This is a genomic window from Sneathiella chungangensis (assembly GCF_009882935.1).
Taxonomy (GTDB): domain Bacteria; phylum Pseudomonadota; class Alphaproteobacteria; order Sneathiellales; family Sneathiellaceae; genus Sneathiella; species Sneathiella chungangensis.
The window spans coordinates 286,076-485,980 of the sequence record NZ_WTVA01000001.1 but is presented as its reverse complement, the minus strand read 5'-3'; the positions used below and the strand labels follow the sequence as shown (position 1 = coordinate 485,980).

The following is a 199,905-nucleotide window of genomic DNA, read 5'->3' as shown; positions in this document are numbered from 1 at the left end:
CTATCAGCCCATGCTTCTCATCACACTGGAAACACTCTTCATCGCCGCCTGGGTTCTTATCGGTGGCACTTATCTTTTTTCTTGAATTGTCACGTCAATAACTGAATAAATTACTGAATGTAGTGGCAATGAAATTTGGGTGTGCAGTTGATGCTCTTTTATTAAAGTACAATCAATTTTAACGCTCTGGTCTGGTACTGTCAGAAGAAAATAGCTTGTCCCCCAATCTATTGCTTCTTACTCTCTCTGAATAACAGAACATAATCCATTTCGCTATTTTAAAACTTCACCTGAGATCATTCGCCTTGCGGTGATGATGTATGTCAGGTTTCCGCTTTCTCTTCGCAATGTCGAAGATCTTCTTCATGAACGCGGCATTGATATCTGCCATGAAACAGTCCGCTATTGGTGGAATAGATTTGGTCCCCTGTTTGCGCGCGAGATCCGTAAGAAACGACTTCATCCTTCTTCCCGGAATCACTCCAACTGGCGATGGCACCTGGACGAAGTATTTGTGAAGATCAATGGCGAGACATATTACCTGTGGCGTGCCGTTGACCACGAGGGTGAGATTCTGGAAGCCTTTGTTTCCAAGCGACGCGACCGCCAGGCAGCAATGGTTTTTCTTAAGAAAATCATGAAACGGTATGGGAAACCTCAAGTGATTGTAACGGACAGATTGCGTTCTTACCGTGCCGCGATGAAGGTAATTGGNCTATCAGCCCATGCTTCTCATCACACTGGAAACACTCTTCATCGCCGCCTGGGTTCTTATCGGTGGCACTTATCTTTTTTCGTGAACTGTCACGTCAATAACTGAATAAATTACAGAAAGGGTACTGTCAGAAAAAATTGTCTAGTCTCGCAATTTTTCGTTTCCTCCTCTGCATGAATAAAAAAAACATCATTCATTCCACTATTTCAAAACGTCACCTGTAACCATCCGCCTTGCGGTGATGATCTAAGTCAGGTTTCCATTTTTCTGTGAAAAAATGAAGCTCTTCTGCACGAACGGGGCATCGATATCTGTTATGAGACCGTCCGTCATTGGGGGCACCAGTTCGGCCATTTAATTTACGTGGGATATGCGAAAAACCTGACTTTATTCTTCCCAGATTTATCAGCAACAAAATTGTTAAATATATTGTTGACAATATTATTGGCAATTCCTATCGTTTGCATAATAGGGAAATCAAATATTCAAAAGAATAATATGAACAACAAAAACGTCACAAAATTTCCAGTGGTCGACCCAAATCAGAAATCAGCGGGCTCAGACACAGACAAACTGGTTGTCGAGCTACGGCGGCGGATCGTGAATAATCTGATGCCCCCCGGGTCCCGTATTCGAGAGAATGAGCTGGCGGAGGAATTTTCTGTTTCGCGATCCCGGGTTCGCGACGCGTTCGGCATTCTGGAAGAGCGCGGCCTGATCGAGCGAATTCCGAACAAGGGCGCCGTTGTCATGCGGTTGGAGGCAGACAGCTTTCTGGAGCTGTTTGACGTTCGTGAAGTGCTGGAAGGCCTGATGGTCCGGCTGGCAACACAGAATACCGAGCCTGAATATTGGGACGATCTGATCGCGCTTTTCGGGGACGATCTGGAAAAGGCCGTCGCGGAAAATGATTTCAACGCCTATATGGCGGCCATCGCGGAATTTCGCCGGAGCTGCATTGATGCTGCGGGCAGCGGAACGCTCCAGGGGTTGCTGGACGATATCTATGACCGGGTGCTGAGCATGACAAGGCGGCTGATGCTGGTGCCGGGCCGGGCAAGTGAAGGGTTCCGTCAGCATCGGGAAATTTTGCAGGCCATGCGCGCCGGTGATGTTGAACTGGCGGAGGACCTGAAGCGCAAGAATATTCGCAGCGCCCGGCAATGGTTTCTCAAATTCAACGACTTTCTGCTGTGAGAGCGGTCCGCTGATGACAGCAGATGATAAAAACAAAAGAAGTGGCGCGGGTCCGCTTAGGGGACTGCGTGTTATTGAGCTGGGCTCTACTGTCGCCGGACCGTTCTGCGCAAGATTGATGGCCGACTTTGGCGCCGATGTCATCAAGGTGGAGCAGCCGGAGGGAGATGCGGTGCGCTCCATGGGCACGCGCCGGGAGGGGCGGTCGCTCTACGGAACGTCCATTTTCCGGAACAAGCGGATTGTATCCATCAATATGCGGCAGGAGGAGGGGCGACAACTCGTGCGGCGTTTATGTCTGGGCGCGGATATTGTGGTCGAGAATTTTCGCCCTGGTACGCTGGAGCGCTGGGAGCTCGGGTATGACGATCTCAAGAAAGAGAATCCGGGCCTGATCCTTGTCCGGATCAGTGGCTTTGGTCAGTCCGGCCCCTATAGCAACCGGAGCGGCTATGGCGTGGTTGGCGAGGCTGTCAGCGGACTTCGCGAGATTACGGGTGATCCCGACAGGCCGCCACCCCGTGTTGCGACGTCACTCACCGATTACATCACCGGCCTTTATGGCGCTTTCGGCGCGATGATGGCGGTGGTTGAGCGTCATCGCACGGGTGTCGGTCAGGTAGTCGATGCCGCCCTTTACGAATCTTCCTTCAGCTTTATGGAGCCGCATGTACCGGCGTTTCAACAACTTGGAAAAATCGCGGAGCGGGCCGGGTCGCGGCTGCCCGGCAATACGCCGAACTCGATATACCCCACGCTGGACAATCGCTTTGTCGTGATTGCGGCGGCGTCTGATCCGGTTTTCTATCGGCTCGCTGAGGTGATCGGAAAGCCGGAACTTGCGGAGGAACCAAAATTCAGGACGGCCGTTGCCCGTGCTGAGAATGAGGATGACTGCGACCGCCATATCAGCGACTGGACCCGGACAAAATCAGTCGAGCAGATCGAGGAAGAACTTCTGGCGGCGAATGTCCCGGCGGCTCGTATCTACAAAATGGATGACATATTCGATGATCCGCATTTTCAGGCGCGGGAGATGCTCGTTCATGCGGCGGATCCGGCGCTCGGTGATGTCGCCGTTGCTGGCGTGGTGCCGAAACTCTCGGGCACGCCGGGCGCGATATGGCGGGCCGGCGCCCAGTGCGGGGAGGATACATATGATGTCCTTGAGAGCGAGCTGCATCTTTCCCGCCAGGAGATTGAACGGCTCGAGAAAAACGCGACGGTAAAAAGCCACACGGCTTCAATCGGTCATGAAAAAGAACAAGAAGAAAAATCAGTTGGAGCAAGTAAATGAGTGAGGATGCTATCCCCGAAACTCTCGAAGATCACCTGAAGCTTCTGCGCGCGCGCGAAGATGTGGCGCGGCAGATGGGGGGCAAGGAGAAAATTGCACGGCGCGAGGCGGCCGGGCTCATGAATGCCCGGAGCCGTCTAGACGCGCTACTCGATCCGGGCAGCTTCTCGGAAAACGGTCTCCTCGGTGTTTCCACGGTTTTTGACGAGGACCGGGAGAAAACACCGGCGGATGGTAAGGTCGCCGGATTTGGCCTGATTGATAACCGTATGGTCGGTGTGGTCTCCAATGACTTTACGGTCAAGGGAGCTTCCTCCAGCGTGACCAACATGAAGAAGATTGGTCATATCAAGCGGACGGCGACCGATCGCGGCTTCCCCCTGATCTTTCTCGGAGAATCTTCCGGCGCGCGGATGCCGGACAATATGGGATCGGAAGGCATGGGTACCATGCTCGGCAATGATCCCCATCAATATGCGCGGGTGCGCGAGACACCCTGGGTTTCAGCGGTTCTTGGTCAGTGTTTTGGTTCTTCCGCTTGGTATTCATGTCTTGCTGATTTTACGGTCATGCGCAAAGGCGCCGTTTTCGCGGTGGCGAGCCCGGCATTGGCGTCCCTTGCCATTGGGCAGAAGGTCGAACCTGAAGATCTGGGCGGCTGGAAACTCCACAGCGAGGAGACAGGCTTGGTCGATCGTGTCGTCGATACGGACGAGGAAGCTCTCGCGGAAATCCGGAAGTTCCTGTCGTACATGCCCTCTCATAATGGCGAAACGCCACCACTGGCGCCGGTCCCGGAGGGAAGCGATAAGGAAGCGGAGAAGATTACGAAGATTCTGCCCGATAGTCGCAAGCGTGGCTATGATGTCCGCAAGATTATCAACTGCATCGTCGATCTGGAGAGCTTTTTCGAGTTCAAGCCGCGCTTTGGGCGGACGGCCGTAACCGGCCTTGGCCGTCTGGATGGCGGGGTTGTCGGTATCGTCGCTAATAATCCGATTGCCAAAGCCGGCGCGCTGGATGTGGCCGGCTGTGAAAAGGTGACTCGTTTTCTGGTGATGTGCGACTCCTTCAATATTCCGATCGTCATGCTGGTGGATACACCAGGCTTCGTGATCGGCATCGAGGGCGAGAAAAAGAAGGCGCCGGGTAAGATCATGAACTTCATGACGGCCCTGCAAATGTGCACGGTGCCCAAGCTTTCCGTGATCATGCGCAAGAGTTATGGACAGGCGTATCTCAATATGGGAGGCGGGCGGAATTCCGATTCTGTCGCCGCCTGGCCGACCGCCGAAGTCAGTTTCATGGACCCGCAATATGCCACCGAGGTGGTCACCTGGGGGCGCGAAGTCAGTGATGAGGAAAAGCAGGCCATCCGGGACGAGATGGAGCGCAACAGCACCTATCTCGGGCTTGCCCAGATTTTTGCGGCACAGAACGTTATCGCTCCGCAGGACACCCGGAGATATCTCATTGAAGAACTCAAAATTCAGCAGTTGAGACGCACACGCGGGATCGGCCGCCATAACCTGGCCAACTGGCCGACAACCTTTTAAACGCCGCAAATTGGAGAGACTTGTATGACCATCACGAATGTTGCTTCCGAGGTAATTGGCTCGGTCTGGAAAGTGGAAATGAAAGTGGGTGACGCGGTCAAAACCGGCGACACCATCATGATTCTGGAATCGATGAAAATGGAAATCCCGGTCGAGGCGCCGGTCGACGGCACGCTTGCCGAGTTGAAAGTCCAACCCGAAGAATCGGTGGATGAGGATCAGGTGCTATGCACGATCGAAAGCTGAAATCCGACAATAACAAAGCTGGTCAGGGCGAGGGCGCCGCAAGTACCATGAATGAGGAACTTCGATTTCGCCGCCTTGCCGCCCTTGAAATGGGTGGGCCGGAGGCGATCAAGCGGCAGCATGCCAACGGCCGGCTGACGGTTCGAGAGCGTTTTGCCAGGCTGCTTGATGAGGAAAGTCTTCGCGAGATCGGAACTCTTGGTGGTTCCGGGGAATATGACGAAAATAACAAGTTGGTGCGGGTCACCCCGGCGCCCTATGTGGCCGGTATGGCGCGCGTCAATGGCCGTCCCGTTGCCATTGGCGGTGAGGATTTTACCGTGCGCGGCGGAACGACCTTTGGCGCGGCGCGGCGCAAGGGCGGGCAGGGCGGCTTTATCGAAGATCTCGCCCATTACTATAAAATTCCTCTGGTCAATCTGATTGACGGAGCCGGAGGAACGGTGACTTCGGCCAAGAAGCGCGGTTATGTTGCGTTTCCGGGAGTTCATGGTTTTGAACGATCGGTTCAGCTTCTTGGGGAGGTCCCTGTCGTCTCCGCTGTGTTGGGAACTGCGGCCGGGGGGCCAGCGGGACGCGCAATTCTATCGCATTTCTCGATCATGGTTCGCGGGACGAGCCAGATTTTTGCGGCAGGCCCGCCCGTTGTGAAGCGGTCATTGGGGCGCGATATCCATAAGGAGGAGCTTGGCGGTGCGTCGGTGGCCGTTGACAAGGCCGGGACAATCCATAATGCGGTTGACACGGAGGACGAGGCATTTGAGCAGATTCGCCGTTTCCTCAGTTTCATGCCGCAGAATGTATGGGAACTGCCGCCTGTCCTGCCCTGCGACGATCCGGTTGATCGCTGCGAGATAAAGCTGCGGGATATAGTGCCAGAAAAGCGGACGCAGCCCTACAGCATGCATGATCTCATTGATCTTGTTGTCGACAAGGGTTCTGTCTTTGAAATCCAGCCGACGAATGGAAAATCGGTCATCACATCACTTGCGCGGCTGGACGGTCGCCCGGTTGGCGTCATTGCGAATAATCCGAAGTTCTATTCCGGTGCGATGGATGCCTCCTCGGCTCATAAGCAGATCCACTTTATGGAGCTGTGCGATACCTTTCACATTCCGCTGGTCTTCCTTGTAGATGTACCCGGCTTTATGGTGGGTCTGAAAGCGGAGCAGGAAGCGACCTTGCGCGAAGGAATGCGAGCTGTTTACGTGGCCGGCCAGTTGACCGTGCCGACGATCACGGTGGTGATCCGAAAATGTTATGGCATGGCCGGGATGGCCACCTGCAACAAGAACGATATCGATCTGAAAATAAGCTGGCCGACGGGAGAATGGGGTTCCCTGCCGGTGGAAGGCGGCGTTGCCGCCGCGTTCCGCCGTGACATCGAGAGCGCTGACGATCCCAAAGCCAGGGAAAAAGAACTGGAAGCGGAACTCAGGGCCTATGCCTCGCCGTTCAGGACAGCAGAAGCGTTTGCGGTCGAGGAAATAATCGATCCAAGTGAAACCCGCCCGATCCTTTGCGAGTTTATTGCGCTCGCGGAAAGTCGTCTCAGGGCCAATCTCGGCCCGAAAGGAAAGGCGGGAGTATCACCCTGACGGGTGCCATGCCGGTGGCGGTAGAAACGACATTGCCGAAAGCGGATTTAATTTTTCTAACAGGGAAGGAAATAACAATGAAAATACGTAACAGTCTCGCGGCCATTTGTGCCGTATTTATGGTAGCCGGCGGTGCGCAAGCCGCCGACCGGATTGCGTTTGGTACTACGGCACTTAAATCAGTTCATTACACCTACGCCGCTGCGGCGGCCAAGGCGATTAACGAGAAATCGGGCGAGGCCGTTGATATTACGGTTATTTCGACTGGTGGCGCCGTCGATAACCTCAAGCGGATCGGCCAGGGCCAGATTAACATGGGCCTTGGAACATATGCTACGATCTATCAGGCTTATAAGGGGATCGGGAAGTTCGAGGGCAATGCCATGCCGAACCTCCGCGGTCTCTGGGTGCATGCGCCAGCCCTCCAGGCCTGGGTTGTTCGCGAAGATTCCGGAATCAAGTCCATCTCTGATCTTGCGGGTAAGGAATTCACCCCCGGCCAGCGTGGTTCCGCGACAGAGCAGTTGGCGATCCAGATGCTGGAGGCGGTTGATGTGAAGCCGGAACTCTTCCGGGCCAGCCTCGCGGACGCCGTGGCTGCGGTGAAGGACAATCGGTCAAACGGCTATGTGAAAGCAGGCGGAACGGCAGTTCTTGACGGTACAACCCTTGAACTGATGGCCTTCACGCCCATTCGCCTTCTTGGGTTCACGGAAGAAGAAGTGGCGAAGGTCAAGGAAAAATTCCCTTTCATCAACTTCCAGAAATACAAGGATAATGAAGTGGAGAATTTCCCGGCCTTTACATCGCCGGTACAGGTTATCGGTCAGTTCGCGCTTGCCGACAGCCTGACAGATGAACAGGTGATTGCCATCCTTGAAGGCGTCGTCGACAACCCCGGACCGCAGGTCGCGGCGTTTCCGTCGTTCGGCAAGCTGGACGTGATGCAGGATTCACTGAACCTGATTACCATTCCGCTTCATAGCGGCGCGGTGAAGTTCTACCGCTCGCGTGGGCTGGACGTGCCTGAACGGCTTATTCCTCCGGAAATGAAGTAACAAAGCAGGTATTGCAGATACCGGTCTGGCGCGTATTGCGCGCTGGACCTTTCCGCAATGCAAAATGAACGGCGCATGTAACAGGCGCGCCTTCATCAAAAAATCAGCTCGAATAATAGTGCGGCAGGGAAAAGCAGATGAGCGTGGGAGACGTACTAAAAGACGAAGACGAGGAACGCGGGCTTGACGCATTGCCCCGGCTTTACCGTCCTGTCATGTGGGCTCTTTGTATGGCCCTTGTCCTGTTTCAGCTTTACACCGCCGGTTTCGGGCAATTACCCCCCTTGTCGCAACGAGCTATTCATGTCGGTCTGGGGCTCACCATCGTCTTTCTGGGCTTTGCCCGCTTTTATGGTGCCGCCGCAGGCGGGTATAAATTTGCCCGCATCATAGATATAATTTTTGCTGCGCTGGCCATTGCCACGACGGTCTATATCCTGACCCAGGAAGCCAGGATCACGGAATCTTTCATTCTCACTGTCCGTCCCGTTGAACTTGTCTTCGGATCCATTCTGACAATCATTTTGCTCATCGCCGCCTGGCGGACCACCGGACCGGCGCTTCCCGTTCTTGCGATTGTCATGCTGCTCTATACGTTGCTCGGGCAGTATATCCCCGGCACATGGGGGCATCCGGGTTTTGATTTTACCTATCTGATAGAGCATTTGTATCTTGGTACCGAGGGGATATGGGGAACGGTTACGGGCCTTTCCGCCAACCTTATTGCCATTTTTATCATTTTTGGCGCCTTTCTCATGGCGACAGGGGCGGCGCAGACATTTATGGATATGGCGCTGATTGCGGCCGGGCGGTTTCCGGGCGGCGCGGCCAAGGTCGCGACGGTCTCAAGCGCGCTGTTCGGCATGCTGAATGGGGCGGCCGTTGCCAATGTCGCCAGCACGGGTGCGTTTACCATTCCCGCCATGAAACGACTGGGTTACAAGTCAAAATTTGCCGGCGCAGTTGAGGCAACAGCCTCTTCCGGGGGTCAGATTACCCCGCCGATTATGGGGGCAGGGGCCTTTGTGATGGCGGAGCTGCTTTCGGTTCCGTATCTGGACATCGTCTATGCCGCGATTATTCCCGCCCTATTGTTTTACGCCTGCGTCTGGATGTCGATTGACGTCGAGGCCCGTCGTGAGAATATGCGCTCCTTCGAGGAAAAGGACATCCCAACAAAAGAGGAAGTTCTGGCGCCGGGTCGGATCGGCCCGCTCGTCGTCACACTCGGAGTATTGCTGACGAGCATGTTTTCAGGGAATACGCCGACGCTCGCGGCGTTCTACGCTATCTGCACGAATGTCGGGCTGTATCTGCTGATCGGCCTGTTCGGCGGTAACGATCTGAAAGAGAGATTTGCGAATTTGCAAAAGGCAGTTGTCGCCGCCGCTTTCGGCATTACGGGTATCCTTGCCTTGCTGGTGACCGCGCAGCTCTCTCTTTCCCTTATCGGATTGACCGGTTCCGGGATCAAGCTGTCGGAAACGATCGTCAATATCGGGGATGGCCAGATTTTCATCGGAGTCATTCTGTCCATGCTGGTGGCGTTGGTGCTGGGTATGGGAATGCCGACGACGGCGGCTTATCTGCTGGCGGCGGCGGTTGCCGCTCCGGCGTTGATCAGCCTCGACATCGATCCGCTGGTTGCGCATTTCGTTGTTTTCTATTCCGCCTTGCTGTCGGCCCTGACGCCTCCCGTCTGCACGGCGGTGTTCACGGCGGCGGTAATTGCGAAAACGGACTGGTGGTCTGTCTCCATCGTCTCGATACGGCTCGCCTTGATGAAATATCTTTTGCCGCTCTTTTTCGTGTTCCGGCCGGCCGTTCTTTTGGAAGCCGGAACAGGGGAAATTATATGGTCGCTGATCATGGGGCTTATTGCGTCGATGTTGATGGCGATCGGAGGCGGACGGTTTTACCGCAAGCGGATATCGCCGCCATTTGCCATATTCCTTGTTGTTACGGGGGCGTTGATTGCCGCGAATGAATGGTGGATTGACGCGGCAGCCATATTGGTGCTTGGAGTCGTCGTTATCAGTCAGCGGCGCTCCATCTGGCTATTGGAGCAAGAGCAGGCAGCAAAACTTGCCCCGGCTCCAAATTCAGCCGCGCGCAATCAGGACTAAATTCCAAATACCAATCGAAGTGATAATTGAAAGAGCACAATGAAAACTGTTGAGAAACTGCTGATTGCCAATCGCGGTGAAATTGCCTGCCGTATAATTCGTACCTGCAAGAAGATGGGGATAAAGACTGTTTCCGTGTATTCGGAAGCGGATCGGGAGGCATTGCATGTCAGAATTGCCGATGAGGCTTATGAAATCGGGCCGCCGCCGGTGAATGAGAGCTATCTGGATGTTAGGGCAATCCTTCGGGTTATGCAGGAAAGCGGAGCAAATGCGGTTCATCCGGGATATGGATTGCTCGCGGAGAATGCCGCATTTGCCCGGGCGGTCCAGGAAGCGGGCCATCTGTGGATCGGGCCTGATCCGGCAACGATTGACGCCATGGGTGACAAGGAACGGGCGCGCGCACTTGCAATAAGCCTAGGCGTGCCGGTGGCGCCCGGCAGCGGTCGATTCCAGCCCAGCGACGACGTTGATAAGAAAGATATTGCCGATAAGATTGGCTATCCATTGTTGATCAAAGCGGCGGCAGGTGGCGGCGGTATCGGAATGCGTGCCGTCTCGTCCGCGGAAGAACTTGACGCACAAATCGAAACGACGCAAAAGCTGGCAGGACGCATTTTCGGCGATCCTTCCGTTTTTCTTGAAAGATATGTGGCAAATGCGCGCCATGTCGAAGTTCAGATATTCGGCTTTGGGAATGGTGAGGGCATTCATCTTTTTGATCGCGACTGCACGATACAGCGTCGCTTCCAGAAAATTATAGAAGAGGCACCGGCACCGGCGTTACCGAAAGATATTCGCATCCGAATGCAGGAAGCGGCCCTTATTTTGGTTCGGCACCAATCCTACCTCGGCGCGGGTACCGTCGAGTTTATCTATGATTGCGACCGGAAGGATTTCTACTTTCTCGAAATGAATACACGTATCCAGGTGGAACATGCCGTGACGGAAATGGTCACCGGGATTGATCTGGTTCGTTGGCAGATCGAGGCCGCAACGGGGGCATTCACGGCGGCCAGACAGGAAGATTTTGACCTGACCGGGCATGCCCTGGAATGTCGTATTTATGCCGAACGGCCGGAGAAAAATTTCATGCCTTCTCCTGGCACCCTGACCTGTCTTCAGTTTCCGGAGCAGACGGACGACCTCCGCATTGACACCGGTGTTGAACAAGGGGACAAAATCACCCCTTACTATGATCCCATGATTGCCAAAATTGTTGCTTCAGGCCCAGACCGTGCAGCCGCCATTTCCAGAATGAGGACGGCCCTGTCGCAAACGAAGATCGAAGGCCCTGGTTGTAATCTCGCGTTTCTTTTGATGGTGTTAACGGATCCGGATTTTGAGAAGGTCGATATTACCACCAATTACATTGAAAGAAGGCATCGTCAGAAGAAAATTGCCTGATGGTCTTTTTTTCGCTGACCAGCCGCCGAGCATGACAAGTTAGAGCCGCTTTCGCGTTTTCAAAACTCTCCTGATATCATCCGCCTGGCGATGATGATGTATCTCCGATTTCCGCTTACACTTCGAAATGTTGAAGACCTTCTTCATGAACGCGGCGTACGAAAGGTACTTTTGGAGGCATACGGACATCAATTCCCATCAATCTTTCGNGGTCGTTGGTTGAACAATCGCTGTGAGAACTCCCATCTTCCTTTCCGGCGACGAGAGCAGGCGATGCTAAAATTCAGGCGCGGGCGAAGTTTGCAGAAGTTCGTCTCAATCCACTCATCATTCCACAACCACTTCAACCATGAGCGTCACTTAACCAAGCGAAAAATATACAAGCTTCAAAGAAATACCGCACTGGCCGAGTGGCGGCAACTTAGTGCGGCATAGTAGGGGCGCCTTACTGGCAATTTGCGTCAAACAGAGACGGGGTCGCATTCGTCTGACAGCACCGAGAAATATTCAAGCGTGAAAGAAATACTACACTGACCGAGTGGCAGCAACTTAGTGCGGGGTAACAGGAGTGCTCTAATGGAAAATTGCGCCAAATAGGGACGAAGTCGCATTAGGTTGACAGCACCTTCTTCTCCCCAGGTCGGCCCAAAATTACCTTAGTTTGTATATTGATCATACCAGATGAAGCAGTAAAAAGACTGTTGCTGGTTGATATCATCGCCATGTCCTTTTTTATAAGAAATTATTGATGAATCTAGAAAAAATGTTGGATTTCCTAGCCTAAGGAAATTCTCACGATGCGAAAATGTGCAACCATGAGTCATTAAGGCGCTCGACAATCGGTGAAGAATCATTTGACAACTAATAGGTATACTGATCATATAAGTTTTGATTCAAGGGGGGGCGCAAAGGCCATATAAGACGGTTTACTATTTCTCCCCCTTACGGGCAATCCGAGTGGTCGTATGTTTTTGCTTGGGTGCTTCTTCAACAAAGTAGGGAGGAATAATATGGGAATAGGTAAATTTAAATGTCTGGCGGTAATTGTCGCTCTGACGGCGATGTTTGCTTCGACATCATCGGATACCATTGCTAAAGAAATGAAGGACGCACCTTCCGTTGCCTTGAGCAACGCGTTTCTTGGCAATGCTTGGCGCCGCTCGATGATCACGGCGTTCGAAGAAGCCGCGGCCAAAGCGGAAAAAGATGGCATTATAAGTTCGTGGAAGGTGTCGAATGCACCGGGGGAGAACTCTGCAACCGAGCAAATTGCGCAATTGAAAGCGCTATTGCTTGAAAAACCCGACATCCTTCTCGTCAATCCTGCCAGCGCGACAACCCTGAATCCGACGCTCCAGAAGGCGTGTGATATGGGCATCGTCGTTGTGGTCTTCGATAGCGCTACCGATCTCGAATGCGCCTATATCGTAACCAACAGCTTTGGCGATTGGGCCCGACTGTCGACGCAGGCTGTCATCGACGCCATTGGCGGCAAGGGGAATGTCATCGTCGCCCGGGGTGTTCAGGGTTCGCCTCCTGAGATTGAGATGAGCGCTGTCCAGAAAAAGTTGCTGGCTGCTAATCCGGATGTGAAAGTCGTTGGAGAGATCGTCTCTTTTTGCGACAGCGCCAAGGCGCAAGAGGCTTTGCTCAGTACTATTGCCAGCCTGCCTAAGGTCGATGGAGTGATTGGTTGTGGCGAGGGACTGGGCGCTGTTCAGGCTTTCCAAACCGCTGGGCGGGATGCTCCGGTCGTCGCCTTCGCGCCAAGTGGGCGTGCCCTTAAGTTCTGGGGGGAAGGTAACGGAGCTCCAGGCTCGGTCGCGGTTATGTCCGACCCCGGCCAGGGCGTTGCCGCCCTATTCACCGCGGTCAATATTTACCAAGGTAAGAAGATACCAAGGGTCACGATTTTCCCACCGGTGGTCGTGAGCGATGATGAGCGTGACAAGTGGATTGCCGCCGTCGGCGATGATGAAATCGCGTCATGGCAGTGGACCAAGGAACTCGTCGACGCTCAAATCCAGGCGAATATCGACGGTAAAGTGGCTGATGCTGCGCTTCCGCCTGTACCCGTTAGGTAATGTGGCGTTATGTTAGAGTTGGCCAGCGCCTCCTTGTGGCGCTGGCCGCTACCTTAATACCGCATGGTGGACAGTGAATAGTAATACAATGGATTCCAGACCTCTCGTTCAGGTCAGGCAAGCGGTTAAGACTTACGGGTCGACACGCGCTCTCTCCGGCGTCACGCTCGACGTGCATTCCGGAGAGGTAGTTGGTATTGTAGGGCACAACGGCGCTGGCAAGAGCACTCTTATGAGGGTTTTGAGTGGACTTGAAGGGCCGGATTCAGGAACGATTGAAATCGACGGTGTAACAACACCTCCGGGTTCCGGATATCCAGGCGTGCGTATGGCCTATCAGGAGGGCTCGCTGGCCCTCGAACTCACCGTAAAGGAAAATATTTTTCTTTCGAGTGCCGGATGGATGCCCCGGTGGCGTTGGCATGGCCCGGCGGCTGAACAGGCCATTGCGCGACTAAGTGAAATTTTTCCCAACCACTCGATTAGGCCGGCCGACTATGTCGATGACCTGCCACTCGCTGACCGTCAAATGGTCGAAATCGCCCGCGCCACGATTACCGATGACCTGCGTGTGCTAATCCTTGACGAGCCAACAGAGTCGCTGAGCGGAGGCGCGGTCGAACATCTCTACAACTATGTTCGTAAGGTGCAAGACGCGGGACTCGCCATCATTCTCGTGTCCCACCGTCTCAAGGAGATCCTGTCAGTATGTGATCGTGTGGCGGTTATGAAGGACGGGGCTGTTGTCAAAATCTATCCCGCGGGCGATGTGTCCGAGCAGGGCCTGTTTGACGCTATGGGTGGTGAAGTGGCCGTCGAAGAAAAAAACGATGTCGCAGAAAAATATGCGTTTGACGGTTCGCGTCCGGTCACGGTGCGGATTCCGATGGCGATGGTTGACGGCAGGCCAACAGAGATTGTTGCATGTGAAGGTGAAGTTATCGGGCTCGCCGGGATCGCCGGACAGGGACAGGAAAAGGTGCTCGACAGGTTGTGGCACCGCAAACGCGGCGATGTTGAAGTCAGCGATAAATGTGCTTACGTCCCCGGTGATCGGCAGAGATCGGGAATACTGCCGATATGGAATGTTGCCGAGAATCTTTCCATCACAGCGTTATCCCGTCTGGCCAAGCGTGGCATCCGCCAAATCGATAAAGAGAAATTGCTCGTCGCGGAATGGGTGGACCTCCTGAATATCCGAGGGGGCGCAGAGGCGGAAATCACGGGCCTGTCTGGCGGTAATCAGCAAAAGGTTATCGTCGCGCGCGCATTCGCGTCCGAAGCGGATACGATCCTGCTGGATGATCCGTTCCGGGGTGTCGATGTTCACACCAAGGTTGAACTCTACCAGTTGATCAGAACCGAGGCCGAGAAAGGTCGAACTATCATCTGGTATTCAAGCGAAAACTCGGAAATGCAGCATTGTGATCGCGCCTATGTTCTGCGGGCAGGGCGTGTGGCGGGTGAGTTGCATGGTGCGGAAATTACGGACGAACGTATGATAGCGATGTCGTTCGCGGAGTCGGAGGAGTTAACGAGGTGAACGTCACCGGTCCTGCACAAACCTTGAGTGCCTTGCCCAAGGGCCTGGCCCTTCGCGCGCTCCCTGCCTTGCTGACGCTGGTGGCAATGGTAATAATCCTCATAATCTGCGGCATAATCCAGCCTCATATCTGGTCGCAAAGCGGATTGACCCTCATCATGTCGCCCATTGTCGCCCTGGCCATCGGGTCAATGGCGCAGATGGTGATGATGAGTATAGGAGACATCGACTTAAGTATCGGTTTCTTCATCGGGATGATCACGGCGATGGTTGCGTCCCTATTGGGAGAAACCCCGATTATCGGCATTCTGGCCCTGGCCGGGAGCGTGCTGGCCTATGCCTTCCTTGGCGCTCTCGTCCAACTGCGCTCCGTGCCGTCACTTATTGCAACGCTTGGGGCCTCGTTCATCTGGCTTGGTGTAGGCCTTTTCCTGCTGCCTTCGCCGGGAGGGCGCGTGCCCAACTGGCTTTTCAATTATATACAGTGGGAACCGCCGCTTTCGATTCCGGCCCCCATTATCACGATGATCATCGCCACCGCGATTACCTGGTTCGTCACGAAACGGACCAAGGTCGGTGTCCATTTTCGGAGCCTTGGCAGCAATCCTGTTGCGCTCGAACGTTCTGGTGTATCGCTACTGAAAACGAGGATGCTTGCATACGCCACGGTTGGTATCCTCGGCGTGCTCTCCGGTATCACCCTGTCGGCCGAAATCGGTGGTGGTGACGTTAATGCAGTTCCCGGATATACGCTGACGACGATCACGGCGGTGATCCTTGGCGGCGGAATGTTCACCGGCGGCCGAGCCGTCCCCTGGGGAACACTCGTTGGTGCGGTGACCTTGGGGCTCCTTACCGTCCTGCTCACCTTCCTGAACCTATCGTCAAATCTTCAACCGGCAGTCCAGGGCCTCATTGTCATTGCGGTCCTTGCGGGGCGTCTGGTCGTGGATCGGATGGTGCGATGATGTCATTTCGTAATTTTTCATTCCCGCCCTGGACATGGTCATTTCTGGCCGCAGTGATTGTCCTTATTCTAACCTTTGCGGTTTCAGGCGCCGGTGGGGCGCAGACCTTGACGCTGGCCTTCACGCTGGCGCCTTACCTTGTTCTCGTAGGGTTGGGACAGATGCTGGTTATGAGCGCCGGACCGGGGAATATTGACGTTTCAGTAGGCAAGGTATTTTCTCTCGGCGGACTGCTATCGATTGCCGTCGGCGAGGCCACCGGATCCTGGGTTTTGGGTCTTGGCGCCGCCGCCGCCGCCGGCTTTGCGATGGCCGCCATAAGTGTGGTTGCAATTCTCTACGTACGGATTCCGCCGATCGTTGCGACGCTTGCAACGAGCCTTATTGTGTCGGCAATTTCTCTGACTCTGGCCAAGGGATTTCAAGGTTCGGCTGATCCTGCGCTGAAGGGTTTTCTCAGTTGGGCGCCCTTCGGTGTCCCCGCATTTGCAGTTGTTGTCATTCTTCTCACGGTGATAGTTTCACTCGTCCTGAAATGGACGACGTGGGGGTCTCACATGCTTGCGTTCGGACAGGCCCGACGCGCAGCGGGATATGCGGGTGTTAAAACAAAGAATATCCTTGCCGCCGTCTATCTGGCCTGCGGTGTTTTCGCGGCACTTGCGGGGGCCCTGAGGGCCTCGTTCTCAGCTCCCAACGTAGAACTGGGGAACGATTATCTGCTTGATTCAATCGCTGTTGTCGTGATTGGCGGCACGCTTCTTTCTGGCGGCCGTGCTGTACCGGCCGGTGTTTGGGGCGGCGCCCTCTTCTTTATCCTGTTGGACGGGCTGCTGAACCTCATAGGCTGGGATTACGCGGGCCAAAATGTGCTTAAGGGCTTCCTTGTCCTGGCGGTCTTGTTTCTGGCGAGTGGCGCACCGATACTCGCTCGACGTTCACCGAGCCCGGATACTTCCATTGAGTCAGAAGACGAGGCTCAGGAAGATCGCCTTTGACCCGGATTATGAAGGGGTTGCTGAGCGCCCGGAAAGCAAATTCCGCCGATGGAGGGTAAGAAATGAACATAGGTGACCGCATCGAGGGAACGGGATTTGAAGTCATAGATGACCGGTTTTCGGCGCTGTTTGCGAAACACATTCGAGTGGAACGCCTATGGACGGGCGCGAGATGGTGTGAGGGGCCGGCGTGGTTCGCGGCTGGACGTTATCTGCTGTGGTCTGATATCCCAAACAACCGGATGATGCGTTGGGATGAAACCGATGGGTCCGTTTCGGTTTTCCGGCATCCGTCAAATTTTACAAATGGAAATACTGTTGATTTGCAAGGCAGGCTCATATCCTGCGAACATCAAACCCGACGGGTGACGCGGACGGAACATGATGGTTCCATCGTGACAATTGCTGATCGTTTTGAGAATAAACGTCTAAATTCGCCGAACGATGTGGTCGTAAAATCAGATGGTACGATCTGGTTTACAGATCCGACTTATGGGATTTTGACCGATTATGAAGGCGGCGTTGCGAAGCCCGAACAGGATGGAGAGCATGTATATTCCGTAGATCCGACAACTGGTGAAATAAAATGCGTCGCAACTGATTTTGAAAAGCCCAATGGCCTCGCCTTCTCGCCGGATGAAAAAATCCTCTATGTTGTCGATTCCGGAGTTTCCCACAGATCCGGCGGTCCTGCGCATATTAGGGCATTTCATGTTGAAGAAAATGGAAGGCTGTCCGGAGGTGACATCTTTGCCGAATGTACATCCGGCATGTTTGACGGACTTCGCATCGACCGCGACGGGCGTCTCTGGTCCAGCGCCTTTGACGGTGTGCATTGTATTGCGCCGGATGGCACTCTGATTGGAAAAATTAGAATACCCGAGATTGTCGGGAACTTGACGTTTGGCGGTCCGATGATGAACCGAATATTTATTTGTGGATCCAGTTCAATCTATTCGGTTTTCGTATTTGCAAACGGCATTCGATAAGGCGTTGTTAGAAGAAAATTACCTGGTGGTTTTTTTTTCGCTGACCAGCTTCCGAGCATGACCATATCCGCAAGGTCGGGACGACGTTTGAAACGTAGAAACGGGCGGCGGGGAAAAGCGAAAGAGTGACGGCAAACCCCGTAGGTTGCAGCGCTAAGACGCGGACGGCTCTCCGTTTCCGGCTTGAGGGATGAAGAATGGCAGGCGCAGGATGCATGTCGGAGCCATATCCGGGGCACCCAATGGGCAGCTTTTCTCGAATTTCCTAATTATTGTAAAACTCCCCAGTTAGTTGATAAAATACTAATAATTACTATGATGCCTGTGCTTTTAGGATTCCGGAGGATAAATCATGCGGTCCTTTAATTCTTTCAAATTCTGTTTGGGGATTTCTTTGGTATTGTGCGGATATTCCGGCGCCGAAATTGCCGCACAACAATCACCCGTGACGCTCGCCGACCTGGTGGCAGCCTGCAATATAGATGCCGGTCCGGCGACAGGGAGATTTGTTTGCGACGGCACAGTTGGAGAGGCTGGCGACGCCATTAAATCGAAATGTCTCGCAATTCGAATGACCGGGATAATCAATTGCGACGCAACCGGTCCATATTCTGAAACCCTTTCCGAATTTATGGCCAATTGCAAGTGGGCTGATGATCCTGTTTTCAAGGACAGGCTGGGCAACCCCATGAAGGGCAGGGGGGTCGAGTGTGACTAACCTCGCCGGTCATTCCTGATTGACCTTCTGACAATCCGGACAACCCTGGTGGCGTCCATATTTCCCAAGCCGGCGTTGGTCAAACTGGAATCGGTATGGGACACAGCGGAAAATAGAAACGGATAGATTACGTTCTTACTCTGCCGCTATGACAGTTGTTAGAAATGTTGTGATTCATGAGGTTACCGATGGAAATACTATTTCTATGAAAATTCACACCTCATATTCCGACAACGAGAAAACATAACCTTAAAAATTAGACGTCGGTGAAGCTCAAAGAATTTCGCCCCGATTCACTTATCAATCCATAAACACTTCAGTCATGAACGCCGCCCAACCAGCCACGCAACTTTTAAGTTTCAACGAAACGAAATGCGGTATAGGCCGAATAGCAGCAGCTTAGTGCGGCATAATTCGGGGGCGTTTGTCCCATTCTTCGCCAAACGGAAATGCGGTTGCATTCGTGTGGCGGTGTCTTTTTGCGCTGGTAATGTGGCAACGCCGCTTATGACGCAAAAAAATCCCCGGTAAATGTGACTTTACCGGGGAATACTTTAGGCCGGCAGGGAGGATGGCCTAAAGAAGCTGGCTTTTCGAGCGGCATATCATCTCAGGAAACGATTGAACCTGTGTCTCACAAAGACAATCAGCCGATGGCCAACCAGACAATGGGGATTGCATTTCCGCAAAATACAAAATTCTTGCAATTTATTCGTTACACCCCTCCTCCGGCGCGGATGCGGCCGAAATAATCCGGGCTTCCCATCTGACCGCCTTTGAGCGCCAACTCGAGGCCATCGAAATGGCCGTCAGCATGGGCCTGGAATATTGCAGCACCAGGTATTGTTGGCGCGAGGGCGGTTAAGGCAAAAATCCCGAGTTGTCGCGCGGCATATCCCGACGTATCGCCGCCCGAGATGACGGCTCGGCGGAGGTTACCCTTATCAACAATGGAGCCAAGGATGCGCCCGAGGGTTTCACCAACCCGCTGGTTCACTTTGGCGATATCGCTATTGCTGCCGGACACGGCATTTCTGAAATTATTAACTGCAGGATCATCCGGCCCGATGGCGGTATAGATGAGCGGGCTTTGCTTTTTTGATAGTGCGTTAAGCGCCTGCTCAAGGACGGTATGTTCGATTGCCGCCAGACTGTCACCAGATCCGCAGGCCGCTGAGGCGTCAAAATGAATCCCGGCAAAACCGTTGTTAAGGGACCAATTTATTTGATCTGCGGTCGTCGGCGATACGGAGCCTGAAACGACAGCGATCACGTCGACTTCGTCAATGGCGGGCGGTTCCTCTTCTTGCGAAATGACGTTTTCATTTATCAAGTGGCGAATGAGGGCATATTCTACGCCTTGTGAACCGACAATGAATTGAACTTTGTCGCGATTTTCCCACACCAGTCGACCGACGGCCGCTTCGCTCCCCGCGTCAATGCTATCGATCGTGGCGACGACGGTATCTTTGGTGGCGAGCTGATCAAGCTTCTTCTGAGCTGCTGCGGGAATTGATAGGGCCTCGAGGTCGATAGTATCAATCTTTAGGTCCGTTTGGCGCTCCAGATGACGGGCGACATTTGCTTCATTCATGGGCGTGACCGGATGGCGGGACATGACCGGGTGGCGGTCCAACCGATAGACGCCGTCGGTCGTCCCGGCAAACAGGTTTCCGAAACATTGGTACCGCCGCATCTGTGGCGCCGCTATTATGACGGGAACCCAACGATTGCGGAAAGTTTCAATCCCTATATCTATGGCACGGCCAATGGAGCCGACTTCCGGGGAAGAATCGAGTGTTGAACAAGTCTTGTAGTGAACGAATTGGGGCCCAAGGCTTGCGAGATGTTTAAACGCGTTCGGCAAGTTCTGGGACATCCAGGAGGGGTCCAGGGTGCGAGAGGTCGAGGCGATGCCAATTCCTTTGAGGTCCGGGAATTTCGCAAGCTGTTCTTTTGTCGGTAAATCAAAAAATAGTGCGGACGGAAGGCCGGAGAAAGTCAGGGCTTCTAAAACCGCCGCTGCTCCCGTGAAATCGTCCCCATACCACGCCAAGAGGGGGCCATCGGGCAAACCATCCCACATCAGTTTACTATCCCTCAGAAAAATTTATTCACCGTATTGACATGATGATATGTTTATTACATCATCATACCAGTAGTCAATCATTACCGTAATATCTGGCGGCTCATAAAAAAGGGGAGGGATCGTGATTAAACTCGCACTGTTCGGCGCCGGTGGTAAGATGGGTGTCCGTCTATCCAGAAATCTCCAGAATTCCGACTTTGAAGCTCGCCATGTGGAGGTGTCGGAGGCTGGCCGATCGCGACTAAAGGAAGAGGTCGGCGTTGATTGCGTCGATGTCGATGTAGCGCTTGATGGCGCGGATATTGTCGTTCTGGCGGTCCCTGATACGGTTATCGGCAAGGTCGCGCATTCAATCAATGACAAGATCAGGCCGGGTGCGATGGTGGTTTGCCTGGATGCCGCGGCACCATTCGCGGGTCATCTGCCGGAGCGAGACGATATTACATATTTCGTGACGCATCCTTGCCACCCTCCTATATTTAACGACGAGACGGATATCGTTGCGAAGCGGGATTATTTCGGCGGATTTGCGGCCAAGCAAGGGGTGGTCAACGCCTTGATGCAGGGTCCGGAAGAGGATTATGCCCTGGGTGAAAAGGTTGGGCGCACAATATTTGCCCCGGTCGCCAATTCCTATCGCGTGACGGTGGAGCAAATGGCCCTTCTGGAGCCGGGTCTATCGGAAACGGTTTGCGCGACATTGCTGTCCGTCATGAAAGAGGCGATGGATGAAGTCGTTTCACGCGGAGTGCCGGCGGATGCCGCCCGCGATTTTCTCCTCGGCCATATGAATATATTAAGTGCGGTCATTTTCAACGAAATTGACGGCGCGTTCTCGGATGCGTGCAATAAGGCGATAGAGTTTGGTAAGCCAACCTTGATGCGCGATAACTGGAAGCGTGTCTTCGAAACTGAAGAAATTGCCGCCAGTATCGAACGGATAACCTGACGAGTTCGGGCTTGGTCCCGTGAAATGGGAGCATGGCATATTAAGGGTCGACAGGCCCTTTAATAATATTCTTGTGACCAAAATAGGAGTTGGCGAGAGTTTTTCTGTGGGACGGTAAAAAAAGAAAAGTCGCCATATGCATAGACGGTTTGAACAGTAAGTAAATGTATGTGAAACCGGGAAAATACACCAAAAAAGCAAAAAACTAGAGACAAGACTGTTATCTAACTTGGAGGTTAAAAATGAAATTCTCACGCTTTCTTCTTTCTGTGGCGGCGACCGCGGCTCTACTCGCTGCCCCGATTGCTGCATCGGCAGCGGATCTTATGGCTGTCATAACGCCATCTCATGACAATCCGTTTTTTAAATCAGAGGCGGAAGGGGCTAGTCTCCGCGCGAAGGAACTCGGCTATGACGTTATTGTGCTGGTGCATGATGATGATCCCAACAAACAATCCGAACTATTTGACACTGCAATTGCGCGCGGTGCGAAGGCAATCATTCTCGATAATGCCGGCGCCGATGCCACGGTTGCCGCAGTAAAGAAGGCGAAAGATGCCGGCATCCCGTCCTTCCTGATCGATCGGGAAATCAAGGAAACCGGGATCGCTGTTAGCCAGATCGTTTCCAACAACTACCAGGGCGCTCAGCTCGGCGCCGAGGAATTCGTGCGGTTGATGGGAGAAAAGGGAAATTATGTCGAGTTGGTCGGCCGGGAAGCGGACACCAATGCGGGGATCCGTTCATCCGGCTACCATGACATCATCGACCAGTATCCGGACATGAAAATGGTTGCGCAGCAATCAGCGAACTGGAGCCAGACGGAAGCCTTTGAGAAAATGGAATCCATTCTGCAAGCCAATCCGGATATCAAAGGCGTTATCTCCGGCAATGATACCATGGCAATGGGCGCTTGGGCGGCATTGAAGGCAGCAGGTCGTGACGACATCATCGTCGTTGGATTTGACGGTTCAAATGATGTCCGCGATTCAATTCTTGAGGGGGGCATCAAGGCCACGGTACTGCAACCTGCCTACCGTCAAGCGCAGTGGGCTGTTGAGCAGGCACATGACTATCTGACCAAAGGATCGACTGGGAAGGACGAAAAACAGTTGATGGATTGCGTTCTCATCACGATTGACAACGCTCCCAAGCTTGAAACATTCGCACTCAAGTAATGACAGTTATTTCGGCCAGCACTATCGTTGTGCTGGCCGAATTTCTAACTGACCCTAGAAACTGGAGTTCCGTGAATGTACCGACGCGCCTTGACTGCGATGTGTCTGACGCTATTGGTGACGACCATATCGGCATGCAAAATTGTCAAAAATCCTTCCCCGGATGAGATAGCTTCGTCGAAAATGACGGATGCGGAACGAATGGACGCTTTCGTTTCGGACAATTGGGACACAAAGTTCGTTCCGTTCTACAAAGAAAATTCGCATCCATTTGAAGAGGTTATCACCGGCCTTGCGAAGGGTCTGGATGATGCTGGAAATCAATTTGGTGTTCGTCAGGAAAGCGAGGCGAGCCCCTGGCATTTTATCGTTCGCGGGAATGGCAAGATACTCTCGGCGAACACGGAAAGCCGGGCGGCAACCGCGACGATAGACGCCACCGGCAATAACGAACCTGATTTTCTTCTGCAACTGGGGCCGGTCATCAGGGGAACCGCATTGCGGGACGCGGTGACGTTCCTGACATTCTCGGATTTCCGCGATCAAATCGAATATGCGAAACTTGGCCGCTCGCTTAATTCGGAAGCTCATGACAGGGTGACCTCAACTTTGCCGATGGATAACTTGGTTGGTGCGGATGTATCATTTATTGCCGTCTTCAGCGTGACAAGTCCCGGATCGAAGCTGGTTCTGACGCCGGTTGAGGTGGGGGTCCGTTAATGACACACCCAATTGGTCTCTCTATTCGCAACGGAACAAAGGTGTATCCGGGCACAATTGCGCTGAACAACGTTGATTTCGACGTTCGTCTCGGTGCCGTGAATGTGCTGGTGGGCGAAAACGGTGCAGGTAAATCGACCATGATGAAAGTCATCGCCGGGGTCGAACAATTGACGGACGGCGAGCTTCTCATCGATGGAAAGGAGGTGCATTTGCGCGGTACGGCAGATGCCGCCGCGCATGGAATTGGCATCGTTTTCCAGGAGTTGAATCTATTTCCCGATCTTTCGGTGTCGGAAAATATCTTTATGGGCCGGGAAAACCTTCAATTCGGCGTTCATATCGACCGCAAGCGTCAGCGTGAAGTAACACAGCGGCTGATGGAGCGGCTGGAGCATAAAATAAGCCCCGATACGCTCGTCGGGGACCTGCGGATCGGCGAACAGCAGATTGTAGAAATTGCGAAGTCCCTCGCGGTAGATGCCCGCATTCTTATTCTGGATGAACCAACGTCGGCCCTGTCCTCATCCGAAGTGGAAATCCTGTTCAAGGTCATTGCCGACCTGAGAGCACGCGGGGTCGGCATTATCTATATCTCTCACCGTCTGGAGGAATTGATCCGGATCGGGGATTATATCACGGTTCTGCGGGACGGACATATTACCGGGGCGCGGAGCATGGAAGGCGTCGATGTTCCCTGGATCGTTCAGAATATGATCGGTAGCGCGTCCAAGGATTTTGCGAAATCCGTCGAGCATGATTTCGGCAAGGAAGTATTTCGCGCCGAGAATATCAGCCTGCTCCGTGAAGGCGGTAAATTTGTTGTCGATAACGTCAGCCTGTCCCTCAAAGAGGGCGAGATTGTGGGTATATATGGCCTTATGGGCGCAGGCCGGTCGGAGTTTTTTGAATGCATTATGGTTCAGCATCCGCATTCCACCGGCCGGTTCTTCGTTGATGGAGAACCGCTCACCGAAAAGACCGTTGAGGGACGTATTCGTCGTGGTATCGTCCTTATCCCCGAAGATCGCAAGGCGGTCGGTCTTATCCAGATGCATTCGGTTCGCGAAAATATGTCCCTTTCCAGTTTGCGGGACTTCACGCGTTGGTTTCATCTGGACCTTGAGAAGGAAAAAAAGGCCGTCATGGATTATGTTCGCGATCTCACAATCAAAATTGCCTCTCCTGAAAATCCGGTGAGTTCTCTTTCCGGCGGCAATCAGCAAAAGGTCGTCATCGGTAAGGCGCTTATGACGAAGCCGAAAATACTGCTGATGGATGAGCCCAGCCGCGGCATCGATGTCGGCGCGAAGGCGGAAGTCTTTCGCGAAATGCGCCGCCTCGCGGCGGAAGGTCTTGGTATTCTGTTCGTTACCTCGGATCTGGATGAGGTGATGTCGCTGTCCGACCGTATCATCGTGATGTCGAACGGGCGCATTACCGGCGAATGGGATCGCAAGGATACGAATGAAAGCATGGTTGTCGCCGCCTCGGCTGTTGGTCATGCGCGGGCGACACATATTCCTGAGAAGGAGTTGGCTGAATAATGACGACACAATCAACCACGAGCGCTTCCAATCCCACCGCCAACAGCCAATCAGCCCTGTTGCTTATCTTACGGTTGCGCACCTTTATCGCGCTCATCGCGGTATTTGCATTTTTCGCCTTTGCCGCGCCCAATTTTCTGACCGCGGCAAATATGGTGATTATGTCCAAACATGTGGCATTGAATGCCTTTCTGGCCATCGGCATGACTTTCGTGATTATTACCGGCGGTATCGATTTATCCGTCGGATCAATCGTCGGGTTATGCGGAATGGTGGCCGGCTGGCTGGTGCTGTTTGGAGTGGATTTCGGGCTGGGCTGGAGTATTCAGTTCAATACCCTGGAGATTATCGCAATTGTCCTCTGCGTTGGCGTGTTCGTTGGAATGATAAACGGCTTGCTTATCACCAAGCTCAGCGTCGCGCCGTTTATCGCGACACTTGGAACACTTTACGTTGCCCGCGGCGCTGCCCTGCTTTTTTCCGATGGCAGGACCTTTCCTAATTTGAACGGTAATCCGGAATATGGTTCGGATACCTTCGTCCTGCTGGGAGCGGGATCAGTTCTGGGTATTCCAATCACGATCTGGATCCTGATTTTTGTCGGCCTTGGCGCGGCTTACCTCGCGAGCAGAACCCCGCTCGGGCGGCACATCTATGCGGTGGGCGGAAACGAGAAGGGGGCGGCCCTGTCCGGTGTGAAAGTCAATCAGGTCAAGATGTTCGTTTACATGTTTTCCGGGCTCTGTGCGGCTATTGTCGGACTGATCATCAGTTCCCAGCTTGTCGCATCGCACCCGGCGACGGGGGAAACATTCGAGTTGAACGCCATTGCCGCCGCCGTCCTTGGTGGCACATCCATGTCGGGGGGGCGGGGACGGATCGCCGGAACTATCGTCGGCGCTTTTGTCATCGGTATTCTTTCCGATGGCCTGGTCATGATGGGGGTTTCGTCTTTCTGGCAGATTGTCATCAAGGGCCTGGTGATAATTGCCGCGGTCGTCGTGGATCAGGCACAACAGAAAATACAAAGTCGTGTGGCGCTGCAGAGCCAGGCGGCCCTGGGGAAGTAACATTATGGAGACATTAAAGGGAGCGCTTATAGGGTGCGGATTTTTTGCCCAAAATCATATGCATGCCTGGGCGGCGATTGACGGCGCAGAAATTGTCGCGCTATGTGATCGCGATCCGGATAGCCTGAAAAATACCGCGAAAGCCTTTGACGTCGACGCGACATATGGTGATGTCGCCGAAATGATCGCCGCGGAACGGCTTGATTTCGTGGATATCGCAACCACGGTGACGTCGCACAGACCGTTGGTCGAACTCGCCGCTGCGGCTGGGCTGAACATTATTTGCCAAAAGCCGTTTGCCGAAAACCTCGATGATGCCAGGGCGATGGTGAAGTCCGCGCAGCAGGCCAACCGGATCCTGATGGTTCATGAAAATTTCAGGTGGCAATCTGCTGTTCGCGCGGCGATATCAGCGATCCAAAAGGGAGAAATCGGAACCCCGTTTTTCGGACGCGTTTCGTTCCGATCGGCCTATGATGTATATGCGAACCAACCGTATCTCGCCACCGATGATCGGTTTATTATCCAGGACCTGGGCATTCATATCCTGGATATTTCCAGGGCGATATTCGGGAATGCCACCTCAATCTCCGCGCTGATCAACAGGATAAATCCGAAGATCAAGGGGGAAGATGTCGCGACAATGCTGTTGAATCATGAGAACGGGGCGACGTCCGTCGTAGATTGTTCCTATTCAACAAAGCGACAGCCGGAAACCTTTCCTGAAACCTTACTGGAAATCGACGGGGATCGAGGCAGCTTGCGATTGGAGGCGGGCTATAAACTCATCGTACATAAAGACGGGACTGATCAGGTGTTTGATGTTTCTCCGCCGCTGCTACCTTGGGTGGAACGGCCCTGGCATAATATTCAGGAGAGCGTTCAGATTATCCAGCAGCATTTTGTCGAGTGCTTGAGGTCAGGGACAAATCCTGAGACGTCGGGTGACGACAATCTGAATACATTGGCGCTCGTCGAAGCCGCCTATTTATCTGCGCAGGAAAATCGAACCGTAAAGCTGGACGAGCTCTGACATGGAACTGACAGTGGCAATGACTCTCTATGGAACGGATGCCCCGATCCCGGAAAGGAGATTATTGTCCGCTGGGCTGGTGACCGCGATCCTGGAAGAGGGGAATCTACGCGATATCCGGTTTGATCAAATAGAAATGATACGGGGGATCGGATATCTGATCCGCGACCGCGATTGGGGCACCTTGGTTCCGCAGATTACGGATATGCGTATTGAGGAATCAGGTGATCATTTCAGCGTAACTTATCATGCGATATATCATAGCAACGATGCGCGGCTTGATGTCGATGTAAACATTGAAGCGGGAAACAATCGTCTGGTGTTTTCGGCGGCAGCGACGCCGACAGGCTCCTTCGAGACCAACCGGGCGGGATTCACGATACTTCATCCGATAGGCGTGTCCGGTAGCCGGGTGACAGTGGAACATTCAGATGGGCAGGTAATTGAAGATCACTTCCCGAATGAAATAGAGCCGTGGCAACCTTTCAAGAATATCCAATGTTTAACGCATGAAACTTCGGGAGTTACGGTTTCCTGCCGGCTGAAGGGCGACGTCTTTGAAATGGAAGACCAGCGGAATTGGTCGGATGCGTCGTTCAAAACCTATGTAAGACCGCTGGAACTCCCTTGGCCGTATTTGCTTGATCATGGCGTGACCGTATCGCAATCCGTCTATCTCTCTTTTACCGGGCGATCCATCAAGGTCGAAACATCCGCCGGGCAAATATCAGTTGCGACGGGGGAAATTTTGGATTGCTCTTTTCCGGAGACGGCGCTCGTCCTGACGCCCAATGAAGCAGATGAAGCATTACAATACCTTCCGTTGCTTGCGACGATTTCTCCTTCAAGGATTACCTGCCATTTTGATCCCGCTGCAGGCCATACAATTGATGATCTTCGCGCCTTCAGTCAGTTGCAAAGAAAGTATCCGGCTGTTTATGATTTTGAGTATGCGGCGGATTGTACTGGCGATCTGCGAAAGGAATTCCAGCTACTTAAGAAGGGCCTGAACCAGGCGCAACTTAAGCTGGATTCCCTACTGGTATGTCCGTCCGTGGACAGACAATCGACGCCGCCCGGCAGCGAATGGCCCGATTGTCCTCCGCTCGACGCCATATATGCCGCGACGCGGGAGAATTTTGACGGCATAAAAATCGGCGGGGGAATGCTGAGCTATTTTACCGAGCTCAATCGCAAGCGGCCACCTACGGAAAATCTGGATTTCATTTCACATGGCACAAATCCTATTGTGCATGCGGCAGACGATCAAAGCGTGATGCAGACTCTGGAAACAATTCCATATATTCTTAAATCGACAAGAAAATTCGCAGGGTCTCTTTCATACAGGCTTGGGCTGTCCTCAATAGCAATGCGCCAGAACCCATATGGCACGAAAACAATGGACAATTTTCGTGACCAGAGAATATGCATGGCGAACTCCGATCCTCGGCATTGGGCGCGTTTCGGCGCTGCTTTCGCGGTTGGATATGCGGCCGAAATCGTTCCATTTGGAATAGAGTCCTGGACACCGGCCGCGTTTACCGGTCCACGCGGTGTTGTTACAAAAGCCGGAAAACTAAGCCCTTTGGGTCATGCCATTTCTTTGTTGGCGCGGCGGGGAGGTGCCCCGGTGCGATCCAGCAGGGTTTCTCATCCCGACAAGCTTTCCGTTATCGCGTTTACGGATTGTATTGCCGTGGCGAACTTGACCAGTGAAACAATTACTTGTCAAATTGATGCACTCAAACCTATTTCATTGGACCCCTTCGCGGTCAAATTGGTATGATCACATGGTTGTTATGCCATGATAGAAAGGATATTCTTTACTTTATGGAAAGTTGGGTACGATGCCAATCAAAGACCAGTTAGATAGCCAAGAACCGGCGGAGCGTATTCATCGGCGCAAATTATCCGACCAAGTTTTTGACAGGCTGCGGAACATGATCGCCAGTGGAGAACTTGCGCCGGGAGATTACATGCCATCTGAGCGGACGCTAATGGAGCGCTTCGGTGTGGGGCGGCCAGCAGTGAGAGAGTCCCTTCAATCCCTGCATACCATGGGCCTTATTACAATTTCCCACGGCGAACGTAGTCGTGTAAACGAGCTTTCCGCGGGAACGGCCTTCAAGCAAGTGGACGCGATTGCACAGCTTCTCCTGACATCGGAGCCGGCCAATATAGAGCATTTAAAAGAAGCCCGTCGGCTATTGGAGGCGGGAATTGTAAAATCAGCCGCGGAACGAAGCACAAAAAAGGATATCCGCGACCTCCGCGATTTGATCGCGAAGCAACGTGATAAGTTGGGTGATTCCGAGGCATTTATGCAAGCTGATATCGCCTTTCACAAACGGATCGCCGAAACCGGACGAAATCCGCTTCTAACGGCTGTCAGCGAGGCCATGTTGAAGTGGCTTTTTCAATATCATACAGTTCTGCTGCATTGGTCAGGGCGGGAAGAAACGACATTGGCGGAACACAGCGAAATTGTCGATTTGATTGAAAAACGTGATGTTGAAGGCGCCGTTAAGGCCATGGAAATACATCTAAACCGCTCCGAGGAACGGTATAAACAGCAAAGGTAACGTCAGTTGGTTTCGATGAATGGCCGCCGGATGTTAGTCTCTTAGGTTTTTGTCAGGGTGGGTTTTTCAAATCTTTCCAGGGCTTCTGACAGTTCGCGATGAGACTTGGCGAATTCTTCGACGTTGATCCCTTCTCGGGCGGCCATGGCCGCCTGACGCAGGGCGGTGACACCGGCCGCCGGTCCGGACGGATGGCTCATTATTCCGCCGCCAGCACAAAAAATAAAATCATCGGAGCCCAGGATGTCCCGTGACGGGGCAATCTGCCATGCCGTTTGACCGGAGGAATAGACTGGCATTGCTGCATAGGTCGGTCCGTCTTCACAAACGGGTGCCTGAACGGCTCGTGCTGACTCAGCTACCACAGAGTCGCTTTCCGTAAATTTATTTCCCAGCCCATTTACATGCAAATGATCCGCGCCGGCCAATCGCCAAAGTTTCTGCCAAGCGACATAACTGATGCCAATATCCGGGGAGCGAGAGTACAGCCCCCACCCATTTCGATGGCCATGGAGCGGTAGATCACAGTGATCGCGCAGCGCGCGCATGCCGGCCAATCCGACGGAATGCAGCGAAACCATAAGGCAGCTTCCCCCAAGGGACTGTATGGTCTCGGCGTGGCGCCACATTTCCTCCACTTCATCGGTAATGTTGAAGGCATACATCACCTTCTTGCCTGTTTTTTCCTGATGATCGTTCAGAACACGCATGACTTCTCTGGCCCTGTCCTCCAGGGGGCAATTTGGGCCGTTCGCTTGCAACTCGTCGTCTTTTATGAAGTCTATGTCCGCTTCCGCCAGCTGTTTGACAAGTGCCGCCGTGTCATCCGGGCTGAAGCCAACGCTGGGCTTGATGATGGTGCCAACCATCAATCCTTCCTCGACGCCAGCAAGTCGGCGTGTTCCCGTTACGCCGAATTTAGGGCCGGGGCAGGCTTCGACAAATTCCCTTGGAAGGTCGACGTCAAGCAACCGGATCGCGGAGATTTCCGCCAGTTCGAACAGGTTGCCGGCAATTGTCGCCAATAGATTAGGTAAAGAATTTCCGATTGTTGCCACCGGCCAGCTTACGGTCACAATCCCGCGCTCGTACTGACTGCCGCGTCGCCGCGTCGGAAGGGAGGGTTGCTCGGATATATTCAGGACATCGACGCGTTCAACACGTGCGCGTGAGCGTTCGCGCAACTCGTCCGTTTCCGCTGCCAACCTGACAAATGTGCCGGAGGATTGCTCTCCCGCGAGAACCTCCGCCGCACGACCAATTCCAATAGGGGACTCAATTTCGTATTTTGCCGTAAAGCGAGCCATACATGCTGATCCTGTTTTTCGTTCTATCCAAGTTTACTTAAATGATTATATATTGAGCATACCAGTTTAAAAAGAAAAATGGTTAGCCTTGGATGCGGAAGAGGTCGAATTCCGCCTCTAGGTGCTCTCAGAAATAATCTGATCTTTGACCGTATCTTAGTAATTCCGTAAAAATTTGGAATGACAACAAAGAACGTTTTTCTTCGTAACATCGAAGATCACCTTTATGCAGGGCGTGCCGACGTCAGCGGTGATGCAGTTCGGTATTGGTGCTGATGATGCATGTCCGATTTCCGTTTTCCCTATGAAATGTCGAAGGCCTTGTCGAGGGGCGGAGCATCGATATTGGTCGCCTTACGGTGCAATCTCTTTACCGCGCAGGATGGGCAAAAGCGGGATTGGTTATGATCAGGTCGGCGGTCGCCGGATTGCAGGCGAGGGGTATGTCGTAGAGTGTCGACATTCGAACCAGTGCCTTGACATCGACGTCGTGGGGCTGTGCGGTCATCGGGTCCTGAAAGAATATCAAGACATCCAGCTTACCTTCGCAAATTCGGGCGCCGAGTTGCTGATCGCCGCCCATCGGTCCGGATTTCAACCGTTCGATTTTCATGTCTCTATGGATATCGGTCAGGACTTTCCAGGTGGTTCCGGTTGCACAAAAGCGGTGTTTTTCGAGGATTGACTTATTTCGGGTCACCCAGTCGAGCAATGTCGCCTTCATTGCGTCATGGGCGACGAGACCGATATTCAGACATGTCTCCGCCATTTTTATGCGGGCACCCGTTTGAGCGTGCGGACCGACTTTTCCTCGATCCAGTCGTGAACGGTTTTGTCAAAATTCAGAAAATGCGACGACGCCAGATGTTCCTGAAAGGATTGCTGGTCGGTATAAAGTTCATACAGGGTGAATTGCGTCGGGTCATGCGGGTCGGAGCAGACATCGAATTGGTGACAGTCGGCTTCGCTGTCCAAGGAATCCCGGGCCTGCTTGAGAAGGGCGGCCTTGAAGGACGAGACGCAATCTTCCTTCACTTTAAAATCCACTATTACAACAAACAATTTTATCGCTCCGGGTTTGGAAGAAAAGACTTGCCGGTACCGTAGCCTTTTCTGAGTTTGCTAATCGCATCATCCATGTGCGGTTTGGTCAGAATGCTCGGGACTCCGGCGGCTATTGTCCGCCAATAAACATCATAAAGGGTTTCCGCTTCCTGTGCCATGGAAAGAGCCTGCATTGGCTTGACCCCAGCGCAATTTGTCCATGATTTACCCCCGATCGGTCAGGAATGTATGAGACGAATGATTTCCTGGGTGACTGCCCTCGTTCCCATATCGCCGCCGAGTTCGGTGGGTCGTATGGTATTCTGGGAAAATCCCGAATGGATGGCGTCTGAAATGATTTCCGCCGCAGCGGACAAGGCCTGAACTCCCGTTTTATCGGCAAGATATTCCAGCATCAAGGAGCCGCTGAGAATCGCCGCCAGCGGGTTGGCTTTATCCTGGCCCATAATATCGGGGGCGGTCCCGTGGGCCGGCTGGAACAGGCCATGATGATCGCCGATTTCTCCGCAGGCCGCCATTCCCATGCCGCCGACGAGGCCGCCCGCGAGATCGGATAATATGTCGCCAAACATATTCTCCATTACCAGTATATCAAAATCCCAGGGCTTCCTGATCAGGTCCAGCGCCTGTGCGTCGACATAGTTATATCCCTTTTCAATATCGGGAAACGCCTGGCTCCGTTCATCAAATATCTTCCGAAAGAAGGCCATGGATTTGAAAACATTGGCTTTATCGACACAGGTGACGAGGCCCCGGGATCCCTTTTCCTTGCGTTTCCGCGCCATGTTAAAGGCAAAATCATGCAGTTTTTCTGTCGTTTTGCGGGTAATCCTGAGCGTATCCTGGACTTCATCGTCATTTTCAACGGGACATCTGTTATGGGCGGCGGCGGAGTAAAAAAGCCCTTCGGTCGATTCCCTGAGGATGATCATGTCGATTGCCGCGGCGCGTTCATCCGATAGTTTCCGCGGGATGTTCGGATAAGCCTTTATCGGACGAATGCCCGCGTAGAGCTGAAAGCGATCGCGCAGACGCAGGTGAGGGGAGATCTCCGTTCCATCTTCATAGCGAACGGACGGGAGGCCGATGGCGCCCAAGAAAATTGCGTCCGCCGTGCCGGCCACTTCCTCGCCGTTCTCCTCAATATCAAGGCCTGTTTCACGGTAGTAACCGGCGCCCGCCAGAATTTGCCGATAGTCGAGGGAAAATCCGCCAACCCGGTTCTGGGCCGCGTCGATAACGGCGATGGTTGCGTCCGTGACATCTATCCCGATCCCATCTCCCTTGATGGTTGCGATTTGAAAAGATGGAATGGCCATATTTGATAATCCTGCAATGATTCACTTGTTGGACGGGTTGCAAGTCAGGGGACTTGGCGGGTCGATATCTATCCGTATGAGCGTTATCTCCGGTCTACCGAGGAGGTCAGGAATTTTAACAACCATCCATTCCCTCTACAGTACTGGACATACCCTGCATTAATCTCCTTAGCTAACATTTTGTTTTTTTACGACTTATTCAGCGCGACCAATCGAATGCCTGTTGATCTGATGCCGCCTATTTAATACAGCAGCAGTGAATATGTCAATGTATACATAATAAAATACATTGACATATTTATTACTGAATATAATGTACTGGTGAAATTTCGGCCGGGCCGGTTCTCTGACCCGCTGGCTGTAAGAAACGACGGTAAAAAAAGCACCGAAAAAGGGAGGTACATTATGTTAAAAAATGTCATTAGTTTTACGTCTGCGGCGGTGATCGCCGTAGGGGCTCTGTCCGGCGCCCTAGTTTTTTCCACGGACGCATCTGCCGAGACGATCCTGCGTTTCAGCCATACGGATAATCCCGGCGGATCGCGCCAGGCGGCGGCAGAGGTTTTCGCAAAGAAAGTGGAGGAATATACCGAGGGTCGATACAAAATCCGGATCTATCCGGCCGGGCAGCTGGCAAATGATCCGAAAGCCATTGAGCAGCTCCAGCTGGGCGGTGTCGATTTCACGGTCTCTGCCACGGGCAGTTATGCGACGCATCTGCCGAGCCTGAACCTGACGGCCATGCCGTTCCTTGTCGATACCTACGAGCAGGGGTGGGAATTTTATGATAATTCTGACTGGCTCAAGTCTGAATTCGCCAAGCTCCCGGAAAAAGGGTTTCGGGTTCTGTCCACATGGGAAGCAGGCTTCAGAAGCTTCACGACACGCATGGAACTGAATTCGCCTGCGGACGCGGAAGGGCGCAAAATGCGCGTCTATCCGAATGACATGATCCGCTGGACCATGGAAGCGATTGGGTTTCAGACAGTCGTGATGCCGATTACCGATGTCTATCTTTCCATCCAGCAGGGTGTTGTCGATGGTCAGGAAAACCCGGTCGATACAATCAAGTCATTGCGGTTCTATGAAGTGGCGCCGTATATCACGCTAACGCGGCATGTTTATAGCCCGCTTCCTCTGACGGTTTCTGAAAAAACATGGCAGTCCTTCTCGGATGCGGACAAGGCCGCCGTGAAAAAAGCCGCTGACGAAGCCGCGACTTTCAGCCGTAATCTGGTCCGGGATTCCGTCAACAGCCAGCTTGATGAGATGAAGGCCGCCGGCGCGAAAATCAGCACGCCGGAAATTGGACCTTTCAGGGACGCCGTTGCCTCCGTGTATGAAAAGGCAAAAGGCATCTATGGCGATGAAGTCGCAAAAGTATTGGCGGATACCGCTGATATCCGCAAGCGGCTCCCGGCCAAATAGGCACCCATCAAACCAGACAGGCCCGCGTTCAAACCGCGGGCCTGCGTCTTTTCATCGCCATTCGTGAGGGAGTGAAAGTCGATGGACTATCGCGGTCGCTATCCCGCTTTCATCAGAATGCTGAGCCGATTGATCGATCTGTTTCTCGTCTGTGGGGGCGTGTGCGTCCTGACGCTAATCTTCGCCAACGCGGTCTTGCGCGGCGCGGCGGGGTTCGATCTTGCCTGGTCCCTTGAGGTGACCGCGTTTTTATTGCTTTGGCTGACGTTTCTCGGCTGTGCCGCGGCGGAAGCCCGGGGCGCCCATATGCGCGTCACCGAAGTCGTTACCTACCTCGTGCCAGATCGGCTGAAGCCGGCGCTGGAGTTCGTTATCAGCATTACAATCATCGTAATATTGATCTCCCTGATATATCAGGGCTTCCAGATCGCCCAGCATACATGGGCGCAGAAAACGACCGTGCTGTACTGGCCTGTCGGGCTCCTGTATGCCTCACTTCCGGTCGGCATGGCCCTGACATTCATCTTTCATCTGGCGAACATGGTTTTTGACATTCGGGATGGTTTCACCTCGTCCCGCGATCCCTTCAGGAAATCCAATGACCCGGCCTGGGAGGATTTCGAATGATCTTGCTGTTTATCTGCGCCGTCTTTCTTTTCACCATTATGATCGGTGTGCCGCTTGTCTGGGCGATATTGATTACGGCCATCCTTCCCATATTCGTGTTTGATCTAGGGTATCCCCTGCAAGCTGTTTACCTGAACCTGATCGGGGGCGTCGAGCCCAATCACTTTATTGCCATTCCCCTGTTTATTGTTGCCGGAGAGCTGATGGGGCGCGGGGGTGTTGGCCAGCGCATTATTAATTTTGCAAAGGCCGCGTTCGGATTTCTGCCCGGCGGGCTCGGCTGCGTGGTTGTCGGCGCCTCCATGCTGTTTGGCGGTATTTCCGGCTCGGCAATCGCCGACTCGGCAGCCATCGGGTCGGTAATGATCCCGAACATGGCGAAGCAGGGATATTCGAAGGGATTTGCCGGTGGCCTGGTGGCGGCGGCTGGCACAATCGGTATTATTATCCCTCCCTCCATTCCCATGTTGATCTATGGATTTGTCGGCAACGTCTCTGTCGCTGATCTGTTCCTGGCGGGCGTTGTCCCCGGCCTGATTTTCGGCATTCTCTTTATGGCGGTCTGCTACTACATCGGGAAAAAGACACAATGCGACCCGGGCGGCGCGACTTCCTCTGCGAAAGAGTTATGGACCGCTTTCTTGGCATCCGCGCCCGCGCTCTTCATGCCGATCCTTATCCTTGGGGGAATTTTCGGCGGTATTGTCACGCCGACAGAGGCCGCAGCCGTTGCCGTTATGTACGGCTTCTTCGTCACCGTGGTCATTTATCGTGATTTCAAGCTGAGCCAGCTTCCCGCGCTGTTTATCGATTCCTTCGTGACGAGCGCAATTGTCATGGTGGTGATCGGCGCGACCAGCGTGTTGGGATGGCTGATAACCCTGGAACAACTTCCTCAGATTCTTGTCGAGTTTGTCCAGAGTGTCTCGTCGAACCAGATTACCTTCCTGCTATTGGTGAATTTGGTGATGCTCATCCTCGGGCTCGTTCTCGATCCGGTTCCGGCGATCCTGCTGACAGCACCGCTCTTTATTCCCACTGCAATGACCTTCGGCGTTGATCCGGTTCATCTTGGGGTTATCATGACATGTAATGTTGCCGTTGGATTGTTTACGCCGCCGGTCGGGGCAACTTTGTATGTTGCCTCCCGCATTGCCAATGTCGGGGTGCTTTCCATCGCACGGGCGATGGCGCCGCTTTATCTAGCCGCGCTGACAGCGTTGCTTTTGGTGACCTATTTTCCGGCAATTTCCATGACATTGGTCCATTTTTTCAGATAAGGAGAACATCATGATGAGCTTGGCTGAAATAGGACGAGTTGGCAGCGGGTTGAACCGCCCGGAATGCGTATTGACGACGGCAAACGGCCGGATTTATACGGCGGATTGGCGCGGTGGCGTTGCCGTCACGGAAACGGATGGCTCAAGCTGGTGGCTGCTTCCGGACGAACCGGGTTTTGACCTCCGCCCCAACGGCATTTGCCTGATGCCCGACGGGGCCTTCCTGATTGCGCATCTTGGCGATACGGACGGGGGGCTCTATCGCATTGCCGAGGACGGTCGGACGACGGCCCTTTGTACGGAGGTGGATGGGGTTCCCCTGCCTCCCAGCAACTACGTGCACCTGGACAAAAAAGGCAGAATATGGGCGACCATCAGTACACGCCATATCCCGCGGTCATTGGGGTATAATCAGTCGGTCAGGGATGGCTTTGTCATTTTGATAGAAAAGGGTCAGGCGCGCATTGTCGCGGATAACCTTGGCTATACGAATGAGTGCCTTGTCCATCCGGATGGAACCAGATTATTTGTGAATGAAACATTTTCCCGTCAATTGGTCAGTTTCGATATTTCCGAGAATGGTGATCTTTCCAACAAGACGGTTATCCAGGAATTCGTCCATGGCACCTATCCCGATGGCATGACATTTGATGAAAAGGGCGGGATCTGGATTACCTCCATCGTGAGCAATCGGGTTATTCGCATCGCGCCTGATGGCCGGAGTGAGGTCATTTTAGAAGATTGTCGCCCCGAGCATCTCGATTGGGTGGAAGAAGCGTTTCTGTCCGGACAGATGGGGCGGCCACATCTCGATAATGCCCAAAGCGAAAAACTTAAAAACATATCAAGCCTGGCCTTTGGCGGGGCGGATTTATCGACAGGATATTTGGGATGCCTTCTCGATGATTGCGTTTATAGATTCAAGTCTCCGGTGAAAGGATATGCGCCGGTTCACTGGCAATTTGAGGGACCGAAACGTCATGGATAAGATAAAAGTCGCGGCTGTTGGAACGGGATATTTCAGCCGATTTCAATATGCCGCCTGGGACCGAATTCCGGAAGTGCAACTCGTTGGGGTCTGTAATCGCACATTGTCTACGGCTGAGGAATTAGCGGATCAATATGGCATCAACAATGTCTATACAGACTTTCGACAGATGCTCGAAGTTGAGAAGCCAGATCTGGTTGATATCATAACGCCGCCGGTGACCCATGTGGATTATGTGACGACGGCTGTGGAGCTTGGCATTCATGCCATATGCCAAAAACCGTTTACGTCTTCTGTAACCGAAGCCCGCAAACTCGTCGCCTTAATCGAGGCAAAAGGCGGCAAGGTGATCGTGCACGAGAATTTCCGCTTTCAGCCCTGGTACCGGAAGATCAAGGAAATACTTGATGCGGGCAGTTTCGGGCAACTCTATGAGATTTCCTTCGCATTGCGGCCGGGAGATGGACAGGGCCCGTCCGCCTATCTGGACCGGCAACCGTATTTCCAGGAAATGGAGCGGTTTTTGGTGCACGAAACGGCGGTTCATCTGGTCGATGTATTCCGATATCTATTTGGTGAAATCGGCGCTGTTTATGCCGATCTGCGCCGGGTGAATCCGGTCATCAAGGGAGAGGATGCCGGGATCATCATTTTTGATTTTCTAAGCGGCGCCAAGGGTCTGTTCGATGGCAACCGCCTGAGCGATCATCGCGCTGACAACCGGCGGCTGACCATGGGCGAAATGCAGATAGAGGGGGAGAGGGGGACCCTTACGCTCGATGGAAACGGCAAGTTGTTCTGGCGGGATCACGGCCAAAATGAAGGCAAAGAGATCTCCTATGACTGGATTGACCGGGACTTCGGCGGAGATTGCGTGTATTCACTGCAACGGCATGTGGTCGATCATCTTCTTTACGGGACAGAGCTGATGAACACGGCAAAAGAATATCTTGCAAATGTGGAAATTGCGGAAGCATCGTATGTTTCAAATGAAAAAGCTGTCAAAATCAGTCTTCGATAAGCATACTTTGGGTTAGTGAGGCAAAAAATAGATAGTCAGGAGCGGTGATTGTAGTGGCTTTGAAAGAATTGAAAGGAACAAGCAAGGCACCAAAGATTTCGATTGCGGAGCAAGCCTATCTCGAGCTTAAACGCATGATATTGGAAAACGAACTTCCGGCGGGCCATCAGCTGATGGAAGGCGAAATTGCAGACTTGCTTGATATAAGCCGGACACCGGCGCGCGAAGCCATGATGAAACTCGAAGCCGAAGGGCTGGTGGAGGTCCGCCCGCGTCACGGCATGAAGGTGAAACCGATTTCCGTATCCGACATGCGGGAAATTTATGCCTTGCTGACGGGCCTGGAATCGACGGCCGCATGGCAGGCGGCCTCTCTGGATCATGATGATTCTGAAATCCAGAAACTGCTGGAGAGTGTCGAAAAAATGGGCCAGGCGCTGGAGAAACAGGATTTGCAGGGCTGGGCCGATGCCGATGAATCCTTTCATCGTCAGCTGGTTGCCATGAGTGGCAACAAGCGATTGATAGAGCTTGTGGACCGATTTATCGATCAGTCCCACAGGGTGCGCATGCTCACCCTGCGTTTGCGGCCCTTGCCGTTGCAATCAAATAAGGATCATGCCAGCGTCGTCGACGCAATTTTAAAAAAGCAGCCGGAGGAGGCGCGCCGGCTTCACCGAATTCACCGTGAAAACGCGGGGAAGTTATTGGTGGAACTTCTGGAAAAGCATGGCCTCACGCAGCTCTAGCGACGGCATGACCAACTGATTTCCTGCAAACGGACTTTCGCCATGGCGAGAGGGCAATCCAATTCCGGCATTCTCGAGACAGGTCAGATTCGCTGTTGCGGAAGGGGAAAACGTCATTATCCTGCTCCGGGAACTATTTCAGGGGTGGATGGACGGAAAGATATAATGCCGACAGCGGAAGAGATAATCGCCGGAATTCCGATCTGGAAGGGGCGGATACGGATCGAACCGCTGAGCGGCGGCATAACCAACCGGAATTTTCTGGTGACGGACACGGTGCAGCGGGCTGTGGTGCGCCTTGGCGAGGATATTCCCGTTCATCATGTCTCCCGATCAAACGAGTTGGCAGCAAGCCTGGCTGCCCATGCCGCCGGGATATCCCCGGCGGTTCTCTATCATGGACCGGGCGTCTTGATCCTTGACTATATTGAGGGTCGGACACTTGCGCCTGAGGATATTCGTGACCCGGCCGTCCTCGAGCGGATTGTGTCCCTGATAAAAACCTGCCACCGCGACATCCCGGCGCATCTTGAGGGGCCTGTCGCGAATTTCAATGCCTTTCAAATCATTCGCGACTATGCGAAGACGTTGCAGGAAGGAGAGAGCCGGTATTGCGATAGGCTTCGGGCGCTTCTTAATTCCTGTAAGGCGCTTGAAAGCGCGGCCGTGCCCTTTGGCCGGGTTTTCGGCCATAATGATCTGCTGGCCGCTAATTTTCTGGACGACGGGAAAAAATTCTGGCTGATAGACTGGGATTACGCGGGCTTCAATACGCCGCTTTTTGATCTCGGCGGGCTCGCCTCCAACAATGATGTCCCTGAAGACGGGGAACGGGCGCTTTTAGAGACCTATTTCGACGCTGCCATCGATTCCGCGCTCTGGAAACGCTATCAGGCGATGAAGGTGGCGTCTCTTCTACGCGAAACCATGTGGAGCATGGTCTCCGAAATTCATTCGACGCTCGATTTCGACTATGCCGGCTATACGGCGGAAAACATGGCGCGTTTCGAGGGCGCCTTTGACGAATTTAGGCAGATGTGAGGGCCGGAATGAAAGAACTCCCCAAGACAGCGAAGGCAGTGGTGATCGGCGGTGGGATCGTTGGCTGCTCGACCGCCTATCATCTCGCGAAGCTGGGCTGGACCGACACGGTCCTGCTGGAGCGCAAGAAGCTGACATCCGGCACCACCTTTCATGCGGCGGGACTGGTCGGCCAGCTCCGGTCCAATGCCAATATCACGGAACTCCTTGGCTATTCCGTTGATCTCTACAACCGGCTGGAGGAGGAGACCGGGCTTGGCACGGGATGGAAGATGAACGGCGGGCTGCGCCTGGCCTGCAACGAAGCCCGCTGGGAGGAAGTGAAAAGACAGGCAACGACTGCGCAATCCTTCGGTCTCGAGATGCAGCTCCTGTCGCCCTCTGAAGCGCGTGACCTTTGGCCATTGATGACGGTGGAGGATGTTATCGGGGCGGCCTTCCTGCCGACGGACGGGCAGGCAAACCCCTCTGATATCACCCAGGCGCTGGCGAAGGGCGCGCGGATGGCTGGGGCGTCGATTTTCGAGGATACCGCCGTTCAGGATATCCGGGTTGAAGACGGCAAAATAAAAGGGGTTCAGACAGATAGAGGATTTATTGAATGTGAGATCGTAATTTGTTGTGCCGGTCAATGGACGCGGGAATTCGCCTGGCGCTTTGGCGTGAATGTGCCGCTCGTCCCGGTGCAGCATCAATATATCATCACCGAGGCCATTGACGGCGTGCCGCGCGACCTGCCGACGCTGCGTGATCCGGATCGGCTCACCTATTACAAGGAGGAGGTTGGCGGCCTCGTCATGGGCGGGTATGAGCCGAACCCGATCCTCTGGGCACTTGATGGTATTCCACCGGATTTTCACTATAGCCTGCTTCCCTCCGACTTCGAGCATTTTGAACCCATGATGAAGCAAGCGCTCGGGCGCGTTCCGGCGTTGGAGAGGGCGGGGATTAAGGAACTTGTGAACGGGCCGGAAAGCTTCACGCCGGACGGAAATTTCATTCTCGGCGAAGCGCCGGAGCTTAAAAACTTCTTCGTCGGCGCCGGGTTCAACGCCTTTGGCATCGCCTCGGGCGGCGGGGCGGGGATGGTGCTCGCCGAATGGGTCGCGAAGGGGGAGCCGCCCTATGATCTCTGGGCCGCAGATATCCGCCGGTTCGGACGGCCGCATTTCGATACCGACTGGATCCGCAAACGCACTGTCGAGGCCTATGGTAAGCATTACACCATGGCCTGGCCGCTGGAGGAGCATAAAAGCGGGCGTCCCTACCGGACGTCGCCGCTTTATAAACGGTTGCAGGATGCGGGGGCCTGTTTTGGCGAGAAACTCGGGTGGGAGCGGCCGAACTGGTTTGCCGATCTTTCCTCGGGCGAGGTGCCGGAGGATATCTACAGCTTTTCCCGGCCCAACTGGTTCAACGCCGTTGCGCGTGAGCATAAGGCGGTGCGGGAAGCGGCGGTCCTCATCGATCAGACATCCTTCGCGAAATTTGCGCTGCAAGGCCCGGATGCCGAAGCGGCGCTTTCCTGGATTGCGGCGAATGACGTCGCCAAGCCTGCAGGATCGCTGACCTATACCCAGATGTTGAACGACAGGGGCGGGATCGAATGTGATTTGACGGTGGCGCGCATCGCGGCGGATGACTATTACATCGTTACCGGCACCGGTTTCGCGACCCATGATTTTGACTGGATCCGACGGAACATCCCGGACGGCATGAAGGTCACGCTGAAAGATATCACCGAGACCATGTCCGTCCAGTCGCTGATGGGGCCGGAGGCGCGGAAAATACTGGAACGTGTGACGTCGGATGACGTATCCAACGACGCGTTTCCCTTCGGCACCTTCAAGTCTATCAAGATTGCCGGATGCGCGGTCCGGGCGCTGCGCATCACCTATGTCGGCGAACTTGGATGGGAATTGCATATGCCCGTTGAAAACGCGGCGGCGGTTTACGATGCGCTGATGACAGCCGGAAAGGATCTCGGCCTTGTCAACGCGGGATACCGTGCAATCGAATCTTGCCGACTGGAGAAGGGATACCGGGCCTGGGGCGCCGATATCGGGCCGGATCATACGCCGCTTGAGGCGGGGCTCGGCTGGGCGGCTAAACTGAAGGCGGACATTGATTTCAAGGGCCGTGCCGCGCTCGAAAAACAGAAGCAGACAGGCGTTAAAAAAATGTTCTCCTGCTTCACGGTGGAAGACCCGGACATCATGCTGTTCGGCCGTGAGACGATCTATCGCAACGGCCAACGGGTCGGCTGGCTCTCCAGCGGGGGCTATGGGCATACAATTGCAAAATCGATCGGCTACGGCTATATCCGTAATGCGGCGGGCGTGGATGCGGAATTCGTCCGCGGCGGGGATTATGAACTCGATGTCGCCTTGACGCGGGTCCCCTGCCAGGTTCATCTCGGGCCGCTCTATGATCCGAAGATGCTGCGGATAAAAATCTGACGACCCTCAGGAAAGAGACAAGAATGGCAAAGCCTGATTATTCGAAACTCAACAAGGACAATATTGTCGCGTTCATCGGCGACATTTTCGACCGCCGGGGGGCGGAGGAGTATCTGGGCGAACCGGTGACAATCTCGGAACATATGTTCCAGACGGCGCAGCTTGCCGAGGACTCAGGGGCCAGTGAGGAGCTGATCGTCGCGGCACTGCTTCACGACATCGGCCATTTCACAAACGAATTTCCCGACAATGCGGCGGATCTTGGTATTGACAGCCATCATGATCGGGCCGGCGCGGCGGTTCTGGCGCCGTTTTTCCCGAAGCTCGTGACAGACTGCGTGCGCCATCATGTTTCCGCTAAGCGCTATCTTTGCGCGGCGGATCCGGAATATTTCGCGAACCTATCCGATGCCTCGGTCCTCAGCCTCAAGCTGCAGGGCGGCCCGATGACGGAGGAACAGGCCAGGAGATTTGCGGAAAATGCCGATATAGAGGCGATTGTCCAGGTTCGTAAATGGGATGATCTGGGCAAGGTTCCGGGCAAGAAAACCCCGACCTTCACGCATTATGCGCCGATGCTACAACGGGTGATCGATCGGGCGGCCACAGCAAACTAGGCGATTTCCAGTTCTGCCGTATCTCGCGCCATTTTCATGAAGGCGCTGACAAGGTTGCCCTTGCTGCGTTCCTTGAGGCAGATCAGCGCTTCATCCATCAATGGCTCGCATCCTGAAATGGGAATTTTGCAAAGTCGCTCGTCGAAACCGAACTCCGCTTCGGAGACGATGCCGATGCCGGCGCCGCTGGCGACGATCTCGCGGATGGCTTCACGGCCGGCCGCTTCGATCGACGGTTTCAAGGTGATGCCCGCAGATGCCGCGATCTGTTCCAGTTTCTGGCGGGTTTTCGATCCTTTTTCCCGGAGCACAAGCGGCTGGCGCGCCAGTTCCTGTAGCGAGATGGAGGCGAGCTTCGCCGCGCGGCTGTCTTTCGCGGCAAAGGCGATGATCGGGGTCGAGCTGAGTTTGACGATATCAAAATCCCGGGATTCCGGAATCTCTCCGAGCACACCAACATCGGCGTCATAGCTGCACAGCTTTTCGATAATTTCCGAGGTGTTGCCGGTGCTGACGGAAATGAACACGCCCGGATATTTTCTCCGGAAGGGGCCGAGAACCGGCTGGAGATGCTGAACGGAGTCGGCAATGATTCGCAGCTTCGCCGAGCCAAGCGCGCGGGATTCCGAGAGCAGTACATGCGCCTGATGCTCCACATCGAAAAGCCGGTGGGTGATTTCCAGGAGCTTTTTGCCGAATTCCGTAAGCGTGACCTGCTTTTTCTGACGATTGAACAACAAAACGTCATATTCGGTCTCTAATTTGCGGACCTGGTCGGAAATGGCGGGCTGTGTCAAAGACAAGGCTTCGGCCGCTCTCGAGAATCCGCCCTGCGTGGCGACGAAGTGGAAGGCGCGAAGTTGAACATACCGCATGTTTTACCCAATCCCGTTTGGAAGGTCATATAGACCAGTACTTATACATTCTCTTAATGTATCGTTCAAATTTATATGTCGATTTTAAATAACGATTTTACAGATGTTACGCTGCCGATTAGATTCCGGATCACCCTTAAATAAAATTTTTGCATGTGTGTCGGGAGAGATGGTCATGGATCGGGATAACGTGCCCAGTGGGGCGTTTGCCTCCCCGCGAATGGGAGAACCCTATTTGCTGACGCCGGGTCCGCTGACGACCGCCTTTGAGGTGAAGGAGGCGATGCTCAAGGACTGGGGCTCATGGGACGGTGATTTTCGCGCCATGACGGCGGCGCTCTGTCAAAAACTGCTCGCCATCGCCGGCGATGACGGCGGGGAGTTCGATTGCGTTCCCATGCAGGGAAGCGGCACCTTCGCCGTGGAGGCGATGCTGGGGTCTTTTCTCGGTCACGATAGCAGGACACTGGTGCTGGTCAATGGCGCCTATGGCAAGCGTATCGTTGAAACGCTCCATTATCTCGGACGGGATCATGTGGTCATCGACAAGGGCGATTACATGCCGCCGCGGGGCGACGAGGTGGCGGCGGCGCTCTCGGCCGACCCGGCGATTACCCATGTCGTGCTCGTCCATTGCGAGACAAGTTCCGGCATTCTCAATCCGGTAAAGGAAATATCGGAGGTTGTCGCGGCCGCCGGTCGCAAGCTGCTGATCGATTCCATGAGTGCCTTCGGCGCGCTGCCGCTCGACGTTCGCGACCTCCGGTATGAGGCGATGGTTTCCTCGGCCAACAAATGCATTGAAGGCGTGCCCGGCTTCGGATTTATCATTGCTCGGATTGCGGAACTGGAGGCGGCGAAAGGCAACAGCCACTCTCTCAGTCTTGATGTCCATGCCCAGTGGGCCAATTTCAAGAAAACCGGGCAGTGGCGATTTACCCCGCCAACCCATGCGGTCGCCGCCTTCATGAAGGCGCTTGAACTGCATGCGGAGGAGGGAGGCGCGCCGGCGCGCCTCGCCCGCTACGAGCGCAACCGCGATGTGATGGTTGCGGGCATGCGCGATCTTGGCTTCGAGACCCTGCTCAAGGACCGCTGGCTCTCGCCGATTATCGTGACCTTCTTCACGCCCGCGCATCCGAATTTCAGCTTTCCGCGGTTTTACGACCTCATGAAGGCGCGCGGCTTTATCATCTATCCCGGCAAGCTGACCGTGGTCGACAGTTTCCGGGTCGGCTGCATCGGACGGCTTGACGAGCATGTGATGCGACAGGTCGTTAACGCGGCGCGCGAGTCGCTTGAAGAGATGAACGTCGACAGTGCCTGTCCGCCGGAAGAGGCCCTCAAGGAACGCGCCCGCCTGGCGGCGTAAAATGTCAGAATCTGGAGTTATGACACAATGAACAAAATGTCCTCAACCGGCGTGACTGTGAACGAGAGGAGCTATCCGTTTCCGGGCCGGACAGCGGTGGTGATCTGCCTCGACGGGTGCGAACCCGCCTATATCGATGCGGCGATTGACGCCGGGGTCATGCCCACAATGAAGCGCATCCGGGAGACGGGGACAATGCATCTGGCCCATTGCGTAATCCCGAGCTTCACCAACCCGAACAATATGTCGATCGCGACGGGGCAGCCGCCGGCGGTTCATGGCATTTGCGGCAACTTCCTTCTCGATCCCGAGACCGGGGAGGAGGTCATGATGAATGATCCGCGCTTCCTTCGGGTGCCGACGATTTTCAAAAGTTTTTTTGATGCCGGAGCGCGGATCGCAATCGTCACCGCGAAGGACAAGCTTCGGGCGCTGCTGGGTCATGGGCTGAAATTCGATGACGGCCGCGCCGTCTGCTTCTCGACGGAGAAATCGGATACGACGACGGTTGCGGAGCACGGAATTGACAATGCCTCCACCAGCCTCGACATTCCGGTGCCATCGGTCTACTCGGCCGAGCTTTCCGAATATGTCTTCAATGCCGGGGTCAAGCTGATGACCTCCTTCAATCCGGATCTGATGTATCTGACGACAACGGATTATGTGCAGCACAAGGCGGCGCCGGGAACAGCGGATGCCAATGCTTTTTACGAGATGTTCGATTCCTATCTAGGCCAGCTCGATGCTCTCGGTGCGGCGATCATCATCACCGCCGACCATGGGATGAAACCCAAGCACAAGGCGGATGGCACGCCGGATGTAATTTATCTCCAGGATCTCCTGGATCGCGAATGTGGCGAGGGTAACAGCCGTGTCATCCTGCCGATTACCGACCCCTATGTCGTGCATCATGGCGCGCTCGGCTCCTTCGCGACGGCCTATCTCAAGCCGGGGGTCGATCAGGCGGCGGTCATTGCGACGCTGAAAAGCACAAAGGGAATCGAACTCGTGCTCGACAAGGCGGCCGCTGCGAAACGGTTCCAGCTACCGGCGGACCGGATCGGCGATCTGGTTATTATCTCCGGGGAGAATCAGGTCCTCGGCACGTCAGCGGACCGCCACGATCTTTCCGGATTGGAAGTGCCGCTTCGCTCCCATGGCGGGCTGAGCGAGCAGGTCGTGCCCTTTATCCTGAATGTGGCGATGCCCGATCTGCCCGCGGCACCGACGCTTCGCAACTTCGATGCCTATTACTACGTGACGCGGGCGGCCGCCCTGCAATCCGCCCAATGAACAGGATGACGTCAAACAGGTCCGCGCGCCCGATAATCGCGGAATCCATGCGCATCGGCGGCCGCAAGGTGACGACGACGGATGTCGTCGAGGTTTGCTATCCCTATACCAATGAGGTGATCGGGACGGTGCCCGCCGGAAACGCCGAACATGCGCGCGAGGCGTTCGAGATTGCGGCGAAATACAGGGCGACGCTGACGCGGTATGAACGCCAGCAGATCCTTTTCAGGGCGGCGGAACTGATCAGGGCGCGGCGCGAACAGCTCGCGAAGATCATCACGCTCGAACTCGGCATCTGTCACCAGCATGCGCTGTATGAGACGGGGCGGGCCTATGATGTTTTCATGCTGGCCGGTCAGCTGGCGATCCTCGATGACGGACAGATTTTCTCCTGCGACCTCACACCCCACGGAAAAGCTCGGAAAATCTATACGAAACGCGAACCGGTCAACGTAATTTCGGCGATCACGCCGTTCAACCATCCGCTCAATATGGTTGCGCACAAGATTGCCCCGGCGATTGCCACGAATAACTGCGTTGTCTGCAAGCCGACGGAGCAGACGCCGCTCACCGCCATAGCGCTTGCGGATATTCTCTATGAGGCGGGCTTGCCGCCGGAAATGTTTCAGGTTGTCACCGGCTGGCCGCAGCATATCGGTGAGGAGATGATCATCAATGAGCATATCGATATCGTCACCTTCACAGGCGGCGTGCCGGTCGGCAAGATGATTGCGGCAAAGGCGGGATATAAACGTCTCGCCCTGGAACTCGGGGGTAACGATCCGCTGATCATCCTCGATGATCTGAGCGACGAGGATCTGATCAAGGCGGCGGAAATCGCGGTCGCCGGGGCAACTGGCAATTCAGGCCAGCGCTGCACGGCGATCAAGCGTATCCTTGTGCAGGAAAATGTCGCCGATAAGATTGTCCCGCATATCCTTGAAAAGGCGAAGAAAATTCGATTTGGCGACCCTGAGGATCCGGAAACCCAGCTGGGCTGCGTCATTCACGAAAAGGCGGCGGAAACATTCGAAAATCGTGTTTTCGATGCGGAAAAGCAGGGGGCCAGGATTCTCTATCATCCGGGCCGTAACGGCGCGCTGCTGCCGCCGATCGTCATTGATCATGTCCCGCATGACAGCGAACTCGTCTTCGAGGAGACGTTCGGTCCCATCATTCCCATCGTTCGCGTGCCCAACGATGACGAGGCGTTGATCAGGATATCCAACTCGACACCCTTCGGCCTTTCCGCGGGCGTCTGCACAAACCGTCTCGACCGTATCACGCGTTTCGTCGATGGGTTGGATGTGGGAACGGTGAATATCTGGGAACAGCCGGGTTACCGCATTGAAATGTCGCCGTTCGGCGGCATCAAGGATTCGGGGAACGGGGTCAAGGAAGGCGTGCTCGAGGCGATGAAGTTTTTCACCAATGTGAAAACTTATTCTCTGCCATGGCCCGCTAATTAATGATAATATAATATAAAATCACGCTCACCGGCTTTACGTCGCTTTCACTTTGTATCGTTTTAATTTATAGATACATAAATATAATAGATTTCTTCTATTTGTAACATTACGCCAGTATTGAAGTGAGTATCGAACGATTGCGCTCTAAATTTGGATCTTTGTGGAATTTTGTGGATTTTTTGGACGCGATCTATTTTAATTCTCGACATATCTCTTAGAGGAGGGAGCGACAAAATGATACAATTTAAGAAATTGGCTTTAACGGCGATTGCCGGGCTGTTCGTTGCGAACAGCGTCATGGCCGCAGAATTAACTGTTTATACGGCCGTCGAGGCGGAAGACCTGAAACGCTACGCGGAAGAATTCAACAAGTCGCATCCCGACATCAAGATCAACTGGGTCCGCGATTCAACGGGTATCATCACGGCAAAACTGCTGGCCGAGAAAAACAATCCGCAGGCTGACGTCATCTGGGGGCTGGCGGCGACGTCGCTCCTGCTGATGAAGTCCGAAGGCATGCTGGAACCCTACGCGCCGAAGGGTGTCGAGAATCTGGACAAGAAATTCGTCGACAAGAGCAACCCGCCAACCTGGACCGGAATGGATGCCTGGGTTGCCGCCGTCTGCTTCAATACAATTGAAGGCGAAAAGCTTGGCCTTAAGGCACCGACAAGCTGGAAAGACCTGACGAAGCCTGAATATAAGGGTCATGTCATCATGCCGAACCCGGCGTCTTCGGGCACCGGCTTCCTCGACGTGTCGAGCTGGCTGCAGATGTTCGGTGAAGAAGGCGGCTGGGAGTATATGGATGGGCTGCACGAGAATATCGCACGCTATACCCATTCGGGTTCCGCACCCTGCAAACTGGCGGCATCCGGTGAAATCCCGATTGGTATTTCCTTCGCTTTCCGCGGCGCCAAGTCCAAGGCCGACGGTGCGCCTATTGAAATCATTGTGCCCGAAGAAGGCGTCGGTTGGGACATGGAGGCAACCGCCATCGTCGCTGGCACGGCTAATCTCGATGCCGCGAAAACCCTTGTCGACTGGACCATCACGAAGGAAGCCAACGTGATGTACAACACCGGCTATGCGGTTGTCGCCTATCCGGGTGTTGCCAAGCCGGTCAAATTCTTCCCAGAAAACCTGACCGAGAAGATGATCGATAACGATTTCGAGTTCGCGGCCAATAACCGCAATGCGATTCTCGCCGAATGGCAGAAGCGTTACGATTCGAAATCAGAGCCTAAGAGCTAATCTGATAAACTGGAAAGAAGGCATCGCATTTGCGGTGCCTTCTTTTTATACTGACCGCTAATTAGACATCTACGGGACGGGGGCAGCATGCGAACCAAGACAGCGCTTGAGAATGAAGCGGACGAAAGTCGGCCTCAGGACGCCTATCTTCGGATCGATCACCTCTGGAAAGCCTTTGGCGAATTTATCGCGCTCAAGGACATTTCCCTCAGCATATCAGAAGGGGAGTTCGTCTGCTTTCTCGGGCCCTCCGGCTGCGGCAAGACGACGTTGCTCCGTGCGATTGCCGGGCTGGACCTGCAAAGCCGGGGAAGCGTGGAGCAGGCCGGAAAGGATATCTCCAACCTTCCGCCGGCGGAACGCGATTTTGGTATTGTTTTCCAGTCCTACGCCCTTTTTCCTAACCTGACAATTGAGAAGAATGTCGCCTTCGGGCTCGAAAATTCGGGAATGGCGAGGCCGGCCATCAAGGCCCGTGTTGCCGAACTTCTCGATCTCGTCGGCCTTCCCGAGCAGGGAAAGAAATATCCCGCGCAGCTCTCCGGCGGGCAACAGCAGCGCATCGCGCTCGCCCGCGCCATTGCCATGTCGCCGGGTCTTCTGCTGCTGGATGAGCCGCTCTCGGCGCTCGACGCGAAAGTGCGGGTACATCTTCGACATGAGGTGAAGGCGTTGCAACGCAAGCTCGGCATTACGACGATCATGGTCACCCATGACCAGGAAGAAGCGCTGTCGATGGCGGACCGGATTGTCGTGATGAACCATGGTGTGATCGAACAGATCGGAACGCCGACGGATATCTACCGGGAGCCGACAACGCTCTTCGTCGCGGACTTCATCGGCGAGATGAACAAGCTTGAAGCAACGTCGGAGGGGCCGGGACAGGTGACCATCGGTAACCGGGAGTTCAAATCCGCCAACCATGATTTTGCGACGGGCGCGGCGGTCATTGCCGCCGTCCGTCCGGAGGATATCATTCCCCATGGATCCGTCGCGGAGGAACCCATCGCCGAGCCGGACAACGCCTTTTCCTGCCAGATCAAGGAAATGGAGTTTCTCGGATCCTTCTGGCGGACAAGGCTACAGGGGGCCGCCCTCGGCGATACGGAGCTTATCGCCGATTTCTCGATCAATGCCGTCCGGCGGCTCGATCTGTCGGCGGACCGGGACATTGTCATCGAAATTCCAAGTAGGCGGCTGAAGGTGTTCGCAGCCGTGGACGACAAGGAATGAGCGTTACAACATCGGATAGGCTGCCCAAGGGACGGCCGCTTTCGCTGAAACTCGGGCGAGATGATTTGCTGATGCGCGGATTTATCCTCATGATCGCGCTCTATCTCATTATCACTCTGGCCCTGCCGCTCTACGCGATGCTGTCGAAGGCCTTTTCGACCTTCCGCTTTGATCTGTCGCAGATCGAGCTGCAGGTCAGCGATCAGGAGGGCAATTTCGACGGAACGATCCTTTCTGCGGCGACGCTCAACGATGAGACCGGCGCAATCGGTGCCGACAGCATGGCCGCCAGCAGTGACAGCCGGCTTGAGCTCACGCCGCTTTTTCCTGATTTCAGTTTCCGAAGCCCGGTCCGGTATAAAATTCGCGGAACGACGGCGGATACGGCTTATCTGATCGGATCGGAGCGGATTACCGGCACCGAATGGAAGGAGATGGATTCGAACACCTTCCGCCGGGTCGTGTTGCGCCCGGCGCAATCTTTCGGGTTCAGTAACTTCACGACCTATTTCTCCACCCCGTCGCTGTTCCGTTCGATCGAAAATTCGCTTTTCATCTCGATCGTCAGCACCATTGTCACGGTGAGCCTCGCCTTCGCCTTCGCCTATGCCCTTAGCCGCAGCTGCATGCGCTTCAAGGGCGTTTTCCGGCTAATCGCGATGGCCCCCATTCTGGTGCCCTCACTGCTGCCCGGGATCGCGCTGGTCTATCTCTTCGGCAATCAGGGAATGCTGAAAGGGATGATGATGGGGGAGTCCATCTATGGCCCATATGGCATTCTTATAGGGTCGGTATTTTTCACTTTTCCGCATGCCCTGATCATCATTACGACGGCGCTGGCAATCTCCGACGCCCGTCTATACGAGGCGGCGATCGCCCTGCGCGCAAGCCGGTGGAAGACATTCTGGACGGTAACCATTCCCGGCGCGCGTTATGGCCTGATCTCGGCGGCCTTTGTCGTATTCAATCTGGTGATCACCGATTTCGGCCTGCCGAAGGTCATCGGCGGTCAATACAACATGCTGGCCGTCGATATCTATAAGCAGGTGATCGGCCAGCAGAATTTTGAAATGGGCGCGGTTGTTTCCGTCGTCCTGCTGATGCCGGCCTTCATCGCCTTTGCCGTCGACCGTCAGGTGCAGAAAAAGCAGGTAGCGCTTCTCTCGGCGCGATCTGTCGTCTTCGAACCCAAACCGCACAAGTCCTTCGATCGTCTCTGCTTCCTCTATTGCACGTTGGTCGCTGTCTTCATTATCGGGATTCTCGGTGTTTGCCAGTTTGCCGCGCTGATCAAATTCTGGCCCTATGACCTGTCGCTCAGTCTCAAGAATTACAATTTTGACGTGATGGACGGCGGCGGCTGGGAGGCCTATGGCAATTCCATCAAGCTCGCTATCCTGACGGCGATCTTCGGCACGATTGTCGTGTTCACCGGCGCCTATATGGTGGACAAGACGCGCGGGTTTAAAAGCGGCCGCAATATCTTCCAGTTGCTGGCGATGCTGCCGATGGCCATTCCAGGCATGGTGCTGGGGCTGGCCTATATCTTTTTCTTCAACGACCCCGATAATCCGCTGAATTTCCTCTATGGCACCATGGCGATCCTGGTGATCGTGACGATCACCCATTTTTACACCGTGTCGCATTTGACGGCGGTGACGGCGCTGAAGCAGATGGATGGTGAGTTTGAATCTGTGGCCGCCTCACTCAAGCAGCCCTTCTACAAGCTGTTCGCGCGGGTAACCGTTCCGGTCTGTATGCCGGCCATTCTCGATATCGGGATTTATCTCTTCGTGAATGCCATGACAACCGTTTCGGCGGTCGTCTTTCTCTACTCAACCGACACGGCGCTCGCCTCGATCGCGGTGCTGAACATGGACGATGCGGGCGACATCGCGCCGGCCGCCGCCATGGGGATGATGATATTTTACACCAATGCGGCGGCGCGCATCCTCCATCTCGCCGCGTCGAAAGGCATTCTCAAGCGAACGCAGGCCTGGCGATTACGCTGATGCAGCGGCCATAGGGGCGACGACTATCTCTCGCCCCATTCGACAATCACCTTGTGGAGTGCGCGGTATTGGCGGTCGGCTTCGCGCCCGAACACGGGATCGCCCTTGTCTGCCAGCCGCGTTTCGATGACATCCCAGTCCGAGGGATAAAGAACCTCTTCCGCCGCCGGGAAAAAGATCGTCTCTTCCGCCTCCATATGCCTAAGAAGAAATTCCCTGTAGTCCTGAACCGCGTCCACAAGGAGCTCCCGCGGTACCTGTTCTTGCAGTTTGATCTGCTGAAATACGTCCGAAAAATGCATCCCGAGATGGGTGATGACGTCGTGATCCCTGAAAATTTCAGCGGCGGCGGCACCGCGAGCTTCATCCCGGGCGCTCAGGCTTCTCAGCATAAGATTTTCAATCGGATGGTGGCATTTCTGGGGAAAATTCATCATGTAATCGAGCAGTGCTTCCACCAGAAAAAAGTTGAGGGAAACACCCTCGGAAAACCGTTTGACTTCCCGCTCCAGTACCTCCAGAAGCACCGTCATGCGCCGGTGATCCTCGAGGAGCTTTGCTATTACCTGCGACATGTGACCTCCCTGATCTGTATTGAGGTAGGTTGATAGTAAATCCCCAAAAAGCTGTGGCATTGATCGGAATCAAGGACTGATTTCTTTTATGCAGGGCGGCCGGGGCACGAGATTGCCCCTGTAGAAATTCGCTGGGACCGGCTATGATGCGATAAAAGCAATAGAATTACAGTTATTTGCCCACGGATGTGTCCATGCCGGGTTTTGAAATTGAAAACACGCATATTTATCATGCGGATATCGGCGACTCCGGGCCGCTTGATATTTCGCAGTGCTGGCAGGCACTAAGCTCGGAGGAAAAAGCGCGGGCCGACCGGTTCCGCTTCGATCTGCATCGCAACCGCTATGTGCGGGCCCATGGCCAGATGCGCCACATACTTGCGGCCTATATCGACCTGCCCGCCAATAGAATTGCGATCGAGACCGGCGCGCGCGGCAAGCCCTTCATCAGCGGCCAGAAAATCTACTTCAACATGTCGCATTCGGCGGATTCCGGCGTTTTCGTTGTAAGCCGAAGCGGGGAGGTCGGTATTGATGTCGAGATGTTCGATCGCAAGGTGGAAATTGAGGATCTGAGCCGCCACTACTATACCGAGGCCGAGAATGCCGTTCTGGCGCGACTTGAGGGCCAGGCCCGGCGGGAGATGTTTTTCTGGCTCTGGACGGCGAAGGAAGCCCGAATGAAGGTGACGGGGGAGGGGCTGGCTCTTGATCCGCGGGAGATCGATGTCGTTGTCGATGCCGGGCAGCCGGTCGGTTACCGCAAACCCCATCAACCGGTGGCGCGCCTCAAAACCGTCGAATTATCAGGGCTGGCCGGCGCCTGTAGCGTTGCGGGCCTTTTCGATCCGCGCCTGCGCGTGAAATCCCTCGCGGACCTCGGGTGATTGCCGGCACAGGGGCTTGGGGTCGTTAGCTCTTGATGTCGAGAGTAACCTTCTGCAACTCGTTCCAGACTTCGAACATCTTCACATTTGCCTTATAGCTGTGAAGCGCCAGGTTTTGATTGATGAGTTCTCCGGCGACATCGACATTGGGGCTTTCAATCAGGCCCTCGTCATTGGCGAGCGCATGGTTCGGATGATAGACATAAGTGGTGGCCGGATCTTTCTCGCGCACCTTGACGGTTGGCGCACCCGTCTCATCGGTCGTCTGGACCGGTTCAACAGCCTTGTAGGACTGGTTTTTATCGGTGGCGCCAGGCGTGCCAACGCTGTTCGCGTTGACCAGATTCTGGGCGGATACTTCGACCCGCTTGGTCGCCGCGGCCATGCCGCTTATCGCAGAACCTAGAATGGATGTCATGATTGTCTCCAATCAATAGAATTTTAAATAAAATTTATACGTATATAAGTTATCACATTAACACGTTATAGGGGCACATACATTAACAATTCGTTAATGCCGTCAGCTGTCGCCGGAGAGGAATTTCTGCCATTTGTCCAGGATGAAGAAAAAATCCGATCGCGGACCTTCCTGCGGCGCCCTCTCCAGATCGAACAGTGGGGAAATGATATACTGATCCGCCGTGAGGGTCAGATTGAAGGCATTGCCGGTGACCTCGACATCATATCCGTCCGCATCCGCCGCCCGCGATGACAGGTAATGAATGACCGCCGCGTCATTCTGAATTTCCGTTTCAAAAAACTCTTCCAACAGCCTGTTTGCCGGGGATATTTTCGCTTTCACCAATCCGCTTTTCATGTCCCGGTGCAGGGTTACCTCGATCATCTTGCTGGTCCTCTAGTCGGCGACATACAGCGGATAGGCTGTATTCACATCGCCGTTGCCGAAACGGTACCCCTCGATCAGAAACCCGTGGCCGGAGGGACCGCGCCAGCGGGCGCCCTGGGGCAGCATATTGTTGGCGATGGCGAAAAGTATACTTTGAATGACCTGATCCCTGGAAAAATCGTCGGGAAAGAAGCTGGAGAATTTTTCCTTCCAGCGGCGTTCCGCGGGATCATATATCTCGACGGTGGCCGTATAGATACCCGCTTTGTTGGGACCGGAAAGCACCTCCTTGATGCGGGACTTGGCCCCCAACGGTTCCTTCGGCGCGACATGAAAGCCGACCGGCTTGCCGTGCCTGTTGATCTCGCCATCGAATATATGGGTGAGATTGAGAGAGGGGGTCGATTCCGACCAGAGGCCGCGCGCCGGTGCTTCCTGGGAAAAGAAGGGGACCGCGACATAGAGGAGGGCGAGGCAGCCGAGCAGGGCAACGGCAAGCCCCATCCTCCGTAAGGGAGATATTTTTTTCATCAGGGAGAAAAGTCCGTTATCCCGGCCCATTCACGAAGCTTTCAACAAGGCTTTTCGCGACGAGATTCCAGCCATCCACCAGCACGAAGAAGATCAGCTTGAAGGGAAGCGAAATCATGACCGGCGGCAGCATCATCATGCCCATCGACATCAGGATCGAGGCGACAACCATGTCGATCACGATGAAAGGCACGAACAGGAGAAAGCCGATTTCAAAGGCGCGTTTGAGTTCGCTAATCATGAAGGCGGGCACGAGAACCTTGAGCGGTACCTCCTCCGGCGTTTCGGTTTCCGGCGTTGCGCTCAGATCCATGAATAGCAGAATGTCCTTTTCGCGCGCATGCTGCAGCATGAAGGTTTTAAAGGGCGCGACCGTGCGCTCAAACGCCTGTGTCTCGTCTATCTGCTCGTCGATCAGCGGGACAATCCCGTTTTCATAGGCGCTCTCGAAGGTCGGCGCCATGATAAACGCCGTCAGGAACAGGGCGAGGGAGATGATCACGACGTTCGGCGGCGTCGACTGAACACCGAGGGCGCTTCGAAGGAGCGACAGGACAACGACAAGCCGCGTGAAGGACGTCGTAACGATCAGGATCGCCGGCGCGAGGCTGAGCACCGTCATCAGCACGACCAGCTGAACAATGCGGCCCGTCAGCGGTCCGCTGTCGTCTCCGAAATCGAGGGAAATGGACTGGGCCAGAACCTCATAGGGGACGGCCAGAATGATCAGCGCAAGCAAACCGGCAGCCAGAAATCCTCTGAATTCTTTCATGGCGGGGAGGCGGCGCATTCTCGGTAATTTACTCATGCGTACTCACATTGCCCTGTTCGGCGGTTACGTTGGAGGTGATGTTCCGCTCGACCACGAGATCCCGTTCCGGCCCTAGCAAGAGCAGATGCTCCCGATCGTCGCGCTTCACGAGGATAAGGCGGCGCTTGGCATCGATGGCGATCACATCGGTTATGGAAAGACGTTTCGGCGCGGAGGGGTCGCGGGATGCCCGAGGCACCATGCCGAGGCGCCGGGCGAGCAGGGCGATCAGCGCAATCAGTCCAAGGACGACAATCAGACCGACAATATATTTCAGGTACTGTACGGGTTCCATCGGCCTGCCATAATTATATTCGTCCGGGTGGTTTGCGCATTCCGGAAGTACACTAGCGGCCCTTGGTGGATTTGAAAACTATTCTTTGTAAACCCGGCCTTCCAGAGTGTCGATATCGCGGCCAAGGGAATCATGGCGCTGCTGGATTTCGTTGGAAAGCATAGTCAACGACTGCATCACCTGGTTCATGAAATTCGTCAGTTCCAGACGTTCATTCCTGGGCGCGCTCTGCACCTTGCCCTGGATGCGGACAATTTTCTCGGGGAGCGAACTCATGTCGATCATGAGGCCCTTGCGAGTCTGTTCCAGATAATCCGAAATGTCTTTCATGACGTCGGAAATATCCGAATTTATTTTTGTGATATCTTCCATGGGCGACACGTTGTATCAAACTGGCGGTTTTTCCTGACACCTGTACAGATAGGACAGAATTTCCGAAACCGCGGCAAATGCCTCCAAGGGGATAGGGCAGTCGACCTCGATTTCCGATAAAATCTGGGCCAGATCTGAATCGGTGCGCACCTTTACACCATGGGCGAAGGCCAATTGCAAGATTTGTTCTGCAACGTCGCCCTTTCCGCTCGCCGTCACCTTGGCAAGCGCGGCGGGGGAATCGTCATAGCTGAGGGCGATGGCGAGGGGGTCATCGGCATTTTTCGCGGGGTTTTCGTCGTTTTGTGTCATGGTTTTCCAAGGTCGAAGGGGCCCAATGTCGCTTAATTTACGGAAACGTGATTAACAATTCTTTACCTGGCGCCTGGATACGGCAGAAATATGCAAGTTCTTTCTTGCAACTCGCAAAAGGAATGATTATGTTCCCGTCGCCGGACAATGGCGACATAGCCTCTATTTAATTGTGACCGGCACTGTGCGACCAGACTGACAGGAGCGATAGCTCCGCTTTGCACAAAGAAACTGAACAAATGTCGTTGTGACACGATCGGCTATTCGAGAGATGAAGAATAGTCCCGCAATGTTGAATGCTCCCGCCGTTCAATTAATGGATGACGCGCGGTGGATGCCAGAAATTAGAGGAGTAAATATTATATGAGTGGCTTGGAAAATGCGTTGAACGGTAAGTCCGTTGCGATACTCGTCGCCAATGGTTTCGAAGAATCCCACATGACCAGCCTGCACAAAAGCCTCGTGCTGACGGGCGCGGATGTGAAGATCGTCTCGCCTGAGAAGGGCGTCGTCAACAGCTGGCACGGCAATGGCTGGGGCCATTTTTTCCCGGCAAATGCCCATCTGGCGACCTCCATGTCCCATCATTTCGACGCCGTTATCATTCCTGGCGGCTCCCGTCACGTCGCGCGTCTCATCTCCGATCCGCAGACCGCCCGTTTCATGCGCGGCTTCATGGAAGACAACAAGCCGGTTGCGCTGGTTGAAGACGCCTCGAAAGTTCTCGCAGAAGCGGACCTCCTCGAAGGGCGCCGGGTGATCGTATTTGACGACATCAACGAAACCCTTAAGGAAAAAGGCGCCAAACTGGCCGAAGAGGAAATCCATGTCGATGATATGCTGGTTACCAGCCGTTTCGCCGATGATACGCTGGTCGAAAAATTCGCCGATCGTATCTTGAACTACGAACCGGAGGCATGGGAAGCCGCTTGAAAATCCCGGTAGTATCCGACAGTCGAAAACGCCTCCGCTCTCCGGGGGCGTTTTTTATTGCGTGATGGGGCTTTTGGCCTCGCATTCATAGTCTATTAACGTTTCCCGTCTAATCTACACTCAGGAAAAAACCGCGAACGGAAGCGATCCTGATATGAACTTGGAGAAAATTCCGCTCTTCGCCGCGCTGACGGAGAAAATGAAGTGGCTTTCTGCCCGGCAGAAGGTGCTGGCGCAGAATATTGCCAATGCCGATACGCCCAATTACCGCGCGCGCGATTTAAAACCGCTGGAATTCCGGGACATGATCGAGGGGCCGAAAGAAGATAGCGTCAGCATCAATCGCACCAACAAGCGCCATATTTTCGTCGAAGAAATCGCGACTTACGAGACGGAGATCAACCGCGATGTCACCGACGTCACGCCGACCGGCAACGCGGTGATGCTGGAAGAGGAAATGATGAAAGTCGCGGAAACACAAATCCAGTACGAGCTGACGACGTCGCTGTACAAGAAAAATCTGGGGATGTTGAAAACAGCCCTTGGCCGCCGTTAAACGGACTAGAAAAGGAAACCGGTAACATGGATCTCTTAAAGACAATGTTGATATCGGCCTCTGGGATGGATGCCCAGGGACAGCGGATGCGGGTTATTTCGGAAAACCTGGCCAACAAGGACAGTATGGGCAAGACGCCCGACGAGGATCCCTACCGGCGGAAAATTATTTCCTTCAAGAATGTGCTCGACCGCGAGGAGAAGATCACCAAGGTGAAGGTCTCGCGCATTGGTGAGGACAAGACCGATTTTGATCTCAAATTCAACCCGAGTCATCCGGCGGCCAACGCCGACGGCTATGTCAAGATGCCGAATGTCAATTCGCTGGTTGAGATTATGGACATGAAGGAAACACAACGGTCCTATCAGGCCAACCTTGGCGTGATCGAGGCATCGAAGAAGATGATTATGCGGACGCTGGACATCCTGCATCAGTAGGAGTGAGGGGAGAGTAGATTATGGCGGATACAAGCGCGCTTGCGGCCACGCAGGCTTATTCAAAGGCGATTAACAATACCCTTGGTGCCAAGCCATCCGGCGGTGCCAACGAGGCGGCGGAAGCCGTCGGCGGGCCGAGCTTTGCCGAAATGCTCGCGAGCGCCGGCACCGAGGCCATTGAAACCGGTGTCAATTCCGAGCAGATCAGCCTGGAGGCGATTACGGGGGATGCGGGTCTTGCCGATATCGTCACCGCCGTCAGCAACGCCGAGGCAACCCTTGAAACGGTGGTCGCCGTCCGCGATCGTGTAATTCAGGCTTATCAAGACATCATAAAAATGCCAATCTAGGCTGTAGAGGTTTTTTACAGCATAAGGATTGAAGCAAATGAGCCCAGCCGATGTCGTCGATGTCGTTCGAGAAGCAATCTGGGTCCTCCTTGCTGTGGCGTCTCCTGTCATGCTGGTCGCCCTTGCTGTCGGTCTGATCATCGCGCTTGTGCAGGCCCTGACCCAGATTCAGGAAATGACCCTGGTGTTTGTTCCGAAAATTCTGGCGATCTTCCTGTCCCTGATCATTTTCATGCCCTTCATGATTTCCTCGATGATTGCGTTGATGGAACAGCTCGCCCAGCGTATTTCGGGCATATGATCGCCGGTGACCGTTAGATGCTGGCCGAATATCTCAGCGTAAATATCTTTGCCTTCTTGCTGGTCTTCGCGCGTCTTGGCGCCGCCTTCATGGTTGTTCCGGGATTTGGCGAAGCCTTTATTCCGCCCCGGGTACGCCTTGCCGTTGCGCTCGGGGTCAGTTTCATCGTTTTACCTTTTGCCATCGACCAGCTGCCGGGCGAACCCGCGACGCCGATAGAACTTCTGTTGTTGCTTGTTGGCGAGATGGTGATCGGCCTTGTCATGGGTGGAATCCTTCGATTGCTGCTCAGCAGCCTGCATATCGCTGGCACGATCATCGCCCAGCAGTCGGGCCTTGCCGCCGCGCAATTCTTTGATCCGGCGCAGATGACCCAGGGCGCCATCACCAGCACCTTCATGACCCTGATGGGCCTGACGATGATTTTTGTCACCGATATGCACCATCTGTTCATCGAGGGCACATTCGCGACCTACCGTCTTTTCCCGGCCGGGCAGGTGCCGGATTTCGGCAGCATCAGCCAGCTGATCACGGATTTCGTACAGCAATCCTTCCTGCTCGGTTTTCAGATGTCCGCGCCCTTCCTTGTTTTCGGAATTACCTTCTATATGGGGATCGGCCTGATTAACCGCCTGATGCCGCAGGTGCAGATCTTCTTCGTCGCCATGCCCCTGCAGATTGTGCTTTCCTTTGCCATTCTGGCGATTACAATTGGCGCCGCTATGATGTGGTTTATCAGTTATTACGAGGAGGCGCTGATGCGCTTTCTCGGGGAATAAGGGCAGATGGCTGACGATACAGATGATGCCCAAAAGACAGAAGAGCCAACCGCCAAACGGCTCGAGGATGCCTTCAAGAAAGGTCAGGTGCCGAAATCGCAGGAGGTCGGCCACTGGTTCATGACTATCGGGATCACGCTGGTCGTGATGATTTTCATCGCCGGTCTTGGTAAGGGTCTTACATTCGACCTGCTCAAATTCATCGAGCAACCCCATGCGATCGCGACGGACAGGTTTCACCTCGGCCTCATTTTCGGCGATCTCGGATGGGCGATCATCTGGGTCGTCGCCCCGGCGCTCGGCACGCTGATGATCGCCGGCCTTCTCGGCAATCTCGTGCAGCATCGGCCGGTTTTTTCCGCCGAACGGATCAAGCCGAAACTCGAGAAACTCTCCCTATTGAAAGGCTTTAACAGGCTCTTTTCGATCAAGTCTCTGGTCGAGTTCGCGAAGGGCCTGTTCAAGATTTCACTGGTCGGCACCATCGCAATCCTGTTCGTGCTGCCTTCGATGGATCAGCTTCCCGTCGTCGTGTCCTATGACGTCCCGCAAGTGCTTGAGCTGATACAGGACCAGGCGCTTCTGCTGCTCGCCGGCGTCGTCGCGGTCATGAGTGTCATTGCCGGGCTCGACTTCATGTATCAGCGCTATAATCATCACAAGGAACTGCGCATGACGAAGCAGCAGATCAAGGATGAATACAAGCAGACGGAAGGCGATCCGATGATCCGCGCCCGCCTCCGGGCACTCAGGGCGGAACGGTCGCGCCAACGCATGATGCAGTCGGTACCGGAGGCGGATGTCGTGATTACCAACCCGACCCATTTCGCGGTCGCGCTGCAATACAAGCCTGAGGACGAGCGGGCGCCGGTGGTTGTCGCCAAGGGCATGGACAATATCGCCGCGAAAATCCGCGAAATCGCGAACGAGAATGATATTCCGATCGTCGAAAATCCGCCGCTTGCCCGGGCTCTGCACAAGGCCTGCGATTTGGATGAGGAAATTCCCTACGAGCATTTCAAGGCGGTGGCCGAAATCATCGGCTATGTCATGCGGCTCAACAAGAATAAGCTGAAGAAGTAAGCGGTTCCCTATGGCGCAACAGGTAAACAGACGGCGGAGAAATCCGAAATTCTTCATGGGCGTGGATGCGCGCCAGCTTGCTGCTGCCTTCTTTCTCGTGGCGGCGCTGATCGTCATTTCGGCGCTCTTGGGCCGGGAACTCAGCTTCATCAATATCGTCATACTGAGCGCGATGGTGGTCTCGGCCATGGGGCTGGGCCTCTGGTATCTCATCTTTCATGGCCTGCGCCAGGCCGCGAGTGGGAATCTCGACCTCTTGTCCGATGTTATTGCCACAAGTCCGGAGGGGCGGCTGCTGACGACGAAGGACGGCCGGTTCGTCTATGCGAATGCCGCATACCGTAAACTCCTCGATCTGCCGGCAAGGGATGACAGGCAGACCTTGGCCGCTTATTTCGACGCCGACGAGCAGGCGCGCGAAAAGATAGAGAAGCTTCTCAAGGCCGCCGTCTATGATGGTACGACCGGTGGCCGCATCGATATCAAGACCGCAAGCGGGCGGTGGCTGTCGATCCTCGCCCATGCCATTGACGTGTTGCCGGACAATATCATCTGGTACGTCACCGAAACGACTCGCCAGCACCGGCTGGAGGAAGAGGAGCGGGTCGCCCGCGAGAAACTCTCGGAATATTTCAATAATGCGCCGGTTGGGTTCTATTCCCTGGATGGCGACGGCAATCTTCAGTTCGCAAACCGGATTTTCGCCGACTGGCTTGGGTATCAGCAGGAAGAGTTGAACGAAGGGCATCTGCCTTTCTCCAGCCTTGTCGTTAAATCGGATGACGCGCAGCTTGACCTGATGGAGGTGTTTTCGGCGGATGGCCCACTTTATGAGGGGGAACTGACCCTTCGCCGCCGCGACGGCACGCAATTGCCCGTCCATGTCACGCAAACGATTGTCCGCGACGAGAATGATGCGGTTTTGGGCTCTCGCTCCGTCGTGCGCGAGCTCCTGCAGGAAAAGGAGTGGCGGGAACGGGTTGCGAATGCGGAGCTGCATTTCCGCCGGTTTTTCGAGGCCGCGCCGATTGGTATCCTGTTGCTCGACGCCAAAGGCGTCGTGTTGGAGGCGAACCCGGCGTTCCGCGCTCTCACCGGGACCGTCCTCAACAAGGCGGTCGGTAGCCATATAACGGAACTTGTTGAAGACGGCGACCGCCCGCAGCTTCAACAGAAGCTCATGGAGGCGGTTGCCAGCGATATGGCCGCGCCATCGCTGGAGGTGAAGCTGCAGGGCGCAACGGAGCGGGCGGCAAGCTTCTATATTAGCGCCATTGCGGGGGAGGAGCCCGCGGACGGCCGCCTGCTCGTCCATGTGGTGGATACTTCCGTTCAGCGCAGCCTTGAAGTCCAGTTCGCGCAAAGCCAGAAGATGCAGGCTGTCGGCCAGCTGGCCGGCGGCATTGCCCATGATTTCAACAACCTTCTGACGGCGATGATCGGATTTTGCGATCTGTTGCTGCTCCGTCACCAAGTTGGCGATCCGTCCTATTCCGACATCAACCAGATCAAGCAGAACGCCAATCGCGCCGCCGGCCTTGTCCGTCAGTTGCTGGCCTTCTCCCGCCAGCAGACCCTGCGCCCCGAAGTCACCGACCTCACCGATGTGCTGGCCGAGCTTTCCAACCTGCTCCGGCGTCTTATCGGCGAGGCGATCCAGCTCAAGATCAGCCATGCCCGCGACCTCTGGCTCGTCAAGGTCGACCGCGGCCAATTCGAGCAGGTGGTCATCAATCTCGCGGTGAATGCGCGCGATGCCATGTCCGGGGACGGGCTGCTCTCGTTCGAGACCGAGAATCTTACCATCGCGCCCGGCCAGAAGGGATTTAACGAGTTGATCCCGCCGGGTGACTACATTCTCGTCAAGGTCTCGGATACGGGCACAGGGATCCCGGAAGATGTCATCGAGAAGATCTTCGATCCTTTCTTCACGACCAAGAAAGTCGGCGAGGGGACGGGTCTCGGCCTCAGCACCGTATATGGCATTATCAAGCAGACGGGCGGCTATATTTTCGCCGAGAATAACGACGACAAGGGAACGACTTTTAATATCTATCTGCCGCGCTATGCCGAAGAGGCAAGGCGGGCGGACGCCGCAGAAATATCGCAGCATTCCGCCCATCGCGACCTGACCGGCAAGGGCACCATCCTTCTTGTCGAGGACGAGGATCCGGTCCGGCTTTTCGCCGCACGGGCGCTTGAAAACAAGGGATATACGGTGCTGCAGGCGGATAGCGGCGAAACGGCGCTTGAAGTCGCGGAGGGGCATGACGGCAAGATCGACCTGCTGATCACCGATGTGGTGATGCCGATTATGGACGGGCCAACGCTTGTGAAAAATATTCTCGGCAAAACGCCCGACCTCAAGGTCATTTTCATTTCCGGCTATGCCGAGGATGCCTTCCGCAAGGATCTCGATTTCGACGTCAGCAAAATCGATTTCCTCCCCAAACCCTTCTCGTTGAAAGAAATCGCCACCAAGGTCAAGGAAGTCCTGGTCCGGGAAACCAACTGACTTTCGCGCGGGATTCGGAACGGGCAAAGGTTCCGTTCCTCAAATTTTATATGACGGGATTCATCGTTCTTTGTAATTTTGAGAACAAAAATCAAACATGATACAAAAATACCATTAAATACAATCACATAAAATTTTCTTGCAAAAGAGAACAAACCATGTACATTTACAGCAGTTGCATCCGCTACGGACCTATGGAATAAGGGGAGATCGATGGTAAAATCAGCTCTGAAGCTCGTTGAAGCAGGTGGCATGGACAAGAAAAAAGCGTTGGAAGCGGCCCTGAGCCAGATCGATCGGGCCTTCGGCAAAGGGTCGGTGATGCGGCTTGGCCAGCAGGAGGCCCTGGACGTTGCGGCGATCCCGACGGGATCCCTCGGCCTTGATATCGGGCTGGGCATTGGCGGTCTGCCAAAGGGGCGGGTGGTCGAGATTTACGGTCCTGAAAGTTCCGGCAAGACGACCCTCGCGCTTCATGTGGTTGCCGAAGCGCAGCGTCAGGGCGGGACCTGCGCCTTTATCGACGTGGAGCATGCGCTCGATCCGGTCTATGCCCGCAAGCTGGGCGTGGATGTGGATGAGCTTCTGATCTCGCAGCCTGACACCGGTGAACAGTCGCTCGAGATTACCGATACGCTGGTCCGCTCCGGCGCCGTGGATGTGCTGGTGGTCGACAGTGTCGCCGCGCTGGTGCCGCAGGCTGAGCTGGAAGGAGAGATGGGGGATACCCATGTCGGGCTTCAGGCGCGGCTGATGAGCCAGGCGCTCCGGAAACTGACCGGTTCCATCGCGCGCTCCAACTGTATGGTGATTTTCATCAACCAGATCCGTATGAAGATCGGTGTGATGTTCGGAAGCCCCGAAACGACGACGGGCGGCAACGCGCTCAAATTCTATGCCTCCGTCCGTCTCGATATCCGCCGGATCGGGCAGATCAAGGTGAAGGACGATATTGTCGGCAACCAGACGCGGGTAAAGGTCGTCAAGAACAAGGTGGCCCCGCCGTTCAAGGTGATTGAGTTCGACATCATGTATGGCGAGGGGATTTCAAAGACAGGCGAAATTCTCGACCTTGGCGTCAAGGCGGAGATCGTTGAGAAGTCCGGCTCCTGGTATTCCTATGATAGCCAGCGGATTGGTCAGGGGCGGGAACAGGCAAAGATCTTCCTCAAGGAAAATCCGGAAATCGCCAATGAGATCGAGCAGAAGATCCGGGCAAATGCCGGGGTCCTGTCCGAGGCTCTGCAGGGCCTGCCCGAAAGCGATCCGGACCGCGATGAAATGATCATGGATGAGTAACGCCGGGAGTTAAGTCATAAAAAAAGCCGACCCGTTTGGGCCGACTTTTTTTTGGATATCTCCTGATTGATCAGGCCATTTCTTTTTGCAAATTCTGGTCCAGTGCGTCCAGGAATTGATTGGTGGTGAGCCAGGTCTGATCGGGACCGACCAGCAGCGCAAGATCCTTCGTCATCTGGCCGCCTTCGACAGTTGAAATGCACACCTTTTCAAGGGATTCCGCGAATTTCTTCAACTCGTCGTTTCCGTCCAGCTTGGCGCGGTGCATCAGACCCCGGGTCCAGGCAAAAATGGAGGCAATCGGATTGGTTGAGGTTTCCTTGCCTTCCTGATGCATGCGGTAATGGCGGGTCACGGTGCCATGGGCGGCTTCCGCCTCGACAGTATTTCCGTCCGGCGTCATCAGGACGGATGTCATCAAGCCGAGCGATCCGAAGCCTTGCGCGACCGTATCGGACTGCACGTCACCGTCGTAATTCTTGCAGGCCCAGACATATTTACCCGACCATTTCATCGCGCAGGCGACCATGTCGTCGATCAGGCGATGTTCGTAGGTCAGGCCGAGTTTGTCGAACTTGTCCTTGAATTCATTGTTGAACACCTCCTCGAAGAGGTCCTTGAACCGGCCGTCATAGGCCTTCAGGATAGTGTTCTTCGTGGAGAGATAAACCGGCCAGCCCCGGTTCAGGCCGTAGTTCATGCAAGCCCGGGCAAATCCGCGAATGGAATCATCAAGGTTATACATGCTCATGGCAACGCCGCCGGAGGGGAAGTCAAAAACCTCGAATTCCTGCGCCGCGCTGCCGTCGGCGGGCTCGAACTTCATGGTCAGCTTGCCGGGGCCCTTCACAACCATATCGGTTGCCCGGTACTGATCGCCGAAGGCATGACGGCCGATCACGATCGGGTCGGTCCAGCCCGGAACGAGCCGCGGCACGTTGGAGCAGATAATCGGCTCGCGGAACACGGTGCCGCCCAGGATGTTGCGGATTGTGCCGTTCGGCGAGCGGTACATTTTCTTCAGGTCGAATTCCTCGACCCGTGCCTCATCCGGGGTGATGGTCGCGCATTTGACACCGACGCCGTATTTCTGGATGGCTTTGGCAGCATCAATGGTGATCTGATCGTCCGTCTCATCACGCTTCTCGATCCCGAGATCATAATACTTCAAATCGATATCCAGGTAGGGGAGGATGAGTTTGTCTTTGATAAATGCCCAGATAATCCGGGTCATTTCGTCGCCATCCAGTTCCACGACCGGATTTTTGACTTGAATTTTTGGCATATCGACGTCCTTCTTGGCCTATTGTTTCGGTATTCTGCGGCAGCAAAATATCATTGCCGGCGAACTCTGCAAGCTGAACCGTCAAAAAAACGTCAATTCAGTCCTAAAATTTTGAGATATCGGCGTTAAATTCCGCTTCGGGCTCCGTCATGAGGGTCGGGATGATATCCTCCAGCTTCTCCACAACGGTAAAAAAGTCGAGCGCTTCGGTTTCCACGAATCCCGCTTCGTTCATATGGTCCAGCAAATCTAGGAGGGGTCGCCAGTAATTTTTGTAATTGACCAGCAGGATCGGCTTGTCGTGCAGGCGGAGTTGCCGCCAGGTCACCATCTCGAATGTTTCGTCAAGGGTCCCGAGGCCGCCCGGCAGGACAGCGAAGGCATCGGCCATCTGAAACATCTTCTCCTTGCGGATATGCATGCTGTCGACCACATGCAGCTCTGTCAATTTCTCGTGACTGACCTCAATATGATGTAGATGAGCGGGAATAATCCCGATAACCTGTCCTCCAGCGTTGAGCGTGGCGTCGGCAATTACGCCCATCAGGCCGACATGGCCGCCGCCATAGACGAGCCGGATCCCGTTGGCGGCAAGTGCCTTGCCGAGGTCTCTGGCGGCGTCGATGTGGGACGGATCCTTGGGCATCCGGGAACCGCAATAAACGCATAGGGAAGAAATTTTGGGCATTGGACGAACTATAACGGTAAAAGGTAAAGAATGAGAAAAATCCTTGCCCTTGTTATTTGCGGGTTCCTGATCATGGCGTCAAGCCCCGTTTTGGCGGGGAAGGCTGACGTGATCGATGTGAAGGTCGTCAATGTTGACGCCGATGTCTATCGGTTCAGCGTGACGGTCCGCCATGACGACAGCGGCTGGGATCACTATGCGGACCGCTGGGACGTCCTCGACATGGAAGGGAACAACCTGGGCACGCGGGTGCTGATGCATCCCCATGAGGACGAGCAGCCCTTTACGCGATCGATGACGTTGTCGCTTCCCATGCATGTCAAGCAGGTCCGCGTCCGCGCCCATGACAAGATGCATGGGTACGGGGGGGCCGAATTAATTGTTAAGGTGCCGCAATGATTTTATGGTGTAATTCTGGCGGCCTTATAGAAGTTATTGTGAAGTTTAACCAGCGAGGGAGTTGAAAATGAAGGTGATGTTAACAAAAACTGCTGTTGCAATGCTGGCGGGCGCCGCCCTGTTCATGGGGATCGCCACCGCCCATTCGGAATCCACCGGCAATGCCGAGGCGGATTTCCGGATTGCGGAGATGAAGAAGTTGGGAATGAATATGGGCGCCATTGGCAAGGTCGCGAAGGGAGAGATGTCCTATAGTGACTCGCTCAATGATAATGCGATGCAGATCGCCGAAATTGCCGCAAATATGGGAAAACTATTCCCGGAAGGATCGGGTGTCGAAGCGTCTCGCGCGAAACCTGAAATCTGGACCGAGAAAGATGCCTTCCAGAAAGATATCGAAAACCTCCAGGCAGCGGCGACACAGCTGGTCGCGGCCGTGAAGACCGGCGATCAGGCGATGATCGGCGCGGCGCTGAAGGAAACCGGCGGGACCTGCGGCGCCTGTCACAAGCAGTTCCGTAAACCGAAAGATTAACGGCACCCGTGCCGGGCACCGTTACAAAAATACGGAGGGAGCGGTTTTTTCTTATTAGGGCCGCTCTTTTCCTGATTGCGGGCGTCACCCTTTATTGGGGCGCCGGCAGTCACCTGCTGCAGGCGGAGGAGGCAGCGGACCGGGGCGCCTATCTTACGGCGGCAAGCGGATGCTATGGCTGCCATACGGACATCAAGAACGGCGGCAAACCCTTCGCGGGCGGGCGGGCGCTCGAAACGCCGTTCGGCATATTCTACACGCCGAATATCACGCCGGATGCGGAGACCGGTATTGGCGGTTGGTCGGACGCGGATTTCCTGAAGGCCGTTAAACAGGGGATAAGCCCCACCGGCCATTATTATTTCCCGGCCTTCCCCTACACCAGCTATACGAAGATGACCGATGAGGACGCGCTTGCGATCAAATCCCATCTGATGACGCTGACGCCGGTTATGCGGGAAAACCAGCCGCATGACGTTTCACCGCCCTTTTCCTGGCGATGGCTACAATGGGGATGGCGGCTTCTGTTCTTTGACGACACACCCTACGCGCCGCCCGCAGGAGCCGGTGAAACTGTGGCGCGCGGCGGCTATCTCGTCGAGGCGCTGACTCATTGCGGTGAGTGTCATACCCCGCGAAATTTCCTGGGCGGCAGTGATCACAGCCTGTATCTCGCCGGAACGGCAAATGGCGGGGAGGGGGAGAAAGTCGCCAATATTACCCCGGATGACGCAACCGGCATAGGCGATTGGTCGGAAGGCGATATCGTCAGCTTCATGAAGGACGGCATGAAGCCGAATTTCGACGATGTGCAGGGCAGCATGGACGAGGTGATCCGGAACAGCCTGTCCAAGCTCACGGATGCGGATCTTGAGGCGATTGCCAGATATCTCAAATCCATTCCGCCGATCTCGCACAAGGTGCAATAGGCGGGCAAAAAAGCCAGAATTTTACTAAAGATTGCGCGATCTGGCGCAGGCGTTCATAATGGCGCCGAAAATGGGTAATTGAGTGAGGCTCTGGTGCGCGTATTTGGTATCCTGGCAATATTGCTGCTAATAGTGGCGGGTCTGTTTCTTTATTTTCGCAGCGATTTGATTTTCGGTCCCGCCGAACAAGGGGCCGTTGAAACCGCGGCGCCCTCCGACATGGAGAAATCGCAATCGGCCACCGCTGAGGGCAGTGGCGACAAGAATGCGACGCAGACCGCCCTTGCCCCGCCAAAAGTCGTTGAGAAAAATCTAGACGATACGTCGGAGGATGAAGGCAAGCAGACAGCGCTTGCCCGGCCGAGCTTCGATATCATCCGGATTGACCAGAATTGCGATCTTGTGGCGGCGGGCCGTGCGGTGCCGGACGCCGTGGTCGCGGTCATCATCGGCGACAGGAAGGTCGGCGAGGCGACGGCGTCCGCAAGCGGCGAATGGGTTTTTACGTCCAGCACGCCGCTTCCCTCGGGCTCCCAGACCGTTAATCTGACGTCGCATAATCCGGACGGGAAGGACCTTGAATCGGGCAGTCTCGTCATCATGAATGTCCCGGACTGTAGCGCACCGCTTGAAGATCGCGCGCCGGCCATTGCAATGCTGGTGCCGAAGGAAGAGGCAAGCGCGTCAGTCGGTGGAAATGCGCCGAAGCTTTTGCAGGTGCCGGAAGCGAAGGGCGATGTTTCTGCCGCAAAGGACCTGACGCTCGGCTCCGTGAATTATGACGATAAGGGCACCCTGCAGCTCTCCGGTCGCGGCCTGCCGGGCAACCGGGTCGCGGTCTATGTGAACAACAAGCCCGTCGGCACGGCGGAAATCGATAGCGAGGGGAACTGGTCTCTCGTTCCCGATCAGTCCATTCCCGCCGGCAATCACACCTTGCGGATCGACCAGATTGATCCCGTAGGCAAGGTCATCTCCCGCGTTGAGCTTCCCTTCCAGAAGGCACAACCGAGTGATGTCGTCCTTGCGCAGGCAAGCGGGGGGCTCAGCGCGATCGTCCAGCCCGGCAACAGCCTCTGGCGGATCGCCCGCCGTGTCTATGGCGAGGGGATGGAATATACGGTGATCTATCAGGCCAATCAGGACCAGATCAGGGATCCGGACCTTATTTTCCCGGGCCAGATTTTCACGCTGCCGAAAAAGGAATAAGACCGGCAAGTGCACGCTTATTGTGGCCGTTGTCACATTTCTTCACGGTTCGCGAATTTTCCGTCTTGGCGCGGACCGCTTTAGGCTATGCTCATCGCTTGTACCGGCGATCCATGGATAGAAAATGAGCGGCAAAAATTTCGATAGCCATAGCCATACGGAAACACGCAGCCATTTTGCGACCTTGCGAACCCTTGGCCAATATCTCTGGGTCGAGGGACGGAATGATCTGAAGTTCCGCGTTTTCGTTGCCGTTATCCTGCTTGTGGCGGCGGAAGTTGCCTCCGTCTATACGCCTTATCTTCTGAAATATATCGTTGATGACCTGACGGGCGATGTGAACCCGATGATCATTATGCCCCTCGGCCTGATCGTGGCCTTTGGCGTGGCGCGCGTCCTGACGCAGGCCTTTGCCGAGCTGCGCGACGCCGTGTTTGCAAAGGTGGGGCAGAACGCCATACGTCAGGTGGCTCTCAACACTTTCCGACATTTGCACCGGCTATCCTTGCGCTTTCACCTTGACCGGCAGACGGGCGGGCTTAGCCGTGTTATCGAACGGGGCACGAAAGGGATAGATTTCCTTCTTCGCTTCATGCTGTTCAACATCGTGCCGACCCTCCTGAAAATTCTGTTTATCTGCGGAATTCTGCTGGTCCAGTATGGCTGGCTGATGTCCCTCATCACCTTCGTGACGCTCATCGGCTACATCTATTTTACGCTGACCGTGACGGAATGGCGACTCAAATACCGCCGGACGATGAACGAGAAGGACAGTGAGGCCAATACCAAGGCCATCGACAGTCTTCTCAATTTCGAAACGGTCAAATATTTCGGCAATGAAGACCATGAGGCTCGCCGCTTTGACAAGGCACTTGCCTCCTATGAAAAAGCTGCCGTCAAAAGCAATACGACGCTGGCCTATCTCAATATCGGGCAGGGGGCGATCATCAGCATCGGTCTCGTCGCCGTTCTCATCCTCTCGGCGCGCGGCGTTGTCGCGGGGGAATATACAGTCGGTGATTTCGTCGCCATCCATGCCTTCATGATGCTGCTTGTGCAGCCTCTCAATTTCCTCGGCTTCGTTTACCGTGAGATCAAGCAGAGCCTCGTCGATATGGAAAAAATGTTCGAGCTTCTGACCGTCTCGCGGGAGATTGACGATTTGCCCGGCGCTGTGCCACTTGCGGAAGGGGGCGGGGAAGTCGAGTTCCACAATGTCGATTTCGGGTATGAGAGCAACCGACAGATCCTGCACGGTGTCTCCTTCAAGGTGCCGCCCGGCAAGACAACGGCAATTGTCGGGCCGTCCGGCGCGGGAAAATCGACGATCTCGCGCATCCTTTTCCGCTTTTACGACGTCGACAGCGGCTATGTGACCATCGACGGCCAGAAACTCAATGAAGTCACGCAGGACTCGCTTCGCGCCGCCATTGGCATCGTCCCGCAGGATACGGTCCTGTTCAACGATACGATTCGCTATAATATTGCCTATGGGCGGCCCGGCGCGAGCGATCAGGAGATCGAGGACGCCGCGCGGCTCGCCAGTATCGACAAATTTATCGAAAAGCTCCCGGAGGGTTACGAGTCCATGGTCGGCGAGCGCGGCCTGAAACTTTCCGGCGGTGAGAAACAGCGGGTTGCCATTGCCCGTGCGATCCTGAAACAACCCCGTATTTTGCTCTTCGACGAAGCGACCTCCGCCCTTGATTCCCATACGGAAAAGGAAATTCAGGCGAGCCTTGCCGAAGTTTCCAAAAACCGCACGACCCTTGTCATCGCGCATCGTCTTTCAACCGTCGTTGACGCCGACGAAATCATTGTGCTCGACAACGGCCGTATTCAGGAGCGGGGGCGGCATCATGAGCTGCTGGCGCTAAATGGCCAGTATGCCGCGATGTGGGCCCGCCAGCAGGAAGCCGCGACCTATCAGGAGAAACTTGAGCAGGTCATGGATTAAGCGGTACAATTACCTCCATATTGCAGACGATCATCTTTTTGTTCTTTTTGACGATGACATGAGGTAAGACCTAGTTTCACTAACGGGCCGTATGCCGGAAGGAAGTCAACATGGACATGTTAAAGTCAGTTTTGGTGCCAATTAATCAGGAAGGTCACCGATTTATTGCCATATTTGCCGCGATAACACTCGCCCTGTTCCTGTTTACCTGGCCAATTCTCGGCTGGATCGGTGTTATCCTGACGCTCTGGTGCGTTTACTTCTTCCGTGATCCTGACCGCAATGTTCCGACCCGCGACGGCCTGATCGTCAGCCCGGCCGACGGCGTCGTACAGATGATCGAACGCGCGGTCCCGCCGGAAGAACTCGGAATGGGTCCGGACGCCCGGCTTCGCATCAGCATTTTTCTTAATGTTTTCAATGTCCATGTGAACCGTATCCCGCTCGGCGGCACGGTCATACGGCAGGTCTATCGCCCCGGAAAATTCCTGAACGCCGCCCTGGACAAGGCGTCGGAGGAAAATGAACGCCATGCCGTCCATCTTCGCGATAATGACGGCAATGACATCGTTTTCGTGCAAATCGCGGGGTTGGTTGCGCGGCGCATCGTCTGCTATCTCACCGATAATCAGGAAGTGCGGACGGGGGAAAGATTTGGCCTGATCCGGTTCGGCAGCCGCACCGATATTTATCTTCCAGACGGGGTGGAGCCGCTCGTCGGGCTCGGGCAATCGATGATCGGCGGCGAGACAATCATCGCCGACTTGCATGCGAAAAATGAGGCGCCCATGGCGGTGGAGGTTCGCTAGATGACCTTTCAACAGCGCCGACGCCTGCGGTTCATGCCGCTCAACTCGCTGATACCGAATATGCTGACCATGCTGGCGCTTTGCGCGGGATTGACATCCGTGCGGTTCGCCCTCGATGAAAAATGGGAATTGGCGGTGATCGCCATCTTGGCGGCCGGTGTGCTTGACGGGCTGGATGGACGTATGGCACGGCTGTTGAACAGCGCCTCGAAATTTGGCGCGGAGCTCGATTCCCTCTCGGATTTCGTCAGTTTCGGCGTTGCGCCAGGCCTGGTGATCTTCCTTTGGTCGCTGGAAAGCGGTCTGGGCGGGGTCGGCTGGATCATCTCGCTGGTGTTCACGGTTTCCTGCGCGCTCCGGCTTGCGCGCTTCAATTCCATGCTGGATAAAAAACAGCCGGCCTGGGCAAGCCGCTATTTCACCGGGATCGCTGCCCCCGCGGGCGCGTCCATCTCGCTTCTTTTCATGGTCATCAGTTTCTATGCCGACAGTGATTTCTTCCGTTCGGCCATTCTGAATGCCGCCTGGATGCTTTTTATGGCCTTCCTGATGGCCAGCCGCATTCCGACCTTCTCGATCAAGCGGATCCGGATTGCCCGGCGATTTATCATGCCGGTGCTGGTCCTCGTCGGTGGTCTCGCCGCGGTACTGGTGAGCTATCCCTGGCAGCTTCTCTCCCTGATCGCCGTCATCTATATGGCGACTATTCCCTTCTCCATCATGAGCCATCGCCGATTGCAGGAACAGGAGGCGCGGAAAAATGCCGAGGCTTCGTCCGAGGCGGAGGATGACGGGGAGGCGAGCGCCGAAGAGGACGACGACGAAGACTGACACCGTCGTCCGTTTCCTTACCCGCCGCTTTTATTCCGCCGGTTCCGGATGCCCCGTCGCGGCGGCCTTTTTCGCCGTTTTGCGCTGACGCCGCCGCTCAAGCGCGTTGCTGACATTCGCACCCAGCATCAGAAGGGCGGGGGTCATCACGAGGGTGAGGAGCGTTGCGAAGGTCAATCCGAACGCCACGGCCGTCGAGAGCTGAACCCACCATTGGGAGGAGGGAGCCCCGGTCACGATCTCGCGGCTGAGGAAATCGATATTCACCTGCAATGTCATGGGCAGCAGACCGAATATGGTGGTAACGGTCGTCAGCATAACCGGACGCAGACGTTGGGCACCGGTCCGCAGCACCGCTTCCATCGCCTCCATGCCCTGCCTTCGCAAATGCGCATAGGTGTCGATCAGCACGATATTATTGTTCACGACGATGCCGGCAAGGGCGATCACCCCGACCCCCGTCATGACGATGCCGAACGGCTGGCCGGTGATGATCAGGCCGACAAATACACCAATCGTGGACATGATCACGGCAGTCAGGATCAGGAAGGCGTGATAGAAGCTGTTGAACTGCGTGACGAGAATAATCGCCATGATGAAGAGCGCGACAGCAAAGGCCTTGCCAAGGAAGTCCTGGGCCTTCTTTTGCTCCTCATCCTCGCCCTTGAAGACATAGGAGACCTCGGGGTCGATCTTGGCGTCATTTTCCATCCAGGCCTGCAGCTCGCGGACCTTGTCATCGACGAGAACGCCGGCCGCGACATTGGCCTTGACCGTCATGATCCGCTCGGCATCGGAACGGCTGATGTTGCCGACCTTCTGGCGCGCTTCGCGCTTTACGAAGTTTGAAATCGGCACCATGCCGTTGGCCGTCATCACGCGCAGATTGTCGAGCTGATCGATACTGCGTTTATCGTCAGGGAAGCGCAGACGGATATCGATTTCGTCATCGGCGTCGTTCGGACGGTATTCATCCGCCTTGATACCGTTGGTGACGAGCTGGATGGTTTTGCCGACCGTCTGGATATCGGCGCCAAAGCGACCCGCCTGGGCGCGATCGACCGTTATCTGCCATTCGATACCCGGTATCGGACGGCTATCTTCGATATCGATCAGGTCCTTGACCTTGGTTTCCAGATGATTGCGGATCTTCGCGACTTCCACCGGCAGAAGCTCCGGATGGCGCGATGACAGTTGTATCTGGATATGCTTGCCCGTCGGCGGTCCGGCATCCGGCTCCCGCGCCTCGACCATGATGCCGGTCAGATGCGCCGTGCGCTCGCGGATATCGGCAAAGACTTCCTCGGCCGGACGGCGATCCTGCCAGTCCTTGAATTCCATCTGGATCGTCCCGATGACATCCTCGGCGACGTCGCGCTGACCTTGTTGCGGGGATCCGGTACGGGTATAGACGCCGGCAAAGTCGTCGAGTTTCAGGACTTCATTCTCGACCTGCCGAACCAACTGGTCTTTCTCATCCGTGGACATGTTGCCGCGCGCATGGACATAGACGAGCGCCATTTCCGGCTCCACGTCCGGGAAGAACTCAACCCCGTTGCCATGAGTGGCGTAATAGGCCTGAACGCCAATCAGCGTTGCAACGCCAACAATAACGATCTTTGTTGGATGCTTGATGCAGACCGAGAGAAAGCGCACATACCGCCCTGTAAAGCCACCAATATCCCGGATATCCCCGCTCTCCGCCGCCGCCAGAGCCGCAAGCGTCTTCGAGTTGGTCGAGCCCGACTTACCGAACACGGAGCCCAGCGTTGGCACAAAGATGAGCGCCATCAGCAGCGAGCCGGTGAGTGTCGTGATCAGGGTGAGGGGCAGGTATTTCATGAATTCGCCGACGACGCCCGGCCAGAACATCAGCGGCATGAACACGGCAAGGGTCGTCGCCGTGGACGCTATAATTGGCCAAGCCATGCGTTTGGCGGCGAGGGCGTAGGCTTCCTTCTTGTCAATCCCTTCCGCCATCTTGCGATCGGCGAATTCCGTTACCACGATGGCGCCGTCAACCAGCATGCCAACCGCGAGGATGAGCCCGAACAGCACCACGATATTGATGGTGAGACCGAAGAGATACATATAGAGAATGCCGATCAGGAAGGAACCGGGGATAGACAACCCGACTAGTCCCGCCGTGCGCACGCCAAGCGCGCTGATCACCACCACCATCACGAGGATGATGGCGCTGATGATGTTGTTCTGAAGATCCGTGAGCATATTGCGGATATCTTCGGACCGGTCCTGGGAATAGGTGACGACGACATTCTTCGGCCAGTATTTCTGTTCTACGGCGACGGCGCGTTTCACATCCTCGATCGTCTCGATAATATTCTCGCCGACCCGTTTCTTGATCTCGAGCGCGACCGCCGGCCGGCCGTCGAGGCGCGCGTAGCTTTCCGCATCCTTGAAGGTACGGCGTACCTCCGTCACGTCCCGCAAGGTGACAACTCCGTCGTTGAAGACCTTGATCGGGATATCAAGAACATCGGCGGCGGTTTTATACAGCCCGGGAACCTTGATGGAAAAGCGGCCCTTGCCGGTATCCATGGAGCCGGCGGCGATGAGCTTGTTGTTATTGACAACCGTGCTGATGAGTTCGGCGTTGGAAATCTTATAGCTTTCAAGTTTCACCGGATCAATGATGACTTCGAGCACTTCCTCCCGGTCGCCCCCGATATCGGCTTCCAGGACGCCCGGCAGACCTTCGACCCGGTCTTCCAGATCCTTCGCAAGCTTGATGAGAGTGCGCAAGGGGACATCGCCCGACAGCGTCACGATAATCACGGGGAAGAGGGCGAAGTTGACCTCGTTCACCGTCGGATCGTCGGTTTCCTGCGGTAATTCGTTCTTGGCGATATCGACCTTTTCACGCACATCCTGAAGCGCCTTGTCGACGTCGAAACCGGCATCGAATTCAAGGGTAACAGAGGCATGCCCTTCGGACGCGCTTGCCGTCATTTCCTTGACGCCCTCGATGGACCTGAGTTCCAGCTCCATGGGACGGATCAGCAGCCGCTCCGCATCCTCCGGGGAAATCCCCTCATGGGTCATGGAGACATAGATAATCGGGATGTTGATATCCGGATCCGATTCCTTCGCGATATCAACATAGGCATATGTCCCGGCAACCAGAATCAGCAAAAGCGCGGAAATGACCGTTCGCGAACGGTTGATTGCGGCATCAATAATGGCGTTCATTTCGTTGCCTCAGCGACAAATAGGTCGGGCTTCACCTTGTCGCCCGCACGGACAAAATCCTGCCCGACGACAATCAAGCGGACCGTCTCCGGAAGACCCTGCACCCAGACGCCATCGGGCGTATCAGAGAGGATTTTGACCGGATAAAATTCAACGATATCATTCTCACCGACTGCCCGAAGACCAAGGACACCCGCGTCATTCAGCGTGAGATACGCCGGAGATAGGAAATGCGCCTTGACAGAGTTCGTCTTGAAGGTGATTTCCGCCGTCACGCCACTTCTCAGTTTATAGCCTTCGTTCGGGACTTCGAGTTCAACCCGGAAAGTCCGTGTCTCGGGATCGGCCACGCTGCCGATAAATGTCACGCTGCCGGTGACTTCTTCGCCCGTGACAAGCTGCGCCGAGCCTTCACCGCCGACTTCGATATTGCCAACCTGCAATTCGGAAATCTGACCCGTAACGATAAGCGGGTCGCTCTCGACGATCGTGGCAATCGGATTGCCGTCTTTAACGAAATCACCGACTTCGGCGCTTCGCTTTTCGATATAGCCGTCAAAGGGCGCGTTGATTACGAGATCGTTGAGACGAATTCTCATGGCCGTGACCTGCGCCTTGGCACTGTCCAGCTGGGCTTTGGCGCTTGCAAAGGTCGTATCGGAACTGAAACCCTTCTTATTCAGCTTCTGCGCCGCGTTGAATTCGATTTCCCGCTGACGGACGAGCGCCTGCGCTTCCTGCAGCCTTGCCTCATTATCCTTCACATCGAAGCTTACAAGGCGATCGCCGCGCTTGACGCGGTCGCCATCATTGACATGAACGGATTTGACCCGTCCCGAAATTTCGGCTTTCAGCTCAACAACACGGTTCGCCTCGGTCTTGCCATGGACGATAATCTCCCGCTGGCGCGGCTGGGCGGTGAAGGTAAGATAGCGAACGCCCATGATCTTTGGCGCATTCTGCTCGTATTCCGCCGTCGCTGTTTCTTCGGACACGTTCTCGGTGTTCGTTGCGGCGGCGGCATTACCGGCGGTGTCTTCGCCATCCCCGCTCATATCGATCTGTCCGGACGCAATCCAGGCCGTGACGCCGACGGCGATGATGATCGCAATAATGATTGAACGGTTCACAGTGATACCTCTCTGTTTTCCAGATTGTCCAAAATTTTCTTATTCGGCCGCCCGGCTGCCAAGCAGCGCGTCCGCTTCAAGTAAGTGCCTGTTTTCCTGTAGATATTCTATTTCCGCCTGATACATGGTGCGGCCATAGTTGCAAAGAAACTGTTCGCGGTCCGTCTGACGCGTGTCACAGTCGCTCATGAGTGATTCGATCTTTTGAAGCCGGTCGGCAATCCGCTCATCGATAAGTTCCGATATCGCGGCGGCCGGCAGTAGATGGGCGAACATCAAGGTCGCCAGATATTCGGAGCGGAAGCGGTCCGCCGCCGGCTTCTTCATGATCTCGTCAAAGAACAGATACCGGCCCGCCGAGGTGATCGAATAGATCTTCTTGTCGGGACGTTTTTCCTGGCTCTGGGCCCGGCAGGAAACGAGACCTTCTTCCGTCAACTTGTTGAGCGCCGGATAGATGGAGCCATAGCTCGCCTGGAAAATCAGATCCAGCCGTTCCTCAAAAGTTTTCTTGATTTCATAGCCCGTGGCATCTCCCATGGTGAGAATACCAAGGCATAGCGTGCGAATGTCCATAAAACCTGCTATTTCAGTTCATTATCGAGATACAAACCTGCGCCCAAAGTCCGATATGTCGACGGACAATATATCAAATCGATATAATAGCAACGTAATATAGCCGAAATCGATGAAAGGCGCATGTGACCGGCGTCACGAAAATGAATTTTCCTTACTACGCCGGTAAGTTGTGGCCGATTTTGTCGGGGTGAGTTGCGGTCAAGTCACCGGGAAAAGGGACCCGAGTCCGCTCTTTTCTGCGTTGCTGTCGAGAATCGGGCCGGGAGGGCTACATCTGGCGGTAAAAGATGTGATTTCCGATGTTCGTCGTCTTTTGCAGGATCTTTGACCAGTAGGGAGTGACATAGGTCGCATGGTAAAATGTCGCATCGCCGGAAAGATCGCGCATATAGCCGCTCTTCACCAAGTTGGCGATCATCAACGCCCGTTGCCACGCCACTTTCTCCGTTGCTTTGTCGGATTTGCCATCGCAGGCGAAGGAAAACTGGCAGGCGTTGCGCTTTGAGCTTCCTTCAAAAACCACGTCGCAATAGGACATTGCCTTTTCGACAACGCGGTTGCGCACGACCTGCGCGACGGCAATCTGTCCGCTGAACGGCTCTCCCCGTGCTTCGAAATAAACCGCCTGGGCGAGGCACTGCAGATCGGGATCGTTATCGGATGAGGCCACGAGTGTCGTCGAGGCTGGCATGAATACCGTCATGACAAGGAAGAGCAACGACAGAAAGGCAACTGTCAGAACGCTCAGGGTTTTCAAATACATTTGTGCCCCCTTCCTTTAGAATATACTCACTTTCTATCAGACGACGCTCTTATTAAGCGGGGGGAAATAGGCGAAATTAAGGCAAATTTTTCGCGAGCCGAGATTCCTTGCGACGCTGGCGCAATTGTTTGATGACATCCATCTTCTCTTCGTTGCTCATCAGGACCCAGCCGCCGATTTCATTCCGGGTGCGAAAACAGCCGCGGCAATAGAGATTTTGCATATCCATACTGCAAATACCGGTGCAGGGAGAGGGAAGGTCGGGGAGGTTTTTAACTCGTGGGTTCTTGCGTCGCATGTCAGGCTTTCATTTTCGCTGCCTCCAACGCCTTTATCAACGCGTCGAAGGGGAGGAGTACGCAGTGATGCCGGCTTTTGTGGCTTGCGACTACATTAAAAAATTCGATGTCTTTCCAGTCCGATGTAGCCTGAACGGCCTCTCCCTGCAACATGGATTGAAGATTATTCCGCGTGGAGGCAATCTCCTCAAGTTCCCGGCCCATCGCATTCTCGCCGATCAGCGACGCCGCGGCCTGGCAGAGCATGCAGGACCGGTTCTGGTGCTTGAGATCCGTAATCGCGCCATCTTTGACGCGCACCTGTATGGTGATCCGGTCGCCGCAGGTGGGATTGTCCAGCGTTTCCTCCGCATCCGGATTTTCCATCTGGCCGTCGCCAACGGCGTTGGCGGCGAGGCGCAGCAGGTTTTTTTGGTAAAGTTCCTTCATCACACAAATCTTCACTTCCGTTGCAGGGACGCAAGGGCTTCGGGTGTATCTATATCGGTAAAGATGCTGTCTTTTTCAGCCTCAACATTGAAAACCACGGTTTCGTTTTCGGCGATCAGCGATTTTGCGCCGATATCGCCGGTAATGGCGAGAATGTCATTCTTGAAGTGGCTGGCGATCAAAACGGGGTTGCCGCGCTTGCCCTCGAAGGTCGGCACGATGATCGCGCGCCCTTCCTCGACGTCAAAGGCATCGATCAATTTATCGAACAGCGACGGGGAGACAAGCGGCATGTCGCCAAGACAGATAAGAATGCCATCATAGCGATCCGCGAGGGCACGAAATCCGGTCTTGAGGCTACTGCTGAGGCCATCCGCGAAATCGGGGTTGTGGAAGCTCTCGATCTCGAGTTCCTCCAGCAATGCCTTGATTTTCTCGCTTTCGTGTCCGGTTACGCCAAAGACACCCGCCGCCTTTGATTTCAGCGCCTGTTCCGCCGTGTGGCGGAGCATGGGCTTGCCACCGATCTTGGCAAGCAGCTTGTTGTCTTTTCCCATTCGTCGCGATTGTCCGGCGGCAAGGATCAGTAAGGCGACCGACTTTCCTGTGGATTTCGGTTGCGCCTTCCGGTCCTGGTCTCGCGGTTGCGGTCGGCTCGCAATTTCCTTGAGCAGCCCGCCGGCGCCCATATCCATGATATCGGAGGGCGGAACCGGGATATCGGCCAGAATACGGTCGAGCACAAAATCAAAGCCGTTCAGCTTGGGCGAGCGGGTGCAGCCCGGCAGCCCGATGACGATCTTGTCCCTGAGGTGGCCCATCAGAAGAAGATTACCCGGATCAACCGGCATGCCGAAATGATCGATCCCGCCGCCGGCCTCCGTGATGGCCGCGGGGATCACATCCTTGCGGTCGGTAATCGCCGATGCGCCGAAGATCAGGATGAGGTTGCATCCTTCCTTATCAAGTGCCGTAATGGCTTGCGTTAGCGCGTCTTCATGATGCTCGCATCGACGGAGCATATCGATTTTATTTTCGCAGCGCGCCAGACGGTCGGCCATGATCCGTTCCGACTTCTCGATCACCTTCTCCTTGGTGTTCGGCAGCAGGGTGGAAACGACACCAATTTTCTTGCTCACGAATGGTTTGACGGAAACGATGGGTTGCGTGCCGCCCTTTATGCGATCGAGCACCATCTCCACCTTGGCTTTCGGGGTGGCGAAGGGGATGATTTTGACGGTTGCCAGCATCTGGCCGGCCTCCACCAACTCGTGGTTTTTCACGGCGGCGATGGTGATGGTTTCATCGATATGATTGAGCGCCTTGATTTTCTCTTCATCGATGACGGCGATCCCGCGGGTCTCGGCGAACAGATTGGCGCGCCCGGTAAAGGGCGGCTTGACGGTAATATGGGTGCCCGCGAGAGGGGCCGCGATGGCGGCCGCGGCCGCATCTTCCGGCATATCCGTTTCTTCCATCCGGGCGCCAAGAATGGTCTCTATGCCGTTGTTTGTCAGTCCCTTTATATCCTCGCTTGTGAGGACATGTCCTTTTTTAAGCAACTTGCCGGGCGCAATCTCCACCGCATGGGCGAGGACAACATCCTCTGCTTCACCCACTTCCATGCGCCCGAAAATCATGAGCCGGCTTTCCCGCGAAGTACCGCCGTGATTTCCGCCATGATGGAAATGGCGATTTCCGCCGGTGATTTGGCCCCGATATCGAGGCCGATTGGCCCGTGAATGCGCGCAAAATCCTCGTCGCTGAATCCGGCCTTCTGGAGCCGTTGTTGCCGTTTCGCATGGGTTCGACCACTGCCCAATGCGCCGATATAAAAGGCATCTGAGCGAAGCGCATATTGCAGCGCCGGATCGTCGAGCTTGGCGTCATGGGTGAGCGTGACGATGGCGGAACGGCGGTCGGGATGCAGGTCCGCGAAGGCGTCATCCGGCCAGCGGTCATCGAGGGTGACGTTCGGAAAGCGGAAGCTGGATCCGAAACTCCGGCGCGGATCGATGACGGTCACCTCATAGTCCGCACCTGCTGCCATGGGAACGAGAGCCTGCGCGATATGCACGGCGCCGACAATAAAGAGCCGCAGCGGAGGGTTGAAGATATTGAGGAATACCGGTCCGTCTTCGGTCTCGACCGTCGTGGGCTTATCATTTCTGAGCGCCCCTCTTGCCGCTTCGATGACGTCGTATATCTCTTTACTTTCAAATGGATAGAGAAGTTTTTGTTCACCTGAGGTGAGGTTTGTTGCGAGCACGACCTGGCGTTTTTCCGCGCGTGCCTTTTGCAGATCTTCTAATAGGGCGGTTTTCATCTTGCGGTCCTAATCGAGCTTTTCGACGAAAACATTTATTTTCCCGCCGCAGGCGAGCCCGACTTCCCAGGCTTCGTCGTTGGTGACGCCGAATTCGAGGGTTTTCGGCTTGCCGCTCTCGATAATCTCCAACGCTTCCTGAATGACGGCGCCCTCGACGCAGCCGCCGCTCACGGAGCCGACCATCCGGCCGGTCTCGTCAATGGCAAGCTGGCTGCCGGCGGGCCGCGGCGCGGAGCCCCATGTCGTGATCACCGTCGCCAGCGCAACCTTACGGCCGTCTTTTCTCCAGGCCAGGGCCTGCGCCAGAATATCGTCGGCGGGCAAAGCGGATGTGGTTTCGGTCATGCGGCAAAACTCCTCTTCTCAAGTTGCGCGCCCATGGGTTTGGAAAGAATATCGGCAAGGTCCTTCAGGCTGTTCAGATTATGGACCGTGCGGAACTGGTCGACATGGGGAAGGATCGCCTTGACGCCCCGCGCGCGGGGTTCAAACCCCTCAAAGCGCAAGAGAGGGTTCAGCCATATCAACTGCCGACATGATTTATGCAGCCGTTCCATTTCAGTCTCCAACCCTTCGCCGCCCTCGCGGTCCAGGCCGTCCGAGATCAGCAGCACCACCGCACCTTGCCCCAAAACGCGCCGTGACCAGAATTTGTTGAATTCCCGGACCGTTGCGCCGATACGGGTGCCGCCGGACCAGTCTTCGACCTTCTCGCTGACCGCATCCAGCGCCGCATCGACATCCCGATAGCGCATATATCTTGTTATATTGGTGAGCCGGGTGCCAAATACAAATGTGTGAACGCGGTCCCGGTCGTTGGTGAGCGCATGCATGAAATGCAGCAGCATCCGGCTATATTGGGCCATCGAACCGGAGATATCACAGAGGATGACAAGTGGCGGATGGCGCGTCACCTTCGATCGAAAACGAAGCGGGATGGTGGCCCCGCCGCTTCGAAGGCTCGCGCGCAGGGTCCGTCGCATGTCGATGAGATTTCCGCGCAGATCGGCGCGCTGCCGGCGGGTCTTGACCTCAAGGATCGGAAGGCGCATCGCCGCCATCGCCTTCTTCGCCTCCTCCATTTCTGCGGCGCTCATGCTCTCGAAGTCCTTGGACTGCAGCAGTTCATTGTCCGACGCCGTCAACGTTGCATTGATTTCGATTTCCTCCTGCTCGCTTTCCTGATCCGACTCGGGCGCGGGAGAGGGGGCCAGCGCCTCGGACAGGCGGCGGCTCAATTCCGGCTGGTCATCGCGCTTCGTGCTGTCGAGAAAGGTCGTCGGCAGCATCATATCCATCATTTTTTTGAGCAATTCCGGATTGCGCCAAAACACATGGAAGGCCTGATCGAAAATATCCCACTGGTCGCGGCGATTGACGAAAACGGAATGAAGCGTCCAGTAAAAATCATCGCGTCGCCGGATGCCCGCGACTTCGACGGCGCGGATTGCCTCGATCACCCGGCCTGGCCCCACCGGCAGACCGGCCCGGCGCAGGGTCCGCGCAAAATGCAGGATGTTTTCGGCAAAGGTGCCGCCGCTATGTGGCGCGGTTTTGGTCATCGCGCGTCGATTTCGGCGTTGATCTTCCCAATGATTTCCGCCGCCTCGCTGCCCTGAATTTTCACGATATCATCCTGGTATTTCAGCAGGACCCCGAGCGTGTCATTGATGACGTCGGGATCGAGGGAGATAATATCGAGTTCCTTGAGCGCATTGGTCCAATCCAACGTCTCGGCAACGCCCGGCAGTTTGAAGAGGTTCGGATCCTTGCGCAGTTCCTGGATAAAACGCACGATCTGCTCTGAAAGCCGGGCGTCGACACCGGGGAGCTTCCGCGCGATAATTTCCTTTTCTCGCTCCGCGTTGGGGTAATCGACCCAGTGATAGAGGCAGCGGCGTTTCAGCGCGTCATGAATTTCCCGTGTCCGGTTGGAGGTAATGACGACAATGGGCGGTTCCTTCGCCTTGATGGTTCCGAACTCGGGGATGGTGACCTGAAAATCGGAAAGCATCTCCAGAAGAAACGCTTCAAAGGGTTCATCGGTGCGGTCCAGCTCGTCGATCAGCAGGACCGGCGCGCCGCCGACTGTACTCTCCAGTGCCTTCAGCAGGGGCCGTTTGATCAGAAATTTTTCCGAAAAAATATCACTGCTGAGCCGGTCCCGGTCCGCCGTCTCCGTCGCTTCGGCCAGCCGGATTTCAATCATCTGGCGGGCATAGTCCCATTCATAGACGGCGGAGCTGACATCCAGACCCTCATAGCATTGCAGGCGGATCAGCGGGCGGCCAAGCTGCTCCGCGAGGACCTTGGCGATTTCCGTCTTGCCGACGCCGGCCTCACCCTCCAGAAAGAGGGGACGGCCCATCTTGAGCGATAGAAAGAGAACGGTCGCCAAGCTGCGGTCTGCCACATAGTTGGCGTTTTGTAACAGGTCCTGAACGGCATCGATGGAGTGCGGTTGCGCGTTTGACATATTGGTCGGATGTCCTTCGTTTTCTGATTGTTGTGGCGCCGTTCGGTTCACTACAGGGAATGTGGTTTCAGGTTAGAAAAAAGGAAAGGGGAAGTCAAAACTTCCCCTTCCGTTCAGATCAATTGCGTGATCTTTTACGACGCGGCTTTGACCGCGCGCGCCGCCATGACCGTGATCAGGTTGGCGCGATAGTCAGCCGAGGCATGAATATCGGCGTTCAGGCCCGACGCCTCGGTTTTGATGCCCGATACCGCGTCGGGGGAGAAGTTGCTCGAAAGCGCAGCCTCCATGTCCGTCTGGCGGAAGACGCAGGGGCCCGCGCCGGTCACGGCCACGCGCACGCCGCTTGCCGTCTTGGCCACGAACACGCCGGTCAGCGCAAAGCGGGACGCCGGATTGGGGAATTTGGCATATCCCGCCTTTTCCGGTATCGGGAAAGTGACCTTGGTGACTAGCTCTCCGTCTTCCAGCGCCGTCTCGAACAGGTCAACGAAGAAATCCTCCGCCGAGATGCTTCGCTTGTTGGTATGTACCGTCGCGCCGAGTCCCACGAGGGCGGCGGGATAGTCCGCCGCCGGATCGTTGTTGGAGATGGAGCCACCGATCGTGCCGCGATTCCTCACCTGCGCATCGCCGATATGGCTGGCGAGTTGGGCGAGGGCCGGGATCGCGGATTTCACATCTGCTGAGTCCGCCACGTCGACATGGCGGGTCATCGCGCCAACAGACAATTCCGAGCCATTGACGCTTATGCCTTTCAGCTCGGAAATGCCGCTCAGATCGACCAGCTTCCCGGGCTGGGCGAGCCGGAGCTTCAACGTCGGGATCAGCGTCTGACCACCGGCCAGAAACTTGTCATCCTCGCCGATGGCGGACGCTGCCTCATTTACCCCCGAAGGGCGTTCATAATCGAATGAATACATGGGTTTGTCCCTTCTTAATTGCTGTTGATGGCGCGCCAGACCTTTTCAGGCGTCGCCGGCATGTCGATATCCTTGCCGATGGCATTGACGATGGCATTCATGAGCGCCGCCGGACCGGCAATGGCGCCGGCCTCGCCGCACCCTTTGACCCCGAGCGGATTGCTGGGGCAGGGGGTATTGGTCGTCGCGACGCGGAAGTTCGGAAGATCGTCGGCACGTGGCATGCAATAGTCCATATAGGAACCGGTGAGAAGCTGCCCGCTTTCCTCGTCATAGATCACCCCTTCAAGGAGCGCCTGACCGATGCCTTGCGCGACACCGCCATGGACCTGCCCTTCAACGATCATCGGGTTGATGACATTGCCGAAATCATCCGCGGCCGCCCAGTCGACGATATCGACAACGCCCGTTGCGGGATCAATCTCGACTTCCGCGATATGGGTGCCCGCCGGGAAGGTGAAGTTAAGCGGATCATAGAACGCATTTTCCGCCATGCCCGGCTCCAGATCAGCCGGATAATTATGCGGAACATAGGCGGCAAAGGCGATCTCGCCCATGGTCAGCTTCTTGTCCGTTCCGGCAACCGAGAAGACGCCATGCTCATGCTCGATATCCTCAACCGAGGCTTCCATGAGATGGGCGGCGATCTTCTTCGACTTTTCGACGATCTTGTCGACCGCCTTGACGATTGCCGATCCACCGACGGCAAGCGAGCGGGACCCGTAAGTGCCCATACCGAAGGGAACCTTGCTCGTATCGCCATGCACAACCTCGACACTGTCGATCGGAACGCCAAGCTTGTCGGCGATGATCTGCGCGAAGGTGGTTTCATGGCCCTGACCATGGCTGTGACTGCCGGTGAAGACAGTCACGCTGCCTGTCGGGTTAAAGCGGACTTCCGCCGATTCCCAAAGACCCACACCGGCCCCGAGGGAGCCCACCGCAGCCGATGGCGCAATGCCGCAGGCTTCGATATAGGCGGCAACGCCGATCCCTCTCAACTTGCCATTGGCTTCCGACTGCGCCTTGCGGGCGGCAAAGCCGTTATAGTCGATCATCTCCTTGGCCAGGTTCATGGCCAGCGGATAATCGCCCGAGTCATAGGTCATGATAACCGGCGTCTCGTACGGATAGGCATCCGGCTGGATGAAGTTCTTGAGCCGGAATTCCGTGGGATCCATCTTGAGGTCCTTCGCGGCCGTATCCATCATCCGTTCAACGACATAGGTGGCTTCCGGACGTCCGGCACCGCGATAGGCATCCACCGGGGTGGTATTGGTGAAACCGGCCTGAACTTCGCAATAGATGCTCGGGATCTTGTACTGACCGCTTAGGAGGGTGCCGTAAAGATAGGTCGGCACGGCGGAGGCGAATGTCGAGAGATAGGCCCCCATATTCGCCTTGGTCGAGACACGGAACGCCAGGATCTTGCCGTCATTGTCGGTCGCCAGTTCCGCATGGGTGACGTGATCGCGGCCATGGGCGTCCGTCAGGAAGGCTTCGGAGCGATCCGCCGTCCATTTCACCGGCCGGTTGATCTTTCGCGCGGCCCAGATCGTGGTCGTTTCCTCCGCATAGACGAAAATCTTGCTGCCGAATCCGCCACCGACGTCAGGGGCGACGACGCGAAGCTTGTTCTCCGGCGCAATGCCCAAAAAGGCCGACATGATTAGCCGGGCGACATGCGGGTTCTGGCTGGTCGTATGGAGCGTGAGTTCGCCGCTGCCCGCGTCATATTCGCCAAGGGCCGCGCGCGGCTCCATCGGGTTCGGAGAGAGGCGGTTGTTGACCAAATCGATTTTCGAGACATGGGCCGCGTTCGCAAAGGCGGCATCTACCGCTGCCTTGTCGCCTAATTCCCAGTCATAACAGAGGTTTCCAGGCGCTTCCTCATGTATTTGCGGAGCTCCCGGTGCGAGCGCCTTGGCAATATTCGTAACCGGCGTCAGCACTTCGTAGCCAACCTCGATTAACTCCGCCGCATTTTTTGCCTGCTCCAGAGTTTCGGCAATCACGAAAGCGACCTGATCGCCGACATGCCGGACAGCATCAACGGCCATGCTGTTATGCGGCGGCGCCTTGTGCGGCGATCCGTCCTTGCTGGTAATACCCCAACCGCAGATCAAGCCACCGATACCGTCGGCCACCATGTCCGCGCCCGTGAAGATATCGACAACGCCCGGGGCCGATTTGGCTGCGCTGAGATCTATATTCTTGATTTTGGCAAAGGCATAGGGTGAGCGCAGGAAATAGCCGTAAGCCTGTCCCGCTCTATTCATATCATCCAGATAGTGGCCGTTGCCGGTAATAAACCGTTGGTCTTCTTTACGCCTGACTGAGGCGCCAATTCCATTTTCGACAGACATTGATCACCCTCCCATATTCTCCGCGGCTGCTTTGACTGATTTGACAATATTATGATAGCCCGTGCATCGGCAGATGTTGCCTTCAAGCTCGGTCCGGATTGTCTCCTCGGAGGGGTTCGGGTTGCGTTTTACAAGGTCAACCGCGCTCATGATCATGCCCGGCGTGCAGAAGCCGCATTGCAGACCATGGTTTTCCTTGAACGCCGCCTGCATCGGATGCAGTTCGCCATTTTTCGCAAGACCCTCGATGGTGGTGACGTCCGCCCCTTCGGCCTGGGCCGCCAGCATCGTGCAGGACTTGACACTGTCGCCGTTGACATGAACGGTGCAGGCGCCGCACTGGCTGGTATCGCAGCCGACATGGGTGCCGGTCAGGCGCAGGTTGTCGCGGATAAATTGAACGAGAAGGGTGTTGGGCGCCACATCGGCGCTGACCTTTTTCCCATTCACCGTCATTGAAACGGTTGTCATATGATCTTCCTCCCTTGATCTAACATCTTGTGAAATGTTGAACGAATTGCGAGACCGTCGTGGCGGCCTGTTGTTGTTCTTGGGTCACGAGTTTCTAACTGATCTAGCGCGCCGTCAAGACCTGTAAAGTTTTTTCCTTATCTCCCTTTAGTCGCCAGCAAGATAGAACAGAATGATCGCGGCAATTATGCCAAGCGGTATGAGTATGATGGGCCGCATCCAGGTTGGCGACGGTTCCTTTTGTGCGGGCGGTGGCGTGCGTTCCTCCACCGAACTTGAGGGGGCGGGTGTTTCCGCGGCGGCCACATCTTCCGCCGGGGGTTCCGCGCCCAAAGGTGCCGCAGCGGCCTCTTCCTGTCCGGAACTCACTAGTTCATTGAATTTCGCAAAGAATTCGCCGGCCAGCTTTTTCGCGGTACCGTCGATCAGGCGCGATCCGATCTGCGCCATTTTTCCGCCCACCGACGCGTTGACGTCGTAGGAAAGCAAGGTGCCATTATCGGCGTCCTTCAAGGTGATGTCCGCGCCGCCTTTGCCAAAACCGGCCGCGCCGCCCTTGCCCTCACCGGTGATCGTGTAGCCGTTGGGCGCATCAATATTGCTGAGCGTGACATCGCCCTTGAAATTGGCGGAGACGGGCCCGACCTTTACTTTTACCGTCGCGGTGAATTCCGTATCGCTTACCTTTTCAACGGTTTGGCAGCCGGGGATACTTTGCCGGAGAATTTCAGGGTCGTTGAGGGCGTTCCAAACCTGCTCCCGCGATGCGTTGATCAGTTCTTCACCGCTCATCTGCATGATCTGTCTCCCGAGCCAAAGTGTTTGTTCTTTGGGTTAGCCTACTCCAAGTAAGCCGCACAGAGCAAGTCCGTTATCGGCGCTTTAATTTAAACCCGGGACGATCGATAAAATCCTGTTTCACGTCGAAAAAATTTATGCCGACCAGTAACTTGTCGGCGGTGCGTCCGTTCGTCGTCATCGGCAGGATGACGCGTTCATAGGACAGTCTCTTGCCGCTTGGCACCATTGCCGTGCTGGACATGTAAGTCGGTGTCTGATGCATGACCGAGTAATCATATTGGGCAATAATTTCGGGACGGTCTTCGTCACGCAGGATATCTTCCAGATACTGCCCGCTCACCGATTTCTGATAGACGGGATTTACCGACGATCCGGCAAGTCGGATAAAATATCGGGGTGTGCCGTCACAGACATCCACGAGGATGATATAACGCAGGCAATGCGGTATTTCAACGGGGTTGAATTGCTGCCGATGTGGGATGACCGACGCAGGTTTCAACTTCTGCCAATAACGGACAAGGTCGCGGAGCGCCGGATTTGCGATGTCCGACAGAGACGTCGTAAATGTACTCATATACTACCGTTCCTGTGGGGTTACAAAACGGCTCAGTCATATATTAGCAAAGATTATTTTGCAATCAATTTATTCTCTTTTAAGTAGTGTTTTGTCGTTATTGACCTTGCGTCGGGTTATTTTGTTGCATTCCCACAACGAAGAACACCCGACGTTAAACTCGGATTAACCATTACTCTCTAATTTGGCTTATGTATCAATCATTAGAGTATTTTCCGTATGCGTCCTGCCACCAGATCCACATTTGACGTTTTATGCTGGCTCAAGGCCCAGAAATGGGCATCCAGCCAGGCCAAGGAGGCGCCGTTCCTCCTGAAACTGCTTTATCTCGCCCAGGCGCTTTATGCCGCGTCGCATAAACAGCGAAAACTTATGCCCGCGACTTTCCTTGCAACGGCGGCCGGACCGATTGAACCCGATATCTTTCTGGCTCTCGAGAACAACCTCACCATCCGCAAGGCGCTGTCGCCGACCGTGGAAGTGGAAGCGTTTCTGAAATCCTTTTTCGATGGTCTGCGGGACAAGGGAATGGCGGAGCTTGATGTGATCCTTGCACAGGATACAGCGCTGCGTTCGGCGGCAGCACGGGGCAGAAACTCGGAAATTACGCTTTCTGAAATGGCGGCTGCGTATAAACGGGGCGTTCCGGCCATCGCCGGAAAGGACGGCGCCGCGCCGCTATCTCCGTCGCTGGACGGAACGGGGCGATCAATTCTGGATGCGGCACCCAATTCGAAACAGGAAGTCCGTTTCACCGCCGACGGTCGCTCGGTCACCCGCTGGATGCCGAAGAAGCGCATTGTCAGCAAGGACCGGCCGGTTCTCAACTAGCATCGCTACATCGGCACAGGTTGTTGCAAAAAGCGGTAGAAAAACACCACAACGAAACCGAGCGCCGCGACAATGATCATCACCGCTGTACTTGATGCCGTGGTGCGCGCCATAACCTTGCCGTCACCATGCGTATTGACGGTTTTTTCGATGATGCCGGCAACGATACCTCTTCCGATGCCAAGCAACCAGGCCCAGACGGTGGCGATGAGCCGGCCGGCCGCCAGCGCCAGCCGTTTCAGAGGCACCCGGTAGAACCAGTCGAAATCGAGGTTCGTCGAACGCAGCTCCGGTGGATAGACCTTGTAGCGCATGAGAAGCGCGAAGGCGAGTACCGCAAATAGCAACAATTGCAGTGATGTGATCACATGGCCGGCGGTATAGGGGTGATAGGTCGGCTCATACGGTAATAACTGATAGAGCAGGTCCGGGAAAACCCCGATGCCGATACAGAAGAAGGCGGCAAAGCCCATCGCGACCAGCATATTGACCGGCGCCTCCTTGACGCGGATACCGCTGTCATGGGCAAAGAAGGTGAAGAAGGGAACCTTGATGCCGGAATGATCCATCACGCCCGCGCTTGCGAACAGCATGACGAGCCAGATCGCAATCATGCCGCCGTCGGCCGCAGCGGACTGGATCATGGCCTTCGAGACGAAGCCGCCGGTCAGCGGGAAGCCGGCGATGGAAACCGCGCCGATGATGCAGAAGACCATCGTCACCGGCATGGATTTATACAGCCCCCCCAGTTCCGACGCCTTGATTGTCCCGGTCCGGAACAACACCGCGCCCATGCTCATGAACAGAAGGCTTTTGTACATGATATGGGCGAAGGCATGGGCGGCCGTCCCGTTTATTGACAGTTCCGTGCCGATACCGACGCCGATCACCATATAGCCAAGCTGGTTGTTGAGGGAATAGGCGAGAACGCGGCGGAGGTCGTTCTCCAGCACGGCGTAAAATATCGGGAAAACGGTCATCGCGCCGCCGATCGGGATCAGGATATCGGTGCCGGGAAACGCCCGGGCGAGCGTATAGATCGCGAGCTTCGTCGTGAAGGCCGAGAGAATCACGGTGCCGGTAACCGTTGCCTCCGGATAGGCGTCCTGCATCCAGTTATGCAGGAAGGGAAAGGCGCTCTTGATCCCGAAGGCGACCAGGATCAGGCCGCTTGCAAGGCCGGTGAGGCCAATGTAGTTGAAGGCAATCGACCCGGTCTCCTGATAATAGAGGATAATCCCGCCGAGCAGGATCACGCCCGAGGAAACCTGAATGATCAGGTAGCGCATGCCCGCCTTGTAGGCGCGCTCCGTACGGCTCGCCCAGATCAGGAAAACGGAGGAAATCGCCGTCAGTTCCCAGAACACAAAGAGGGTGATCATATCGCCGGCGAACACCGCGCCGATGGCCGAACCGATATAGATGAGCGCAACGAAATGCTGAACGGTGTCCTTCACATGCAGCGCATAGATCATGCCCATGAACGCCGCGAGGCAGAATACGGTCCCGAATATCCGGGCCAGCGGATCGATGCGCGTCAGCTCGATCGAGAGGCCGAGAAAGTCGTAATGTCCCCAGGTTCCAAGGCCAAGCGTATAGATCTGTACAAGCGCGAGAACCGGTAGCGTGAGAAGCAGGATCGAGCGGACAATCCCACTGGTGAGCGGTACCAGAAGGGCGCCAAATATCAGGATAAAACCGGGATTTAGACCTTCAATCATAATAGTCCTCATCCCGCATCAACACTTTACGAAGTTTCTTGGCGATCAAGACGAGGCCGACATAGCAGATCAGGCCGTAAAGGGAGTAAAACTCGAAGATATTCTCGAATTCGAATTCAATATGCTTGTGGTAGAGAATATTGAGAAGAGCGAGCACATCCGGCAGGGCGACCAGCGCGCAAATCACAAGCACGCCGTAAAAAACCTTGTCGATATTCTTCGGATCATCCAGCCAGTATTTTTTCTCATCATCCGGGTTTGACATCTGTTTCACCCCTATGGCGTCAAAATGGGTTCGATCAGCCTGACGATCGGGTCCGCAAGGAAGAAAAGGACCACACAGGCCAGGGCGGTCAGGACAGGCGGCAATACACAAAATAGGGGAGCCTCCTGGATATTCCGCCATGAAAAGTCGGATTTTTCATATCCGACCGGCACCGGTTCGTCACTCTGCCCGAGCGGCGGATAGAAGAAGCCACGGGCGACGATCGGCAGCAGATAGGCAATATTGAGAAGCGAACTGACCAGCAGCACGATCATCAGGTAGATTTCGTCCGCTTCCGCCGCGCCGAGCATCAGGTAAAATTTGCTCCAGCTCCCGCCGAGCGGCGGAAGGCCGATGATGCTGAGCGAGCCGATCAGGAAGGCGATAAAAGTGACCGGCATCTGTCGGCCGAGGCCGCGCATATCGCTGATTTCCGTTTTATGTACGGCGGTATAGATGGCGCCGGCACAGAAGAAGAGGGTGATCTTGCCGAAGGCATGCATAACGATTTGCAAGGCGCCGCCGGCCACCGCCATTGACGTCGCCATGGAGGCGCCGAGCACGACATAAGCAAGCTGGCTGATGGTCGAGTAGGCGAGCCGGGCTTTCAGGTTATCCTTGGTGAGCGCCACGACGGAGGCGGCAATCAGGGTATAGGCGGCGACCCAGGTGAGCCATTCCGCCGCACCGGTCGTCGTGAGAAAATCTATCCCGAAGATATAGATCACGACTTTCAATACCGCAAAGACGCCCGCCTTCACGACGGCCACCGCATGAAGCAGCGCGCTGACCGGGGTGGGGGCCACCATCGCGGCCGGCAGCCAGCGATGGATGGGCATCAGGGCCGCCTTGCCGATCCCGTACATAAAGAGGAACAGCAGAACGCCTGTGACGCCGGCGCTCGCATGGCCCTCGAGAATGCCGCCCTTCACGAAATTGACCGTGCCCGCCAGCGTCCAGGTCCAGATGATCGCCGGCAGAAAGAGCCCGATGGAGGTGCCGATCAGGATGCCGAGGTAGATCCGGCCGCCCTTCAGCGCATCGGCATTCTTTTTATGGGTGACCAGCGGATAGGTCGAGAGTGTCAAAACCTCGTAGAAGACGAAAAGCGTCAGCAGGTTGCCGGAGAACGCCACGCCCATTGTGGCGGCGATGGCGATGGCGAAGCAGATATAAAATCCGGTCTGGCGCGGTTCGTTGTTGCCGCGCATATAGCCGATGGAATAGATCGAATTGATGATCCAAAGGGACGAGGCGACGGCGGCAAACGTCATGCCAAGGGGCTCGACCTTGAGCGCGAGGCCAATATCGGGGACGATTTCCGCCAGCAGGACAGCCGGTTCCGCGCCGTTCATGATCCCGGGTAGGAGGCTGAAGACATTGAGACACAGCAGCACGGAGGTCACGAGCGTGACCGTCTCGCGGATATTCGGAACGGATGAGGTGAGGGCGATACCGATCGCGCCCAAAAGCGGAATGATCAGGGAGAGGAGGACATGAGTTTCGAGGGTAAACATCATCTTACGATCCCCCCATCAGGAAGGCGGCCGTCGCCTTCGCAATCCCGACGTTGAACGTCGTCTCAATCCCGAAATAGAAGCTTGCGGCGATGAAAAGCCAGGTCGGGACGAGCATCGACAGGGGGGCTTCCTTTTTTTCGGCCCCTTCGGGGATATCGCGGAAATAGGCGACCTCGACGACGCGCCAGATATAGATCACCGCCAGCAGGCTTGAGACCATCAGAAGGGCGACAAGGCCATAGCCGATAACGCCGCCATGTTCAATCGAGGCAACGACGAGGTACCATTTGCTGATAAAGCCGGGCGTCAGCGGAACGCCGATCAATCCGAGGCCGCCGAGAACAAAGCCGAAGGTAGTGACCGGCATCCGTCGCCCGATCCCGTGGAGATCCTTGAGGTAAACCGATCCCGCGACATAGAACATGCAGCCGACGGAGAGGAACAGCCCCGACTTGACGATGGCATGATTGAAAATATGCACGATTGTCGCCATCAGGCCGGATTCGCTGGCAAGGGCAATTCCGAGAATAATATATCCGAGTTGGGCAACGCTGGAATAGGCGAGCAGCCGCTTGATATTCGTCTGGTAAATCGCCACGACTGACATCGACAGAAACCCGAGAACCGCAAGCGGCAGCAGGATATCCGTAAGCTCAAGGCCGCCGAAGCTATAGTTCACGCCGAACACCGTGAAAATAAACCGGATCAGCAAATAAACCCCAACCTTGGTCGCGGTTCCGGCGAAAAAGGCGGTTATGATACTGGGGGCATAGGTATAGCTGTTCGGCAGCCAGACATGAAAGGGAAAGAGCGCCAGCTTGATCGCCAGTCCGATAACGATAAACCCGGCGGCCGCCAGTATCGGGCGGGCGCCTTCGATTTCGGGAAAGCGCGCGGCGATATCCGCAATATTCAATGTGCCGGTCATCATATAGATGAGGCCAACGCCGATCAGGTAGAATGACGCGCCGACGGTTCCGATAATGAGATACTGGAAGGCGGCGGTAAGGGCGCGGCGGTCCTCATTCGCGCCCATGGCGATAAGCGCGTAGGAGGAGAGCGACATGATCTCGAGAAAGACGAAAACGTTGAAGGCGTCGCCCGTGATGCAAATTCCCAGCATGCCGGTGAGCGCGAGCAGGTAAGCGGCGAAAAACAGGCCCAGCTGATGGTCCGGCACTTCCCGGGTGATGCTCTCGCGGCTAAACAGCAGAACGCCTGTACTGATTGCGCTGATCAGTATCAGCATGAAGCCGCTTAACAGATCGACGACATATTCAATGCCCCAGGGGGGCGCCCATCCGCCAAGTTCATAGGAAATCGGACCGCCCTGTATGACGGCGATCATGAGCTGGATGCTAACGTAGAATGTAATGCCGCTGATGATTGTCGTAATCGCCCAGGGCAAGGTTGTGCCGCGGAAAAGCGCGCAGATAGGCGCCGCCAGGAGAGGGACGATCGCGACGATGATCGGGAACTGGGAACTCAACGCGGTCATGTCAGTCCTTGTCCTCCATTTCGAGGATTTCATCTTCGTCAATGGTTCCAAAGGTTTCCCGGATACGCACCACAAGGGACAGGCCCAGCGCCGTCGTCGCGATGCCGACCACAATGGCCGTGAGGATCAGCACGTGCGGCAACGGGTTGGAATATACGGGCGCCATCCCATCGGCGCCGGTTTCGACAACGATCGGGGCGGTGCCGCCGTCGATCTTGCCCATGCTGATGTAAAAGAGGAAGACGGAAATCTGAAAGAGCGAGAGCCCAATCATCTTTTTCACAAGATTGGACCGGCTCATCACCGTGTACAGGCCGATCATCAGCAGGATGATGAAAATCCAGTAATTGAAGAAGCCGAAGGACATCAGTTTCTCTCCTTCCCCGGCTGTTCCGCATTCGTCGATGTCTCGATCAGTAATTCCGGCCGGCCGACAAACGCATAGAAAATCGCCAGCATCGCCGCCGTCACCGTTATGCCGACGCCAAGTTCGACGAGCAGAATGCCAAGATGCTGTCCGGCGACGGGGTCACTTGACAGGACATTGTAGTCGAGGAAGTTTCCACCCAGCAGCATGCTCACGACGCCAACGCCGCCATATAGTAAAACGCCGGCGGAAATAAGAAAAAGGATCGCCTTTTCATTGACAACCGCCCGTGCGAAATCAAGACCGAAAACAAGCGCATAGAGGATAATTCCGGCGGCAAAAATCACCCCAGCCTGAAATCCGCCACCCGGGCCGTAATCGCCATGGAACTGCACATAAAGCGCAAATACGAAAATGAAGGGCACCAGCAGCTTTGATATGACATGCGGGACAAGATCGTGCGCGCTTCCTAGCCCGCTAATGCTGCCGCCCTTGCCGTCCCGGAGCGGCGGGTCCTCCGTCGTTACCTCTTTTTTGCGCCGACGCCGTTGCCGCAAGATCAATAACACGCCGATCCCGGCCGTAAAGATCACGGTTGTCTCGCCAAAGGTATCATAGCCACGATAACTCGCCAGAACCGACGTTACCATATTCGGAACGCCTATTTCCGTCGGGCTATCCTCGATGTAACGGGGGGCCACATGGGTATGGACGGGGTTGTCCGGCTGGCCATAGCGCGGCATTTCATAGGTTGCGTAATAAAGCACGGCGCCGACCGCAAGACAGACCGCGAGAGGGCCGGGCGCAAATTTCGATTTCTCGCGTTCCTGAGATCCGACAAGGGCAAGGGTGCCGATATAGAGAACCGTGCTGATGCCGGCGCCGACGGCGGCTTCGGTAAAGGCGACGTCGACGGCGTCGAGGCTGATGAATATCAGCGCCATGGTGAAGCTGACGATACCAAGGAGCATCGTTGCGACGAACAGATTGCGCACCGACAGGACCGCCAGGGCACCGGCAATCAGCAACAGCATCAGAAATACATCAACAAAAGCGGCTATGGTCTTGTCCCCTCTCGATTAATTCAGATTAGTCGGTTTCGTCTTTGTCTTCAGATTCGCTCAGGCCGTCGAGTTTCGGCTTCAATCCGGCGACGAAACTCGCTTGCGCCAGCGCATAGGACGCGGTCGGGCCGGTAAAAAAGACGAAGGCGATCACCAGCAGCAACTTGACGGTCACGAGCGAAAATCCGCTTTGCAGTGAAAGTCCGACAAATATCAGGAATGTCGCGAGCGTGTCCGCCATGCCGCCTGCATGAATGCGCGTGTAGAGATCTGGCAGGCGAATGAGGCCAAAGCCGGTGATCAGGAGCAACAGGCTGCCGGCAAGGAGCAGGACCCAGGTTCCGATGTCCAGCGCCAGTTCCATTATGCGTTATCCGCCGGTTTGGACAGCGTACCGCGCAGCGTGCCGAATTTGAAATATTTCAGGACGGCGAGCGTACCGATGAAATTGACCAGCGAGTAAACCAGCGCGAGATCGAGAAAGTCCGGCCGGCCAGACAGGAAGCCCATGACGCCGATAAGAAGCACCGTCTTGGTGCCGATGGCGTTGGCGGACAGGATCCGGTCGTAGGAAGTGGGGCCCAGAATGGCCCGGACGAGCGCGAGGGCGATGCTGACGAGAATGGCAATCGCGGTTATCGCATATATCATGAGGTCGCCTCCATCACCTTTGTCACGCGCCGGTCCATATCGCCGCTCATCACTCCCTGGGCGGAGATCTCGGTCAGGGCATGAACCATCACCTGATCCCCGTCAAGGTCCACCGTCACCGTTCCGGGCGTCAGAGTAATGGAATTCGCGTAAATCACCTTGCCGAGATCCGATTTCTGGCTGGCCGTCACCATGAACATGCTCGGGCGCAGATTCTTGCTTGGGAACAGGATGCATTTCGCGACGTCCAAATTCGCCTTGAAAATCTCGATGAACAGCCATCCCCAATAGAGAAAAATACGCGGTCCGAGTTGCAGCGGATGACTTTCATGGTCGATAACGTCCATGCGGTAGGCGATAAGGGCGGAAAGCAGACAGGAGGCAATGCCAAAGCCGGTGATCAGCGGCGTGTAATGCCCTGACAGGAGAAGCCAGACAGCCATGAGGACGAGAAACAAACTAACGGTTCTTAACAACGTCTTGCACTTCCTGTTGTCAGTATTGGTTATCGTTTTTTGGGAGCGCCACCCCTTGGCGCGTGAAAGCTTTGGCACGTATATGCCATGGGAATTCCGCTGCCGCAAGTATCAACCGCGCGTTAATCCCGACATGTTGCCGGTCGCCCATTCGGATGGCAACTTTTGTTGCCTCTATTACCTGTACTTTTGCATTTAATACTCAACTAATTCGAATATTGAAATTTTACTTAATATTGTGTTAAACTGTTGTTCTGGCGAGGCGTCAACAAACGCCTGTCAAGTTCGGGAGTATTATATGACAGCCAAAATTGAACAATTACGGAGTAAGCAGGAAGATACAAAATCGAACGAGTCCCCGGAAACAACCTTTGAGATGACAGGCCGCGTTAAATGGTTCAACACGGTCAAAGGTTTTGGATTTTTAACGCCGAATGACGAGCCGGGCGATATCTTTCTCCATCTTTCCTGTTTGCGCGAAGCTGGCCATGAGTATGTGGCAGAGGGTGTAAGCGTAACTTGTGTTGTTGTGCGACGGTCGAAAGGTCTGCAGGCAATCAAGGTGCTTGATATTGATACGTCGACGGCTGTTCCTTTTGAGCCACGGGTACCAGAGAAAAACAATGTCACTAACCACCCAGCCGTGCAGCCTCAGGGAGATTTCGTCGAAGTCGAGGTTAAATGGTTTGATCCCGTAAAGGGATATGGCTTCCTGACACGCGGGGACGGGACGCAGGATATTTTCGTTCATATGGAAACCCTGCGCCGTGAAGGAGCACTACCGGTTCAGGCGGGCCAGCGGATGAAGGTCCGTATTGGTGATAGCCCGAAAGGACCGCAAGTCGCGGAAATAGAGCGTCCGGAATAACTTATTCCGGATTGCTCCTGTGTCTTTCCCGAATGATTGAGAGTGTCATTGCAATACGATGGCATAGTCATGGACTGGCAAAATCGTCTTAATGAGGCCCTGCGCCTGCATGAAGGCGGCGAAGCGGTGGTATCTGGCGGCATCGAGCGCCGCCGGGCGTAGGGCGAAGCGGGGCAGGGTCGACGCGAAGGCCCGCCGGTTCAACTCGTCATCCAACTCCTTGTGATTTTTGATGAACAGCTTCCAGCTGTCTTCCGGATGATTGACGAGATATTGCGTTGCTTCCTCCAGCGCCTCGACAAAAGATTTGAAGCGCGGGTCATCCAGTTTGCCGCTGTTGGCGACAAGGATCAGTTCATCATATGCGGGAACGCCTTCCTCTTCGGGATAGAATGCCCGTCCCGGATAACCTTCGATATCCATCTGGTTGAGCTCGAAATTCCGGAAGGCGCCGATAACCGCGTCGACCTGGCCGGAGAGAAGGCTCGGTGAGAGGGAGAAATTCACGTTAATCAGGGTGATGTCGTCGAGTGATATATTATGGGGCGCAAGCATTGCCTTCAGGATCGCCGTTTCAAATCCGCCAATGGAATATCCGATCTTTTTCCCCTTCAGATCGGCGAGGCTTTCAATCGGGCCATCCTTTAATACCACGAGGCTGTTGAGTGGGGTTGCAATCAACGTCGCGATACGCTTGAGCGGCAAGCCTTCGGCCACCTGGAGATGGAGTTGCGGCTGATAGGAGATGGCGAGATCGGCCTTTCCCGCGGCGACCAGCTTGGGCGGATCATTGGGATCGGCCGGCGCAATCATTTCCACGTCCAATCCGTGCTTTTTGAAAATTCCCTTTTCCTCGGCAATGATCAATGTCGCGTGATCCGGGTTGACGAACCAGTCGAGCAGCACCGTCAGCTTTTCCGATGCGGCGGCGGCCGTGCTCTGGAGCAAAAAGGCGAGGATAAGGGGGAATATGATCCGGTTCATTTACAAACTCCGTTGTTGACTGTGAAGGTCGGTCTGATCGGCGAGCCACGGCAAGGCAAGACGAAGACCGTGGTCGATCAGGTAATAAAGAAGAAGCGCCATGACCGTGAGAACGAGCAGGCTCGCGAACATGAGGTCGGTCTGCACGCGTGCATTCGCGTGCAGCATCAGATAGCCGAGGCCAGAGGATGCGCCGACCCATTCGCCGACAATCGCCCCGATCGGCGCGATCGCCGCCGCCACGCGGATGCCGGAGGCAAGCGAGGGCAGGGCAAAGGGGATCTTGATGTAACGATAGAGATTAAGGGTGTTGCGCAAGCGGCGCCGGCGGCCCGATTGCTGCAACAGCGCGGCCAGATTGAGCCAGGCCGGGTGGGTGCGGTTGAGGCCATCAAGAAAGCCGACGGTGACAGGGAAATATATGATCAGCAGGCTCATCACGATTTTCGGCGCAAGTCCGTAACCGAGCCACAGCACGAGAAGCGGCGCGATGGCAAAAACCGGGATCGCCTGGCTGGCAATCAGAAGCGGAAAAACCCATTGTTTTACGGGGCGGTAGGCAGAAATCAAAACAGCTGACACCATACCGAAGACAAGACCAAGAAAGAGGCCGACCAGTATTTCAATCAATGTTGTGAGAGCGTTCTCCGCGATCAGTCCGGCATGGCTGTAGAGCGCCTCGGCGACGACGAGGGGCGAGGGCAGCATGAACTTCGGCAGGTCAAGAAGGGCCGTCAGCGATTCCCAGATCAGGATCAGTCCGCCAACTGTGATGAGGATGCGCAAAAGTTTCATCACGCGTCCACCGGTTCCCCGGCGAGGCGGGTCATGATTTCGGAGTAAAGTCGCTGCAACGCGTCATCCGACGGATCTCGTGGTATCGCGCCTGCCGGCGTTAGCGGCAAGGACAATCGCGCCGGATGTCCCGACAGCACGTGAATAACATGGCCGAGACGGAGTGCCTCCATCGGGTCATGGGTGATCAGGAGAACGGTGCGACCGGCCAGCATTCGCGCCGCAAGTGCCTGCAGGTGATATTTCGTGATCGCGTCAAGCGCGGAAAAGGGCTCATCCATCAGGACGACAGGCGCCTCCTCCATCAGAGAGCGGGCGAGGGCGACGCGCTGGCGCATGCCACCGGAAAGAGCGTCCGGCCGGGCGTCGCGCCATTTCGTCAGGCCGACCTGGTCGAGAAGCGCCATCGCACGGGCCGTATCCGGCGTGTCTCCGCGCAACCGATCGCCGATAAGGAGATTGTCGAGTACCGTCGCCCACGGCAGGAGCAGGTCCTGCTGATCCATATAGGAAATCCGTCCCTTCAGCGGGTCGCCATCTGTGGTGACCAGAAAACTGCTCTCCGGCGGGGGAAGGAAGCTTGCGAGAATTTTCAGGATGCTGCTCTTGCCGACGCCGCTTGGGCCGAGCAGGCAGGTGATCTTGCCGGGGGACAGGGTCAGATCCAGATCGGTGAGGATCGTGTCGCCGTCGAATACAAGCTCCTTGAGCTTTAAATTCAGGCCGACCGCGGGCGCTCCTTGATCGCGCGATGTATCAGGGATAGGCTCCGATAATTCGGAATTGGCTGAATCTTCCGGTTCCATTGATATCTCGTTCCTACGCAGGTATTAACCTGATCAGGTGATCGGGGTCGTTCCAAAGACCGGAACCTCTCAGCCAAATCGGCTCCCCCCGAGGGACCTTTACTATAGAGAATTTAACCGAACGGGCAAAGGATAATTCATCGGGATGATGGACCGGGTTAAAAAGCATGGCGGCAGGGTCGTCTTCGCGGCGTTGGTCCTGATTTTGGTGGCGGCCACCGCGGTCGCGCAGGGCGCAACGGAAAGGCTGATCGTCAAAACAGCCGACCGGCTACTGGAATTGCAGGTTGAGATCGCCGACGATTCCGCCGAGCGGAGCAGGGGCCTGATGCACCGTGAAATGTTGCCGCCGATGCAGGGGATGCTCTTTGATTTCAACAAGACCGTCGCGATTACCATGTGGATGAAAAACACGAAGATACCCCTCGATATGTTCTTTGTGGATGGGCGCGGAAAAATTCTCTACATTAAGGAGAACTCCGAGCCCTTTTCGATCGAGTTGATCTCTGCCGATAAGCCTGCGCGCGCCGTGTTGGAGGTGAACGGGGGATTCGCGCGGGAAAATTCTGTCGGGGTGGGCGACATGCTGCTCCACCGCCTGTTTGAAAATAAGTAAAAACCGGAAACAATAATGAACAAGCAAGACACCAGAAACCGTCCCATTCCCGAAGGATTCGTGCCCGCCGACAGAAAGGCGCCCTTTACCATCGCGAATGGTCCCTTCTTCGAGAAAATATCCGATGACAACAAACTCGTTCGCGCCTTTTATGTAGAACCGAAACACCTGAACAGCATCAAATTCGCCCATGGCGGCATGTTGATGACCTTCGCGGATTCCGCGCTGGCGGCGGTTGTTTTTCACGAGACCGGACGCCGCTGCGTCACCATCAAGATGAATTCCGAATTCTTGCGGCCGGCCCGTGAGGGCGACTGGGTGGAATCCGATGTCGAGGTCATTCGCAGCACACGGACGGTCGTTTTCGTCCGGGGCAGCCTCAAAGTCGGCCAGAAGGCCATCTTCAAGGCGGACGGCATCTTCCATTATGTGCATGTCGGCAGCTAGCAAATTTATTGGCAGAATTGCTCAATTCCGCCTTGCGGGCGCGGGCTTGATGGTATAGATCATCAGCTCATCTTTCGGGGCATAGCACAGCCTGGTAGTGCGCTCGCTTTGGGAGCGAGAGGTCGCAAGTTCGAATCTTGCTGCCCCGACCATCATAAAAGCTTTGCAATTCAGAAGATTGCAAAGCTTTTTTATTTCCGAAATTAGCTGATTATTTGGTCTTCGGTCTCATTTTTCACCGCAAATCCGCTTTCGATTGCCGTTCGTCGATTTTTCATTAGAATATCAGAAGATTTTTCTTTTGGTGGAGGCGACGAACCGGATGGGTGGCAGAAATTTTATTGGGCTGTTGTGGCGAGCCATTCGCACGACGGCATTCATTGCGGGTCTCCTTGCGGTGCCGCTTGTTGCGCAGGCAGAGACATTTTCCGGACTGAAGCCGGCCTCGCCGCAACCTGACGAAGCCAACCTGAAGCCGGGTCTAGCCGTCAAATATTACGGCGTCAAAGTCGACAGCATCAAAGAGCTTGAAGAGAATATGGGATATATGGACGGCAAGCCGGGCACGCCCATACCCATGCTCAATTATCAGGTCGGCCAGGGCAATGTCCTGACCTCCAACAGCAACGACATGGTCGGCGCCATCATCACGGGTTATATCAAGATGGCGGAGCCGGGCCGCTACGTCTTCATGGTGCATTCCAATGACGGCGTCTGGATTGCGATCGGCGACAAGCTGATTTATGAAGACCCCGACGTCCATGCCGACCGCTTCTCTGATGAAATAGTTGTTGAGATTTCAGAGCCGGGCTGGTATCCGATCCACATCAAGTATTTCGAGAAGAAAAACACCTCGACATTGGAACTTTACTGGGAAGCGCCGGGTTTCGGCGAATTGGATTATGTCCCGGCCGAGGTGTTCAGTCATTTAGTGGAGTGACCGGATAATGGCAGCAAAGGCACGAATATTTCAACCGGCGAAGAACGCCATGCAGTCGGGCCGCAAGGGCACGAAACGCTGGCGTCTTGAATATGCTCCGGCTGAGGCCAGATATGTGGAGCCGCTGATGGGCTGGACGGGATCGCGCGACATGAACGCGGAAGTCCGTATCGATTTCGAGGACAAGGAAAGCGCCATCGCGTTTTGCGAAGCCAACAACATCGACTATACGGTGTATGAGCCGAAGACGCGGCGCCTTCATCTGAAGGCCTATGCAGACAACTTCTCCTATTCGCGTGTGCGCGGATAAACCAAACTGTCGCTAACAACGGCCCCGTAGCTCAGCTGGATAGAGCAATTGACTTCTAATCAATAGGTCGCACGTTCGAGTCGTGCCGGGGTCGCCATCGATGAAAAAGCCCGGCTGAATAAAGCCGGGCTTTTTGCGTTTTCCAGCTGAACTCAGACTTTAAGGGCGACGTCAACCGGTGTGTAGTCGAGCTTGAGATCCTGTGCGACGGGCTCGCAGGTGATCTTTCCGTTCCAGACGTTGAGGCCATTGGCGAGATGCCTGTCGTCCCGAAGCGCCTGCTTCCATCCCTTGTCGGCGATCCGGAGGGCATGGGGCAGGGTCACATTGTTGAGCGCATAGGTCGAGGTGCGGGCAACGCCGCCCGGCATATTGGCGACGCAATAATGGACGACGCCATCGACGACATAAGTTGGGTCCGCATGCGTGGTCGCCTTGGAGGTTTCGAAGCAGCCCCCCTGATCGATCGCGACATCGACAATCACCGCACCGTCCTGCATCGTCTTCAGCATTTCGCGCGTCACCAGTTTCGGTGCGGCTGCGCCGGGGATCAGGACGGCGCCGATCACGAGGTCCGCCTCTTTCACGAGGCGCTCGAGAAGGGCGTTCGTCGAATAGATAACCTTGGCGGAGGATTCAAAATGATTTTCCAGCCGTTCCAGCGTTACCGGATTGCGGTCGAGGATGGTGACATCCGCATGCAGGCCGATGGCCATTTGCGCCGCATTAAAACCAACGACACCGCCGCCGATGATAACGACCTTACCCGGCGCGACACCGGGAACGCCGCCGAGAAGCACGCCGCGCCCGCCGTGGGATTTTTCAAGCGCCGCCGCGCCAGCCTGCACCGACATGCGCCCGGCAACCTGGCTCATGGGTTTGAGGAGCGGGAGGCCACCGCTGTTGTCGGTGACGGTTTCATAGGCGATACAGACGGCCCCTGACTTGATCAGGTCATGGGTCTGTTCCGGGTCCGGGGCAAGGTGGAGATAGGTATAGAGGATTTGCCCCTCGCTGAGCATGGCCCGTTCCACCGCCTGCGGTTCCTTTACCTTAACGATCATGTCTGCGCGGGCGAAAATTTCTTCTGCGGTGTCAACGATTTTCGCGCCAACTGCTTCATAGGCCTCATTCAATGCGCCGATACCTTTGCCCGCATCGGTTTCAACGAGTACTTCATGTCCATGCGCGACGAGCTCTCCGGCACTTTCCGGCGTCAGCCCGACGCGATATTCATGGTTTTTGATTTCTTTGGGTGTTCCAACCTTCATGCCCATCGCTCCCTGCTAGGTGATTTAATCGATAGAGGGATTATAGCTTTTTATCGCCGATATTTTTTTCGAAATTTATTTCAATGTTACCCGATTTTGGTGTAAAATCCTGCTTTCGACACAAATTTCAGGAAAATATTCAATAGATCACTTTGATCGTAAAATATTATCTGAACTGCAGATTGACTCCGATAAATCCATTTCCGAGATTGCGGAGAAGGTTAATCTTTCGCTTTCCGCCTGTCATCGGCGCATTAAAATGCTGGAAGAAGCAGGGATAATAGACGGCTATGCGGCCCGTCTGGACCGGCATGCCCTCGGACTAGAGGCAGATGTATTTGTTGAAATTTCACTCACTTCGCAAAGTCAGGAAACGTTGAACCAGTTTGAAAAAGCTGTGATGTGTTACGACGAAATTCTGGAATGCCATCTGACATCGGGGAATGCGGACTATATTGTCCGGGTGGCCGCACGGAACGTGCCGGATTATGATCGTATCCACCGAAATTGCCTGACGAAATTGCCGCATGTTGCCAGTATGCGCTCGACCTTTGCCCTTCGCGCCATCAAGCCCTGGAAAGGCTATCCGGTTCAGTAGGCGCTATTTAAAGGTACCATGGCGGCCTTCACCGTCGGCAAACCGCGCGGCGCCGGCCTGGGCTTCCTTCTGTTTCGCTTCCTCAGCCGCCAGCATTTCGAAATGTATCGCTTCGGCATCGGTTTTTCCTTGTTGCGCATAAACGCTTTCCCGATCGGACAGCATCGCAATCTGCGGAAAGTCGGCGATTTGCTGCGCCAGCTCTTCCGCCGCGGCGCGGGCCGTGCCATCGGGCACGACGCGGGTTACCAATCCCATGGACAGGGCTTCCTGCGCCGATACGGGGCGGCCGGTCAGCATCATGTCGAGGGCCGGGCCAAGGCCGATCACACGGGGTAGGCGGACCGTCGTCCCGTCGCTCATCGGCACGCCCCAGCGGCGGCAGAAAATCCCGAAAACAGCTGATGCATCGGCGATGCGGATATCGCAATAAAGGGCAAGTCCCATACCGCCGGCGACCGCATGGCCTTCCACGGCGGCGATCAGCGGCTTTGACAGCGGGGCATGAAATGGCCCTTCAGGATGGCCCGCCCAGGCCTTGTAATCAACACGGGTCGCCGTTTCCTTGAGGTCGGCCCCGGCGCAAAAGGCGCCGCCCGCACCGGTCACGACCGCCACCCGCTGGCTGTCGTCGGCCTCGAAGGCGCGAAAGGCTTGCGCCAGCAAATCGGACGATTCCTGGTCGAGTGCATTGCGCACTTCCGGGCGGTTGATGATGATCGTGGTCACCGGGCCCTTGGTTTCGATGCGTATTTTTTGCTTTTCTGTCATGTCTTCTCGTCCCCGTCCACCGCAGCAGCCGCACCAGTTCGGCGGGCGCCTGCTCCCATGGTAAGGGATGAGTCCCGATCATGTGTAGTTATTTCTGGACCTGTGACGGCGTCAGTGGATGCGCTTGGTCACGAAGCCCTTCTCGCGCGGGTACTTTTCCTTGATGCAGCTCTCTGCCGCCTGAGGGCTTTCTGCCTCGACGGAGAAGCGGCAGGGCGTCGCCCAGCGCATGGAAATATGGGGATGTTCCCGGTTGTTATCGAGGGCGTCTCGCGCCTCGGCATTGTAAACTGAAAAGACGTATGTACTCATAGCCAGCTCAACTCTTTACTCTTTCACTTGCGGTTCCGAATCCGCCACCGCCAGGGGTTTCAATCACTATGGCATCCCCAGGAGACAGCTCAGTTTCGTCATTGCCCTTTAACTCTATATGTTTTCCGGAGGTGAGGATAGCGTAATTGCGCCCTTTTTTACCCGGTTTTCCGCCATTCAGCCCATATGGGTCCGTTTCCCGGTGAGAGGTGAGAAGGGTCACCGTCATGGGCTCGAGAAACCGCATTTTGCGGATGGCGCCGTTGCCGCCGGAAAATTTGCCCGCGCCGCCGGACTGTTTTCGGATCGAGAATTCCTCGACAAGGATCGGGAAGCGCTGTTCCAAAACTTCCGGATCGGTCATGCGGGTATTGGTCATATGGCTGTGCACCGCGTCGGTTCCGCAAAATCCGTTTCCGGCGCCGGTGCCACCGCAAATCGTCTCGTAATTCTGATAGGTCTCATTTCCATAGATGAAATTGTTCATGGTCCCCTGGCTGGAGGCGAGGACGCCAAGCGCGCCAAAGAGAGCATCGGTAATCCCTTGCGAGACTTCGGTGTTTCCGGCGATTACGGCGGCCGGATATTCCGGGCTGATCATGCTTTTTTCCGGGATAATCAGCTTGAGGGGTTTCATGCAGCCCTCGTTGAGCGGGATATCGTCGCCGACGAGGGTCCGGAAGACATATAATGCCGCCGCCTTGCAGATGGCGACCGGGGCGTTGTAGTTGCCGCTATCCTGTGGCGAGGTGCCGGTGAAATCGATGGTTGCCTCGCGCGCCTTTTTATCGACCGAGACGGCAACGCGGATTTTCTTGCCGCCGTCAAATGCGTAAGTAAAGGATCCGTCCTTCAGGACATCGAGGACGCGGCGGACCGATTCCTCGGCATTGTCCTGGACATGCCCCATATAGGCCTTCACCACCTCCACGCCAAACTGGTCGATCATTTTGCGAACTTCGCGAAGGCCGGTTTCATTGGCGGCGATCTGTGCCGACAGATCGGCGATATTCTGGTCGATATTCCGGCACGGATACCTGCCCGAAGCGAGAAGCGCCCGTGTCTCGGTCTCGCGAAACCGGCCTTCCTCGACGAGGAGGAAATTGTCAATCAGCACGCCTTCTTCTTCGATAACCTTGCTGTCCGGCGGCGCTGAACCGGGCGTCCGGCCGCCGATATCGGCATGATGACCGCGGGAAGCGACGTAGAAAAGAATGCTCTTGCCCTCTCGATTGAAGACCGGCGTGATCACCGTGACGTCCGGCAGATGCGTGCCGCCGTTATAGGGGGCATTTAGCGCGTAGACATTGCCGGGTTTCATGCAGCCTGCATTCGCGGCAATGACGGACTTGATCGATTCCCCCATGGAACCGAGATGGACCGGGACATGGGGTGCGTTGGCGACAAGATTGCCTTGCGCATCGAAAATGGCGCAGGAAAAATCCAGCCGTTCCTTGATATTGACCGAATATGCCGTGTTGGAGAGAGTCGCTCCCATCTGTTCGGCGATCGACATGAAGAGATTATTGAAAACCTCGAGCATGACCGGGTCGGCCTCGGTCCCGATGGCCTGCCGCTTTGGCTTGGCAAGATACCGATTGACGAGAAGATGCCGCCGGGCATTCAGGGTGGCGCGCCATCCGTCCTCGACGACGATTGTGCCCGTGGGTTCGATGATAATGGCGGGCCCGGTAACCTGCTGACCGGGGCGCATATGGGACCGGTCAACAAGCGGCACGTCGCGCCATTGGCCGGAGACATACATCCTGACGCTATCCTGCGGCTCGGTTTCCCCTTCGACAAGGGGATCATTGCTGAGCGGATCGATATCCGTTTCCGTCCGGCCGACAACCTCGATAGAGAGCGCTTCGATCACGAGCCCGCGCTCTTTTGCAATAAATCCGAAGCGTTGCCGATGGGCATCTTCAAACGCCGCTCTCATGGCGTCGGCGGATCCGACGTCGACGAGAAGGGTCGCATCCGTTCCCTGATAGCGGATATGCGCTTTTTGGATATGCGCGAGATGCGCTTTTTCAACGTCCTGCGCCAGCACTTCCGCCTCCGCCTCGGCGAGGAGCGGGGCGGCAATCTCCTTAAGTTTTTCCTCAGCCTCCTCATCGAGCGGGATGTCGAGCTGGGCCTCGCGCATCGCACGGATATCGGCGAGACCCATGCCGAAGGCCGAAAGGACGCCCGCGAAGGGGTGAATGAAAATGCTTTTCATGTCCAGCGCATCGGCAACCAGGCAGGCATGCTGCCCGCCCGCGCCGCCGAAACAGTTCAACGTATAGTCGGTGATGTCATAGCCGCGCTGGACTGAGATTTTCTTGACTGCATTTGCCATATTCTCGACGGCAATCCGGAGAAATCCCTCCGCGACCTCTTCTGGTGTCAGGGACTGCTGTCCGGAGGATGCGGCGATCTCCTCTGCCATCGCGGTGAATTTATCGCGGACCGCCTCCGCGTCGAGCGGTTGATCCGCCTTTGAGCCAAAGACTTTCGGAAAATAGTCCGGCTGAATTTTTCCCAGCATGACATTACAATCGGTGACGGCGAGCGGCCCGCCGCGGCGGTAACAGGCCGGTCCCGGATTGGCACCGGCGGAGTCTGGCCCGACGCGATACCGGCTGCCGTCAAACTTGAGGATTGAGCCACCGCCCGCGGCGACGGTATGGATATGCATCATCGGTGCGCGCAGCCGCACGCCGGCGACCTCGGTCTCGAAACTCCGCTCGAACGCGCCATCATAGTGGGTGACGTCGGTCGAGGTTCCACCCATGTCAAACCCGATGAGGCGGGTAAGCCCGCTCATGCCGGCCGTGCGGGTCATGCCGACAACGCCGCCCGCCGGGCCCGACAGGATCGCATCCTTGCCCTGAAAGAGGCCGGCATCGGTGAGGCCGCCGTTCGATTGCATGAACATCAGCCTTGGACGTCCATTTTCCGCATCTATGCCGAGTTCGTCCTTCACTTGATTGACATAGCGCCGGAGAATCGGTGACAGATAGGCATCGACCATTGTCGTATCGCCGCGCGCCACCAGCTTGATCAGCGGGCTCGTCTGGTGGCTCGTCGAGATTTGCGTGAAGCCGATGTCGCGGGCGATTTCCGCCGCCCGGTTTTCATGCCCGGGAAAGCGAAAACCATGCATGAAGTTGATGGCCACGGCACGAATACCACTATCGAACGCGGTGCGCATGCTGGTTTCAAGTTTGGCGTCATCAAGCGGGATCAGGACTTCACCCGCGGCGTTCAAACGTTCTTCCGCTTCGACAACTTTTTCGTAGAGGAGTTCCGGCAGCTTGATATCGAGATCGAATATCCGTGGCCGGCTCTGGTAGCCGATCCGGAGCGCATCACCGAAACCCTTCGTCGTCACATAAAGAGTGCGGTCGCCCTTTCTCTCAAGCAGCGCGTTGGTGGCGACAGTGGTGCCCATCTTGATGCTGCGGATATGACGCGTGATTTCACCCGGATCGGCCTCATCCTTCAGAAGATCGCGGATACCCTGAACTGCGGCATCCCGGTATTGCTCGGGATTTTCCGACAATAGCTTGTGGGATACCAGCGTTCCGTCCGGCCGTTTGGCCACGATATCCGTGAAGGTGCCGCCACGATCGATCCAGATCTGCCACATAACGTTATAAGTCCTTTTCTTCAACTGGGGTAAACGAGGCTTGGCATCCATAGTGCGATATCGGGAAAGGCAAGGAGCAATCCGATCATCACGAACATGGTGAGCACAAAGGGCAGGGCGCCGATCATCACGTCATTGAGACGACCGTCCTTTCGAATGCCCTGCACAACATAAAGATTGATCCCGATCGGCGGCGTGATCAGCGCGGTTTCCAGCAGCACCATCAAAAGGATGCCAAACCAGACCGGATCGTAGCCAAGCTGGATGACGATGGGCGCAAGGAGCGGGGCAGTCGTCAGCAGCATTGACAGGGTTTCCATAAAGCACCCGAGCAGGATTAGGAAACCGATGATCATCAGCATCGTCTGGAACGGCGTCCAGCCAAGATCAACGATGGCCTGCGTCAACGCCTGCGTCAGGCCGATGGTCGCCAGGATAAAATTCAGGAATATCGCGGCCAGAATGATCAGCATGATCATCGCCGTCGTCCGCATGGTTCCCTCAATCGCCGCCTTCAGCATGTCGATGCTGAGAGTTTTGTTGGCGGCGGCAAGTCCGAGCGCCGCAACGACGCCGAGAGAGGCGGCTTCCGTCGGTGTTGCAAGACCCGCATAAATCGAGCCGACAACGACGAGGAAGATACCAAGCGGGGGGAGAAGGCCCGGAAGACTGCCAATGCGCGTTTTCCAGGTAACATCGACCTTGCTGCCGCCCCAGCTTTTACGGAAGAAGCAGGCAACAATGACCGTGAGCATAAAAAGCCCGGCTAGGAGGAGGCCGGGAAGGAAGCCGGCAAGGTACAGTTCCGGCACGGAAGTATCGGTGAGCAGGCCATAGAGGATCAGGTTGATCGACGGCGGGATAAGGATGCCGAGCGTTCCGCCGGCAGCAAGTGTCCCAAGGAACAGCCGCTCATTATAATTGCGTTTCTGAACTTCGGGGAGGGCCACGGTGCCAATTGTCGCGGCCGTGGCAACGCTTGAGCCCGAGGTTGCCGCGAACAGGGAGCAGGCGCCGATATTCGAATGCATCAGGCCGCCGGGCAGCCAGCTCAGCCATTGCACCATTCCTTCATACATCTTTGAGGCAATGCCGGACCGCAACAGCAGCTCGCCGAGGAGGACGAACATCGGGATCGCCACCAGCAGGAATTCGGTGCTGTTCTGCCAGGCAATATCGCCAAGTGCGAGATAGAGCGGGCTTGAAGAGAAGCTGAAATTGAGCGACAGGGCCAGCCAGGCGAGCGCCGCGGCGATCGGGATACCGAGCGCCACGAGGCCGAGGAGAATGAAGATCGCTTGAAACAACATGGCAGGTCTCCTCAGGCTGTTTCTTCGTCGATCTGTTCATCGACGGACTTGACGCCGACGAGGCGCTGGATGGTCGCCCAGTCCTTCCTGAAGACGGCATGGAGGGAGGCGACGAGGATGAGAAGGCCGGTCAGCAGCGCGAAGGCAAGGCCCAGCCACCAGACGGTTTGCGGGATGGCGAGCGGCGTGCGCAGCGGCGTGATTGACCGCGATCCATGGAAAAAGCTGTCCGTCAGCAGATTGAACCCGAGATAGGCGATCAGGCCGATAAATCCGAGGAGGAGGGCAAGCCCGATAATATCGGACGCGACGCGGCCCCATCGCGGAAACAGATGATAAAAGGCATCGACGCGGATATTGGCGCGGCTGAGCAGCGCATAGGCGAAGGCAAGGCTCGTTGACATACCGAAGGCGTATCCGGAAAGCTCGTCCGATCCGGCGAGGCTTATATTCAGAAATTTCCTGGCAAATACATCGATCGTGACGAGAAAGGCGGCCCCAATCAGCATGATCCCGCCCAGCCAGACGAGACGTTTCGATATTGCCTCGAATGATCCCAGTAACCTGTTTATCATCGCGCTTCTCCCTGCAAATTATTGACGGAGGCCGGCTTTTTACCCACCGGCCTCCGCGGTTTTTGTTTCGGGTCTATTTGGCGGTCGCCTGCATACCCGTAATTTTGCCGACTGTTGCATTCCAGTCCGCCGCACAATCCGCGCCGCAGCGCTCTGCCCAGCGGGCGAGAATGACATCCTTGGCAATCTGGTCGCGCGCCTTGAGATCATCCGCGCTCGGCGTGATCAAAGTCATGCTGGCGGCTTCGCCAATGTCGCATTTCTTGCCCGACAGACAATCCAGTGCAATGGCATCTTCCGTTGCCGTTTCCGCCCACATGGCGTCGGTCAGCTTGTCGAGCTCCGCTTGCAGCGTGGCTTGCTTTTCCGGGCCAAGCGCATTCCATTTGTCCATATTCATGGCGCCGAAGGCGAGGCCCCAGCCAACCCGCATGGTATAGCCGTAATCGGCAACCTGGTACCATTTTGCGGAATAGGCCGACATGGTGCCGGTAATCGCACAGTCAACAACGCCCTTTTCAAGCGCTGGGATCACTTCAGCGAAGGGGACGGTCACGCTGGTGCCGCCAACACCTTCAACGAAATCGCCGAGGGTTGTCGCATAAACGCGTATTTTCTTGCCCTCCAGGTCATCGATTTTGCTAACCTCTCCCTTGCACCAGAGCATCTGGCTCGGGAACGGATACAGCTGCAGCAACTTGGCATTGTATATATCGGCGACGGCCTTTTCCAAAATCGGGAAATAGGCCTCGGCGACTTTGCGCTGGGTGTCGATATCTTGCGTGATAGTGGAAAGATCGGCCCCCTCAAAGACCGGGTTTTCCGCCGCGACATATCCCGGCAGCCCATGGGCGTAATCATAAACGCCAAGTTTCAGAAGACGCATGATTTCGAAGCCCTTGAGGCCAAGCTCGGTTTGCGGCTTGATATCGCCGACAATTGCACCACCGGTCGCGGCGGAAATTTTCTCGTTCCAGAACGGTCCTTCATGTTTCTGGTAATTGGGAAGATTTCCCCAGGTGCCAACCGCCTTGATCATGACGGGATCGTCCGCCTTCGCGGTGACAGTGAACGCACCGAAAGCGGCGACCATCGCCATTCCGGTGCAGATTTTTTTCAGTATCTTCATAACTTTCTCCCTTTTTAATAAACCTTTTATTTAAGTTGATGGCAGCAGACAGGCCGGATCATCGCTTGCAAGATCGGTGACCAGCATATGGCCGGGGGCGTGCGAGATAAAAACCGGCAGTTCCGCCGCTTCGATTGCGGCCTGTGGCGTGACGCCGCAGGCCCAGAAAACCGGGACCTCCCCATCCTCGAACCGGGTTGCGTCGCCCCAGTCGGGCGTCGCGATGTCGCGAATTCCGATCGCCGACGGATCGCCGATATGCACGGGCGTGCCATGCGCCTGCGGAAATTCACGGGTTATCTCGACGGCCCGGTCAATATCATTCGGGTCGAGCGGGCGCATGGAAACAACCAGCGGCCCGACGAACGGCCCGGCCGCGACGGTCGGAATGGTCGTCCGGTACATGGATACCGTCTTGTTCTCGTCGATATGGCGGAGAGATATTCCCTCATGGATCAATGCTTCCTCGAAGGAAAAGGAACAGCCGAGGACAAAGGCGACCAGATCATCTGTCCAGATATCGAGAAGGGAGGTGACGCGCGCATCCAGGACGCCGCCGCGATAGATATTATAGGCCGGAACGTCGGTGCGAATGTCTACATCCCTGCCGAGGCGTCGCAGGATAGGATCTCCTGTCTCCGTCATTCCGACCAGCGGACAAGGTTTTGGATTGTTCCGGCAGAAGGTTTCAAAATCCTCGGCGTGGGAGGCGGGAACGATCGCGATATTCCCCTGCAGGTGACCGGCACCCAATCCGGCCGTCTGTCCGCTGTATCGTCCCTTGCGGATATGCTGGCGGACGTCGTAAGGGGAAAGGCTGCTGAGCTGCCGATAAGATACGGCATCTTTTCTTTCCGATGTCTCTGGCGACTGTCCCACGTCATTCCCTCCGCCGTTTGTTTAGGTCGGGTTCCTTATTGGCTTGGGAAATTTATCTCACAGTAAATTCATAAAATCTAATTCTTAATTTTTTGCCTTAGTGATAAATTAATTTTATCATCCGTTTTGGTAATTTTCATTCGAGAAAAATATTATAAAATAATTAGATAGATAAAATAATTAAACGAAAACATTACATTAAAGGGCAGCCTATCGACGGTAAAAAATTACCTGGCGGCCTGTTTCTGGTACGCACGGGTAATTTCCAGCGCATGGTCGATGATTTTTTCGGTCACGGGATTATAGGGCTCCGTCGGGTAGGAGGCGGTGAATTTCAGGCGGGGTGGCCGCCATTCACACTGGATTTCCTGAAGGCTTCCATTCGCCAGTTCCTTCTGGATCATTTGCCGCGGCAAGGTTGCGACGCCGATGCCGTCCAGCGCCATCCGCAGGATCGCGGCGAGCGAGCTTGACGGAAATATCCGCGCCGGAAGTTCGGTATATTTACGAAGCTGGCGGGCCAGTTCCGCATAGGGCCGCGTATTTCGCGCATAGGTGATCAGCGGGTTATCGGCGAGTTCATCCAACGTGACGGGCCGCGCCGTCTGGATATTGAGAGACGGGGAGGCGGCCCAGACGATTTCAAATTCGATAAGATCATGGTTCTCTATCTGAAAATCGGAAAGTGGTCCCATCAGAAAGGCGAAATCGAGCGATCTTTCCGTAAGCTCCCGGCGGAGGTTGATGGTCGCATCGACGACGATCTCGACCTCGATCGTCGGGTATTTGCGGTGCAGGCCGGTGATAAAGGCGGGAAGCCAGGTATGAACAATTGTCTCCGATACGCCAAGGCGGAGGATGCCCGCAAGATCTTCATTCTGCCCGATGCGATCCACCAGGAGCGCGGATGTCCGCAAGAGCTTCTCCGCGTAGGGCACAAGCTCGAGACCCTTCGCCGTCAACCGGATAAAGCTGGTATCGCGCTCGAACAGGCGAACACCCAATGTTTCTTCAAGCCGGGCGATACGCGATGAAATTGCGGGTTGAGTTGTATTCAGTTTTTCGGCCGTTTTGCGGAAACTGCGTAGCGTCGCCACCCAGAGGAAAGTCTGCAATTGGGTCAGGTTGATGTTTCCCGGAACCATAAATTTATCCTATCGGGAACGGAGCGTCTTGGTAAGAAAAGGTTATACAATAAAATTGTTTAACTGTCAGTTGGCAATCAAACAATTTTTTTTGAGCCATCGGTCAAAGTAAGGCTTTCACGAAGAGGAGGCATTGGGTATTCTCGATATCAATTAAATATTGTCTGACATCAATAAGATAAAAGAGGAAAAAAGCATGTCCGCAGCACCTGCCCCCACACGCGAAGATTGGGAGAAACTGGAAAGCCAGATCACGATCCGCAACAAGGCCTTTATCAATGGCCAGTATGTCGATGCGGCCTCCGGGAAAACATTCGATTGCGTCAGCCCGGTTGATGGCCGCGTTCTGACGAAAGTCGCCGCCTGCGATGTCGAGGACGTCAATCGTGCCGTTGCCGCCGCGCGTGCCGCATTTGACTCCGGCGCCTGGTCGCGCGCAGCGCCGGCAAAGCGCAAATCGGTGTTGCAGAAATTCGCCGGCCTGATCATGAAAAACAAGGACGAGCTGGCGCTGCTGGAATGTCTCGATATGGGCAAGCCCGTGAAATGGGCGGGCGCGGTGGACGTTCCGGGGTCCGCTGGCTGTATCTCCTGGTATGCCGAAGCGATCGACAAGATGTATGACGAAATCGCGCCGACGGACCGGCGGCGGTCGCTCGCCCTGATCACCCGCGAACCGATTGGCGTTGTCGCCTGTGTGGTTCCGTGGAACTTCCCCTTGCTGATGGGATCGTGGAAATTTGCGCCGGCGCTTGCCGCGGGCAACAGCGTGATCCTGAAGCCGGCGGAACAGTCGCCGCTGACGGCGCTGCGCATCGCCGAGCTTGCTGTGGAAGCCGGCATCCCTGAAGGGGTATTCAATGTGCTTCCGGGGTTCGGCGAAACCGCCGGGCAGGCCCTTGGCCGCCATATGGACGTCGATGCACTTGCCTTCACCGGCTCGACCGAAGTGGGCAAGCTCTTCATGCGCTATTCCGGTGAAAGCAATCTCAAGGCCGTCGGGCTGGAATGCGGCGGCAAGAGCCCGAGCCTGGTCATGGCGGACGCCGATCTCGACCTTGCCGCGAAAAAGATCGCCATGGGTGTCTTCTTCAATCAGGGGGAGGTTTGCACGGCAGCCTCCCGCCTGGTGGTGCAGGACAGCATCAAGGACGAACTTGTCGAGAAAATTGCTAATGTTGCCAAAACCCTGCAACCGACCGATCCGTTGAGCCCGAAAGCCGTCGTCGGCGCCATGGTCGACAAAACCCAGACCGACCGGGTGATGGGCTATATCAACAAGGGACAGGAAGAGGGCGCCAGCCTGTTTTATGGCGGCAAGCAGGTGCTTCAAGAAACCGGCGGCTTTTATATCGAGCCGACGATTTTCGACAATGTCTCCAATGACATGACCATCGCCCGTGAGGAAATTTTCGGTCCCGTCATCAGCACGATCACCTTCAAGGATATGGATGAAGGGGTCAAGATCGCCAATGATACGATCTACGGCCTTGCGGCGTCTGTCTGGACCCGGGATATCTCTAAGGCGCATCAACTGGCGCAGTCCCTCCGGGCCGGTACGGTCTGGGTCAATACCTATGACGATGTGGATATGTCGACGCCATTCGGTGGCTACAAGCAGTCCGGCAGCGGCCGCGATCGCTCGCTCCATGCGCTTGAAAAATACACCCAGCTCAAGACGACCTGGATCAATATTGCCTGATCGATTGGGAAGAAAAACGGGATACAGAAAATGAAAAGCTTCCAATTCGAGGAATATGGCGCGCCGCTGGTCGAGAACACGGGCGATGCGCCCACCGTGAGTGGAGACGAGGTTCTGATGGATGTTACGGCCTGCGGCGTTTGCCACAGCGATATCCATATCTGGGAGGGATATTTCGATCTCGGCAACGACAAAAAACTGGATATCCGGGGCGGGCGGCAACTGCCACATACGCTCGGCCATGAAATTGTCGGAACGGTTGCGGCCGTGGGCGAGAATGTCACGGATGTGAAGGTCGGTGACAAGCGGGTGGTCTATCCCTGGATCGGCTGCGGCAAATGCGCCATTTGCGAATCCGGAGAGGAGCAGCTCTGCAGTCGCCCGCGCCAGCTCGGCATCGATGTGGCGGGGGGGTATGCCGATACGCTGCTGGTGCCGCATTCGCGCTATTTGCTCGATTATGGCGCGCTCTCGAAGGATCTGGCTTGCACCTATACCTGTTCGGGTCTGACGGCCTACAGCGCGCTTCAGAAGGTCAAATCCCGCACGGACGGCGGCAAGCTTTTGATCATTGGCGCGGGCGGCGTTGGTCTTGCGGCCATGGCGATCGCGAAATCCGTCACCGATGCAGAGATTTACGTCGCTGATATCGATCCGGCGAAGCGCGACGCGGGAATCAAGGCGGGTGCGGTCGCCGCCATAGATCCCTCCGATCCTGCGGCCTTCAAGAGTTTCATGGGAACCACCGGCGGCGGCGTCAATGCCACCATCGATTTTGTCGGTGCGGAAAGCAGCGCGGCTTTCGGCGCCAAGGTGCTTGCGAAGGGCGGCAAGCTTGTCATCGTCGGACTTTTCGGCGGCGGTTTCTCCATGCCGCTTCCCATGTTTCCGATCAAGGCCATCTCGGTCGAGGGAAGTTATGTGGGCAATCTTCGTGAAATGCGGGAACTGATGGAACTCGCCAAGGCGGGCAAGCTGAGCGAACTCGCCATCACGCCCCGCCCGATGAAGGAGGCCTACAATACCCTTGAGGATCTGCGCGCCGGAAAGATCGTCGGCCGGGTGGTATTGCAGAGCTAAAATCTCTGGCGACAAAAAAGAAAAAAAGGCGGCATTTTAAGTGCCGCCTTTTTTGTATTCCGGTGCCGGTGCGATTAGTGGATGGGGCCGCCGATTTCCATATCGATGAGTTCATTCACCACGCGCATCAATTCGATGCAGGCATAGAGGTCTTCTTCCGCGGTGCTGTTCCGGCGCAGCGCCTCGGCCTCGGCGCGCAGCAATTCCACTGCATTTTCGCCCTGATGCACGATCAGGTTATGCGCGGTGCTGTACAGATCGATTGTCGTATCCGGGTGCAGTTCAATGATATTCATCATGGCGTTCGTCCTTAAGCGGTGCCGATTTATCAACTTGCACCAATTTTAGGAAAACACTCTTAAAAGAAGGTTAAAGTCCGGGCGGGGCAGCGAATACCTAAAAAGGGAGTTCGACGGCGTTGGTCAGGAACCGCATGAACGGCGTCGCCTTGTGGAAGGCATCCTCCACCTCATCGACGAAATCTGGGCGGGTAATCCTGTTGATATCGTCCAGCGGCTTCATGACAAACAGGGTCTTGCGCCTAAGATCCTCAATTTCCGGATGATCGATAGAGAAGTTTTTGGGCGCGCGTTTCAGGCCGTCTCCGCGAATGCCCTCATGGAAGGTCGCCCGGAAATCGGGGTCCGCCTTGATTCCCTTCCATTCCTTACCCCTTTCATCGATGGCATGGCGGATTTTGGCAAGCACCGGGGCCGGGGGCAGATAGATACCGCCGCCGAAGCGCACCCCGTCGAGCGCCAGATGCACATAATATCCCGGAGCATGGGCGTCGCGGCCGGCCTGATGTCGAAATTGGCAGGCCGCATGCTCTTTATACGGCTTTGGATCGCGGGAGAATCGCACGTCCCGGTAAATGCGGAACATCGAACCGCCGTTAGGCCGGGGGTCGGCAATGAACATTGGCGCAATTGCCTCAAGCCGCGGCGCCATCGCCTCGATGAAATCGCACATCGGGTAAACAACGACATCCTTGTAGCGCTGTTTATTCGCATTGAACCATTCCCGATTGTTGTTCTCGATCAGCTCGGCGTAAAACCGCAGAAAGTCCTTCGGGAACCCCTGAAAATTACTTGTCATGGCTCCGCCCTTTACGCTTTCCTGTGGTCAATAACCCGTTTTGCCTTGCCGAGAGACCGCTCGATTGAGCCGGGTTCGCAAATGTCGATTATGGCAGTTACCCCGAGAACACCTTTTATCCGGTGGCGCAGTTTTCCGGCCGTATCGCTGTCCGCGCCGCCCGCAGGCTCCCGCTCAACGCGGACGGTCAGGCTGTCAAGGGCGCCTTCGCGGCGCACTTCGAGCTGATAATGGGCGGACAGGCCCGCCGTCTGCACGACCAGTTCCTCCACTTGCGAGGGGAAAAGGTTGACGCCCCGGATGATCAGCATGTCGTCGGTGCGGCCCGTGATTTTTTCCATCCGCCGCATGGAGCGCGCGGTGCCGGGCAGAAGCCGGGAAAGATCTCCCGTGCGGTAGCGGATGACAGGAAAGGCCTCCTTGGTGAGGGAGGTGAAGACCAACTCGCCCTTTTCGCCATCGGGTAAAACCTCGCCGGTTTCGGGGTCGATGATTTCGGGGTAGAAATGATCTTCCCAGACCACCGGCCCGTCCTTGGTCTCGATACATTCACTGGCGACGCCCGGTCCCATGACTTCGGAAAGACCATAGATATCGAGCGCGTCGATATCAAAGCGTGTTTCAATCTCGCTCCGCATCGCTTCGCTCCAGGGCTCGGCGCCGAAAATTCCGGCTTTCAGCGGCGATTTTCGCGGGTCCAGCCCCTGGCGTTCAAACTCGTCGGCAATCGCCATCATGTAGGAGGGGGTGACCATGATGATATCGGCGCCGAAATCGTTGATGATCTGCACCTGTCGCTCCGTCTGGCCACCGGATATGGGAACGACGGTGCAGCCCAGAATCTCGGCGCCGTAATGCGCGCCAAGACCGCCGGTGAACAGACCATAGCCATAGGTCACATGGACGATATGCTCCCTCCGTCCGCCGCCAGCGCGGATGGAACGGGCGACGAGATGCGACCAGTTATCGACATCGCCCTGTGTATAGCCGACAACCGTTGCCCGGCCCGTCGTGCCCGAGGAGGCATGAAGCCGGACGATGTCACGCTTCGGAACGGCGAACATGCCGAAGGGATAGTTGTCGCGAAGATCCTGCTTTTTGCAGAAGGGAAATTTCGCGATCTCGTCAAGCGATGTGAGATCGTCCGGATGAACCCCTGCCGCGTCAAACCTCCCGCGGAACAGGGGTACATTCTGATAGGCATGCGCCAAACTCTTTTTCATCCGCTTGAGCTGAAGCGCCGAAATCTCGTCCCGGCTTGCGATTTCAATGGGATCAAGCTCGTTCTTCAATGGCGGAGTAAGGCGCATGACTTCCTCGTCTAGACTCTTTCGATTACCGTGGCGATCCCCTGTCCGACACCAATGCACATGGTGCAAAGGGCATAGCGCCCTCCTGTCCGGTGGAGCTGGTACATCGCCGTGGTCAGCAGGCGCGCGCCGGACATGCCAAGCGGATGACCGAGGGCAATGGCGCCCCCCAGGGGGTTTACGCGCGGATCGTCGTCCTTGAGGCCGAGCTCGCGCATGACGGCAAGGCCTTGCGCCGCGAAGGCTTCGTTCAGCTCGATAACGTCCATGTCATCCATGGAAAGGCCAAGGCGGGCTAGCAGTTTCTTACTGGCGGGGGCCGGGCCGATCCCCATAATGCGCGGCGGAACGCCGGCGGTGGCGGCGCCGAGGATGCGGGCCTTTGCCGTCAGGCCATATTCCTCGATCGCTTCATCGGAGGCGAGGAGGAGGGCGCAGGCACCGTCATTCACACCCGAGGCATTGCCCGCCGTCACGGAGCCCCCGGCGCGGAAGGGCGCCTTCAGGGCCGCGAGTTTTTCGATGCTGGTCGCCCGTGGATGCTCGTCCACATCGACAACGACCGGATCACCTTTGCGCTGCGGGATGACGACGGGGATTATCTCGTCGTTGAAGGATCCATTGGCCTGGGCGGCAGCGGCCTTTTCCTGGCTCCGGAGTGCAAAAAGGTCCTGGTCCTCGCGGCGAACCTGATAGTCTTCGGCCACGTTTTCCGCCGTTTCCGGCATGGAATCGGTGCCATATTGTTCCTTCATCTTCTTGTTGACGAAGCGCCAGCCGATGGTGGTGTCGAAAATCTCGGCGTTGCGCGAGAAGGGTTCCGTCGCCTTGCCCATAACGAAGGGCGCACGGCTCATGCTTTCAACGCCGCCGGAAATGCCAAGATGGGATTCGCCTGTCATGATCTGGCGGGCGATGGTCGCGGTGGCGTCCATGCCGGAGCCGCAAAGCCGATTGATGGTGGCGCCGCCAACACTTTCCGGCAATCCCGCCAGCAGCGTGCACATGCGGGCGACATTGCGGTTATCCTCGCCCGCCTGATTGGCGTTTCCATAGATCACGTCATCGACTTTTTCCCAGTCGACGGTTGGATTACGCTCCATAAGCGCCCGGATTGGAATGGCGCCGAGATCATCCGCACGGACGGCGGACAGGCTGCCGCCGTAACGGCCGATGGGAGTGCGGACGGCATCACAAATATAGGCATTCTTCATTTTTCTTCTCTTTCATTAAGGCCTGGGATCATCTGTCCCTTGATAGTATGAGAGTTGCCGCGAAAAAAAGCGACGGTTTCGCCGCTTTCGTCGCGGACGACGATATCGTAAAGACCCGTTCGGCCGGTTTTCGCAACCTCGACCGCCGTCGCGGTCAGCAGGCTGTTGACCGGAACGGGCTTGATGAAATTTATCTGCGCGGCCTGCGCGACCGTATTCTGGTTGTAGCTGTTGCAGGCATAGGCAAAGGCCGTATCCGCCAGGGTGAAAACATAGCCACCATGGCAGATGCGATGACCGTTCAGCATATAGTCCAGCACGCGCAGGGTCATGACGGCGCGGCCGGGGCTGATTTCCTTCAGCGCGATGCCGATATGCTGCGCCGCATCGTCCTTGCGGTACATGGTCTCGCCGACCGTTCGCGCGATATCCTGGGCGCTCAGGCCCTCGTTGTCGGACATGATTACCGGCCCTTGAAGTTGGCTTTCCGTTTGCCGAGGAAAGCGGCGACGCCTTCGTAGAAATCTTCCGTGCTGCTTGCCATCTGCTGGAAATCGCGCTCGACCTTCAATTGCGTTTCAAGATCGTTGCCAAGGCTCGCGTTCATTGCCTTCTTGATCAGGGCATAGCCTTTCGTTGGGCCCGAGGCCATTCGTTTCGCCAGTTCCTCGGCGGCGGGCATCAACTCGTCGTCCGGATAGATTTTCCAGATCAGCCCCATCTTTTCGGCGTCTTCGGCCGGCAGCTTGTCCCCCAGCATGGCAAGGCCCATGGCTTTGCCCGATCCGACAAGGCGCGGCAGGAAATAGGTACTGCCCGCATCCGGGACGAGACCAATGTGGCAGAAGGCCTGCAGGAAATAGGCGGACTTGGCCGCAAGCACGATATCGCAGGCAAGGGCCAAACTCATGCTGGCGCCGGCCGCGATACCATTGACAGCGGCAATCACCGGCTTTTCGATCGTGCGGACAAAGAGGATCAGCGGGTTATAGTTTTTCTCGAGCGTTTCTCCGGCATCCAGCACACCGCCCGATGCGCTGCTTGCCGATAAATCGGCGCCGGCGCCAAAGGCCCGACCTTCACCGGTGATCAGGACGGCGCGTACATCATCGCTTTTCAGGAGGGGCATAATGGAGCGAAGCTCTTTATGCATTTCATCGCTGAAAGAATTCAGCTTGTCCGGCCGGTTCAGCGTAATCTTGGCAACCCCGTCCTTGATATCGAGTTTGATTGTCGCGTATGTCATTATCCCCGTACTTTCTTATTATTTTGAGAGTATTCGATCGATCCAATTTAATCGAATAGGCTCGGAGAGGACAGAATTTTATTGAAAAATCAGAATTGTCGGGAAGTCTGCGGATTACGTAGCGGCGACAATGGATTGCCGTAATCCACACTCAGGAAATGGCGGGCTCGAGGCGTTTGACGCAGTTCCGTCCGGAATTTTTGGCGGTGTAGAGCGCCTGATCTGCGCGGTTGATAAATGCCAGCGGTTCTTCGGGATGCGCATAGGCGGTAACACCGAAGGACATGGTGACTTTACCAACCTCTTTCTTGGTGGAGCGTTTGATAAGTTTTTTCGCCGAGATCGCCGATCGCAGATCATTCGCGAGGATGACCGCGTCGGCCATCGTCATATCGGGGAGAATGACGCCAAATTCCTCGCCGCCATATCTTGCCGCAATCGACCCCTGTTCGAGACCCTTTGATATGGTGGCGGCGACGAGCTTGATGACCTGATCACCGAAGGTATGGCCATGCGTATCATTGAACTGCTTGAAATGATCGATATCCGCCATGATCAGGCAGAGGTCTGACTTCGTTTCCTGTGCCCGGGCGACCAGTTTGGAAAGTTCCGTATCAAAACTTTTACGGTTCCCAATACCCGTCAGGGAATCGGTATAGGCCTCTCTCTGGACATAATGGAGCCGCCGTTTCAGTTCTGCGATTTCCCGCGAAGCGCTATTAAGGCCTTCCTGGAGCGATAGGGTATTATCGGACATCGAATTTGTCTGGTTGACGATCTCGCCGATAAACGTCTTTAACTCCGGGCCGCTCAAATCGCCGGCTTTGGTGGCGAAATCGTGCAATTGCTCGCCGTAGCTCGAGAAATCGGCGGAACTTCTCGAAAGATCACCCATCATGCTGTCCATGGATTGTTGCACGAGACGGCTGGTCTCCTGGATCGCGCGTCCTTCTTTCTCGCGCGTGAAGAACCGTTCATACAGCTCTTTCCCGATCTTTTCCGTATATTTGCCGTTTTTGGCAATTAGCCCGTTAACTGCCCTGACCAGGTCCGGGTTCGTCTCCTGAAGATATTCATACCAGATGGCATAGTTTTGTGGCGTTTGTCGAATGTCCTGTTCTTCCATCAAAGCCATTGTTCTTTTGGCTGTGAGTCGGACCTTCTCTAAATCGTTTAACTGCAACAAATTAAAATCCTAACCCGCAAAATTAACAACTCTACTTGTGGATTTACTTTTTTTGGGCGGGGAATTCTTATCTGCTTATAATTAAAAAAATATTTAAATTCACCAATTTATTGAGATTTCACGTGAATTTAGTCATAAAAAAGCGATGTGAATTCAATTTGAACACTAAAAAATTGAAAATCAGACGCCGAGATACTTATGCTTGATCTCGTCGTTTTCCTGCAAATCGCGGGATGACCCTTCCCAGACGACGCTGCCTTTTTCGATGATATAGTGACGATCGGCGATTTCACTGAGTGCCTGAATATTTTTATCGATGACAAGAATTGACTGCCCTTCATTCTTGAGATCATGAAGGCAGCGCCAGATTTCCTGGCGGATGAGGGGGGCAAGCCCCTCCGTCGCCTCGTCCAGCATGAGGAGGTCGGGGTTCGTCATGAGCGCCCGGGCGATAGCGAGCATTTGTTGCTCGCCGCCGGATAGCTGGTTCCCCATGCTGTTCTTGCGCTCGCGCAGCTTTGGGAAAAGCTGCCAGATGGCGTCCAGTGTCCATCTGCCGTTTCGCGCCGGGCCCATATTGCCCGTGGCGACCAGGTTTTCTTCAACGGAAAGATTGGGGGAAATCATTCGCCCTTCGGGAACAAGTCCGATCCCCATGCGGGCGATCCGATAGGGAGGCAGGGCGGTAATATCCGCATTTTTAAAACGGACGCGGCCACGCCGGGCGGGCGTCAGTCCCATAATGGCGCGGACCGTTGTCGTTTTCCCCATGCCGTTCCGCCCCATCAGCGTGACGACTTCGCCCTCGTTCACCTTGAGCGACATCTGGAACAACACCTGGCTTTGCCCGTAGTAGCTGTCGATCGCCGTCACGTCCAGCATCGGTCACTCCTCCTCGCCGAGATAGGCCTGGCGGACCTTCTCGTTGCTTCGGATTTCTTCCGGCGTTCCCGTTGCGATCGCCTGTCCGTAGACAAGAACACTGATCCGGTCGGCAAGGCTGAAAACCGCATCCATGTCATGCTCGACAAGAAGGATGCTGAAACGGGATTTGAGCTTCGCGAGATGCGCGACAAGGCGCTCACTGTCTTCGCCCGACATGCCGGCCATCGGCTCGTCGAGGAGCAGCATCTTCGGTTTCGTCGCGAGGGCCACCGCGATCTCGAGCTGACGTTGCTCCCCATGGCTCAGGTTGGCGACGAGCGTCTCGGCGCGATCGTCAAGGCCCATCTCGCGGAGGATGTCCAGCGCCGGTTCGGTCAGCCGGTCGTCGTCCTTCACCTTGCGCCAGAAATGAAAGGAATGGCCGCTATGGGCCTGTACGGCAAGCCGGACATTGTCGAGCACGGTGAAATTCTTGAACAGGGAGGTTATCTGGAACGACCGCGCGAGCCCGATATGGGAGCGCTGCGGTTCCGTCAGCCGTCGGAGATTCCGCCCGGCGAACGTAATCCGGCCGCTATCCGGCGAAATTTCACCCGTCAACTGCTTGATCAACGTTGTCTTGCCGGCGCCGTTCGGTCCGATGATGGCATGCAGCTCACCGTCACGCACATCGATCGACAGCTCGTCCGTGGCAAGCAGTCCGTCGTAATGTTTCACCAGCTTCTCAACTGTCAGGATATTCACCGTCATTCTTCTTTCCTCGCGGCCGGAAGGAAGCTATCGATCCCGTTGCGCGCATAGAGCACGATCAGGATCAGGAGCGGTCCGAATATCAACTGCCAATATTCGCCGATGCGAAGTCCGCCAACGGTGAGCGGGATGGAGGAAAGCAGTTCCTCCAGTATCAGGAAGGCCAGCGCGCCGTACAGCGGGCCGAAAAGACTGCTCATGCCGCCAAGGACGATCATGATGATAAGGTCGCCCGAGCGTGTCCAGTGCATCAGGTCCGGGCTCACGAAATCATTGAGATTGGCCATCAGAAATCCGGCGTATCCGGCGATGACACCGGCAATGACGAAGGCCGTCAACCGGTACTTGTAGGGAGAGAAACCGATCGCGCGCATCCGCGCCTCATTCGACCTGGTGCCGCGAATGACATTGCCAAAAGGGGAGCCGACCAGTCGATGCATCAGGTAGAGCACCACAAGAAGCGAGAGGAAGATAAGGTAATAAAGGCTCTTCTCGTTGTTGAGGTCAATCAGGCCGAGCATATCGCTGCGCGAATAGATGGTCAGGCCGTCGTCGGCGCCATAAGTCTCGACGCCGACGGCGCTGAAATACAGCATCTGGGAAAAGGCCATCGTGATCATGATGAAGTAAACGCCACGCGTGCGCAGGCTGATCGCGCCGATGATGAGCGCGATGACCGCGGAGCCGAAGAGGGCGGCGGCAAGTTGGGCATAGCCGTTCAGCATCCAGTCGATCCCGTCTTCGAACGCATGGAAGGCGCCGATGCCGACGACATAGGCGCCGACGCCGATATAGGCGGCGTGACCGAAACTTACCATCCCGCCGTAGCCGATCAGCAGGTTGAGGCTGAGGGCGGCGATGGCGAGGATCAGGATGCGGGAGACAAGGCCGGTGTAAAAACTGTCGCCGGCCCAGTCGGTCAGGAAAGGGAGAACGGCGAGAAAGATCAGCAGGGCCGCGTTGATCACATATCGCGGGGATGCGGTCATCGTCCAACCCCCTTCGGCGGGAACAGGCCCTGCGGCCGGATGGCGAGCACCAGGGCCATCAGAAGATAGATCATCATCGAGGAAATCGCCGGGGCCGCCGTCGCCGCCGTCTGAGCGGGGAGGACGAGGTCCAGAATTTCCGGCAGGAAAGAGCGACCCACCGTGTCGATGAGGCCGATCAGGATGGCCGCGATAAAGGCCCCCTTTATCGAGCCGATGCCACCGATGACGATGACCACGAGTGTCAGGATCAGAATGCTCTCTCCCATCCCGATCTCGACGGAAAGAATGGGGCCCGCCATCAGGCCCGCAAGCCCGGCAAGGGCCGCGCCAAGACCGAAAACAAGCGTGAAGAGCAGACGGATATTGACGCCGAGCGCGCCGATCATCTCGCGATTGCTGGCGCCCGCCCGGATGAGCATACCGAGCTTGGTGCGGGCGACGATGAAATAAAGAAGCCCGGCAACGAGAAATCCGACGAGAATGATAGCAAGCCGGAACGCCGGGTAGGGCGCGCCGGGAATGATCTCGACCGTATCGTTCAGAAAGTCGGGCAGGGGAATGACGAGGCCGATCGGCCCCCAGATTAACCGGGTGGCTTCATTAAAGAACAAGATCAGGCCGAAGGTTGCCATCACCTGATCAAGATGATCCCGCGAATATAAGGTTCGAAGGGCGATGACCTCGACAATGATGCCAAGCAGGAAGACGGCGGGAAGTGTCAGAACCGCCCCTAGCAGGAAAGACCCCGTCCAGCCGGTGAAGGTCGCGCAGAAATACGCGCCCATCATATAGAACGAGCCATGGGCGAGGTTGACCATATCCATGATGCCGAACACAAGCGTCAACCCGGCCGCCAGCAGGAACAGGAGCAGGCCAAGCTGGAAACCGTTCAGAATCTGTTCCAGCAACAACAACCAGTTCATGGATACGCCTTATCCGAAGTCAGTTCCGATTAGCGAAAAAAGCGCGCAGGCCGGTCGACTTACGCGCCTTTTTCGCGAGAATTCGAAATGCAGAAGAGTTATTTCATTTCGCATTCTGCGGCATACGGATCCTGATGGTCTTCATATACCTTGGAAACAATTTTCGTCGTATAGACCCCGTCGCTATCCTTGACGACCTGACGCAGATAGAAATCCTGGATCGGAATATGATTGTGGCCGAATTTGAAGTCGCCACGAATGCTGCTGAACTCCGCCGCCTTCAGGGCATCGCGGACGGCGTCATGATTGCTGAGATCGCCCTTCACCTTTTCCACGGCGCTGTTGATCAGCATAATGGAATCATAGGATTGCGCGGCGTAATGGCTCGGATAATGGCCGTATTTCGCCTTGAAATCCCCGACGAATTTCTTGTTCGCCGGTGTATCGAGATCCGGCGACCAGAACATCGTCATCAGGCTTCCCTCGGCCTGTTCACCAACGCGCGGCAGGCTCAGGGAGTCGATTGTAAAGGTCGTATAGAGGGGTACCGTCTTGGCGAGATCGGCCTGCGCATACTGCGTCATGAACTGGGCGCCATGCTTGCCCGGGTAGAAAACGAAAAGAGCGTCGGGCTTTGCCGCACGCACCTTCGCAAGCTCCGCTGAGAAATCGAGCTGCGCCGGGAATTTCGTCATGTCCTTGCCGACAATCTCGCCCTTGAAGGTGCGCTCGACGCCGGTCACCATGTTCTTGCCCGCCGCATAATTCGGGGCCATGATATAGAGTTTCTTGATGCCGCGCTGGTTCAGAACCTCGCCCATCGCCATCGGGGTCTGGTCATTCTGCCAGGAGGTCGAGAAGAAATCCTGATGGCAGAGCTTGCCGGCGAGGGCACTCGGCCCCGCATTGGAACTGATCAGGAACTTGCCATTGTCCACCGCGCTTTTATAGGATGCCATCAGGACATGGCTCCAGATATAACCGGCGACGAAATCGACATCGTCCTTCTTGACCAGCTTGTCGGTTTTCTGCTTGCCGATTTCGGGTTTGAACCCGTCATCTTCGTAAATAACCTCGATGTCACGGCCGGCCATCTTGCCGCCAAGATGTTCGACCGCAAGGTCCACGGCATTGCGCATATCTTCGCCGATGGCGCCTGCCCCCGTCGTCAGGGTGGTCACGAAGCCGATTTTGACGGCGTCTGCCGCATTCGCCATGGCCGGCGCGCCCATCATGGCAAGTGCCGACACCAGGCTGATAAATTTCTTGTTCACGATTGAAGTCTCCCTATGCTGTCTCAGAAACGGGACGCCCCGCTCCAACTCCCTAAAGCAATGTGCAGATTAAAGAATTTTGCCGTCGACGCAAAGATTTTGTTTGTATCTCTGTGGCGCGCGGATCAGCGGCCGCGTCAGTTGAACGCCTTGAAGGTAATCATGGTAAAGGTGTCCTTTATCCCCGGCAGGGTCTGGATCTGCTCATTGACGAAATGGCCGATATCCTGCTCGTCACTCAGATAGCATTTCATCATCAGATCATATTTGCCGGAAATCGAATAGACCTCGGAGACATGCTCCACATTCTCGACCGCCTCCGCCGCAACATCATAGGCCTTGCCAAGATCACATTTCACCATGATAAAAATTGTCTTCACGAGAGGTCACCTTTCCCAGCGGTCGCGCGTCTTGTTCCGCGATCCTGTATGTTTCCGGATATTACGGATTTCATCGGGTCATGAAAACAAAAAAGGCTTCCGGATGGAAGCCTTCGATATTTCCGAGTTATTTCTGCGCGGTCTTGCGGAAGGGAATCTTGAAGAAGGCGGGGACATTGTCGCCAAGTCCGACGACCGGGGAATCCCCTTCATCATTTGCATGACGGGGCGGCGCCGATTTCGTTTTTCTGGGCTTGGCATCCTTTTTTGTATCCGGCTCCCGCTTCGCCGGCGCCTCATCCACCTCGGCGGTCTTGCGCGGTGCTCTTCCCTTCGTGTCGTCGTCGCGGCGGCGGCCCTTTCTCGGCGCGCCCTTCTTGTCCTTGCCAAGTTTTTTCTCGCGCTCGGCGATTTGTGTCGCTTCCTCCGCGATCTCTTCCATGCCGTCGACGGTTATGGCCGGGATTTCACGACCAACCAGCTTTTGAACGGCTTCGAGATATTTTTCCTCGCCCTTGGTGGCGATCGTATAGGCGTGGCCCTCCTGGCCGGCACGGCCCGTCCGTCCGATCCGGTGGATATAATCCTCCGCATGGGTCGGCACGTCGAAATTGAACACATGGCTGACGGCGCTGACGTCAATGCCGCGGGCGGCGACGTCGGAACAGACGAGTAGCTTTATATCGCCGCTCTTGAACCGGTCGAGGGTTTCCATGCGGTGGCTCTGGCTCATATCGCCATGCAGCGCGCCCGCATTGAAGCCATGCTTGACCAGCGAGCCAAGAAGGATGTCCACATCCTTCTTGCGGTTACAGAAAATGAAGGCATTTCTGACGTCTTCGTTGCGAAGGAGCTTGCGAAGCGCCGGACGCTTCTCGGTTTTCAGCACCTTCAAGACGCCTTGCGTTACCGTCGCGGCGGTCGAGGTGGGCGGTGAGACGGCGACTTCCTTCGGATTGATGAGAAACATGTCGGCGAGTTTCCGCATCTCCTTCGACATGGTGGCCGAGAAGAAGAGGGTCTGGCGCAGCGGGGGCAGCAGAGACACGATCCGTTCGACGTCCGGGATGAAACCCATGTCCATCATGCGGTCCGCTTCGTCAATGACGAGGGTCTTGACGCCGTTGAGAAGAACCTTGCCGCGCTCCACATGATCGAGAAGCCGTCCCGGCGTTGCGATCAGCACGTCGACGCCCTTGTCGAGTTTCGCATCCTGATCCGAGAAGGACATGCCGCCGATCAGGAGCGCCATGGAAAGCTTGCTGTATTTGCCGTAGTTCTCGAAATTGTCGGCGACCTGGGCCGCCAGCTCGCGGGTCGGCTCCAGAATGAGGGATCGCGGCATGCGCGCCTTCGCCTGACCCGAGGCGAGAATATCGATCATCGGCAAGGTAAAGCTTGCCGTTTTGCCAGTACCGGTTTGCGCCGTGCCCAGAACATCCCGTCCCATCAACACATAGGGAATGGCTTTTTCCTGGATCGGAGTCGGGGTTTCGTAACCGGTTTCGCCAACCGCTTTTAAAACTTCTGGGCTGAGGCCGAGATCTGCAAATTTCATATAATGAGAACTACCGTTCGTAAAAAATAAAATCTTCGTAAAACTGTGCGCAATCTAGTGAATTAGCGCTTTCTGTCAAATGATTCCTGCGATTTCACCAGTAAAACCGGGCTTGAAGGCTGGTTATTACACTAAATTTACCGCTAATTAAAGTTAACGGTTCTCAAGCCGACGCCGTAACTGTAAAAGAAGAGACTATGTCACCGGCGCAATCACGCAGTAAACTACTACAAATCGCGAAAAAATGACAGAAAAACATTCACTTGTCCTTGTTCCCGGCCTGCTTTGCACGGCGGATCTGTGGCGCGACCAGATCGACGCGCTTTCCGATATCGCCGATATTACCGTCGGAGATCATACGCAGGACGACACTATGCCCGCGATTGCCGAACGGATACTGGCGAATGCGCCGCCGAAATTCGCGCTCGCCGGTCTGTCGATGGGCGGGTACATCGTGCTTGAAATGATGCGCCAGGCGCCGGAGCGCATCACCCATCTTGCGATCATGGATTCCCGCGCCGTCGCGGACACGCCCGAGGACCGCCAGAAACGGCTGGATTTCATCAAGCTGGTGGAGCAGGGGTCGGCCTTCAAGGGCGTGACGCGGAGCCTGCTGCCGATCCTCATCCATCCTTCCCGCCTGGACGACGAGGAGCTTGTCGCGCGGATATTCAAGATGGCGGAAGATGTCGGCAAGGAGGCCTTTCTCCGGCAGGAGCGGGCGTTACTCGACCGAACCGTGCTATGGGACACGCTGAAGGACATAACCTGCCCGACTCTGGTGTTGGCCGGTGCCGATGATCTGCTTATTCCGGCGAAAATTCAGCGGGAAATGGCCGTGGAAATCCCGACGGCGCAATATGTCGAAATTCCGAAATGCGGGCATCTGCCGACAATGGAAGAGCCGGAACTGACCAGCAAATTCATGCGCCACTGGCTGGCCCGATAGCCGCGCCTTATACGTCCAGATCCTCGACGTAGCGGGCGTTTTCCTGGATGAAGGCGAATCTGAGCTCCGGCCGCTTGCCCATCAGGCTTTCGACGCGGTCCGCGGTCTCACCGAATTCCTCCATCGGAACATCCACTTTGAGAAGGACCCGGTTTTTCGGATTCATCGTTGTTTCCTTGAGCTGCGCCGGCGGCATTTCACCAAGACCTTTAAAGCGGCTGATATCGACCTTGCCGCGGCCGGAAAACTCGGTTTCCATCAGCCTGTCCTTATGGGCGTCGTCCATGGCGTAGAGCGTTTTTCCGCCCTGCGAGAGACGATAGAGGGGGGGCTGTGCGAGATAGAGGTGGCCGTCCGTGATCAGGGCCCGCATCTCGCGATAGAAGAAGGTCATAAGCAGGGAGGCGATATGCGCGCCGTCGACGTCCGCGTCGGTCATGATGATGACTTTCTCGTAGCGCAGGTCTTCGCTCCGGTATTTGTCCCGTAAGCCGCAGCCCAAGGCCTGTACAAGATCCTGCAACTCCTGGTTCGCCTTAATCTTGTCGTTAGTGGCCGACGCAACATTGAGGATCTTGCCGCGCAGCGGCAGGATCGCCTGGGTTTTACGGTCGCGGCCCTGCTTGGCGGACCCGCCGGCGCTGTCGCCCTCGACGATGAATATTTCGGTGCCTTCGCGGCCATTCTGGCTGCAGTCGGCGAGTTTGCCCGGAAGCCGCAGGCGGCTCGTCGCTGTCTTGCGGCTGGTTTCCTTTTCCTGTCGGCGACGCAGCCGCTCTTCCGATTTTTCAATGACCCAGGCGAGCAGGTTATTGGCCTGGTCCGGCGCGCCGGCGAGCCAGTTGTCGAAATGATCCTTGATGGCGAGATCGACAAGGCGCGTCGCCTCTGTCGTCGTAAGTTTTTCCTTCGTCTGCCCCTGGAACTGCGGGTCGGGGATGAAGACGGAAAGAACGGCGGCCGCGCCGGAAAAAATGTCTTCCGCCGTGATCTGCGATGCCTTCTTGTTGTTGATGAGATCGCCATAGGCCTTGAGGCCGCGCAGGAGTGCGCCGCGGAATCCCATCTCGTGAGTGCCGCCTTCCGGTGTCGGAACGGTGTTGCAGTAGGAATTCAGGAACGTCATATTGACAGTCGGCCAGGCGATTGCCCATTCGACGCGTCCGCGATCGCCCTCCATTTCGACCCGACCGGCGAAGGGCTCTTGCGTCACACTCTTGACGCCTTCAAGCGAGGCATCAAGGAAATCGCGCAACCCGCCCGGAAAATGCAGGGTCGCTTCCGCCGGGGTTTCATCCTTGATGAGCTCCTCCGCGCATTTCCAGCGGATTTCGACCCCGCGGAACAGATAGGCTTTGGACCGCACCATCTTGTAAAGCCTTGCCGGACGCAGCGCGGTTCCGGCCTCGAAGATTTCGGGGTCGGGATGGAACTGAACGGAGGTTCCCCTGCGGTTCGGCGCGGCGCCGATTTTTTCAAGGGCGCTCAGCGGCAGGCCCCGCGAAAATTCCTGTCGCCAGAGTTCCCTGTCGCGTGCGACCTCTACTGTCATCCGGTCGGAAAGGGCGTTCACCACCGAGATGCCGACGCCATGCAGACCGCCCGCCGTGTGATAGACCTTGTTCGAGAACTTGCCGCCTGAATGCAGCGTGGTCAGGATGACCTCGAGCGCGGACTTGTCCTTGAACTTGGGATGCCGGTCAATCGGGATGCCACGGCCGTTGTCCCGAATGGCGAGGGATCCGTCGGCAAAGAGCTCAACCTCGATCCGCGTCGCATGCCCGGCAACGGCCTCATCCATCGAATTATCGAGGACTTCCGCGGCGAGGTGATGACGCGCCCGCTCGTCCGTGCCGCCGATATACATGCCCGGCCTCAGGCGGACGGGCTCAAGCCCCTCAAGGACTTCGATGTCTTTTGCGGAGTAATCTGATGTGTCGGTTTTGGTCTGCTGGAAAAGATCGGACATTAAGGCAATTCGCTGTACTAAAAGTGACACTCTACCGGATAAAACCTGTTCTCGGGGCCGGCTGAAAGTGTATAACTTATACCCCTAACTCATAGCAATTAGGAAGCCCTAAGATCATGACAAGTGAATTCCGTGACCCGGTTATCCGAACCGCGCCGATGCCCAGCGATTGCAACAGCAATGGCGATATCTTTGGCGGCTGGGTTCTCTCGCAGATGGATATGGCGGGAGGGATCGTGGCGGCCCGGCGCGCCAACGGCCGCACGGTCACCGTCGCCGTCGAGGCAATGACCTTTCACGAACCCATCAAGGTTGGCGATGTGGTCAGCATCTATGGCGAGATCGCGCGCGTCGGACGGACATCGATCGCCGTGAAACTCACGACCATCGTCACCCGCAAGCTGGATCCGGGGGAAATCAAGGTCACCGAGGGAATCTACGTCTTTGTCGCCATTGATGACAATGGACGCCCGCGGCCCGTCGATGGGTGATCGCCGTCAATTCTTGAGTTCAGCATAAAAAAAGCCGCGGAAAAAATTCCGCGGCTTTCCTTTGTCGTAACCGGAATGCTCAGACGCTGTAGTACATGTCGAACTCGATCGGGTGCGGTGAATGCTCGAACTTGAACACATCGTCCCATTTCATGGCGAGATAGCCATCGAGCATGTCGTCGGTGAAAACACCGCCCTTTTTCAGGAATTCACGGTCCGCATCGAGCGCCTCGAGAGCCTCGCGGAGGGAGCCGCAAACCGTCGGGATGTCTTTCAGCTCCTCCGGCGGCAGATCATAAAGGTCCTTGTCCATGGCGTCGCCCGGATGGATCTTGTTCTGGATACCGTCAAGGCCGGCCATCATCATCGCCGCGAAAGCGAGGTAAGGGTTGGCCGTGCAGTCGGGGAAGCGGACTTCAACGCGCTTGCCCTTCGGGCTCGGGGAGTAGGGGATACGGCAGGACGCGGAGCGGTTGCGCGCGGAATAGGCGAGCAGCACGGGTGCCTCAAATCCCGGGATCAGGCGCTTGTAGGAGTTAGTGCTGGCATTGGTAAAGGCGTTGATCGCCTTGGCATGCTTGATGACGCCGCCGATATAGAAGAGCGCCGTCTCGGACAGGTCAGCATAACCGGAGCCCGCGAAGGTCGGCTTGCCGTCTTTCCAGATGGACATATGGGTATGCATGCCGGAGCCGTTATCGCCGGAAACCGGCTTCGGCATGAAGGTAACCGACTTGCCATAGGCATGCGCCACGTTATGCACAACATATTTCTGTTTCTGGATTTCGTCGGCGGCCAATACCAGCGTGTTGAATTTCATGCCGAGTTCGTGCTGGCTCGGCGCCACCTCATGATGGTGCTTTTCGACGGACAGGCCCATTTCCTTGCAGACGGTGACCATTTCGCTGCGGATATCGGCGCCGCTGTCGACGGGCTGAACCGGGAAGTAGCCGCCCTTGACGCGCGGGCGATGGCCGCTGTTGCCGCCTTCGATTTCCTCGCCGGACATGAACGGTGCTTCGATATCGCCCAGCTTGTAGAAGGTGTGATGGCTGCCGACGCCGAAACGCACGTCGTCAAACATGAAGAATTCTGCTTCCGGTCCGAAAAAGGCCGTATCGCCGATGCCGGTGCTGGCGAGATAGGCTTCCGCCTTCTTGGCAACGGACCGCGGGTCGCGCTCGTAGCTTTCGCCGGAGAGCGGGTCGAGAATGTCGCAAAAGACAATCAGCGTCGGCCGCGCCGCGAAGGGATCCATAACTGCGGTGGAATTGTCGGGCATCAGGGTCATGTCGGATTCATTGATGGCCTTCCAGCCGGTGATGGAAGATCCGTCAAACATCACGCCGTCTTCGAACATGTCTTCGTCGACAACATCCACATGCATGGCGAGATGCTGCCACTTGCCTTTCGGGTCCGTAAAACGAAGATCCACATATTCGACTTCGTTTTCCTTGATGGTTTTCATAATATCAGCAGCCATTAGTACGTCTCTCTGTTTAACTGTTCACGGGATAAGTTTATGTCGACCGCCGACCGTCCACCGGTCGGCTTATTATTCAGATCGCTTCCGGGCCTTTTTCGCCGGTCCGGATGCGAATGACTTCCTCGACGGAAGAGACGAAAATCTTTCCGTCGCCGATCCGTCCCGTCCTGGCGGCCTGCTGAATGGCTTCGAGCGCCCGTTCGACAAGCGAGTCTTCCAGAACTACTTCGATTTTCACCTTGGGCAGGAAATCCACGACATATTCGGCGCCACGATACAGTTCCGTATGTCCTTTCTGGCGGCCAAAGCCCTTGGCCTCGGTCACGGTAATTCCCTGTAGCCCGACTTCATGAAGAGCTTCCTTCACTTCGTCGAGTTTGAACGGTTTGATAATCGCTTCGATTTTTTTCATAAGGCAGGTCTCAATCTAAATGTCCGAACGTCCAAGGTTTCTTTGCCCATTCTATAGCATGAGGCGTGCCAGAATTGGGAGGTAATTTTGATGCGCTGCAAAATCCATAAAAACTGCGGTTTTCGGCATCCGAGTACAAATCTGCAGCGATTTGGTCAAAAAATAGGCGCTTAAAAATTAGGCAAATGATTAAAAATTAGTCAGCCGGTGGCAGCCGCAATTTATATAGCCCTTTGAAGTCATTCGGGTCGGCAATTTCGCCTTTGCGGATGATGAGAAGACGTCCATCCCGCGCGAGATGGATGGCCTGCTGGCGTACTGCTGTCATGTATTTTCGCCAGATGTCTTTCGGGGCGGTTTCCTTCGCCCGGTCGGCGGCGATCGCCTGCGCAATCTCCTGCGGCGCCACATCCTGCCCGGAACTCACGGCACGGAGGATATAGCCAACGACGGGATCGTCCTCGATGTCTCGCTTTGCGGCAGTGTCCTTATCTTTGCTCATCGGTTTCCTCGGATTCTCAAAGACCGCAGCTTTAAAGGCGTTTCAGCGCGAAGGCAAGCGGCATCACGCCTGACCGCCTCCGGATCAATAATGCGGCGGTTTTTCACGGTCGGGAGACGAGGGAAGCGCATCCTCCAGCGTGACAATGCGGTCATTGGCCTGCAGGAGCTTGCGTTTTAAAGCTTCTATCTCCTGCCATTGCCGGTTTACGATATCGCTGAGCTCCGAGAGGGCATGTTCCTGCTCCATGAATTTAAGCTCAAGATCAGTAAGGCGCTTGTCCTCCATAGATTTTTTACAGTCCTTTCAGAAAATCATCGAAGCGGTCCATCGCCCGTTCGATATTAACGAGTGAGTTTGCATAGGAAAAGCGGACATAACCCTCGCCATGGGCGCCGAAGCTGGTGCCGGCGATCACGGCGACACCTTTCTCGCTGAGCAGCCTGTCCTGCATTTCCTTCGCGCTCAGGCCCGTGCCGGAGATATTGGGGAAGGCGTAGAAGGCGCCTTTCGGCATCACGCAGCGGACGCCCGGCGCCTCGTTCAAGCGGGCATGGATCAGCTTCCGCCGCGCATCGAACGCCTCCATCATCATATCGACGGGGCCCTGGTCGCCCTGCAAGGCCTCTATCCCCGCGAACTGGGCGGCTGCATTGACGCAGGAATGGAAGTTCACGCAGAGGCGCTGGGCATGAGGCACGAGTTGTTCTGGCCATAGTCCCCAACCCATGCGCCAGCCGGTCATCGCATAGGTCTTCGACCAGCCATCGAGGACGATAAGCCGGTCCCGCAGGTCTGGGAATTTCAACATGCTGCAATGGCCTTCACCGTCATAGGTCATGCGGCTGTAGATTTCATCCGATAAAACATAAACATCCGGGTATTTCTTAAGGCCGGACGCGAGCTTTTCAAGTTCCGTTTCAGGTACAACGCCGCCGGTCGGATTTGCCGGGGTATTGAGGATGATCAATCGCGTCCTGTCGGTAATCTTGGAAAGCACCGTGTCTGCCGCGAAGGAAAATCCGTTCTCCTCGATCAGGGGAATGGCGACGGGGGTCGCGCCGGTATAGCGGATCATGCTCTCATAGATCGGAAATCCGGGATTGGGATACATGATCTCCGCACCGTCCTCGCCGAACATCTCGATGGCGAAGGCCATGGTGACTTTGCCGCCCGGCACGACAATGATGTGATCGGGATTGACCGTAACGTTCCGGTATTTCGCGATATCTGCCGCGACGGCCGCGCGAAGTTCCGGAATGCCGTTGGCGGCGGTGTAGCCATGGGCACCGCTACGAAGCGCCTTTACCGCCGCTTCGACGATATTGTCCGGCGTTGGAAAGTCGGGCTGGCCGATGCCGAGATTGATCACATCCATGCCGCCGCCGGCGAGCGCGTTGGCGCGGGCCAGGACATCGAAGGCGGTCTCCGTCCCAAGACGGGACATTTTCGCGGATATACCCATGCTGGTTTTGCTCCCTTGTTGTTGGCCCAAGATATGCCGCGCTTTGCCTTAACGGGCAAGGAAAGAATCCGGCGCGGTGACCCGGTTCGCGGTTTCGCTTGATATGTGAGCCGGTCCCGGCTTAATTTGGGCGCGCGACGTTAATCTGACAGGAATTGCCGTGAAAAACACCAGTGACGTACTAGCGGGCTTCGGGACGACCATCTTCGAAGTCATGTCCAAGCTCGCGATCGAGCATAAAGCGATCAATCTCGGTCAGGGGTTTCCCGATGAGGACGGTCCCGCCGACATTCGCGCCGTTGCCGCCCGCACGGTTGACGATGGCCCGAACCAGTATCCGCCGATGATGGGCGTGCCGGAGTTGCGCCAGGCGGTTGCCGAGCATGATGCGCGCTTCTACGGCATTTCCGTCAATTGGCAGAGCGATGTCCTTGTCACCTCCGGCGCGACGGAGGCGCTCGCCGCCAGCATGCTCGGTCTTATCAATCCGGGGGACGAGGTGGTCCTGTTCGAGCCGCTTTACGATTGCTATCTGCCGATGATCAAGCTGGCGGGCGGCATTCCGAAATTTGTCCGGCTCGATCCGCCCAACTGGGAAATTGACGAGGGCAAGCTTCGCGCGGCCTTCAGCGACAGGACGAAGCTGATCCTGATGAACAGTCCGATGAACCCGACAGGTAAGGTTTTCTCGCGGGAGGAACTGGAACTGATCGCCGATCTTGTCATCAAGCATGACGCCTACGCTATCTGCGATGAAGTGTATGAACATATTATCTTCGGCGACAAGAAGCATATCTCGCTGCTGACACTGCCGGGAATGGGCGAAAGAACCGCGCGGATTGCCTCGGCCGGCAAGACATTCTCGCTGACCGGCTGGAAGGTGGGCTATTTGACTGCCACGGCCGAGTTGACCGCCCGTATCGCCAAGGCGCATCAGTTCCTCACCTTCACCACCGCACCGAACTTACAGAAGGCGGTCGCCTACGGCCTTGCGAAGGACGATATTTTTTACCGGGATCTGAAAAAATCCATGCAGTCGAAACGGGATTTTTTCCGCGATGGACTGAATGGGATCGGGTTTGCGACGGCCGATTGCGACGGCACCTATTTCATCAATGCGGACATTTCCTCAATCGGATTCACCGGCACCGATGAGGAGTTTTGCCGCCTGATCACAACGGAAGCCGGGGTCGCCGCGGTTCCGGTCAGCGCCTTCTATCAGTCGGATGGCGCCCGGAAGAATTTCGCCCGCTTCTGCTTTTGCAAACGGCCCGAGGTGTTGAAAGCGGCCATCGATAAATTGCGGGATTTTTTTGCCGAAAGAGGCTAAAGTTCTCTTGACCGGCGGGGGGAGGATCGCTAAACAGGGCCGCTCTTATGGCGAACGTAGCTCAGTTGGTTAGAGCGCCTGACTGTGACTCAGGAGGTCGGGGGTTCAAGACCCCTCGTTCGCCCCAAATTTCAAAGCCCCGAAGTCTCGCGATTTCGGGGCTTTTTGTTTTTTCCGTATCGGGAAAAATGGTCGGAGTTCAGGAGGCTTTTCTCACCTCATCGACCGGGTGTTGGGAGCGGAAGCCGACGGCGAGGCGGTTCCAGACATTGATCGTGCCGATTGCCACCGTCAGGTCCATGATTTCCTTCTCGGTGAAGTGATCTTTAAGCGGCTCGTAGGTCTCGCTTGGCGCGCCGGTCGCGGCGACGTTGGTCAGCGCCTCCGTCCATTCCAGAACCGCGCGTTCGCGCTCATCAAAGACAGGGGATTCACGCCAGACACTGACGAGGTTGATCCATTGCTCGCTCAGACCGCTCCGCCTTGCTTCCTTGGCGTGCATATCGACGCAGTAGGCGCAGCCGTTAATCTGCGATGCCCGCAGTTTCAGTAGATGAATGAGATGCCGGTCGAGGCCGGACTGCTTGGAAACATAATTTTCAAGCCCAAGCACTGCCTGCAGGGCGGCGGGGGAGGCTTTGGTAAAATCTAATCTTGATTGCATCATGATTCTCCTTGGTCTGGTTTAAATATTGATGGTCGAGTTGCGTTCATGAAGGGCGAGGAACCGGCAGCCCCGTTCCCTGATGGACCCGTCATCGGTGGCGTTCAGGTCCGCAATAATGTCGGCGATGGTGACTTTGCGAAGTTCCGCGCGATAGGCCTGCTCCGCGCGCAGCATCACCCTGTTGATGCCACAGGGTTTGACGAATGCGCTCGCGGGAAGGGGGTTCGGGCCGCGCTGGCGAATCTCCTTGCAGCGGAAGGCAGGTTCTGATCCTTCCACGGCGAGCACGATATCGAGGAGCGAAATCGCCTCCGGTTTGCGGGCGAGGCGGTATCCGCCCTTGGGCCCCGGCACTGTTTCCAGGATGCCCCGGCCGGAGAGGGCCTGCAAATGCTTCAACAGGTAACTCGTCGAGACGCCGTGAAACTCCGCAAGCGCCGCAGCGGAAAGGACCCCGTCGCCGGAAAGTCCGCATAGCATGGTCACGCTGTGGATTGCCTGTTCGATGCCGTCGCTGAGTTTCATTCAATCGCCCTTCATAATCATAGATAAAAAATATCCATGAATTTTATTCTGTCAAGACGCCAAATGAAAATCCTGATATTTCAGCTGTCGGAACCTCGGCTGTCTTGCTCTGCGGGTTGTTTTCTCCGCCGTCGTCCCATCCACACCTGAACTTTGCGCCGCCAGCGGCGGGCGAAGGCGTAATCGGCGGAGAGGATAAGAAGGCCGAGCGGGATCATCCAGAAGCCGAGGACGGGGAGGAAGCCGAAAATGCCGCCGATGACCATCGACCAGCCGAGGATGAAACGACCGAGCTTTGTCTTGGGATTGCGGATGATGGGTTTTGGCATTGATCCGGATTTAATGGGCTTCACACGGTTTTGTTGATATGGCTTTAAAAAAAGGCGGCGTCAAGGAATGGCGGTTGCCTGACGCGGCCGTAACGCCTAATCTCGTGTCAAACCGGGAGCATTATTAAGGGGGATGACGGTGAGCAACGATCTGGCATATGCAACTGTAACGGAATTACTCGACGGCTATCGGGACGGGGCGATTTCCCCAGTGGAGGCGACAAAGGCGGCGCTTGCCCAGATAGAGAAATACAACGGCGCGCTGAACGCCTTTGTGCTGATCGACGAGGATTATGCGCTGGCGAAGGCACGGGAATCGGAAGCCCGCTGGCAGGCGGGAACGCCCATTGGTCTCATCGATGGGGTGCCGACGACCATCAAGGATATCATTCTCACCGAAGGCTGGCCGACGCTCCGGGGGTCAATGACCGTCGATGCCGCCGGGCCCTGGAATGATGATGCGCCCTGCGTCGCGCGACTCAAGGAGCATGGCGCGGTTATCCTCGGCAAGACGACGACGCCGGAATTCGGCTGGAAGGGCGTGACCGACAGCCCGCGCACCGGGATCACCCGCAATCCATGGAACAGGAATATGACCCCGGGCGGGAGCAGCGGCGGTGCCTCGGCGGCCTGTGCGGCCGGAATGGGTGTCCTTCATGTCGGCACGGACGGTGGCGGCTCGATCCGCATTCCGTCCTCTTTCGCCGGTATTTTCGGCCTCAAGCCGAGTTTTGGCCGGGTGCCCGCCTGGCCCTTGTCGCCCTTTGGCTCCGTCGCCCATATCGGCCCCATGGCCCGAACGGTGCGCGACGGCGCCATCATGTTTCAGGTAATGAGCGAGCCGGATGTCCGCGACTGGACATCGCTGCCGCCGACGAATACGGATTACGTGGGCGGGCTTTCCGCATCGATCCGGGGCAAGAAGATCGCCTACAGCCCGGCGCTGGGATATGCCAAGGTGCATCCGGACGTCGCGGCGGCGGTCAAGAATGCGGCGAAGCTTTTTGAAGACCTCGGCGCGCATGTCGAGGAAGTCGATCCCGGTTTTGAAAATCCGCTGCCGATCTTCAACACTCTTTGGTGGTCTGGCGCCTATTTCGCGCTCCGCAACGTGACGGATAAGCAGCTGGACGAACTGGATCCGGGCCTTCGGCAGGTCGTGGAGGAGGGAGAGAAAATATCCCTGGCCGAGTATCTTCAGGCCAATCAGGCGCGCGGGGAGCTCGGCATCCGGATGCGGAAGTTCCATCAGGAGTATGACCTCCTGATCACTCCGGCGCTCGCCCTTCCGGCGTTTGAGGCCGGCAAGCTGGCGCCCGACGATCTCGCGGAAGTTGGCGCCTGGGTCGACTGGACGCCGTTCTCCTATCCCTTCAACCTGACGCAGCAGCCGGCCTGCTCCATTCCCTGCGGCCTGTCGGCGGATGGCCTGCCGATCGGGCTGCAGATTGTCGGGCCGATGCAGGATGATCTGGCGGTCCTGAATGCCGCGTTCGCCTTCGAGCAGGTATCGCCGGTCGCGACGGCGCGGCCAGATCTTTCAAAGCTGCTTTGATCCGATGGCACTGCCGAGCGAACTCCTGAGCGTTGCGGAGATGTATCAGGCAGACCGTCTCGCCATTGATGGCGGCGTCTCCGGCGCGACCCTGATGGAGGCGGCGGGCAGGGGGATCGCCGATCTGATACTGGAAAGCCGACCAGTCGGCCGCTGCCTCGTTTTATGCGGACCGGGCAACAATGGCGGCGATGGCTATGTCGTCGCTCGTCACCTCCGGGAGGCGGGCTGGCAGGTTGATCTCGCCTCACTTCACGACCCGGCGGCGCTTGGCGGCGATGCGGCGATCATGCGCGATCGCTGGCGCGGGCCGATTACGCCCTTCGCCGCCGTCTCGATCGATGGTGTGACGCTTGTGGTTGACGCGCTGTTCGGTGCCGGATTTTCGCGCTATCTGGAAGAGGACGTCTCCACGCTTCTGGCGCGCATCAAGCGGGCCGGCATTCCGGTCGTCGCGGTGGATGTGCCAAGCGGCGTTAATGGCGATACCGGCGCGGTCGATACCGGTGCCATTCCGGCGGCGATGACAGTGACCTTTTTTCGCGCGAAGCCCGGCCATTTTCTCTATCCCGGTCGGGGATACTGCGGTGATATCAGGATCATCGATATCGGGATCGACGCGGACTATCTGGAAGAGATCGATCCGGACACGCATCTGAATGATCCTGAGCTCTGGCAGGATGACCTGCCGGTGATCAGGCCCGAGATGCAGAAATACAGCCGGGGACATGCGGCGATCGTCGGCGGGGGAACATCCTCGACCGGCGCGGCACGGCTTGCGGCGCGGGCATGTCTGCGGGCGGGAGCCGGGGCGGCAACCGTTGCCTGTCCGCCGTCTGCTCTTGTCATCTATGCTGCGGCGCTCGAGGCGGTGATGGTTAAATCCATCTCGGACGGTGAGGAATTCACGGACTGGCTGAACCGCCGGCGCATCGGAAGCCTGCTGATCGGGCCCGGCAACGGCGTCACGGAGCGCACCCGCGATTTCACTGCGCTCGCCCTCGAGAGTTCCGCGGATGTCGTCCTTGACGCTGACGCGATCACGGTATTCGCGGAAGAACCCGATACGCTCTTTTCGATGATTGAGGAGAAGATGGAAGGGGAGGTGGTCCTGACGCCGCATGAAGCGGAATTCGAGAGGATTTTCTCGCTTTCCGGCTCCAAGCTGCAGCGGGCGCGACAGGCGGCGGAAATGTCCGGCGCGGTTGTACTTCTCAAGGGCGCCGATACGGTGATCGCGACGCCGGATGGTAAAGCCGTCATTAACTACAACGCGCCGCCCTATCTTGCGACGGCGGGATCGGGGGATGTGTTGGCCGGACTGATAACGGGATTTCTCTCCGGCGGCATGACTGCGTTTTCCGCAGCCGCCGCGGCGGCCTGGCTTCACGGCGCTGCCGGCAATGAGCTGGGTCCGGGGATGATCTCAGAGGATATTGAAACGAAAATTCCGATGCTTTTGAAAAAACTTTTACATGTCTAGGGAAATGCGTAAAAAGCGACGCATTTTTCAACCGTTTTTTTACGATTTGCCCCTATTAAATGGATATAGGTAGAAAAGCCGATATTTTTTTGGGTGAGTGACATGTTCTTTAGAAAACAGAGTTTGCGTGACCGGATCGCCTCTGGCGATATCTTTTACCGCCGTATGATGCTGAGCCTCCAGGAACAGGCGAAAGTTCTTCGCATCGAAGATGACGATCAGGGCATCCCTCACGTGCATTATGAGAAAACGGTGCTGCGCACCGGCTATCAGGAGCATGCGGGAACGAATGTCCTGGCGCTCGCTATTTTTGAACGGGATTTCCGCGCCGCCCAGTAAATCGATGTGCCGGGGCTGAAGCGACCTGTTCCAACGCCCCGCTGTCGAAGTCTTCCCGCCTGCCCAATCCCCAAAACATCGTCGATTCCGGGATGCGGATTACCGGCTTTTCCCTTCTCGCCACTTTTCTCGCCTTTTATCGGTAATTCCCCTAGTCAATCCAAGAAATCATATGCTATAGACAGCCGCTCCCCGTTGGGGTGCCCGAGCAAATTGCGGGCGCCGGGGATAAGAATTTGAAACGCGGGTGTGGCGGAATTGGTAGACGCGCTGGTTTTAGGTACCAGTTTCTTTGAAGTGGGGGTTCGATTCCCTCCACCCGCACCAACACTGAAGAAAGCTTTCGGGCTGGCGCTTCTCGTCACGATATGGCACGGGAGGCGTTTATTGCTAAATTAAAGATGACGGGCGATCGTTCATGCAAATTACACAGACTAATTCTGACGGCTTAAAGCGGGATTTTACCATTGTTGTTGATGCCGCGGAAATCGACACGAAAGTTACGGAAAGACTGACGACGGTCGGTGCGGACATAAAACTGCCGGGATTCCGTCCGGGCAAGGTACCGCTCGCCATTCTGCGTCAGCGGTTCGGCAAATCCGTCATGGGCGAAGTCCTTGAACAGACTGTCAATGAAATGAGCCAGAAGGCGCTCGACGACAACGAATTGCGCCCGGCGCAGCAGCCGAAAATCGAAATCACCAAGTTCGATGAAGGCGCGGATCTTGAATTCACCCTCGAAGTCGAGATCATGCCGGACTTCAAGCCGATGGATTTTTCCAAGCTCAAACTGGAAAAGATGGTCGCCGAAGTCGAGGACGCCAAGGTTGACGAGGCACTGAAGGAAATTGCCGGGCAGCAGAAGAATTTCGTTGCAGTGGCCAAGAACCGGAAGTCCAAAGAGGGAGACTCCCTCCTGATCGATTTTGTCGGCAAGGTGGATGGCGAGGCCTTCGAAGGAGGTTCTGCCGAAGGGCATCAGTTGGAGCTCGGCTCCAACAGCTTTATTCCCGGATTTGAAGACCAGCTGATCGGCGCCAAGGGCGGCGACGAGGTTGCGGTCAAGGTGACGTTCCCGGAGAATTATGGCGCCGCGCATCTTGCGGGCAAGGACGCCGTGTTTGACGTGAAGATTCATGAGGTGCGTGAAGCGGCGGAGGTCGAAATCAACGACGAATTCGCCACCAAGCTCGGCCTTGATAATCTCGACGCGCTGAAGGATGCGGTTCGCGGACAGATCGAACAGCAATATGCCCAGCTGTCGCGCCAGTCACTGAAGCGCAATATGCTCGACGCCATGGCAGAGGCGCATGACTTCGAAGTGCCGCCCGGAATGAAACAGGGCGAGTTCGATAGTATCTGGCAGCAGTTCGAGCAGGAATTGGAGCAGTCCGGACAGAAGCTTGAGGACCAGGATCAGTCCGAGGAGGAACTCCGGGACGAATATATGAACATTGCCGAGCGCCGCGTGCGGCTGGGACTGTTGCTGGCAGAAGTTGGCCGCATCAACAATATCGAAGTCTCCCAGGACGAGGTCAATCAGGCGATGATCGCGCAGGCCCGCAACTATCCGGGCCAGGAGAAGATGATCTTCGAAATGTTCCAGAAACGCCCCGAAATGCAGGCGCAGCTTCGGGCGCCGATCTTTGAGGACAAGGTCATCGACTTTATCTCCGAACTCGCGACGATTACCGAGAAAAAAGTCTCCGTCGACGAGTTGATGAAGGATCCGGACGAAGAAGAGGCGGCAAAACCGAAGAAGAAAAAGGCGGCCGCCAAGAAGGCGCCAGCCAAGAAGGCAGACTCCGGCGACGACAAGGAAACGCCGAAAAAGGCCGCTCCAAAAAAAGCGGCGGCCAAAAAGCCGGCGGCAAAGAAGGCGGCTGAGAAGAAATAATCCACGAACCCGATTTACAGTTGCGTTCGTCGCACCTATATGCTGACGTGGCGCAACTGCTAGACGTAAGGAAACTCGAGAATGGTTGATGTCATTGACACCTACATGAATAACCTGGTCCCGATGGTGGTAGAGCAGACGGCGCGCGGCGAGCGGTCATACGATATTTTCTCGCGCCTTCTGAAAGAACGGATTATCTTCGTGACCGGGCAAATTCAGGACGGTATGGCAGGCCTTATTACGGCGCAGCTTCTGTTTCTGGAAGCGGAAAACCCGAAAAAGCCGATCTATATGTACATCAATTCGCCGGGGGGCGTGGTGACCTCCGGTCTCGCGATTTACGACACGATGCAATATATCAAGCCGGATATCGCCACCGTCTGCATCGGTCAGGCGGCGTCAATGGGATCCTTCCTTCTGACGGCGGGGACGAAAGGCAAGCGCTATAGCCTGCCAAACGCCCGGATCATGATCCATCAACCCTCCGGCGGGGCTCAGGGGCAGGCGACGGATATCGAAATCCAGGCCCGCGAAATCCTGAAAGTCCGGGCACGTCTCAACAAGCTTTATGTTGAGCATACAGGCCAGCCGCTGGATGTGATCGAAGCCTCGATGGAGCGCGATAACTTCATGACCGCCGAGGAAGCGAAAGACTTCGGACTGGTTGACGAGGTTGTGACAAAGCGCCCGGTGGACGGGGAAGAGGACAGCAAGAAATCCAAGTAAATCCTGCGGCTCTTCCCGGTATATTATTTTTTCGTAAAGCAAGGACTTGTTGCGTCTTGTTAACGAAAAGTTGAGTCAATTTTACATATTATATATCCTCGAGACGAGAACCGCGGTTCGCCGCCATTGATTTCGACCGGACAAACATTAATTGTTGTCGCCCGCCAAGACGATGGCTAATATGCGAAGTCGAACGGACTATTGGAGTATCTATGACCAAATTAAGTGGTGGAGATTCGAAAAACACCCTGTACTGCTCCTTCTGCGGCAAAAGCCAGCATGAAGTGAGAAAGCTGATCGCGGGACCGACCGTGTTCATTTGCGATGAATGCGTCGAACTGTGCATGGATATTATTCGCGAGGAACATAAGAGCACGCTGGTAAAAACAAGCGATGGCGTTCCGACACCGAAGGAAATCTGCAAGGTTCTGGATGATTACGTGATCGGCCAGTTCCATGCGAAAAGGGTCCTGTCCGTCGCTGTTCATAACCATTACAAGCGGTTGCATCACAGCGGTAAATCCGACGATGTCGAACTGGCGAAATCCAACATTCTGCTGATCGGCCCGACCGGTTGCGGCAAGACGTTACTGGCGCAGACGCTGGCCCGCATTCTTGACGTGCCCTTCACCATGGCCGACGCGACGACTCTGACCGAAGCCGGTTATGTCGGCGAGGATGTGGAAAATATCATTCTCAAGCTTCTGCAATCCGCGGATTACAATGTCGAGCGGGCGCAGCGCGGCATTGTCTATATCGACGAGGTCGACAAGATCAGCCGCAAGTCCGACAATCCGTCGATCACCCGCGATGTGTCCGGTGAAGGCGTGCAGCAGGCCCTCCTGAAAATCATGGAAGGGACGGTTGCCTCCGTGCCGCCACAGGGCGGACGGAAACATCCGCAACAGGAATTCCTGCAGGTGGATACGACGAATATCCTGTTCATCTGCGGCGGCGCCTTTGCCGGCCTAGACAAGATCATCGGCTCGCGCGGCAAGGATACCTCCATCGGGTTCGGCGCCTCCGTCGAGGCGGAAGAAGACCGCAATGTCGGCGAGACTCTGAAGGATGTGGAGCCGGAAGATCTTCTGAAATTCGGTTTGATCCCGGAATTTGTCGGCCGCCTGCCGGTTGTCGCGACGCTGGAAAACCTCGATGAGGAAGCGCTGATTGAAATTCTGACGACGCCGAAGAACGCTCTGGTCAAGCAGTATCAGCGCCTGTTCGATATGGAGAATATCAATCTGACATTCACCGACGACGCCCTTACGTCGATCGCCAGAAAAGCGATCATCCGCAAGACCGGCGCTCGTGGTCTCCGCTCGATCATGGAAAACATTCTTCTGGATTCGATGTACGATTTGCCGTCCCTCGAAGGGGTTGAGGAGATTGTGATAAATGCGGAGGTGGTTGACGGTGGAACCCAGCCTCTCCATATATATGCTGACCGGCAGGACGCGACGAGTAGCGCCTAGTCGGGCGTTGTGGGAAGAGTCCTCTTCCCGCCGTTTTTGTTTAAACAGGACCAGCATATTTTCTCCGGCTGCCGTGGCATGTCAAACTGCCGGTCCCAGAAGGCACTATAATGATTGATACACCTCGTACCCAGATATTTCCGGTTCTTCCGCTCCGCGATATCGTCGTTTTCCCGCATATGATCGTTCCGCTGTTCGTCGGACGTGATAAATCCGTGCGGGCGCTTGAAGATGTGATGAAGGATGACAAGCAGATCCTTCTCGTGGCGCAGAAAAATGCGAGCCAGGACGATCCGGGCGAAGACGACATCCATCGCGTCGGCACGATTGCCTCGGTTCTTCAGCTTCTGAAGCTTCCTGACGGAACCGTGAAGGTTCTGGTCGAGGGCGGCGAGCGGGCAAGGATCGACAAATTTGTCGATAACCCTGAATTTTTCCAGGCTCATGCGGAAATTCTTGAGGAAAAAGACGCCGACACGCCGGAACTGGAAGCGCTTGCGCGCTCCGTCATTTCCCAGTTCGAGCAATATGTGAAGCTGAACCGCAAGATTCCGCCGGAAGTGCTTGTCTCGCTCAACCAGATTGACGAGCCGTCTAAGCTTGCCGATACAATGGCCTCGCATATGGCGCTCAAGATTTCCGAGAAGCAGGAACTGCTCGAAATCGAAAGCGCGACGGAACGGCTGGAGCGTGTCTATGCGCTGATGGAAGATGAAATCGGCGTTCTGCAGGTCGAGAAGAAAATCCGCAGCCGGGTCAAGCGCCAGATGGAGAAGACCCAGCGCGAATATTATCTCAACGAGCAGATGAAGGCGATCCAGAAGGAACTCGGCGAAGGCGAGGACGGCCGCGACGAACTGACCGAGCTTGAGGAGAAAATCGCCAAGACGAAGCTCACCAAGGAAGCGCTCGAAAAATGTAATCAGGAGATGAAGAAGCTCCGGAACATGAGCCCGATGTCCGCGGAAGCAACGGTCGTGCGCAATTATCTCGACTGGATCACCAGCCTGCCGTGGAACAAGCGGACACGGATCAAGAAGGATCTGGTCCGGGCCGAGAAGATCCTCAATGACGATCATTACGGGCTTGAAAAGGTCAAGGAACGCATCCTCGAATATCTCGCCGTGCAGCAGCGGATGAAGAAAATTCGCGGATCCATTCTTTGCCTTGTTGGCCCTCCGGGCGTCGGTAAAACCTCGCTTGGCAAGTCTGTCGCCAAGGCGACGGGTCGGAATTTTGTGCGCGTTGCCCTTGGCGGCGTGCGGGATGAAGCGGAAATTCGCGGTCATCGGCGGACCTATATCGGCTCCATGCCGGGCAAGGTCATCCAGTCCATGAAAAAGGCGAAATCCAGCAATCCACTGTTCCTGTTTGACGAGATCGACAAGCTCGGGAATGATTTCCGCGGCGATCCGTCCTCGGCGCTGCTCGAAGTGCTGGATCCGGAGCAGAACGCGACCTTCGCCGATCATTATCTGGAAGTCGAGTTTGACCTTTCCGAAGTGATGTTCATTTGTACGGCAAATTCCCTCAATATGCCGGGACCGCTGCGCGACCGCATGGAAATCATTCATCTTTCCGGTTACACGGAAGATGAAAAAGTGGAAATCGCGAAGCGCCATCTTGTCGCAAAACAGATGAAGGCGCATGGCCTGAAAAAGGACGAATGGTCGATCACCGACGAAGCAATCCGGGACCTGATCCGCTATTACGCCCGCGAAGCCGGCGTTCGTAACCTGGAGCGGGAGATCGCAAAGCTGTGCCGTAAATCGATCAAGCAGATTATTACGGACGGCGTGAAATCCGTGAAGATCACGTCCGATAATCTCAAGGACTATGCCGGCGTTCGCCGGTATCGTTTCGGTGAGGTCGAGGAAATAGACCAGGTCGGTCTGACGACGGGCCTTGCCTGGACGGAAGTCGGCGGCGAGTTGCTGACGATCGAAGCGGTCAAGCTCTATGGTAAGGGCCGGATGCAAATCACGGGTAAACTCGGCGATGTTATGCAGGAATCTGTTCAGGCCGCGAAGAGCTACGTGCAGTCGCGCTGCCTGGAAATGGGCGTGAAGCCGACCGATTTTGACAAGCATGATATTCATGTCCATGTTCCCGAAGGGGCGACCCCGAAGGATGGCCCGTCTGCCGGTGTCGCCATGGTCACCTCGATCATTTCCGTGCTGACCAATATTCCGGTGCGCAAGGATGTCGCGATGACGGGTGAAGTTACCCTGCGCGGCCGCGTCCTTCCGATCGGCGGATTGAAGGAAAAACTTCTCGCAGCCTTGCGGGGCGGTATCAAGAAGGTGCTGATTCCAAAGGAAAACGAGAAGGATCTCGCGGAAATTCCGGACAATGTGAAGGAAGGTCTCGAAATCATCCCCGTATCCGAGGTTTCCGAGGTGCTGAAACATGCGCTGACGAAGCCCCTCGTGCCGCTTAACTGGAGTGAGGAAGAGCTTGCGAAAGAGCTTGCGGGGGCGTCGGCTCAGCGAAAAGTTGAGGATGGTGTAACAACCCACTGACTTTTATAAAAAACCGGGTCAAAACCGCAGAAAAGTTGGGGATATCTTGATTTTTCCCTTTGACCCGGAGCAGTCGACAAACTAGTATGCCACCGTCTTAAACGAATTTATAGATAAGATATGTTCAAGTCTAAATTGAAGGGGGCTTATAGTGAATAAGAATGATCTCATTGCCGCAGTCGCTGATATTTCAGGTCTGGGGAAATCAGAAGCGGGGAAGAGTGTTGACGCGGTTCTCGAAGCAGTTTCCAGCGCTCTAAGCAGCGGTGATGAAGTTCGCCTCGTGGGCTTTGGTACGTTCAGCGTTGCTGCACGTAAAGCCTCTGAAGGCCGCAACCCTCGCACTGGCGAAACGATCAAGATTCCGGCTTCCAAACAGCCGAAATTCAAAGCTGGCAAAGCCTTGAAAGACTCGGTCAACAAGTAACCAAAACGGGTTGCAGACCAAAATGAAAGCCAGATTCAAAATTTTGAATCTGGCTTTGTTTTTTTTGCTTCCAATTGCCGGTGTAGGTTGATATACACGGGCTCGCTTAAGATTTGGGTGATTAGCTCAGCTGGTTAGAGCATCTCGTTTACACCGAGAGGGTCGGGAGTTCGAATCTCTCATCACCCACCATTTCCCCGAAAATACCGACATTTTGAAGTGGCTGTTCGGTCATTGCGCACCATTGCCCATATCAGTTGAAACCGCCGCGGTATATGGAAATTCCGCCGTCGACGCGAAGGGGAATTCCGGTGACGAAGCTTGCGGAGTCGGATGCGAGAAAGAGAGCGGCCCTGGCAATTTCCTCAGGTGCTGCAAGCCGGCCCAGTCCATGCAATTCCTCCACCTTTTTTCTTGTCTCGGCATCGGTGAGAAAAGACTGGCCCATTGGCGTTTCCGTCCCGCCCGGAAGCAGGCTGTTGACCCTTATGCCCTTGCGCCCGTATTCCACCGCGAGATTTTGCGCAAAGCCGATGAGTCCGGCCTTGCTGGCCGCATAGGCTGACATCGCTGGCATCGCGACTGTGTAGCCGACGAAACTGGCGGTGAAGATCATGCTGCCGCCGCCCGAGGCGAGAAGAGCCGGTATCTGGTACTTCGCCGCAAAGAACGCACTTGTCAGGTTGGTATCAATTGTCTGTCTCCAGCTTTCCACAGAAAGGTCGGTAATCTCGCCAAGGTCGCCGAGAGTTCCCGCATTATTGACGGCAATATCGAGGGAGCCGAAATGTTCAATGGCCATCGAGACAAGGGCGGAGTTGTAGATTTCACTTTGCACGTCACCTGACATGCAGATAATGTTTCCGCCTATCGCCCCGATTTCCGATTTGAGATTTTCCAGCGCCGCCGCCGTGCGTGCTGCGGCAACAATTTGCGCGCCCTCGCGGGCGAACAGATGGGTAATCGCCCGTCCGATACCCGAGCTTGCACCAGTGACGATTGCGGTTTTTCCTGAGAGTTTCATTAAGTTTCCTTCAAATACTGTTGATTGCGCCGGAAAGGAACTTCGACGATGCCGGTTTCTTTATCTTCCCGAATGGCGATATCGAATCGACAGGGAACACGCGAAGAGGGGGAGTGTAACAGCCGCTCACGCCCACCCAAAGACGGCAGTGCCACGCGCGAGCCGCCGAAAAATGCCCCGCGTCAACCGGGGCTAAAATTTTCTTATCGAAAACTGTTTATGCGGCTTGACATGGGGAGTGAGGTCCAATAGAAAACAGCGTCTCTGCGGGGGTGTAGCTCAGTTGGTTAGAGCGCCGGCCTGTCACGCCGGAGGTCGCGGGTTCGAGCCCCGTCACTCCCGCCATTTCTCCCGAAAACCGCAAACCAATTTCGCATTTCCAGCCAATCGCTGGTGCCTGTCCGGCTATGCGCTACCACATTTCGAATTAGGGCGGAATTTTGTTGCTAATTCGGTTTTCTTCCTTATAACCCGACACTATAATACTTGCTGTATTTGGTAGGAGGGGTTGTTGCCCGTGGGGTCAAAATGGACCCGTTCGGCGCGACAGTTTATATTATGGAAGCCTTACTCGTTGAATATTTGCCCATTCTGATTTTCCTCGGACTTGCCGTCGGTTTGTCCGCAGTGATCGTGATTGCATCGATGATCGTGGCCGCGCAGCATCCGGATGCGGAAAAACTCTCACCCTATGAATGCGGCTTCGAGCCGTTCGATGATGCCCGGAACCAGTTCGATGTCCGGTTTTATCTCGTCGCGATCCTGTTCATCATTTTTGATCTTGAAGTGGCCTTCCTGTTCCCCTGGTCGATCTCGCTCGGCGGGGTGGGGCTTTACGGCTTCTGGTCGATGATGGTATTCCTCGGGATACTCACCATCGGCTTTATCTATGAATGGAAGAAGGGAGCTCTGGAATGGGAGTAAGTTCTGAACCGGTCGGCACGGAGATCCGTCCCGGCGCCCAAGATCAGGACGCGTTTTTCCGCGGGATCGGCCAGGAACTGGATGACAAGGGCTTTGTCGTCACCCAGGTCGACAAGCTCGTCAACTGGGCGCGGACAGGGTCTCTCTGGCCGATGACCTTCGGCCTCGCCTGCTGTGCTGTCGAGATGATGCATGCCTGGCAGCCCCGGTACGATATGGAACGTCTGGGGGTCGTCCCGCGTGGGTCGCCCCGCCAGTCCGACGTGATGATCGTCGCCGGTACACTGACCAACAAGATGGCACCGGCGCTCCGCAAGGTTTACGACCAGATGGCGGAGCCGCGCTACGTTATCTCGATGGGGTCCTGCGCCAACGGAGGGGGGTATTACCATTATTCCTATTCCGTCGTACGCGGTTGTGACCGGATCGTGCCGGTCGATATCTATGTACCCGGATGCCCGCCGACAGCGGAGGCTCTAATTTATGGCGTGTTCCAGCTGCAAAAGAAGATTCGTCGCACCGGAACATTTTTGCGCTAACGGAAAGGGGCAGCAATCACATGTATGAAGCGCTTAAAGAGCTCGGCGAATTGATCGCGGCTGAACTTTCCGACGATGTGGTTTCGACGAAAATCGCCCTTGGTGAACTGATCGTCAATATCCGGACGGATTCGGTCGACAAGGTTCTCGAATTTCTGCGCAATGATCCGAATTGCAAGTTCGAGGTCCTGTGCGACGTGTGCGGGGTGGATTATCCCAACCGCAGCAAACGGTTCGATGTCGTCTATAATCTTCTCAGCCTGCGGCATAACCAGCGGATCATCGTCAAGACGGAGACCGATGCGCGTACGCCTGTTCCCTCCGTCGTTGGCCTGTTTCCGGCGGCGAACTGGTTCGAGCGCGAAGCCTGGGACATGTATGGCATCATGTTCTCCGGCCATCCGGATCTTCGCCGGATGCTGACGGACTATGGCTTTGAAGGCCATCCGCTGCGCAAGGATTTCCCGCTGACCGGCTATGTTGAGCTGCGCTACAGCGAGGATGAGAAACGGGTCATGTATGAGCCGGTCAATCTGACGCAGGAATTTCGCAAATTTGATTTCGAAAGCCCGTGGGAGGGAACGCAGTACGTTCTGCCGGGCGATGAAAAAGCAGAGGGGCAGGGCTGATGGCCGAAGTCCAGATCAAGAATTACACGCTGAATTTCGGTCCGCAGCATCCCGCGGCCCATGGCGTGCTTCGGATGGTCATGGAGCTCGACGGTGAGGTTGTCGAGCGGATCGATCCGCATATCGGCCTTCTTCATCGTGGCACGGAAAAGCTGATCGAGCACAAGACCTATATGCAGGCGATGCCGTATTTCGATCGCCTCGATTATGTGGCGGCGATGAGCCAGGAGCATGCCTTTGTGCTCGCGGCGGAGAAGCTTCTGGCCTGTGAAGTGCCGGAGCGGGCGCAATATATCCGCGTTCTCTTTTCCGAGATTTCCCGCATTCTCAACCATCTCATGAATGTCTGCGCGCAGGCCATGGACGTCGGGGCGACGACGCCCATGCTCTGGGGCTTTGTCGAGCGGGAAACCCTTATGGAGTTTTACGAGCGGGCAAGCGGCGCGCGCATGCATGCCGCCTATTTCCGCGTCGGCGGCGTCCATCAGGACATCACGGAAAAGCTTGAAGAGGATATTCGCGCCTTTATCGCGCATTTCCCGAAGGTGCTTGAGGATATCGAGGCGTTGCTGACGGAAAACCGCATCTTCAAACAGCGGAACGTCGATATCGGCGTGGTGACGGATGAAGAGGCGATGGCCTGGGGCTTTTCCGGCGTCATGCTGCGCTCAACCGGGCTTGCCTGGGATCTTCGTAAAGCCCAGCCCTATGATGTCTATGCGAAAATGGACTTTGACATCCCGGTCGGCCTCAATGGCGACTGCTTCGATCGCTATCTGATGCGGATGGAGGAAATGCGCCAGTCGCTCAAAATCATGACGCAGTGTCTCGATCAGATGAAGCCGGGACCGGTTCTCTCGACCGATCCGAAGATCGCGCCGCCCCGGCGCAGCGACATGAAGACGTCGATGGAAGCGCTGATCAATCATTTCAAGCATTACACAGAGGGCGTACGGGTTCCGGCCGGGGAAACCTATACAGCGGTTGAGGCGCCGAAGGGCGAGTTCGGCGTCTATCTTGTCTCGGATGGCTCCAACAAGCCCTATCGCTGCAAGATTAGGGCGCCGGGATTCGCGCATCTGCAAGGCATGGATTTCCTTACCCGTGGCCATATGCTGGCGGATGCGTCGGCAATCCTCGGAAGTCTGGATATCGTATTTGGTGAGGTGGACCGGTGAGTCAGGTTATCGAAACAGGCAAGGCGTTTGAATTCACGCCGGAAAATATCGAAAAGGCGAAGGTCTTTATCGCCAAATATCCGGAAGGCCGCCAACAGAGCGCGGTTATGCCGCTCCTCGACCTCGCGCAGCGCCAGAACGAGAATTGGCTGTCCAAGGAAGCGCTTGAATATGTCGGCAACTTCCTTGATATCCCCTATATGCGCGTGCTGGAGGTGGCGACCTTCTACACGATGTATAACCTCAAGCCCGTCGGCAAATATTTCTTGCAGCTCTGCCGGACGACGCCGTGTTGGCTGCGCGGCAGCGACGATCTGGAAGCTGTCTGCAAGAACAAGCTGGGCATTTCGAACGGCGAGACAACTGAAGACGGCATGTTCAGCCTGCTCGAGGTGGAATGCCTCGGCGCCTGCGTGAATGCGCCGGTCGTCCAGATCAATGACGATTTTTATGAGGATTTGAACGCCGAGAATTTCGAGGCGGTTCTCGACAAGCTGGCAAAGGGTGACGTTCCGCCCAAGGGCCCGCAGATCGACCGGATCAATTCGGCGCCAGAAGGGGGTCCGACGACATTGCTTGAAAAGACGGAGGGCGCGTGATGCTGAAAGATCAAGATCGTATTTTTACCAATCTTTACGGCATTCACGACTGGAAACTGGCGGGGGCAAAGAGCCGCGGCATCTGGGATAACACCAAGGCTCTCATCGAGATGGGGCAGGACGGGATCATCGATGCGATGAAGGAAAGCGGCCTGCGCGGACGTGGCGGCGCCGGTTTCCCGACCGGTCTCAAATGGTCCTTCATGCCCAAAGAATCCGATGGCCGGCCCAGCTATCTTGTCGTCAATGCGGACGAATCGGAGCCCGGTACCTGCAAGGACCGCGAGATCATGCGGTTCGACCCGCATCGCCTTCTCGAAGGTTGTCTGGTTGCCGGTTTCGCCATGCGCGCCGTCGCCGCCTATATCTATATTCGCGGCGAATTCGTGCAGGAGGCCATCAATCTCGAAATCGCCATTCAGGAGGCCTATGCCGACGGTCTGATCGGCAAGAACGCCGCGAATTCGGGCTATGATTTCGATATCTACCTGCATCGCGGCGCCGGCGCCTATATCTGCGGCGAGGAAACGGCGCTTATCGAAAGCCTTGAAGGCAACAAGGGCCAGCCGCGCCTGAAACCGCCGTTTCCCGCAAACGTTGGCGTCTGGGGCTGTCCGTCGACCGTCAACAATGTCGAGAGCATTGCCGTTGCGCCCGAAATTCTTCGGCGCGGGGAGGGCTGGTTCTCCGGTCTTGGCCGTCCGAACAATACCGGCACGAAGCTTTTCTGCATTTCCGGGCATGTCAACAAGCCCTGCAATGTCGAAGAGGAAATGGGCATTCCGCTGAAAGAGCTGATCGAGAAGCATGCGGGCGGCGTGCGTGGCGGTTGGGACAACCTGCTCGCCATCATCCCGGGCGGATCCTCCGTTCCGTTGCTGCCGAAAAGCATTTGCGATGACATCCTGATGGATTTCGACAGCCTGCGCGACGCCCAGAGCGGGCTCGGTACGGCGGCGGTGATTGTCATGGACAAGTCGACTGACGTTATTCGCGCGATCGAGCGGCTCTCGCATTTCTACAAGCATGAAAGCTGCGGCCAGTGCACGCCGTGCCGGGAGGGTACCGGCTGGATGTGGCGGGTAATGCAGCGCCTCGTCTCCGGGGATGCGGAGATCGAGGAGATCGACATGTTGATCAATGTATCAAAAAGGATAGAAGGCCATACCATCTGCGCCCTGGGTGACGCGGCGGCCTGGCCGATTCAGGGGCTGGTGCGGCACTTCCGCCCGGTTATCGAAGAACGTATTAAATCACGGAAGGCCGCAAGGGCCGCCTGAAGGGCGACCGCGTGAGGAGTGAAGAATGCCGACACTTACAGTAGATGGTGTAGAAATCACGGTCGAACCGGGAACCACGGTGCTTCAAGCCTGTGAGGAAGCGGGCGCGGAAATCCCGCGCTTTTGCTATCACGAGCGGCTCTCGATCGCCGGGAACTGCCGCATGTGCCTGGTGGAGATGGAAAAATCGCCGAAGCTGATCGCCTCCTGCGCGATGCCTGCGGGCGATGGCATGGTCATCCACACCAATTCACCGAAAGTGAAGGAAGGCCGCGAAGGGGCCATGGAGTTCCTGCTGATCAACCATCCGCTCGATTGCCCGATCTGCGATCAGGGCGGGGAATGCGATCTGCAAGACCAGTCGATGACCTATGGCTCCGGTACCAGCCGGTATCACGAACTGAAGCGGGCCGTTGCGGAAAAGAACATGGGGCCGTTGATCAAGACGACCATGACCCGTTGCATCCATTGCACGCGCTGCATCCGCTTCGCGACGGAAGTGGCGGGCGTCGAGGATCTCGGCGCGATCAATCGCGGCGAAAACATGGAAATCACGACCTATCTTGAGCAGGCCCTCGATAGCGAATTATCGGGTAATATCATTGATTTATGCCCTGTCGGCGCGCTCACCTCGAAGCCCTATGCCTTCACGGCCCGGCCGTGGGAGCTCAGCAAGACCGAGAGCATCGACGCCCTTGACGCTGTCGGTGCGAATATCCGCGTTGACAGCCGCGGGCAGGAAGTCATGCGCATTCTTCCGCGCCTGAATGAGGATATCAACGAGGAATGGCTCGCGGACCGCTCGCGCTTTTCCTATGATGGTCTGAAGACGCAGCGTCTCGATACGCCCTATGTCCGCAAGGACGGCAAGTTGCAGGCCGCGAGCTGGGGTGACGCCTTTGAGGCGATTGCGACGAAGCTCGACGGTCTCGACGGCGCGAAGATCGGGGCAATCGCGGGGGATCTCGCCTGCGCCGAAAGCATGAAGGCGCTGAAAGACCTGATGGACATGCTCGGCTCGCCGAATATTGACTGCCGCCAGGACAGCGCGGCGCTCTCGACGGAAACCCGTGGCGCCTATCTTTTTAATACGACGATCGCCGGAATTGAAGAGGCGGACGCGCTCCTGATCGTCGGCAGCAATCCACGTCACGAGGCGGCGCTGATCAATGCCCGCATTCGCAAACGCTGGAAAATGGGCGGTTTTCCGATTGCGCTGATCGGCGAACAGCTTGATCTCAATTACAAATATGACTATCTCGGCGCGGGTCCGGCGACCTTGAAGGAAGTGGCCGACGGCAAGCATTCCTTTGCCGAGACGCTCAAAACAGCCGAACGGCCGATGATCATCGTCGGGCAAGGGGCGCTCAGCCGTAGCGACGGGGCGGCGATTCTGGCGCTCGCGAAGAAAATCGCCGACAGTTTCGGGCTTGTTTCCGATGACTGGAACGGTTTCAACATCCTGCATACGGCGGCGGCGCGCGTTGGCGGCCTTGATCTCGGTCTCGTACCGGGCGAGGGCGGCAAATCCGCGAAGGAGATGCTGGACGGGTCCCTTGATGTCCTGTTCATGCTGGGCGCGGATGAAATCGATACCTCCAGGCTGGAGAAGAGTTTCGTGATTTATCAGGGCAGCCACGGAGATGCGGGAGCCTCCGTTGCCGACGTGATCCTGCCCGGCGCCGCCTTTACGGAAAAGGATGCGACCTGGGTCAATACGGAGGGGCGCGTTCAGCTTGGGCGGCGGGCGATATTCCCGCCCGGTGAAGCACGGGAGGACTGGACGATCCTGCGGGCGCTTTCGGAAAAGCTCGGGAAGACGTTGCCCTACAACACGATATCCGAGTTACGACAGAAAATGGCCGAAGCGGCGCCGCATTTCGCGGAAATCGATCAGGTGACGCCGGCGCCGTGGGGCGCCTTCGGGACGGAAGGGGCCATCGAGGATACGCCCTTCGTCAGTCCGGTTACCGATTATTACCTGACCAACCCGATTTCCCGGGCCAGCCGGATCATGGCGGAATGCAGCGCGACCTTTTCTAAAGTAAAAAGTGAGGGGACCGGTACAAATGGCTGAGTTTTGGGATTTTTATCTTCTGCCGGCCCTGATTATCGTTGGCCAGATTTTGCTGATCGTCGTGCCGCTGCTGGTGGCGGTGGCTTATCTGACGCTGTATGAACGGAAAGTCATGGCGGTGATGCAGCTTCGCAAGGGCCCCAATGTGGTGGGGCCGTTCGGGCTGCTGCAGCCGATTGCCGACGGTGCGAAACTCTTTTTCAAGGAGACGGTGGTCCCGACGGGCGCAAACAAGGTGCTGTTCCTGCTGGCCCCGATGGTGACCTTTATCCTCAGCCTCATCGCCTGGGCGGTGATTCCCTTCGATGAGGGAATGGTTCTGGCCGATATCAATGTCGGTGGCCTCTACCTCTTCGCGATCTCCTCGCTCGGCGTTTACGGCATCATCGTGGCCGGCTGGGCATCGAACTCGCGCTATCCGTTCCTTGGCGCGCTTCGTTCCGCGGCGCAGATGGTTTCCTATGAGGTTTCCATCGGCTTCGTGATCGTCACGGTATTGCTATGCGCCGGAACCTTGAACCTGTCCGGCATCGTGCTATCGCAGAAGGGTGACCTCGGGCTTCTGAACTGGTGGTTCATTCCGCTGTTCCCGATGTTTATTATCTTCTTCGTCTCGATCCTGGCGGAAACGAACCGGCATCCTTTCGACCTACCGGAGGCGGAAGCGGAGCTTGTGGCCGGATACCAGACGGAATATTCGTCGATGGCGTTCGCGCTCTTCTTCCTTGGCGAATATGCGAACATGATCCTGATGAGCGGGATCTGCACGATCCTCTTCCTCGGTGGCTGGCTGCCACCGGCGGACTGGGCGATTTTCACCTGGATCCCGGGCGTCATCTGGTTCGGCATCAAGATTGCCATCCTGCTCTTTGTCTTTATCTGGGTGCGCGCGACCCTGCCACGCTACCGCTACGACCAGCTGATGCGGCTTGGCTGGAAAGTGTTTTTGCCCTTCTCGCTGCTGTGGGTCGTCGTTACGGCCGGATTCCTTGTCTATTTCGACAAGATTCCGGCATAGGAAAATGAAATGATGAAAAGGCTGATTTAATATGAGCTTTATCGATAAACAGGCGCGCAGTCTGCTCCTTACGGAAATCGTCACGGGTCTCGCGACGACATTCCGCTATATGTTCAAGACGAAGGCGACCATCAACTATCCCTATGAAAAGGGTCCGCTGAGCCCCCGGTTCCGCGGCGAACATGTGCTTCGGCGGTATCCCAACGGGGAAGAGCGCTGCATCGCCTGCAAACTCTGCGAGGCGGCCTGCCCGGCGCTCGCCATCACCATCGAGGCGGAGCCGCGCGAAGACGGCAGCCGGCGCACCACCCGCTATGACATCGATATGACCAAATGCATCTATTGCGGCTTCTGTCAGGAGGCCTGCCCGGTGGACGCGATTGTCGAAGGACCGAATTTCGAATTCGCTACGGAAACCCGGGAAGAGCTTTTCTATGACAAGGAAAAGCTGCTCGCCAACGGCGACCGCTGGGAGCAGGAAATCGCGCAGAATCTGGTCGCCGACGCGCCCTACAGATAATCGAAGGTAAAATTGAGACAGCCATGAAAATGACGGATCTGAAAGTTACGGAAAGAGGGGCGCGATGATTATCTCGACGATTGCCTTCTATCTTTTTGCGGCGATGACCATTGCCTCGGCCTTTATGGTGATCTCGGCGAAGAATCCCGTTCATTCGGTGCTGTATCTGATCCTTGCCTTTTTCAACTCGGCGGCGCTGTTCGTGCTGCTCGGGGCGGAGTTCCTGGCGATGATCCTCGTAGTTGTCTATGTCGGCGCCGTCGCGGTGCTTTTCCTCTTCGTCGTCATGATGCTTGATATCAACTTCGCGGAATTGCGTCAGGGATTTTTGCAGTATCTGCCGATCGGCGGTCTCGTCGGTATTATCCTGCTGATCGAGCTGATCCTGGTGGTGAGCGGATGGGTGCTCTCGCCCGAAGCCCTGGACGTCAGTTCGCAGGTCGCGCCGCTTACGTCCGGTCTCACCAATACGGAACAGCTCGGGCAGATCATCTATACTGATTATGCCTATCTATTCCAGATCGCGGGCATGATCCTGCTGGTTGCGATGATCGGGGCGATCGTTCTGACGAACCGCAAGCGCGCCGGGGTGCGCAAGCAGAATATCGCGACCCAGGTTTACCGTCGTCCGGAAGAGTCCATGGCGGTTCGTAAAGTTGAGCCTGGACAGGGCGTGTAAGGGGGAATTATGGAAATCGGTCTTGCACATTACCTGACAGTGTCGGCGATTTTGCTGACCTTGGGTATTTTCGGTATTTTCCTGAATCGGAAGAATGTTATCGTCATTCTGATGTCGATTGAGCTTATCCTGCTCGCGGTCAATATCAATCTCGTCGCCTTTTCCGCGTTTCTCGGCAACCTGGTCGGTCAGGTGTTCGCGCTGTTCATCCTGACCGTGGCGGCCGGCGAGGCGGCGATTGGCCTGGCCATTCTTGTCGTTTACTTCCGAAATCGCGGCACCATCGCGGTTGAGGACATCCATCACATGAAGGGTTAAGACAAAATCATGATGTACGTCCTCATTGTTTTCCTGCCGCTGCTTGCGGCCCTGATTGCGGGGCTTTTCGGTCGCTCCCTCGGCGATCGCGGCAGCCAGCTGATTACCTGCGGCGCCGTGATCATCAGTGCCATTCTTTCCTGGGTCGCGCTCTACCAGATCGCGTTTCAGCAGACAACAGAAGCGGTCGAGCTTCTGACCTGGATCAATTCCGGGGATTTTGACGTCAACTGGGCGCTTCGTATCGACAGCCTTACGGCGGTGATGTTGGTGGTGGTGAACACGGTCTCGGCCGTCGTGCATGTCTATTCCATCGGCTATATGTCCCATGATCCGCACAAGCCGCGCTTTATGGCCTATCTCTCGCTCTTTACCTTCGCCATGCTGATGCTGGTGACCTCGGATAACTTTGTTCAGCTGTATTTCGGCTGGGAAGGGGTTGGTCTCGCGAGTTATCTGCTGATCGGTTTCTGGTACAAAAAGCCGGCAGCCAATGCCGCGGCGATCAAGGCTTTTGTCGTCAATCGCGTCGGCGATTTCGGCTTCGCGCTCGGCATCATGGGGATTTACTTCGTATTCAATTCCGTGAGCTTCGATGAGGTCTTCGCCGCTGCGCCTAGCCAGGCGGGGCAGACCTTTGAATTCCTCGGCTATCAGGTCGATATCCTGACGACGCTGTGCCTGTTGCTGTTTGTCGGCGCCATGGGCAAGTCGGCGCAGATTGGCCTGCATACCTGGCTACCTGACGCGATGGAGGGGCCGACGCCGGTTTCCGCCCTTATCCATGCCGCGACGATGGTGACCGCCGGTGTCTTCATGGTCGCGCGCTGCTCACCGATTTTCGAATATTCGCCCGAAGCCCTGATGGTGGTGACGGTCGTCGGCGCGACAACCTGTTTCTTTGCGGCGACCATCGGCCTTGTGCAGAACGATATCAAGCGGGTGATTGCCTATTCGACCTGCTCGCAGCTCGGCTATATGTTCTTCGCCCTTGGCATTGGCGCCTATCCGGCAGCGATTTTCCATCTCTTCACCCATGCCTTCTTCAAGGCGCTTTTGTTCCTGAGCGCGGGGTCCGTCATTCATGCGGTCTCTGACGAGCAGGACATGCGCAAGATGGGCGGGCTCTGGAAGCATATTAAAGTCACCTACGCGATGATGTGGATCGGGTCACTGGCGCTTGCCGGTATTCCTCTCTTTGCCGGCTATTATTCGAAAGACCTGATCATCGAAAGCGCCTTCGCGGCCCATACCGGCGTCGGTGACTATGCCTTCTGGGCGGGCGTGGCGGCGGCTTTGCTGACGGCCTTCTATTCGGGCCGTCTCATCTTCATGACCTTCCATGGGGAGCCACGGGCGAGCAAGGAAGTCATGGCGCATGTCCATGAAAGCCCGATGGTCATGCTGATCCCGCTTGGCGTTTTGGCGGCGGGAGCGATTTTCGCCGGTATGCTGTTCGCCGGACCGATGACCGGAGAGGATTTCCGGGAATTCTGGGGTGCCTCCATCCTGATGCTGGAGAACAGCACGGCGATGCTGGATGCCCATCATGTGCCGCTCTGGGTCAAGCTATTGCCGCTGGTTCTCGGTGTTTTCGGCATTGCGCTCACCTATCAGATGTATATCCGCCGGACGGATATCCCGGTGCAGCTCGCCAAGACCCATTCGGCGCTTTATCAGTTCCTGCTGAACAAATGGTATTTCGACGAGCTGTACGACTTCCTCTTCGTGCGGCCTGCCAAGGCCATCGGCCGGTTCTTCTGGACCTTCGGTGACGGCAAGGTGATCGACGGCCTGGGGCCGGACGGGATCGCGGGCCGGGTGTTGGTACTGGCCCGGCGTGCGTCGCAGCTTCAAAGCGGGTACATGTATCATTACGCATTCGCCATGCTGCTCGGCGTTGCAGCCTTTGTTTCTTACTTTTTCTTCGCGGGTGGACATTAAGTCATGCTTGATTGGCCAATCTTATCAACGGTGACATTTCTGCCCCTGGTCGGGGTGCTGCTTATTCTGCTGACCAGCGGCAAGGAAGAATCCTCTGCCCGCAACGCCCGCTGGGTGGCGCTCTGGACGACGCTGTTCACCTTCGTGATTTCCCTTTTCGTCTGGATCAATTTCGAAAACGGGACAGCCGCCTTCCAGTTCGTCGAAAAAGGCGACTGGCTCGGGGGGAACATCAACTATCATATGGGTGTGGATGGCATTTCGATGCTCTTCATCATCCTGACCACCTTCCTGATGCCGCTCTGCATTCTGGCGAGCTGGGAGGCGATTACGGTCCGGGTACGCGAATATATGATCGCCTTCCTGGTCATGGAAACCCTGATGATCGGGGTTTTCTGCGCGCTTGACATGGTGCTCTTCTACCTCTTCTTCGAGGCGGGGCTGATCCCGATGTTCCTGATTATCGGAATTTGGGGCGGGGCACAGCGGGTTTATGCAAGCTTCAAGTTCTTCCTCTATACCCTGATCGGCTCGGTCCTGATGCTGGCGGCGATGATCACCATGTATTTCATCGCGGGCACGACCGATATCCCGACCTTGATCGACTTTAATTTTGATCCGCATCTGCAGCTCTGGCTGTGGCTTGCCTTCTTTGCGTCCTTCGCGGTGAAGGTGCCGATGTGGCCGGTGCATACCTGGCTGCCCGATGCCCATGTGCAGGCGCCGACGGCGGGATCGGTCATTCTGGCCGGCGTGCTCCTGAAAATGGGCGGATACGGCTTTTTGCGCTTCTCGATCCCGATGTTCCCGGAAGGATCTGATTATTTTGCGCCGCTCATCTTCGCCCTCAGCGTGGTCGCCATCCTCTATACCTCGCTCGTGGCACTTGTGCAGAAGGACATGAAGAAGCTGATCGCCTATTCTTCCGTCGCGCATATGGGGTTCATTACGATCGGTATGTTCACACTCACCCAGCAGGGGCTGGAAGGCGGCATCCTGCAGATGATCAGCCATGGTATTGTTTCCGGTGCACTGTTCCTGTGCGTCGGGGTGGTTTACGACCGCATGCACACCCGCGAGATCGCCCGCTACGGCGGACTTGTCAACCGGATGCCCCGCTATGCGTTGATTTTCATGATCTTCACCATGGCCACCATCGGCCTGCCGGGAACCAGCGGCTTTGTCGGCGAGTTCCTTATCCTGGTCGGCACCTATCAGGTGAATACGACGGTTGCCTTCCTTGCGACCATCGGCGTGATCCTCGGTGCAGCCTACAGCCTGTGGCTTTACCGGCGGGTTGTCTTCGGAGAGTTGGTGAAAGAAGACCTCAAGAACATTGTGGATGTAGGGCGCCGGGAAATCATCATCTTTACGCCGCTCATTCTCGTGGCGTTCTGGATTGGCATCTATCCCGAGCCGTTCCTTGATGTCATGCATGCGTCCGTCATCAATCTGATGGACCAGCATGAGACGGCCTTGCAGGCCGGCAAAGCAATCATCAACGCGTCTAAGTAGGTAGGATTAAAGAAATGGGTTTGCCTGATTTTTCAATCGCACTTCCGGAAATATTCCTCGCCTGTGTCGCCATGGCGCTCCTGATGATCGGTGCCTTTCGCGGAAACAAGGCGACCAGCCTGATCTGCTGGCTGTCGGTTCTGGCCTTTATTATCGCCGGATTCCTGGTACAGTTCGAGGCGCAAACCAGCGTTACCACCTTTGACGGACTGTACCGGGACGACGCCTTCGGCATCTTCATGAAGACCCTCTGCCTCGGCGCGTCGGCCTTCGCCGTGATCATGTCCATCGATTTCAACAAACGCGAGAAGATGGTGCGGTTCGAATTCCCCATCCTCATCGTGATAGCCACCCTCGGCATGATGGTGATGATTTCGGCCAACGATCTGATGACCATGTATCTTGGCATCGAGCTGATGAGCCTGTCGCTCTATGTGACGGCTGCCTTCAAGCGGGACAGCGTCCGCTCGACGGAGGCGGGTCTTAAATATTTCGTTCTCGGCGCCCTGTCCTCGGGCATGCTGCTCTATGGCGTCTCGTTGATTTACGGCTTCACCGGGACGACGAACTTCGATGTTCTCGCCGGTCTTTTCAAGAGCGGGGCAGAAGAAGCAGGTATTGGCCTGTTGATCGGCATCGTCTTCATGATTGCGGGTCTTGCCTTCAAGGTCTCCGCCGTGCCGTTCCATATGTGGACACCGGACGTTTACGAAGGGGTGCCGACGCCGGTGACGGCCTTTTTCGCGGCCGCGCCGAAGGTCGCCGCAATTGCCCTGTTCCTCCGCGTATTCATCACGCCATTTGGGGAACTGGTCGGGCAGTGGCAGCAGATCATCATCTTCATTTCCGTCGCCTCGATGATCCTTGGCGCCTTTGCCGCGATCAACCAGAAGAATATCAAGCGACTGATGGCCTATTCCTCCATCGGACATATCGGCTACGCCCTCGTCGGGCTTGCCGCCGGAACCGAGGAAGGGGTGCGCGGTGTGCTGATCTATATGGCGATCTATGTGGTGATGAATATCGGCACCTTCGCCTGCATTCTCTCCATGCGTCATCGTGACGGCATGGTCGAGGAGATATCGGAACTCGCGGGTCTCAGCAAGTCGCAGCCCTGGATGGCGTTCTTCTTCCTGATCTTCATGTTCAGCCTTGCCGGTATTCCGCCGCTCGCTGGCTTTTTCGGCAAATTCTATATCTTCATTGCGGCGATCAATGCCGGGCTTATTCCGCTCGCGGTGATTGGCTTGGTGACGTCCGTCGTTGGCGCCTATTATTACCTCAGGATTGTCAAAATCATGTATTTCGATGATCCCGCGGAAGGGTTTGAGCCGACCAGCCGGACGCAGTCGATCATCATGACGGTTTCAGGTCTGTTCGTGGCATTCTTCGTTCTCTTTCCGGCACCGCTCCTTGAGGGTGCCCAGGCGGCGGCGGCTGTATTGTTCTCGTGAACCAATCCCCGGATGGCGGCGTGGATCTTCCACCGTTTTTCAGGCTTCATGCCTACGACGTTGTTGGCAGCACCAACGTCGAGGCCCGTAAGCTGGCCGAAGCCGGCGCGGAGGAGGGGACCATCGCCTGGGCGAAGCGACAGGAGCAGGGGGTCGGCCGGCGCGGGCGGCAGTGGGTAAGCCCGGAGGGGAACTTGTACTGCTCGCTGATTCTCCGTCCTAACTGCGAACCTACGGAGGCGGCGCGTCTTTCATTCCTGGTGGCCCTGGGCCTGCATGACGCCATCGCCCCATTATTGCCGCGCGCGCAGTCTCTCGGTCTTAAATGGCCCAACGATGTTCTGATTGATGGTCACAAGACAGCCGGCATCCTGCTTGAAAGCAAGACGAGGCCTGACGGTAAAATGGATTATGTCATCGTCGGGACTGGAATTAATATCGCGACGTTTCCCGAGCGGACCGATGGTCTGCCCGCAACGTCCCTGTCCGCCGCGGGGGCCAAAGTCGGCGTTGGTGACGTTCTGTCGGCCTATGGATATGCCCTGCTTGCGCTCTATATGGTCTGGAAGCGCGAGGGGTTTGCCCCAATCCGCGATCGATGGCTCAATCATGCGACAGGAATCGGCGAGCGGATTACCGCCCGACTGTCCAACGAGACGCTGGACGGTCTTTTCCTCGGCCTCGATGAAAACGGGGCGTTGATCCTTGAGCTCGATACGGGTGAAAAGAAACGGATAACGGCGGGCGAGATTTTTTTTGCCCCGGCGTCGGGACAATAACAGGAGGCATGTATGTTACTGGCGATTGATGTCGGAAATACCAATATTACCTGCGCAGCCTATAACGACCGCAAGCTCGTCAATGAATGGCGGATATCGACCTCCGCGTCTCGCACCGCGGAGGAGTACGGCGTCTGGCTTAGTCAGGCAATGGCGCTCGACAACTTGAAGCTTGGCGATATCAAAGATGCCATCGTCGCCACCGTGGTTCCGGAAACCCTGTTCAACATCAAGGGATTTTGCCGCCGCTATTTTGGCGTTGCGCCCATGGTCATCGGCGAGGCGGGCGTCGATCTTGGCATGAAGCCGCTGATCGACAATCCGGCCGAGGCGGGCGCCGACCGGTTGGTCGATGCGGTTGCCGCCCATGCGATTTACGGCGGGCCGCTTGTCGTTGTCGATTTTGGCACGGGAACGACCCTCGATGTAGTTGACGAAAACGGGAACTATATCGGCGGGGTCATTGCGCCGGGGGTTAATCTCAGCCTCGATGCCCTGCACAAGGCGGCGGCGAAGCTGCCGCGCATTGCCGTCGCACGGCCGTCGCGGGTGATCGGCAAAAATACGCTTGAATGTATGCAATCCGGCATCTATTGGGGCTACATCGCCATGATCGAGGGATTGATCGCCAGAATTCGCGCCGAATATGGCGAGAATCTGAAAGTCATCGCGACCGGCGGTCTCGCCCCCCTGTTCGACAAGGGAACCGATATCATCGATCATGTTGACGCGGATCTGACGCTGACCGGTCTCGTCGAAATTTTTTACAAGAATAATTGAAAGCTTTTATGGGTAATTTAGACGCCAGTTTAAAAAACGGCCTTTACTTTCTTCCGCTCGGCGGGAGCGGGGAAATCGGCATGAATCTCAACCTTTATTGCTGTAATGGCAAATGGGTGATGATCGATTGCGGGATCTCCTTCGCCGATGACAGGGCGCCGGGGATCGATGTCATCGTCCCGGATCCAACCTGGATTGCCGAACGGAGGGCGGATCTGCTCGCGATTATCGTCACCCATGCGCATGAGGATCATGTCGGGGCCGTCGCGCGTCTCTGGCCGCAGTTTCAATGCCCGGTATATACCAGTCCCTTTACGGCTGAAATTCTGGCGTTGAAACTGGCGGAAGAGGGGCTGGAGAATGACGTCGAGGTCAATGTGGTCGCGCCCGGCAGTTCCATGGCCATCGGCGATTTCCATATCGATTTTGTCGACCTCACTCATTCCATTCCGGAAATGCAGGCCCTGATGATCACGACCCCTTACGGACGTGTCCTCCATAGCGGCGACTGGAAGCTCGATCCCGATCCGGTGGTCGGGCCCGCCAGCAACCTTGTCAAAATGCAGCGCGTGTCGGAGCAGGGCGTTCTCGCCATGATCTGTGATTCCACCAATGTCTTCAAGGCGGGGGTGTCGGGATCCGAGCTTGATGTGCAGGATAGTCTCGATGTGATCCTCGGGGGTATTCCGACAGGACGGATCGCGGTCACGACCTTTGCGTCCAATATCGCGCGGCTGATGACGATCGCCAGCGTGGCCGAGCGCCACGACCGGCATGTGGTGCTGGTCGGGCGGTCGCTGCATCGGATGACGGAGGCCGCGAAAAGATCAGGATATCTCAATGACTTGCCGCCCTTTATTGATGAAAAAGATGCAAGTCATATTCCGCGCGACAAGATCCTGCTGCTCTGTACGGGGAGCCAGGGCGAAGCGCGTGGCGCCATGGCCCGGATTGCCCGCGGCGAGCATGCGCATATCGCGCTTGATCCCGGCGATACGGTCATTTTCTCTTCCAAGGTCATCCCGGGCAATGAAAAGACGCTCTATGCGCTGCATAACCAATTGACGGAAAAGGGCATTGAGGTCATCACGGAAGCCGATGAATTCGTTCATGTTTCCGGACATCCGGCACGCGGGGAATTGACCGATATGTACGGGATCGTCAAGCCGAAGATCGCGATTCCGGTGCATGGGGAGGCGCGCCATATCCGCGCCCATTGCGAACTCGCCCGGTCGCTCGGCGTTGAGCAGGCAATCGAGATTACAAACGGCAATATCCTCAGGCTCGCGCCGGGGGATGCAGAAATCATCGCGGATGTGCCCTCGGGACGGCTTGCCGTTGACGCGGGCGGGCTGACGCCGCTGGATGGCGAATTCCTGTCAACCCGACGCCGGCTTGTCTTTAATGGCGCCGTCAGCGGGGTTGTTCTGGTCAATGAAAAGGGCCATATCACGGAGGACCCGATCATCCGCCTTCGCGGCGTTGTCGATGAGAATCTGTTCCCCGAATTGCAAAAGGAACTCAAGGCGCAGATAATAGAACGCCATAACCAGTTGAAAAAACAAGAAAAACTGGATGATGAAAAAGTCGAGGAAACAGCGCATAATGCGGTCCGCCGGGTTTTCCGAAGGCTTGCCGGACGGCGGCCGATCACCGATATTTATGTCATAAGATTTGAAGAAGAGTAAGGAAGCTGAAAGATGATTGGACGATTGAACCATGTTGCCATTGCGGTTCCGGATCTGGCGGCGGCCGCCGCGGTTTATCGCGATACGCTGGGCGCGAAGGTAAGCGCGCCGCAGGATGAGCCGGACAACGGCGTGACCGTGGTTTTCGTCGAGCTCGACAACACGAAAATAGAGCTGTTGCATCCGCTTGGAGAAAATTCCCCGATTGAGGGCTTTTTGAAGAAGAATGCGTCGGGCGGTATTCACCATGTCTGCTACGAAGTGGAGGATATCCTCGCGGCGCGCGATCAGCTGAAAGCCAAGGGGGCTCGCGTTCTTGGTGATGGCGAACCCAAGATCGGCGCCCACAAGAAACCGGTTCTTTTCCTGCATCCGAAGGATTTCAGCGGCACGCTCGTCGAGCTGGAACAGGTATAGGGCGGCGATATGTCACTTGTCGGCGGCATCGTTGTCTTCTGTATTGTCTGGATGGTGGTCCTCTTCACGGTTCTGCCCTGGGGCGTAAGGCCGCAAGGCGAGCAGGAGGGGGAGATTGAACCCGGGACCGTCGAAAGCGCGCCGGTTCACCCGAGGATCTGGACCAAGTTCGCGATGACGACGTTGATAACAATCCTTATTTTCGTGATCATCTATACGGTCATCGATCTCGAGCTGATCGATTTTCGCGCCTACTTCCAGGGGACCTAGCATGGCGCGGCTGCTCCGGTTGTTGTGTCTTTTGCTGCCGCTGATGTTTTTTGGCGCGGTCGCCTTCGCCGAAGATATCCAAATCGAAGTGTCGAAAATCGATTGCCAGCGGATCGTCAAATATATCCCCGAACCGGATGTCGCCTATAAGGGCGGTGTCGACGTACATGGGCGGCCGGTGGCGCCGGCCGATATCAACGGCGGAAACCAACTCCAGATACCCGACAGGATATTTATAGATTTATCTATTCCCTTTAAGGATTTACTCAAAAACTATAATCCGAAACTTAAAAATGCGGAAGTATATGTCGGCACTGTTGAATATGATCTTGCGACGGGAAGTCTGCTCTATAACGGTCAGGAACTTGCCGATCCGGTGGAGAATGCCATCGCAAATGAATGCCGCAAGCGTTATCAATAGGGTGAAATCCTTGCAATCTTGGTAAATCCCGTTAAAAGTCTGACATCTATTCAACTGAGTATTATTTAACCGAGGCTCCCATGCGTCTGTCCCGTTTTTTTCTCCCGACACTGAAGGAAGACCCAAAGGAAGCGCAGATCGTTTCGCATCGCCTGATGCTCCGGGCTGGGATGATCCAGCAGTCGTCCGCCGGCATTTACAGCTGGTTGCCGATGGGGTTTCGGGTATTGAAGAATATCGAACGCATCGTGCGGGAGGAACAGGACAGGGCCGGCGCCCTTGAAATCCTGATGCCGACCTTGCAGCCGGCCGATCTTTGGCGGGAATCCGGCCGCTATGACGATTATGGCAAGGAAATGCTGCGCATCACCGACCGGCATGAGCGCGACATGCTCTACGGCCCGACGAATGAGGAGCAGGTGACGGATATTTTCCGCTCCCACGTGAAGAGCTACAAGAACCTGCCGCTCAATCTCTATCATATCCAGTGGAAGTTCCGAGATGAAGTGCGTCCACGCTTCGGAATCATGCGGGGCCGCGAATTCCTGATGAAGGATGCCTATTCGTTCGATCTGGATTATGAAGGCGCCAAAACGGCTTACAACAATATGTTTGTGGCTTACCTTAAGACATTCGCGCGTCTTGGATTGAAGGCGATACCGCTTCGTGCGGAGACCGGCCCCATCGGCGGCGACCTGTCGCATGAATTCATCGTGCTCGCCGATACCGGCGAAAGCGAGGTTTTCTACCACAAGGACCTGCTGACCCTTGAAACGCCGGAACAGGAAAATTATTCCGCCACGGAACTTCAGGAAATCGTCGATCAATGGACGAGCTATTATGCGGCGGCGGATGATATGCATGATCCGGAAAATTGCGATGTGAGCGCAGGGGATCTTGTCTCCCGCCGCGGGATCGAGGTCGGCCATATTTTCCATTTCGGCGACAAATATTCAAAGGCCATGGGCGCGGCGGTTGCCGGGCCGGACGGCAAGGACGTGACTGTCTCCATGGGCTCCTACGGAATTGGCGTCTCCCGCCTTGTCGGTGGCATTATCGAGGCAAGCCATGATGACGATGGCATCATCTGGCCGGAAAGCGTCGCGCCGTTCAAGGTCGGCCTGATCAATCTCAAAAGCGGCGATGACGCCTGTGATGCGGCCTGCGAGGATTTCTATGGCAAGCTGAAGACCGCGACTGTCGAGGTGCTGTATGACGATACGGCGGGACGAGCCGGCGAAAAGTTCGCGAAAATGGACCTGATCGGCCTTCCCTGGCAGGCGACCATCGGCCCGCGCGGCGTGAAAGCGGGGATGGTCGAGGTCAAGAACCGCAGCACCGGCGAAAAACAGGAACTGTCCGTTGACGCCGCCCTCGAATTTCTGGTGGGCCGGGGCTAGTGTTTTCCCGCTTCGAATGGACGATGGCGCTTCGCTATCTGCGCGCCCGGCGGCAGGAAGGCTTTATTTCCGTCATCGCCACCTTCTCCTTTCTCGGGATCGGTTTGGGCGTCGCGACCCTGATCATTGTTATGTCCGTCATGAACGGCTTCCGCGCCGAGCTGCTTGACCGCATTCTTGGCCTTAACGGTCATTACGAAGTGCGGGCCCCGGCGGAGGAATCGCTTGTGGATTATGGCGGCGTGGTGGCGCGTCTTTCCGCAATTCCCGATGTCAGGCGTGTCACGCCGATCGTCGAGGGGCAGGTGATGGCCTCCGGCAAGGAGGCGAGCGGCGCGCTTGTGCGCGGAATTTCGCCGAACCAGCTGGCCTCGCTCGATGTCATTTCGACGAATATCGTCGACGGCTCTCTCGAGACCTTCGGCGATGACAATTCGATCGTCCTGGGCTACCGGCTCGCGCGCACCCTTGGTGTTGCGGCGGGGGACAAGGTGAAACTCATTTCCGCCAATGGCACGCCGACGGCCTTCGGCACCATGCCGCGGGTGAAAACCTATGACGTTGCGGCGCTCTTCGATACCGGGATGTATGAGTATGACAGCGGCTATATCTATATGTCGCTGACGGCGGCGCAGAGTTATTTCCGTCTCGGCGACGGCGTTACCGCGCTCGAGGTTTATGCGTCGGACCCCGAGAAGGCGCTCGAGATCCGCCGCGAGATTATCCAGGCGGTGAATATCCGCGCCTTCATCTATGACTGGCAGCAGTCCCGCGCGAGTTTCTTCAATGCCTTGGAGGTCGAGCGGAACGTCATGTTCCTGATCCTGACTCTGATCATTCTCGTCGCGGCCTTCAACATCATTTCAAGCCTGATCATGCTGGTGAAGGACAAGGGGCGGGATATCGCCATTCTTCGCACCATGGGGGCGACGCGCGGCATGATCATGCGCGTCTTCTTTATTTCGGGTGCCAGCATCGGCGTGATCGGCACGGCCTTCGGCTTTGCGCTCGGGCTCGGTTTTTGCGCCAATATCGACCGTATCAAGGGCCTGATTGAAGGTATGACGGGGGCGGAGCTTTTCTCTGCCGAGATTTATTTCCTCTCCCATCTGCCCGCCAAGATCGATCCGGTTGAGGTGACGACGGTAGTTATCATGGCACTCGTCATTTCGCTGCTGGCGACAATTTATCCTTCCTGGCGGGCGGCGCGTCTCGATCCGGTGGAGGCGCTGCGATATGAGTGAGCCGGTCCTGAAGCTTGAAAATATCGGTCGCACCTTCGCGCAGGGGCAGGAAAAGCTGCTGGTGCTCGAAAATGTGGAGCTGGAGCTGCGCCCCGGCGAGATTGTCGCGTTGCTCGGCCCGTCGGGCTCCGGCAAGTCGACGCTTCTGCAGATTGCCGGACTTCTTGAGCCGCCGACGAGCGGCACCGTTGTTATCGACGGGATCGATTGCAGCAAGGCGCGCGATAACAAACGGACCGAGGTGCGCCGCGATAAGATCGGCTTCGTTTACCAGTTTCATCATCTGCTGCCGGAATTCTCGGCGCTTGAGAATGTCATGATGCCGAACCTGATCGCCGGCGTCGCCAAGTCGGCGGCGAGGGCGCATGCGACGGAGCTCCTGACGCGCATGGGGCTCGCGGAGCGGCTGTCGCATCGTCCGGCGAAACTCTCGGGCGGGGAGCAGCAGCGCGTTGCCATCGCCCGGGCGCTCGCCAATGACCCGCTTGTCTTGCTTGCCGACGAACCGACCGGCAACCTTGATGAGCAGACCGCCGAAATGGTGTTTAATTATTTCCTCGATGCGACCCGCGACCGTAAAGTCGCCGCGCTGGTCGCCACGCACAATATCGAACTCGCCCGCCGCATGGACCGCGTCCTCCATGTCCGCGATCATCATCTTGTGACGGCATAGCGGGCAGTTTTCCGCTCTATCCATTAATATCCTGATTTAATGTGAAAAACTGGCGTTGAAATAACTCATTGACAAAAGAACAAAACAAGAACATTATGCCTTTCAACAGACAAAAAGGAGCAGCATCATGGATCTCGACCAGATAATAAAAAGTGGATTTGAATGTGCGGCCTTCGCGAGTGCGCTGGGGCTGATGGTCTTCTGGGCGGATATCGTTGCGGGGCTGACGGGTTGACAGTCGCAGGACGGCGGGGGCGGCTAACTGAAGGGAGTTATCCACAGAAAACTTCATAGGAGAGGCTGTCAAGGCCTTACCTTTTGACGAGGACATGCGATAGTGGGGCGGCTTAAATCACAGATTGGAGACGTGCCGTTGCCAGTAGCGAAAGCGGGCCCCCGTTTTGTCCATTTGCGTGTCCATTCCGCCTATTCCCTCTCGGAGGGGGCGGTGCCGGTCAAGGATATCCTGAAACTCTGCCGCAATTGCCAGATGCCGGCGGTGGCCATCACGGATACCAACAACATGTTCGGCGCCCTCGAATTTTCGCTGGCCATGATGGGCGGCGGCGTGCAGCCGATCATCGGGTGCCAGATTGCGATCACGCGCGAGGACGGCGTCGACAGGAGCGGACGGCGGCCCGAACCGGATCCCGTTGTGTTGCTGGCGCAGGACGAGGCCGGCTATAACAACCTTCTCAAACTGACGTCCCATGCCTTCCTCAAGACGGAGGCGGGAGAGACCGCGCAGGTTCCGTTTGAGATGCTGTCGGAAAATGCGACGGGCCTGATCTGTCTTACCGGGGGGGCGGAAGGGCCGCTCGGCCGGCGTATCGCCGCGGATCAGATTGACGCGGCGGAAATGTATGCCCGCAAGCTCAAAGAAGTTTTTGATGGCCGCCTTTATATGGAGCTTCAGCGGCACGGCCTTCCGCTCGAGAAGAAAACCGAGCCCGGATTTTTAAAGATCGCCTATGATCTTGATATCCCGCTCGTGGCCACCAACGAAGTTTTCTTCGCGGACCGGGGCATGTATGAGGCGCATGACGCGCTGCTCTGTATTGCCGCCGGCAAATATGTAGGCGATCAGGATCGCATCAAGCGTACGCCCGAGCATTATTTCAAATCCCAGTCGGAAATGATCGAGCTTTTCTCCGACCTGCCCGAAGCCATCGACAATACATTGGTGATTGCGATGCGCTGCGCCGTGGCCTCGCCGAAGCGTGACCCGATCCTGCCGGCCTTTTCCTCGGCGGAGGGGCGTGATGAGGCCGGAGAGCTTGCGGCCATGGCAACGAAAGGCCTCAAACGCCGTCTTGAAAATGAGGTCTTTACGGAGAGCATGACGGAGGCGGAGCGGGAAACTGTATCGAAGGAATATTTCGACCGTCTCGAGTATGAGATCGGGGTGATCAATGAAATGGGATTCCCCGGCTATTTCCTGATCGTTTCCGATTTCATCCAATGGTCGAAGGAGCATGACGTGCCGGTCGGGCCCGGTCGCGGCTCGGGGGCAGGGTCGGTGGTTGCCTGGGCGCTTACCATCACCGATCTCGATCCGCTTCGTTTCGGTCTGCTGTTCGAACGCTTCCTCAACCCCGAGCGCGTGTCGATGCCGGACTTCGATATCGACTTCTGCCAGGACAAGCGTGAGCAGGTCATCCGCTATGTGCAGGAAAAATACGGTCACGACCAGGTCGCGCAGATCATCACCTTCGGTAAGTTGCAGGCGAAGGCGGCGGTGCGCGATGTCGGGCGCGTGCTGCAGATGCCCTATGGGCAGGTGGACCGGATCAGCAAGATGATCCCGGCCAACCCGGCCAATCCGGTGAGCCTCCAGCAGGCACTGGATACGGAGCCGCGCTTGCGCGAGGAACGAGCGACGGACCCGGAGGTGGCGAAGCTTCTCGAGATCGCGCTGCAGCTCGAGGGATTGTACCGCCATGCCTCGACCCACGCGGCCGGCGTCGTGATTGGCGACCGCCCGCTCGACGAGCTGGTCCCCCTCTACCGCGATCCGCGCTCGGACATGCCCGTGACGCAGTTCTCCATGAAATATGCCGAGACGGCGGGTCTGGTGAAGTTCGACTTTCTCGGCCTGAAGACCCTGACCGTGCTGGATCGCGCGAAGGCGCTTCTGGCCCGTCGCGGGATCGAGGTCGATTATGCGAAGGTGCCGCTCGATGATCCGGCGGTGTTCGAGCTTCTCTCCACCGGCAACACCATCGGCATCTTCCAGCTGGAAAGTTCCGGCATGCGGGACATGCTCAGAAAGATGCGCCCCGACGCCTTCGAGGATATCATCGCCATCGTCGCGCTCTACCGGCCGGGGCCCATGGAAAACATCCCGACCTATATCCGCCGCAAGCATGGGGAGGAGGAGCCGGATTATCTCCATCCGGAACTGAAACCGGTGCTCGAGGAGACATACGGCGTCATCATCTATCAGGAGCAGGTGATGGAGATCGCCAAGACGCTCGCGGGCTACAGCCTTGGCGATGCCGATCTCCTGCGCCGGGCGATGGGCAAGAAAATCCAGTCCGAAATGGACCAGCAGCGCGCGATTTTTGCCAAAGGCGCGCATGAGAAGGGGATTACCCAGAAGGACGCAACGCATATCTTTGATCTGGTGGCGAAATTCGCCAACTATGGCTTCAACAAATCCCATGCCGCCGCCTATGCGCTCGTCTCCTATCATACGGCCTGGCTGAAGGCGAATTACCCGGTCGAGTTCATGGCGGCCTCCATGAGCCTCGATATGAACAATACGGACAAGCTCAATATCTTCCGCCAGGATCTGGAGCGGATGAAGATCCCGGTTTATCCGCCCTGCCTGAACAAGTCGGAAGTAGAATTCACGGTGGAATTCGACGGGGAACAGGGGGCGGTGCGCTATGCCCTTGCGGCGGTCAAGAACGTCGGGCGCGAAGCCATGGCGGGAATAGTGCGCGAGCGAGAGGAAAACGGCCCCTATCGGGATCTGTTCGACTTCGCGGAGCGGCTCAATCCGAAATATATGAACAAGCGCCAGGCGGAGAATCTTGTCCGCGCCGGCGCCTTTGACGATCTTCTCGATCATCGCGCACAGGTGTTCGCCTCAATTGAAATTCTGTTGCGTCAGGCCCAGCAGTCAGAGGAGGAGAGGGGATCCGGCCAGGTCAATCTCTTTGGCGGCGGCGCCGAGACATTGGCGGCCCGCCCACCGCTTCCGCAGCCGTCCCGCTGGACGGCGATGGAGCAGTTGAAGCAGGAGTTCGATGCGATCGGCTTCTATCTTTCGGGCCATCCGCTGGATGCTTGGGACAAGACCCTCGACAAAGCGGGTGTGCGCGATGCGGCGGGGTATCTCGCCAGCCTTGGCGCCTCTGAAAGTGCGGCGACCCTCGCCGGGACGGTGATGGGAAAGCGTGAGCTTCGGACGCGAAAGGGCAAGCCACTCGCCTTCGTCCAGCTTTCGGACGCCACCGGCGCCTTTGAAGTGACGATGTTCGCCGAAACACTCGATAAGTACCGCGACCTTCTGGTGGTGGGGCAATCGTTGGTACTGCGCGTCACAGGCAATCTTGACAGCGATCAGCCGCGGCTCACGGTGCAAAGCCTGCAACGGCTCGAATCCCTCGCGGCGAACATAGCGGACGGTGTGCGTATTTTCGCCAATGACGACAGGCCGCTTGCGGACGTCGCCGCGATCCTCCGTCAGGGCGGCCGGGGCCGGGGGCGCGTCGCGTTTGTCCTCAACCTGGAGGATGAAGCGAAGGAAATAGAATTCGATCTGTCGGATCAGGTGAATATCACGCCAGAAGTGCGGCAGGCGCTCAAATCCGCGCCCGGGGTCATCGATGTGCATGATATTTGACGTTCAACGGTGTAAATCGGTGTAATCCGGTATTTTTCCCTTGCATATTGCGGCGTACCGGCCTAATTAGCGCACTGTTAAATTCACACGTGAGCTTTGGGCAGGGCTGTGTTGGTCTTTCCCTTCCGGTGTTCTCGGGATAATCCGCAGGACCACGGCTCACGGAGGTTCAACCGGAAAAGGAGATTGCAGAATGGCTCTGCCTACTTTTACTATGCGTCAGCTTCTGGAAGCTGGTGTTCACTTTGGTCACCAATCCCGCCGCTGGAACCCGAAAATGGGTCCCTATATTTTCGGCGCCCGTAACAAAATCCATATTCTCGATCTGCAGCAGACCGTGCCGATGCTTTATCAGGCGCTCAAGGTCGTGCGTGATACGGTTGCGGGCGGCGGACGTGTTCTGTTCGTCGGCACCAAGCGTCAGGCCTCCGATGTGATCGCCGAAAGCGCGAAGCAATGCGCGCAGTTCTATGTCAACCATCGCTGGCTCGGCGGTATGCTGACCAACTGGAAGACGGTTTCGGAATCAATCAAGCAGCTTCGCAAGCTTGAAGAGCAGCTGTCCGAGGAACATACGGGGCTGACCAAGAAGGAAGTTCTGAAAATGACCCGCCAGCGCGATAAACTCGAACGCGCTCTTGGCGGCATCAAGGAAATGGGCGGCCTGCCGAACATCATCGTGGTGATTGACACCAACAAGGAAGAACTGGCGGTTCAGGAAGCGAACAAACTCGGTATTCCGGTGGTCGCGATCCTCGACAGCAATTCCGATCCCGATGGCATCACCTATCCGGTGCCGGGCAATGATGATGCCCTTCGCGCCATCAGCCTCTATTGCGATCTCTTCAAGCAGGCGGTTATCGACGGTATCTCCATGGAAATGGCAAGCCAGGGCACCGATCTTGGGGCGGCGGAGACTCCGGCGATGACCGAGGAACTTCCGGCTGAGGAAGCGCCGGCCGCTGAGGAAAAGGCGGAAGCCGCGCCGGAAGAGGCCGTGGCGGAACCTGAAGCTGTAGCTGAAGCTGAAGCCCCTGTAGCCGAAGGCGAGGACGAAAGCGCGAAAGCGTCTTAAATCTGTGAGTGGCGCCCCCATATAATGGCCAAAGCCGGGGCGCTATCCCATTTAAGAAAAGAAATGTGAGGACAAGTTATGACTGCTATTACAGCGGGACTGGTTAAAGAACTTCGCACCCGGTCCGGTGCGGGAATGATGGATTGCAAGAAAGCTCTGACGGAAACGAACGGCGATATGGATGCGGCGATTGACTGGCTTCGGACCAAGGGTCTGGCCACGGCCGCCAAGAAATCCGGTCGCGTTGCCGCCGAAGGTCTGGTTGCCGTAACGGCAAGCGGGACGTCCGGCGCCGTTGTTGAGGTCAATGCCGAGACCGATTTCGTCGGCCGTAACGAGGATTTCCAGAAACTGGTAAGCGGCATTGCCACCGTTGCCGCCGAAAAGGGCGCCGATGTCGACGTTATCAAGGCAAGCCCCTTTCCGGGCGCGTCTGTAACGGTTGAGGAAAAGCTGACCGACGCCATCGCTACCATCGGTGAGAATATGGCGCTTCGCCGCGCGGCGACGATCACCGTCGACAAGGGTGTCGTCGCGTCCTACGTCCACAACGCGGTTGCGGAAGGACTTGGCAAAATCGGCATTCTCGTCGGACTTGAGAGCGAGGGCGACACCGAAGCGCTCGCGACCCTTGGCAAGCAGATTGCCATGCATGTCGCCGCGACGAGCCCGCAGTCGATCAGCGTTGCCGATCTTGATCCCGCCGCGGTTGACCGCGAACGCGCCGTTCTGTCGCAGCAGGCCCGCGAATCCGGCAAGCCGGAAGAAATTATCGGCAAGATGGTCGAAGGTCGGCTGAGCAAGTTCTACAAGGACGTTGTTCTGCTTGAACAGACTTTCGTCGTTGACGGCGAAAATTCGGTTAAAGCGGCAATTGACGCCGTCGCCAAGCAGATTGGCAAGCCGATCACCGTTGTCGGCATGGTCCGCTTCGCCGTCGGCGAGGGGATCGAAAAGGAAGAAAGCGACTTCGCAGCGGAAGTCGCCGCCGCCGCTCGATAGTCGCGGACGGAAGGAAAACATATGGCGGTCTCCGGTTGGGGCCGCCATATTTTTTTGTGCGGCATCGCTGCTTTTCAAATCATACTTTTTCTGTATGCTGTCATGCCGACGCCATTAACCATAGTATTCAGTTTCGGGGAAAAATATGTCGAAAACGCCTCAATACCAAAGGGTTCTCTTGAAATGTTCTGGCGAAGCGCTTCTGGGAAACCAGCAATATGGTATTGATGTAGAGACAGTTTCCCGCATTGCCAAGGATATCAGCGCCGCCCATGCCATGGGGGTGGAGGTTTGCGTCGTTGTCGGCGGCGGCAATATATTTCGCGGCATTTCCGGGACAGCCAAGGGCATGGACCGCTCCAGTGCCGACTATATGGGCATGCTTGCGACCGTGATGAACGCACTTGCCCTGCAAAATGCGATCGAGGCGCTCGGCATGCACAGCCGCGTTCTGTCGGCGATCCCGATGTCGGCAGTGTGCGAGCCCTATATCCGCCGCCGGGCGGAGCGGCATCTGGAAAAAGGCCGTATCGTCATATTTGCGGCCGGCACGGGCAATCCCTATTTTACGACGGACACGGCGGCGGCGCTTCGCGCGGCGGAAATGAAATGCAACGCGCTTCTCAAGGGCACGAATGTCGACGGGGTCTATGACAAGGACCCGCGCCTGCATGCGGACGCGGAACGCTACGACACCCTGTCGCATCTTGATGTGCTGGCGAAAGATCTCAAGGTAATGGACGCGGCGGCAATTTCCCTGGCGCGGGAGAACAAGATTCCCATTCTTGTTTTTTCCATTCAGGAAGAAGGGGCCTTCGCCCGTGTCCTTAAAAAAGAAGGTTGTTTCACAGAAGTCGTATAGCAGTGTAATATTGCCCGGTTTAACAGTGAGAAGACGCTGGGATGACCATCCCGGCGATGGAGGATAATTAAGATGGCGGCGCCAAACATGAAAGATCTCGAAAAACGCATGAAAGGTGCGCTTGAGGCGCTTAAGCACGAATTTGCGGGACTGCGCACGGGCCGGGCGCATATCAGCCTTCTGGATACTGTCATGGTGGAAAGCTACGGCGCGTCCATGCCGATCAATCAGGTCGGCACCGTGAGCACGCCGGAGCCGCGGATGCTGAGTGTCCAGGTGTGGGACAAGAATAATGTGAAGGCCGTCGAGAAGGGCATCCGGAACGCAGGGCTTGGGCTCAATCCGGTTGTTGACGGGACGATGGTCCGGGTTCCGATCCCCGAACTGACGGAGGAACGGCGCGCGGAGCTTGCCAAGGTGGCGGCAACCTATGGCGAGAATGCCAAGATCGCCATCCGCAACGTCCGCCGACATGGCATGGATGACGCCAAGACGGCGGAAAAAGACGGGGATCTTTCCGAAGACGAGCGGAAAAAGGCGGAAGATGATATTCAGAAGCTTACGGACAATTACGTCCATAAGGTGGATGAGATGCTGTCGGAGAAGCAGCAGGAAATCATGCAGGTCTGACGCATGGAAGTCGTGCCCTCCCTGAATTCCGGCGAGCAGGCCGTCCCAGCGCATGTTGCGATCATCATGGATGGCAACGGCCGCTGGGCGGCGAAACGGTCCTTGCAACGCCTGCGCGGGCATGAGCAGGGGGCCGAAGCGGTGCGGGAGGCATTGAAAGGATGCGACGAGCTCGGCATTCGCTATCTGACGCTCTTTGCCTTTTCCTCCGAAAACTGGAGCCGCCCGGTCGAGGAAGTCAATCACCTGATGGGCCTCTTCCGCTTTTTCTTCAGAAAAGAGATCAAGGCCCTTTGTGACGCCGGCATCAAGGTTAAATTTATTGGTAATATCAGTAAATTACCGGAAGATGTTCAGGGACTTATTGAAGAAATAAAGGACCTGACGAAGGATAATAGCAAGCTCATCCTGACGATTGCGCTGAGCTACGGCAGCCAGTCCGAAATTGCCGGTGCGATGCGCGTCCTTGGCGCGAAAATCAAGTCTGGCGAGCTGTCGCCCGAAGATATTGATGAGACTCTGATTTCTCGGCATCTAGAAACGGCGGATCTTCCCGATCCGGACCTCCTGATCCGCACAAGCGGTGAGAAAAGGCTGAGCAATTTTCTCCTCTGGCAATGCGCCTATACGGAATTCGTCTTTCTCGATGTGCTCTGGCCTGACTTTCGAAAAGAGGATTTGCAGGCGGCGGTGCGGGAATTCGGTAGCCGACAACGCCGGTACGGAGCGCTTTAGGGTGCTTTTGTCTTCCCTGACGTCGCCGCAGCAGCGGGTTATTTCGGCGCTTGTCCTCGCGCCGGTCGCGATTGGCGCGCTTTACCTGGGCGGTTTCTTCTTTCTTCTCTTTCTGATCGGGGCCGCGGCCATCATGGCCTATGAATGGTGCCGGGCATCGCTCGAAAGCTCTCCCGGCGTGATAACCGTCCTGACCGGGCTTACATTAATAGTCGCGCTTTCAATGATCGGAAAAATTCAAATAACTGAGGTCGTTGGAATTATTATCTCAGGTGCGATCTTAATAACAATCGTAGCCTATTTCCGGAAAAAGACCAAAGCGCTTGTCTGGGCGTTTTTCGGCCCCATCTGTATTGGTGCACCTGTCATTGCGCTGATGACGCTGAGATCAATCCCGGAGACGGGCTTTGCGCTGACGTTTGGTTTGTTTCTGGTCATCTGGGCGACAGATATTGGCGCCTATTTCAGCGGAAAAACGATCGGCGGTCCCAAGATCGCGCCGTCAATCAGCCCAAACAAGACCTGGGCGGGCCTCATCGGCGGCATGATTTCGGCAATGATTGTTGCATGGGCGGTAAATCATTTCCTCATTGGCGGACAGATTGCGCCAATCGCCGTGCTGGGATTGGGCGCGATATGTGCTATTCTGGCGCAGGTCGGTGATTTCGCCGAATCCGCCTGGAAACGCCATTTCGGGATCAAGGATGCCAGCAATCTCATTCCCGGTCATGGCGGCGTGATGGACCGGCTGGATGGGATTTTTCTGACGGCGCCCTTGCTGATGGTGCTTGTGATGCTAAAAAATGGAATGCAGTGATGAGTTTAAGCCCCGCGGCAACTGAAATTTCGATTAATCCGCGGCCCGACGTCCGGCGTGTCAGTATTTTCGGCTCAACCGGTTCGATCGGTGTCAATACGCTCGATCTGATCGCCGGCGCGCCGGACCGCTTCCAGGTGGAGGTCTTGACGGCGAACGAAAATGCCGCGCTGCTCGCGGAACAGGCGTTGAAATTCGGTGCAAACCTCGCGGTGATCGGCAACGAAGCCAAATACCGGGAACTTAAATCACTGCTGTCGGGAAGCGGTATCGAAGTCGCCGCGGGTGAAACAGCGCTGTCGGAGGCGGCCTCGCGCAACGTCGATTGGGTGATGCTCGGGATTGTTGGCGCGGCCGGACTGGCGCCGACGCTTGCCGCGGCGCGTGCCGGTGCAATTATCGCAATCGCCAACAAGGAAGCCCTTGTCTGCGGCGGTGATCTGGTGCTTGCGGAAGTGAAGAAATATGGCGCGACGCTGCTACCGGTCGACAGCGAGCATAACGCAATTTTCCAGGTTCTTGATTTCGACCAGATTGAAAATGTTTCCCGTTTGGTGCTGACGGCATCCGGCGGCCCGTTCCTCGACTTTTCCATTGACGAGATGAAGACAGTCACGCGGGATCAGGCGCTTGCGCATCCCAATTGGGACATGGGCGCGAAAATCTCCATCGACAGCGCCACGATGATGAACAAGGGACTCGAATTTATCGAGGCGGTACGCCTGTTTCCGGTGCCAGCGGAGCAGATCGACATCCTGGTGCATCCGCAGTCGGTAATTCACAGCATGGTCGAATATTCCGATGGATCGGTGCTTGCGCAGATGGGCGCGCCCGATATGAGAACACCGATTTCCTATACCCTTGGCTGGCCGGAACGGCACGGCTTTGCGGCGGAACGGCTGGATCTCGCAAAGATTGGATCGCTGACCTTCCAGGCGCCCGATTTGGTGAAATTTCCGGCCATCAGGCTCGCCCGTGAGGCGCTGAGTACTGGAAAATCGGCGCCAACCGTCCTAAATGCCTCGAATGAGGTGGCGGTCCACGGTTTTCTCGAAGACCGGATCGGCTTTCTTGATATCGCCGCGGTCGTTGAGGAGTCGCTGGCCCGCGCGCCGATTACTGAGCTCACCTCGATTGAGGATATTTTTGAATGCGATAGGCAAAGCCGGGAGCAGGCGCAAATTATTATGGCGTCGTATCAGGCCCGTCTCTGAAATGGTATAGTTACATGGATTTTTTAGTCGAAAACTGGATATATATTCCCGCCTTCCTGATTGTGATCACGGTGCTGGTTTTTGTCCATGAATATGGACATTACAAGGTGGCGCGGTTGTGCGGCGTGAAAGTCGACGCCTTTGCTATCGGCTTCGGACCGGAAATCTGGGGGCGGTATGACCGACATGGATGCCGCTGGAAAGTCTGCGCCGTGCCGTTTGGGGGATATGTGAAATTTTATGGCGACGCCGGCGTTGCCAGTGATGCGGCCGAGGACATCGACGAGATGTCTGACGACGAGAAAAAAGTAAGCTTTCATCATAAATCGCTTCTCCAGCGCGCCGCGGTTGTTGTCGCGGGGCCGGCGGCCAACTTCATTTTTGCGATTGTCGCGATGGCGATCCTTTACATGGCGCTCGGTCAGGCGCAGACACCGCCGGTTGCCGGTGAAGTGCAGCCGGACAGCGCGGCGGCCGAGGCGGGCATAGAACCCGGCGATCGTGTCCTCTCGGTGAATGGAAGTGCGATAAGCAGCTTTGAAGAGCTGCGCCGGACCGTTCTTGTCGGGCTGGATGAACCGTTGAAGATGAAGGTGGACCGGGGCGGCAGTATTATCGATCTTTCGGTAACGCCGAAAATCGTCGAGGAAGTGGATGCGGATGGCAATGTCCAGCGGATCGGCCGCCTCGGGATCGTCTCGACCGGGCGGGAGTTTGTCAAACATGGCCCGATCAGCGCCTTATCGAGCGCCGTCGACCAGACATGGTTCATTACGACAGCAACGCTGAAAGGCGTCGGTCAGATGATAGTGGGCGCGCGGGATACAAAAGAATTGAGCGGCCCGCTCGGCATTCTCAAAATGTCTGGTGATGCCGCGAAACGTGGTGACGACCTGCTGGACAATGCGCTTTCCCTGTTCAATTTCATGATCTTCGTATCCATCAGCCTTGGTCTGATCAACCTTTTTCCGGTGCCGATGCTGGACGGGGGTCATTTGGCCTTTTATGCCTATGAAGCGGTCCGGGGCAAACCACCCTCGGCAAAAGCAATGGAATTCAGTTTCCGAATTGGACTATCTCTCGTTCTGATGCTAATGGTATTTGCGACGTGGAATGACATTAACAAACCATGGGTAAAAGATTTTTTCACGGGCTTGTTTTCCTGACAAGCAAGGTCTGATAGAACTGTTCGACGATAACTGAGGGTTTCCGCTCAGGGGGGTGGGATTTTGCGCGTATTCGTACTACTTGCAGTGTTCGCATTTGCAACGCTCGCGGCGATGCTGCCGGTCAGCCAGTCGGTCTATGCGCAGTCTTCAGTCATACTTTCAGATATTCGTGTCGAGGGAAACCAGCGGATCGAGGATGATACGGTCAAATCCTATCTCCTGATCACGGCCGGGGCGCCTTATGATCGCTCCCGCGTTGACCGGTCTCTCAAGGCGCTTTTCAATACCGGTCTTTTCGCCGACGTCACCATTCGCCAGGAAGGCACGGTTCTGATCGTCAATGTGGTTGAAAACCCGATCATCAACCGGCTCGCGTTCGAAGGAAACCGGCGCATCGATGACGATACGTTGCTTGCGGAAATTCAGCTGCGTCCACGTATCGTCTATACACGTGCGCGTGTGCAGAATGATGTTCAGCGGATCATCACCGTCTACCGCCGCAGCGGCCGATTTGCGGCGACGGTGGAACCGAAGGTTATCCTGCTCCCGGAAAACCGCGTCGATCTTGTCTTTGAGATTAACGAAGGCGAGCAGACCGGGATCAAGAAAATCCGCTTTTATGGCAACAAGCATTTCAGCGACCGGCAATTGTTGAGCGAGATTTCGACGGAAGAGACCCGCTGGTACAACTTCCTTTCCGATACCGACACCTATGATCCGGACCGGCTGACGTTCGATCGGGAACTGCTGCGGAAGTTTTATCTTTCCAAGGGATATGCGGATTTTCGTGTGGTCTCCGCCATTGCCGAACTGACACCTGACCGCGACGGCTTCTTCATTACCTTCGCCGTGGAGGAGGGCGCGAAATACACCTTCGGCGCCATCGATGTGAAAAGCGAGATCAAGGATCTGCCGGCGGACACCTTGTTGGATCAGGTCACGACAATTGAAGGGGAAACCTACAATGCGGACAAGATCGAAGATTCGATCCAGAAACTGACGTTCGAGGCCGGAAAGCTTGGCTACGCCTTTGTCAACGTGCGTCCCCGCATCGAGCGGGATCGCGAGAACCTGACGATCTCGGTCACCTACGAGATTAATAAGGGACCCCGCGTCTATGTCGAGCGTATCAATATCACTGGTAACGTGCGGACGCTGGATTATGTCATCCGCCGCGAAATGAAACTGGCGGAAGGCGATGCCTTCAATACCGCGCTCCTCCGCCTGTCGCGCTCCCGTATTCGCGGCCTTGATTTCTTCGAAAAGGTTGAAGTGACTCAGGAAGAAGGAACGGCGGCGGACAAGACGGTCATCAATGTCGATGTTCAGGAAAAATCAACGGGTGAGCTCAGCGTTGGCGCCGGTTTCTCGACGACGGACTCCGTATCCGCCGATCTCCAAATCCGGGAACGCAATCTTCTCGGGCGCGGTCAGGACCTGCGTTTTGGCGTATCCGTAGGCGCCGATGCCCAGACGATCGATATCGGATTTACGGAGCCTTATTTCCTTGACCGTGATCTCAGCGCCGGCTTTGACTTGTTCCGGACTGTCCGCGACTATCAGGATGAAAGTGGCTACGACCTGGAACGTACCGGATTTGTCCTGCGCTCAGGTTTCCCGATCAAGGAATTTGTCCGCGGCGATGTCTTCTACAGCCTGGTGAATGAAAAGATCGATAACCTGACCGCAAGTGCGCCGGTTGGTATTCAAAAAGCCGCCGGCGATTATCTGATTTCCTCCGTCGGATACACCATTACAATCAGTGACCTTGATGATACATTGTTCCCGACCACCGGCAGCAAATACACCTTTGGCCAGACGGTTTCCGGCCTCGGTGGTGATGTGCGTTCTCTCGCGACAAACGCAAGCTATGTTCGTTTCTTCCCTGTCTATGAGAATGACGTGGTTCTAAGCCTCGGAGTCAACGGCGGATATATTTTCGGTTTGGGTGAAGACGTGATCCTTACCCAGCGCTATAATGTCGGCGGAAGAAATTTCCGGGGCTTTGAAAGCCGGGGTATCGGCCCCAGGGATATCGCGTCAGGAGACGCGCTTGGCGGTAATGCCTATGTGATCGGCACGGCCGAGTTGCGTTTCCCGGTCGGTCTACCCGATGAATATGGCGTCTTGGGGCGGACATTCATTGACGTCGGCACGCTTACGGGGATCGATGATGATGATCCCGGGATTGTTGACAAGGCAAGCCCGCGGGCTTCGATCGGCGTCGGCCTTAACTGGGTATCGCCATTTGGCCCGATCCAGATTAATGTGGCGGTTCCTGTCGTGAAGGAAGATTTCGACAAGGAAGAGGTCTTCCAGCTTGATTTCGGTACGCGGTTCTAGGAAAGGGAAATGCTCACCAGAATGATGAAAATCGTATCTCTGCTGTTTTTTATGCTGGCGTTCGTCGTGCAACCGGGGTTCGCGGAACCGATGGTCAAGGCCAGCATCGGCGTTGTCGACATGCAGAAAATCATGAGTGAGCTTGCCGTGGTCAAGGACATCAATTCGCAGATCAAGGCGTTGGAGGAAAAGACGAATGCCGATCTCTCCGCGATGGAAGAAAAACTGAAAGAAGAAAAGTCCCAGATCGAGCGTCAGAAGACGCTGGTTACGCCTGAGGCCTTCGCCGAGAAACAGGCCGCATTCAACCGTAAAGTCGCGACATTTCGCGTTGAGGTAAAGGACAAGACGGCGCAATTGCAGCGCAGCCGCATTAATGCCCTCAGCAAGATCAGGGAACAGATTTTGCCGGTCATGCGCAAGGTCATGGATGAATATGGGGCGACTGTCGTTCTGGATGTCAGTGAGATCTTATTTGCAGAGAAGCCGTTGAACCTGACCGAACCGGTAATTGAACGCCTCAACAAGGATTTGAAGAAGATCAAGGTCGATCTTGTCCCACTGAAGAAAAGCTGATGCCTGATCCCCATTTTTACCAAGTCGCCGGCCCGTTCTCGCTCGCCGAACTTGCCGAACTGCCGGATGTCGAACTGGCGCCAGGGGTCGACCCGGATGTGTTGATTTCCGATGTGAGACCGCTGGATCAGGCGGGTGAGGGGGACCTTACTTTCCTCAGCAATCCCAAATATGTTGGAGAGTTCCTGAAAACCAACGCCACCGCCTGCATTGCGGCGCGCAAGGCATTGGACAAGTTTCCGGAGGGGCTTTCCATTCTCGTATCGGCGGACCCCTACAAAGCCTATGCGCGGATCGCCAATAAATTCTATCCGCCTGTCCTCGGCAACGGCGATATTCATCCGACGGCCCTTATTTCGCCCAAGGCAACGGTGGGCGATAATGCGTCGATCGGGCCATATGTCGTCATAGAAGAGGATGTCGTCATTGGCGAAAATTCAATAATCGGCGCGCATTCCCTGCTCTCAAAAGGAATCAGTCTTGGCCGGAATTGCCGGATTGGCGCGGGTGTGGTGCTAAGCTACTGCCAGATTGGCGATAATGTGCTTATCCATAACGGCGTGAAAATCGGGCAGGACGGATTTGGTTTCGCGCCCGATCCCGTGGCGCATGTAAAGATTCCCCAGCTCGGCCGGGTTATTATCGGATCCAATTGCGAGTTCGGGGCGAATACGACAATTGACCGCGGTTCCGGGCCGGATACAACGATTGGCGATAATACCTGGCTTGATAATATGGTTCAGGTCGCCCACAACGTCACCATCGGAAAAGGCGTGATTATTGCCGCCCAGACCGGTATCTCCGGCAGCACGGTTGTTGAGGATTACGTGGTGATCGGTGGGCAGGTTGGTCTTGCCGGGCATATCCGGATTGGGACCGGCGCCCAGATTTCGGCAAAGTCCGGGGTTATATCGGACGTGCCGGCAGGTGAAATCTATGCCGGGTTCCCGGCGCGCCCGCGTAAGCAGTTTTTCCGCCAAATGGCGGTCTTGGGAAAGTTATCCAAAAGCAAGGGTTCCGTAAAATGACTGAAAACCGTTCCACAGATACCGCCGAAGCCCTCGATATCCTGAATATTCTGGACATGATACCGCACCGCTATCCGTTGCTGCTGGTTGACCGGCTCGTCGACATTGTTCCGGGTGTTTCGGCGACGGGCATCAAAAATGTCACGATGAACGAACCGCAGTTCCAGGGACATTTTCCCGGCCGTCCGATCATGCCCGGTGTGATGATCGTGGAATCGATGGCGCAAACCGCCGGCGTTCTCGTGATAAAGACGCTTGGCGCGGAATCGCAGGGCAAGCATGTCCTCTTCATGTCTATTGATAACGCCCGGTTCCGCAAGCCGGTCACGCCTGGCGACACGATGCATGTGCATGTAGAGGTGAAGCAAAACCGCGGCGCCGTCTGGCGCTTTGGCGGCGTGGTCAAGGTCGATGGCAAAAAAGTTGCCGAGGCGGATTTCTCGGCCATGATCGTTGATTGAAATATCGGGTAACCGGTTGTAACACAGCTTGATTTGTGGTCAGGCCTGTTCCGCGTTAGCTATAGCGCAATATTTTCATATATATGAGTAGAATAACTGGATACCGAATGGGTAATATTCATCAGACCGCGATTATTGAAGACGGCGCCACCGTCCATCCGGAGGCCGTGGTTGGGCCTTTTTGCGTGGTGGGCAAGGATGTGACGCTTGCGGCGGGCGTCACGCTCAAATCCCATGTGGCGGTTGATGGGCGGACCCGGATTGGCGGCGGTACGACAATCTTTCCCTTTGCCTCGATCGGGCATGTGCCGCAGGATTTGAAATACCACGGCGAGAAATCCGAACTTGTCATCGGCGAGAACTGCACGATCCGAGAGCATGTGACCATCAATCCGGGGACCGAAGGCGGAGGCATGAAAACCCGGATCGGGGATAACTGCCTGCTGATGATCGGCGCCCATGTCGCCCATGACTGCGTCATCGGAAATCATGTCATCCTTGTGAATAATGCGACTCTGGGCGGTCATGTCGTACTTGGCGATTTCGTCATTATTGGCGGGCTTTCCGCAGTGCATCAGTTCGTCCGTATTGGCGAACATGCGATGATCGGCGGGGCTTCCGGTGTGGAGACAGACGTGATTCCCTTCGGATCGGCAACGGGCAATCGGGCGACGCTCGCGGGGCTTAACCTTACCGGCATGAAGCGGCGCAATTTTTCGCGCGACGATATTCATGCCCTGCGCAGCGCCTATAAATATCTTTTTACCGGGGATGGCACCTTCGCGGAACGGTGCAAGACGCTGTCGGCGGATATCGCCAAATTCCCGTCCGTTCAAACGGTTCTGAAATTTATCAATGACGAAACAAAGCGTGGATTCTGCCAGCCCGAGTGAGGGAAAGGTGATGCGAGTAGGTATTATCGCCGGGAGCGGCAGCCTTCCGCTTGCCCTGGCCTCGACGTTGACGGCACGGGGGCAAACGCCCTTTGTGCTACTCGTCGAGAATGAGGCTGATCCGGCCGATTTCAAGGAATTTCCTCACGAGGTTATCCGCATCACCAAGGTCGGGCGGTTTCTCAAGACCCTGGCGCGCGAGAACTGCACCCATATTACCCTGGCGGGCCCGGTGAAGCGCCCGGATCTTAAAAACCTGGTGCCGGATATGGAGGGCATGAAACTGCTTGGCCGGATCACCGGCGCGGCGCGCAAGGGCGATGACGGGCTGATGCGGGCCATCACTGGATATCTGAAGGAAAAGGGATTTACGGTGACGGGGGCGCATGAACTCGCCGGCGATCTGGTCGTGCCGCCCGGTCAATTGGGCAAGGTGACCCCGACGGAACGCGACAAAACGGACGTTAATGAAGGCATCCGTATCGTAAAGGCGGTCGGTGCGCTTGATATCGGGCAGGGCGCGATCATCCGCGATGGCTATGTCCTCGCCGTCGAGGCGGCGGAGGGAACCGACGGGCTTCTTAAACGGTCCGCCGATTTCGCCTGGGACGTTCGGGCAGGCGTTTTCGTGAAACTCTCCAAGCCGGGTCAGGAACTCAAGGCCGATATGCCGACCATTGGACCCGATACGGTGACGCTGGCCGCCGCCGCAAATTTGCGGGGCATTGCGGTTGAGGCGGGACATACCCTGATCCTTGATCTCAAGGAGGCTATTCGGCGCGCCGATGCGGCGGGAATTTTCATCATCGGGATTGATCCCGCCAGTCCGTTATAATGGAAGATCATCAAAACTACCGGGTGTTCATTCTGGCGGGCGAACCCTCGGGGGACGCGCTGGCGGCGCGGCTGATGCAGGGATTGACGGAGAAAGCGCCGGGTATCGCGTTTTTTGGCGTCGGCGGCCCCCTGATGACAGCGGAGGGACTTACCAGCCTCTTCCCGATGGAGGAACTCAGCGTGATGGGACTTTTCGAGGTTCTGCCGCGGCTGCCGTCGCTCCTGAAACGGATAGAACAAACAGCCTCTGAAGCGCGGCGGCTTTCGCCGGATATTTTCATCACCGTGGATGCGCCGGACTTCAGCTTTCGCGTTGCCCGGAAGCTCAAGGATGCGGCCTTCCCGAAAGTCCATTATGTGGCGCCGTCGGTCTGGGCCTGGCGGCCGGGGCGCGCCAGGAAGATTGCAGCGCTGTACGATCATCTCCTGACCCTGCTGCCGTTCGAGCCACCCTATTTCGAGGAAGTCGGCCTGCCCGCCTCGTTCGTCGGGCATTCGGTCATCGAGACAGGGGCCGACAAGGGCAACGGCCCTGCCTTTCGTGCACGGTATAACATCGGCGCAGAGGAAAATCTCCTTATGCTGCTGCCCGGTAGCCGCCGCGGGGAGGTAACCCGGCTTCTGCCCGTATTCGCGGAGACAGTTGCCCGGCTGCGGGCGGATATCGGCGATTTCCAGTTGGCAGTGCCGGTCATTGGCCGCGCCGGAGAGATTGTCCGTGATGAAGTCGCCAAATGGGATATTACCGCCCATATCGTTGACGGAGAGGCGGAGAAATATGATGCGATGGCGGCATCAAATGTCGCGCTCGCCGCATCCGGCACCGTCGCGCTGGAACTTGCACTGGCGCGCTTGCCGACGGTCATTGCCTACCGGATGAACGCGATCACCAGCTTCATCGCCCGCCGTGTCGTAAGGCTTGAGTATGTCAACCTGGTGAACATCCTGCTTGACCGGGAAGCCGTGCCCGAATTTGTCCTTGAAAAATGTACGGCGCCGAATTTGACAGGCGCGCTTGCCGACCTTTTCCGCTCAGAGGAAAAGCGGGCGCAGCAGATTGTATCCTACGGCGAGGCCATGTTACTGTTGGGCGAGGGCGCCGCCGCCCCCGGGGCGCGGGCGGCAGATATCATCTTGACATTGATTGCGAGGAATAAACGAACATGAGCGGCGAAACCAACAGCAATTTCAGATTGCTGCATACCATGATCCGGGTGAAGGATCTCGACAAATCCCTGAATTTCTATTGCGATATTCTGGGCATGAAACTCCTGCGCAAGACCGATTTCCCGGGTGGAAAATTCACGCTTGCCTTCGTCGGTTACGGTGATGAGAAGGATTCAACGGTGATCGAGCTTACCCATAACTGGGATCAGGAGGAACCCTATGATATTGGCAACGGTTTCGGGCATCTCGCGCTCGGGGTTCAGGATATCTACGGGGTTTGCGACAAGCTGGCGGCCCAGGGGGTCAATATTCCGCGCCCGCCGGGACCCATGAAACACGGCACCTCCGTGATCGCCTTCATCGAGGATCCGGACGGCTATAAAGTCGAGTTGATCGAGAGAAAATAGTGCGTCAGGTACTGCCGAAATACCAGGCGGCGGCGAAAAACGCGATCATCAGCAGTGGCAGCAGCACCATCGACAGCTTTTTGATGCGATAGAAGAGGGGCGCCCGGTTGTCATTGGCGGCCTTCAGATAGAGCCGCCTCGAAGCTCTGGCGCCTTCGGCGGGTACCGAAGGTGCCAGTCTCTTGTCCTTATGAGGCGCCCCGTTCATGCCCGTTACCGTTTGCTGATGTCGACAAACGGGCGTTCCGTATAGCCCGTATAGAGCTGACGCGGACGCCCGATTTTCTGTGACGGATCTTCCATCATCTCGTTCCACTGGGCAACCCAGCCGACCGTACGGGCAAGCGCGAACAGCACGGTGAACATGCTGGTCGGGAAGCCGAGCGCCTGAAGAATGATGCCGGAGTAGAAATCGACATTCGGGAACAGCTTCTTCTCAATGAAATATTCGTCATTGAGTGCAATTTTCTCAAGCTCCATGGCCAGTTTGAGCATGGGCTCGTCCTTAATCCCGAGCTCGTCCAGAACCTCGTAGCAGGTCTGCTGCATGACCTTGGCGCGCGGGTCGTAATTCTTGTAGACCCGGTGGCCGAAGCCCATGAGGCGGAACGGATCGTTCTTGTCTTTCGCCTTGGCGATGAATTCCTGTACACGGTCAACGGAACCGATCTGATTCAGCATGTTGAGTACCGCTTCGTTCGCGCCGCCATGCGCCGGACCCCAGAGGCAGGCGATGCCCGCCGCGATGCAGGCGAAGGGATTGGCGCCGGAGGAGCCGGCAAGCCGCACCGTCGAGGTGGAGGCATTCTGCTCATGATCCGCGTGCAGGATAAAGATCCGGTCCATGGCGCGGGCGATGACGGGGGAAAGCTTGTAACGCTCCGCCGGGACGCTGAAGGTCATATGCAGGAAGTTTTCCGCATAGGAAAGCTCGTTGCTCGGATAGATGAACGGCTGACCCACCGAATATTTATACGCCATTGCCGCAATCGTCGGCATCTTGGCGATAAGGCGGTAACTCGCGATCATGCGCTGCGTCGGGTCGGTAATGTCCGTGCTGTCATGATAGAAGGCGGAGAGAGCGCCGACGACGCCGACCATGACGGCCATCGGATGTGCATCCCGCCGGAATCCGCGATAGAACTGCGTCAGCTGCTCATGGAGCATGGTGTGGTAGGTAATATCGTGGGTGAACTTGTCTTTCTGCGCCTGGTTGGGCAGTTCGCCCTTCAGCAGCAGGTAACAGACTTCCATGAAGTCGCTCTTTTCCGCGAGCTCCTCAATCTTGTAGCCGCGGTGCATCAGAATTCCTTTGTCACCGTCAATATAGGTAATCGCGGAATCGCAAGACGCGGTAGAGGTGAAGCCTGGATCATAGGTGAAATGACCGGTATCGGCATAGAGCTTTCGAACGTCGATGACAGACGGGCCAACTGTGCCGGCAATCAGCGGCAGACTAAGCGTATTGTCATCATTCCCTTCAGACAGGGTGACGTTGCCAGTAACGGTAGAGCTACTCATTCATCCACTTCCTTTTCGTTTTGCAGGCGGTCTTGCGCCCGTTCATAGTCAAAAATTCCGGGTGGAATTTTTTTCTTCTTATTTCTGAAGACGTCGCCGTTTAGAGGCTCGCTCCGTCGATGCGGTTATTTTCTGTTCGAGACCGCATCGCGAATACGTCCGATTGACTGTTCCCGACCAAGGACTTCAAGAACGTCAAAAATTCCGGGCGATACCGTGGTTCCAGTCAGCGCCGCCCGTAACGGCTGCGCGATCTTCCCCAGCTTGAGGCCAGCGACCTCCGCCGTTGCCCGAACGGCTTCTTCAACTGTATCCTTGTCCCAGATTTCGAGCGTCTCCAACCGGTCCGCCAGCTGCTTCAAAACTGCGCTCGCCTCTTCGGTTATCAGGCTTTCGGCTTTCTCATCAAGCGCAAGCGGACGCTCGGCGATCAGGAACAGGGAACTATCCGCGAGAGAGTTTACAGATTTTGCGCGTTCTTTCAAGCCGTTCATGGCTTTTTCTATTAGTTTCAGGCGATTAGGATCAATTTCCTGCCCTGTTTTCTGGGCGAGAATCGGCGCAACCAGAGCTGTCAGATAGGCGTCATCGGCATTGCGGATATAGATGCCGTTCAGGTTCTCAAGCTTAGCGAAATCAAACCGCGCGGCCGATTTTCCAATATTTTCAATGTTGAACCAGTCGATTGCCTGTTCCGTGGAAATGACTTCATCGTCCCCATGGGACCAGCCGAGACGCAAAAGATAGTTGCGCAGCGCTTCGGGGAGATACCCCATATCGCGGTAGGCCTCAACGCCGAGCGCCCCATGACGTTTCGAGAGCTTTGCCCCATCCGGGCCATGAATCAGCGGTATATGCGCGCGCCGCGGCACCGGCCAGCCAATCGCCTCGATCAACTGCTGCTGGCGTGCCGCATTCGTCAGATGGTCGTCGCCGCGGATGATGTCCGTAATGCCCATATCATAGTCATCGACAACCACCGAGAGCATATAGGTGGGGGTGCCGTCGGCACGCAGAAGGATCATATCGTCGAGCTGTTCATTGGCGAAGGTAACATCGCCCTGGACGAGGTCATTGACGATGGTGACGCCCTCGTTCGGCGACTTGAACCGGACGACGGGATCGACGCCGGCCGGGACTTCCGATGGATCGCGGTCCCGCCAGCGACCGTCATAGACGGGGGGACGTCCTTCGGCGCGGGCGGTTTCCCGCATCTCGGCCAGCTCCTCGCGCGATGCATAGCAATAATAGGCCTTGCCCTCCGCCAGCAACTGGCGAGCGACTTCCGCATGACGCTCCCGCCGGGAGAACTGGAACACCGGCTCCTCATCCCAATCCAGGCCGAGCCATTTCAGTCCCTCGAAAATTGCCTCGATGGCGGCATCGGTCGATCTTTCCCGGTCCGTATCTTCGATACGAAGGAGAAATTTGCCCTTGTTGTGACGCGCATACAGCCAATTGAAAAGCGCGGTCCGGGCGCCGCCTATATGCAGGAATCCGGTGGGTGAGGGAGCGAAACGTGTTACGACAGTCATTAGAATTTACTTACATTCCGTTCGGTTATAAATTCGGTCGGATGATCATTTAAAATGAAGGCTTTTGTACCCTTTGTCTTGGCTTAGGGCAAGCACGCCGTTGGAAAGCGCCTTATGATCCGCCTGGACCGGATGAACCGGAGAAAATTACTGGATCAGTTTCGTTTGGACCGGACACGCTGGTTTCTCTGGTTTCCCGCCCTGATTGGTTTTGGCATCGCCCTCTATTTCACGCTCCCCGTCGAACCGTCTCCGCTCTGGATGATCCTGCCGGTTCTGCCCGCCGCGATTTTTTTCATCATGCGGAACCGGGGAGGCGGTCCCGCATTCGTCGTTCTCGCCATATTGCTGCTTGTCTCCCTCGGGTTTAGTGCCTGTCTGCTCCGGACCTTTATCGTCGAGGCACCCGTGCTGCAGAAAAAGACGGTGACGGAACTTCGCGGAAGCGTTCTTGAAAAATCGACGGGCTATAAGTCGGCCCGCTTCCTGCTCGGGGAGCTGCAGTTCGAGCGCGGAGATCGGCTGCCGCCGCTTGAGCATATCCGCCTCACCTCACGAAGCAATTTCGAAGAGGTTCATCCCGGGCAGATTGTCCGCGTGAAGGCAGTCCTTCTGCCCCCGCCGGATCCCGCCTATCCCGGCGCCTATGATTTTCAGCGCCAGTCTTTCTATCAGTCGATCGGCGCCGTCGGTTACAGTATCAGCCCGTTCACGGTTATCGGTGAAAACCCGGGCCTTGCCGCGCATTTGATGAGCCTGTCTGCGGAAATCCGCGCCCGTATCGCCGACTTCGTGCTTAGCCATGCGCCGCCCGAAAATGCGGGGTTCATCATTGCCATCATGACCGGGGACAAGTCGGCAATCCCGGAAGACCAGCTCGACGATATGCGCGATTCCGGCCTCGCGCATTTGCTGGCGATCTCCGGGCTGCATATGGGAATGATCGGCGGACTCATCTTTTTTGCCGTGCGTCTGATGCTCGTCCTGTCGCCCTATATCGCCCTATATTATCCAGTCAAAAAAATCGCGGCGGTGATCGCTCTGACGGGGCTGGCGGGCTACCTGTTTGTGAGCGGGATGAGCGTCTCAGCCGTTCGCGCCTTTATCATGATCGCGGCGCTGTTCGTGGCCATCTGCTTCGATCGGACGGCGATTTCCCTGCGGATGGTGGCTTTTGCCGCCGTGATCATCCTCCTGCTGTTTCCCGAAAGCCTTATCAGCGCAAGTTTTCAGATGTCCTTCGCGGCCGTTTTTGCCCTGATTTCCCTGTATGAACAGATCGGGCCGAAGCTTTCGAAATTCGCGAGAAGCGGCGGTTTTATTAGGCGCGCGCTCGCCTATGTCATCGGGATCGCGCTTACGACCCTGGTGGCGGGGCTCGCGACGGCGCCCTTCGCGCTTTATCATTTCGGCCAGGTGGCGGCCTACAGCCTGATCGCCAATCTTCTCGCCGTGCCGATCATGGGTCTTCGGGTAATGCCGGGGGTCATCCTGTCCTTCATCTGCTATCCCTTCGGCCTTT

The 199,905-nt window shown here is 56.1% G+C and carries 197 protein-coding genes, 6 tRNA genes, 2 pseudogenes and 1 riboswitch (1 of these 206 running past the window's edge); of the genes and pseudogenes, 124 read left to right on the top strand and 81 right to left on the bottom strand.

What is annotated here, in order from left to right; genetic code table 11:
* Positions 1-250: 250 nt before the first annotated feature.
* The 17 genes and pseudogenes from GQF03_RS02370 to GQF03_RS02295 all read left to right on the top strand — a co-directional run.
* A pseudogene (locus tag GQF03_RS02370) lies at positions 251-763 on the top strand (IS6 family transposase); the annotation flags it as partial.
* Between the two features lie 193 nt (positions 764-956).
* A pseudogene (locus GQF03_RS19155) lies at positions 957-1,072 on the top strand (IS6 family transposase); the annotation flags it as partial.
* Between the two features lie 141 nt (positions 1,073-1,213).
* Positions 1,214-1,912, top strand: a complete 699-nt coding sequence (locus GQF03_RS02365) for a GntR family transcriptional regulator (RefSeq protein WP_161337579.1) — start codon at positions 1,214-1,216, stop codon at positions 1,910-1,912.
* 13 nt (positions 1,913-1,925) lie between these two features.
* Positions 1,926-3,209 (top strand): CaiB/BaiF CoA transferase family protein, encoded by a 1,284-nt coding sequence (locus GQF03_RS02360; protein ID WP_161337578.1) that lies wholly within the window; start codon positions 1,926-1,928, stop codon positions 3,207-3,209.
* On the top strand, positions 3,206-4,765 hold the full coding sequence (locus GQF03_RS02355; RefSeq protein WP_161337577.1) for an acyl-CoA carboxylase subunit beta: 1,560 nt from the start codon (positions 3,206-3,208) through the stop codon (positions 4,763-4,765). The genes GQF03_RS02360 and GQF03_RS02355 overlap by 4 nt, the downstream gene beginning before the upstream one ends.
* Before the next feature lie 24 nt (positions 4,766-4,789).
* On the top strand, positions 4,790-5,011 hold the full coding sequence (locus tag GQF03_RS02350; protein ID WP_162858404.1) for an acyl-CoA carboxylase biotin carboxyl carrier protein subunit: 222 nt from the start codon (positions 4,790-4,792) through the stop codon (positions 5,009-5,011).
* Entirely contained in the window at positions 4,993-6,609 is a 1,617-nt protein-coding gene (locus tag GQF03_RS02345; protein ID WP_206673072.1) for an acyl-CoA carboxylase subunit beta, read from the top strand. The genes GQF03_RS02350 and GQF03_RS02345 overlap by 19 nt, the downstream gene beginning before the upstream one ends.
* A 77-nt stretch (positions 6,610-6,686) precedes the next feature.
* Positions 6,687-7,667 carry a TAXI family TRAP transporter solute-binding subunit gene (locus GQF03_RS02340; protein ID WP_161337576.1) on the top strand — a complete coding sequence of 327 codons (981 nt, stop codon included), beginning with the start codon at positions 6,687-6,689 and terminating at the stop codon, positions 7,665-7,667.
* Positions 7,668-7,804: 137 nt separating this feature from the next.
* Entirely contained in the window at positions 7,805-9,793 is a 1,989-nt protein-coding gene (locus GQF03_RS02335) for a TRAP transporter permease (RefSeq protein WP_161337575.1), read from the top strand.
* A gap of 39 nt (positions 9,794-9,832) precedes the next feature.
* Positions 9,833-11,203: an acetyl-CoA carboxylase biotin carboxylase subunit gene (locus GQF03_RS02330; protein ID WP_161337574.1), complete on the top strand. Its 1,371-nt coding sequence runs from the start codon at positions 9,833-9,835 to the stop codon at positions 11,201-11,203.
* 90 nt (positions 11,204-11,293) lie between these two features.
* Positions 11,294-11,638, top strand: coding sequence for a DDE-type integrase/transposase/recombinase (locus GQF03_RS19150; protein ID WP_161337573.1), 345 nt, complete (start codon positions 11,294-11,296; stop codon positions 11,636-11,638).
* 575 nt (positions 11,639-12,213) lie between these two features.
* Positions 12,214-13,287, top strand: coding sequence for a substrate-binding domain-containing protein (locus GQF03_RS02320; RefSeq protein WP_161337572.1), 1,074 nt, complete (start codon positions 12,214-12,216; stop codon positions 13,285-13,287).
* An 88-nt stretch (positions 13,288-13,375) separates the two neighbouring features.
* On the top strand, positions 13,376-14,830 hold the full coding sequence (locus GQF03_RS02315; RefSeq protein ID WP_161337571.1) for a sugar ABC transporter ATP-binding protein: 1,455 nt from the start codon (positions 13,376-13,378) through the stop codon (positions 14,828-14,830).
* Positions 14,831-14,853: 23 nt separating this feature from the next.
* On the top strand, positions 14,854-15,798 hold the full coding sequence (locus GQF03_RS02310; protein ID WP_206376103.1) for an ABC transporter permease: 945 nt from the start codon (positions 14,854-14,856) through the stop codon (positions 15,796-15,798).
* On the top strand, positions 15,795-16,796 hold the full coding sequence (locus tag GQF03_RS02305; protein WP_206376101.1) for an ABC transporter permease: 1,002 nt from the start codon (positions 15,795-15,797) through the stop codon (positions 16,794-16,796). Before GQF03_RS02310 ends, GQF03_RS02305 begins: the two co-directional genes overlap by 4 nt.
* Before the next feature lie 62 nt (positions 16,797-16,858).
* Positions 16,859-17,785 carry an SMP-30/gluconolactonase/LRE family protein gene (locus tag GQF03_RS02300; protein WP_162858403.1) on the top strand — a complete coding sequence of 309 codons (927 nt, stop codon included), beginning with the start codon at positions 16,859-16,861 and terminating at the stop codon, positions 17,783-17,785.
* A 352-nt stretch (positions 17,786-18,137) separates the two neighbouring features.
* Complete coding sequence (locus tag GQF03_RS02295) at positions 18,138-18,503, top strand: hypothetical protein (RefSeq protein ID WP_161337570.1); 366 nt, start codon at positions 18,138-18,140, stop codon at positions 18,501-18,503.
* Positions 18,504-19,218: 715 nt separating this feature from the next.
* Here the strand turns inward: GQF03_RS02295 and GQF03_RS02290 are convergent.
* Positions 19,219-20,589, bottom strand: a complete 1,371-nt coding sequence (locus tag GQF03_RS02290) for a four-carbon acid sugar kinase family protein (protein WP_161337569.1) — start codon at positions 20,587-20,589, stop codon at positions 19,219-19,221.
* A 124-nt stretch (positions 20,590-20,713) separates the two neighbouring features.
* Between GQF03_RS02290 and GQF03_RS02285 the strand changes: the two genes are divergently transcribed.
* The 8 genes from GQF03_RS02285 to nanR all read left to right on the top strand — a co-directional run bounded on the left by GQF03_RS02285 (position 20,714) and on the right by nanR (position 29,671).
* Entirely contained in the window at positions 20,714-21,541 is an 828-nt protein-coding gene (locus GQF03_RS02285; protein ID WP_161337568.1) for a phosphogluconate dehydrogenase C-terminal domain-containing protein, read from the top strand.
* Positions 21,542-21,783: 242 nt separating this feature from the next.
* Entirely contained in the window at positions 21,784-22,719 is a 936-nt protein-coding gene (locus GQF03_RS02280) for a D-ribose ABC transporter substrate-binding protein (protein WP_161337567.1), read from the top strand.
* Between the two features lie 75 nt (positions 22,720-22,794).
* The gene (locus tag GQF03_RS02275) at positions 22,795-23,439 is read left to right on the top strand and encodes a DUF2291 family protein (protein WP_161337566.1); all 645 of its coding nucleotides are present in this window, start codon (positions 22,795-22,797) and stop codon (positions 23,437-23,439) included.
* A complete protein-coding gene (locus tag GQF03_RS02270; RefSeq protein WP_161337565.1) occupies positions 23,439-24,986 on the top strand; it encodes a sugar ABC transporter ATP-binding protein in 1,548 nt (515 codons plus the stop codon). The genes GQF03_RS02275 and GQF03_RS02270 overlap by 1 nt, the downstream gene beginning before the upstream one ends.
* A complete protein-coding gene (locus tag GQF03_RS02265; protein ID WP_161337564.1) occupies positions 24,986-26,056 on the top strand; it encodes an ABC transporter permease in 1,071 nt (356 codons plus the stop codon). The genes GQF03_RS02270 and GQF03_RS02265 overlap by 1 nt, the downstream gene beginning before the upstream one ends.
* Positions 26,057-26,060: 4 nt before the next feature.
* A complete protein-coding gene (locus tag GQF03_RS02260; protein WP_161337563.1) occupies positions 26,061-27,089 on the top strand; it encodes a Gfo/Idh/MocA family protein in 1,029 nt (342 codons plus the stop codon).
* Between the two features lies 1 nt (position 27,090).
* The gene (gene apnL / locus GQF03_RS02255; protein WP_161337562.1) at positions 27,091-28,875 is read left to right on the top strand and encodes a D-apionate lactonase; all 1,785 of its coding nucleotides are present in this window, start codon (positions 27,091-27,093) and stop codon (positions 28,873-28,875) included.
* A gap of 61 nt (positions 28,876-28,936) precedes the next feature.
* On the top strand, positions 28,937-29,671 hold the full coding sequence (gene nanR / locus GQF03_RS02250) for a transcriptional regulator NanR (protein WP_161337561.1): 735 nt from the start codon (positions 28,937-28,939) through the stop codon (positions 29,669-29,671).
* A gap of 41 nt (positions 29,672-29,712) precedes the next feature.
* On the opposite strand, the gene GQF03_RS02245 is transcribed toward nanR, so the two are convergent.
* The 5 genes from GQF03_RS02245 to GQF03_RS02225 form a co-directional block, all read right to left on the bottom strand.
* Positions 29,713-30,978, bottom strand: coding sequence for a ribulose-bisphosphate carboxylase large subunit family protein (locus tag GQF03_RS02245; RefSeq protein ID WP_161337560.1), 1,266 nt, complete (start codon positions 30,976-30,978; stop codon positions 29,713-29,715).
* Positions 30,979-31,348: 370 nt separating this feature from the next.
* A complete protein-coding gene (locus GQF03_RS02240) occupies positions 31,349-31,747 on the bottom strand; it encodes a methylglyoxal synthase (RefSeq protein WP_161337559.1) in 399 nt (132 codons plus the stop codon).
* 2 nt (positions 31,748-31,749) lie between these two features.
* Positions 31,750-32,040 carry a putative quinol monooxygenase gene (locus GQF03_RS02235; RefSeq protein WP_161337558.1) on the bottom strand — a complete coding sequence of 97 codons (291 nt, stop codon included), beginning with the start codon at positions 32,038-32,040 and terminating at the stop codon, positions 31,750-31,752.
* Positions 32,041-32,042: 2 nt separating this feature from the next.
* On the bottom strand, positions 32,043-32,201 hold the full coding sequence (locus GQF03_RS02230; RefSeq protein WP_161337557.1) for a hypothetical protein: 159 nt from the start codon (positions 32,199-32,201) through the stop codon (positions 32,043-32,045).
* 60 nt (positions 32,202-32,261) lie between these two features.
* Positions 32,262-33,362: an isocitrate/isopropylmalate dehydrogenase family protein gene (locus GQF03_RS02225; protein WP_161337556.1), complete on the bottom strand. Its 1,101-nt coding sequence runs from the start codon at positions 33,360-33,362 to the stop codon at positions 32,262-32,264.
* A 405-nt stretch (positions 33,363-33,767) separates the two neighbouring features.
* Between GQF03_RS02225 and GQF03_RS02220 the strand changes: the two genes are divergently transcribed.
* The 9 genes from GQF03_RS02220 (at position 33,768) to tmpB (ending at position 43,572) form a co-directional block, all read left to right on the top strand.
* Positions 33,768-34,790, top strand: coding sequence for a TRAP transporter substrate-binding protein (locus tag GQF03_RS02220; protein ID WP_161337555.1), 1,023 nt, complete (start codon positions 33,768-33,770; stop codon positions 34,788-34,790).
* Between the two features lie 81 nt (positions 34,791-34,871).
* The gene (locus GQF03_RS02215) at positions 34,872-35,417 is read left to right on the top strand and encodes a TRAP transporter small permease (protein WP_161337554.1); all 546 of its coding nucleotides are present in this window, start codon (positions 34,872-34,874) and stop codon (positions 35,415-35,417) included.
* Positions 35,414-36,697 (top strand): TRAP transporter large permease, encoded by a 1,284-nt coding sequence (locus GQF03_RS02210; RefSeq protein ID WP_161337553.1) that lies wholly within the window; start codon positions 35,414-35,416, stop codon positions 36,695-36,697. The genes GQF03_RS02215 and GQF03_RS02210 overlap by 4 nt, the downstream gene beginning before the upstream one ends.
* Positions 36,698-36,707: 10 nt before the next feature.
* Complete coding sequence (locus GQF03_RS02205; protein WP_161337552.1) at positions 36,708-37,685, top strand: SMP-30/gluconolactonase/LRE family protein; 978 nt, start codon at positions 36,708-36,710, stop codon at positions 37,683-37,685.
* Positions 37,678-38,706, top strand: coding sequence for a Gfo/Idh/MocA family protein (locus GQF03_RS02200; protein ID WP_161337551.1), 1,029 nt, complete (start codon positions 37,678-37,680; stop codon positions 38,704-38,706). The genes GQF03_RS02205 and GQF03_RS02200 overlap by 8 nt, the downstream gene beginning before the upstream one ends.
* A gap of 53 nt (positions 38,707-38,759) precedes the next feature.
* The gene (locus GQF03_RS02195) at positions 38,760-39,455 is read left to right on the top strand and encodes an FCD domain-containing protein (RefSeq protein ID WP_206376098.1); all 696 of its coding nucleotides are present in this window, start codon (positions 38,760-38,762) and stop codon (positions 39,453-39,455) included.
* A gap of 165 nt (positions 39,456-39,620) precedes the next feature.
* A complete protein-coding gene (locus tag GQF03_RS02190) occupies positions 39,621-40,496 on the top strand; it encodes a choline/ethanolamine kinase family protein (protein WP_161337550.1) in 876 nt (291 codons plus the stop codon).
* An 8-nt stretch (positions 40,497-40,504) separates the two neighbouring features.
* Positions 40,505-42,955, top strand: coding sequence for a GcvT family protein (locus GQF03_RS02185; RefSeq protein ID WP_161337549.1), 2,451 nt, complete (start codon positions 40,505-40,507; stop codon positions 42,953-42,955).
* A 23-nt stretch (positions 42,956-42,978) separates the two neighbouring features.
* A complete protein-coding gene (tmpB, locus tag GQF03_RS02180) occupies positions 42,979-43,572 on the top strand; it encodes a (R)-1-hydroxy-2-trimethylaminoethylphosphonate oxygenase (protein WP_161337548.1) in 594 nt (197 codons plus the stop codon).
* Here tmpB and GQF03_RS02175 read toward each other — a convergent pair.
* Entirely contained in the window at positions 43,569-44,447 is an 879-nt protein-coding gene (locus GQF03_RS02175) for a LysR substrate-binding domain-containing protein (RefSeq protein WP_161337547.1), read from the bottom strand. The two genes, tmpB and GQF03_RS02175, sit on opposite strands and share 4 nt — an antisense overlap.
* Positions 44,448-44,622: 175 nt before the next feature.
* On the opposite strand from GQF03_RS02175, the gene GQF03_RS02170 reads away from it, so the two are divergent.
* The 6 genes from GQF03_RS02170 (at position 44,623) to GQF03_RS02145 (ending at position 53,080) form a co-directional block, all read left to right on the top strand.
* The gene (locus GQF03_RS02170) at positions 44,623-45,819 is read left to right on the top strand and encodes a 2-aminoethylphosphonate--pyruvate transaminase (RefSeq protein ID WP_206376097.1); all 1,197 of its coding nucleotides are present in this window, start codon (positions 44,623-44,625) and stop codon (positions 45,817-45,819) included.
* 27 nt (positions 45,820-45,846) lie between these two features.
* Positions 45,847-47,112 (top strand): phosphonoacetate hydrolase, encoded by a 1,266-nt coding sequence (phnA, locus tag GQF03_RS02165; protein WP_161337546.1) that lies wholly within the window; start codon positions 45,847-45,849, stop codon positions 47,110-47,112.
* Between the two features lie 5 nt (positions 47,113-47,117).
* Positions 47,118-48,581: a phosphonoacetaldehyde dehydrogenase gene (gene phnY / locus GQF03_RS02160; RefSeq protein WP_161337545.1), complete on the top strand. Its 1,464-nt coding sequence runs from the start codon at positions 47,118-47,120 to the stop codon at positions 48,579-48,581.
* 237 nt (positions 48,582-48,818) lie between these two features.
* Positions 48,819-49,835, top strand: a complete 1,017-nt coding sequence (locus tag GQF03_RS02155; RefSeq protein ID WP_380742585.1) for a putative 2-aminoethylphosphonate ABC transporter substrate-binding protein — start codon at positions 48,819-48,821, stop codon at positions 49,833-49,835.
* Between the two features lie 87 nt (positions 49,836-49,922).
* Positions 49,923-51,068: a putative 2-aminoethylphosphonate ABC transporter ATP-binding protein gene (locus GQF03_RS02150; RefSeq protein WP_161337543.1), complete on the top strand. Its 1,146-nt coding sequence runs from the start codon at positions 49,923-49,925 to the stop codon at positions 51,066-51,068.
* Entirely contained in the window at positions 51,065-53,080 is a 2,016-nt protein-coding gene (locus tag GQF03_RS02145; RefSeq protein WP_161337542.1) for a putative 2-aminoethylphosphonate ABC transporter permease subunit, read from the top strand. The genes GQF03_RS02150 and GQF03_RS02145 overlap by 4 nt, the downstream gene beginning before the upstream one ends.
* 23 nt (positions 53,081-53,103) lie before the next feature.
* Here the strand turns inward: GQF03_RS02145 and GQF03_RS02140 are convergent, their stop codons facing one another.
* Positions 53,104-53,655: a hemerythrin domain-containing protein gene (locus GQF03_RS02140; protein WP_161337541.1), complete on the bottom strand. Its 552-nt coding sequence runs from the start codon at positions 53,653-53,655 to the stop codon at positions 53,104-53,106.
* A gap of 194 nt (positions 53,656-53,849) precedes the next feature.
* Here GQF03_RS02140 and GQF03_RS02135 point away from each other — a divergent pair, with 194 nt between their 5' ends.
* Entirely contained in the window at positions 53,850-54,542 is a 693-nt protein-coding gene (locus GQF03_RS02135; protein WP_161337540.1) for a 4'-phosphopantetheinyl transferase family protein, read from the top strand.
* 25 nt (positions 54,543-54,567) lie between these two features.
* Here the strand turns inward: GQF03_RS02135 and GQF03_RS02130 are convergent, their stop codons facing one another.
* The 7 genes from GQF03_RS02130 to GQF03_RS02100 all read right to left on the bottom strand — a co-directional run bounded on the left by GQF03_RS02130 (position 54,568) and on the right by GQF03_RS02100 (position 57,710).
* A complete protein-coding gene (locus GQF03_RS02130; RefSeq protein WP_161337539.1) occupies positions 54,568-54,960 on the bottom strand; it encodes a flagellar basal body rod protein FlgC in 393 nt (130 codons plus the stop codon).
* A gap of 102 nt (positions 54,961-55,062) precedes the next feature.
* A complete protein-coding gene (locus GQF03_RS02125; RefSeq protein ID WP_161337538.1) occupies positions 55,063-55,386 on the bottom strand; it encodes a hypothetical protein in 324 nt (107 codons plus the stop codon).
* A 12-nt stretch (positions 55,387-55,398) separates the two neighbouring features.
* On the bottom strand, positions 55,399-55,920 hold the full coding sequence (locus tag GQF03_RS02120; protein WP_161337537.1) for an EndoU domain-containing protein: 522 nt from the start codon (positions 55,918-55,920) through the stop codon (positions 55,399-55,401).
* A gap of 16 nt (positions 55,921-55,936) precedes the next feature.
* The gene (fliP, locus tag GQF03_RS02115; protein WP_161337536.1) at positions 55,937-56,728 is read right to left on the bottom strand and encodes a flagellar type III secretion system pore protein FliP; all 792 of its coding nucleotides are present in this window, start codon (positions 56,726-56,728) and stop codon (positions 55,937-55,939) included.
* The gene (locus GQF03_RS02110; RefSeq protein ID WP_161337535.1) at positions 56,721-57,026 is read right to left on the bottom strand and encodes a flagellar biosynthetic protein FliO; all 306 of its coding nucleotides are present in this window, start codon (positions 57,024-57,026) and stop codon (positions 56,721-56,723) included. The genes fliP and GQF03_RS02110 overlap by 8 nt, the downstream gene beginning before the upstream one ends.
* Before the next feature lie 78 nt (positions 57,027-57,104).
* Positions 57,105-57,398: a hypothetical protein gene (locus tag GQF03_RS02105; RefSeq protein ID WP_161337534.1), complete on the bottom strand. Its 294-nt coding sequence runs from the start codon at positions 57,396-57,398 to the stop codon at positions 57,105-57,107.
* 15 nt (positions 57,399-57,413) lie between these two features.
* Positions 57,414-57,710 carry an EscU/YscU/HrcU family type III secretion system export apparatus switch protein gene (locus tag GQF03_RS02100; protein WP_161337533.1) on the bottom strand — a complete coding sequence of 99 codons (297 nt, stop codon included), beginning with the start codon at positions 57,708-57,710 and terminating at the stop codon, positions 57,414-57,416.
* Positions 57,711-58,073: 363 nt separating this feature from the next.
* Here GQF03_RS02100 and GQF03_RS02095 point away from each other — a divergent pair, with 363 nt between their 5' ends.
* The 9 genes from GQF03_RS02095 to recA all read left to right on the top strand — a co-directional run bounded on the left by GQF03_RS02095 (position 58,074) and on the right by recA (position 65,963).
* Positions 58,074-58,643 carry a DJ-1/PfpI family protein gene (locus GQF03_RS02095; RefSeq protein ID WP_161337532.1) on the top strand — a complete coding sequence of 190 codons (570 nt, stop codon included), beginning with the start codon at positions 58,074-58,076 and terminating at the stop codon, positions 58,641-58,643.
* A 154-nt stretch (positions 58,644-58,797) separates the two neighbouring features.
* Entirely contained in the window at positions 58,798-59,199 is a 402-nt protein-coding gene (gene flgB, locus GQF03_RS02090; RefSeq protein ID WP_161337531.1) for a flagellar basal body rod protein FlgB, read from the top strand.
* A 26-nt stretch (positions 59,200-59,225) separates the two neighbouring features.
* Positions 59,226-59,636: a flagellar basal body rod protein FlgC gene (gene flgC / locus GQF03_RS02085; protein ID WP_161337530.1), complete on the top strand. Its 411-nt coding sequence runs from the start codon at positions 59,226-59,228 to the stop codon at positions 59,634-59,636.
* Positions 59,637-59,656: 20 nt separating this feature from the next.
* Complete coding sequence (gene fliE / locus GQF03_RS02080; protein WP_161337529.1) at positions 59,657-59,986, top strand: flagellar hook-basal body complex protein FliE; 330 nt, start codon at positions 59,657-59,659, stop codon at positions 59,984-59,986.
* A gap of 37 nt (positions 59,987-60,023) precedes the next feature.
* Positions 60,024-60,287 (top strand): flagellar biosynthesis protein FliQ, encoded by a 264-nt coding sequence (fliQ, locus tag GQF03_RS02075; RefSeq protein WP_161337528.1) that lies wholly within the window; start codon positions 60,024-60,026, stop codon positions 60,285-60,287.
* Between the two features lie 17 nt (positions 60,288-60,304).
* Entirely contained in the window at positions 60,305-61,066 is a 762-nt protein-coding gene (gene fliR, locus GQF03_RS02070; RefSeq protein WP_161337527.1) for a flagellar biosynthetic protein FliR, read from the top strand.
* 6 nt (positions 61,067-61,072) lie between these two features.
* Positions 61,073-62,149: a flagellar biosynthesis protein FlhB gene (gene flhB, locus GQF03_RS02065; protein WP_161337526.1), complete on the top strand. Its 1,077-nt coding sequence runs from the start codon at positions 61,073-61,075 to the stop codon at positions 62,147-62,149.
* A 10-nt stretch (positions 62,150-62,159) separates the two neighbouring features.
* Positions 62,160-64,664, top strand: a complete 2,505-nt coding sequence (locus GQF03_RS02060; RefSeq protein WP_161337525.1) for a PAS domain-containing hybrid sensor histidine kinase/response regulator — start codon at positions 62,160-62,162, stop codon at positions 64,662-64,664.
* A 213-nt stretch (positions 64,665-64,877) separates the two neighbouring features.
* Positions 64,878-65,963 carry a recombinase RecA gene (gene recA / locus GQF03_RS02055; protein WP_161337524.1) on the top strand — a complete coding sequence of 362 codons (1,086 nt, stop codon included), beginning with the start codon at positions 64,878-64,880 and terminating at the stop codon, positions 65,961-65,963.
* A gap of 70 nt (positions 65,964-66,033) precedes the next feature.
* Here recA and GQF03_RS02050 read toward each other — a convergent pair whose 3' ends face one another.
* Both GQF03_RS02050 and GQF03_RS02045 read right to left on the bottom strand, forming a co-directional pair.
* A complete protein-coding gene (locus tag GQF03_RS02050) occupies positions 66,034-67,248 on the bottom strand; it encodes an NADP-dependent isocitrate dehydrogenase (RefSeq protein WP_161337523.1) in 1,215 nt (404 codons plus the stop codon).
* A gap of 103 nt (positions 67,249-67,351) precedes the next feature.
* Positions 67,352-67,936: an LOG family protein gene (locus tag GQF03_RS02045; RefSeq protein WP_161337522.1), complete on the bottom strand. Its 585-nt coding sequence runs from the start codon at positions 67,934-67,936 to the stop codon at positions 67,352-67,354.
* A gap of 30 nt (positions 67,937-67,966) precedes the next feature.
* On the opposite strand from GQF03_RS02045, the gene GQF03_RS02040 reads away from it, so the two are divergent.
* The 7 genes from GQF03_RS02040 (at position 67,967) to GQF03_RS02010 (ending at position 74,605) form a co-directional block, all read left to right on the top strand.
* Positions 67,967-68,335 (top strand): hypothetical protein, encoded by a 369-nt coding sequence (locus tag GQF03_RS02040; RefSeq protein ID WP_161337521.1) that lies wholly within the window; start codon positions 67,967-67,969, stop codon positions 68,333-68,335.
* Positions 68,336-68,402: 67 nt separating this feature from the next.
* Positions 68,403-68,870 carry a c-type cytochrome gene (locus GQF03_RS02035; RefSeq protein WP_161337520.1) on the top strand — a complete coding sequence of 156 codons (468 nt, stop codon included), beginning with the start codon at positions 68,403-68,405 and terminating at the stop codon, positions 68,868-68,870.
* A gap of 8 nt (positions 68,871-68,878) precedes the next feature.
* The gene (locus GQF03_RS02030; RefSeq protein WP_161337519.1) at positions 68,879-69,799 is read left to right on the top strand and encodes a c-type cytochrome; all 921 of its coding nucleotides are present in this window, start codon (positions 68,879-68,881) and stop codon (positions 69,797-69,799) included.
* Between the two features lie 93 nt (positions 69,800-69,892).
* Positions 69,893-71,008, top strand: a complete 1,116-nt coding sequence (locus tag GQF03_RS19080; protein ID WP_161337518.1) for a LysM peptidoglycan-binding domain-containing protein — start codon at positions 69,893-69,895, stop codon at positions 71,006-71,008.
* 124 nt (positions 71,009-71,132) lie between these two features.
* A complete protein-coding gene (locus GQF03_RS02020; RefSeq protein ID WP_161337517.1) occupies positions 71,133-72,965 on the top strand; it encodes an ABCB family ABC transporter ATP-binding protein/permease in 1,833 nt (610 codons plus the stop codon).
* Between the two features lie 110 nt (positions 72,966-73,075).
* Entirely contained in the window at positions 73,076-73,774 is a 699-nt protein-coding gene (locus GQF03_RS02015) for a phosphatidylserine decarboxylase (protein WP_161337516.1), read from the top strand.
* Positions 73,775-74,605: a CDP-alcohol phosphatidyltransferase family protein gene (locus tag GQF03_RS02010; RefSeq protein WP_161337515.1), complete on the top strand. Its 831-nt coding sequence runs from the start codon at positions 73,775-73,777 to the stop codon at positions 74,603-74,605.
* Between the two features lie 30 nt (positions 74,606-74,635).
* Here the strand turns inward: GQF03_RS02010 and GQF03_RS02005 are convergent, their stop codons facing one another.
* From GQF03_RS02005 to GQF03_RS01930, 16 genes are all read right to left on the bottom strand, one after another.
* Positions 74,636-77,815 (bottom strand): efflux RND transporter permease subunit, encoded by a 3,180-nt coding sequence (locus tag GQF03_RS02005; RefSeq protein ID WP_161337514.1) that lies wholly within the window; start codon positions 77,813-77,815, stop codon positions 74,636-74,638.
* A complete protein-coding gene (locus GQF03_RS02000; RefSeq protein ID WP_161337513.1) occupies positions 77,812-78,945 on the bottom strand; it encodes an efflux RND transporter periplasmic adaptor subunit in 1,134 nt (377 codons plus the stop codon). The genes GQF03_RS02005 and GQF03_RS02000 overlap by 4 nt, the downstream gene beginning before the upstream one ends.
* Before the next feature lie 39 nt (positions 78,946-78,984).
* On the bottom strand, positions 78,985-79,521 hold the full coding sequence (locus GQF03_RS01995) for a PadR family transcriptional regulator (protein ID WP_161337512.1): 537 nt from the start codon (positions 79,519-79,521) through the stop codon (positions 78,985-78,987).
* A 271-nt stretch (positions 79,522-79,792) separates the two neighbouring features.
* Positions 79,793-80,287, bottom strand: a complete 495-nt coding sequence (locus GQF03_RS01990) for a cell wall hydrolase (RefSeq protein WP_206376095.1) — start codon at positions 80,285-80,287, stop codon at positions 79,793-79,795.
* Between the two features lie 76 nt (positions 80,288-80,363).
* On the bottom strand, positions 80,364-80,585 hold the full coding sequence (locus GQF03_RS19145) for a DUF1289 domain-containing protein (RefSeq protein WP_161337511.1): 222 nt from the start codon (positions 80,583-80,585) through the stop codon (positions 80,364-80,366).
* A 1-nt stretch (position 80,586) separates the two neighbouring features.
* Complete coding sequence (locus GQF03_RS01980) at positions 80,587-81,015, bottom strand: iron-sulfur cluster assembly scaffold protein (protein WP_161337510.1); 429 nt, start codon at positions 81,013-81,015, stop codon at positions 80,587-80,589.
* An 11-nt stretch (positions 81,016-81,026) separates the two neighbouring features.
* Positions 81,027-82,655 (bottom strand): NTP transferase domain-containing protein, encoded by a 1,629-nt coding sequence (locus GQF03_RS01975; protein WP_161337509.1) that lies wholly within the window; start codon positions 82,653-82,655, stop codon positions 81,027-81,029.
* A complete protein-coding gene (locus tag GQF03_RS01970) occupies positions 82,652-83,341 on the bottom strand; it encodes an XdhC family protein (RefSeq protein ID WP_161337508.1) in 690 nt (229 codons plus the stop codon). Before GQF03_RS01970 ends, GQF03_RS01975 begins: the two co-directional genes overlap by 4 nt.
* A 9-nt stretch (positions 83,342-83,350) precedes the next feature.
* Positions 83,351-83,689 carry an XdhC family protein gene (locus GQF03_RS01965; RefSeq protein WP_161337507.1) on the bottom strand — a complete coding sequence of 113 codons (339 nt, stop codon included), beginning with the start codon at positions 83,687-83,689 and terminating at the stop codon, positions 83,351-83,353.
* On the bottom strand, positions 83,686-84,906 hold the full coding sequence (locus GQF03_RS01960) for a vWA domain-containing protein (RefSeq protein WP_161337506.1): 1,221 nt from the start codon (positions 84,904-84,906) through the stop codon (positions 83,686-83,688). The genes GQF03_RS01965 and GQF03_RS01960 overlap by 4 nt, the downstream gene beginning before the upstream one ends.
* Positions 84,903-85,820, bottom strand: coding sequence for an AAA family ATPase (locus GQF03_RS01955; RefSeq protein WP_161337505.1), 918 nt, complete (start codon positions 85,818-85,820; stop codon positions 84,903-84,905). The genes GQF03_RS01960 and GQF03_RS01955 overlap by 4 nt, the downstream gene beginning before the upstream one ends.
* Before the next feature lie 134 nt (positions 85,821-85,954).
* Positions 85,955-86,743 (bottom strand): FAD binding domain-containing protein, encoded by a 789-nt coding sequence (locus tag GQF03_RS01950; protein ID WP_161337504.1) that lies wholly within the window; start codon positions 86,741-86,743, stop codon positions 85,955-85,957.
* Positions 86,744-86,757: 14 nt separating this feature from the next.
* On the bottom strand, positions 86,758-89,109 hold the full coding sequence (locus GQF03_RS01945; RefSeq protein ID WP_161337503.1) for a xanthine dehydrogenase family protein molybdopterin-binding subunit: 2,352 nt from the start codon (positions 89,107-89,109) through the stop codon (positions 86,758-86,760).
* Between the two features lie 3 nt (positions 89,110-89,112).
* On the bottom strand, positions 89,113-89,580 hold the full coding sequence (locus GQF03_RS01940; RefSeq protein WP_161337502.1) for a (2Fe-2S)-binding protein: 468 nt from the start codon (positions 89,578-89,580) through the stop codon (positions 89,113-89,115).
* Positions 89,581-89,727: 147 nt separating this feature from the next.
* Entirely contained in the window at positions 89,728-90,378 is a 651-nt protein-coding gene (locus tag GQF03_RS01935; RefSeq protein WP_161337501.1) for an SRPBCC family protein, read from the bottom strand.
* Between the two features lie 73 nt (positions 90,379-90,451).
* Positions 90,452-90,955 (bottom strand): PAS domain-containing protein, encoded by a 504-nt coding sequence (locus tag GQF03_RS01930; RefSeq protein ID WP_161337500.1) that lies wholly within the window; start codon positions 90,953-90,955, stop codon positions 90,452-90,454.
* Positions 90,956-91,174: 219 nt separating this feature from the next.
* On the opposite strand from GQF03_RS01930, the gene GQF03_RS01925 reads away from it, so the two are divergent.
* Positions 91,175-91,786, top strand: coding sequence for a Panacea domain-containing protein (locus GQF03_RS01925; protein ID WP_161337499.1), 612 nt, complete (start codon positions 91,175-91,177; stop codon positions 91,784-91,786).
* A gap of 5 nt (positions 91,787-91,791) precedes the next feature.
* Here GQF03_RS01925 and GQF03_RS01920 read toward each other — a convergent pair whose 3' ends face one another.
* The 9 genes from GQF03_RS01920 to GQF03_RS01880 are packed head-to-tail and all read right to left on the bottom strand — an operon-like array spanning position 91,792 to position 99,348.
* Positions 91,792-93,507: a Na(+)/H(+) antiporter subunit D gene (locus tag GQF03_RS01920; RefSeq protein WP_161337498.1), complete on the bottom strand. Its 1,716-nt coding sequence runs from the start codon at positions 93,505-93,507 to the stop codon at positions 91,792-91,794.
* Positions 93,500-93,772: a hypothetical protein gene (locus tag GQF03_RS01915; protein ID WP_161337497.1), complete on the bottom strand. Its 273-nt coding sequence runs from the start codon at positions 93,770-93,772 to the stop codon at positions 93,500-93,502. The genes GQF03_RS01920 and GQF03_RS01915 overlap by 8 nt, the downstream gene beginning before the upstream one ends.
* 11 nt (positions 93,773-93,783) lie before the next feature.
* A complete protein-coding gene (locus GQF03_RS01910; RefSeq protein ID WP_380742582.1) occupies positions 93,784-95,289 on the bottom strand; it encodes a monovalent cation/H+ antiporter subunit D family protein in 1,506 nt (501 codons plus the stop codon).
* A 4-nt stretch (positions 95,290-95,293) separates the two neighbouring features.
* Positions 95,294-96,781, bottom strand: coding sequence for a monovalent cation/H+ antiporter subunit D family protein (locus GQF03_RS01905; RefSeq protein ID WP_161338082.1), 1,488 nt, complete (start codon positions 96,779-96,781; stop codon positions 95,294-95,296).
* Positions 96,782-96,791: 10 nt separating this feature from the next.
* Positions 96,792-97,157, bottom strand: coding sequence for a cation:proton antiporter subunit C (locus GQF03_RS01900; protein ID WP_161337493.1), 366 nt, complete (start codon positions 97,155-97,157; stop codon positions 96,792-96,794).
* Entirely contained in the window at positions 97,157-98,218 is a 1,062-nt protein-coding gene (locus tag GQF03_RS01895; RefSeq protein WP_161338081.1) for a DUF4040 domain-containing protein, read from the bottom strand. Before GQF03_RS01895 ends, GQF03_RS01900 begins: the two co-directional genes overlap by 1 nt.
* Before the next feature lie 28 nt (positions 98,219-98,246).
* A complete protein-coding gene (gene mnhG / locus GQF03_RS01890; RefSeq protein WP_162858402.1) occupies positions 98,247-98,585 on the bottom strand; it encodes a monovalent cation/H(+) antiporter subunit G in 339 nt (112 codons plus the stop codon).
* Positions 98,585-98,872 carry an MrpF/PhaF family protein gene (locus GQF03_RS01885; RefSeq protein WP_161337492.1) on the bottom strand — a complete coding sequence of 96 codons (288 nt, stop codon included), beginning with the start codon at positions 98,870-98,872 and terminating at the stop codon, positions 98,585-98,587. The genes mnhG and GQF03_RS01885 overlap by 1 nt, the downstream gene beginning before the upstream one ends.
* The gene (locus tag GQF03_RS01880) at positions 98,869-99,348 is read right to left on the bottom strand and encodes a Na+/H+ antiporter subunit E (protein WP_161337490.1); all 480 of its coding nucleotides are present in this window, start codon (positions 99,346-99,348) and stop codon (positions 98,869-98,871) included. The genes GQF03_RS01885 and GQF03_RS01880 overlap by 4 nt, the downstream gene beginning before the upstream one ends.
* A 298-nt stretch (positions 99,349-99,646) precedes the next feature.
* On the opposite strand from GQF03_RS01880, the gene GQF03_RS01875 reads away from it, so the two are divergent.
* On the top strand, positions 99,647-100,216 hold the full coding sequence (locus GQF03_RS01875; RefSeq protein ID WP_161337488.1) for a cold-shock protein: 570 nt from the start codon (positions 99,647-99,649) through the stop codon (positions 100,214-100,216).
* Positions 100,217-100,261: 45 nt separating this feature from the next.
* Here the strand turns inward: GQF03_RS01875 and GQF03_RS01870 are convergent, their stop codons facing one another.
* The 3 genes from GQF03_RS01870 to GQF03_RS01860 form a co-directional block, all read right to left on the bottom strand.
* The gene (locus GQF03_RS01870) at positions 100,262-101,200 is read right to left on the bottom strand and encodes an ABC transporter substrate-binding protein (RefSeq protein ID WP_161337486.1); all 939 of its coding nucleotides are present in this window, start codon (positions 101,198-101,200) and stop codon (positions 100,262-100,264) included.
* The gene (locus GQF03_RS01865) at positions 101,201-101,995 is read right to left on the bottom strand and encodes an ABC transporter permease (RefSeq protein ID WP_161337484.1); all 795 of its coding nucleotides are present in this window, start codon (positions 101,993-101,995) and stop codon (positions 101,201-101,203) included.
* Positions 101,995-102,801, bottom strand: coding sequence for an ABC transporter ATP-binding protein (locus GQF03_RS01860; protein WP_161337483.1), 807 nt, complete (start codon positions 102,799-102,801; stop codon positions 101,995-101,997). Before GQF03_RS01860 ends, GQF03_RS01865 begins: the two co-directional genes overlap by 1 nt.
* A riboswitch (TPP riboswitch) is annotated at positions 102,795-102,900 on the bottom strand. It overlaps the preceding gene by 7 nt.
* Before the next feature lie 46 nt (positions 102,901-102,946).
* On the opposite strand from GQF03_RS01860, the gene GQF03_RS01855 reads away from it, so the two are divergent.
* From GQF03_RS01855 to GQF03_RS01830, 6 genes are all read left to right on the top strand, one after another.
* Entirely contained in the window at positions 102,947-103,417 is a 471-nt protein-coding gene (locus GQF03_RS01855; RefSeq protein WP_161337481.1) for a DUF192 domain-containing protein, read from the top strand.
* Positions 103,418-103,432: 15 nt separating this feature from the next.
* Entirely contained in the window at positions 103,433-103,864 is a 432-nt protein-coding gene (locus GQF03_RS01850) for a PaaI family thioesterase (protein WP_161337480.1), read from the top strand.
* A 75-nt stretch (positions 103,865-103,939) separates the two neighbouring features.
* A tRNA-Pro gene (locus GQF03_RS01845) sits at positions 103,940-104,016 on the top strand.
* Between the two features lie 170 nt (positions 104,017-104,186).
* Positions 104,187-104,804 (top strand): PA14 domain-containing protein, encoded by a 618-nt coding sequence (locus GQF03_RS01840; protein WP_161337478.1) that lies wholly within the window; start codon positions 104,187-104,189, stop codon positions 104,802-104,804.
* A 7-nt stretch (positions 104,805-104,811) separates the two neighbouring features.
* A complete protein-coding gene (locus GQF03_RS01835) occupies positions 104,812-105,114 on the top strand; it encodes an ETC complex I subunit (RefSeq protein ID WP_161337477.1) in 303 nt (100 codons plus the stop codon).
* Between the two features lie 20 nt (positions 105,115-105,134).
* Positions 105,135-105,211 (top strand) — tRNA-Arg (locus tag GQF03_RS01830).
* A 55-nt stretch (positions 105,212-105,266) separates the two neighbouring features.
* Here GQF03_RS01830 and ald read toward each other — a convergent pair.
* Positions 105,267-106,385, bottom strand: coding sequence for an alanine dehydrogenase (gene ald, locus GQF03_RS01825; protein WP_161337475.1), 1,119 nt, complete (start codon positions 106,383-106,385; stop codon positions 105,267-105,269).
* Between the two features lie 52 nt (positions 106,386-106,437).
* Between ald and GQF03_RS01820 the strand changes: the two genes are divergently transcribed.
* Entirely contained in the window at positions 106,438-106,983 is a 546-nt protein-coding gene (locus GQF03_RS01820) for an Lrp/AsnC family transcriptional regulator (RefSeq protein WP_338401302.1), read from the top strand.
* Between the two features lie 3 nt (positions 106,984-106,986).
* Here GQF03_RS01820 and GQF03_RS01815 read toward each other — a convergent pair whose 3' ends face one another.
* The 8 genes from GQF03_RS01815 to GQF03_RS01780 all read right to left on the bottom strand — a co-directional run bounded on the left by GQF03_RS01815 (position 106,987) and on the right by GQF03_RS01780 (position 116,741).
* On the bottom strand, positions 106,987-107,754 hold the full coding sequence (locus tag GQF03_RS01815; protein ID WP_161337473.1) for a crotonase/enoyl-CoA hydratase family protein: 768 nt from the start codon (positions 107,752-107,754) through the stop codon (positions 106,987-106,989).
* A gap of 111 nt (positions 107,755-107,865) precedes the next feature.
* On the bottom strand, positions 107,866-108,066 hold the full coding sequence (locus tag GQF03_RS01810) for a hypothetical protein (RefSeq protein ID WP_161337472.1): 201 nt from the start codon (positions 108,064-108,066) through the stop codon (positions 107,866-107,868).
* Between the two features lie 7 nt (positions 108,067-108,073).
* Complete coding sequence (locus GQF03_RS01805) at positions 108,074-111,703, bottom strand: hydantoinase B/oxoprolinase family protein (RefSeq protein WP_161337470.1); 3,630 nt, start codon at positions 111,701-111,703, stop codon at positions 108,074-108,076.
* A 20-nt stretch (positions 111,704-111,723) separates the two neighbouring features.
* Positions 111,724-113,013: a TRAP transporter large permease gene (locus GQF03_RS01800; protein ID WP_161337469.1), complete on the bottom strand. Its 1,290-nt coding sequence runs from the start codon at positions 113,011-113,013 to the stop codon at positions 111,724-111,726.
* A gap of 11 nt (positions 113,014-113,024) precedes the next feature.
* Positions 113,025-113,588: a TRAP transporter small permease subunit gene (locus GQF03_RS01795; RefSeq protein ID WP_161337467.1), complete on the bottom strand. Its 564-nt coding sequence runs from the start codon at positions 113,586-113,588 to the stop codon at positions 113,025-113,027.
* A 73-nt stretch (positions 113,589-113,661) separates the two neighbouring features.
* Entirely contained in the window at positions 113,662-114,717 is a 1,056-nt protein-coding gene (locus GQF03_RS01790) for a TRAP transporter substrate-binding protein (protein WP_206376088.1), read from the bottom strand.
* Between the two features lie 30 nt (positions 114,718-114,747).
* Positions 114,748-115,596: a putative hydro-lyase gene (locus tag GQF03_RS01785; protein ID WP_161337466.1), complete on the bottom strand. Its 849-nt coding sequence runs from the start codon at positions 115,594-115,596 to the stop codon at positions 114,748-114,750.
* Positions 115,597-115,823: 227 nt separating this feature from the next.
* The gene (locus GQF03_RS01780; protein ID WP_162858401.1) at positions 115,824-116,741 is read right to left on the bottom strand and encodes a LysR family transcriptional regulator; all 918 of its coding nucleotides are present in this window, start codon (positions 116,739-116,741) and stop codon (positions 115,824-115,826) included.
* A 196-nt stretch (positions 116,742-116,937) separates the two neighbouring features.
* On the opposite strand from GQF03_RS01780, the gene GQF03_RS01775 reads away from it, so the two are divergent.
* On the top strand, positions 116,938-118,443 hold the full coding sequence (locus GQF03_RS01775) for an aldehyde dehydrogenase (protein WP_161337464.1): 1,506 nt from the start codon (positions 116,938-116,940) through the stop codon (positions 118,441-118,443).
* Between the two features lie 30 nt (positions 118,444-118,473).
* Positions 118,474-119,523 carry an alcohol dehydrogenase gene (locus GQF03_RS01770; RefSeq protein WP_161337463.1) on the top strand — a complete coding sequence of 350 codons (1,050 nt, stop codon included), beginning with the start codon at positions 118,474-118,476 and terminating at the stop codon, positions 119,521-119,523.
* A gap of 74 nt (positions 119,524-119,597) precedes the next feature.
* Here the strand turns inward: GQF03_RS01770 and GQF03_RS01765 are convergent, their stop codons facing one another.
* The 14 genes from GQF03_RS01765 to GQF03_RS01700 all read right to left on the bottom strand — a co-directional run bounded on the left by GQF03_RS01765 (position 119,598) and on the right by GQF03_RS01700 (position 132,339).
* Positions 119,598-119,822, bottom strand: coding sequence for a hypothetical protein (locus GQF03_RS01765; RefSeq protein ID WP_161337462.1), 225 nt, complete (start codon positions 119,820-119,822; stop codon positions 119,598-119,600).
* Positions 119,823-119,919: 97 nt separating this feature from the next.
* Entirely contained in the window at positions 119,920-120,621 is a 702-nt protein-coding gene (locus tag GQF03_RS01760) for a DUF2461 domain-containing protein (protein ID WP_161337460.1), read from the bottom strand.
* Between the two features lie 11 nt (positions 120,622-120,632).
* Positions 120,633-121,931 (bottom strand): phenylacetate--CoA ligase PaaK, encoded by a 1,299-nt coding sequence (paaK, locus tag GQF03_RS01755; protein ID WP_161337458.1) that lies wholly within the window; start codon positions 121,929-121,931, stop codon positions 120,633-120,635.
* A gap of 11 nt (positions 121,932-121,942) precedes the next feature.
* A complete protein-coding gene (gene pcaF / locus GQF03_RS01750; RefSeq protein ID WP_161337457.1) occupies positions 121,943-123,145 on the bottom strand; it encodes a 3-oxoadipyl-CoA thiolase in 1,203 nt (400 codons plus the stop codon).
* The gene (gene paaI, locus GQF03_RS01745) at positions 123,142-123,606 is read right to left on the bottom strand and encodes a hydroxyphenylacetyl-CoA thioesterase PaaI (RefSeq protein ID WP_161337456.1); all 465 of its coding nucleotides are present in this window, start codon (positions 123,604-123,606) and stop codon (positions 123,142-123,144) included. Before paaI ends, pcaF begins: the two co-directional genes overlap by 4 nt.
* 2 nt (positions 123,607-123,608) lie before the next feature.
* Complete coding sequence (locus GQF03_RS01740; protein WP_161337454.1) at positions 123,609-124,391, bottom strand: enoyl-CoA hydratase; 783 nt, start codon at positions 124,389-124,391, stop codon at positions 123,609-123,611.
* Positions 124,392-124,542: 151 nt separating this feature from the next.
* Positions 124,543-125,526 (bottom strand): GGDEF domain-containing protein, encoded by a 984-nt coding sequence (locus GQF03_RS01735; protein ID WP_161337453.1) that lies wholly within the window; start codon positions 125,524-125,526, stop codon positions 124,543-124,545.
* A 231-nt stretch (positions 125,527-125,757) separates the two neighbouring features.
* A complete protein-coding gene (locus tag GQF03_RS01730; protein ID WP_161337452.1) occupies positions 125,758-126,459 on the bottom strand; it encodes an ABC transporter ATP-binding protein in 702 nt (233 codons plus the stop codon).
* Between the two features lie 3 nt (positions 126,460-126,462).
* Positions 126,463-127,212 (bottom strand): ABC transporter ATP-binding protein, encoded by a 750-nt coding sequence (locus GQF03_RS01725; protein WP_161337451.1) that lies wholly within the window; start codon positions 127,210-127,212, stop codon positions 126,463-126,465.
* On the bottom strand, positions 127,209-128,201 hold the full coding sequence (locus GQF03_RS01720) for a branched-chain amino acid ABC transporter permease (protein ID WP_161337450.1): 993 nt from the start codon (positions 128,199-128,201) through the stop codon (positions 127,209-127,211). The genes GQF03_RS01725 and GQF03_RS01720 overlap by 4 nt, the downstream gene beginning before the upstream one ends.
* Positions 128,198-129,127 carry a branched-chain amino acid ABC transporter permease gene (locus GQF03_RS01715; protein ID WP_161337449.1) on the bottom strand — a complete coding sequence of 310 codons (930 nt, stop codon included), beginning with the start codon at positions 129,125-129,127 and terminating at the stop codon, positions 128,198-128,200. Before GQF03_RS01715 ends, GQF03_RS01720 begins: the two co-directional genes overlap by 4 nt.
* A gap of 98 nt (positions 129,128-129,225) precedes the next feature.
* Entirely contained in the window at positions 129,226-130,362 is a 1,137-nt protein-coding gene (locus GQF03_RS01710; protein WP_161338076.1) for an ABC transporter substrate-binding protein, read from the bottom strand.
* A 176-nt stretch (positions 130,363-130,538) separates the two neighbouring features.
* A complete protein-coding gene (locus GQF03_RS01705) occupies positions 130,539-130,781 on the bottom strand; it encodes an Lrp/AsnC ligand binding domain-containing protein (protein WP_161337448.1) in 243 nt (80 codons plus the stop codon).
* 127 nt (positions 130,782-130,908) lie between these two features.
* Positions 130,909-132,339, bottom strand: a complete 1,431-nt coding sequence (locus GQF03_RS01700; RefSeq protein ID WP_161337447.1) for a DEAD/DEAH box helicase — start codon at positions 132,337-132,339, stop codon at positions 130,909-130,911.
* Between the two features lie 244 nt (positions 132,340-132,583).
* Here GQF03_RS01700 and GQF03_RS01695 point away from each other — a divergent pair, with 244 nt between their 5' ends.
* Positions 132,584-133,288 carry an alpha/beta fold hydrolase gene (locus GQF03_RS01695; protein ID WP_161337446.1) on the top strand — a complete coding sequence of 235 codons (705 nt, stop codon included), beginning with the start codon at positions 132,584-132,586 and terminating at the stop codon, positions 133,286-133,288.
* Positions 133,289-133,295: 7 nt separating this feature from the next.
* Here GQF03_RS01695 and parE read toward each other — a convergent pair whose 3' ends face one another.
* Entirely contained in the window at positions 133,296-135,257 is a 1,962-nt protein-coding gene (gene parE, locus GQF03_RS01690) for a DNA topoisomerase IV subunit B (protein ID WP_162858400.1), read from the bottom strand.
* Between the two features lie 116 nt (positions 135,258-135,373).
* On the opposite strand from parE, the gene GQF03_RS01685 reads away from it, so the two are divergent.
* Positions 135,374-135,748 (top strand): acyl-CoA thioesterase, encoded by a 375-nt coding sequence (locus tag GQF03_RS01685; RefSeq protein WP_161337445.1) that lies wholly within the window; start codon positions 135,374-135,376, stop codon positions 135,746-135,748.
* Between the two features lie 79 nt (positions 135,749-135,827).
* Here GQF03_RS01685 and glnA read toward each other — a convergent pair whose 3' ends face one another.
* From glnA to GQF03_RS01660, 5 genes are all read right to left on the bottom strand, one after another.
* Positions 135,828-137,231, bottom strand: coding sequence for a type I glutamate--ammonia ligase (gene glnA, locus GQF03_RS01680; RefSeq protein WP_161337444.1), 1,404 nt, complete (start codon positions 137,229-137,231; stop codon positions 135,828-135,830).
* 76 nt (positions 137,232-137,307) lie between these two features.
* On the bottom strand, positions 137,308-137,646 hold the full coding sequence (locus tag GQF03_RS01675) for a P-II family nitrogen regulator (protein ID WP_161337443.1): 339 nt from the start codon (positions 137,644-137,646) through the stop codon (positions 137,308-137,310).
* A 196-nt stretch (positions 137,647-137,842) separates the two neighbouring features.
* Entirely contained in the window at positions 137,843-138,148 is a 306-nt protein-coding gene (locus tag GQF03_RS01670) for a DUF3253 domain-containing protein (RefSeq protein ID WP_161337442.1), read from the bottom strand.
* 84 nt (positions 138,149-138,232) lie between these two features.
* Complete coding sequence (locus GQF03_RS01665; protein WP_161337441.1) at positions 138,233-138,436, bottom strand: SlyX family protein; 204 nt, start codon at positions 138,434-138,436, stop codon at positions 138,233-138,235.
* Positions 138,437-138,443: 7 nt separating this feature from the next.
* A complete protein-coding gene (locus GQF03_RS01660) occupies positions 138,444-139,613 on the bottom strand; it encodes a pyridoxal phosphate-dependent aminotransferase (RefSeq protein ID WP_206376087.1) in 1,170 nt (389 codons plus the stop codon).
* 160 nt (positions 139,614-139,773) lie between these two features.
* Here GQF03_RS01660 and GQF03_RS01655 point away from each other — a divergent pair, with 160 nt between their 5' ends.
* Both GQF03_RS01655 and GQF03_RS01650 read left to right on the top strand, forming a co-directional pair.
* Entirely contained in the window at positions 139,774-140,943 is a 1,170-nt protein-coding gene (locus GQF03_RS01655) for an aminotransferase (protein WP_161337440.1), read from the top strand.
* 50 nt (positions 140,944-140,993) lie between these two features.
* A tRNA-His gene (locus GQF03_RS01650) sits at positions 140,994-141,070 on the top strand.
* A gap of 72 nt (positions 141,071-141,142) precedes the next feature.
* Here the strand turns inward: GQF03_RS01650 and GQF03_RS01645 are convergent.
* From GQF03_RS01645 to GQF03_RS01635, 3 genes are all read right to left on the bottom strand, one after another.
* Positions 141,143-141,607 (bottom strand): carboxymuconolactone decarboxylase family protein, encoded by a 465-nt coding sequence (locus tag GQF03_RS01645; protein ID WP_161337439.1) that lies wholly within the window; start codon positions 141,605-141,607, stop codon positions 141,143-141,145.
* 21 nt (positions 141,608-141,628) lie between these two features.
* Complete coding sequence (locus tag GQF03_RS01640) at positions 141,629-142,135, bottom strand: Rrf2 family transcriptional regulator (protein ID WP_161337438.1); 507 nt, start codon at positions 142,133-142,135, stop codon at positions 141,629-141,631.
* Between the two features lie 80 nt (positions 142,136-142,215).
* Entirely contained in the window at positions 142,216-142,464 is a 249-nt protein-coding gene (locus tag GQF03_RS01635) for a PGPGW domain-containing protein (protein WP_161337437.1), read from the bottom strand.
* A gap of 133 nt (positions 142,465-142,597) precedes the next feature.
* Between GQF03_RS01635 and GQF03_RS01630 the strand changes: the two genes are divergently transcribed.
* The 10 genes from GQF03_RS01630 to GQF03_RS01585 all read left to right on the top strand — a co-directional run bounded on the left by GQF03_RS01630 (position 142,598) and on the right by GQF03_RS01585 (position 153,080).
* Positions 142,598-144,019 (top strand): amidase, encoded by a 1,422-nt coding sequence (locus GQF03_RS01630; protein ID WP_161337436.1) that lies wholly within the window; start codon positions 142,598-142,600, stop codon positions 144,017-144,019.
* A 4-nt stretch (positions 144,020-144,023) separates the two neighbouring features.
* Positions 144,024-145,502 (top strand): NAD(P)H-hydrate dehydratase, encoded by a 1,479-nt coding sequence (locus GQF03_RS01625; RefSeq protein WP_206376081.1) that lies wholly within the window; start codon positions 144,024-144,026, stop codon positions 145,500-145,502.
* Positions 145,503-145,604: 102 nt separating this feature from the next.
* The gene (locus tag GQF03_RS01620) at positions 145,605-145,841 is read left to right on the top strand and encodes a hypothetical protein (protein ID WP_161337435.1); all 237 of its coding nucleotides are present in this window, start codon (positions 145,605-145,607) and stop codon (positions 145,839-145,841) included.
* A 243-nt stretch (positions 145,842-146,084) separates the two neighbouring features.
* Positions 146,085-146,168, top strand: a tRNA-Leu gene (locus GQF03_RS01615).
* A 91-nt stretch (positions 146,169-146,259) separates the two neighbouring features.
* Positions 146,260-147,738, top strand: coding sequence for a trigger factor (gene tig / locus GQF03_RS01610; RefSeq protein ID WP_161337434.1), 1,479 nt, complete (start codon positions 146,260-146,262; stop codon positions 147,736-147,738).
* Between the two features lie 81 nt (positions 147,739-147,819).
* The gene (clpP, locus tag GQF03_RS01605) at positions 147,820-148,464 is read left to right on the top strand and encodes an ATP-dependent Clp endopeptidase proteolytic subunit ClpP (protein WP_161337433.1); all 645 of its coding nucleotides are present in this window, start codon (positions 147,820-147,822) and stop codon (positions 148,462-148,464) included.
* A gap of 212 nt (positions 148,465-148,676) precedes the next feature.
* Positions 148,677-149,939 carry an ATP-dependent Clp protease ATP-binding subunit ClpX gene (gene clpX / locus GQF03_RS01600; RefSeq protein WP_161337432.1) on the top strand — a complete coding sequence of 421 codons (1,263 nt, stop codon included), beginning with the start codon at positions 148,677-148,679 and terminating at the stop codon, positions 149,937-149,939.
* Between the two features lie 110 nt (positions 149,940-150,049).
* Positions 150,050-152,461 carry an endopeptidase La gene (gene lon / locus GQF03_RS01595; RefSeq protein WP_161337431.1) on the top strand — a complete coding sequence of 804 codons (2,412 nt, stop codon included), beginning with the start codon at positions 150,050-150,052 and terminating at the stop codon, positions 152,459-152,461.
* Between the two features lie 151 nt (positions 152,462-152,612).
* Complete coding sequence (locus GQF03_RS01590; protein WP_161337430.1) at positions 152,613-152,888, top strand: HU family DNA-binding protein; 276 nt, start codon at positions 152,613-152,615, stop codon at positions 152,886-152,888.
* Positions 152,889-153,003: 115 nt separating this feature from the next.
* Positions 153,004-153,080, top strand: a tRNA-Val gene (locus tag GQF03_RS01585).
* Between the two features lie 61 nt (positions 153,081-153,141).
* On the opposite strand, the gene GQF03_RS01580 is transcribed toward GQF03_RS01585, so the two are convergent.
* Positions 153,142-153,912, bottom strand: coding sequence for an SDR family oxidoreductase (locus GQF03_RS01580; RefSeq protein WP_161337429.1), 771 nt, complete (start codon positions 153,910-153,912; stop codon positions 153,142-153,144).
* Between the two features lie 268 nt (positions 153,913-154,180).
* Between GQF03_RS01580 and GQF03_RS01575 the strand changes: the two genes are divergently transcribed.
* From GQF03_RS01575 to gloA, 41 genes are all read left to right on the top strand, one after another.
* Positions 154,181-154,257, top strand: a tRNA-Asp gene (locus GQF03_RS01575).
* Between the two features lie 213 nt (positions 154,258-154,470).
* Positions 154,471-154,836 (top strand): NADH-quinone oxidoreductase subunit A, encoded by a 366-nt coding sequence (locus GQF03_RS01570; RefSeq protein ID WP_161338072.1) that lies wholly within the window; start codon positions 154,471-154,473, stop codon positions 154,834-154,836.
* Positions 154,827-155,375: a NuoB/complex I 20 kDa subunit family protein gene (locus GQF03_RS01565; RefSeq protein ID WP_206376080.1), complete on the top strand. Its 549-nt coding sequence runs from the start codon at positions 154,827-154,829 to the stop codon at positions 155,373-155,375. Before GQF03_RS01570 ends, GQF03_RS01565 begins: the two co-directional genes overlap by 10 nt.
* 20 nt (positions 155,376-155,395) lie before the next feature.
* Positions 155,396-156,004: an NADH-quinone oxidoreductase subunit C gene (locus GQF03_RS01560; RefSeq protein WP_161337427.1), complete on the top strand. Its 609-nt coding sequence runs from the start codon at positions 155,396-155,398 to the stop codon at positions 156,002-156,004.
* Positions 156,004-157,182, top strand: coding sequence for an NADH-quinone oxidoreductase subunit D (locus GQF03_RS01555; RefSeq protein WP_161337426.1), 1,179 nt, complete (start codon positions 156,004-156,006; stop codon positions 157,180-157,182). Before GQF03_RS01560 ends, GQF03_RS01555 begins: the two co-directional genes overlap by 1 nt.
* Positions 157,179-157,781 (top strand): NADH-quinone oxidoreductase subunit NuoE, encoded by a 603-nt coding sequence (gene nuoE, locus GQF03_RS01550; RefSeq protein WP_161337425.1) that lies wholly within the window; start codon positions 157,179-157,181, stop codon positions 157,779-157,781. Before GQF03_RS01555 ends, nuoE begins: the two co-directional genes overlap by 4 nt.
* Positions 157,781-159,061, top strand: coding sequence for an NADH-quinone oxidoreductase subunit NuoF (nuoF, locus tag GQF03_RS01545; RefSeq protein ID WP_161337424.1), 1,281 nt, complete (start codon positions 157,781-157,783; stop codon positions 159,059-159,061). Before nuoE ends, nuoF begins: the two co-directional genes overlap by 1 nt.
* Positions 159,062-159,086: 25 nt before the next feature.
* The gene (gene nuoG / locus GQF03_RS01540) at positions 159,087-161,138 is read left to right on the top strand and encodes an NADH-quinone oxidoreductase subunit NuoG (protein ID WP_161337423.1); all 2,052 of its coding nucleotides are present in this window, start codon (positions 159,087-159,089) and stop codon (positions 161,136-161,138) included.
* Entirely contained in the window at positions 161,131-162,156 is a 1,026-nt protein-coding gene (gene nuoH / locus GQF03_RS01535; RefSeq protein WP_161337422.1) for an NADH-quinone oxidoreductase subunit NuoH, read from the top strand. The genes nuoG and nuoH overlap by 8 nt, the downstream gene beginning before the upstream one ends.
* A gap of 31 nt (positions 162,157-162,187) precedes the next feature.
* Positions 162,188-162,676 carry an NADH-quinone oxidoreductase subunit NuoI gene (gene nuoI, locus GQF03_RS01530; RefSeq protein WP_161337421.1) on the top strand — a complete coding sequence of 163 codons (489 nt, stop codon included), beginning with the start codon at positions 162,188-162,190 and terminating at the stop codon, positions 162,674-162,676.
* A 64-nt stretch (positions 162,677-162,740) separates the two neighbouring features.
* Positions 162,741-163,355, top strand: a complete 615-nt coding sequence (locus GQF03_RS01525; protein ID WP_161337420.1) for an NADH-quinone oxidoreductase subunit J — start codon at positions 162,741-162,743, stop codon at positions 163,353-163,355.
* A 9-nt stretch (positions 163,356-163,364) separates the two neighbouring features.
* Positions 163,365-163,673 (top strand): NADH-quinone oxidoreductase subunit NuoK, encoded by a 309-nt coding sequence (nuoK, locus tag GQF03_RS01520; RefSeq protein ID WP_161337419.1) that lies wholly within the window; start codon positions 163,365-163,367, stop codon positions 163,671-163,673.
* A 12-nt stretch (positions 163,674-163,685) separates the two neighbouring features.
* Positions 163,686-165,617, top strand: a complete 1,932-nt coding sequence (gene nuoL / locus GQF03_RS01515; protein WP_161338071.1) for an NADH-quinone oxidoreductase subunit L — start codon at positions 163,686-163,688, stop codon at positions 165,615-165,617.
* A gap of 3 nt (positions 165,618-165,620) precedes the next feature.
* On the top strand, positions 165,621-167,132 hold the full coding sequence (locus tag GQF03_RS01510; RefSeq protein WP_161337418.1) for an NADH-quinone oxidoreductase subunit M: 1,512 nt from the start codon (positions 165,621-165,623) through the stop codon (positions 167,130-167,132).
* 14 nt (positions 167,133-167,146) lie between these two features.
* Entirely contained in the window at positions 167,147-168,586 is a 1,440-nt protein-coding gene (gene nuoN, locus GQF03_RS01505) for an NADH-quinone oxidoreductase subunit NuoN (protein ID WP_161337417.1), read from the top strand.
* 20 nt (positions 168,587-168,606) lie between these two features.
* Positions 168,607-169,365, top strand: a complete 759-nt coding sequence (locus tag GQF03_RS01500; RefSeq protein ID WP_161337416.1) for a biotin--[acetyl-CoA-carboxylase] ligase — start codon at positions 168,607-168,609, stop codon at positions 169,363-169,365.
* Positions 169,366-169,377: 12 nt separating this feature from the next.
* Positions 169,378-170,145: a type III pantothenate kinase gene (locus tag GQF03_RS01495; protein WP_161337415.1), complete on the top strand. Its 768-nt coding sequence runs from the start codon at positions 169,378-169,380 to the stop codon at positions 170,143-170,145.
* An 8-nt stretch (positions 170,146-170,153) separates the two neighbouring features.
* The gene (locus GQF03_RS01490; protein WP_161337414.1) at positions 170,154-171,833 is read left to right on the top strand and encodes a ribonuclease J; all 1,680 of its coding nucleotides are present in this window, start codon (positions 170,154-170,156) and stop codon (positions 171,831-171,833) included.
* Positions 171,834-171,845: 12 nt separating this feature from the next.
* Positions 171,846-172,250, top strand: coding sequence for a methylmalonyl-CoA epimerase (gene mce, locus GQF03_RS01485; RefSeq protein WP_161337413.1), 405 nt, complete (start codon positions 171,846-171,848; stop codon positions 172,248-172,250).
* 9 nt (positions 172,251-172,259) lie between these two features.
* The gene (locus tag GQF03_RS01480) at positions 172,260-172,520 is read left to right on the top strand and encodes a DUF1467 family protein (RefSeq protein ID WP_161337412.1); all 261 of its coding nucleotides are present in this window, start codon (positions 172,260-172,262) and stop codon (positions 172,518-172,520) included.
* A gap of 1 nt (position 172,521) precedes the next feature.
* Positions 172,522-172,941 carry a hypothetical protein gene (locus GQF03_RS01475; protein WP_161337411.1) on the top strand — a complete coding sequence of 140 codons (420 nt, stop codon included), beginning with the start codon at positions 172,522-172,524 and terminating at the stop codon, positions 172,939-172,941.
* 80 nt (positions 172,942-173,021) lie between these two features.
* Positions 173,022-174,341, top strand: a complete 1,320-nt coding sequence (proS, locus tag GQF03_RS01470) for a proline--tRNA ligase (RefSeq protein ID WP_161337410.1) — start codon at positions 173,022-173,024, stop codon at positions 174,339-174,341.
* Between the two features lie 23 nt (positions 174,342-174,364).
* Positions 174,365-175,585: a lipoprotein-releasing ABC transporter permease subunit gene (locus GQF03_RS01465; RefSeq protein ID WP_161337409.1), complete on the top strand. Its 1,221-nt coding sequence runs from the start codon at positions 174,365-174,367 to the stop codon at positions 175,583-175,585.
* Positions 175,578-176,258: an ABC transporter ATP-binding protein gene (locus GQF03_RS01460; protein ID WP_161337408.1), complete on the top strand. Its 681-nt coding sequence runs from the start codon at positions 175,578-175,580 to the stop codon at positions 176,256-176,258. Before GQF03_RS01465 ends, GQF03_RS01460 begins: the two co-directional genes overlap by 8 nt.
* A 373-nt stretch (positions 176,259-176,631) precedes the next feature.
* The gene (dnaE, locus tag GQF03_RS01455; RefSeq protein ID WP_161337407.1) at positions 176,632-180,111 is read left to right on the top strand and encodes a DNA polymerase III subunit alpha; all 3,480 of its coding nucleotides are present in this window, start codon (positions 176,632-176,634) and stop codon (positions 180,109-180,111) included.
* Positions 180,112-180,304: 193 nt separating this feature from the next.
* On the top strand, positions 180,305-181,186 hold the full coding sequence (gene rpsB, locus GQF03_RS01450) for a 30S ribosomal protein S2 (protein ID WP_161337406.1): 882 nt from the start codon (positions 180,305-180,307) through the stop codon (positions 181,184-181,186).
* 78 nt (positions 181,187-181,264) lie between these two features.
* Complete coding sequence (gene tsf, locus GQF03_RS01445; RefSeq protein WP_161337405.1) at positions 181,265-182,188, top strand: translation elongation factor Ts; 924 nt, start codon at positions 181,265-181,267, stop codon at positions 182,186-182,188.
* 145 nt (positions 182,189-182,333) lie between these two features.
* Complete coding sequence (pyrH, locus tag GQF03_RS01440) at positions 182,334-183,050, top strand: UMP kinase (protein WP_161337404.1); 717 nt, start codon at positions 182,334-182,336, stop codon at positions 183,048-183,050.
* Positions 183,051-183,122: 72 nt separating this feature from the next.
* Entirely contained in the window at positions 183,123-183,680 is a 558-nt protein-coding gene (gene frr, locus GQF03_RS01435; RefSeq protein WP_206376075.1) for a ribosome recycling factor, read from the top strand.
* Positions 183,681-183,683: 3 nt separating this feature from the next.
* Positions 183,684-184,415, top strand: a complete 732-nt coding sequence (locus GQF03_RS01430) for an isoprenyl transferase (protein WP_161337403.1) — start codon at positions 183,684-183,686, stop codon at positions 184,413-184,415.
* Between the two features lies 1 nt (position 184,416).
* Positions 184,417-185,232 (top strand): phosphatidate cytidylyltransferase, encoded by an 816-nt coding sequence (locus GQF03_RS01425; protein WP_161337402.1) that lies wholly within the window; start codon positions 184,417-184,419, stop codon positions 185,230-185,232.
* Positions 185,232-186,446: a 1-deoxy-D-xylulose-5-phosphate reductoisomerase gene (locus tag GQF03_RS01420; RefSeq protein WP_161337401.1), complete on the top strand. Its 1,215-nt coding sequence runs from the start codon at positions 185,232-185,234 to the stop codon at positions 186,444-186,446. Before GQF03_RS01425 ends, GQF03_RS01420 begins: the two co-directional genes overlap by 1 nt.
* Before the next feature lie 14 nt (positions 186,447-186,460).
* On the top strand, positions 186,461-187,612 hold the full coding sequence (gene rseP, locus GQF03_RS01415) for an RIP metalloprotease RseP (protein ID WP_161337400.1): 1,152 nt from the start codon (positions 186,461-186,463) through the stop codon (positions 187,610-187,612).
* A 63-nt stretch (positions 187,613-187,675) separates the two neighbouring features.
* Positions 187,676-189,958 carry an outer membrane protein assembly factor BamA gene (gene bamA, locus GQF03_RS01410; protein ID WP_206376073.1) on the top strand — a complete coding sequence of 761 codons (2,283 nt, stop codon included), beginning with the start codon at positions 187,676-187,678 and terminating at the stop codon, positions 189,956-189,958.
* Positions 189,959-189,967: 9 nt separating this feature from the next.
* Complete coding sequence (locus GQF03_RS01405) at positions 189,968-190,534, top strand: OmpH/Skp family outer membrane protein (RefSeq protein ID WP_161337399.1); 567 nt, start codon at positions 189,968-189,970, stop codon at positions 190,532-190,534.
* Positions 190,534-191,562 carry a UDP-3-O-(3-hydroxymyristoyl)glucosamine N-acyltransferase gene (lpxD, locus tag GQF03_RS01400; RefSeq protein ID WP_161337398.1) on the top strand — a complete coding sequence of 343 codons (1,029 nt, stop codon included), beginning with the start codon at positions 190,534-190,536 and terminating at the stop codon, positions 191,560-191,562. Before GQF03_RS01405 ends, lpxD begins: the two co-directional genes overlap by 1 nt.
* Entirely contained in the window at positions 191,559-192,023 is a 465-nt protein-coding gene (fabZ, locus tag GQF03_RS01395; protein ID WP_161337397.1) for a 3-hydroxyacyl-ACP dehydratase FabZ, read from the top strand. Before lpxD ends, fabZ begins: the two co-directional genes overlap by 4 nt.
* 107 nt (positions 192,024-192,130) lie before the next feature.
* Positions 192,131-192,916, top strand: coding sequence for an acyl-ACP--UDP-N-acetylglucosamine O-acyltransferase (gene lpxA / locus GQF03_RS01390; protein WP_161337396.1), 786 nt, complete (start codon positions 192,131-192,133; stop codon positions 192,914-192,916).
* A gap of 10 nt (positions 192,917-192,926) precedes the next feature.
* On the top strand, positions 192,927-193,751 hold the full coding sequence (locus GQF03_RS01385) for an LpxI family protein (RefSeq protein ID WP_161337395.1): 825 nt from the start codon (positions 192,927-192,929) through the stop codon (positions 193,749-193,751).
* Positions 193,751-194,920, top strand: a complete 1,170-nt coding sequence (gene lpxB / locus GQF03_RS01380) for a lipid-A-disaccharide synthase (RefSeq protein ID WP_161337394.1) — start codon at positions 193,751-193,753, stop codon at positions 194,918-194,920. Before GQF03_RS01385 ends, lpxB begins: the two co-directional genes overlap by 1 nt.
* Positions 194,917-195,327 carry a lactoylglutathione lyase gene (gene gloA, locus GQF03_RS01375; RefSeq protein WP_161337393.1) on the top strand — a complete coding sequence of 137 codons (411 nt, stop codon included), beginning with the start codon at positions 194,917-194,919 and terminating at the stop codon, positions 195,325-195,327. Before lpxB ends, gloA begins: the two co-directional genes overlap by 4 nt.
* Positions 195,328-195,331: 4 nt before the next feature.
* Here the strand turns inward: gloA and GQF03_RS01370 are convergent, their stop codons facing one another.
* From GQF03_RS01370 to gltX, 3 genes are all read right to left on the bottom strand, one after another.
* Positions 195,332-195,535 carry a hypothetical protein gene (locus GQF03_RS01370; protein ID WP_161337392.1) on the bottom strand — a complete coding sequence of 68 codons (204 nt, stop codon included), beginning with the start codon at positions 195,533-195,535 and terminating at the stop codon, positions 195,332-195,334.
* A 5-nt stretch (positions 195,536-195,540) separates the two neighbouring features.
* Complete coding sequence (gene gltA / locus GQF03_RS01365) at positions 195,541-196,848, bottom strand: citrate synthase (protein WP_161337391.1); 1,308 nt, start codon at positions 196,846-196,848, stop codon at positions 195,541-195,543.
* A gap of 125 nt (positions 196,849-196,973) precedes the next feature.
* Entirely contained in the window at positions 196,974-198,383 is a 1,410-nt protein-coding gene (gltX, locus tag GQF03_RS01360; RefSeq protein WP_161337390.1) for a glutamate--tRNA ligase, read from the bottom strand.
* A 114-nt stretch (positions 198,384-198,497) separates the two neighbouring features.
* Here gltX and GQF03_RS01355 point away from each other — a divergent pair, with 114 nt between their 5' ends.
* Positions 198,498-199,905 carry the 5' portion of a ComEC/Rec2 family competence protein gene (locus GQF03_RS01355; RefSeq protein ID WP_161337389.1) on the top strand. It continues 689 nt past the right edge of the window, so the window shows 1,408 of its 2,097 coding nt (coding positions 1-1,408); it begins with the start codon at positions 198,498-198,500; its stop codon lies off the right edge, out of view.

What these genes read in the sequence shown, in the direction of transcription:
- GQF03_RS02365 (WP_161337579.1), top strand. Translation starts at nt 1,214, where the DNA reads ATGAACAACAAAAACGTCACAAAATTTCCAGTGGTCGACCCAAATCAG.
- GQF03_RS02360 (WP_161337578.1), top strand. Translation starts at nt 1,926, where the DNA reads ATGACAGCAGATGATAAAAACAAAAGAAGTGGCGCGGGTCCGCTTAGG.
- GQF03_RS02355 (WP_161337577.1), top strand. Translation starts at nt 3,206, where the DNA reads ATGAGTGAGGATGCTATCCCCGAAACTCTCGAAGATCACCTGAAGCTT.
- GQF03_RS02350 (WP_162858404.1), top strand. Translation starts at nt 4,790, where the DNA reads ATGACCATCACGAATGTTGCTTCCGAGGTAATTGGCTCGGTCTGGAAA.
- GQF03_RS02345 (WP_206673072.1), top strand. Translation starts at nt 4,993, where the DNA reads ATGCACGATCGAAAGCTGAAATCCGACAATAACAAAGCTGGTCAGGGC.
- GQF03_RS02340 (WP_161337576.1), top strand. Translation starts at nt 6,687, where the DNA reads ATGAAAATACGTAACAGTCTCGCGGCCATTTGTGCCGTATTTATGGTA.
- GQF03_RS02335 (WP_161337575.1), top strand. Translation starts at nt 7,805, where the DNA reads ATGAGCGTGGGAGACGTACTAAAAGACGAAGACGAGGAACGCGGGCTT.
- GQF03_RS02330 (WP_161337574.1), top strand. Translation starts at nt 9,833, where the DNA reads ATGAAAACTGTTGAGAAACTGCTGATTGCCAATCGCGGTGAAATTGCC.
- GQF03_RS02320 (WP_161337572.1), top strand. Translation starts at nt 12,214, where the DNA reads ATGGGAATAGGTAAATTTAAATGTCTGGCGGTAATTGTCGCTCTGACG.
- GQF03_RS02315 (WP_161337571.1), top strand. Translation starts at nt 13,376, where the DNA reads ATGGATTCCAGACCTCTCGTTCAGGTCAGGCAAGCGGTTAAGACTTAC.
- GQF03_RS02305 (WP_206376101.1), top strand. Translation starts at nt 15,795, where the DNA reads ATGATGTCATTTCGTAATTTTTCATTCCCGCCCTGGACATGGTCATTT.
- GQF03_RS02300 (WP_162858403.1), top strand. Translation starts at nt 16,859, where the DNA reads ATGAACATAGGTGACCGCATCGAGGGAACGGGATTTGAAGTCATAGAT.
- GQF03_RS02295 (WP_161337570.1), top strand. Translation starts at nt 18,138, where the DNA reads ATGCGGTCCTTTAATTCTTTCAAATTCTGTTTGGGGATTTCTTTGGTA.
- GQF03_RS02290 (WP_161337569.1), bottom strand. Translation starts at nt 20,589, where the DNA reads ATGTGGGATGGTTTGCCCGATGGCCCCCTCTTGGCGTGGTATGGGGAC.
- GQF03_RS02280 (WP_161337567.1), top strand. Translation starts at nt 21,784, where the DNA reads ATGAAATTCTCACGCTTTCTTCTTTCTGTGGCGGCGACCGCGGCTCTA.
- GQF03_RS02275 (WP_161337566.1), top strand. Translation starts at nt 22,795, where the DNA reads ATGTACCGACGCGCCTTGACTGCGATGTGTCTGACGCTATTGGTGACG.
- GQF03_RS02270 (WP_161337565.1), top strand. Translation starts at nt 23,439, where the DNA reads ATGACACACCCAATTGGTCTCTCTATTCGCAACGGAACAAAGGTGTAT.
- GQF03_RS02265 (WP_161337564.1), top strand. Translation starts at nt 24,986, where the DNA reads ATGACGACACAATCAACCACGAGCGCTTCCAATCCCACCGCCAACAGC.
- GQF03_RS02260 (WP_161337563.1), top strand. Translation starts at nt 26,061, where the DNA reads ATGGAGACATTAAAGGGAGCGCTTATAGGGTGCGGATTTTTTGCCCAA.
- apnL (WP_161337562.1), top strand. Translation starts at nt 27,091, where the DNA reads ATGGAACTGACAGTGGCAATGACTCTCTATGGAACGGATGCCCCGATC.
- nanR (WP_161337561.1), top strand. Translation starts at nt 28,937, where the DNA reads ATGCCAATCAAAGACCAGTTAGATAGCCAAGAACCGGCGGAGCGTATT.
- GQF03_RS02245 (WP_161337560.1), bottom strand. Translation starts at nt 30,978, where the DNA reads ATGGCTCGCTTTACGGCAAAATACGAAATTGAGTCCCCTATTGGAATT.
- GQF03_RS02240 (WP_161337559.1), bottom strand. Translation starts at nt 31,747, where the DNA reads ATGGCGGAGACATGTCTGAATATCGGTCTCGTCGCCCATGACGCAATG.
- GQF03_RS02230 (WP_161337557.1), bottom strand. Translation starts at nt 32,201, where the DNA reads ATGGCACAGGAAGCGGAAACCCTTTATGATGTTTATTGGCGGACAATA.
- GQF03_RS02225 (WP_161337556.1), bottom strand. Translation starts at nt 33,362, where the DNA reads ATGGCCATTCCATCTTTTCAAATCGCAACCATCAAGGGAGATGGGATC.
- GQF03_RS02220 (WP_161337555.1), top strand. Translation starts at nt 33,768, where the DNA reads ATGTTAAAAAATGTCATTAGTTTTACGTCTGCGGCGGTGATCGCCGTA.
- GQF03_RS02215 (WP_161337554.1), top strand. Translation starts at nt 34,872, where the DNA reads ATGGACTATCGCGGTCGCTATCCCGCTTTCATCAGAATGCTGAGCCGA.
- GQF03_RS02210 (WP_161337553.1), top strand. Translation starts at nt 35,414, where the DNA reads ATGATCTTGCTGTTTATCTGCGCCGTCTTTCTTTTCACCATTATGATC.
- GQF03_RS02205 (WP_161337552.1), top strand. Translation starts at nt 36,708, where the DNA reads ATGATGAGCTTGGCTGAAATAGGACGAGTTGGCAGCGGGTTGAACCGC.
- GQF03_RS02200 (WP_161337551.1), top strand. Translation starts at nt 37,678, where the DNA reads ATGGATAAGATAAAAGTCGCGGCTGTTGGAACGGGATATTTCAGCCGA.
- GQF03_RS02190 (WP_161337550.1), top strand. Translation starts at nt 39,621, where the DNA reads ATGCCGACAGCGGAAGAGATAATCGCCGGAATTCCGATCTGGAAGGGG.
- GQF03_RS02185 (WP_161337549.1), top strand. Translation starts at nt 40,505, where the DNA reads ATGAAAGAACTCCCCAAGACAGCGAAGGCAGTGGTGATCGGCGGTGGG.
- tmpB (WP_161337548.1), top strand. Translation starts at nt 42,979, where the DNA reads ATGGCAAAGCCTGATTATTCGAAACTCAACAAGGACAATATTGTCGCG.
- GQF03_RS02175 (WP_161337547.1), bottom strand. Translation starts at nt 44,447, where the DNA reads ATGCGGTATGTTCAACTTCGCGCCTTCCACTTCGTCGCCACGCAGGGC.
- GQF03_RS02170 (WP_206376097.1), top strand. Translation starts at nt 44,623, where the DNA reads ATGGATCGGGATAACGTGCCCAGTGGGGCGTTTGCCTCCCCGCGAATG.
- phnA (WP_161337546.1), top strand. Translation starts at nt 45,847, where the DNA reads ATGAACAAAATGTCCTCAACCGGCGTGACTGTGAACGAGAGGAGCTAT.
- phnY (WP_161337545.1), top strand. Translation starts at nt 47,118, where the DNA reads ATGACGTCAAACAGGTCCGCGCGCCCGATAATCGCGGAATCCATGCGC.
- GQF03_RS02150 (WP_161337543.1), top strand. Translation starts at nt 49,923, where the DNA reads ATGCGAACCAAGACAGCGCTTGAGAATGAAGCGGACGAAAGTCGGCCT.
- GQF03_RS02145 (WP_161337542.1), top strand. Translation starts at nt 51,065, where the DNA reads ATGAGCGTTACAACATCGGATAGGCTGCCCAAGGGACGGCCGCTTTCG.
- GQF03_RS02140 (WP_161337541.1), bottom strand. Translation starts at nt 53,655, where the DNA reads ATGTCGCAGGTAATAGCAAAGCTCCTCGAGGATCACCGGCGCATGACG.
- GQF03_RS02135 (WP_161337540.1), top strand. Translation starts at nt 53,850, where the DNA reads ATGCCGGGTTTTGAAATTGAAAACACGCATATTTATCATGCGGATATC.
- GQF03_RS02130 (WP_161337539.1), bottom strand. Translation starts at nt 54,960, where the DNA reads ATGACATCCATTCTAGGTTCTGCGATAAGCGGCATGGCCGCGGCGACC.
- GQF03_RS02125 (WP_161337538.1), bottom strand. Translation starts at nt 55,386, where the DNA reads ATGATCGAGGTAACCCTGCACCGGGACATGAAAAGCGGATTGGTGAAA.
- GQF03_RS02120 (WP_161337537.1), bottom strand. Translation starts at nt 55,920, where the DNA reads ATGAAAAAAATATCTCCCTTACGGAGGATGGGGCTTGCCGTTGCCCTG.
- fliP (WP_161337536.1), bottom strand. Translation starts at nt 56,728, where the DNA reads ATGAGTAAATTACCGAGAATGCGCCGCCTCCCCGCCATGAAAGAATTC.
- GQF03_RS02110 (WP_161337535.1), bottom strand. Translation starts at nt 57,026, where the DNA reads ATGGAACCCGTACAGTACCTGAAATATATTGTCGGTCTGATTGTCGTC.
- GQF03_RS02105 (WP_161337534.1), bottom strand. Translation starts at nt 57,398, where the DNA reads ATGGAAGATATCACAAAAATAAATTCGGATATTTCCGACGTCATGAAA.
- GQF03_RS02100 (WP_161337533.1), bottom strand. Translation starts at nt 57,710, where the DNA reads ATGACACAAAACGACGAAAACCCCGCGAAAAATGCCGATGACCCCCTC.
- GQF03_RS02095 (WP_161337532.1), top strand. Translation starts at nt 58,074, where the DNA reads ATGAGTGGCTTGGAAAATGCGTTGAACGGTAAGTCCGTTGCGATACTC.
- flgB (WP_161337531.1), top strand. Translation starts at nt 58,798, where the DNA reads ATGAACTTGGAGAAAATTCCGCTCTTCGCCGCGCTGACGGAGAAAATG.
- flgC (WP_161337530.1), top strand. Translation starts at nt 59,226, where the DNA reads ATGGATCTCTTAAAGACAATGTTGATATCGGCCTCTGGGATGGATGCC.
- fliE (WP_161337529.1), top strand. Translation starts at nt 59,657, where the DNA reads ATGGCGGATACAAGCGCGCTTGCGGCCACGCAGGCTTATTCAAAGGCG.
- fliQ (WP_161337528.1), top strand. Translation starts at nt 60,024, where the DNA reads ATGAGCCCAGCCGATGTCGTCGATGTCGTTCGAGAAGCAATCTGGGTC.
- fliR (WP_161337527.1), top strand. Translation starts at nt 60,305, where the DNA reads ATGCTGGCCGAATATCTCAGCGTAAATATCTTTGCCTTCTTGCTGGTC.
- flhB (WP_161337526.1), top strand. Translation starts at nt 61,073, where the DNA reads ATGGCTGACGATACAGATGATGCCCAAAAGACAGAAGAGCCAACCGCC.
- GQF03_RS02060 (WP_161337525.1), top strand. Translation starts at nt 62,160, where the DNA reads ATGGCGCAACAGGTAAACAGACGGCGGAGAAATCCGAAATTCTTCATG.
- recA (WP_161337524.1), top strand. Translation starts at nt 64,878, where the DNA reads ATGGTAAAATCAGCTCTGAAGCTCGTTGAAGCAGGTGGCATGGACAAG.
- GQF03_RS02050 (WP_161337523.1), bottom strand. Translation starts at nt 67,248, where the DNA reads ATGCCAAAAATTCAAGTCAAAAATCCGGTCGTGGAACTGGATGGCGAC.
- GQF03_RS02045 (WP_161337522.1), bottom strand. Translation starts at nt 67,936, where the DNA reads ATGCCCAAAATTTCTTCCCTATGCGTTTATTGCGGTTCCCGGATGCCC.
- GQF03_RS02040 (WP_161337521.1), top strand. Translation starts at nt 67,967, where the DNA reads ATGAGAAAAATCCTTGCCCTTGTTATTTGCGGGTTCCTGATCATGGCG.
- GQF03_RS02035 (WP_161337520.1), top strand. Translation starts at nt 68,403, where the DNA reads ATGAAGGTGATGTTAACAAAAACTGCTGTTGCAATGCTGGCGGGCGCC.
- GQF03_RS02020 (WP_161337517.1), top strand. Translation starts at nt 71,133, where the DNA reads ATGAGCGGCAAAAATTTCGATAGCCATAGCCATACGGAAACACGCAGC.
- GQF03_RS02015 (WP_161337516.1), top strand. Translation starts at nt 73,076, where the DNA reads ATGGACATGTTAAAGTCAGTTTTGGTGCCAATTAATCAGGAAGGTCAC.
- GQF03_RS02010 (WP_161337515.1), top strand. Translation starts at nt 73,775, where the DNA reads ATGACCTTTCAACAGCGCCGACGCCTGCGGTTCATGCCGCTCAACTCG.
- GQF03_RS02005 (WP_161337514.1), bottom strand. Translation starts at nt 77,815, where the DNA reads ATGAACGCCATTATTGATGCCGCAATCAACCGTTCGCGAACGGTCATT.
- GQF03_RS01995 (WP_161337512.1), bottom strand. Translation starts at nt 79,521, where the DNA reads ATGGACATTCGCACGCTATGCCTTGGTATTCTCACCATGGGAGATGCC.
- GQF03_RS01990 (WP_206376095.1), bottom strand. Translation starts at nt 80,287, where the DNA reads ATGTATTTGAAAACCCTGAGCGTTCTGACAGTTGCCTTTCTGTCGTTG.
- GQF03_RS19145 (WP_161337511.1), bottom strand. Translation starts at nt 80,585, where the DNA reads ATGCGACGCAAGAACCCACGAGTTAAAAACCTCCCCGACCTTCCCTCT.
- GQF03_RS01980 (WP_161337510.1), bottom strand. Translation starts at nt 81,015, where the DNA reads ATGAAGGAACTTTACCAAAAAAACCTGCTGCGCCTCGCCGCCAACGCC.
- GQF03_RS01975 (WP_161337509.1), bottom strand. Translation starts at nt 82,655, where the DNA reads ATGATTTTCGGGCGCATGGAAGTGGGTGAAGCAGAGGATGTTGTCCTC.
- GQF03_RS01970 (WP_161337508.1), bottom strand. Translation starts at nt 83,341, where the DNA reads ATGAAAACCGCCCTATTAGAAGATCTGCAAAAGGCACGCGCGGAAAAA.
- GQF03_RS01965 (WP_161337507.1), bottom strand. Translation starts at nt 83,689, where the DNA reads ATGACCGAAACCACATCCGCTTTGCCCGCCGACGATATTCTGGCGCAG.
- GQF03_RS01960 (WP_161337506.1), bottom strand. Translation starts at nt 84,906, where the DNA reads ATGACCAAAACCGCGCCACATAGCGGCGGCACCTTTGCCGAAAACATC.
- GQF03_RS01955 (WP_161337505.1), bottom strand. Translation starts at nt 85,820, where the DNA reads ATGTCAAACGCGCAACCGCACTCCATCGATGCCGTTCAGGACCTGTTA.
- GQF03_RS01950 (WP_161337504.1), bottom strand. Translation starts at nt 86,743, where the DNA reads ATGTATTCATTCGATTATGAACGCCCTTCGGGGGTAAATGAGGCAGCG.
- GQF03_RS01945 (WP_161337503.1), bottom strand. Translation starts at nt 89,109, where the DNA reads ATGTCTGTCGAAAATGGAATTGGCGCCTCAGTCAGGCGTAAAGAAGAC.
- GQF03_RS01940 (WP_161337502.1), bottom strand. Translation starts at nt 89,580, where the DNA reads ATGACAACCGTTTCAATGACGGTGAATGGGAAAAAGGTCAGCGCCGAT.
- GQF03_RS01935 (WP_161337501.1), bottom strand. Translation starts at nt 90,378, where the DNA reads ATGCAGATGAGCGGTGAAGAACTGATCAACGCATCGCGGGAGCAGGTT.
- GQF03_RS01930 (WP_161337500.1), bottom strand. Translation starts at nt 90,955, where the DNA reads ATGAGTACATTTACGACGTCTCTGTCGGACATCGCAAATCCGGCGCTC.
- GQF03_RS01925 (WP_161337499.1), top strand. Translation starts at nt 91,175, where the DNA reads ATGCGTCCTGCCACCAGATCCACATTTGACGTTTTATGCTGGCTCAAG.
- GQF03_RS01920 (WP_161337498.1), bottom strand. Translation starts at nt 93,507, where the DNA reads ATGATTGAAGGTCTAAATCCCGGTTTTATCCTGATATTTGGCGCCCTT.
- GQF03_RS01915 (WP_161337497.1), bottom strand. Translation starts at nt 93,772, where the DNA reads ATGTCAAACCCGGATGATGAGAAAAAATACTGGCTGGATGATCCGAAG.
- GQF03_RS01910 (WP_380742582.1), bottom strand. Translation starts at nt 95,289, where the DNA reads ATGTTTACCCTCGAAACTCATGTCCTCCTCTCCCTGATCATTCCGCTT.
- GQF03_RS01900 (WP_161337493.1), bottom strand. Translation starts at nt 97,157, where the DNA reads ATGTCCTTCGGCTTCTTCAATTACTGGATTTTCATCATCCTGCTGATG.
- mnhG (WP_162858402.1), bottom strand. Translation starts at nt 98,585, where the DNA reads ATGGAACTGGCGCTGGACATCGGAACCTGGGTCCTGCTCCTTGCCGGC.
- GQF03_RS01885 (WP_161337492.1), bottom strand. Translation starts at nt 98,872, where the DNA reads ATGATATATGCGATAACCGCGATTGCCATTCTCGTCAGCATCGCCCTC.
- GQF03_RS01875 (WP_161337488.1), top strand. Translation starts at nt 99,647, where the DNA reads ATGACAGCCAAAATTGAACAATTACGGAGTAAGCAGGAAGATACAAAA.
- GQF03_RS01870 (WP_161337486.1), bottom strand. Translation starts at nt 101,200, where the DNA reads ATGAACCGGATCATATTCCCCCTTATCCTCGCCTTTTTGCTCCAGAGC.
- GQF03_RS01865 (WP_161337484.1), bottom strand. Translation starts at nt 101,995, where the DNA reads ATGAAACTTTTGCGCATCCTCATCACAGTTGGCGGACTGATCCTGATC.
- GQF03_RS01860 (WP_161337483.1), bottom strand. Translation starts at nt 102,801, where the DNA reads ATGGAACCGGAAGATTCAGCCAATTCCGAATTATCGGAGCCTATCCCT.
- GQF03_RS01855 (WP_161337481.1), top strand. Translation starts at nt 102,947, where the DNA reads ATGATGGACCGGGTTAAAAAGCATGGCGGCAGGGTCGTCTTCGCGGCG.
- GQF03_RS01850 (WP_161337480.1), top strand. Translation starts at nt 103,433, where the DNA reads ATGAACAAGCAAGACACCAGAAACCGTCCCATTCCCGAAGGATTCGTG.
- GQF03_RS01840 (WP_161337478.1), top strand. Translation starts at nt 104,187, where the DNA reads ATGGGTGGCAGAAATTTTATTGGGCTGTTGTGGCGAGCCATTCGCACG.
- GQF03_RS01835 (WP_161337477.1), top strand. Translation starts at nt 104,812, where the DNA reads ATGGCAGCAAAGGCACGAATATTTCAACCGGCGAAGAACGCCATGCAG.
- ald (WP_161337475.1), bottom strand. Translation starts at nt 106,385, where the DNA reads ATGAAGGTTGGAACACCCAAAGAAATCAAAAACCATGAATATCGCGTC.
- GQF03_RS01815 (WP_161337473.1), bottom strand. Translation starts at nt 107,754, where the DNA reads ATGACAGAAAAGCAAAAAATACGCATCGAAACCAAGGGCCCGGTGACC.
- GQF03_RS01810 (WP_161337472.1), bottom strand. Translation starts at nt 108,066, where the DNA reads ATGAGTACATACGTCTTTTCAGTTTACAATGCCGAGGCGCGAGACGCC.
- GQF03_RS01805 (WP_161337470.1), bottom strand. Translation starts at nt 111,703, where the DNA reads ATGTGGCAGATCTGGATCGATCGTGGCGGCACCTTCACGGATATCGTG.
- GQF03_RS01800 (WP_161337469.1), bottom strand. Translation starts at nt 113,013, where the DNA reads ATGTTGTTTCAAGCGATCTTCATTCTCCTCGGCCTCGTGGCGCTCGGT.
- GQF03_RS01795 (WP_161337467.1), bottom strand. Translation starts at nt 113,588, where the DNA reads ATGATAAACAGGTTACTGGGATCATTCGAGGCAATATCGAAACGTCTC.
- GQF03_RS01790 (WP_206376088.1), bottom strand. Translation starts at nt 114,717, where the DNA reads ATGAAGATACTGAAAAAAATCTGCACCGGAATGGCGATGGTCGCCGCT.
- GQF03_RS01780 (WP_162858401.1), bottom strand. Translation starts at nt 116,741, where the DNA reads ATGGTTCCGGGAAACATCAACCTGACCCAATTGCAGACTTTCCTCTGG.
- GQF03_RS01775 (WP_161337464.1), top strand. Translation starts at nt 116,938, where the DNA reads ATGTCCGCAGCACCTGCCCCCACACGCGAAGATTGGGAGAAACTGGAA.
- GQF03_RS01770 (WP_161337463.1), top strand. Translation starts at nt 118,474, where the DNA reads ATGAAAAGCTTCCAATTCGAGGAATATGGCGCGCCGCTGGTCGAGAAC.
- GQF03_RS01765 (WP_161337462.1), bottom strand. Translation starts at nt 119,822, where the DNA reads ATGATGAATATCATTGAACTGCACCCGGATACGACAATCGATCTGTAC.
- GQF03_RS01760 (WP_161337460.1), bottom strand. Translation starts at nt 120,621, where the DNA reads ATGACAAGTAATTTTCAGGGGTTCCCGAAGGACTTTCTGCGGTTTTAC.
- paaK (WP_161337458.1), bottom strand. Translation starts at nt 121,931, where the DNA reads ATGCGCCTTACTCCGCCATTGAAGAACGAGCTTGATCCCATTGAAATC.
- pcaF (WP_161337457.1), bottom strand. Translation starts at nt 123,145, where the DNA reads ATGAAGAATGCCTATATTTGTGATGCCGTCCGCACTCCCATCGGCCGT.
- paaI (WP_161337456.1), bottom strand. Translation starts at nt 123,606, where the DNA reads ATGTCCGACAACGAGGGCCTGAGCGCCCAGGATATCGCGCGAACGGTC.
- GQF03_RS01740 (WP_161337454.1), bottom strand. Translation starts at nt 124,391, where the DNA reads ATGACATACGCGACAATCAAACTCGATATCAAGGACGGGGTTGCCAAG.
- GQF03_RS01735 (WP_161337453.1), bottom strand. Translation starts at nt 125,526, where the DNA reads ATGGCTTTGATGGAAGAACAGGACATTCGACAAACGCCACAAAACTAT.
- GQF03_RS01730 (WP_161337452.1), bottom strand. Translation starts at nt 126,459, where the DNA reads ATGCTGGACGTGACGGCGATCGACAGCTACTACGGGCAAAGCCAGGTG.
- GQF03_RS01725 (WP_161337451.1), bottom strand. Translation starts at nt 127,212, where the DNA reads ATGACGGTGAATATCCTGACAGTTGAGAAGCTGGTGAAACATTACGAC.
- GQF03_RS01720 (WP_161337450.1), bottom strand. Translation starts at nt 128,201, where the DNA reads ATGACCGCATCCCCGCGATATGTGATCAACGCGGCCCTGCTGATCTTT.
- GQF03_RS01715 (WP_161337449.1), bottom strand. Translation starts at nt 129,127, where the DNA reads ATGAACTGGTTGTTGTTGCTGGAACAGATTCTGAACGGTTTCCAGCTT.
- GQF03_RS01710 (WP_161338076.1), bottom strand. Translation starts at nt 130,362, where the DNA reads ATGATGGGCGCGCCGGCCATGGCGAATGCGGCAGACGCCGTCAAAATC.
- GQF03_RS01700 (WP_161337447.1), bottom strand. Translation starts at nt 132,339, where the DNA reads ATGAAATTTGCAGATCTCGGCCTCAGCCCAGAAGTTTTAAAAGCGGTT.
- GQF03_RS01695 (WP_161337446.1), top strand. Translation starts at nt 132,584, where the DNA reads ATGACAGAAAAACATTCACTTGTCCTTGTTCCCGGCCTGCTTTGCACG.
- parE (WP_162858400.1), bottom strand. Translation starts at nt 135,257, where the DNA reads ATGTCCGATCTTTTCCAGCAGACCAAAACCGACACATCAGATTACTCC.
- GQF03_RS01685 (WP_161337445.1), top strand. Translation starts at nt 135,374, where the DNA reads ATGACAAGTGAATTCCGTGACCCGGTTATCCGAACCGCGCCGATGCCC.
- glnA (WP_161337444.1), bottom strand. Translation starts at nt 137,231, where the DNA reads ATGGCTGCTGATATTATGAAAACCATCAAGGAAAACGAAGTCGAATAT.
- GQF03_RS01675 (WP_161337443.1), bottom strand. Translation starts at nt 137,646, where the DNA reads ATGAAAAAAATCGAAGCGATTATCAAACCGTTCAAACTCGACGAAGTG.
- GQF03_RS01670 (WP_161337442.1), bottom strand. Translation starts at nt 138,148, where the DNA reads ATGAGCAAAGATAAGGACACTGCCGCAAAGCGAGACATCGAGGACGAT.
- GQF03_RS01665 (WP_161337441.1), bottom strand. Translation starts at nt 138,436, where the DNA reads ATGGAGGACAAGCGCCTTACTGATCTTGAGCTTAAATTCATGGAGCAG.
- GQF03_RS01660 (WP_206376087.1), bottom strand. Translation starts at nt 139,613, where the DNA reads ATGGGTATATCCGCGAAAATGTCCCGTCTTGGGACGGAGACCGCCTTC.
- GQF03_RS01645 (WP_161337439.1), bottom strand. Translation starts at nt 141,607, where the DNA reads ATGCAATCAAGATTAGATTTTACCAAAGCCTCCCCCGCCGCCCTGCAG.
- GQF03_RS01640 (WP_161337438.1), bottom strand. Translation starts at nt 142,135, where the DNA reads ATGAAACTCAGCGACGGCATCGAACAGGCAATCCACAGCGTGACCATG.
- GQF03_RS01635 (WP_161337437.1), bottom strand. Translation starts at nt 142,464, where the DNA reads ATGCCAAAACCCATCATCCGCAATCCCAAGACAAAGCTCGGTCGTTTC.
- GQF03_RS01630 (WP_161337436.1), top strand. Translation starts at nt 142,598, where the DNA reads ATGACGGTGAGCAACGATCTGGCATATGCAACTGTAACGGAATTACTC.
- GQF03_RS01625 (WP_206376081.1), top strand. Translation starts at nt 144,024, where the DNA reads ATGGCACTGCCGAGCGAACTCCTGAGCGTTGCGGAGATGTATCAGGCA.
- GQF03_RS01620 (WP_161337435.1), top strand. Translation starts at nt 145,605, where the DNA reads ATGTTCTTTAGAAAACAGAGTTTGCGTGACCGGATCGCCTCTGGCGAT.
- tig (WP_161337434.1), top strand. Translation starts at nt 146,260, where the DNA reads ATGCAAATTACACAGACTAATTCTGACGGCTTAAAGCGGGATTTTACC.
- clpP (WP_161337433.1), top strand. Translation starts at nt 147,820, where the DNA reads ATGGTTGATGTCATTGACACCTACATGAATAACCTGGTCCCGATGGTG.
- clpX (WP_161337432.1), top strand. Translation starts at nt 148,677, where the DNA reads ATGACCAAATTAAGTGGTGGAGATTCGAAAAACACCCTGTACTGCTCC.
- lon (WP_161337431.1), top strand. Translation starts at nt 150,050, where the DNA reads ATGATTGATACACCTCGTACCCAGATATTTCCGGTTCTTCCGCTCCGC.
- GQF03_RS01580 (WP_161337429.1), bottom strand. Translation starts at nt 153,912, where the DNA reads ATGAAACTCTCAGGAAAAACCGCAATCGTCACTGGTGCAAGCTCGGGT.
- GQF03_RS01570 (WP_161338072.1), top strand. Translation starts at nt 154,471, where the DNA reads ATGGAAGCCTTACTCGTTGAATATTTGCCCATTCTGATTTTCCTCGGA.
- GQF03_RS01565 (WP_206376080.1), top strand. Translation starts at nt 154,827, where the DNA reads ATGGGAGTAAGTTCTGAACCGGTCGGCACGGAGATCCGTCCCGGCGCC.
- GQF03_RS01560 (WP_161337427.1), top strand. Translation starts at nt 155,396, where the DNA reads ATGTATGAAGCGCTTAAAGAGCTCGGCGAATTGATCGCGGCTGAACTT.
- GQF03_RS01555 (WP_161337426.1), top strand. Translation starts at nt 156,004, where the DNA reads ATGGCCGAAGTCCAGATCAAGAATTACACGCTGAATTTCGGTCCGCAG.
- nuoF (WP_161337424.1), top strand. Translation starts at nt 157,781, where the DNA reads ATGCTGAAAGATCAAGATCGTATTTTTACCAATCTTTACGGCATTCAC.
- nuoG (WP_161337423.1), top strand. Translation starts at nt 159,087, where the DNA reads ATGCCGACACTTACAGTAGATGGTGTAGAAATCACGGTCGAACCGGGA.
- nuoH (WP_161337422.1), top strand. Translation starts at nt 161,131, where the DNA reads ATGGCTGAGTTTTGGGATTTTTATCTTCTGCCGGCCCTGATTATCGTT.
- nuoI (WP_161337421.1), top strand. Translation starts at nt 162,188, where the DNA reads ATGAGCTTTATCGATAAACAGGCGCGCAGTCTGCTCCTTACGGAAATC.
- GQF03_RS01525 (WP_161337420.1), top strand. Translation starts at nt 162,741, where the DNA reads ATGATTATCTCGACGATTGCCTTCTATCTTTTTGCGGCGATGACCATT.
- nuoK (WP_161337419.1), top strand. Translation starts at nt 163,365, where the DNA reads ATGGAAATCGGTCTTGCACATTACCTGACAGTGTCGGCGATTTTGCTG.
- nuoL (WP_161338071.1), top strand. Translation starts at nt 163,686, where the DNA reads ATGTACGTCCTCATTGTTTTCCTGCCGCTGCTTGCGGCCCTGATTGCG.
- GQF03_RS01510 (WP_161337418.1), top strand. Translation starts at nt 165,621, where the DNA reads ATGCTTGATTGGCCAATCTTATCAACGGTGACATTTCTGCCCCTGGTC.
- nuoN (WP_161337417.1), top strand. Translation starts at nt 167,147, where the DNA reads ATGGGTTTGCCTGATTTTTCAATCGCACTTCCGGAAATATTCCTCGCC.
- GQF03_RS01495 (WP_161337415.1), top strand. Translation starts at nt 169,378, where the DNA reads ATGTTACTGGCGATTGATGTCGGAAATACCAATATTACCTGCGCAGCC.
- GQF03_RS01490 (WP_161337414.1), top strand. Translation starts at nt 170,154, where the DNA reads ATGGGTAATTTAGACGCCAGTTTAAAAAACGGCCTTTACTTTCTTCCG.
- mce (WP_161337413.1), top strand. Translation starts at nt 171,846, where the DNA reads ATGATTGGACGATTGAACCATGTTGCCATTGCGGTTCCGGATCTGGCG.
- GQF03_RS01480 (WP_161337412.1), top strand. Translation starts at nt 172,260, where the DNA reads ATGTCACTTGTCGGCGGCATCGTTGTCTTCTGTATTGTCTGGATGGTG.
- GQF03_RS01475 (WP_161337411.1), top strand. Translation starts at nt 172,522, where the DNA reads ATGGCGCGGCTGCTCCGGTTGTTGTGTCTTTTGCTGCCGCTGATGTTT.
- proS (WP_161337410.1), top strand. Translation starts at nt 173,022, where the DNA reads ATGCGTCTGTCCCGTTTTTTTCTCCCGACACTGAAGGAAGACCCAAAG.
- GQF03_RS01465 (WP_161337409.1), top strand. Translation starts at nt 174,365, where the DNA reads ATGGCGCTTCGCTATCTGCGCGCCCGGCGGCAGGAAGGCTTTATTTCC.
- GQF03_RS01460 (WP_161337408.1), top strand. Translation starts at nt 175,578, where the DNA reads ATGAGTGAGCCGGTCCTGAAGCTTGAAAATATCGGTCGCACCTTCGCG.
- rpsB (WP_161337406.1), top strand. Translation starts at nt 180,305, where the DNA reads ATGGCTCTGCCTACTTTTACTATGCGTCAGCTTCTGGAAGCTGGTGTT.
- tsf (WP_161337405.1), top strand. Translation starts at nt 181,265, where the DNA reads ATGACTGCTATTACAGCGGGACTGGTTAAAGAACTTCGCACCCGGTCC.
- pyrH (WP_161337404.1), top strand. Translation starts at nt 182,334, where the DNA reads ATGTCGAAAACGCCTCAATACCAAAGGGTTCTCTTGAAATGTTCTGGC.
- frr (WP_206376075.1), top strand. Translation starts at nt 183,123, where the DNA reads ATGGCGGCGCCAAACATGAAAGATCTCGAAAAACGCATGAAAGGTGCG.
- GQF03_RS01430 (WP_161337403.1), top strand. Translation starts at nt 183,684, where the DNA reads ATGGAAGTCGTGCCCTCCCTGAATTCCGGCGAGCAGGCCGTCCCAGCG.
- GQF03_RS01420 (WP_161337401.1), top strand. Translation starts at nt 185,232, where the DNA reads ATGAGTTTAAGCCCCGCGGCAACTGAAATTTCGATTAATCCGCGGCCC.
- rseP (WP_161337400.1), top strand. Translation starts at nt 186,461, where the DNA reads ATGGATTTTTTAGTCGAAAACTGGATATATATTCCCGCCTTCCTGATT.
- GQF03_RS01405 (WP_161337399.1), top strand. Translation starts at nt 189,968, where the DNA reads ATGCTCACCAGAATGATGAAAATCGTATCTCTGCTGTTTTTTATGCTG.
- lpxD (WP_161337398.1), top strand. Translation starts at nt 190,534, where the DNA reads ATGCCTGATCCCCATTTTTACCAAGTCGCCGGCCCGTTCTCGCTCGCC.
- fabZ (WP_161337397.1), top strand. Translation starts at nt 191,559, where the DNA reads ATGACTGAAAACCGTTCCACAGATACCGCCGAAGCCCTCGATATCCTG.
- lpxA (WP_161337396.1), top strand. Translation starts at nt 192,131, where the DNA reads ATGGGTAATATTCATCAGACCGCGATTATTGAAGACGGCGCCACCGTC.
- GQF03_RS01385 (WP_161337395.1), top strand. Translation starts at nt 192,927, where the DNA reads ATGCGAGTAGGTATTATCGCCGGGAGCGGCAGCCTTCCGCTTGCCCTG.
- lpxB (WP_161337394.1), top strand. Translation starts at nt 193,751, where the DNA reads ATGGAAGATCATCAAAACTACCGGGTGTTCATTCTGGCGGGCGAACCC.
- gloA (WP_161337393.1), top strand. Translation starts at nt 194,917, where the DNA reads ATGAGCGGCGAAACCAACAGCAATTTCAGATTGCTGCATACCATGATC.
- GQF03_RS01370 (WP_161337392.1), bottom strand. Translation starts at nt 195,535, where the DNA reads ATGAACGGGGCGCCTCATAAGGACAAGAGACTGGCACCTTCGGTACCC.
- gltA (WP_161337391.1), bottom strand. Translation starts at nt 196,848, where the DNA reads ATGAGTAGCTCTACCGTTACTGGCAACGTCACCCTGTCTGAAGGGAAT.
- gltX (WP_161337390.1), bottom strand. Translation starts at nt 198,383, where the DNA reads ATGACTGTCGTAACACGTTTCGCTCCCTCACCCACCGGATTCCTGCAT.